The sequence below is a fragment of the Pseudomonas sp. S2_F03 genome (assembly GCF_054668335.1).
This window is the reverse complement of sequence record NZ_CP162759.1, coordinates 4,182,720-4,413,405: the sequence shown is the minus strand read 5'-3', so window position 1 is coordinate 4,413,405 and position 230,686 is coordinate 4,182,720. Positions and strand designations below refer to the sequence as shown.

The 230,686-nt window shown below is 59.0% G+C and carries 189 protein-coding genes, 2 tRNA genes and 27 pseudogenes (1 of these 218 running past the window's edge); 96 read left to right on the top strand and 122 right to left on the bottom strand.

All coding sequences use genetic code 11. The features are described 5' to 3' along the window. Window positions 1-108: 108 nt before the first annotated feature. The 5 genes and pseudogenes from AB4N76_RS20590 to AB4N76_RS20570 all read right to left on the bottom strand — a co-directional run bounded on the left by AB4N76_RS20590 (window position 109) and on the right by AB4N76_RS20570 (window position 4,565). Window positions 109-1,265: pseudogene (locus AB4N76_RS20590) on the bottom strand (phospholipase D-like domain-containing protein). A gap of 1 nt (window position 1,266) precedes the next feature. Further along, window positions 1,267-1,857, bottom strand: coding sequence for a YceI family protein (locus AB4N76_RS20585; RefSeq protein ID WP_109787366.1), 591 nt, complete (start codon window positions 1,855-1,857; stop codon window positions 1,267-1,269). A 225-nt stretch (window positions 1,858-2,082) separates the two neighbouring features. Then, window positions 2,083-2,412, bottom strand: a complete 330-nt coding sequence (locus AB4N76_RS20580) for a hypothetical protein (protein WP_046029407.1) — start codon at window positions 2,410-2,412, stop codon at window positions 2,083-2,085. Further along, window positions 2,409-3,503 (bottom strand): serine hydrolase domain-containing protein, encoded by a 1,095-nt coding sequence (locus tag AB4N76_RS20575; protein ID WP_460163442.1) that lies wholly within the window; start codon window positions 3,501-3,503, stop codon window positions 2,409-2,411. Before AB4N76_RS20575 ends, AB4N76_RS20580 begins: the two co-directional genes overlap by 4 nt. 174 nt (window positions 3,504-3,677) lie before the next feature. Continuing rightward, a complete protein-coding gene (locus tag AB4N76_RS20570; protein ID WP_460163441.1) occupies window positions 3,678-4,565 on the bottom strand; it encodes an acyl-CoA dehydrogenase middle domain-containing protein in 888 nt (295 codons plus the stop codon). Between the two features lie 154 nt (window positions 4,566-4,719). On the opposite strand from AB4N76_RS20570, the gene olsB reads away from it, so the two are divergent. Both olsB and AB4N76_RS20560 read left to right on the top strand, forming a co-directional pair. Further along, window positions 4,720-5,475: an L-ornithine N(alpha)-acyltransferase gene (olsB, locus tag AB4N76_RS20565; protein ID WP_046029403.1), complete on the top strand. Its 756-nt coding sequence runs from the start codon at window positions 4,720-4,722 to the stop codon at window positions 5,473-5,475. Further along, window positions 5,475-6,269, top strand: coding sequence for a lysophospholipid acyltransferase family protein (locus AB4N76_RS20560; protein WP_109788048.1), 795 nt, complete (start codon window positions 5,475-5,477; stop codon window positions 6,267-6,269). The genes olsB and AB4N76_RS20560 overlap by 1 nt, the downstream gene beginning before the upstream one ends. 107 nt (window positions 6,270-6,376) lie before the next feature. On the opposite strand, the gene AB4N76_RS20555 is transcribed toward AB4N76_RS20560, so the two are convergent. Beyond that, window positions 6,377-6,946, bottom strand: a complete 570-nt coding sequence (locus AB4N76_RS20555; protein WP_109788047.1) for an acyl carrier protein phosphodiesterase — start codon at window positions 6,944-6,946, stop codon at window positions 6,377-6,379. A gap of 171 nt (window positions 6,947-7,117) precedes the next feature. Between AB4N76_RS20555 and AB4N76_RS20550 the strand changes: the two genes are divergently transcribed. Genes AB4N76_RS20550 through AB4N76_RS20540 form a run of 3 tightly spaced genes read left to right on the top strand, consistent with a single transcriptional unit; the run spans window position 7,118 to window position 9,693 of the window. Continuing rightward, on the top strand, window positions 7,118-7,420 hold the full coding sequence (locus AB4N76_RS20550; RefSeq protein WP_046029399.1) for an ArsR/SmtB family transcription factor: 303 nt from the start codon (window positions 7,118-7,120) through the stop codon (window positions 7,418-7,420). Window positions 7,421-7,455: 35 nt separating this feature from the next. Beyond that, window positions 7,456-8,622, top strand: coding sequence for an MFS transporter (locus tag AB4N76_RS20545; RefSeq protein WP_460163440.1), 1,167 nt, complete (start codon window positions 7,456-7,458; stop codon window positions 8,620-8,622). A 21-nt stretch (window positions 8,623-8,643) separates the two neighbouring features. Then, on the top strand, window positions 8,644-9,693 hold the full coding sequence (locus tag AB4N76_RS20540; RefSeq protein ID WP_109788045.1) for an alkene reductase: 1,050 nt from the start codon (window positions 8,644-8,646) through the stop codon (window positions 9,691-9,693). A gap of 244 nt (window positions 9,694-9,937) precedes the next feature. Here the strand turns inward: AB4N76_RS20540 and emhR are convergent, their stop codons facing one another. Continuing rightward, complete coding sequence (gene emhR / locus AB4N76_RS20535) at window positions 9,938-10,570, bottom strand: efflux system transcriptional repressor EmhR (RefSeq protein WP_046029395.1); 633 nt, start codon at window positions 10,568-10,570, stop codon at window positions 9,938-9,940. A gap of 265 nt (window positions 10,571-10,835) precedes the next feature. Between emhR and AB4N76_RS20530 the strand changes: the two genes are divergently transcribed. The 4 genes from AB4N76_RS20530 to AB4N76_RS20515 all read left to right on the top strand — a co-directional run bounded on the left by AB4N76_RS20530 (window position 10,836) and on the right by AB4N76_RS20515 (window position 18,319). After that, the gene (locus tag AB4N76_RS20530) at window positions 10,836-11,993 is read left to right on the top strand and encodes an efflux RND transporter periplasmic adaptor subunit (RefSeq protein ID WP_046029394.1); all 1,158 of its coding nucleotides are present in this window, start codon (window positions 10,836-10,838) and stop codon (window positions 11,991-11,993) included. Window positions 11,994-11,996: 3 nt separating this feature from the next. Then, a complete protein-coding gene (gene emhB / locus AB4N76_RS20525) occupies window positions 11,997-15,161 on the top strand; it encodes an efflux RND transporter permease subunit EmhB (RefSeq protein ID WP_046029393.1) in 3,165 nt (1,054 codons plus the stop codon). Beyond that, window positions 15,158-16,618 (top strand): efflux RND transporter outer membrane subunit EmhC, encoded by a 1,461-nt coding sequence (gene emhC, locus AB4N76_RS20520; RefSeq protein ID WP_046029392.1) that lies wholly within the window; start codon window positions 15,158-15,160, stop codon window positions 16,616-16,618. The genes emhB and emhC overlap by 4 nt, the downstream gene beginning before the upstream one ends. A gap of 441 nt (window positions 16,619-17,059) precedes the next feature. After that, window positions 17,060-18,319 (top strand): OprD family porin, encoded by a 1,260-nt coding sequence (locus tag AB4N76_RS20515; protein WP_046029391.1) that lies wholly within the window; start codon window positions 17,060-17,062, stop codon window positions 18,317-18,319. Window positions 18,320-18,455: 136 nt separating this feature from the next. Here AB4N76_RS20515 and pcaC read toward each other — a convergent pair whose 3' ends face one another. The 12 genes and pseudogenes from pcaC to pcaR all read right to left on the bottom strand — a co-directional run bounded on the left by pcaC (window position 18,456) and on the right by pcaR (window position 29,326). Beyond that, window positions 18,456-18,848, bottom strand: a complete 393-nt coding sequence (gene pcaC / locus AB4N76_RS20510) for a 4-carboxymuconolactone decarboxylase (protein WP_046029390.1) — start codon at window positions 18,846-18,848, stop codon at window positions 18,456-18,458. Between the two features lie 10 nt (window positions 18,849-18,858). After that, on the bottom strand, window positions 18,859-19,650 hold the full coding sequence (gene pcaD, locus AB4N76_RS20505; protein WP_046029389.1) for a 3-oxoadipate enol-lactonase: 792 nt from the start codon (window positions 19,648-19,650) through the stop codon (window positions 18,859-18,861). Window positions 19,651-19,661: 11 nt separating this feature from the next. Then, window positions 19,662-21,026 (bottom strand): 3-carboxy-cis,cis-muconate cycloisomerase, encoded by a 1,365-nt coding sequence (locus AB4N76_RS20500; RefSeq protein WP_046029388.1) that lies wholly within the window; start codon window positions 21,024-21,026, stop codon window positions 19,662-19,664. A 45-nt stretch (window positions 21,027-21,071) separates the two neighbouring features. Then, window positions 21,072-22,375 (bottom strand): annotated as a pseudogene (locus AB4N76_RS20495) (MFS family transporter). A gap of 192 nt (window positions 22,376-22,567) precedes the next feature. Continuing rightward, window positions 22,568-23,134, bottom strand: coding sequence for a protocatechuate 3,4-dioxygenase subunit alpha (pcaG, locus tag AB4N76_RS20490; RefSeq protein ID WP_046029386.1), 567 nt, complete (start codon window positions 23,132-23,134; stop codon window positions 22,568-22,570). Between the two features lies 1 nt (window position 23,135). Beyond that, window positions 23,136-23,840, bottom strand: coding sequence for a protocatechuate 3,4-dioxygenase subunit beta (pcaH, locus tag AB4N76_RS20485; protein WP_046029385.1), 705 nt, complete (start codon window positions 23,838-23,840; stop codon window positions 23,136-23,138). Window positions 23,841-23,877: 37 nt separating this feature from the next. Further along, a complete protein-coding gene (gene pcaF / locus AB4N76_RS20480; protein ID WP_175649016.1) occupies window positions 23,878-25,083 on the bottom strand; it encodes a 3-oxoadipyl-CoA thiolase in 1,206 nt (401 codons plus the stop codon). After that, window positions 25,080-25,859: a CoA-transferase subunit beta gene (locus AB4N76_RS20475; protein WP_046029383.1), complete on the bottom strand. Its 780-nt coding sequence runs from the start codon at window positions 25,857-25,859 to the stop codon at window positions 25,080-25,082. The genes pcaF and AB4N76_RS20475 overlap by 4 nt, the downstream gene beginning before the upstream one ends. Beyond that, a complete protein-coding gene (locus tag AB4N76_RS20470; protein ID WP_201149563.1) occupies window positions 25,859-26,716 on the bottom strand; it encodes a CoA transferase subunit A in 858 nt (285 codons plus the stop codon). Before AB4N76_RS20470 ends, AB4N76_RS20475 begins: the two co-directional genes overlap by 1 nt. Before the next feature lie 282 nt (window positions 26,717-26,998). After that, window positions 26,999-27,526 (bottom strand): MFS transporter, encoded by a 528-nt coding sequence (locus AB4N76_RS20465; protein ID WP_460164628.1) that lies wholly within the window; start codon window positions 27,524-27,526, stop codon window positions 26,999-27,001. 15 nt (window positions 27,527-27,541) lie between these two features. Then, a pseudogene (locus AB4N76_RS20460) lies at window positions 27,542-28,202 on the bottom strand (MFS transporter); the annotation flags it as partial. A gap of 281 nt (window positions 28,203-28,483) precedes the next feature. Next, entirely contained in the window at window positions 28,484-29,326 is an 843-nt protein-coding gene (pcaR, locus tag AB4N76_RS20455; RefSeq protein WP_008074568.1) for a pca regulon transcriptional regulator PcaR, read from the bottom strand. A gap of 672 nt (window positions 29,327-29,998) precedes the next feature. Here pcaR and AB4N76_RS20450 point away from each other — a divergent pair. Further along, entirely contained in the window at window positions 29,999-30,199 is a 201-nt protein-coding gene (locus tag AB4N76_RS20450) for a hypothetical protein (RefSeq protein ID WP_007935837.1), read from the top strand. Window positions 30,200-30,576: 377 nt separating this feature from the next. Continuing rightward, the gene (locus AB4N76_RS20445; protein WP_046029381.1) at window positions 30,577-32,052 is read left to right on the top strand and encodes an inorganic phosphate transporter; all 1,476 of its coding nucleotides are present in this window, start codon (window positions 30,577-30,579) and stop codon (window positions 32,050-32,052) included. A 281-nt stretch (window positions 32,053-32,333) separates the two neighbouring features. On the opposite strand, the gene ccoM is transcribed toward AB4N76_RS20445, so the two are convergent. From ccoM to AB4N76_RS20430, 3 genes are all read right to left on the bottom strand, one after another. Further along, on the bottom strand, window positions 32,334-32,447 hold the full coding sequence (gene ccoM, locus AB4N76_RS20440; RefSeq protein ID WP_028622453.1) for a cytochrome c oxidase subunit CcoM: 114 nt from the start codon (window positions 32,445-32,447) through the stop codon (window positions 32,334-32,336). 144 nt (window positions 32,448-32,591) lie between these two features. Then, complete coding sequence (locus AB4N76_RS20435; RefSeq protein WP_008074569.1) at window positions 32,592-32,753, bottom strand: hypothetical protein; 162 nt, start codon at window positions 32,751-32,753, stop codon at window positions 32,592-32,594. 72 nt (window positions 32,754-32,825) lie between these two features. Beyond that, window positions 32,826-33,167, bottom strand: a complete 342-nt coding sequence (locus AB4N76_RS20430; RefSeq protein WP_046029374.1) for a hypothetical protein — start codon at window positions 33,165-33,167, stop codon at window positions 32,826-32,828. Between the two features lie 218 nt (window positions 33,168-33,385). On the opposite strand from AB4N76_RS20430, the gene rapA reads away from it, so the two are divergent. Then, a complete protein-coding gene (rapA, locus tag AB4N76_RS20425; protein ID WP_109788040.1) occupies window positions 33,386-36,232 on the top strand; it encodes an RNA polymerase-associated protein RapA in 2,847 nt (948 codons plus the stop codon). 204 nt (window positions 36,233-36,436) lie between these two features. Here the strand turns inward: rapA and AB4N76_RS20420 are convergent, their stop codons facing one another. Continuing rightward, window positions 36,437-37,786: a spinster family MFS transporter gene (locus AB4N76_RS20420; protein ID WP_046029371.1), complete on the bottom strand. Its 1,350-nt coding sequence runs from the start codon at window positions 37,784-37,786 to the stop codon at window positions 36,437-36,439. A gap of 290 nt (window positions 37,787-38,076) precedes the next feature. Between AB4N76_RS20420 and AB4N76_RS20415 the strand changes: the two genes are divergently transcribed. Further along, window positions 38,077-38,442 carry a YkgJ family cysteine cluster protein gene (locus AB4N76_RS20415; RefSeq protein WP_046029369.1) on the top strand — a complete coding sequence of 122 codons (366 nt, stop codon included), beginning with the start codon at window positions 38,077-38,079 and terminating at the stop codon, window positions 38,440-38,442. A gap of 86 nt (window positions 38,443-38,528) precedes the next feature. Here the strand turns inward: AB4N76_RS20415 and AB4N76_RS20410 are convergent, their stop codons facing one another. Then, complete coding sequence (locus AB4N76_RS20410; protein WP_077430765.1) at window positions 38,529-39,425, bottom strand: NAD(P)-dependent oxidoreductase; 897 nt, start codon at window positions 39,423-39,425, stop codon at window positions 38,529-38,531. A gap of 197 nt (window positions 39,426-39,622) precedes the next feature. Between AB4N76_RS20410 and AB4N76_RS20405 the strand changes: the two genes are divergently transcribed. Continuing rightward, window positions 39,623-41,818, top strand: coding sequence for a hypothetical protein (locus AB4N76_RS20405; protein ID WP_046029366.1), 2,196 nt, complete (start codon window positions 39,623-39,625; stop codon window positions 41,816-41,818). Between the two features lie 288 nt (window positions 41,819-42,106). Here AB4N76_RS20405 and AB4N76_RS20400 read toward each other — a convergent pair whose 3' ends face one another. After that, entirely contained in the window at window positions 42,107-42,430 is a 324-nt protein-coding gene (locus AB4N76_RS20400) for a DUF2288 domain-containing protein (protein WP_046029365.1), read from the bottom strand. Between the two features lie 350 nt (window positions 42,431-42,780). On the opposite strand from AB4N76_RS20400, the gene AB4N76_RS20395 reads away from it, so the two are divergent. From AB4N76_RS20395 to AB4N76_RS20355, 9 genes are all read left to right on the top strand, one after another. After that, a complete protein-coding gene (locus AB4N76_RS20395; protein WP_077430766.1) occupies window positions 42,781-43,908 on the top strand; it encodes a branched-chain amino acid ABC transporter substrate-binding protein in 1,128 nt (375 codons plus the stop codon). Between the two features lie 232 nt (window positions 43,909-44,140). After that, window positions 44,141-45,067 (top strand): high-affinity branched-chain amino acid ABC transporter permease LivH, encoded by a 927-nt coding sequence (gene livH / locus AB4N76_RS20390; protein ID WP_460163439.1) that lies wholly within the window; start codon window positions 44,141-44,143, stop codon window positions 45,065-45,067. 2 nt (window positions 45,068-45,069) lie between these two features. Next, complete coding sequence (locus AB4N76_RS20385) at window positions 45,070-46,317, top strand: high-affinity branched-chain amino acid ABC transporter permease LivM (RefSeq protein WP_460164627.1); 1,248 nt, start codon at window positions 45,070-45,072, stop codon at window positions 46,315-46,317. After that, window positions 46,314-47,081, top strand: coding sequence for a high-affinity branched-chain amino acid ABC transporter ATP-binding protein LivG (gene livG, locus AB4N76_RS20380; protein WP_046029357.1), 768 nt, complete (start codon window positions 46,314-46,316; stop codon window positions 47,079-47,081). Before AB4N76_RS20385 ends, livG begins: the two co-directional genes overlap by 4 nt. Beyond that, window positions 47,082-47,783, top strand: a complete 702-nt coding sequence (locus AB4N76_RS20375) for an ABC transporter ATP-binding protein (RefSeq protein ID WP_007947260.1) — start codon at window positions 47,082-47,084, stop codon at window positions 47,781-47,783. Between the two features lie 300 nt (window positions 47,784-48,083). Further along, a complete protein-coding gene (locus AB4N76_RS20370; protein WP_046029355.1) occupies window positions 48,084-48,392 on the top strand; it encodes a BufA1 family periplasmic bufferin-type metallophore in 309 nt (102 codons plus the stop codon). Window positions 48,393-48,417: 25 nt separating this feature from the next. Next, window positions 48,418-49,272 (top strand): MNIO family bufferin maturase, encoded by an 855-nt coding sequence (gene bufB / locus AB4N76_RS20365; protein WP_046029353.1) that lies wholly within the window; start codon window positions 48,418-48,420, stop codon window positions 49,270-49,272. Then, window positions 49,269-50,030 carry an HvfC/BufC N-terminal domain-containing protein gene (locus AB4N76_RS20360; RefSeq protein ID WP_046029351.1) on the top strand — a complete coding sequence of 254 codons (762 nt, stop codon included), beginning with the start codon at window positions 49,269-49,271 and terminating at the stop codon, window positions 50,028-50,030. The genes bufB and AB4N76_RS20360 overlap by 4 nt, the downstream gene beginning before the upstream one ends. Then, a complete protein-coding gene (locus AB4N76_RS20355; protein ID WP_046029349.1) occupies window positions 50,027-50,509 on the top strand; it encodes a DoxX family protein in 483 nt (160 codons plus the stop codon). Before AB4N76_RS20360 ends, AB4N76_RS20355 begins: the two co-directional genes overlap by 4 nt. A 146-nt stretch (window positions 50,510-50,655) precedes the next feature. Here AB4N76_RS20355 and AB4N76_RS20350 read toward each other — a convergent pair whose 3' ends face one another. After that, the gene (locus tag AB4N76_RS20350; RefSeq protein ID WP_046029348.1) at window positions 50,656-51,582 is read right to left on the bottom strand and encodes a LysR family transcriptional regulator; all 927 of its coding nucleotides are present in this window, start codon (window positions 51,580-51,582) and stop codon (window positions 50,656-50,658) included. A 104-nt stretch (window positions 51,583-51,686) separates the two neighbouring features. On the opposite strand from AB4N76_RS20350, the gene AB4N76_RS20345 reads away from it, so the two are divergent. Continuing rightward, entirely contained in the window at window positions 51,687-52,286 is a 600-nt protein-coding gene (locus AB4N76_RS20345; protein ID WP_046029347.1) for a short chain dehydrogenase, read from the top strand. A 12-nt stretch (window positions 52,287-52,298) separates the two neighbouring features. Here the strand turns inward: AB4N76_RS20345 and AB4N76_RS20340 are convergent, their stop codons facing one another. After that, entirely contained in the window at window positions 52,299-52,655 is a 357-nt protein-coding gene (locus AB4N76_RS20340) for a SecDF P1 head subdomain-containing protein (RefSeq protein WP_046029346.1), read from the bottom strand. Between the two features lie 173 nt (window positions 52,656-52,828). Between AB4N76_RS20340 and AB4N76_RS20335 the strand changes: the two genes are divergently transcribed. Both AB4N76_RS20335 and AB4N76_RS20330 read left to right on the top strand, forming a co-directional pair. Further along, window positions 52,829-53,494, top strand: coding sequence for a COG3650 family protein (locus tag AB4N76_RS20335; protein WP_077430770.1), 666 nt, complete (start codon window positions 52,829-52,831; stop codon window positions 53,492-53,494). Between the two features lie 94 nt (window positions 53,495-53,588). After that, window positions 53,589-55,201: pseudogene (locus AB4N76_RS20330) on the top strand (NAD(P)/FAD-dependent oxidoreductase). A gap of 143 nt (window positions 55,202-55,344) precedes the next feature. Here the strand turns inward: AB4N76_RS20330 and AB4N76_RS20325 are convergent. Continuing rightward, window positions 55,345-56,442: a PLP-dependent cysteine synthase family protein gene (locus AB4N76_RS20325; RefSeq protein WP_175649017.1), complete on the bottom strand. Its 1,098-nt coding sequence runs from the start codon at window positions 56,440-56,442 to the stop codon at window positions 55,345-55,347. Window positions 56,443-56,688: 246 nt separating this feature from the next. Between AB4N76_RS20325 and nhaA the strand changes: the two genes are divergently transcribed. The 3 genes from nhaA (at window position 56,689) to AB4N76_RS20310 (ending at window position 59,434) form a co-directional block, all read left to right on the top strand. Then, a complete protein-coding gene (nhaA, locus tag AB4N76_RS20320) occupies window positions 56,689-57,876 on the top strand; it encodes a Na+/H+ antiporter NhaA (protein ID WP_046029337.1) in 1,188 nt (395 codons plus the stop codon). A 121-nt stretch (window positions 57,877-57,997) separates the two neighbouring features. Continuing rightward, window positions 57,998-59,170 (top strand): S-type pyocin domain-containing protein, encoded by a 1,173-nt coding sequence (locus tag AB4N76_RS20315; protein WP_460163438.1) that lies wholly within the window; start codon window positions 57,998-58,000, stop codon window positions 59,168-59,170. Window positions 59,171-59,185: 15 nt separating this feature from the next. Then, on the top strand, window positions 59,186-59,434 hold the full coding sequence (locus AB4N76_RS20310) for a pyocin S6 family toxin immunity protein (protein WP_052961880.1): 249 nt from the start codon (window positions 59,186-59,188) through the stop codon (window positions 59,432-59,434). A gap of 87 nt (window positions 59,435-59,521) precedes the next feature. Here AB4N76_RS20310 and AB4N76_RS20305 read toward each other — a convergent pair whose 3' ends face one another. After that, complete coding sequence (locus AB4N76_RS20305; protein ID WP_046029333.1) at window positions 59,522-59,986, bottom strand: outer membrane lipoprotein; 465 nt, start codon at window positions 59,984-59,986, stop codon at window positions 59,522-59,524. A 168-nt stretch (window positions 59,987-60,154) separates the two neighbouring features. Between AB4N76_RS20305 and AB4N76_RS20300 the strand changes: the two genes are divergently transcribed. After that, entirely contained in the window at window positions 60,155-60,391 is a 237-nt protein-coding gene (locus AB4N76_RS20300) for a hypothetical protein (protein ID WP_046029331.1), read from the top strand. 6 nt (window positions 60,392-60,397) lie between these two features. Here the strand turns inward: AB4N76_RS20300 and pdxH are convergent, their stop codons facing one another. The 5 genes and pseudogenes from pdxH to dinG form a co-directional block, all read right to left on the bottom strand. Next, window positions 60,398-61,045, bottom strand: coding sequence for a pyridoxamine 5'-phosphate oxidase (pdxH, locus tag AB4N76_RS20295; protein WP_046029329.1), 648 nt, complete (start codon window positions 61,043-61,045; stop codon window positions 60,398-60,400). Between the two features lie 24 nt (window positions 61,046-61,069). Then, window positions 61,070-62,164 (bottom strand): OmpA family protein, encoded by a 1,095-nt coding sequence (locus tag AB4N76_RS20290; RefSeq protein WP_046029326.1) that lies wholly within the window; start codon window positions 62,162-62,164, stop codon window positions 61,070-61,072. A gap of 114 nt (window positions 62,165-62,278) precedes the next feature. Next, a pseudogene (locus AB4N76_RS20285) lies at window positions 62,279-63,425 on the bottom strand (serine hydrolase domain-containing protein). Between the two features lie 119 nt (window positions 63,426-63,544). After that, window positions 63,545-66,045 (bottom strand): annotated as a pseudogene (locus AB4N76_RS20280) (beta-galactosidase). Between the two features lie 96 nt (window positions 66,046-66,141). Beyond that, on the bottom strand, window positions 66,142-68,286 hold the full coding sequence (gene dinG / locus AB4N76_RS20275; RefSeq protein ID WP_460163437.1) for an ATP-dependent DNA helicase DinG: 2,145 nt from the start codon (window positions 68,284-68,286) through the stop codon (window positions 66,142-66,144). Window positions 68,287-68,385: 99 nt separating this feature from the next. Here dinG and AB4N76_RS20270 point away from each other — a divergent pair, with 99 nt between their 5' ends. Then, window positions 68,386-68,850 carry a CopD family protein gene (locus AB4N76_RS20270; protein ID WP_046029321.1) on the top strand — a complete coding sequence of 155 codons (465 nt, stop codon included), beginning with the start codon at window positions 68,386-68,388 and terminating at the stop codon, window positions 68,848-68,850. 43 nt (window positions 68,851-68,893) lie between these two features. Here AB4N76_RS20270 and AB4N76_RS20265 read toward each other — a convergent pair whose 3' ends face one another. From AB4N76_RS20265 to AB4N76_RS20250, 4 genes are all read right to left on the bottom strand, one after another. After that, complete coding sequence (locus AB4N76_RS20265) at window positions 68,894-69,652, bottom strand: hypothetical protein (protein WP_046029320.1); 759 nt, start codon at window positions 69,650-69,652, stop codon at window positions 68,894-68,896. Next, complete coding sequence (locus AB4N76_RS20260; RefSeq protein ID WP_460163436.1) at window positions 69,645-69,941, bottom strand: DUF1145 domain-containing protein; 297 nt, start codon at window positions 69,939-69,941, stop codon at window positions 69,645-69,647. Before AB4N76_RS20260 ends, AB4N76_RS20265 begins: the two co-directional genes overlap by 8 nt. Before the next feature lie 128 nt (window positions 69,942-70,069). Beyond that, window positions 70,070-70,786, bottom strand: a complete 717-nt coding sequence (locus AB4N76_RS20255) for an OmpA family protein (protein ID WP_046029316.1) — start codon at window positions 70,784-70,786, stop codon at window positions 70,070-70,072. A 90-nt stretch (window positions 70,787-70,876) separates the two neighbouring features. Further along, window positions 70,877-71,566, bottom strand: a complete 690-nt coding sequence (locus AB4N76_RS20250) for an OmpA family protein (RefSeq protein WP_046029314.1) — start codon at window positions 71,564-71,566, stop codon at window positions 70,877-70,879. A gap of 189 nt (window positions 71,567-71,755) precedes the next feature. Between AB4N76_RS20250 and AB4N76_RS20245 the strand changes: the two genes are divergently transcribed. The 4 genes from AB4N76_RS20245 to AB4N76_RS20230 are packed head-to-tail and all read left to right on the top strand — an operon-like array spanning window position 71,756 to window position 73,501. Beyond that, window positions 71,756-72,253 (top strand): DUF6231 family protein, encoded by a 498-nt coding sequence (locus AB4N76_RS20245; RefSeq protein WP_046029312.1) that lies wholly within the window; start codon window positions 71,756-71,758, stop codon window positions 72,251-72,253. Window positions 72,254-72,257: 4 nt separating this feature from the next. Continuing rightward, window positions 72,258-72,734: a YchJ family protein gene (locus AB4N76_RS20240; protein WP_046029310.1), complete on the top strand. Its 477-nt coding sequence runs from the start codon at window positions 72,258-72,260 to the stop codon at window positions 72,732-72,734. 57 nt (window positions 72,735-72,791) lie between these two features. Then, window positions 72,792-73,286 carry an LEA/WHy family protein gene (locus AB4N76_RS20235; RefSeq protein WP_460163435.1) on the top strand — a complete coding sequence of 165 codons (495 nt, stop codon included), beginning with the start codon at window positions 72,792-72,794 and terminating at the stop codon, window positions 73,284-73,286. Next, complete coding sequence (locus tag AB4N76_RS20230; RefSeq protein WP_046046248.1) at window positions 73,283-73,501, top strand: SEC-C metal-binding domain-containing protein; 219 nt, start codon at window positions 73,283-73,285, stop codon at window positions 73,499-73,501. Before AB4N76_RS20235 ends, AB4N76_RS20230 begins: the two co-directional genes overlap by 4 nt. 81 nt (window positions 73,502-73,582) lie before the next feature. On the opposite strand, the gene AB4N76_RS20225 is transcribed toward AB4N76_RS20230, so the two are convergent. Beyond that, window positions 73,583-74,134, bottom strand: coding sequence for a cysteine hydrolase family protein (locus AB4N76_RS20225; protein ID WP_046029639.1), 552 nt, complete (start codon window positions 74,132-74,134; stop codon window positions 73,583-73,585). A gap of 193 nt (window positions 74,135-74,327) precedes the next feature. Between AB4N76_RS20225 and AB4N76_RS20220 the strand changes: the two are divergent. The 8 genes and pseudogenes from AB4N76_RS20220 to AB4N76_RS20185 all read left to right on the top strand — a co-directional run bounded on the left by AB4N76_RS20220 (window position 74,328) and on the right by AB4N76_RS20185 (window position 84,103). Beyond that, window positions 74,328-76,779: pseudogene (locus tag AB4N76_RS20220) on the top strand (penicillin acylase family protein). Window positions 76,780-76,983: 204 nt separating this feature from the next. Then, window positions 76,984-78,018, top strand: coding sequence for a ligase-associated DNA damage response exonuclease (locus AB4N76_RS20215; protein ID WP_460163434.1), 1,035 nt, complete (start codon window positions 76,984-76,986; stop codon window positions 78,016-78,018). After that, window positions 78,015-79,691, top strand: a complete 1,677-nt coding sequence (locus AB4N76_RS20210) for an ATP-dependent DNA ligase (protein WP_460163433.1) — start codon at window positions 78,015-78,017, stop codon at window positions 79,689-79,691. The genes AB4N76_RS20215 and AB4N76_RS20210 overlap by 4 nt, the downstream gene beginning before the upstream one ends. 217 nt (window positions 79,692-79,908) lie before the next feature. After that, the gene (locus tag AB4N76_RS20205) at window positions 79,909-80,691 is read left to right on the top strand and encodes a transporter substrate-binding domain-containing protein (RefSeq protein WP_046029303.1); all 783 of its coding nucleotides are present in this window, start codon (window positions 79,909-79,911) and stop codon (window positions 80,689-80,691) included. Window positions 80,692-80,747: 56 nt separating this feature from the next. Then, a complete protein-coding gene (locus tag AB4N76_RS20200) occupies window positions 80,748-81,476 on the top strand; it encodes an ABC transporter permease (RefSeq protein ID WP_046029301.1) in 729 nt (242 codons plus the stop codon). Further along, the gene (locus tag AB4N76_RS20195; protein WP_046029299.1) at window positions 81,473-82,183 is read left to right on the top strand and encodes an ABC transporter permease; all 711 of its coding nucleotides are present in this window, start codon (window positions 81,473-81,475) and stop codon (window positions 82,181-82,183) included. The genes AB4N76_RS20200 and AB4N76_RS20195 overlap by 4 nt, the downstream gene beginning before the upstream one ends. 24 nt (window positions 82,184-82,207) lie before the next feature. Beyond that, on the top strand, window positions 82,208-83,326 hold the full coding sequence (locus AB4N76_RS20190; RefSeq protein ID WP_046029297.1) for a succinylglutamate desuccinylase/aspartoacylase family protein: 1,119 nt from the start codon (window positions 82,208-82,210) through the stop codon (window positions 83,324-83,326). Window positions 83,327-83,339: 13 nt separating this feature from the next. Next, window positions 83,340-84,103: pseudogene (locus AB4N76_RS20185) on the top strand (ABC transporter ATP-binding protein). 90 nt (window positions 84,104-84,193) lie between these two features. On the opposite strand, the gene AB4N76_RS20180 reads toward AB4N76_RS20185, so the two are convergent. Both AB4N76_RS20180 and dcd read right to left on the bottom strand, forming a co-directional pair. Further along, on the bottom strand, window positions 84,194-84,403 hold the full coding sequence (locus AB4N76_RS20180; RefSeq protein ID WP_007947208.1) for a hypothetical protein: 210 nt from the start codon (window positions 84,401-84,403) through the stop codon (window positions 84,194-84,196). A gap of 107 nt (window positions 84,404-84,510) precedes the next feature. Continuing rightward, entirely contained in the window at window positions 84,511-85,077 is a 567-nt protein-coding gene (dcd, locus tag AB4N76_RS20175; protein WP_046029293.1) for a dCTP deaminase, read from the bottom strand. Window positions 85,078-85,430: 353 nt separating this feature from the next. Here dcd and AB4N76_RS20170 point away from each other — a divergent pair, with 353 nt between their 5' ends. After that, entirely contained in the window at window positions 85,431-85,640 is a 210-nt protein-coding gene (locus AB4N76_RS20170) for a cold-shock protein (RefSeq protein ID WP_002554837.1), read from the top strand. A gap of 108 nt (window positions 85,641-85,748) precedes the next feature. On the opposite strand, the gene AB4N76_RS20165 is transcribed toward AB4N76_RS20170, so the two are convergent. Then, entirely contained in the window at window positions 85,749-86,756 is a 1,008-nt protein-coding gene (locus AB4N76_RS20165; RefSeq protein ID WP_460163432.1) for a DUF481 domain-containing protein, read from the bottom strand. A gap of 163 nt (window positions 86,757-86,919) precedes the next feature. Between AB4N76_RS20165 and AB4N76_RS20160 the strand changes: the two genes are divergently transcribed. From AB4N76_RS20160 to AB4N76_RS20145, 4 genes and pseudogenes are all read left to right on the top strand, one after another. Then, the gene (locus AB4N76_RS20160) at window positions 86,920-87,273 is read left to right on the top strand and encodes an MGMT family protein (RefSeq protein WP_046029291.1); all 354 of its coding nucleotides are present in this window, start codon (window positions 86,920-86,922) and stop codon (window positions 87,271-87,273) included. Window positions 87,274-87,317: 44 nt separating this feature from the next. After that, window positions 87,318-88,878: pseudogene (locus tag AB4N76_RS20155) on the top strand (AmpG family muropeptide MFS transporter). Window positions 88,879-89,008: 130 nt separating this feature from the next. Further along, entirely contained in the window at window positions 89,009-90,724 is a 1,716-nt protein-coding gene (locus AB4N76_RS20150; RefSeq protein WP_046029289.1) for a proline--tRNA ligase, read from the top strand. A gap of 17 nt (window positions 90,725-90,741) precedes the next feature. Continuing rightward, a complete protein-coding gene (locus AB4N76_RS20145) occupies window positions 90,742-91,695 on the top strand; it encodes a hypothetical protein (RefSeq protein ID WP_460163431.1) in 954 nt (317 codons plus the stop codon). A 54-nt stretch (window positions 91,696-91,749) separates the two neighbouring features. Here the strand turns inward: AB4N76_RS20145 and dinB are convergent, their stop codons facing one another. Then, window positions 91,750-92,811, bottom strand: a complete 1,062-nt coding sequence (gene dinB, locus AB4N76_RS20140; RefSeq protein WP_109788002.1) for a DNA polymerase IV — start codon at window positions 92,809-92,811, stop codon at window positions 91,750-91,752. A 300-nt stretch (window positions 92,812-93,111) separates the two neighbouring features. Here dinB and AB4N76_RS20135 point away from each other — a divergent pair. From AB4N76_RS20135 to AB4N76_RS20120, 4 genes and pseudogenes are all read left to right on the top strand, one after another. After that, window positions 93,112-93,188 (top strand) — tRNA-Met (locus tag AB4N76_RS20135). A gap of 242 nt (window positions 93,189-93,430) precedes the next feature. Beyond that, window positions 93,431-93,507 (top strand) — tRNA-Met (locus AB4N76_RS20130). Between the two features lie 277 nt (window positions 93,508-93,784). Continuing rightward, window positions 93,785-96,426: pseudogene (gene mprF / locus AB4N76_RS20125) on the top strand (bifunctional lysylphosphatidylglycerol flippase/synthetase MprF). Then, window positions 96,426-97,723: pseudogene (locus AB4N76_RS20120) on the top strand (virulence factor family protein). Before mprF ends, AB4N76_RS20120 begins: the two co-directional pseudogenes overlap by 1 nt. A 121-nt stretch (window positions 97,724-97,844) precedes the next feature. On the opposite strand, the gene AB4N76_RS20115 reads toward AB4N76_RS20120, so the two are convergent. The 3 genes from AB4N76_RS20115 to AB4N76_RS20105 all read right to left on the bottom strand — a co-directional run bounded on the left by AB4N76_RS20115 (window position 97,845) and on the right by AB4N76_RS20105 (window position 99,977). After that, the gene (locus tag AB4N76_RS20115; RefSeq protein WP_460163430.1) at window positions 97,845-98,426 is read right to left on the bottom strand and encodes a serine/threonine protein phosphatase; all 582 of its coding nucleotides are present in this window, start codon (window positions 98,424-98,426) and stop codon (window positions 97,845-97,847) included. An 83-nt stretch (window positions 98,427-98,509) separates the two neighbouring features. Continuing rightward, on the bottom strand, window positions 98,510-99,208 hold the full coding sequence (locus tag AB4N76_RS20110; RefSeq protein ID WP_046029280.1) for a hypothetical protein: 699 nt from the start codon (window positions 99,206-99,208) through the stop codon (window positions 98,510-98,512). Between the two features lies 1 nt (window position 99,209). Further along, the gene (locus AB4N76_RS20105; RefSeq protein WP_460163429.1) at window positions 99,210-99,977 is read right to left on the bottom strand and encodes a MarR family transcriptional regulator; all 768 of its coding nucleotides are present in this window, start codon (window positions 99,975-99,977) and stop codon (window positions 99,210-99,212) included. Window positions 99,978-100,470: 493 nt separating this feature from the next. Here AB4N76_RS20105 and AB4N76_RS20100 point away from each other — a divergent pair, with 493 nt between their 5' ends. Further along, a complete protein-coding gene (locus AB4N76_RS20100; RefSeq protein WP_046029277.1) occupies window positions 100,471-100,794 on the top strand; it encodes a DUF3077 domain-containing protein in 324 nt (107 codons plus the stop codon). 188 nt (window positions 100,795-100,982) lie between these two features. Here AB4N76_RS20100 and AB4N76_RS20095 read toward each other — a convergent pair whose 3' ends face one another. After that, complete coding sequence (locus AB4N76_RS20095) at window positions 100,983-102,884, bottom strand: potassium transporter Kup (RefSeq protein ID WP_077430782.1); 1,902 nt, start codon at window positions 102,882-102,884, stop codon at window positions 100,983-100,985. Between the two features lie 288 nt (window positions 102,885-103,172). On the opposite strand from AB4N76_RS20095, the gene rimO reads away from it, so the two are divergent. From rimO to tsaA, 6 genes are all read left to right on the top strand, one after another. After that, a complete protein-coding gene (rimO, locus tag AB4N76_RS20090) occupies window positions 103,173-104,510 on the top strand; it encodes a 30S ribosomal protein S12 methylthiotransferase RimO (protein WP_046029273.1) in 1,338 nt (445 codons plus the stop codon). Window positions 104,511-104,622: 112 nt separating this feature from the next. Further along, complete coding sequence (locus AB4N76_RS20085) at window positions 104,623-105,096, top strand: GNAT family N-acetyltransferase (protein WP_046029271.1); 474 nt, start codon at window positions 104,623-104,625, stop codon at window positions 105,094-105,096. Between the two features lie 187 nt (window positions 105,097-105,283). Then, a complete protein-coding gene (locus AB4N76_RS20080; protein WP_077430783.1) occupies window positions 105,284-105,994 on the top strand; it encodes an rRNA pseudouridine synthase in 711 nt (236 codons plus the stop codon). A 76-nt stretch (window positions 105,995-106,070) separates the two neighbouring features. Next, window positions 106,071-106,541, top strand: coding sequence for a YehS family protein (locus AB4N76_RS20075; RefSeq protein ID WP_008010137.1), 471 nt, complete (start codon window positions 106,071-106,073; stop codon window positions 106,539-106,541). 191 nt (window positions 106,542-106,732) lie between these two features. Beyond that, complete coding sequence (locus tag AB4N76_RS20070; RefSeq protein WP_077430784.1) at window positions 106,733-107,503, top strand: SDR family oxidoreductase; 771 nt, start codon at window positions 106,733-106,735, stop codon at window positions 107,501-107,503. A gap of 184 nt (window positions 107,504-107,687) precedes the next feature. Continuing rightward, window positions 107,688-108,389 carry a tRNA (N6-threonylcarbamoyladenosine(37)-N6)-methyltransferase TrmO gene (gene tsaA / locus AB4N76_RS20065; protein WP_046029264.1) on the top strand — a complete coding sequence of 234 codons (702 nt, stop codon included), beginning with the start codon at window positions 107,688-107,690 and terminating at the stop codon, window positions 108,387-108,389. A 133-nt stretch (window positions 108,390-108,522) separates the two neighbouring features. On the opposite strand, the gene fpr is transcribed toward tsaA, so the two are convergent. Beyond that, complete coding sequence (fpr, locus tag AB4N76_RS20060) at window positions 108,523-109,302, bottom strand: ferredoxin-NADP reductase (RefSeq protein ID WP_003443014.1); 780 nt, start codon at window positions 109,300-109,302, stop codon at window positions 108,523-108,525. 122 nt (window positions 109,303-109,424) lie between these two features. Between fpr and AB4N76_RS20055 the strand changes: the two genes are divergently transcribed. Continuing rightward, window positions 109,425-110,351: a LysR family transcriptional regulator gene (locus tag AB4N76_RS20055; protein ID WP_046029261.1), complete on the top strand. Its 927-nt coding sequence runs from the start codon at window positions 109,425-109,427 to the stop codon at window positions 110,349-110,351. Here AB4N76_RS20055 and AB4N76_RS20050 read toward each other — a convergent pair. From AB4N76_RS20050 to AB4N76_RS20040, 3 genes are all read right to left on the bottom strand, one after another. After that, window positions 110,348-110,710, bottom strand: a complete 363-nt coding sequence (locus tag AB4N76_RS20050) for a diacylglycerol kinase (protein WP_046029258.1) — start codon at window positions 110,708-110,710, stop codon at window positions 110,348-110,350. The two genes, AB4N76_RS20055 and AB4N76_RS20050, sit on opposite strands and share 4 nt — an antisense overlap. Before the next feature lie 75 nt (window positions 110,711-110,785). Further along, on the bottom strand, window positions 110,786-111,436 hold the full coding sequence (gene erdR / locus AB4N76_RS20045) for a response regulator transcription factor ErdR (RefSeq protein ID WP_046029256.1): 651 nt from the start codon (window positions 111,434-111,436) through the stop codon (window positions 110,786-110,788). Window positions 111,437-111,648: 212 nt separating this feature from the next. Beyond that, the gene (locus tag AB4N76_RS20040; protein WP_046029255.1) at window positions 111,649-112,407 is read right to left on the bottom strand and encodes a tRNA-uridine aminocarboxypropyltransferase; all 759 of its coding nucleotides are present in this window, start codon (window positions 112,405-112,407) and stop codon (window positions 111,649-111,651) included. Window positions 112,408-112,596: 189 nt separating this feature from the next. Here AB4N76_RS20040 and AB4N76_RS20035 point away from each other — a divergent pair, with 189 nt between their 5' ends. Beyond that, window positions 112,597-113,022 carry a PA3611 family quorum-sensing-regulated virulence factor gene (locus AB4N76_RS20035; protein ID WP_077430786.1) on the top strand — a complete coding sequence of 142 codons (426 nt, stop codon included), beginning with the start codon at window positions 112,597-112,599 and terminating at the stop codon, window positions 113,020-113,022. Here AB4N76_RS20035 and AB4N76_RS20030 read toward each other — a convergent pair. Beyond that, a pseudogene (locus AB4N76_RS20030) lies at window positions 113,023-113,218 on the bottom strand (hypothetical protein). A 365-nt stretch (window positions 113,219-113,583) separates the two neighbouring features. On the opposite strand from AB4N76_RS20030, the gene AB4N76_RS20025 reads away from it, so the two are divergent. Next, on the top strand, window positions 113,584-114,699 hold the full coding sequence (locus tag AB4N76_RS20025; RefSeq protein ID WP_460163428.1) for an LOG family protein: 1,116 nt from the start codon (window positions 113,584-113,586) through the stop codon (window positions 114,697-114,699). Between the two features lie 44 nt (window positions 114,700-114,743). Here AB4N76_RS20025 and recX read toward each other — a convergent pair whose 3' ends face one another. The 7 genes from recX to AB4N76_RS19990 all read right to left on the bottom strand — a co-directional run bounded on the left by recX (window position 114,744) and on the right by AB4N76_RS19990 (window position 119,844). After that, entirely contained in the window at window positions 114,744-115,211 is a 468-nt protein-coding gene (gene recX / locus AB4N76_RS20020) for a recombination regulator RecX (protein WP_046029246.1), read from the bottom strand. 8 nt (window positions 115,212-115,219) lie between these two features. Next, the gene (gene recA, locus AB4N76_RS20015; protein ID WP_046029245.1) at window positions 115,220-116,272 is read right to left on the bottom strand and encodes a recombinase RecA; all 1,053 of its coding nucleotides are present in this window, start codon (window positions 116,270-116,272) and stop codon (window positions 115,220-115,222) included. Between the two features lie 83 nt (window positions 116,273-116,355). Next, window positions 116,356-116,856 carry a CinA family protein gene (locus tag AB4N76_RS20010; protein ID WP_077432172.1) on the bottom strand — a complete coding sequence of 167 codons (501 nt, stop codon included), beginning with the start codon at window positions 116,854-116,856 and terminating at the stop codon, window positions 116,356-116,358. Window positions 116,857-117,018: 162 nt separating this feature from the next. After that, window positions 117,019-117,582, bottom strand: coding sequence for a glycoside hydrolase family 19 protein (locus AB4N76_RS20005; protein ID WP_460163427.1), 564 nt, complete (start codon window positions 117,580-117,582; stop codon window positions 117,019-117,021). A 120-nt stretch (window positions 117,583-117,702) separates the two neighbouring features. Further along, a complete protein-coding gene (locus AB4N76_RS20000) occupies window positions 117,703-118,053 on the bottom strand; it encodes a phage holin family protein (protein ID WP_460163426.1) in 351 nt (116 codons plus the stop codon). Between the two features lie 157 nt (window positions 118,054-118,210). Next, complete coding sequence (locus AB4N76_RS19995; protein ID WP_046029240.1) at window positions 118,211-118,618, bottom strand: tail fiber assembly protein; 408 nt, start codon at window positions 118,616-118,618, stop codon at window positions 118,211-118,213. A 491-nt stretch (window positions 118,619-119,109) separates the two neighbouring features. Beyond that, window positions 119,110-119,844 carry a LexA family transcriptional regulator gene (locus AB4N76_RS19990; RefSeq protein ID WP_046029632.1) on the bottom strand — a complete coding sequence of 245 codons (735 nt, stop codon included), beginning with the start codon at window positions 119,842-119,844 and terminating at the stop codon, window positions 119,110-119,112. 152 nt (window positions 119,845-119,996) lie between these two features. Here AB4N76_RS19990 and AB4N76_RS19985 point away from each other — a divergent pair, with 152 nt between their 5' ends. The 4 genes from AB4N76_RS19985 to fdxA all read left to right on the top strand — a co-directional run bounded on the left by AB4N76_RS19985 (window position 119,997) and on the right by fdxA (window position 124,372). Continuing rightward, the gene (locus AB4N76_RS19985) at window positions 119,997-120,668 is read left to right on the top strand and encodes an acyltransferase family protein (RefSeq protein WP_460163425.1); all 672 of its coding nucleotides are present in this window, start codon (window positions 119,997-119,999) and stop codon (window positions 120,666-120,668) included. Continuing rightward, window positions 120,629-121,018, top strand: coding sequence for a hypothetical protein (locus tag AB4N76_RS19980; RefSeq protein WP_460164673.1), 390 nt, complete (start codon window positions 120,629-120,631; stop codon window positions 121,016-121,018). The genes AB4N76_RS19985 and AB4N76_RS19980 overlap by 40 nt, the downstream gene beginning before the upstream one ends. Window positions 121,019-121,341: 323 nt before the next feature. Continuing rightward, window positions 121,342-123,906: a DNA mismatch repair protein MutS gene (gene mutS, locus AB4N76_RS19975; RefSeq protein WP_460164626.1), complete on the top strand. Its 2,565-nt coding sequence runs from the start codon at window positions 121,342-121,344 to the stop codon at window positions 123,904-123,906. Window positions 123,907-124,048: 142 nt separating this feature from the next. After that, window positions 124,049-124,372: a ferredoxin FdxA gene (gene fdxA / locus AB4N76_RS19970; RefSeq protein WP_008154011.1), complete on the top strand. Its 324-nt coding sequence runs from the start codon at window positions 124,049-124,051 to the stop codon at window positions 124,370-124,372. A gap of 482 nt (window positions 124,373-124,854) precedes the next feature. Here fdxA and rpoS read toward each other — a convergent pair whose 3' ends face one another. The 8 genes and pseudogenes from rpoS to AB4N76_RS19930 all read right to left on the bottom strand — a co-directional run bounded on the left by rpoS (window position 124,855) and on the right by AB4N76_RS19930 (window position 132,001). Continuing rightward, entirely contained in the window at window positions 124,855-125,862 is a 1,008-nt protein-coding gene (rpoS, locus tag AB4N76_RS19965) for an RNA polymerase sigma factor RpoS (RefSeq protein WP_008154012.1), read from the bottom strand. 105 nt (window positions 125,863-125,967) lie between these two features. Then, window positions 125,968-126,825: a peptidoglycan DD-metalloendopeptidase family protein gene (locus tag AB4N76_RS19960; RefSeq protein WP_460163424.1), complete on the bottom strand. Its 858-nt coding sequence runs from the start codon at window positions 126,823-126,825 to the stop codon at window positions 125,968-125,970. Window positions 126,826-127,037: 212 nt separating this feature from the next. Beyond that, window positions 127,038-127,673, bottom strand: coding sequence for a protein-L-isoaspartate(D-aspartate) O-methyltransferase (locus AB4N76_RS19955; protein WP_175649021.1), 636 nt, complete (start codon window positions 127,671-127,673; stop codon window positions 127,038-127,040). 41 nt (window positions 127,674-127,714) lie between these two features. Next, window positions 127,715-128,464, bottom strand: a complete 750-nt coding sequence (surE, locus tag AB4N76_RS19950) for a 5'/3'-nucleotidase SurE (protein WP_046029231.1) — start codon at window positions 128,462-128,464, stop codon at window positions 127,715-127,717. Continuing rightward, the gene (gene truD / locus AB4N76_RS19945; RefSeq protein ID WP_046029229.1) at window positions 128,452-129,510 is read right to left on the bottom strand and encodes a tRNA pseudouridine(13) synthase TruD; all 1,059 of its coding nucleotides are present in this window, start codon (window positions 129,508-129,510) and stop codon (window positions 128,452-128,454) included. Before truD ends, surE begins: the two co-directional genes overlap by 13 nt. Next, window positions 129,507-129,981 (bottom strand): annotated as a pseudogene (ispF, locus tag AB4N76_RS19940) (2-C-methyl-D-erythritol 2,4-cyclodiphosphate synthase). The gene truD and the pseudogene ispF overlap by 4 nt, the downstream one beginning before the upstream one ends. Before the next feature lie 53 nt (window positions 129,982-130,034). Further along, window positions 130,035-130,880: pseudogene (gene fghA, locus AB4N76_RS19935) on the bottom strand (S-formylglutathione hydrolase). 8 nt (window positions 130,881-130,888) lie between these two features. Further along, window positions 130,889-132,001: an S-(hydroxymethyl)glutathione dehydrogenase/class III alcohol dehydrogenase gene (locus AB4N76_RS19930; protein WP_460163423.1), complete on the bottom strand. Its 1,113-nt coding sequence runs from the start codon at window positions 131,999-132,001 to the stop codon at window positions 130,889-130,891. Window positions 132,002-132,108: 107 nt separating this feature from the next. Between AB4N76_RS19930 and AB4N76_RS19925 the strand changes: the two genes are divergently transcribed. Then, window positions 132,109-133,005 (top strand): LysR substrate-binding domain-containing protein, encoded by an 897-nt coding sequence (locus tag AB4N76_RS19925; protein WP_046029220.1) that lies wholly within the window; start codon window positions 132,109-132,111, stop codon window positions 133,003-133,005. Here the strand turns inward: AB4N76_RS19925 and ispD are convergent. The 23 genes and pseudogenes from ispD to rpsB all read right to left on the bottom strand — a co-directional run bounded on the left by ispD (window position 133,002) and on the right by rpsB (window position 159,136). Then, a complete protein-coding gene (gene ispD, locus AB4N76_RS19920; RefSeq protein ID WP_046029218.1) occupies window positions 133,002-133,709 on the bottom strand; it encodes a 2-C-methyl-D-erythritol 4-phosphate cytidylyltransferase in 708 nt (235 codons plus the stop codon). The genes AB4N76_RS19925 and ispD overlap by 4 nt on opposite strands. Then, entirely contained in the window at window positions 133,706-133,984 is a 279-nt protein-coding gene (ftsB, locus tag AB4N76_RS19915) for a cell division protein FtsB (RefSeq protein WP_046029215.1), read from the bottom strand. The genes ispD and ftsB overlap by 4 nt, the downstream gene beginning before the upstream one ends. Window positions 133,985-134,155: 171 nt before the next feature. After that, on the bottom strand, window positions 134,156-135,445 hold the full coding sequence (eno, locus tag AB4N76_RS19910; protein ID WP_046029212.1) for a phosphopyruvate hydratase: 1,290 nt from the start codon (window positions 135,443-135,445) through the stop codon (window positions 134,156-134,158). A gap of 163 nt (window positions 135,446-135,608) precedes the next feature. Then, complete coding sequence (kdsA, locus tag AB4N76_RS19905) at window positions 135,609-136,454, bottom strand: 3-deoxy-8-phosphooctulonate synthase (protein ID WP_046029210.1); 846 nt, start codon at window positions 136,452-136,454, stop codon at window positions 135,609-135,611. Window positions 136,455-136,459: 5 nt separating this feature from the next. Further along, a complete protein-coding gene (locus tag AB4N76_RS19900) occupies window positions 136,460-138,091 on the bottom strand; it encodes a CTP synthase (RefSeq protein WP_046029209.1) in 1,632 nt (543 codons plus the stop codon). Between the two features lie 274 nt (window positions 138,092-138,365). Beyond that, the gene (gene tilS / locus AB4N76_RS19895) at window positions 138,366-139,679 is read right to left on the bottom strand and encodes a tRNA lysidine(34) synthetase TilS (RefSeq protein ID WP_460163422.1); all 1,314 of its coding nucleotides are present in this window, start codon (window positions 139,677-139,679) and stop codon (window positions 138,366-138,368) included. Between the two features lie 123 nt (window positions 139,680-139,802). Next, window positions 139,803-140,750 (bottom strand): acetyl-CoA carboxylase carboxyltransferase subunit alpha, encoded by a 948-nt coding sequence (locus tag AB4N76_RS19890; protein ID WP_460163421.1) that lies wholly within the window; start codon window positions 140,748-140,750, stop codon window positions 139,803-139,805. A 152-nt stretch (window positions 140,751-140,902) separates the two neighbouring features. Continuing rightward, window positions 140,903-144,424, bottom strand: coding sequence for a DNA polymerase III subunit alpha (dnaE, locus tag AB4N76_RS19885; RefSeq protein ID WP_460163420.1), 3,522 nt, complete (start codon window positions 144,422-144,424; stop codon window positions 140,903-140,905). 76 nt (window positions 144,425-144,500) lie between these two features. Beyond that, window positions 144,501-145,142, bottom strand: coding sequence for a ribonuclease HII (gene rnhB, locus AB4N76_RS19880; protein WP_460163419.1), 642 nt, complete (start codon window positions 145,140-145,142; stop codon window positions 144,501-144,503). Next, complete coding sequence (gene lpxB / locus AB4N76_RS19875) at window positions 145,139-146,269, bottom strand: lipid-A-disaccharide synthase (RefSeq protein ID WP_460163418.1); 1,131 nt, start codon at window positions 146,267-146,269, stop codon at window positions 145,139-145,141. The genes rnhB and lpxB overlap by 4 nt, the downstream gene beginning before the upstream one ends. Before the next feature lie 2 nt (window positions 146,270-146,271). After that, a complete protein-coding gene (gene lpxA / locus AB4N76_RS19870) occupies window positions 146,272-147,048 on the bottom strand; it encodes an acyl-ACP--UDP-N-acetylglucosamine O-acyltransferase (protein ID WP_046029200.1) in 777 nt (258 codons plus the stop codon). Next, complete coding sequence (fabZ, locus tag AB4N76_RS19865) at window positions 147,045-147,485, bottom strand: 3-hydroxyacyl-ACP dehydratase FabZ (RefSeq protein ID WP_007907157.1); 441 nt, start codon at window positions 147,483-147,485, stop codon at window positions 147,045-147,047. Before fabZ ends, lpxA begins: the two co-directional genes overlap by 4 nt. A gap of 108 nt (window positions 147,486-147,593) precedes the next feature. Then, the gene (lpxD, locus tag AB4N76_RS19860; protein ID WP_046029196.1) at window positions 147,594-148,649 is read right to left on the bottom strand and encodes a UDP-3-O-(3-hydroxymyristoyl)glucosamine N-acyltransferase; all 1,056 of its coding nucleotides are present in this window, start codon (window positions 148,647-148,649) and stop codon (window positions 147,594-147,596) included. A 2-nt stretch (window positions 148,650-148,651) separates the two neighbouring features. Continuing rightward, a complete protein-coding gene (locus AB4N76_RS19855; protein ID WP_008028980.1) occupies window positions 148,652-149,155 on the bottom strand; it encodes an OmpH/Skp family outer membrane protein in 504 nt (167 codons plus the stop codon). A 45-nt stretch (window positions 149,156-149,200) separates the two neighbouring features. Continuing rightward, window positions 149,201-151,591 (bottom strand): outer membrane protein assembly factor BamA, encoded by a 2,391-nt coding sequence (bamA, locus tag AB4N76_RS19850; RefSeq protein ID WP_046029195.1) that lies wholly within the window; start codon window positions 151,589-151,591, stop codon window positions 149,201-149,203. Between the two features lie 74 nt (window positions 151,592-151,665). Then, window positions 151,666-153,018 carry a sigma E protease regulator RseP gene (gene rseP / locus AB4N76_RS19845; protein WP_046029193.1) on the bottom strand — a complete coding sequence of 451 codons (1,353 nt, stop codon included), beginning with the start codon at window positions 153,016-153,018 and terminating at the stop codon, window positions 151,666-151,668. A 54-nt stretch (window positions 153,019-153,072) separates the two neighbouring features. Beyond that, window positions 153,073-154,264: pseudogene (gene ispC / locus AB4N76_RS19840) on the bottom strand (1-deoxy-D-xylulose-5-phosphate reductoisomerase). Continuing rightward, window positions 154,261-155,067: a phosphatidate cytidylyltransferase gene (locus AB4N76_RS19835; RefSeq protein WP_046029190.1), complete on the bottom strand. Its 807-nt coding sequence runs from the start codon at window positions 155,065-155,067 to the stop codon at window positions 154,261-154,263. The pseudogene ispC and the gene AB4N76_RS19835 overlap by 4 nt, the downstream one beginning before the upstream one ends. Continuing rightward, window positions 155,067-155,822, bottom strand: coding sequence for a polyprenyl diphosphate synthase (gene uppS, locus AB4N76_RS19830; protein WP_046029189.1), 756 nt, complete (start codon window positions 155,820-155,822; stop codon window positions 155,067-155,069). The genes AB4N76_RS19835 and uppS overlap by 1 nt, the downstream gene beginning before the upstream one ends. A gap of 13 nt (window positions 155,823-155,835) precedes the next feature. Then, window positions 155,836-156,393 (bottom strand): ribosome recycling factor, encoded by a 558-nt coding sequence (gene frr / locus AB4N76_RS19825; protein WP_046029188.1) that lies wholly within the window; start codon window positions 156,391-156,393, stop codon window positions 155,836-155,838. Beyond that, window positions 156,390-157,133 carry a UMP kinase gene (gene pyrH / locus AB4N76_RS19820; RefSeq protein ID WP_003172271.1) on the bottom strand — a complete coding sequence of 248 codons (744 nt, stop codon included), beginning with the start codon at window positions 157,131-157,133 and terminating at the stop codon, window positions 156,390-156,392. The genes frr and pyrH overlap by 4 nt, the downstream gene beginning before the upstream one ends. 209 nt (window positions 157,134-157,342) lie before the next feature. Continuing rightward, entirely contained in the window at window positions 157,343-158,206 is an 864-nt protein-coding gene (tsf, locus tag AB4N76_RS19815; protein WP_027604480.1) for a translation elongation factor Ts, read from the bottom strand. A gap of 192 nt (window positions 158,207-158,398) precedes the next feature. Then, window positions 158,399-159,136, bottom strand: a complete 738-nt coding sequence (rpsB, locus tag AB4N76_RS19810) for a 30S ribosomal protein S2 (protein ID WP_003219330.1) — start codon at window positions 159,134-159,136, stop codon at window positions 158,399-158,401. Between the two features lie 371 nt (window positions 159,137-159,507). Here rpsB and map point away from each other — a divergent pair, with 371 nt between their 5' ends. From map to AB4N76_RS19765, 9 genes are all read left to right on the top strand, one after another. Further along, window positions 159,508-160,290, top strand: coding sequence for a type I methionyl aminopeptidase (gene map / locus AB4N76_RS19805; protein ID WP_046029187.1), 783 nt, complete (start codon window positions 159,508-159,510; stop codon window positions 160,288-160,290). Between the two features lie 45 nt (window positions 160,291-160,335). Then, window positions 160,336-163,038 carry a [protein-PII] uridylyltransferase gene (locus tag AB4N76_RS19800; RefSeq protein WP_046029186.1) on the top strand — a complete coding sequence of 901 codons (2,703 nt, stop codon included), beginning with the start codon at window positions 160,336-160,338 and terminating at the stop codon, window positions 163,036-163,038. A 153-nt stretch (window positions 163,039-163,191) separates the two neighbouring features. Then, window positions 163,192-164,391: a succinyldiaminopimelate transaminase gene (gene dapC / locus AB4N76_RS19795; protein ID WP_460163417.1), complete on the top strand. Its 1,200-nt coding sequence runs from the start codon at window positions 163,192-163,194 to the stop codon at window positions 164,389-164,391. Between the two features lie 168 nt (window positions 164,392-164,559). Next, window positions 164,560-165,291: a M12 family metallopeptidase gene (locus tag AB4N76_RS19790; protein ID WP_046029184.1), complete on the top strand. Its 732-nt coding sequence runs from the start codon at window positions 164,560-164,562 to the stop codon at window positions 165,289-165,291. 328 nt (window positions 165,292-165,619) lie between these two features. Further along, entirely contained in the window at window positions 165,620-166,201 is a 582-nt protein-coding gene (locus AB4N76_RS19785; protein WP_052961878.1) for a M12 family metallopeptidase, read from the top strand. Between the two features lie 450 nt (window positions 166,202-166,651). After that, window positions 166,652-166,960 carry an arsenate reductase gene (locus tag AB4N76_RS19780; RefSeq protein WP_460164625.1) on the top strand — a complete coding sequence of 103 codons (309 nt, stop codon included), beginning with the start codon at window positions 166,652-166,654 and terminating at the stop codon, window positions 166,958-166,960. Window positions 166,961-166,993: 33 nt separating this feature from the next. Further along, on the top strand, window positions 166,994-168,028 hold the full coding sequence (gene dapD, locus AB4N76_RS19775) for a 2,3,4,5-tetrahydropyridine-2,6-dicarboxylate N-succinyltransferase (RefSeq protein ID WP_046029176.1): 1,035 nt from the start codon (window positions 166,994-166,996) through the stop codon (window positions 168,026-168,028). Between the two features lie 137 nt (window positions 168,029-168,165). Next, entirely contained in the window at window positions 168,166-169,371 is a 1,206-nt protein-coding gene (locus AB4N76_RS19770) for an aminotransferase class V-fold PLP-dependent enzyme (protein ID WP_046029174.1), read from the top strand. Then, window positions 169,368-169,772, top strand: a complete 405-nt coding sequence (locus AB4N76_RS19765; protein WP_046029172.1) for a SufE family protein — start codon at window positions 169,368-169,370, stop codon at window positions 169,770-169,772. The genes AB4N76_RS19770 and AB4N76_RS19765 overlap by 4 nt, the downstream gene beginning before the upstream one ends. 131 nt (window positions 169,773-169,903) lie before the next feature. On the opposite strand, the gene tcdA is transcribed toward AB4N76_RS19765, so the two are convergent. Continuing rightward, window positions 169,904-170,722 (bottom strand): tRNA cyclic N6-threonylcarbamoyladenosine(37) synthase TcdA, encoded by an 819-nt coding sequence (gene tcdA, locus AB4N76_RS19760; RefSeq protein WP_046029170.1) that lies wholly within the window; start codon window positions 170,720-170,722, stop codon window positions 169,904-169,906. A gap of 212 nt (window positions 170,723-170,934) precedes the next feature. On the opposite strand from tcdA, the gene AB4N76_RS19755 reads away from it, so the two are divergent. From AB4N76_RS19755 to AB4N76_RS19740, 4 genes are all read left to right on the top strand, one after another. Further along, window positions 170,935-173,526, top strand: a complete 2,592-nt coding sequence (locus tag AB4N76_RS19755) for a glycosyltransferase (RefSeq protein ID WP_460163416.1) — start codon at window positions 170,935-170,937, stop codon at window positions 173,524-173,526. A 219-nt stretch (window positions 173,527-173,745) separates the two neighbouring features. Continuing rightward, the gene (dapE, locus tag AB4N76_RS19750; protein WP_077430794.1) at window positions 173,746-174,897 is read left to right on the top strand and encodes a succinyl-diaminopimelate desuccinylase; all 1,152 of its coding nucleotides are present in this window, start codon (window positions 173,746-173,748) and stop codon (window positions 174,895-174,897) included. Further along, the gene (locus AB4N76_RS19745; protein WP_046029165.1) at window positions 174,897-175,706 is read left to right on the top strand and encodes a putative RNA methyltransferase; all 810 of its coding nucleotides are present in this window, start codon (window positions 174,897-174,899) and stop codon (window positions 175,704-175,706) included. The genes dapE and AB4N76_RS19745 overlap by 1 nt, the downstream gene beginning before the upstream one ends. A gap of 74 nt (window positions 175,707-175,780) precedes the next feature. Continuing rightward, on the top strand, window positions 175,781-176,158 hold the full coding sequence (locus AB4N76_RS19740) for a hypothetical protein (RefSeq protein ID WP_046029164.1): 378 nt from the start codon (window positions 175,781-175,783) through the stop codon (window positions 176,156-176,158). A 135-nt stretch (window positions 176,159-176,293) separates the two neighbouring features. Here AB4N76_RS19740 and AB4N76_RS19735 read toward each other — a convergent pair whose 3' ends face one another. Next, complete coding sequence (locus tag AB4N76_RS19735; RefSeq protein ID WP_010462862.1) at window positions 176,294-176,503, bottom strand: cold-shock protein; 210 nt, start codon at window positions 176,501-176,503, stop codon at window positions 176,294-176,296. Between the two features lie 237 nt (window positions 176,504-176,740). Here AB4N76_RS19735 and plsB point away from each other — a divergent pair, with 237 nt between their 5' ends. The 3 genes from plsB (at window position 176,741) to AB4N76_RS19720 (ending at window position 180,708) form a co-directional block, all read left to right on the top strand. After that, entirely contained in the window at window positions 176,741-179,224 is a 2,484-nt protein-coding gene (gene plsB / locus AB4N76_RS19730) for a glycerol-3-phosphate 1-O-acyltransferase PlsB (RefSeq protein ID WP_046029161.1), read from the top strand. Window positions 179,225-179,326: 102 nt separating this feature from the next. Further along, a complete protein-coding gene (locus AB4N76_RS19725) occupies window positions 179,327-179,941 on the top strand; it encodes a hypothetical protein (RefSeq protein WP_185752261.1) in 615 nt (204 codons plus the stop codon). 77 nt (window positions 179,942-180,018) lie between these two features. Continuing rightward, window positions 180,019-180,708: a DUF4197 domain-containing protein gene (locus AB4N76_RS19720; RefSeq protein ID WP_077430797.1), complete on the top strand. Its 690-nt coding sequence runs from the start codon at window positions 180,019-180,021 to the stop codon at window positions 180,706-180,708. Window positions 180,709-180,771: 63 nt separating this feature from the next. On the opposite strand, the pseudogene AB4N76_RS19715 reads toward AB4N76_RS19720, so the two are convergent. The 3 genes and pseudogenes from AB4N76_RS19715 to AB4N76_RS19705 all read right to left on the bottom strand — a co-directional run bounded on the left by AB4N76_RS19715 (window position 180,772) and on the right by AB4N76_RS19705 (window position 186,409). Beyond that, window positions 180,772-182,140: pseudogene (locus tag AB4N76_RS19715) on the bottom strand (Fic family protein). 96 nt (window positions 182,141-182,236) lie between these two features. Then, window positions 182,237-185,302 carry an efflux RND transporter permease subunit gene (locus AB4N76_RS19710; RefSeq protein WP_046029155.1) on the bottom strand — a complete coding sequence of 1,022 codons (3,066 nt, stop codon included), beginning with the start codon at window positions 185,300-185,302 and terminating at the stop codon, window positions 182,237-182,239. Window positions 185,303-185,308: 6 nt separating this feature from the next. Next, window positions 185,309-186,409, bottom strand: coding sequence for an efflux RND transporter periplasmic adaptor subunit (locus AB4N76_RS19705; RefSeq protein ID WP_046029154.1), 1,101 nt, complete (start codon window positions 186,407-186,409; stop codon window positions 185,309-185,311). Between the two features lie 93 nt (window positions 186,410-186,502). On the opposite strand from AB4N76_RS19705, the gene AB4N76_RS19700 reads away from it, so the two are divergent. Then, window positions 186,503-187,147, top strand: a complete 645-nt coding sequence (locus AB4N76_RS19700) for a TetR/AcrR family transcriptional regulator (RefSeq protein WP_046029151.1) — start codon at window positions 186,503-186,505, stop codon at window positions 187,145-187,147. A 128-nt stretch (window positions 187,148-187,275) separates the two neighbouring features. Here the strand turns inward: AB4N76_RS19700 and AB4N76_RS19695 are convergent, their stop codons facing one another. Next, the gene (locus AB4N76_RS19695) at window positions 187,276-188,058 is read right to left on the bottom strand and encodes a class I SAM-dependent methyltransferase (protein WP_046029149.1); all 783 of its coding nucleotides are present in this window, start codon (window positions 188,056-188,058) and stop codon (window positions 187,276-187,278) included. Window positions 188,059-188,151: 93 nt separating this feature from the next. Here AB4N76_RS19695 and AB4N76_RS19690 point away from each other — a divergent pair, with 93 nt between their 5' ends. After that, on the top strand, window positions 188,152-188,772 hold the full coding sequence (locus tag AB4N76_RS19690) for a hypothetical protein (RefSeq protein ID WP_046029148.1): 621 nt from the start codon (window positions 188,152-188,154) through the stop codon (window positions 188,770-188,772). Between the two features lie 34 nt (window positions 188,773-188,806). On the opposite strand, the gene AB4N76_RS19685 is transcribed toward AB4N76_RS19690, so the two are convergent. From AB4N76_RS19685 to ppc, 6 genes are all read right to left on the bottom strand, one after another. Next, window positions 188,807-189,628, bottom strand: coding sequence for an isocitrate lyase/PEP mutase family protein (locus tag AB4N76_RS19685; protein ID WP_046029147.1), 822 nt, complete (start codon window positions 189,626-189,628; stop codon window positions 188,807-188,809). A gap of 33 nt (window positions 189,629-189,661) precedes the next feature. Continuing rightward, the gene (locus AB4N76_RS19680) at window positions 189,662-190,522 is read right to left on the bottom strand and encodes a DUF72 domain-containing protein (RefSeq protein WP_046029146.1); all 861 of its coding nucleotides are present in this window, start codon (window positions 190,520-190,522) and stop codon (window positions 189,662-189,664) included. Beyond that, a complete protein-coding gene (locus AB4N76_RS19675; RefSeq protein WP_046029145.1) occupies window positions 190,522-190,827 on the bottom strand; it encodes a hypothetical protein in 306 nt (101 codons plus the stop codon). Before AB4N76_RS19675 ends, AB4N76_RS19680 begins: the two co-directional genes overlap by 1 nt. 258 nt (window positions 190,828-191,085) lie before the next feature. Next, window positions 191,086-191,760, bottom strand: a complete 675-nt coding sequence (gene tsaB, locus AB4N76_RS19670) for a tRNA (adenosine(37)-N6)-threonylcarbamoyltransferase complex dimerization subunit type 1 TsaB (protein WP_046029144.1) — start codon at window positions 191,758-191,760, stop codon at window positions 191,086-191,088. 86 nt (window positions 191,761-191,846) lie between these two features. Continuing rightward, complete coding sequence (gene adk / locus AB4N76_RS19665) at window positions 191,847-192,494, bottom strand: adenylate kinase (protein WP_460163415.1); 648 nt, start codon at window positions 192,492-192,494, stop codon at window positions 191,847-191,849. A 288-nt stretch (window positions 192,495-192,782) separates the two neighbouring features. Continuing rightward, complete coding sequence (gene ppc / locus AB4N76_RS19660) at window positions 192,783-195,413, bottom strand: phosphoenolpyruvate carboxylase (RefSeq protein WP_460163414.1); 2,631 nt, start codon at window positions 195,411-195,413, stop codon at window positions 192,783-192,785. Between the two features lie 212 nt (window positions 195,414-195,625). On the opposite strand from ppc, the gene AB4N76_RS19655 reads away from it, so the two are divergent. Then, the gene (locus AB4N76_RS19655) at window positions 195,626-195,970 is read left to right on the top strand and encodes a hypothetical protein (RefSeq protein ID WP_034150733.1); all 345 of its coding nucleotides are present in this window, start codon (window positions 195,626-195,628) and stop codon (window positions 195,968-195,970) included. A gap of 69 nt (window positions 195,971-196,039) precedes the next feature. Here the strand turns inward: AB4N76_RS19655 and AB4N76_RS19650 are convergent, their stop codons facing one another. From AB4N76_RS19650 to AB4N76_RS19580, 15 genes and pseudogenes are all read right to left on the bottom strand, one after another. Next, window positions 196,040-196,369 carry a hypothetical protein gene (locus AB4N76_RS19650; protein WP_046029133.1) on the bottom strand — a complete coding sequence of 110 codons (330 nt, stop codon included), beginning with the start codon at window positions 196,367-196,369 and terminating at the stop codon, window positions 196,040-196,042. Continuing rightward, window positions 196,366-197,279 (bottom strand): annotated as a pseudogene (locus tag AB4N76_RS19645) (alpha/beta hydrolase). Before AB4N76_RS19645 ends, AB4N76_RS19650 begins: the two are co-directional and overlap by 4 nt. A 147-nt stretch (window positions 197,280-197,426) precedes the next feature. Further along, on the bottom strand, window positions 197,427-198,704 hold the full coding sequence (locus AB4N76_RS19640) for a flavohemoglobin expression-modulating QEGLA motif protein (RefSeq protein WP_046029128.1): 1,278 nt from the start codon (window positions 198,702-198,704) through the stop codon (window positions 197,427-197,429). A gap of 36 nt (window positions 198,705-198,740) precedes the next feature. Continuing rightward, a complete protein-coding gene (locus AB4N76_RS19635) occupies window positions 198,741-199,295 on the bottom strand; it encodes a hypothetical protein (protein ID WP_460163413.1) in 555 nt (184 codons plus the stop codon). A 161-nt stretch (window positions 199,296-199,456) separates the two neighbouring features. Further along, a complete protein-coding gene (locus AB4N76_RS19630; RefSeq protein ID WP_460163412.1) occupies window positions 199,457-200,173 on the bottom strand; it encodes a TetR/AcrR family transcriptional regulator in 717 nt (238 codons plus the stop codon). 99 nt (window positions 200,174-200,272) lie between these two features. Further along, the gene (gene lysS / locus AB4N76_RS19625) at window positions 200,273-201,775 is read right to left on the bottom strand and encodes a lysine--tRNA ligase (RefSeq protein WP_046029121.1); all 1,503 of its coding nucleotides are present in this window, start codon (window positions 201,773-201,775) and stop codon (window positions 200,273-200,275) included. 114 nt (window positions 201,776-201,889) lie between these two features. Further along, window positions 201,890-202,985, bottom strand: a protein-coding gene (prfB, locus tag AB4N76_RS19620; RefSeq protein ID WP_460163411.1) for a peptide chain release factor 2 whose coding sequence is annotated in 2 segments (ribosomal slippage) — window positions 201,890-202,912 and window positions 202,914-202,985 — 1,095 coding nt in all. Because the reading frame shifts where the segments join, the coding sequence is not laid out codon by codon here. Between the two features lie 284 nt (window positions 202,986-203,269). Further along, a complete protein-coding gene (locus AB4N76_RS19615) occupies window positions 203,270-204,271 on the bottom strand; it encodes a response regulator (protein WP_046029115.1) in 1,002 nt (333 codons plus the stop codon). A 48-nt stretch (window positions 204,272-204,319) separates the two neighbouring features. Continuing rightward, the gene (cheB, locus tag AB4N76_RS19610) at window positions 204,320-205,330 is read right to left on the bottom strand and encodes a chemotaxis-specific protein-glutamate methyltransferase CheB (RefSeq protein ID WP_460163410.1); all 1,011 of its coding nucleotides are present in this window, start codon (window positions 205,328-205,330) and stop codon (window positions 204,320-204,322) included. Further along, a pseudogene (locus AB4N76_RS19605) lies at window positions 205,327-207,593 on the bottom strand (response regulator). Before AB4N76_RS19605 ends, cheB begins: the two are co-directional and overlap by 4 nt. After that, window positions 207,590-208,273, bottom strand: coding sequence for a chemotaxis protein CheW (locus AB4N76_RS19600; RefSeq protein WP_046029107.1), 684 nt, complete (start codon window positions 208,271-208,273; stop codon window positions 207,590-207,592). The pseudogene AB4N76_RS19605 and the gene AB4N76_RS19600 overlap by 4 nt, the downstream one beginning before the upstream one ends. Next, window positions 208,270-209,530: pseudogene (locus tag AB4N76_RS19595) on the bottom strand (CheR family methyltransferase). The gene AB4N76_RS19600 and the pseudogene AB4N76_RS19595 overlap by 4 nt, the downstream one beginning before the upstream one ends. After that, window positions 209,527-210,063 carry a chemotaxis protein CheW gene (locus AB4N76_RS19590; protein ID WP_046029103.1) on the bottom strand — a complete coding sequence of 179 codons (537 nt, stop codon included), beginning with the start codon at window positions 210,061-210,063 and terminating at the stop codon, window positions 209,527-209,529. Before AB4N76_RS19590 ends, AB4N76_RS19595 begins: the two are co-directional and overlap by 4 nt. Continuing rightward, window positions 210,063-211,685, bottom strand: a complete 1,623-nt coding sequence (locus AB4N76_RS19585; protein ID WP_077430809.1) for a methyl-accepting chemotaxis protein — start codon at window positions 211,683-211,685, stop codon at window positions 210,063-210,065. The genes AB4N76_RS19590 and AB4N76_RS19585 overlap by 1 nt, the downstream gene beginning before the upstream one ends. Before the next feature lie 93 nt (window positions 211,686-211,778). Further along, on the bottom strand, window positions 211,779-212,462 hold the full coding sequence (locus AB4N76_RS19580; RefSeq protein WP_046029090.1) for a tellurite resistance TerB family protein: 684 nt from the start codon (window positions 212,460-212,462) through the stop codon (window positions 211,779-211,781). Window positions 212,463-212,638: 176 nt separating this feature from the next. Here AB4N76_RS19580 and AB4N76_RS19575 point away from each other — a divergent pair, with 176 nt between their 5' ends. The 8 genes and pseudogenes from AB4N76_RS19575 (at window position 212,639) to AB4N76_RS19540 (ending at window position 222,597) form a co-directional block, all read left to right on the top strand. Then, on the top strand, window positions 212,639-213,553 hold the full coding sequence (locus AB4N76_RS19575) for a LysR family transcriptional regulator (RefSeq protein WP_046029088.1): 915 nt from the start codon (window positions 212,639-212,641) through the stop codon (window positions 213,551-213,553). 101 nt (window positions 213,554-213,654) lie between these two features. After that, window positions 213,655-215,142: a gamma-aminobutyraldehyde dehydrogenase gene (locus tag AB4N76_RS19570; RefSeq protein WP_460163409.1), complete on the top strand. Its 1,488-nt coding sequence runs from the start codon at window positions 213,655-213,657 to the stop codon at window positions 215,140-215,142. Between the two features lie 82 nt (window positions 215,143-215,224). Next, window positions 215,225-216,375, top strand: a pseudogene (ydcS, locus tag AB4N76_RS19565) (putative ABC transporter substrate-binding protein YdcS). 191 nt (window positions 216,376-216,566) lie between these two features. After that, window positions 216,567-217,610, top strand: a complete 1,044-nt coding sequence (locus tag AB4N76_RS19560) for an ABC transporter ATP-binding protein (protein ID WP_460163408.1) — start codon at window positions 216,567-216,569, stop codon at window positions 217,608-217,610. Continuing rightward, window positions 217,607-218,557, top strand: a pseudogene (locus tag AB4N76_RS19555) (ABC transporter permease). The gene AB4N76_RS19560 and the pseudogene AB4N76_RS19555 overlap by 4 nt, the downstream one beginning before the upstream one ends. Continuing rightward, window positions 218,547-219,357 (top strand): annotated as a pseudogene (locus tag AB4N76_RS19550) (ABC transporter permease). Before AB4N76_RS19555 ends, AB4N76_RS19550 begins: the two co-directional pseudogenes overlap by 11 nt. Before the next feature lie 89 nt (window positions 219,358-219,446). Beyond that, window positions 219,447-220,876 (top strand): annotated as a pseudogene (locus tag AB4N76_RS19545) (gamma-aminobutyraldehyde dehydrogenase); the annotation flags it as partial. 227 nt (window positions 220,877-221,103) lie between these two features. Next, window positions 221,104-222,597, top strand: a pseudogene (locus tag AB4N76_RS19540) (APC family permease). Between the two features lie 44 nt (window positions 222,598-222,641). Here the strand turns inward: AB4N76_RS19540 and AB4N76_RS19535 are convergent. After that, window positions 222,642-223,268, bottom strand: a pseudogene (locus tag AB4N76_RS19535) (RloB family protein). A 2-nt stretch (window positions 223,269-223,270) separates the two neighbouring features. Further along, window positions 223,271-224,525: pseudogene (locus AB4N76_RS19530) on the bottom strand (AAA family ATPase). 436 nt (window positions 224,526-224,961) lie between these two features. On the opposite strand from AB4N76_RS19530, the gene AB4N76_RS19525 reads away from it, so the two are divergent. Beyond that, the gene (locus AB4N76_RS19525) at window positions 224,962-225,471 is read left to right on the top strand and encodes a BRO-N domain-containing protein (RefSeq protein WP_460163407.1); all 510 of its coding nucleotides are present in this window, start codon (window positions 224,962-224,964) and stop codon (window positions 225,469-225,471) included. Window positions 225,472-225,549: 78 nt separating this feature from the next. On the opposite strand, the gene AB4N76_RS19520 is transcribed toward AB4N76_RS19525, so the two are convergent. Then, complete coding sequence (locus tag AB4N76_RS19520; RefSeq protein WP_046029626.1) at window positions 225,550-225,735, bottom strand: hypothetical protein; 186 nt, start codon at window positions 225,733-225,735, stop codon at window positions 225,550-225,552. Between the two features lie 448 nt (window positions 225,736-226,183). Here AB4N76_RS19520 and AB4N76_RS19515 point away from each other — a divergent pair, with 448 nt between their 5' ends. Next, a complete protein-coding gene (locus AB4N76_RS19515; RefSeq protein WP_046029059.1) occupies window positions 226,184-227,809 on the top strand; it encodes a glucan biosynthesis protein D in 1,626 nt (541 codons plus the stop codon). Window positions 227,810-228,001: 192 nt separating this feature from the next. On the opposite strand, the gene AB4N76_RS19510 is transcribed toward AB4N76_RS19515, so the two are convergent. Both AB4N76_RS19510 and recJ read right to left on the bottom strand, forming a co-directional pair. Beyond that, on the bottom strand, window positions 228,002-229,108 hold the full coding sequence (locus AB4N76_RS19510; protein ID WP_046029058.1) for an NADH:flavin oxidoreductase/NADH oxidase: 1,107 nt from the start codon (window positions 229,106-229,108) through the stop codon (window positions 228,002-228,004). 223 nt (window positions 229,109-229,331) lie between these two features. Beyond that, a pseudogene (recJ, locus tag AB4N76_RS19505) lies at window positions 229,332-230,686 on the bottom strand (single-stranded-DNA-specific exonuclease RecJ); it runs 355 nt beyond the window's last position.

Genomic DNA, 230,686 nt, shown 5'->3' with positions numbered 1-230,686 from the left:
CTTGCTCGCGATGAGGCCATCACATTCAGCATCTTCGTTGAATGTTAAGCCGCAATCGCGAGCAAGCTCGGCTCCCACAGTGGTTTTTTGGGTGTGGCTGAGTAAGCACTAACCCCGGCCACCCAGCAAATTCACCACCACCCGATCCACCCATCCCCAGATCCGTTGCTTGATCCGCTTCCACAGTGGCCGGCGTTGCCATTCTTCGAGGCTGACTTCCAGGCTCTGCGCAAAGTCGTGCTCGAAACCCCCGCCACAGCCCGCGTCAGCCCAAGGTCGAGCGCTTCAAGGTTGGCTTCAAGGTTGAAGCGCAGATTCCAGTGATCGAAATTGCACGAGCCGATGCTTACCCAGTCATCGATCAAGACCATTTTCAGGTGCAGGAAACACGGCTGGTATTCAAAAATCTTCACGCCGGCCTTGAGCAATCGCGGGTAGTAGCGATGCCCTGCGTAGCGCACCGAGGGGTGATCGGTGCGCGGTCCGGTGAGCAGCAAGCGCACATCGACACCCCGGGCCGCGGCCCGGCGTAACGAACGGCGGACTTTCCAGGTCGGCAGGAAGTACGGGGTCGCCAGCCAGATCCGGCGCTGGCCGCTGTTCAACGCCCTGATCAGCGATTGCAGAATATCGCGATGCTGACGGGCGTCGGCATAGGCCACCCGGCCCATGCCCTCGCCCATCGACGGCACTCGCGGCAGACGCGGCAAGCCGAAATGCGAGGCCGGTTTCCAGGCACGCCGATGGCGGTTGGCGATCCATTGGCGATCGAACAGCAACTGCCAGTCGATGACCAAGGGCCCGGTGATTTCCACCATGACTTCATGCCATTCGCTGGTGTCTTCACCCGGCGTCCAGAACTCGTCGGTGACGCCCGTGCCACCGACCACGGCCAGGCTCTGATCCACCAGCAACAGCTTGCGGTGATCGCGGTAGAAGTTGCCGACCCAGCGCCGCCAGTTCAGGCGATTGTAGAAACGCAGTTCGACCCCGGCCGCCGTCAGACGCTGACGCAAAGTCAGCGTGAACGCCAGGCTGCCGTAATCATCGAACAGGCAGCGCACGCGAACACCACGCTCAGCCGCCTGGACCAGTGCCTGGACCATGGCTTCGGCGCAGGCACCGGCCTCGACCAGATACAGCTCCAACTCGACCTGTTCTTCGGCGCGGGCAATCGCGACCAACATGCGCGGGAAGAACTGCGGACCGTCGACCAGCAGTTCAAAGTGGTTGCCTTCACGCCAGGGGAAAATTGCACCGGCCATGTCAGCGCGCCGTGAAAATCAGTACCGCACCCACCGGTACCGACAGACTGATGGCCGACAAATCGGCGAGCTTGCGCAGCGCTTCCAGTCCGGGTACCAGATCAAAGTCTTCGGCATTGATCACCAGTGGCTCCAGTGTCACCACCTGAAATCGCCGGTCATCGAGCCGCGTCGCCAGCAGTTCGGCGTTGTACTCGTGGGTTTTACCGTGAAGGTTGACGGTCAGCGGCAAACGCAACTCCAACTGCGCACCGGGCGCGAGATCGTTGATCGGGCGCAGATCGATCTGCGCGGTGATCAGTGCTTCGGGAAATTTCTCAATCTCGAACAGCTGCTTGCGCATGCGTTCATCGCGCAATGGAACGCCACTGTTCACAGATTCCAGCTCCACTTCCACTTCGGCCAGGCCATTGGGATCGACCTTGCCGTGCAACACCAGAAAGCGCTGCACTTCAGAGATGTTGGCGTTTTTGGTGCTGACGAACGACAGCCGCGAAGACTCGCCGTCCAGGTACCAATCGGCGTGGGCCGACAGCGTGGCACCGGCCAACAGCAGGAAGGCGAAGGTTTTGGCGTGGAAGCGGTTGAACATAAAGACTCATGGGGGCAGATAAACCTGTGCTGAACCTTAACCGTCCGTGAGCAAGATGCAAGCCTGTAGCAGCTGGCGAAGCCTGCGTCGGCCGGTCCGCGCTCGGGCGCAGCAGTCGTCAAACCCTGCCTACCGGGGGCAACCTGAAGTACCGCGGCGCCTGGTTTTACGACGGCTTCGCCGCCGAACGCAGCCTTCGGCAGCTGCTACAAAGGTTCGTGGGAGTCAGGGATTCAGGCGGCAGCCCTGGCGTTCGCCGACCCACGCGGCGCTGTGGGTGCGGCCCATGCCGCTGACCGTGATGCGTTTGCTGGCAGAGTCATCGATGAAGCTGCTGGTGGGCAGCCACTGCTTTACATAGCTGCGGCAATACTCGGTCTCGTTGTTCATTACATACCGGCACGAGCAATATTCCTTGGCGGTGTAGGCGCTGATGATGTCGGGGAATGCCCACAGCGCCACCCGCTCCTGCCAGCCCCAGCCGAGCAAGGCGATCAGCAGGATCACCAGCAACGTGCTCAACGGTCGGCGGCGAACAACACATTGGCGGCTCATGGCTGCACCTGTTGGGCAAACGCCTTGAGTGCGAGTTTGAGCAAATCGTTGTGCCGATAGCTGCCGTCGCGATCATCGCCATAGCGCACGATCACCAGGTTTTCGCTGGGGATCACGTACATTGCCTGGCCCCAATGTCCCAGCGCGGCGAAAGTATCGGCGGGAGCATCAGGCCAGGGTTGTGGCGCGCCCGCCACCGCACGATTGAGCCACCACTGACCACCGGGCACGCTGTCATCCTGATGGGCTTGATAGTGGGCGAACGGTTCGCGATTGAAGGCGACCCAATCCCGGGGCAGTAATTGGCGCCCCTGCCAGCGCCCGTCGCGCGCCATCAACAAACCGACCCGCGCCAGATCGCGAGCCGTGAGGTAAGCGTAAGACGAAGCGACGAAGGCGCCCGTGGCATCGGTCTCCCAAACGGCATGGCGAATGCCAAGCGGCTCGAACAGTGCGGTCCACGGATAGTCCGGATAACGGGCAGGGCCGACGATGTTTTTCAGCGCGGCGGAGAGCAGGTTGCTGTCACCACTGGAATAGCGAAAGGCCTGACCGGGTGTGGCGTATTCAGGGTGATCGGCAGTGAACGCAGCCATGTCCTGATGGCCACGGGTGTAGAGCATGGCCACCACCGAGGATTTCAACGGGGCGTATTCGTAGTCTTCCTGCCAGTCCAGTCCCGAGGCCCAGTGCAGCAGGTCGGCCATGGTCACGCCGGGGTGTTGTTTCATCGGCGGATAAAACGTCTGCACCGGGTCCTGGAGTTTGAACAGGCCTTCGCCATAGGCCACGCCCAGCACCGTGGCCATGAGGCTTTTGCTGATCGACCAGGTCAAGTGTGGCGTGTCGGCGCGGGCCGGGCCGGCGTAGCGTTCGTAGATCAATTGGCCGTCGCGGATCACCAGCAACGCATCGGTGCGAATGCCTTTTCGGGTGCTGTCGTCGCGGGGTGGAAAGGCGTAGGTTTCCAGGGCTTGAAGCGCCGGCCCGGTAACCGTCGGGCGGTTCGACCATTGCTCGCCGGGCCAGTTTTCGGCGTGGGCCGGGAGGCTGAGCAACAGCATGAAAGTCAGGGACAAGCCTTTGAACATGGCGGGGGCTCGGCGGGATTAACTGGCAGAGCGTAGTTGAGGTTGATGACAGTTTTGGGGTTTGTGTTGCTCTGGAGGCTGCCTTCGCGAGCAAGCCCGCTCCCACATTAATCGCATTCTTTCTGGAGTAACGCGATTGAAATGTGGGAGCGGGCTTGCTCGCGAAGGGGCAGGTCAATCCAGTGAAGATCCAGCAAGTGCCTTGGCCAACCGCTTCCCCCGCGCGCCCGCAGCCAGATCCATCACCGCCCGATCGCGCTGCCACATCTGCGCCCAATGCGCCGGACCATCGGCCATTGCCTGATCAATCTCGGCCTTGAGCCCGTCGAATTGTGCAAACAACCCGCCCAGCAATACATGCCCGGCGGCATTGTTCGGTGCCTGACGGCTGGCTTCCGCGCACCCGGCCAGCAACGCCAGTAACCGCAACTGCAAGGCTTGCGGCCAGTCGCAGTCCTGGCCGATGCCATACAGCCACGACGTCATCGCACTCAGCACATAAACGTCTTCAAGGGTGCGGAACGGTTTGACGTACGCATCCCAGCCATCCCCCGCCAGCAACTCGCACAGGGTGTTGTCGAGAAACAATCGGCCATGGCTGATGTCCGGCATCAATGGGATCGCCGGGAGTTTTTCCAGACGTACGCCCGGTTCGCCGGGATAGACCACCGCCAGGCTCAGGCGCGGCGATTCACCGGTTTCTTCGCTGCGTGCAGCGATCAGCAGCCATTCCGCGGCATCACCGGCCGTGACGAAATCCTTGCGCCCGCTCAGGCGCAGGTCGGTAAGGCGGGTTTGCATGTCTGCCGGTCGCAGGCTGCGCTGTTCGGTTGCACACAACGCGCCGAGGCTCAACGGTGCGCTCGGCCAGAGCATGCGCAACGCCGCCTGATACCCCACCAGAAATGCCAACCCCGGCGTCGCCATCAAACGCCCGCCAGCGACGGCCAACTCAAACGGCGTCACCGTGCCCAACTGGTGCAACAAGGTCACGAAACCTTCCGCCAGATCCGGGTTGGCGGGCAGGCGGTCGTGGCGGTTCAACAGGTTTTGCCAGGGCATAAGAGGCTCCTCGTGGGCTGTCATATAAGCATCACCAAAGCTTAATGGCGATGACACCGGGGCTACATAGCCTGACCTTGCACAAAACGGCTGCATAAAGAAAGTCGATCCGCTGTAACCCAAGACGGGTGAGCAGCCCGCACGGAGAATCGCCATGACTCAGATCGCCCGCATCCGCGACACCGGCAACGACCGCCGCCTGCAAGCCGAACGCCTGATCGGCAGCCAAGCCTTGCAGGAAGCCCAGGCCTTACGCTTCAACGTGTTCAGCGGCGAGTTCAACGCCAAGCTGAAGGGCGCAGAGTTGGGTCTGGACATGGATGACTATGATGTTCACTGCGCCCACATTGGCGTGCGTGACTTGAACACCGGACGTCTGGTGGCGACCACACGTTTACTCGATCACACGGCGGCCAGCAGCCTGGGCAAGTTCTACAGCGAAGAAGAATTCAGCCTGCATGGCCTGGTTCACCTCAAAGGCCCGATTCTGGAAATCGGCCGCACCTGTGTCGACCCGGCGTACCGCAACGGCGGCACCATCGCGGTGCTGTGGGGCGAACTGGCCGAGGTGTTGAATCAGGGCGGCTACAGCTATTTGATGGGCTGCGCGAGCATTCCAATGCAGGACGGCGGCATCCAGGCCCACGCGATCATGCAGCGTTTGCGCGAACGCTACCTGTGCACCGAACACCTGCGCGCCGAACCGAAAAAGCCACTGCCGACCCTGGATATTCCTTCCAACGTCATCGCCGAAATGCCCCCGCTCCTAAAGGCCTACATGCGCCTGGGCGCAAAAATCTGCGGCGAGCCGTGCTGGGATGAAGACTTCCAGGTGGCCGATGTCTTCATCCTGCTCAAGCGCGACGAACTCTGCCCGCGTTACGCCAAGCACTTCAAGGCGGCCATGTGATGATCCGTTTGCGGGTGTACGCGCGGATTGCGCGAGTGCTTGTCGTGGTCGCACTGGGTTTGAGCATGGCCAGTATATTTGGGGCTTTCGAGCGTATGGGCATCGCCCATTCGATGGTCCGCCGCCAGCGCTGGTCGCGATTTTTCATGGCGCGGTTGAGCAATGCCCTGCCCTTCCAGGTCACCGTTCATGGTGAACTGCCCAAGCAACCGATGCTCTGGGTCAGCAATCACGTGTCCTGGACCGACATCCCGCTGCTGGGCATGCTTACGCCGCTGTCGTTTCTGTCCAAGGCCGAAGTGCGCACCTGGCCGGTCGCCGGTTGGTTGGCAGCCAAGGCCGGCAGTCTGTTTATCCGTCGTGGCTCGGGTGACAGCCAGTTGATCCGCAAACAAATGACCCGCCACCTGGAACAAGCGCATCCGCTGTTGATGTTCCCGGAAGGCACCACCACCGATGGCCGTTCGCTGCGCACCTTCCATGGTCGCTTGCTGTCAGCGGCGATTGATTCCGAGGTGCAACTGCAACCGGTGGCGATCCGTTACCTGCGTGACGGTCAACTCGACACGCTGGCACCGTTCATTGGCGATGATGATTTGCTCTCGCACTTGATGCGTTTGTTCGCCAACGACCGGGGGGATGTGGAGATTCACCTGCTCAAGCCGATTGCTTGCGAAGGTCGCGAGCGCGCGGCGCTGGCGTTCGAAGCGCAGCAGGCGGTGCAGAAGGCGTTGTTTGGTGAAGTGGCGAAACCTGCCGAACCGCGTCGTGCTGGCGAACTGATCGCCGCCTAACCGCTTTTCTGTAGGAGCAAAGCTTGCTCGCGATTGGGGCACCGCGGTTTGACTGATGACCGCGTTATCGTTCATCGCGAGCAAGCTCTGCTCCTACAAAATTTGTGTCAGCGGTTTTGGGCGAAATCCTGGAGTTGTGGGTAGAACAACCTGAAGTCCTCGCTCAACGGTTCATACAACCGTCGCAATTCCTGCATCGCCCCCGCCAGTTCCTCAGGTCGGGTCAACCGCTGAGAAATCCCCCGCAGCACCTGCTCCAGCACCTCGAATTCCCGGTAAGAACCCAACCAGTCATTGGCCACCATGTGCGGTGCGATCCTGGCCAGGCGTTCCGGCAATTGCGGCTCGGCGGTCAGTATCCGGTACACATCTGACGTGAACAGTTCCAGCGGCCGATCGGCGTATAGCGTCCAGTCCCGTGCCAGGCAATGGTCGAAAAACACATCGAGCACGATCCCGGCGTAACGCCGGCGCGTCGTGGAGAACCGCGACAACGAGGCATCCACCAGCGGATGGCGATCCGTAAACACGTCAATGCTGCGATGCAGCTGGATGGCTGCTTCGACATCGGGTTCAAACTGCCCCTGCAACCGTCCTTTGACGAAATCGCCATACAGACTGCCGAGCAATTGGCCGGGACGCTGGCCACCAAGGTGAAGATGTGCGAGATAGTTCATGGGCGCAGCTTAGCACTGCGCCTTTGTTTCTTTACACCCAGCGTATCGTTATAACCCGATATACCGATTTACACGGTCATCAGATCGAATGCGTATTGGTATATCGCGAAATACCGATTTAAAGTTCGCTTCATCGCGATATAGCGTTTTACACATCACGAGCCCCCGACCATGAACCTTGACCTCGACGAAATAATAAAAGCCCTGGCACACCCGGTACGGCGAGAAATCCTGCACTGGCTCAAAGACCCGACCGTCGAATTCCCTGACCAGTCCCACAGCAACGAGCACGGCGTTTGCGCCGGGCAGATCGATCAACGTTGCGGCCTGTCGCAGTCCACGGTGTCTGCGCACCTGGCCACCCTGCAACGCGCCGGCCTGATCAGCAGCCGCAAAGTCGGCCAGTGGCATTTTTTCAAACGTAATGAGGAAACCATTCAGGAGTTCCTCAAAACCTTCAGTAAAGAGCTCTGACCCTTAACGTCAGCCAGCCCAAAAGGAATTCAACAATGCCCCTCTCGCTCCTCATCCTGGCCTTGAGCGCCTTCGCCATCGGCACCACCGAATTCGTCATCATGGGCCTGCTGCCCGACGTGGCGGCGGATCTCGGCGTGTCGATCCCCGGCGCCGGCTGGTTGGTGACCGGTTACGCCTTGGGCGTGGCCATTGGTGCGCCGTTCATGGCACTGGCCACCGCCAGGCTGCCGCGCAAGGCTGCGCTGATCGCGTTGATGGGCATTTTCATCATCGGCAACTTGCTCTGCGCCCTGGCCAGTGACTACAACGTGTTGATGTTTGCGCGAGTCGTCACCGCGCTCTGCCACGGTGCCTTTTTCGGTATCGGTTCGGTGGTAGCAGCAGGCCTGGTGCCGGCCAACAAACGTGCGTCGGCCGTGGCGTTGATGTTCACCGGTCTGACCCTGGCAAACGTGCTCGGTGTGCCGCTGGGTACTGCGCTGGGTCAGCAAGCCGGCTGGCGTTCGACTTTCTGGGCTGTGACCGTGATCGGTGTCATTGCCCTGATCGGCCTGATCCGCTTCCTGCCGGCCAAGCGCGACGAAGAAAAACTCGACATGCGCACCGAGCTCGCAGCCCTCAAGGGCGCCGGGATCTGGTTGTCCCTGAGCATGACGGCGCTGTTCGCCGCCTCGGTCTTCACCCTGTTCACCTATGTCGCACCGCTGCTGGGCGAAGTCACCGGCGTCTCGCCCCGTGGCGTGACCTGGTCGTTGATGCTCATCGGCCTGGGCCTGACCGTCGGCAATATCATCGGCGGCAAACTGGCTGACAAAGGCATGGCCGCGACGCTGATCGGCGTGTTCATCACCATGGCCGTGGTCTCCACCGTACTGACGTGGACCAGCGTTGCGCTGATCCCGACCGAAATCACCCTGTTCCTCTGGGCCACGGCGTGTTTTGCCGCCGTACCCGCCCTGCAAGTGAACGTGGTGACCTTCGGCAAAGCGGCGCCCAACCTGGTGTCGACCCTGAACATCGGCGCTTTCAATATCGGCAACGCACTCGGTGCCTGGGTCGGCGGCAGCGTCATCGCCCACGGCTTCGGCCTGACCAGCGTGCCACTCGCCGCAGCGGCACTGGCGGTACTCGCCCTGCTGGTGACCCTGATTACTTTCCGTCAGAGCGGCAATCCCGAACTGGCACCTGCTACCAACTGATCTCCATAAGAGAGCTACTTCATGACGACTATTTTCGATCCGATCAAACTGGGCGACGTTGAGTTGGCCAACCGCATCATCATGGCACCGCTGACCCGCTGCCGCGCCGACGAAGGCCGCGTGCCGAACGCGCTGATGGCCGAATACTACGTCCAGCGCGCCTCCGCGGGCCTGATCCTCAGCGAAGCCACCTCGGTCACGCCAATGGGCGTCGGCTACCCGGACACCCCGGGCATCTGGTCCAACGACCAGGTACGTGGCTGGGCCAACGTGACCAAGGCAATCCACGGCGCGGGCGGCAAGATTTTCCTGCAACTGTGGCACGTCGGCCGGGTTTCGCACTCCTCGTACCTGAACGGCGAAGCACCGGTCGCACCGAGCGCCATCCAGCCTAAAGGCCACGTCAGCCTGGTTCGCCCATTGGCTGACTACCCGACGCCGCGTGCCCTGGAAACCGCAGAAATCGCCGACATCGTCGACGCTTACCGCACCGGCGCCGAGAACGCCAAAGCCGCTGGTTTTGACGGTGTTGAGATCCACGGTGCCAACGGTTACCTGCTCGACCAGTTCCTGCAAAGCAGCACCAACCAGCGCACTGACAATTACGGCGGCTCCCTGGAAAACCGTGCGCGCCTGCTGCTGGAAGTGACCGACGCGGCCATCGAAGTCTGGGGCGCCGGCCGTGTCGGTGTGCACCTGGCACCGCGCGCCGATTCCCATGACATGGGCGACGACAACCTGGCAGAAACCTTCACCTACGTCGCCCGCGAACTGGGCAAGCGCGGTATCGCGTTCATCTGCTCGCGCGAAAAAGAAGCCGGCGACAGCCTTGGTCCACAATTGAAAGAAGCGTTCGGCGGCCCGTACATCATCAACGAACGCTTCACCAAGGACAGCGCCAACGCGTGGCTGGCCAGCGGCAAGGCCGATGCGGTCGCCTTCGGTGTGCCGTTCATTGCCAACCCTGACTTGCCTGCCCGCTTGAAGGCCGACGCGCCGCTGAACGAAGCGCGTCCGGAGTTGTTCTACGGCAAAGGCGCGGTTGGCTACATCGACTATCCGACGCTGTAAACGTTAGCCATTGAAATGCAAAAGCCCCGACTCGTGAGAGCCGGGGCTTTTGGGTTTTCGGAGTGGAGTGCTCACGCTCATTCACACCCAAGACACAATTTCCCTACAAAATACGTAGCTCGCTACCTGTCAACCTGGCGAGCGTCCGTATATAAAAGCACCCCTGGCCATAAATCGAGCCGGCGAAGGATTCAGCGCCCGCCTTGATCGTTGATACAAACGAAGCCAATGACTGACTTTTGTTTCATTTGCGCAGGCTTGGGCTCAAGCGCAGCATGTCCAGCCCGGCCTCGACCCAGCGTTCGGCTTCGGTGTGCAATTGAAAACTGTCGGGCGCCAGCAACCACTGGTACAGGATGCCATCGATGTAAGCGTGCAGGCTGATGGCAGCGCGCGCCGTGTCAAGGTCTTCGGGCATTTGCCCCCGATTCACGGCATTACTCAGGGCCAGGCTGATGCGCACATTGCAATCAAGGCTGGCCGTTCGACGCTGCTGACGCAGGTCACACATTTCATCGGTGAATTCGCACTTATGAAACAAAATCTCATTAATGCGTCGGGTTTTCGGGTCCAGTGCAATTTGATGAAACAAATGAATCAGCAGCTTGCGCATGCAGCCCAGCGGATCGAGTTCCTCTTCGCTTTCACTGGCCCTGGCCAATTCATCCAGTGGCTCATGCAAGGTATCCAACATGGCCTGCACCAGATCGGCCTTGTTGCTGAAATGCCAGTAGATAGCACCGCGAGTCACGCCGGCCAGGGTAGCGATGTCCGCCAGCGTCGTGCGCGCCACGCCCCTTTCATAAAAGGCTTTCTCTGCCGCTTCAAGTATCTGGCTGCGGGTTTCTTGAGCTTCCTCTTTGGTACGACGGACCATGGCAGTAAAACCTCAATCAGGATGCTTCAGCGATGTCTGAACATCAGCTGAATAAAAGTGGAGCGAGCGCTCTTGGGCGCAGTCCCCGTCTTACAATTCGAAGCTTTGAACGGCTTTTGTAATGAATCGGGTACGCAGCCAAGGTGTTTACAAACAACCATGAACGTAAGTATATTCCTTAGCAAGCTACTTATCCACTCAGCACCCTATTTTTAACCTTCCACCTTTCTAGTGCGCATGTTGCGCGCCTGACCCGAGGATTTTCATGCAATTCAAGCCAGCTGTTACCGCTCTGGTCACTGCCGTCGCCTTGGCATCGCTGCTCAGCGGATGCAAAAAGGAAGAAGCGCCACCAGCCGCACCGCCTCCTCAGGTCGGCGTCGTTACCCTGCAACCTCAAGCCTTCACCCTGACGTCCGATCTTCCGGGCCGTACCAGCGCGTACCGCATCGCCGAAGTTCGCCCTCAGGTGAACGGCATCATTCTCAAGCGCATGTTCAAGGAAGGCGGCGACGTCAAGATTGGCCAGCAGCTGTACCAAATCGATTCGTCGGTCTATGACGCCACGCTGAAAAGCGCAGAAGCCAACCTGCAACAGACCAAGTCGATCGCGGACCGCTACAAGCAACTGGTCAACGAACAAGCCGTGAGCCGCCAGGAATACGACACCGCCGTGTCTAACCGGATGCAATCGGAAGCGGCCCTGCAAACGGCCCAGATCAACGTGCGCTACACCAAGGTTTACGCACCGCTCACCGGTCGTATCGGTCGCTCAAATGTGACCGAGGGCGCGCTGGTCACCAGCGGCCAGGCCGACCCGATGGCGGTGATCCAGCAACTCGATCCGATCTACGTCGACGTGACGCAGTCTTCGGTGGAGTTGCTGCAACTGCGCCGCGAACTGGAAAGCGGTCGCCTGCAAAAGTCGGGCGACAACGCGGCGAAGGTCAAGCTGACCCTCGAAGACGGCAGCGAGTACAAGCTGGACGGCAAGCTCGAGTTCTCCGAAGTCTCGGTTGACCAGACAACAGGTTCCGTCACCCTGCGCGCCGTGTTCCCCAACCCTGATCACACCCTGCTGCCGGGCATGTTCGTGCACGCGCAATTGTTGGCCGGCGTGAACGCCGCAGCAATCCTGGCCCCGCAACAAGGCGTGACGCGCGACCTCAAAGGCACCCCGACCGCTCTGGTCGTTGGTCCTGACAACAAAGTCGAGCTGCGTCAGCTCAAGGCCAACCGCACCGTCGGCAACCAATGGTTGATCGAAGATGGCTTGAAGGCAGGCGATCGCCTGATCACCGAAGGGCTGCAATTCGTCAAACCTGGCATCGAAGTCAAAGCCAGTGAAGCGACTAACGTTGGCACAAAGAACCCGGCCCCCGCACAGACAGCTGATAAGGCGTCCAGCGGCAAAGGGGAGTAACCCATGTCGAAATTTTTTATCGACCGTCCGATTTTCGCCTGGGTAATTGCCCTGGTGATCATGCTGGTCGGGGCTCTATCGATCCTCAAGTTACCGATCAACCAATACCCGAGCATTGCGCCTCCGGCCATCGCCATTTCCGTTGCCTATCCGGGTGCTTCGGCACAAACCGTACAGGACACCGTGGTGCAGGTGATCGAGCAACAGCTCAACGGTATCGACCACCTGCGATATGTGTCCTCGGAAAGTAACTCCGACGGCACCATGACCATCACCGCGACCTTCGAGCAAGGTACCAACTCCGATACCGCGCAGGTTCAGGTCCAGAACAAGCTGAACCTGGCCACCCCGCTGCTGCCGCAAGAAGTACAGCAGCAAGGTATCCGCGTGACCAAGGCGGTGAAAAACTTCCTGCTGGTAATCGGTGTGGTCTCGCGTGACGGCAGCATGACCAAGGACGACCTGTCCAACTACATCGTGTCGAACATGCAGGACCCAATCTCGCGGACCGCCGGTGTCGGTGACTTCCAGGTATTCGGCTCCCAGTACGCCATGCGTATCTGGCTCGACCCGGCCAAGTTGAACAACTTCAACCTGACCCCGATCGATGTCAAAACCGCCATCGCCGCGCAGAACGTCCAGGTGTCGTCCGGCCAGCTCGGCGGCTTGCCTGCCCTGCCCGGCACACAGCTGAACGCGACGATTATCGGCAAGACCCGTCTGCAGACCGCCGAGCAATTCGACAAGATCCTGCTCAAGGTCAACAAGGACGGCTCTCAGGTTCGCTTGAAAGATGTCGCCGATGTCGGTTTGGGTGGTGAAAACTACAGCATCAACGCCCAGTTCAACGGTGCTCCGGCGTCCGGCCTGGCAGTGAAGCTGGCCACTGGCGCCAACGCCCTCGATACTGCCAAGGCCTTGCGCACCACCATCGACAGCCTCAAGCCGTTCTTCCCGCAAGGGATGGAAGTGGTGTTCCCGTACGACACTACTCCGGTGGTGACCGAGTCGATCAAGGGCGTGGTTCACACCCTGGTCGAAGCGGTCGCACTGGTGTTCCTGGTGATGTTCCTGTTCCTGCAAAACTTCCGCGCCACCATCATCACCACGATGACCGTGCCGGTGGTATTGCTGGGTACGTTCGGCATCCTGGCGGCAGCCGGTTTCAGCATCAACACCCTGACCATGTTCGGTATGGTCCTGGCCATCGGCTTGCTGGTGGACGACGCCATCGTTGTGGTGGAAAACGTCGAGCGGGTGATGAGTGAAGAAGGCCTGTCGCCCAAGGAAGCCACCAAGAAATCGATGGGGCAGATCCAGGGTGCATTGGTGGGTATCGCCCTGGTGCTGTCGGCGGTTCTGCTGCCGATGGCATTCTTCAGCGGCTCCACCGGTGTGATCTACAAGCAATTTTCGATCACCATCGTTTCGGCCATGGCGCTCTCGGTTCTGGTTGCTCTGATTTTCACCCCGGCGCTTTGCGCCACCATGCTCAAGCCTATTCCCAAGGGTGAGCACGGCATGCCAAAACGCGGCTTCTTTGGCTGGTTCAACCGCAACTTCGACCGTGGCGTCAAAAGCTACGAGCGCGGCGTGGGCAATATGCTCACCCAGAAGGCGCCGTACCTGCTGGCCTATCTCATCATCATTGTCGGCATGATCTGGCTGTTCACCCGTATCCCGACGGCGTTCCTGCCTGAAGAAGACCAGGGTGTACTGTTCGCCCAGGTGCAGACGCCGGCCGGTTCGACCTCCCAGCGCACCCAGGTGGTCGTGGACGAGATGCGTGAATTCCTGTTGCGTCCGGGTAAGGATGGCGGTGAAGGCGATGCGGTGAACTCGGTGTTTACCGTCACCGGCTTCAACTTCGCCGGTCGTGGCCAGAGCTCGGGTATGGCGTTCATCATGCTCCGTCCATGGGACGAGCGTAACGCCGACAACAACGTGTTCAAGGTGGCGGCCCGTGCCCAGCAGCACTTCTTCACCTTCCGTGATGCCATGGTGTTTGCCTTCGCGCCACCGGCGGTACTGGAACTGGGTAACGCCACCGGTTTCGACGTGTTCCTTCAAGACCGTGCCGGTATCGGTCACGAAAAACTGATGCAAGCGCGCAACCAGTTCCTCGGCATGGCAGCGCAAAGCAAGATTCTGACTCAGGTGCGTCCGAACGGCCTGAACGATGAACCGCAATACCAACTGGAAATCGATGACGAGAAGGCCAGTGCCCTGGGCATTACCATCGCGGACATCAACAACACCCTGTCGATTGCTCTGGGCAGTAGCTACGTCAACGACTTCATCGATCGTGGTCGAGTGAAGAAGGTTTACGTGCAAGGTCAGCCCGGCTCGCGTATGAGCCCTGAAGACCTGAAGAAATGGTATGTGCGCAACAGCGCCGGCACCATGGTTCCGTTCTCGGCGTTTGCCAAGGGTGAATGGATTTACGGCTCGCCGAAGCTGGCCCGTTACAACGGCGTCGAAGCGATGGAAATCCTCGGTTCCCCGGCGCCGGGCTACTCCACCGGTGAAGCCATGGCCGAAGTCGAGGCCATTGCCGCCAAACTGCCGGCGGGTGTCGGTATTTCCTGGACCGGCCTGTCGTACGAGGAACGGTTATCCGGTTCGCAAGCGCCCGCGTTGTACGCCCTGTCGTTGCTGATGGTGTTCCTGTGCCTGGCAGCGCTGTATGAAAGCTGGTCGATCCCGATCGCGGTGATGCTGGTGGTGCCTTTGGGGATCATCGGTGCGTTGATGGCGACCAGCCTGCGTGGTCTGTCCAACGACGTGTACTTCCAGGTGGGCCTGTTGACGACTATCGGTCTGGCGGCGAAAAACGCCATTCTGATTGTCGAATTTGCTAAGGAGCTGCATGAGCAAGGGCGTAGCCTGCGCGATGCCGCGATCGAAGCCAGCCGCATGCGTCTGCGACCGATCATCATGACCTCGCTCGCGTTCGTTCTCGGTGTGGTACCCCTGGCGATATCCACGGGTGCGGGTTCCGGTAGCCAGCATGCCATCGGCACCGGCGTGATTGGCGGTATGATCACCGCCACCGTTCTGGCGATCTTCTGGGTCCCACTGTTCTTCGTCACTGTGTCGTCCATCGGTCAGCGCAAAATAGTCGACCAGGATGACGCCACTGAAACTCCTAAAGAGGCTGGCCAATGAGCAAGTCGCTACTCTCCCTAGCCGTCGCCGCGTTCGTGCTCGGTGGTTGCTCGCTGATACCCGATTATCAGCAGCCTGAGGCACCGGTGGCGGGCCAATACCCGCAAGGTCCGGCGTACTCGCCGGCCCAGGCGCCGAGCCAGGCTGCTGCGGAGCAAGGCTGGAAGCAGTTTTTCCATGACCCGGCACTGCAACAGCTGATCCAGGTTTCCTTGGAAAACAACCGGGACCTGCGTGTCGCGGCCCTGAACATCGACGCCTTTGCGGCCCAATACCGCATCCAGCGTGCGGATCTGTTCCCGGCCGTATCGGCCAATGGCAGCGGCAACCGCCAGCGCGTTCCGGAAAACTCTTCGCAGACCGGTCAGTCAGGCATTGTCAGTTCGTACTCGGCCACCGTCGGCATCAGCGCCTATGAACTCGATATGTTTGGTCGGGTTCGCAGCCTGAGCGAAGAAGCGCTGCAGAAGTACTTCGCCACTGAAGAAGGTCGTCGCAGCACGCAGATCAGCCTGGTGGCCAGCGTGGCCAATGCCTACCTGACCTGGCAAGCCGACAAGGAACTGCTGAAAGTCACCCAGGACACCCTCGGTGCGTTCGAGGAGAGCTACAAGCTCACCGCGCGCAGCGCCGAAGTCGGTGTAGCGTCGGCGCTGGACCTCGCTCAGTCGCGGACCTCGGTAGAGAACGCCCGGGCACAACTGGCGAAGTACACCCGTCAGGTCGCGCAGGATGAAAACAGCCTGGTGCTGCTGCTCGGCACTGGCATCCCGGCCAATCTGCAAGCAGCCAAGCCGCTGTCTGACGATTTGCTGAGCGACGTGCCGGCCGGTCTGCCATCGGACTTGCTGCAACGTCGTCCGGACATCCTCCAGGCCGAATACAACCTCAAGGCCGCCAACGCCAACATCGGCGCGGCACGGGCTGCATTCTTCCCGAGCATCAGCCTGACAGCCAACGCTGGCACGCTCAGCCCGGACTTGTCCGGTCTGTTCAAGGGCGGTTCCGGCACCTGGTTGTTCCAACCGCAAATCAACCTGCCGATCTTCAACGCCGGCAGCCTGCGCGCCAGCCTGGATTACTCGAAAATCCAGAAAGACATCGGCGTGGCGAACTACGAGAAGTCCATTCAAACGGCCTTCCAGGAAGTCGCCGACGGCTTGGCCGCCCGCCAGACCTACACCGATCAGTTGCAGGCCCAGCGTGACTTCGTCACCGCCAACCAGGACTACTACCGCCTGGCTCAACGTCGCTACCTCATTGGTGTCGACAGCAACCTGACCTTCCTCGATGCCCAGCGTCAGTTGTTCAGCGCCCAACAAGTGCTGATCACCGACCGTCTGGCGCAGTTGGTCAGCGCGGTCAATCTGTACAAGGCGTTGGGTGGTGGCTGGAATTCGCAGACTGCCAAGCTCGAACCGCTGAAAGAAGAAGCGCCGAAGATGAAGTTGTTCTGATAGCGCTGTGAACACAAGAAGCCCACCGATTGGTGGGCTTTTTGTTGGCTACAGGAAAATGTGTGGCGTGATCACTGCCCTCATCGCGGGCAAGCCCGCTCCCACAGGTTTTAAGCTCGCCACAAATTGCATAAACGCAAACGGCCCACTGTGGGAGCGGGCTTGCCCGCGATGTGGCCAGTACAGCCACCCAAAAAACCAGGCTAATGTTACGTTCGATAATCGCCCAAAACCCGCTTTCGCCGATTGAACCATTCAGTACATTCACCGCACCATTCGCCCCACAAAACCAATAACAACAGGTTCGATGTCATGCCCCCACGCCCTGCCCTGTCCGGCTGATCTTCAGGTTTCACCCTCATATTTCGATCATTTGTCTGCACCTTCAAAAGTCGCGGCATCGCCCCGTTTCATCCCCAAGAATTAGAGAGACCCGAGCTCATGAAGCCTTCCACCGCGCAGTATTTGTTTCCCGGCCTGATCGCCATCGCCGTGGCCTCAGCGGTCTTGCCCGCCCAGGCCGAGGAATCGGGTTTTGTCGAAGGTGCCAAGGTCAACCTGAACCTGCGCAACTTCTACATCAACCGCAACTTCACCAACCCGACCAAGGCTCAGGGCAAGGCTGAAGAGTGGACACAAAGCTTCATCCTCGACGCCAAGTCCGGTTTCACTCAGGGCACCGTCGGTTTCGGCATGGATGTGCTGGGGCTCTACTCGGTGAAACTCGATGGCGGGAAAGGCACTGGCGGTACGCAGTTGCTGCCGCTGGATCACGACGGACGCCCGGCGGACAATTTCGGGCGCACCAACGTCGCGTTCAAAGCCAAGCTGTCGCAGACCGAAGTGAAGGTTGGCGAATGGATGCCAGTGCTGCCGATCCTGCGTTCGGACGACGGTCGTTCGCTGCCGCAAACCTTCCGTGGCGGGCAGATCACGTCGAAGGAAATCAATGGCCTGACGCTCTACGGCGGCCAGTTCCGCCAGAACAGCCCACGGGACGACAGCAGCATGGACGACATGTCGATGACCGGCAAAGCCGCGTTCACCTCTGACCGTTTCAACTTTCAGGGCGGCGAGTACGTGTTCAACGACAAGCGCACCCAGGTAGGCCTGTGGAATGCCGAACTCAAGGACATTTACAGCCAGCAATTCATCAACCTGACGCACAACCAACCGATTGGCGACTGGACCCTGGGTGCCAACCTTGGTTATTTCTACGGCAAGGATGACGGCAGTGCCCGCGCCGGCGAGCTGGACAACAAAACCATGTACGGTCTGTTCTCGGCCAAATACGGCGGCAACACCTTCTACGTCGGCCTGCAAAAACTCACCGGCGACAACGCCTGGATGCGCGTCAACGGCACCAGCGGCGGGACCCTGGCCAACGACAGCTACAACTCCAGCTACGACAATGCCCAGGAGAAATCCTGGCAAGTACGCCACGACTACAACTTCGTCGCACTCGGCGTACCGGGCCTGACCTTGATGAACCGCTACATCAGCGGCGATAACGTGCACACCGGCACGATCACCGACGGCAAGGAATGGGGGCGCGAATCAGAGCTGGGCTACACCGTACAAAGCGGCGCGCTCAAGGACCTCAATGTCAAATGGCGCAACTCGACCATTCGCCGCGACTTCAGCAACAACGAGTTCGACGAGAACCGGGTGATCATCAGCTACCCGATCAGCCTGCTGTAAATCTCAAGTACGCCATCGCGGGCAAGCCCGCTCCCACAGGTTTTGTGTGTGTCCCAAGATTTGGGCATGACATAAAACTTTGTGGGAGCGGGCTTGCCCGCGATGGCGTTAGTTCAATCAACGCAAATCACCGGGATCACTCCCGGGATTCAACTCCCAACTCATCCCAAACCGACTCGGCCAGATGGAACGTCGCATTTGCCGCCGGGATGCCGCAATAGATCGCGCTCTGCATGATCACTTCCTTGATCTCGCCACGGCTCACGCCATTGTTGGCGGCGGCGCGCAGGTGCAGTTTCAGCTCTTCGTTGCGGTTCATGCCGATCAGCATGGAAATGGTGATCAGGCTGCGGGTGTGGCGTGGCAAGCCTGGACGGGTCCAGATGTCACCCCAGGCGTGACGGGTGATCATCTCCTGAAACTCCGAGTTGAACTCGGTCAGGGCATTCAGGCTGCGGTCGACGTGGGCGTCGCCGAGCACCGCGCGACGGACTTTCATGCCTTCGTCGTAACGTTGTTTCTCGTCCACAACAATCCCCTTATTCCGCTGACAAAAACGCCAAGACGCGCTCGCTGAACGCAGCGCCGGCCTGGACGTTGGACAAGTGCGCAGCGTAGAACTCGGCGTACTCGGCGCCCTGCACATGTTCTTGAATGAAGTGCCCGCCGGACGGCGGTGTCACGGCGTCTTCGGTGCCGGCGATCACCAGCAGCGGCACCTTGATCAAAGGCAACTGATCACGGAAATCGGCATCGCGCACTGCCGCGCAATTGGCCGCGTAACCTTCAGGCGAAGTGGCCGCGAGCATGTCGGTAATCCGCTTGGCCGCGGCCGGGTTGGCCTGCGCGAAGTCCGGGGTAAACCAGCGCGCAATCGAGGCATCGCGCAGGGCAACCATGGCCGCTGGACCGTCGCGCAGCACCGTTTCAATGCGCGGGTTCCAGATCGACGGATCGCCGATTTTCGCGGCGGTATTGCACACCACCAGCTTATGCAAACGCTGTCCGGCGTTGATCCCCAGCCACTGGCCGATCAAACCGCCCATGGACAAACCACAGAAATGCGCACGCTCGATGTGCAGCGAATCCAGCAGTGCCAAAACGTCTTGGCCCAGTTGCTCGATGCTGTACGGCCCCGGCGTCACCAGCGATTGACCGTGACCACGGGTGTCGAAACGCAGCACCCGGAACTGTTCGGTGAACGCCGCCATCTGCGCGTCCCACATGTGCAGGTCAGTGCCCAGCGAGTTGGACAGCACCAGCACTGGCGCATCTTTCGGGCCATCCAATTGGTAATGCAGTTCGCCCTCGGCGAGTTGTACAAAAGCCACAGCAATCTCCTTCAGGCAGTCAACGCAATATGTTCAGCCACCGCTCGCTCGACCCAGGTACGGGCCTGACCGAGGTAATGGGCAGGGTCCAGCAAATGATCGAGTTCAGCGCCAGAAAGCTCGGCAGTCACTTGCGGCTCGTCACCGAGGACGGCACGCAGATGACGCTGTTCAGCCACCGCACGCTTGCAGCACTGTTCCAGCAGATGATGCGCAGTGTCGCGGCCGACCCGCTGGGCGAGGACAATGCTCACCGCTTCGGCCAGCACCAGGCCCTGGGTCAGATCGAGGTTGCGCGCCATGCGCTGCGCATCCACTTCCAGGCCCTGCGCGACCAGCAGCGCTTGCTTCAGGCTGCCGGACACCAGGCAGCAAATCTCGGGTAGGGTTTCCCATTCGGCATGCCACAAACCGAGGCTGCGCTCGTGTTCCTGCGGCATTGCGCTGAACAGCGTCGAGAGCAAACCGGGCACGCGAGTCGCCGCGCCGATCAGCACCGCTGCGCCCACCGGGTTGCGCTTGTGCGGCATGGTCGAGGAACCGCCCTTGCCCGGCGCCGAAGGCTCGAACACTTCGCCGGCTTCGGTCTGCATCAGCAAACTGATGTCGCGGCCGAGTTTGCCCAGGCTGCCGGCGATCAATCCCAGCACGGAGCCGAACTCCACCAGACGATCGCGCTGGGTGTGCCAGGGTTGTTCCGGCAAGGTCAGTTGCAACTCGCCGGCCAGCGCTTCGGCAATCGGCATCGCTTGCGCGCCAAGGGCTGCCAGGGTTCCAGAGGCACCGCCGAATTGCAGCACCAGCAGACGTGGCTTGAGCTCTTGCAAGCGCTGACGGCTACGGGTGACCGCGCCCAGCCAACCGGCGATTTTCATGCCGAGGGTGACCGGCGTTGCGTGCTGCAACCAGGTGCGTCCCGCCAGCGGAGTGGCGATATATCGCTTGGCTTGAGTGGCGAGGGTATCGCCCAGTTGCGCGAGATCGCTTTCGATCAATGCCAATGCCAGACGCAGTTGCAACACCAGGCCGGTGTCCATCACGTCCTGGCTGGTCGCGCCCAAATGCACATAGCGCTCGGCTTGCGCATCACGGGTTGCGATCTGTTTGCCCAATGCCTTGACCAATGGAATGGCGGAATTGCCCGCCGTGGCAATCGCCTCGCCGAGGGCGGCGAAGTCGTAATGCCCGGCCGCACACGCCGCTTCAATCGGGGCGACCGCGGTTTGCGGAATCAGACCGACACGCGCCTCGGCCCGGGCCAGCGCGGCTTCGAAATCGAGCATGGCCTGAACCCGGCCTTGATCGCAAAACACGTCACGCATATCGCGGGCAGTGAAGTAGGCATCGAACAATTGATTGCCCGGTCGCTCGTTCATAAACAGTCCCTGGAGGCGCGGGCCGGTCAGGCCCGCGCGTAAAGATCAAAGGTCGTGGTGCAAATATTTCGCCTGCCGGGGCAGACGCAGACTGAACAGGAACGCCACCGCCATCATCACCGTGACGTACCAGTAAAAGGAGTTTTCCATGCCAACAGCCTTGAGGCTCAGCGCCACGTATTCCGCCGAACCACCGAAGATCGCGTTCGCCACCGCGTACGCCAGGCCAACGCCCAGTGCGCGCACTTCCGGCGGGAACATCTCGGCTTTTACCAGGCCGCTGATCGAGGTGTAGAAACTCACGATCGCCAGCGCCAGGGTAATCAGCCCGAAAGCCATGAACGGACTGCTGACACTTTTCAGGCTCAACAGAATCGGCACGGTGCACAAGGTCCCGAGGGCACCGAACCAGAGCATCGAGTTACGCCGGCCGATCTTGTCGGCGAGCATGCCGAAGAACGGCTGCATGCACATATAGAGGAACAGTGCGCCGGTCATGATGTAACTGGCGGTCTTGGCCGGCATGCCGGCGGTGTTCACCAGGTACTTCTGCATGTAGGTAGTGAATGTGTAGAAAATCAGCGAACCACCGGCGGTGTAACCGAGCACGGTAATGAACGCGGCTTTGTGGTCACGGAACAGCGCGCTGATGCTACCGGCGTCCTTGTTTTCGCGCATTTCCTTGCTGGAGGTTTCTTTCAGCGAACGCCGCAGGTACAGCGAAATCAGCGCCGCGCACGCACCGACCACGAATGGAATCCGCCAGCCGTAGGCACGCAGGTCATCCTCGGTGAGGAACTGTTGCAGGATCACCACCAGCGACACCGCCAGCAACTGCCCACCAATCAGCGTCACGTATTGGAACGAGGCGAAAAACCCGCGCTGGCCCTTGAGGGCGACTTCACTCATGTACGTGGCGGTGGTGCCGTATTCGCCGCCCACCGACAAACCTTGAATCAAACGCGCGAACAGCAGCAGGATCGGGGCCCAGACGCCGATGTCCTTGTAGGTCGGCAGGCAAGCGATGAGCAACGAACCGAAGCACATCATCAGAATCGAAATCATCATCGAGCTCTTGCGCCCGTGCTTGTCCGCCAACCGGCCGAAAACCCAGCCGCCAATGGGGCGCATCAGGAACCCGGCGGCGAATACGCCAGCGGTGTTGACCAACTGCACCGTGGGGTTGTCAGACGGAAAAAAGGCCGGCGCAAAAAAATCGCGCAAAAGGCATAGACGTAGAAGTCGAACCATTCCACAAGGTTGCCGGACGAGGCACCGACAATGGCAAAGATCCGCTTGCTGCGTTCTTCACCGGTGTAGTGATCTGTAATAGCCGTGGGCGTTGTCATTGTTTTTCACTCAATGGGGACAGTGAGAGTCTAGACACACTTCGCAACAGTCCCGTTCCCCAGATGCATTACCAACGCAGATCCCCTGTGGGAGCGGGCTTGCTCGCGAAGGCGTCGTGTCAGTCGATGTAAATGTTGCCTGACACACCGCTTTCGCGAGCAAGCCCGCTCCCACAGGGATTGGCGGTGTTCTTAATAGTCGAAGAACACCGTCTCGGCATCAGTGCCTTGCAGGATCACATTCCACTGGTAAACACCGGACGCATCCTGCTTCGCCAGCAAGGTACTGCGGCGCTCGGCCGGCACGCACTCCAGCAACGGGTCCGACACGTTCGCCGGCTCGCCATCAAAGTAAATACGCGTCAGCAAGTGCTTCACCAATCCACGAGCAAACACCAGCACCACCAGGTGCGGTGCCTGGGTCGAGCCTTTCAGGCCTTCAACCGTGCCCGGCTTGATGGTGGTAAAACGAAAGCGCCCTTCGGCATCTACCGGCACCCGGCCAAAGCCTTCAAAGTTCGGGTCCAGCGGCTTGTCCTGATCATCCTCCGGGTGGTCGTACTTGCCGGCCGCGTTGGCCTGCCAGACTTCCAGCATCGCATCATTGACGAAGTCGCCATTGCCATCGACGACTTGCCCGGTGATCGCCACGCGCTCACCCAGGGTTTGTGCGACGGTCAGGTCTTCGCGGTTCAGCCAGGTCAGGCCGATGTGGTAATACGGCCCGACGGTGTGGGACGTGGTCGCGTTCAGCGTCATCTTATTTCTCCATCGGCGTGGCATCGCGGCCGCGCAAGACGATGTCCCAGCGATAACCGAGGGCGTAGGAAGGGACGGTTTTTTCCAGATCGAACGTGGCGATCAAACGCTCCTTGGCGCGGGTGTCGGGTACGCAATTGTAGATCGGGTCATACGCCAACAGCGGGTCGCCGGGGAAATACATTTGCGTCACCAGGCGCGTCAGGATGCTCGGCCCGAACAGCGAGAAATGGATGTGCGCCGGGCGCCACGCGTTGTGGTGGTTACCCCACGGGTAGGCGCCGGGCTTGATGGTCTGGAACTGATACCAGCCATCGGCGTCGGTCACGGTGCGGCCGGTGCCAGTGAAGTTCGGGTCCAGCGGCGCGTCGTGCAGGTCGCGAGCATGGTTGTAGCGACCGGCGGCGTTGGCCTGCCAGATTTCCACCAGAATGCCCGGCACCGGTAGACCGTTTTCATCCAGCACGCGGCCGTGAATGATGATGCGCTCACCCAACGGCTCGCCTTTGTGCTGAGCCGTCAGGTCGTTGTCCGTCTCGTTAACGCGTTCAGCGCCAATGGTCGGTCCGGTGATTTCCGACAACGAATGAGGCAAAAACACCAACGGTTTGGACGGTGAGCGCAGGTTGGTGGATTGATACGTCGGGTGCAGGTACTCGGGCTGGGTGCCCTCCTGCGGACGACGGTAACCAGGCTTGTCAGTCATTTCGCTTTCCTCTGTTCTTATTAGTCGACGCAGCGTGTCAGACGCGTTCGATCGCCAGGGCCAGACCCTGACCGACGCCAACACACATGGTCGCCAGACCTTTCTTGCCACCGGTTTTTTCCAGCTGATGCAACGCGGTCAGCACCAGACGCGCACCGCTCATGCCCAGCGGATGGCCGAGCGCAATGGCGCCGCCGTTCGGGTTAACCTGGGCTGCATCGTCGGCAATTCCCAATTCACGCAGCACCGCCAGGCCTTGGCTGGCAAAGGCCTCGTTGAGTTCGATCACGTCGAAATCGCTGACAGCCAGACCGAGGCGCTCGGTCAGTTTGCGCACCGCCGGCACCGGGCCAATACCCATTACCCGAGGGGCAACGCCGGCGCTGGACATGCCCAGCACTTTGGCGCGGGCGGTCAGGCCATGTTTCTTCACCGCCTCACCGGAGGCGAGAATCAACGCCGCCGCGCCGTCATTCACACCGGACGCATTGCCAGCCGTGACGGTTTTGTCAGGGCCGTTGACCGGCTTGAGTTTGGCCAGGGTTTCCAGGGTGGTATCAGCGCGAGGGTGTTCGTCCTGCGTCACCACGGTTTCACCCTTCTTGTGGGCAATGCGCACTTCGACGATTTCTTCGGCGAAAAATCCTGCGGCTTGCGCGGCAGTGGCGCGTTGTTGGCTGCGCAGTGCGAAAGCGTCCTGATCCTCACGGGACACTTCGTAATCGTCCGCCACGTTGTCAGCGGTCTGCGGCATCGCATCCACACCGTATTGCGCTTTCATCAACGGGTTGATGAAACGCCAGCCGATGGTGGTGTCTTCCAGCTTCATGTTGCGCGAGAACGCCGCGTCAGCCTTGCCCATTACGAACGGCGCGCGGGACATCGACTCGACGCCGCCGGCAATCGCCAGCTCCATTTCGCCACTGGCGATGGCGCGGAACGCGGTGCCGATGGCATCCATGCCCGAGGCGCAGAGGCGATTGAGGGTCACGCCCGGAATGGTTTCCGGCAGGCCCGCCAGCAACAACGCCATGCGTGCGACGTTACGGTTGTCTTCGCCGGCCTGGTTGGCGCAGCCGAGGAACACCTCGTCCACTGCGTTCCAGTCCACCGACGGGTTGCGCTCCATCAGGGCCTTGATCGGCACGGCGGCCAGGTCATCGGCACGAACGGTCGACAGCCCGCCGCCGAAACGGCCAATGGGGGTGCGAATGGCGTCGCAGATATAAACGTCACGCATCAGGCTTCTCCGGGGGCTTGGCCGTGGGCGGCAGCGGTACGAGCTTCCAGATCGCGCAACGCGGTCAGCTCGACTTCAGTCGGCTCGGCGGTTTGCTCAACAGTGTCGGCAAAGCGAATCGCCCAACCGGTGGCGGCGACCACTTGCTCGCGGGTCACGCCCGGGTGCAGTGCGGTGACCACGAATTCATGGGTACCGACTTCCGGTTCCATGATGCACAGGTCGGTAATAATGCCGACCGGCCCGGCGCCCGGCAGACCGAGACGTTTGCGCGAATCACCGCCCTCGCCATGGCCGACCGAGGTGATGAAGTCGAGTTTATCGACGAAGGAACGCGCCGACTGCTTGAGGATGATCAGCACGCTCTTGGCCGAGCCGGCAATTTCCGGCGCGCCACCGGCACCCGGCAGACGGACTTTCGGCGAATGGTAATCGCCGACCACGGTGGTGTTGATGTTGCCGAAGCGGTCGACTTGCGCGGCGCCGAGGAAGCCGACGTCAATGCGCCCACCCTGCAGCCAGTAACGGAAAATCTCGCCGGTCGGCACCACGGTGTCGGCGGTTTCGGCCAGTTCGCCGTCACCAATCGACAGCGGCAGTACGCTCGGCTTGGCACCGATCGGGCCCGATTCGTAGATCAGGACAACGTCCGGCGACGAGGTCAGACGTGCCAGGTTGGCTGCTTTCGATGGCAGGCCGATGCCGACGAAGCACACCGAGCCGTTCTTCAAACGGCGTGCGGCGGCGACGGTCATCATTTCATTGGTGGTGTAAGTCATTACTTGGCCTCCGAAGCAGCGGCCAGCTTGGCCTGGAACTCGCTGAAGTCAGCGCTACCGTGGATGTATTCGTTGATCCATGCGGTGAAAGTTTCACGGTCGCGGGCAATCGGATCCCAGGCCTGGTAGAAGCGGTTGTCACGCTCGTTGTAACCGTGCGCGTAGGAAGGATGCGCGCCGCCCGGTACGTGGCAGACCGCGCTCAGCGCCCAGGTCGGCAGCACACAGGAGTTCATCGGGGCATTGAGGTCGTCGACAATTTCCTCGACGGTGACGATGCAGCGCTTGGCGGCCAGTGCGGCTTCTTTCTGCACACCGAGAATGCCCCACAGCAACACGTTGCCTTTACGGTCGGCTTTCTGCGCGTGAATCACGGTGATGTCCGGACGCACCGACGGCACGGCGGCCAGCACTTCGCCAGTGAATGGGCAAGTGACGGTCTTGATCAGCGGGTTGACCTTCGGCAGGTCGGAACCGGCGTAGGCCCGCAGCACCGCGAACGGTAAGCCGGAGGCGCCAGCGACGTAGGCATTGGCCAGGTCGGCGTGGCTGTGTTCTTCGATCTCCAGCGGATGCGGCCACTGTTTCTCGACGGCGTCACGCAGACGGTGCAGCGACCCCACGCCCGGATTGCCGCCCCAGGAGAAAATCAATTTGCGAGCACAACCGGCGCCGATCAACTGGTCGTAGATCAGGTCAGGAGTCATGCGTACCAGCGTCAGGTCTTTCTTGCCCTGACGAATGATTTCATGACCCGCCGCCGTAGGAATCAGATGGGTAAAGCCTTCGAGCGCGACCGTATCGCCGTCGTTTACGAATTGCTTCACCGCGTCGTGCAGCGAAAGGATTTCAGCCATGGGGCAGGCTCCCGTTTTGTTATGAACCGACAGTGGAAGAAAAAGGCGCGATGCGCAGCGCCGGAATGCCTGAAGGTTAAGCCTGTGCAAAACGCCAAACAATCCGATAATCGACTGAGTGTTCGTTTATCGAACAGATTGTTGTCTCGCTACCTATCCCAAAAGCATCGTCGGATCGCCGCCCGGAGCAAGCTCACTCCCACGTGGATCACACCTACCCTGTGGGAGCGGGCTTGCCCGCGAAGAGGCCATCAAATTCGCTATAGAGTCTGGAGCCTGAAGTCAGGTCGCATCCGCATGACTGACCATGCCTTTGATCACCACAGCCGTGGTCGCCAACGCCGCCGGAATCACCAGCGCTGTCAGCACTTGCTCGAAGTTCCAGCCAAGGCCCAGCAGCGTCGCGCCCATCCATGCGCCGAGAATCGCGCCGAAACGGCCAATCCCCAGCATCCACGAGACGCCGGTCGCCCGCCCTTGCGTCGGATAGAACCGCGCCGCCAGCGATGGCATTGCCGATTGCGCACCGTTGACGCACATACCCGCCACCAGCACCAAGGTCGCCAACAAGGTGATGTTGCCCAGGCTCTGCCCCACTGCGTAGGCAAACACCCCGGCCATCAAGTAGAAAATGCCGATGACCTTGTGCGGATTGAACCGGTCCATCGCCCAGCCCACGCCCACTGCACTCAGCACGCCACCAAACTGGAACAACGCGCCAATGAACGCGGCCTGCTCCATGCTGGCGCCACTGTCGCGCATCAGCGTCGGCAGCCAACTGGTCAGCAGGTACACAATCACCAGCCCCATGAAGTAGGTCAGCCACAGCAATAACGTGCCGGCGCTGTAGGTGCCCGAGAAAATCACCGCCAGCACGTTGCGGGCCTTGACGGTTTTCTGTTCCGGTACGCTGAAGCTCGACGCTTGGGCGACGAGGCTCGGGTCGATCGGCGCCAGGGCCTTGCGTACTTTGTCGGTGCCGCGATTGCGCACGACCAGGTAACGCGCCGATTCCGGCAGCCATAACAGCAGAACGACGGCGAGGATCAGCGGCAGAACCCCACCGATCAGCAGCAGGCTGTGCCAGCCGAACGCCGGAATCAGTTTGGCGGAAATAAACCCGCCGCCGGCCATGCCGAGGTTGAAGCCGCAGAACATGCTGGTCACCAGCAAGGACTTTGCGCTCCGGGGTGTATTCCGACAGCAATGTCGTGGCGTTGGGCATGCCCGCGCCAAGACCCAGGCCGGTGAGGAAGCGCAACACCAACAATTGATCGACGTTGGTGCTGTAGGCCGACGCCAGACTGAAGGCACCAAACAGAAACACCGCGCCGACCAGTACGACTTTTCGCCCGAAACGGTCAGCCAACGGGCCGGAACCCAATGCGCCGAAGACCATGCCGATCAGCGCCGCACTCATGACCGGGCCGAGACTGGCGCGGTCGATCCCCCAATCCTGCGACAACGCAGGCGCAATAAAGCCCATGGCCGCGGTGTCGAGGCCATCGAGGAAGACAATCAAGAAACACAGGATCACCACTCGCCACTGATAGCGCGAAATGGGTTGAGCATTGATGAAGGACTGCACGTCGAGGCAGTTACCTACAGCAGACTGGGGCTGGTTCATTATTTTTATTCCACGCAAGAACGCAGTCGGACAGGTGCCAGCCAAGGGCTGGCGCTGCCGCGACAGTAATGATCAAGGGGAAAGAGCGTCAATTCGATAAACGCGAGTCTGTGCGTTTATCGAACAGCTTAAACGGACGCTTAAGCGAAAAGCTGTGCGCTGAGGTCGCGGCTGGCGCTGAGCAGCCCTGGCAGAAACCGTTGTTCCAGCTCATTACGACTGACACGGCCAGCATGGGTGCTGACGTTCAAGGCGGCCACCACCTGGCCGGAGGCGTCATACACCGGTACGGCAATCGAACGCAGGCCCTGCTCCAGTTCCTGATCGACGATGCACCAACCCTGTTGCCGCACTTCTTGCAGGCATTCGAGCAACGCCTCGGGCGTGTGCAATGTGCGGCTGGTCTTGGCTTGCAGCTCGGCATGATCGAGGTACTCGCGCAGCGAAGTGTCATCCAGTGCGGCGAGCAGAATGCGGCCCATTGACGTGCAATAGGCCGGCAAGCGACCGCCCACTGAAAGGTCGACCGAGATCAGGCGCTGAGTGGTGGCCGAGCGCGCGATATAGAGAATATCGTCACCTTCCAGCGTGGCCATGTTGCACGCCTCATGCAGTTGCTCACTCATGCGGTCCAGGTACGGCTGGGCAGAAACCGCCAGCGGCGTCGAAGACAAATAGGCATGGCCCAGCGTCAGCACTTTGGGAAGCAACGAATAGGTGCGACCGTCAGTGGTGGCGTAGCCGAGTTTGATCAACGTATGCAGGCAGCGTCGCACGGCGGCGCGGGGAATTTCGGTACGGTGGCTGATCTGGGCAATCGTCAGGTGTCGCTTGCGCTCTTGAAACGCCTGCACCACCGCCAGCCCACGGGCCAGGGACGTCATGAAATCGGGATCACCGGTCAGGGCCTGGATTCGCTTGGCGGGCGAGGCGACGATGGGCGGCGCCACTGAAGCAAAGGAGTTGCGCATTTGATCATTCATATCAGGTCCTTTCCTACACGGATCAGCGGCTATTACAGGCAGCTCCAGGCCTGGCACACAAGACAGGTACTGCCGAGATTGGGCGATTATCGAACCATCGACCGGTAATCGCAATCCATGCCACGCCGGGCTTACCGCCACTCACACCATCAAGTGCCGGCTTTTATTCTTGACTGCACACCCTCTAAAAAGTCGAAGTAACAATCAAACTTATTTACCTTAATGACGTCAGAAAGACATCGCTCACCGTCAGGTCATCGACGTTATAGTTGCCGCCGAAACTTGCGAGTAACAAAACGATCACACACGACGAACTACTTTTAACGCCTCGGAGATAGTGTTCTTCGAATCGACCGCTATAATACAATTCAGTGGCGTAACGGTTTTTTATCCGCCGAGTCCGCCACCCGGTAACACGATCTCCCATCGTCGTTGCCCACAGCAAGCGCCTGACGCTCATTCATATGCACCGCCAATGCGCTTGCTGAAACAGGAACCTGATGCTGCGTCAGCTGTTTTCTCTGGTGTCGTGGCCGCCTGCAACATGGAAGTATTGTTCGCATGCCGTCAAAAAGGTTGCCTTCTTTGGCAATAGCCTTTCTACGAGCGTGGTCAATCGACTCGATGCAGCGCGATTCACCGGAATTTATCTCAACTCAAACAGGTAGCACTGTGACGAAAGACGAACTGCGCGCGGAACTTGAGCGCCAGGAACAACGTTACAAGGAAGTTTACGGCGGAGAAGTCACCACCTACGCCGCCCAGCCCGAGCCGGAACGTAAACCCTGGCGTAAACGCGCCACCGTTCAGGATCAGGCGTTTACTCAGGAATTGCAGAAGATGGAAAAGGAACTCAAAGCCGAAGAGCCCTGACTGCCTCGGCCCGAATCCCTTCAAGGGTCTGCGTCTGCTCCCGTTAAAAGCGGGTTGCATCAATGAAGCCTTTCGCGCCTGCTACAAGCGGGCAGCGGCTCCCTCACCCATCGGATGAGGCAAAAGGCTCATTTCTGACCCTCTTCTCAGATATTTCACACAAGCGTTCAAGCCTCTCGACTTCACGGGAGAAACCCTTGTGGCTGCTGCATTCCCCAATGAATTCAATGGTTTGAAAAACCCGGTAAAACGCTGGGAGATAGGCGTTCGTCACAAACTATTTCGTTGAAGAATGTTACCGATGAGCACCTAGTGCATTGATTAGCAGTCTTTTCTGGCATAATCGCGCCCCCTTACGACCGGGTCAGAAAACCTTCATGATCGATTTATTCAGCGGACTGGATGCTTGGGTGCTTGTGAGCCTCTTGCTCGCCCTGGCCTTTGTCCTCGCCTTCGAGTTCATCAACGGCTTTCATGACACCGCAAACGCGGTGGCCACTGTTATCTACACCAAAGCCATGCCGCCTCATTTGGCGGTGTTCTTTTCCGGGGTATTCAACTTCCTCGGCGTGCTGCTGGGCGGTGTTGGCGTGGCGTATGCCATCGTTCACCTGTTGCCGGTAGAACTGCTGATCAATGTGAATACCGGTCACGGACTGGCGATGGTGTTCTCGCTGCTTGCTGCCGCCATCACCTGGAACCTGGGCACCTGGTACTTCGGTATCCCGGCCTCCAGCTCCCACACCCTGATCGGTTCGATCCTCGGTGTCGGCCTGGCCAACGCATTGATCAACGATATTCCGTTGGCGGATGGCGTGAACTGGCAGAAGGCGATCGATATCGGTGCTTCCCTGGTGTTCTCACCAATGGCTGGCTTCCTTGTCGCGGCCTTGGTGTTGATCGGCCTTAAATGGTGGCGTCCCCTGTCCAAGATGCACAAGACACCGGACCAGCGCCGCAAGCTCGATGACAAGAAGCACCCACCGTTCTGGAACCGCCTGGTATTGGTGATCTCGGCCATGGCCGTGAGCTTTGTGCACGGTTCGAACGACGGCCAGAAAGGTATCGGCCTGATCATGCTGGTGCTGATCGGTATCGTGCCGGCTCAATTCGTACTCGACCTGAGCAGCACGACTTACCAGATCGAACGGACTCGCGATGCGACCCTGCACCTGAGCCAGTTCTACAAGCGCAATGCCGACACCCTGGGTGAATACCTGGCGCTGGGCAAAAGCATAGAAGGTGATCTGCCGGAGAAATTCCGTTGCAACCCGCAACAGACCGAACCGACCATCACCGCCCTGCTCGGCACCCTGAATGGTGTATCGGACTACCACTCGTTGACGTCGGAAAGCCGCATCGAAGTACGTCGCTACCTGCTCTGCCTGGATGACACCGCAAGGAAAGTCGGCAAGCTGCCTAATCTCAATGCCCGCGAAAAGGCTGACCTGGACAAACTGCGCAAAGACCTGACCACGACCACCGAATACGCGCCATTCTGGGTGATTCTGGCGGTAGCACTGGCATTGGGCCTGGGCACCATGGTTGGCTGGAAACGCGTGGTACTGACCATCGGCGAGAAAATCGGCAAGCAAGGCATGACTTACGCACAAGGCATGTCGGCGCAGATCACCACCGCGTGCATGATCGGCCTGGCCAACATTTTCAGCCTGCCGGTCTCCACCACCCACGTGCTGTCCTCGGGCGTGGCCGGTACCATGGTCGCGAACAAAAGCGGCCTGCAAGGCGGCACGGTAAAAACCATCCTGTTGGCCTGGGTCCTGACCCTGCCGGCGACCGTGGCCCTGTCGGCCGGCCTGTTCTGGCTGGCGTCGAAGGCACTCGGCAGCTGATACACAGCCGCACAAAAAAGGCGCGTTCCGTGAGGTTCGCGCCTTTTTATTGCCTCCGGAACCCCCAAAAAACCCCATAACCTGTAGGAGCCGAGCTTGCTCCGGGCGGCGTTCCGACGATCGCGGCCTTACAGGCAACATGAATGTTGAATGGTATGGCCCCATCGCGAGCAAGCTCGGCTCCTACAATAGGTCGGCTTATTCCGATAGATTTGCAGGCAAAAAAAAGGGCAACCGAAGTTGCCCAAAATGCCTTGCGTGCTCATTACATCCAGAAGGAACTACGGTTTGCGCTTATGCGAATCCTTCCAGATAAAAAATCCAAAACCTGCGAAAAACACAACCATGAGGCTGACAGTCAGCACCCCGGCGATCACCACGTTGTCGAAAAACATGACTGGCCTCTTGGACTTGCCCTGTTGCGATAGGGCTAAGTTAACCAAACAGGCGGAAGAAGAAATTGACTTGGATCAAGATCGCCCGAGACCGGACTTAAAGGAGGGGTAACAGCTGACCTGCATCAATAAGTGCAGGGTACTTCAACGCTTTTTCGGCTTGTTCTTCGGTTTCTTCTTGGCTTTACCCAATGGCATCGCCTGCTCAAACGCCTGACGAACTTCGTTCAGACGTTTTTCATTAAGGTCGTGAACCCGTTTTGCGCGTTCAGCGTTGAGATCAATCAGTTTGTCGTCTTGGCTCATGGTGCTCAGTGCATCGTTTGGCAGGTGTGTCGCAATAATGCGGTCTGGCGGTCGCGCTGACCAGCCACAACCTCAAATCTGGATATCGACCCACAAGCCCTGGCGCGGTTGATCTTCCATCAATGGCGCCACCGGTACTGTGTTGTCGGCATTCAACTCATCACCGGGTATCGCCAGGTGTTCTTCAGGGTCTTCATCGGCTTCGCGACGACGACGCTCGCGCTCCAGCTGGCGACGCTGTTCCTCTCGCAGCTGAAACGCCGCTTCTTCAGGGTCGCGCTGCTGCAGGTCGATCGTGCTTTCGTTCGAGCTCTCCTGCACCGCCACCACCGGCGGAATATCCGGGCGCTGGCGAATCGGGTCCTGCTGTGAGGTGATCGGCACGGCACTCAAGGGGAGCATCGGTAGCAGCATGATTATTGGTCTCCTGTCAGCAAGCTGTCGGCTGCGGCGATGGCGACTTGAGCCATCGGTCGCAAACTGTGACCCGTTTGGCACGATTTGGTGCCCCGACCTGCGGGCGCGGCATCGTTGGGCTAACGTAAGACTGCGAGTTTTTATGAGAGTCCTTTGGCCCTGAAGGTCTCATTCCGTTAAGATAGCCCGCTTTTTCAAGGTGGGAGTCAGGCAGCATGGCGCAGCAGTATCAACCGGGGCAACGCTGGATCAGTGACAGCGAAGCCGAGCTGGGTTTAGGCACCGTTCTGGCACAGGACGGCCGCTTGTTGACCGTGCTCTATCCGGCCACTGGCGACACTCGCCAGTACGCGCTAAGGAATGCGCCTCTCACCCGTGTGCGGTTTTCGCCCGGTGATTCCATCACTCACTTCGAAGGCTGGAAACTGACCGTCCAGGAAGTCGACGATGTCGACGGTCTGCTGGTCTACCACGGCCTCAACGCGCAGAACGAAGTGGTCACCCTGCCGGAAACCCAACTGTCGAACTTCATTCAGTTCCGCCTGGCCAGCGACCGCCTGTTCGCCGGGCAGATCGACCCGCTCGCCTGGTTCTCCCTGCGCTACCACACGCTGGAACACACCAGCCGCCAGTTGCAGTCCTCGCTCTGGGGCCTGGGTGGCGTGCGTGCGCAACCTATTGCACACCAATTGCACATCGCCCGCGAAGTTGCCGACCGCATTGCGCCGCGGGTTCTGCTGGCGGACGAAGTAGGCCTGGGTAAAACCATTGAAGCCGGTCTGGTGATCCATCGCCAACTGCTCTCGGGTCGCGCCAACCGCGTGCTGATTCTGGTTCCCGAGAACCTGCAGCACCAGTGGCTGGTCGAGATGCGCCGCCGCTTCAACCTGCAAGTCGCGCTGTTCGACGAAGAACGCTTCATCGAAAGCGATGCCACCAACCCGTTCGAAGACACTCAGCTCGCACTGGTTGCGCTTGAGTGGCTGGTGGAAGACGAGAAGGCCCAGGACGCGCTGTTTGCCGCCGGCTGGGACCTGATGGTCGTCGACGAAGCCCACCACTTGGTATGGCACGAAGACAAGGCCAGCCCGGAATATACCCTTGTCGAGCAACTCGCCGAGACCATTCCCGGCGTCCTGCTGCTGACCGCGACCCCGGAACAACTGGGCCAGGACAGCCACTTTGCCCGTCTGCGCCTGCTCGACCCGAACCGCTTCCATGACCTGGCCGCCTTCCGCGCCGAGAGCGAAAATTATCGCCCGGTGGCCGAAGCCGTTCAGGAACTGCTGGACAAGGGGCGCCTGTCGCCTGAAGCACACAAAACCATTCACGGTTTTCTTGGCAACGAAGGCGAAGCCCTGTTGACGGCCGTGAATGACGGCGACACCGAAGCCAGCGCCCGCCTCGTGCGCGAACTGCTGGACCGCCACGGCACCGGCCGCGTGCTGTTCCGTAACACCCGCGCCGCCGTGCAGGGTTTCCCGGAGCGCAAACTGCACCCGTACCCGCTGCCATGCCCTGACGAATACCTCGAATTGCCATTGGGCGATCACGCCGAGCTGTACCCGGAAGTCAGCTTCCAGGCCCAGCCGGACGCCAGCGAAGAAGAGCGCTGGTGGAAATTCGACCCGCGCGTCGAGTGGCTGATCGACCAGCTGAAAATGCTCAAGCGCACCAAAGTGCTGGTGATTTGCGCCCACGCCGAAACCGCCATGGACCTGGAAGACGCCCTGCGCGTGCGCTCCGGCATTCCGGCCACGGTGTTCCACGAAGGCATGAACATCCTCGAACGTGACCGCGCCGCCGCTTACTTCGCCGACGAAGAATTCGGTGCACAGGTACTGATCTGCTCGGAAATCGGCAGTGAAGGTCGCAACTTCCAGTTCTCGCACCACTTGGTGCTGTTCGATCTGCCATCGCACCCGGACCTGCTGGAGCAGCGTATCGGTCGTCTGGACCGGATCGGTCAGAAACACGTGATCGAATTGCACGTGCCGTATCTGGAAACCAGTCCGCAAGAGCGCCTGTTCCAGTGGTACCACGAAGCGCTGAACGCGTTCCTCAACACCTGCCCGACCGGTAACGCCTTGCAGCATCAGTTCGGCCCGCGCCTGCTGCCGTTGCTGGAAGAGGCCGACGACGGTGAGTGGCAAGCGCTGATCGACGAAGCCCGCACCGAGCGTGAACGTCTGGAAGCCGATTTGCACACGGGTCGCGACCGCCTGCTGGAACTCAACTCTGGCGGTGCCGGCGAAGGCGACGCGCTGGTTGAAGACATTCTTGAGCAAGACGATCAGTTCGCCCTGCCGATCTACATGGAAACCCTGTTCGACGCGTTTGGCATCGACAGCGAAGACCATTCGGAAAACGCACTGATCCTCAAGCCGAGCGAAAAAATGCTCGACGCCAGCTTCCCGCTGGGCGACGACGAAGGCGTGACCATCACCTACGACCGCAACCAGGCACTGTCTCGCGAAGACATGCAGTTCATCACCTGGGAACACCCGATGGTTCAGGGCGGCATGGACCTGGTCCTGTCCGGCTCGATGGGCAACACCGCCGTGGCGCTGATCAAGAACAAGGCACTGAAACCTGGCACCGTATTGCTGGAACTGCTCTACGTCAGCGAAGTGGTTGCACCGCGCTCGCTGCAACTGGGCCGTTACCTGCCGCCGGCCGCCCTGCGCTGCCTGCTCGATACCAATGGCAATGACCTCTCGGCCCGGGTGTCGTTCGAGACCTTGAACGATCAACTGGAAAGCGTGCCGCGTGCCAGCGCCAACAAGTTCATTCAGGCTCAACGTGACCAGCTGACGCCACGGATCAACGCGGGCGAAGACAAGATCTTCCCGCGTCATGCAGAGCGTGTTGCCGAAGCGCAGCGTCGCCTGGCCGCCGACACCGACGAAGAACTGGCTCGCCTGACGGCGTTGCAAGCCGTGAACCCGACGGTGCGCGACAGCGAACTGGTTGCCCTGCGCAAGCAACGCGAGCAAGGCTTGGCCATGCTTGAAAAAGCGGCGTTGCGCCTGGAAGCGATTCGGGTGTTGGTGGCGGGTTAAGTCCCCTGCTCTACCCGGCCAAATAAAAAAGGCCCGCAGTGATGCGGGCCTTTTTTTGTCTGCTTGATTGTTAAGTTGTTGCTGATGGCCTCATCGTCGGAACGCCGCCCGGAGCAAGCTCGGCTCTCACAGGGGGTCTGAGTTGCCCACAATTTTGTGGTTCCACTCGATCAGTGTGGGAGCCGAGCTTGCTCGCGATGGCGATTAGGCAGTCGCCACAGAAATACCCGGCTCAACCACCGCCACCAACCCCGCCTTCATCCGCTTGGCATCGCGCACAAAACACCGCGACGCCAGAAACAGAAAGACCATGGTGAAGAACAACGCCACCGGGATCAGGTACATCGCATCGTGCAAGCCGACCGCTTTGAACGCCTCGGTCATCTGTTCGGCTCCTGCCGCCAGCATCGCCGTGTGCGCAAAGTGATCGGACAAACCGCCCACCACCACCGGCCCCAATCCACCGCCCAACAGGTACAGCCCGGCAAAGAACAGCGCCATCGCCGTGGCCCGCAAACGCGGCTCGACCACATCCTGAATCGCGGTGTAGACGCAGGTATAGAAGTTATAGGCAAACAACCAGCCCACGCTGAAGACCGCCACAAACACGCCGATCTCGATGCGCCCGGAGTGCAGCGCCCAAGCCGTGCACACGGTGGAGATAATCAAGCTGAACGCTGCAAACAACAGCCGCCCGCTGGCTACCCGCTGGTGAATCTTGTCAGCCACCCAACCGCCAATCGTCAGGCCGAACAAACCGGTCACACCGACGATCACTCCCGTCGCCACCGCCGCTTCCTGCAATGGCATCAGGAAGTAGCGTTGCAACATCGGCACCAGGAATGAGTTGCAGGCGTAAGTCGCGAAGTTGAAGCACAACCCCGCCATCACCAGCCACAGGAACGTCGGCACCGCCAGTACCCGGCGGATCGGCCGCTCTACGCGCTCCTGCGAAACCTGTACGGTTTCTGCTGCACCGCGTTTCGGCTCTTTAATGAAGAACATGAAAATCGCCAGGATCAGCCCCGGCACTGCCGCGATAAAGAACGGCGCGCGCCAGCTGTCGAACGCCTTGACCATGGCGCCAATGGTGAAGAATGCCAGCAGCAGCCCCAACGGCAGACCCAGCATGAAAATGCCCATCGCCCGCGCCCGGCGGTGGGCCGGAAACAGGTCGCCGATCAGCGAATTGGCGGCCGGTGCATAACTGGCCTCACCGATGCCGACGCCCATGCGCACAATCAGGAAGCTCCAGAAGCTGCCCACCAACCCATTGACCGCCGTCAACCCGCTCCACACCGCCAGGCCCCACCCCATCAATTTTCTGCGCGAACCGGTATCGGCCATCCGCCCCAGCGGCAGACCGGCAATCGCATAGACCAGGGTGAACGCGGTACCGACGATCCCCAACTGAAAGTCGCTGAGGTGCCATTCCATGCGGATCGGCTCGATGATGATCGCGGGAATGGTGCGGTCGAAGAAGTTGAACAGGTTTGCCAGAAACAACAGGAACAGAATGCGCCAGGCATTCGCCGCTTGGGTCGAGTTCTGCATGGGTCCGTCTCTTTTATTGTTATTGGGGCCTCACTGCCCCCGGAATCTTCAATCTAGAGAGGCCCGGCAAAGCTGTCTGTCATTATTTGTAAGGCTGATATCAGCCCATGGCATTCACGCAACTCATGCCGACCGCCAGGCCCGGAACTCACGGGCATCCAACGGCACTTTCACGGTACCGACAGCCGGTAAAAAATACCTTTCGCCCCCCCTTCCAAAGCCCGTTGCGAAGCCTAGAATAGCGACCTTCGCCGCCCCCCTGCGTGCCCACTCCTCTTAGATAATCGCCCATGTCCGAAGTCAGTCCGTGTCTGAATTGCGGTGCCTGCTGTTCCCATTTCCGTGTGTCTTTCTTCTGGGGTGAATGCACCTCGGCCGGGGGAACGGTGCCTGACGATCTGGTCGCTTCAATCAGCCCCAGCCGGGTAGCGATGCTCGGAACAGACTGCAAACCCACCCGCTGCGTCAGCCTGGTGGGCAACGTCGGCAGCGAAACGAAATGCTCGATTTATGATCAACGCTCCAGCACCTGTCGGGAGTTCGAGGCATCGTGGGTCAACGGTGAAGCCAATGTCGATTGCGACGCCGCCCGGGCTGCATTTGGCCTGCCGGCCCTGCAACCCGAGTTCGAAATCCCCTACGAACAAAGTGCCTGAGACTTAGTACACAACGCGATTAGCGCCGCGGGGTGATTTGCGTCCAGCGCGGAACGAAATCAACCAGCGCAAGCAAACGTGCAATGTCATGCCTTTGAATTTGGCTCGCGGTACATCTGCACCAGCGTCGACGGATCTTTTTCCAGGAAACCCTGGCTCCCATGCAGTCGCATCAATTGCGCAGCCAATCCGCTGAGTGGCGTCGCCGAGCCCTGTTCGCGGGAAAACTTCACCGCAGTGTCGAGATCCTTGAGCAGCGTGCGCACATGCCACTTCACCGGTTCGAATCGGCTTTCGGCCATTTGCGGGGCGAGAATTTGCAAGGGTTTTGAATCGGCAAAGCCACCGGCCAACGCTTCGGCGATCAACCGCGCGTCTACCCCGGAACACTCGGCCAGCGCCACCACTTCAGCAATGACCAGCGCATTGCACGCCACGATCATTTGATTGCACGCCTTGGTCACCTGCCCGGCCCCGACGCCGCCCATGTGAGTAACACGCTGGCCCAGGTTCATTAACACCGTATGCACTCGCTGCAAGTCCTCGGTCTCGCCGCCGACCATGATCGCCAGGCTGCCGGCCTCGGCACCGATCACGCCGCCAGACACCGGCGTATCCAGCCAACTCATTCCGGTTGTGTCACTCAGCTGTTTGGCCATGTCTCGTGTCGCGCCGGGCTCGAGGCTGGAAAAGTCCACCAGCAACTGGCCGCTTTTCGCTCCCGCCGCCACCCCGGCCGGGCCAAAAACCACTTCACGTACAACGGCGGTGTCCGCCAGGCACAGCATGACGATGTCGGCGTGCTGACCCAGCTCAGCCGGAGTTGCCACTTGTCGGGCACCGGCCTCAACCAGCGGCGCGCACTTGGCCGGATTGCGGTTCCACACGGTCAGCGGATAGCCCGCAGCCAGCAGACGCCGGCACATTGGCAGGCCCATCAAGCCGATCCCGGCGAACCCCAACGAAGGTAGCGTTGACATCATTTAGCCTCCTTTTGGATTAAAGATCGCCGAATAGTGGCCGATTCATCATGACTAAGGAAAGGATTCCCCCCAGTGTTGCTCAGGCCCGTTCCTGAGTCTTGGGCCAAATACGCGCAAAAAAAGACGCGAGATCCCATTCCGTGAATGGTTCGACGACAGCTGTCGCTCAGCCAACAAGTCCAGGTAGATGGCGCACAATGACTTCTAAAAATAACCCGGCCACTACGGTCTCCGATCTGACACTGAGCCCCGCGGCGAACAGCCCCTCATCGTCGAAGCCATTGACCCCGGCGCGCCCGCTGGCCACTCAGCAGTACCTGTATTTCACCGAAACCAACACCGACCGTATCCTCGATAACCTCGATGGCCTGCGCGACATGGTGTTCCCGCGTCCGCCCCATCTGGAAGGCGTCAGCGAGCAGCACAACGACCAGGAATTCCCGTCGGTGTGCCTGATTGGCCTGGGTCGTTGCGGCTCCAACATCGCCCTGGACGTCGCGGAGCTGGTGTACAACGCCCGCAAGTTTTATCTCAACGAATTCAATAACGAAGACCGTCTGTCGCCGGACAAACGCTTTGCGGAAAAGGGCTACAGCCCGGCGCAATGGATTCGTAACAACCTGCGTCTGGGTACCAACAAGGGTGCCAAACCGGTGTTCCTGGTAGAGCCGCTGGTCATGCTCGGCGACCTGGACAAGGACATTGCCGGTCGCATCCGTTTCTCGCGCAAAGGCGAAAAGAGCGGCTTCCTGCGCGACTACAGCAAAATGAAAATCATGGACTTGTCGGAAGTCCACGCCGGTGGCGCCGGTAACGCGCCGATTCTCGGTCAGTACCTGGCCAAGATCATCCTGAACAAGGACACCCAGCGTTTCTCCAGCCCTGACTGGAAGATGATTCACTCGTACCTGATCGACAGCTGCGGGATCAAAGCCAACCAGTCGCGCCTGTACTTCTCGATCTTCAGCGCCGGTGGCGGTACCGGTTCGGGCATGGCTTCGGAATTCGGCCTGGCCCAGCAACACTCGTACATGAACAAGACGTTCGACACCAAGCCGATGGATGAACACGACGGCAAAAGCGGTCACTCCTTCGTCTTCGAGCCGATCTTCACCAGCGGCATTTGCGTGCTGCCGAACATTTCCGATCACCGCAGTGAAATGTCTGAGGCGCTGCACATCAACGCCGGACGCCTACTGTGTAAATACCTGTCGGAAGAGTGGGACTTCTCCTACAACTTCGCCAACGAAGACAGCAGCGAAGCCAGCGTCATGGGCCGTATCCGCCCATGGAACGCCATGATGCTGATCTCCAATGACATCATGCGTTATGCCGAAGAAAGCGATGACGGCAATATCCAGAACATTGACGTCAATGCGATGGAAAAACACGCCAACCAGTACATCTCGCAGCAGATATTCAACATTCTGACAGCGCAGGCGGTCACGACTGACTACGACCAGAACTATTTCCGTCGTGCCGGCATCGACATCGGCGAAACCATTCGCCTGGACGCCAACGACCTGTTCATGAGCCTGGCCGGCCCGGTGGCGATTGCCTACGCCGAATCCGTCGTCCCGGAAACCCCGCCGCCGAGCAGCGACAAGTTCAAGGTGTTCGAGAAAGAGCCGCAGCGCCTGAACATCGACGACCTGTTCTTCCGCTCCATCGACCTGCCGCACTTCAACAAGGTGACCCAGGCGATCGAGGGCATCAGCCTGCTGCCGATCGAGTCCAAGCGCTATCGCGCCTCGCTGGAGCAGTACAAGAATTCGGGTTACGACGCCGCGGCGCTGCACGACCTGCACTTCTTCAAGAACTGCTCGTCGGTGGTGTCGATTGTTTCGCTGCCAAAAGACTACAAGCTGTCCTACATGGACCTGAACCGGTTGAAGACTCACCTCAACAGCCTGTTCCCGAACACCACGCTCAAGCGTTATGCGCTGGTGATTGGCGCTTCGGCCAACTTGTCGCTGACCACCCTGATCGCCAAGAGCCCGTGCCTGTCGGACGACTTCCTGACGCTGATCGTGGCCTTCATCAAGCGCTGCTTTGCGAAAAACCCGTACCGCTTCGACGAGACGCTGGACAACTCGATCCTCGATTTCATCATTAATGAAGAGTTCGACGAAGACCGGATCGATGACTTGCTCAACGAGTTCGAAAACCCGGCGAAGATCCTCGATACCAACTGGTACGCGATCAAACCGATGTACGAGAAGAAGTACCGCGAGCTGATCAATGACAAAGACAAGTTTGTCTCGATCAACGACATTCGTCTGTCACGCGATTGCGTGAAGAAGGCGATCAAGTACCTGCGCGAGATCTACCGTCACCGCATCGGCAAGACCAAGGTTATTTCGCTGAATAACCATACGGGCAAAACCGCTTAATCAGCGGCGCCCCAATCGCGAGCAGGCTCGGCTCCTACAGGGACGATGTCGATCACAAATTTTGTGAACGCCATCGAACTCTGTAGGAGCCGAGCTTGCCCGCGATAGCGGCCTCAGATTCGCCACAAACCCAACATTCAGAAACAATTAAGCAGCCCTTCGGCTGCTCACTGAACTGTGCCCGTTACGTTTACGTTACCGTGATGCTGGCCCTGTACGTGGCCTTTCTCCACGGCAACGTGCCATCACGCTACTCACCTACACACTTTTTATCATCGGGGCCGAGCACTACTTTGGTGCGACGCTTTCGCTCGCTGCCCTTTCCTGGATCAGAATCCACGGGGAAACCACCACGGCCCACAGCTGCGGATCACGTTCAAAAAGATCCAGCGCCCGCGTTTCAGACAGCTTGGCGACCTTGTCGGCGGCCAGCCAGGCAGCCACTTTCTCGCCTTCATCCTGGGCCAAGGCCTCCGCGGCGGCGATCAAATCCAGGCCGGGGTCGACCCACAATAGGGCACCCTTGGCGAAGAACGGCTCCAACTCTTTCCAGGTAATAGATGCGGTTTCACCAAGCAGCTTGGCATAGAGGGTGCTAGGTTCTTGATTCATGGGACTGTCCGGAAATGAAATCGACGCAAATGATAACGTCGATAATCTGGCAGAAAAACCCGGATGCAATTGAGTCACTGAATTGAAAAGCGCAGGAACGCCAAGGAATGCACTGGATCCGGCTATAAGCCCCTCAATGCCCCGCCGCAATTCTGTCTTTTTCATTCAAAAAAGCGACACCCGCAGGATTTGCCCCCCGGCGCCGCCTTCCCAGGCTGACAATCGGCGCTCTACACTGTACCGGTACAGTTGCCGAGGGGCTTTTCCGGGGAATGTCGCAGATATCTGACCCGGTTCTGCTGCTTTCGGCGCCAGGACTATAAAAACTACAACAGTAAGAGTGGAGCACTATGACTAAGGCTACTAAGCAGATTTCCAAACTGTTTGCCGCTATGGTTCTGGCCGGGGTTGCCAGCCATTCGTTCGCAGCTGACACCATCAAGATCGGCATCGCCGGCCCTAAGACCGGTCCTGTAGCCCAATACGGCGACATGCAGTTCAGTGGCGCCAAAATGGCCATCGAACAGATCAACGCCAAAGGCGGCGTAGACGGCAAGAAACTCGAAGCCGTTGAATACGATGACGCCTGTGATCCGAAACAAGCGGTAGCGGTCGCGAACAAAGTCGTCAACGACGGCGTCAAGTTCGTGGTCGGTCACCTGTGCTCCAGCTCCACTCAACCGGCTTCGGACATTTACGAAGACGAAGGCGTGATCATGATCACCCCGGCTGCCACCAGCCCGGACATCACCGCTCGTGGTTACAAAATGGTATTCCGTACCATCGGTCTGGACAGCGCCCAAGGCCCTGCCGCCGGTAACTACATTGCCGATCACGTAAAACCGAAAATCGTTGCTGTTCTGCACGACAAACAGCAATACGGTGAAGGCATCGCCACCGCCGTGAAGAAAACTCTGGAAGGCAAAGGCATCAAGGTTGCCGTGTTCGAAGGCATCAACGCCGGCGACAAAGACTTCTCTTCGATCATCGCCAAGCTCAAGCAAGCCAACGTCGACTTCGTCTACTACGGCGGCTACCACCCAGAGCTGGGTCTGATCCTGCGTCAATCCCAGGAAAAAGGCCTGAAAGCCAAGTTCATGGGTCCGGAAGGCGTGGGTAACGACTCGATTTCGCAGATCGCCAAAGACGCTTCCGAAGGTCTGCTGGTAACCCTGCCGAAATCCTTCGACCAGGATCCAGCCAACGTTGCCCTGGCTGACGCGTTCAAGGCGAAGAAAGAAGACCCGAGCGGTCCGTTCGTATTCCCGGCCTACTCGGCTGTGGAAGTGATCGCCGACGGCATCAAGGCTGCCAAGTCCGAAGACACTGCCAAAGTGGCTGCTGCCATCCACGCTGGCACCTTCAAAACCCCGACTGGCGACCTGGCGTTCGACGACAAGGGCGACCTGAAAGACTTCAAATTTGTGGTTTACGAGTGGCACTTCGGCAAACCAAAAACTGAAGCTTCGCCTCAGTAAGGCTTTGCCTGACTGACTGCCAATAGAGCCCACGGCGTGCCGTGGGCTTTGTTTTACGAACGTTTTGGGCCGCGCTGGCGTGATCCGCCAGTCTCCCCACCTGAAAATCTCAAAACCGTCATCAGCGGTTCGCTGGCAAACCTCGCGTTCGAAGTGGATGCAGATCCACGGGGCTCGAGCGGGAAAATGACTCCACCAGTGAAATGCGTATCAGGTTTTTAGGAGCGCTGTAATGCCTGACATCTATCACTTTTTCCAACAGCTGGTTAATGGTCTGACCATTGGCAGCACGTATGCCCTGATCGCCATCGGCTATACGATGGTTTACGGCATCATTGGAATGATCAACTTCGCCCACGGCGAGGTGTACATGATTGGTTCCTACGTGGCGTTCATCGCCATCGCGGGCCTGTCCATGATGGGACTCGACAGCGTTCCGCTGTTGATGACTGCCGCTTTCCTCGCGACCATCGTCGTGACCAGTGCCTACGGCTACAGCATCGAACGGATCGCCTACCGCCCCTTGCGCGGCAGCAACCGTCTGATTCCGCTGATTTCCGCCATCGGCATGTCGATCTTCCTGCAGAACACGGTTCTGCTGGCGCAAGACTCCAAGGACAAATCCATCCCCAACCTGATTCCGGGCAACTTTGCCTTCGGGCCAGGTGGCGCACATGAAGTGCTGATTTCCTACATGCAAATCGTGGTGTTCGTGGTGACGTTCGTCGCCATGCTCGGCCTGACGCTGTTCATCTCCCGCTCTCGCCTGGGTCGCGCCTGCCGTGCCTGTGCCGAAGACATCAAGATGGCCAACCTGCTGGGTATCAACACCAACAACATCATCGCCCTGACCTTCGTCATCGGTGCTGCACTGGCGGCCATCGCGGCTGTGCTGCTGAGCATGCAATACGGTGTGATCAACCCGAACGCCGGTTTCCTCGTCGGCCTCAAGGCCTTCACCGCAGCGGTATTGGGCGGTATCGGCAGCATTCCCGGCGCCATGCTCGGCGGGATTGTGCTGGGGGTAGCGGAAGCCTTTGGTGCCGACATTTTCGGCGACCAGTACAAGGACGTCGTGGCTTTCGGTCTATTGGTTCTGGTGTTGTTGTTCCGGCCAACCGGCCTGTTGGGCCGTCCGGAGGTTGAAAAGTATGACTAGGAATCTTGAGACAGGCGTTGTTCAGCGCACTGTTAGTTTGGGCTGTGGCGTATCCGGTACTCGGGCTGAAGTTGACCATCGTCGGCATCAACCTGGAAGTCCATGGCACCAGCACCACCACGCTGATCACCATTGCCCTGTGCTCGGTACTGATGTTCCTGCGAGTGTTGTTCGACAAGTCGATCAGCGCGGCATGGAAATCCTCGCCGAACATGCCGGTGATGCCGGCCAAGGCCAGTAATTTCCTGACCCTGCCGACCACCCAACGCTGGATCATCATTGCGCTGATCATCGGTGCGCTGGTCTGGCCGTTCTTCGGCTCGCGCGGTGCGGTGGATATTGCAACGCTGGTGCTGATCTACGTGATGCTGGGCCTGGGCCTGAACATCGTGGTCGGCCTGGCCGGCCTGCTCGACCTGGGTTATGTCGGTTTCTATGCCGTCGGTGCCTACAGTTATGCGTTGCTGTCGCACTACTACGGTCTGAGCTTCTGGATCTGCCTGCCGATTGCCGGCCTGATGGCGGCCACGTTCGGTTTCCTGCTGGGCTTCCCGGTGTTGCGTTTGCGTGGTGACTACCTGGCCATCGTGACCCTGGGCTTCGGTGAAATCATCCGGCTGTTCCTGCGTAACCTGACCGACCTCACCGGTGGCCCGAACGGCATCAGCAACATTCCCAAGCCAACACTTTTCGGACTGACCTTCGATAAAACGGCCGCAGAGGGATTGCAGACCTTCCACGAGTACTTCGGTCTGACCTACAACCCGGTGAACAAGGTGATCTTCCTTTACCTGATCGCGGTGTTGTTGTCGCTGTTCGCCCTGTTCGTCATCAATCGCTTGCTGCGCATGCCTCTGGGCCGTGCCTGGGAAGCACTGCGTGAAGACGAAATCGCCTGCCGGGCGCTGGGGCTGAACCCGACGGCGATCAAGCTTTCTGCGTTCACCCTGGGTGCCTGCTTCGCCGGTTTCGCCGGCAGCTTCTTCGCTGCGCGTCAGGGCCTGGTGACACCGGAGTCCTTCACCTTCATCGAGTCGGCGACCATCCTCGCCATCGTGGTGCTGGGCGGCATGGGTTCGCAACTGGGCGTCGTACTCGCCGCCACGGTGATGATCCTGCTGCCGGAAATGATGCGTGAGTTCAGTGAATACCGCATGTTGATGTTCGGCGCCTTGATGGTGCTGATGATGATCTGGCGCCCTCAAGGCCTGCTGCCCATGCAACGTCCTCACATGGAGCTGCGCAAATGAGCCGCGAGATCCTGAAAGTAGAAAACCTGAGCATGCGCTTCGGCGGCTTGCTGGCGGTCAACGGCGTGGCCCTGACCGTGAAGGAAAAACAGGTCGTGGCATTGATCGGCCCCAACGGCGCCGGCAAGACCACGGTGTTCAACTGCCTGACCGGCTTCTACAAGCCGAGCGGCGGTAGCATCCTGCTGGACGGCGAGCCGATCGAAGGCCTGCCGGGCCACAAGATCGCCCTCAAAGGCGTGGTGCGCACCTTCCAGAACGTGCGGTTGTTCAAGGACATGACCGCGGTCGAGAACCTCTTGATCGCCCAGCACCGTCATTTGAACACCAACTTCCTGGCCGGCCTGTTCAAGACGCCGGGCTTTCGCAAAAGCGAACGCGAAGCCATGGAATTCGCCGAGTACTGGCTGGAGAAGGTCAACCTCAAGGCCTTCGCCAACCGCCCGGCCGGTACCCTGGCTTACGGTCAGCAACGTCGTCTGGAAATCGCTCGCTGCATGATGACCCGTCCGCGGATCCTCATGCTCGACGAACCGGCTGCCGGCCTGAACCCGAAGGAAACCGAAGACCTCAAGGCGCTGATCAGCGTGCTGCGTGAAGAGCACAACGTCACTGTGCTGTTGATCGAACACGACATGAAACTGGTCATGAGCATTTCCGACCACATCGTCGTGATCAACCAGGGCACGCCTCTGGCCAACGGCACGCCGGATCAGATCCGCGACAATCCCGAAGTGATCAAAGCCTACCTGGGGGAAGCGTAAATGCTGCAATTCGAAAACGTTTCCACCTTCTACGGCAAGATTCAGGCCCTGCACAGCGTCAACGTCGAAGTCCGTCAGGGCGAAATCGTGACGTTGATCGGCGCCAACGGTGCCGGCAAGTCGACCCTGCTGATGACGCTTTGCGGTTCGCCGCAAGCCCACAGCGGCAGCATCCGCTACATGGGTGAGGAACTGGTCGGCCAGAGCTCGTCGCAGATCATGCGCAAAAGCATCGCCGTGGTCCCGGAAGGTCGTCGGGTGTTCTCCCGCCTGACCGTGGAAGAAAACCTCGCCATGGGCGGTTTTTTCACCGACAAGGGCGACTATCAGGAACAGATGGACAAGGTTCTCGGACTTTTCCCACGCCTGAAAGAACGCTTCGCCCAACGCGGCGGCACCATGTCCGGTGGCGAACAGCAAATGCTCGCCATCGGCCGTGCGCTGATGAGCAAACCCAAGCTGCTGTTGCTCGACGAACCCTCGTTGGGTCTGGCGCCGATCATCATCCAGCAGATCTTCGACATCATCGAACAGCTGCGCAAAGACGGTGTGACAGTGTTCCTGGTTGAGCAGAACGCCAACCAGGCACTGAAAATTGCCGACCGTGCGTACGTTCTGGAGAACGGCCGGGTGGTGATGCAAGGCACGGGTGAAGCCCTGCTGACCGATCCGAAAGTGCGTGAAGCGTACCTCGGCGGTTAAGCCATTGCGGTAAACAGAAAACGGCCTTCGGGCCGTTTTTTTGTGCCTGCCATTTACATTGCAGACAATGCCCCCCTGTAGGAGCCGAGCTTGCTCGCGATAGCGGTGGATCAGACAACAGTGATGTCGAATGACAAACCGCTATCGCGAGCAAGCTCGGCTCCTACAAGGGGTTGATGGTGTTTTGAGGTTTTTTTAAAAATTTTGGGCGCGGCTGTAACGCATCGCCATGACCTTTCTCTAGTGGGGTAAGCAAGCACAAACGCGTTCTTGCCAATCCTCAAAAACCGGAGAAACACCATGACTGCTACCACCCGCACCCTGTCCGCCACCGCACTGGTTCTGGCCCTCGGTTCTGCTTTGAGCATGGCCGCTGTTTCCACCGCCCACGCCGCCGACGACATGGAAAAATGCTTCGGCGTAGCCATGAAAGGCCATAACGATTGCGCAGCAGGCGCTGGCACCACGTGCGCCGGCACCTCGAAAACCGACTTCCAGACTAATGCCTGGAAACTGGTCCCTAAAGGCACCTGCACGACGACTGCAAGCGAGACCTCGCCGACCGGTTTCGGTCAGATGGAAGCCTACAAAGCTAAAGCCAAAGCCTGATCTGAACCCCGCCTGAGTGTCGACCATGAACGCTTCAACGTTCGGGCTCCCGCCCCGCTCCGGGCTGGGGCTCAAGACCGAGCACTTCCGTGAAGTGCTCGGTTCACACCCGGACATCGGTTTTTTCGAAGTCCACGCCGAAAACTACATGGTGGCCGGCGGCCCGTTTCATCACTTCCTGGGTTTGATTCGCGAGCAATACCCGCTGTCATTGCATGGCGTAGGCTTGTCGATCGGTGCTGAAGGTCCGCTGGACACTCAGCACCTCAAGCGCCTCGCCGCACTGATTGAGCGCTATCAACCCCACTCTTTTTCCGAACACCTGGCCTGGTCCAGTCATGGCCCGGCGTTTTTGAATGACCTGTTGCCTCTGGCCTATGACAACGCAACGCTAGACCGCGTCTGCGAACACATCGACCAGGTGCAGAGCACCCTGAAACGCCCGATGTTGCTGGAGAATCCGGCCACTTACCTGGCGTTCGAGCGTTCGACCATCGATGAAGCCGACTTCATCGGCGAAGTCATCCGCCGCACGAGCTGCGGGCTGTTGCTGGACGTGAACAATGTCTACGTGTCGTGCATCAATCATCGTCGCGACCCTTTGGCTTACCTCAACGCCCTGCCCCTTCAAAGCATCGGCGAGATTCATCTGGCCGGGTTTGCCGAAGACACCGACAGCCTCGGTGACCGCCTGCTGATAGATGATCACGGCGCCCCCATCGATAACGCCGTCTGGTCGCTGTACCAGCACGTGCTGGAGCGAACAGGCCCGATAGCGACTCTGATCGAACGCGACAATCAGCTGCCGGCCTTCAGCGTCTTGCACGCAGAGGCGCGTCAGGCCGATGAGCTATTACTGCGCACCGGAGGCCGGTCATGAGCACTCAAGCCGCATTTGCCGCCGCCCTGCTTGATCGCCAATTGACGTGCCCCGAGGGCTTGTTCAGCGTCAACGGTGCCGATCCCGCCAGCCGTTTCGCGGTGTATCGCAACAATGTGCAGAGCTCGCTGATCAACGCCTTGGCGCACAGCTACCCCGTAGTGGCGCAATTGGTCGGCGATGAATTCTTCCGCGCCATGGCCGGGATCTATTTGCTCGGCAATGCGCCCCGAAGCCCGCTGATAAAGGATTACGGCGACGATTTTGCGGACTTCGTCGAAGGCTTCGAACCGGCGGCCAGCCTGCCCTATCTGGCCGACGTCGCGCGATTGGAACGCTTGCGCACTGTCGCTTACCACGCCGCCGACGCTCAACCGCTGAGCCACCAACAGATCGGCGCAGCACTCGCCAATCCGCAAGCCCTGGTCGAATTGACTGTCGAATTTCATCCCTCCTTGCACCTGTTGACGTCAGCCTTTGCCGTGGTTTCGATCTGGGCGGCACATCAGCAAGACGCAACGCTGGCGGGGATCGATCTGAACGTTGGGCAACACACGCTGATCGTGCGCAACGAACTGGACGTGGAAGTCTTTGCCATCGACCCCGGCGCCAGCGCTTTCATCCAGAACCTGCAAAACGGCCAGCCCCTGATTCAGGCCGTGGAGTCCGCTCCCGCGTTCGACCTCAACCAGACCCTGAGCCTGTTGATCACCCACAACGTCATTACTCACCTTCATCACAACAAGGTAACGCCATGAACACTCAGAACCCGATCAGCCGCGCCATTGCGCTGCTGGAAATGATTCCACAGAGCCTGATCGCCTTCATTGCGCGGTTCTCCATCGCGGCGGTGTTCTGGAAGTCCGGGCAAACCAAGGTCGAAGGCCTGGCCATCGACTTGATCGATGGCACGTTCGAGATCAGTTGGCCACGCCTGGCCGACTCAACCATTCCATTATTCAAGAGTGAGTACCCCGTGCCGCTGCTCTCGCCCGAGGTCGCGGCACACATGGCGGCGTTCGCCGAACACTTCTTCCCGGCCCTGATTCTGATTGGCTTCGCCACGCGATTTTCGGCGCTGGCGTTGCTGGGCATGACCCTGACTATTCAACTGTTTGTGTACCCGGATGCTTACCCGACGCACGGCACCTGGGCGGCAGTGCTGCTGTATCTGATGGCAACCGGGCCGGGTAAATTGTCGATCGATCATCTGATCGCCCGGCGCTACTCCCGCTAACTCAGATCCCCTGTAGCAGCTGCCGAAGGCTGCGTTCGAACGCGAAGCGGTCGCAAAACCTGCAAACGCGGTTTACGTGTCAGACCACGGTGACTGACTTCACGACTGCTTCGCAGTCGAACGCAGCCTCGCAAGCTCGACAGCTGCTACAAAGGCCGTGCGAGGCTAAGCCGATCCAGCGCTTCGCCGCTGCGCTTGAACCAGCCGATCAGGTAATCCGCCAGCACTTGAGTACGTTTTGGCAGCCCGCCCTGATACGGGTGAACCAGGTACATCGGCATACGCCGCGTCTGATAATCGCGCAGGAGCCAGCGCAAACGCCCGTCAGCCAATTCAGCCTGCAACAAGTAGGACGGCAAGCGGGCGATACCGGCGCCGGCCAGTGCCGCTTTCTTCAGCAAGCTGTAGTGATTGCTGGCAAACGGCCCCGACACCCGCACCCGCAACAGTTCGTGTTGCTGGTGATACAACCATTCTTCGCGACCGCTGTAATGGCTGTTGAGCAGGCAACGATGTTCGGCCAAGGCCTGGGGCGTTTGTGGCTCTCCATACTGTTCAAGATACGCCGGGCTGGCACAGGTCATTTCGTGCCAGGCCAGTAGCGGCCGGGCCACCAGGCGCTCGTCGTTACCTACCTCGGAGCGAATCGCCAGGTCGAAACCATCCCGGGACAAGTCGTGAAACTGGTTGTTCAGATCAAGCTCGATCTGCACGCCAGGGTACTTGCCGGAGAACTCCAGCAATAAGCCATCGAAGAACGTTTCTCCCAGCGATACCGGCACCGTCATACGCACCGGCCCTGCCATATCGTCCTTCAACCGTGCCAATGCCTGACGCGCCCTCTCCACTTGTACGACCAGCGCCTGAGCTTGCGGCAACAGCGCCGCCCCCGCTGCTGTCAGGCTCAAACGTCGAGTGGTGCGTTGCAACAGCACCACCGAAAACCGCGTCTCCAACAGGCTGATGCGCTTGGATAATTGGCCCTTGCTGCAACCCAGTTGCTGCGCCGCCAACGTGAAACTCCCGGCTTCAATCAATACCGCAAACGCCGCCAGATCATCCATCTCACTCATGGATTGTTTCCAATTGAAAACCAAAGGTTGCCTATTAGTGCGCTTATCAACAAAAAAAACCACTCTAGACTGAGACCTCATTCAACCCATCGAGGAACAGCATGATGAAAATTCTATTGATCGGCGCAGGCGGCACCATCGGCTCAGCAGTCGACAAGGAACTGTCCCAGCGTCACGAGATCATTCGTATCGGTCGCAACAGTGGCGACTTTCAGGTGGACATCAGCGACAGCGCCTCGATCCGCAAGCTGTTCGAACAGACCGGCAAGTTCGATGCCCTGATCTGCGCCGCCGGCAACGTTACCTTCGCACCGTTGAACGACATGACCGAAGAAAGCTTCGCGCTGGGCCTGAAAGACAAACTGATGGGCCAGGTCAATTTGGTGCTGATCGGCCGTGAGTTCGCCAACGATGGCGCCTCGTTCACCTTGACCACCGGCGTGCTCAGCCACGACCCGATTTACAGCGGCGCCTCGGCGGCGCTGGTCAACGGCGCGCTGGACAGCTTCGTCCGCGCCGCCGCCATCGAACTGCCCCGCGGCCTGCGCGTGAACTCGATCAGCCCGAATGTGCTGGTGGAAGCCATGGGCAAATACGCGCCTTACTTCCGTGGTTTCAAACCGGTTCCTGCAGCCGATGTGGCATTGTCTTACGCCAAAAGCGTGGAAGGCTTGCAGACAGGTCAGACTTTTCACGTCGGCTGAGCCGGTTCAGGCTCAATCAACTAACGTGGGCAAGAGGTCTTTGGCGATGGCTGTCGGGATGGACACTCTGAACTGCGAGCCCAAGACCGATTGCACTGTCGCCGTAGAAACCTTCCAACCATTGATCAATAGCGTCAATTTCTGGCCTATCGACTCACGGGTAATACGCTGCATACGCTCAGTTGCTTCAGGACTGAGCGTGACATTCATTTCAAATTCTGAATGAAGTCTGTCGTTGTCCTTCAATAACAACTCCATTCGAGTGAAGTCGGTTGCCGAAGAAAAATTGATCTCGGCAGCCTGAGTGCCCGTGGCCCCCGTCATCACAATTAAAAACAACCAGAACTTCCAGCCCATTGTGTTCTTCATATCCGCTCCCTGTAAAAACGTGGCAGCTTACCTTTGGCACTCTGATACTCGGCATCGAAATCATTCACAAGATGTTGCCGGAAATCACCCTCTACTTTGTCTGAGAACAACTCCAGCCTTGTGATGAACGGTCAGGCTGAGTAACGTGACGGCACTTGTCTGGAGAGCCAAAGATGCGTGTTGCCCGTTCCTTAGTCCTTGTTGCCCTGCTGCCGCTGTTTGCCGCCTGTCAGTTGTTTGATGGCCCGCGTGAAAGCGCCTCCCACGTGGGCCAGACCCGCATGCAGGGCCAGTTGACGGCGGCGGGCGGCAACTTGCTGTTCCAGCCATGCAATGAACAGCGCAGTTATGTGGTCAACGACACCGGCGGCACCAGCGTTCTGCAACAGGCCGCGTCCCTGGCTGATAAACAGGGCAAGTTGTTCGCCGATGTGCGTGGGCGCATTGTGGCCAGTGGTGCCGAGAGTCGCCTCGATCTGGAACAGCTCTACCGCGTCGAGCGCTCGGGCACGGCGTGTGACGATCCCAATTTCAAACTGCTGATTTTGCGCGCGGCCGGCCACTCGCCAGAGTGGAGCGTCAAAGTCAGCGGTAAAGGCATGGTGATTGATCGCGCCGGTCAACCGCCTCTGGCCCTACCGTACGTGGAAGAACAACTGGGCGATGGCCGTTTCAACCTCGGCACCGAAGCCAATAACCAGCACATCGAACTGTGGGTCACGCCGCAACGTTGCGTCGACAGCACCACCGGCAGCGTCCAGCACATGAGCGCAGAACTGCGCATCAATGGTCAGGTACAGCGCGGTTGCGGCTATTTCGGCGGTTCGCGTAACGACTGATCGTTTAAGCCTCACGGGAATCTCCTTTGGGGCTTATAATCACCGGTTTCAAACGCCTTGGCGCAGTTGTGCGCCCCGCGAACCGGGTCCTGCCATGTTACGAATCACCGAACTCAAGTTGCCGATCGACCATCCCGAAGAAGACCTGCGCCCTGCCATCGTGCAGCGCCTGGGCATCGCCAGTGATGACCTGCTCGATTTCACCTTGTTCAAGCGCAGCTACGATGCGCGAAAAAGTCCTCCGAACTGTGCTTCATCTACACCATCGACCTCACCGCCAAGGATGAGGCGACGTTGCTGCACAAGTTCGCCGATGACCGTAACGTCAACGTGGCGCCGGATGTCAGTTACAAAGTGGTCGGCCAGGCACCGGCCGATTTGCAGCAACGCCCCGTGGTTGTGGGTTTCGGGCCGTGCGGGATTTTCGCCGGGCTGTTGCTCGCGCAAATGGGCTTCAAGCCGATCATCCTCGAACGTGGCACCGAAGTGCGCCAGCGCACCAAGGACACTTGGGGCCTGTGGCGTAAAAGCGTGCTCAACCCTGAATCCAACGTCCAGTTCGGTGAAGGCGGCGCAGGGACGTTCTCCGACGGCAAGCTCTACAGCCAAATCAAAGACCCGAAATTCATCGGCCGTAAAGTGCTGCACGAGTTCGTCAAGGCCGGCGCCCCGGAAGAGATTCTCTACGTCAGCAAGCCACACATCGGTACGTTCCGTCTGACTGGCGTAGTGGAAAACATGCGTGAGCAGATTCGCGCACTGGGCGGCGAAGTCCGCTTCCAGCAACGTGTCACCGATGTGTTGATCGAGGATGGCCAACTGGTCGGCGTCGAGCTAAATGGCGGCGAGCAGATCCACTCCAAACACGTGATTCTGGCCCTCGGCCACAGCGCCCGGGACACCTTCCGCATGCTCCACGGCCGTGGCGTGTTCATGGAAGCCAAGCCGTTCTCGGTGGGTTTCCGCATTGAACACCCGCAGTCGCTGATTGACCGCGCGCGATTGGGCAAGTACGCCGGCCACCCGAAACTCGGGGCGGCCGACTACAAACTGGTGCACCACGCCAAGAACGGTCGTTCGGTCTACAGCTTCTGCATGTGCCCGGGCGGCACCGTGGTCGCGGCGACGTCCGAGCCGAACCGCGTGGTCACCAACGGCATGAGCCAATACTCGCGTAACGAACGCAACGCCAACTCCGGGATCGTCGTCGGCATTACCCCGGAAGTTGATTATCCGGGCGGCCCGCTGGCCGGTATCGAGTTGCAGGAACGCCTGGAATCCCACGCCTTTGTGCTGGGCGGCAGCAACTACGAAGCGCCGGCGCAACTGGTCGGCGACTTTATCGCCGGCAAGCCGTCCACCGAACTGGGCAGTGTCGAACCCTCCTACAAGCCAGGCGTTGCCCTGGGTGATTTGGCCCTGGCCTTGCCGGAATTTGCCATTGAGGCGATTCGTGAAGCGTTGCCAGCGTTCGAGAAGCAGATCCGCGGTTACTCGCTGCATGACGCCGTATTGACCGGCATCGAGACACGCACCTCGTCACCGTTGCGCATTACCCGTAACGAATCGATGCAGAGCCTGAACGTGAAGGGCTTGTTTCCGGCGGGTGAAGGCGCGGGTTATGCGGGCGGGATTCTGTCGGCGGGTGTGGACGGTATTCGGATTGCCGAAGCTGTGGCCCGCGACATCCTGGGCCTTGAGGCCTGACATAATTCTTTGCCACAACACAAGACCTGTGGGAGCCGGGCTTGCCCGCGATGGCGGCAGATCAGTCAACATCTTTGTTGAATCTGAATCCGCCATCGCGGGCAAGCCCAGCTCCCACAGGGATCTTCAGTGTTTGAAAGATCTCAGATATTGGCGCGCAACACGCTGGCCGGCAGCGGCTCACCGCGCTCGACACTCGCCGCCACGGTAGCCATCAAGCCACTCAACTCATACCCCTGGCCCTTGAGCCAATCCTGATCGTAATAGGTGGTGGCATAACGCTCGCCACCATCGCACAGAATCGCCACGATCGATCCCGACTCCCCCGCCGCGACCATCTGCTGCGCCGCCATCAGGGCGCCGATCAGATTGGTCCCGCTCGATCCGCCAACCCGTCGCCCCAGGCGCTGTGCCAGGTAGTGCATGGCCGCCAGCGACAACGCGTCCGGCACTTTGACCATGGCATCAATCACCTTGGGCAGGAACGACGCTTCCACCCGAGGCCGGCCGATGCCTTCGATCCGCGAACCGCACTCCAGGCGCAGGCTGGCATCACCCGTCTGGTAGTAATCGAAGAACACCGAACGCTCGGCATCGGCGCACAGCACGCGGGTGCAATGCTGGCGATAACGCACGTAACGACCCAGCGTTGCGGTTGTACCACCCGTGCCAGGGCTGGAAATCAGCCAGCTCGGCTCGGGGTGCTGCTCGAAACGCATCTGGTGGAAGATCGATTCCGCAATGTTGTTGTTCGCTCGCCAGTCAGTGGCGCGTTCGGCGTAGGTGAACTGGTCGATGAAATGACCATCATGCTCTCGCGCCAGCCGTTCGGACTCGGCGTAGATCTGAGTCGGGTCGTCGACCAGATGACTCTTGCCGCCATAGAAAGCAATTTGCGCGATTTTTTCCTTGGAGGTGGTCGCCGGCATCACCGCAATGAACGGCAGTCCCAGCAAACTGGCGAAATACGCCTCGGAAATTGCCGTAGAACCGCTGGACGCCTCGATCACCGGTGCACCGGGCTTGAGCCAGCCGTTACACAGCGCATACAGAAACAGCGAGCGCGCCAGGCGATGTTTCAGGCTGCCGGTGGGGTGGCTGGATTCATCCTTGAAATACAGTTCGATGCCCGGAAAACCCGGCAGCGGCAAGGGGATCAGGTGGGTATCGGCGCTGCGCTGGAAGTCCGCTTCAATGATCCGGATAGCTTCGCGGGCCCACTGTCGATTGTCGCTCATGATGGTTTTCTCGTGGAGTCAGGCAAAAGTCGGCCTTTGCGTAAGGCCTATCCCTCGAAGCTTAGGAAAAACCTACATCACGCACAGGTACAGCTGAGGCCCAATACGGCCGACAACTGCTAGGCTCAAGTCCGGCCCCGTCCTCCACCTTGTTACGCCATATAACAAAAAGAATATAACTTTTGTTTTAACAACTAACAGTACGGGTTAGGGTGTGCCACCTTTTGAATTTATCGATGGAGAGCGACCTTGCCTCTGCGTAGCACTTTCACGCGTTTCTTTCAGTTGGAAGCTGCCAGCGGTCTGTTACTGATCGCCGCGGCAGCCCTGGCTTTAATCATCAACAACTCGTCCCTGTCGTGGCTCTATAGCGGGCTGCTGGACACCCCTGTCGTCGCTCAGATCGGCGCGCTGAAAATCGCCAAACCGTTGCTGCTGTGGATCAACGACGGTCTGATGGCGATGTTCTTCCTGCTGATCGGCCTGGAAGTCAAACGCGAAGTCCTCGACGGCCAGTTGTCGCAGCCCTCGCAAATCGTCCTGCCGGGCGCCGCTGCCATTGGCGGGATGGTCGTGCCGGCGCTGGTCTACTGGTTCTTGAACCGTGATGACCCGACCGCCTTGGGCGGCTGGGCCATCCCGATGGCCACCGACATTGCCTTTGCCCTCGGCGTGCTCGCCTTGCTGGGCAAGCGGGTACCGGTGTCGCTGAAGCTGTTCCTGATGACCCTGGCGATCATTGACGACCTGGGCGCGATCATCGTCATTGCCATCTTCTATTCCGGCACGCTGTCGACGCTGTCCCTGGCACTGGCTGCCGCCTGCATCATCGCGTTGATCACCATGAACCGACTCGGTGTGGTGAAGCTCGGGCCGTACATGATCATCGGTTTGATTCTCTGGGTCTGTGTGCTCAAGAGCGGCGTCCACGCAACACTCGCCGGCGTGACGTTGGCGTTCTGTATTCCGCTGCGCACCAAAAACGCCGAGCCTTCACCGCTGCTGACCCTTGAACACGCCCTGCACCCATGGGTGGCTTACGGCATCCTGCCGCTGTTCGCCTTCGCCAACGCCGGCTTGTCCCTGAGCGGCATCACCGTTGAAAGCTTTACCCACCATGTGCCGATGGGCATCGCGATTGGCCTGTTGCTGGGTAAAACGGTGGGCGTTTTCGGCCTGACCTGGCTGGCCGTGAAAATCGGCATTGCCACCCTGCCCCAAGGTGCGAACTGGGGCCAGGTGCTGGGTGTGGCGATGCTCTGCGGGATTGGTTTCACCATGAGTCTGTTTGTCGGTTCCCTGGCATTCGAACCAGGCGTCAGTGACTACGCCGGGATGGACCGGATGGGCATCTTGACCGGCTCGATTCTGGCCGCACTGATCGGATACGCGGTGACGGCAATGGCCAGTCGCAAGAGCCTCGTTCTGCAATCCTGAGCGTTAGAGAACGCTCTTAGCGATATTCAGGACTCGTCCTACAGCCACGATTAGCCTCCTTCGTTAACGTCGCACAGCTCCTTTTTCGGGAGCTGTCGACGGACGAACGCAAGGAAGCTCAGTGGCTGGCAACAAGGACGTTCCCAGGGTTAAAAACCCACCCTCCGGTGACGGTCATCACGTCACCCACCGCTTCATGACGGCTACTGAACTGGCCGAGCGGGATGCACGACAATCCGCTTACGACGCCATGCTCGCCCGCCAGCAAGCCTTTGAAGATCGCCTTCAAGGCTCGGCGAAAAAGGACGAAACCGTTCGCGCCGGATGCGTCTTCGCCAAGTCCTGCAACTTGCCGGACGCCATCATTGATTACTCGAACCCTTCTGGCGTCGTTCCGACTGACAGCCTCAAGGATTACGGTGAAATCGCCTGGCTTGGCGCTCGTGACGTAGGCGATGCCGGGCTACTGAATCTCGAAACCATCAGTGGCAGTACCCTCTCGCTCGGCATCGGCCGGCTCGCCCTAAGCGCCCCCGCTCTTACTGCTCCGGTCCTGGGCCTTGGCGCTGCCGGCGCCGCGACATTGGCCGGTGTCGTCGCCTTGTTCTGGACGCCGGGCCTGGGTGACAGCGCGCTGTATACCGAAGACCAACTGCGTGCCCTGAAACAGGCCAGAACCCGCGTTCGATTGCAGGTCGAGCAACAGGCTGATGGCAGTCTCAAGGGCTACGGGTTCTACACCGGGAAAAATCGCGACTGGGAAATGGTGGATGTCGTGCAGTTCACAGCGCGCGGCAGTCAGCAGGTGGCGGATCTCGGGGACGGTGTTGAGCTGATCTGGACACCGGCTGTGGATGGTTCAGACATCCTTGGCATTCCTGCGCTGGAGGCCGCACCGCAAGCGCCGCACATTTGGGTGTATCCGCCTACGCCAGCGGCGGACAGCATTATCGTCAACCCGATGTATCCGCCTGAGTACAAGGACTTCATTCTTGTGTTTCCGGTGGGGTCGGGGGTGAAGCCGTTATACGTGGTGGTGGCAAGGCCTATCAGTGGTGACCACAGCTATCATCCCCCACCAAAAACTCTACCGGCATTCCCCGACGCGATTCCGGTTCAGACTAAAGGAAATCGAAAACGGTGGGAAAGTAAGAAGCGCATTTATGAGTGGGATTACCAACATGGCGCCGTCGAAGTGTACAACTGGGCAGGGGATCACTTAGGGGAGTTTGATGCAAAAACTGGCAAACAGACCGGAAAAGCAAAACCTGAAAGACGGACATCAACGAAGTAATGATGAGGGACAAGAATGATATTTATCGCGATCAGTGGATTTTTCCCGGAGCCGAATCCCGACAATTCGTTGCAATATGAAAAGGATGTGCCGCAAGTCTTAGAGGCTGCAGTTTTGAAAGTCATGGGCTGGTCAACCTTGCGGGATGTGCCTATGGGTGAGCACTCACTCTCTCCCGATCAAGCCAGCGTGATTATGAATTTGGTGGGGGATCCCTTACGAGAGGACCTGACGTACTACATGGGACTTTGTAGCCAAGACTAGTGGCATCGAACCAGCCACAGCGGGAAGCACAGACACAAAAAACCCCGACCAGTCACCTGATCGGGGTTTTCTTTTACCCGTTCCCGCTTAGTGCGAAACGCGGCTAGTCCCGTCAACAGTCGCAATCCGTACCCGCTCACCTACACGGAATACTTCATTCTCCTGCACCTGCTGGACATAGGCGCGCATGCTGCCGTCGTCTTCGCGAACGGTGATTTCTACGCCTTGAGTACGAGTCAGGCCTTCTTCAGCTGCCGAACCCACCAGGCCGCCGGCGACTGCGCCGATAACAGCAGCAACGATGCTGCCTTTGCCGCCACCGATGGAGCTCCCGCCAACGCCGCCGACCGCTGCACCGGCGAGGCCGCCAATCGGGGTTTTGGTGCCTTCGATTTTCACCGGACGCAGCGCTTCGATGGTGCCCATACGAATCGTTTGAACACGACGCGCTTCATCACGGGAGTAGGAGTCACCGGTCAGGCTCGATTGGCAGCCAGTGAGTAACATCGCCATCGTGGAAAAGGAAGCAACCAACAAAACAGACTTACGCATAGCATCAACTCCAAAAGACAGGTATTCATTAAACTCCGCAGCTTGACGCCTGTCACGGCATCGCCCGGATAAAAATGGTTTGATTCAGGCCCGGTACAGGCGCTACCACGAACTCACCACACAGTAGCGGCATTATCCGGAATCTGCGCCGCTGCCCCAAGGATTGTCATGGATTACTTCATCATCGTCGTCACTACCGTCGCGGGTCTGTATTTCCACTGGTGGTTGTACGTGCGGATAAAGCGCTGGATGGACCGCGACCTGGCGTTGGCCCTGGCGGGTAAAGACGAGCAGAAAAAAGCTTTCATGCTCCAGCAACTGGCGAACGCTCAGGCGCAGAAGATCAAGCGCCGGGACCTGCCGCAGTGGCTTGAGGCCGCTGCGGAAGGCTATCACGATCGGTAGACTGTTTCAGGGTGCCAGACGTTCAAGAATCCAGTCGGCGCCCTGTAAACGGTAGTTGAGGCGGTCATGCAGACGGCTTGCGCGGCCTTGCCAGAACTCGATGCGCTCCGGCAGCAAGCGATAACCACCCCAGTGATCCGGACAATGCGGTGCCGTGTCGCTGAAACGTTGCTCGGTGTTCTTGAGCAGCGCCTCCAGTTCCGCACGATCAGCAATCACCCGACTCTGCGGTGATGCCCAGGCACCGAGCCGACTGCCCAGCGGACGAACCTGGAAATACGCATCAGACTCTTCAGGCGAAACCTTCACCACCCGACCTTCGATACGCACCTGGCGCTCCAGGGCCGGCCAGAAAAAGGTCATGGCCGCGAACGGATTCGCCGCCAGATGCTGACCCTTGGCACTTTCGTAGTTGGTGAAGAACGTAAAACCCTGCTCGTCCAGGCCTTTGAGCAACAGAATGCGGCAATGTGGCCGACCGTCCTGATCGACGGTCGCCAAGGTCATGGCGTTCGCCTCCACCGGCACCTGCTCGGTTTTCACCGCATCGGCAAACCATTGGTGGAACAGCCCGAACGGCTCTGTCGGTGCTTGAGCCTCGGTCAGGCCATCACGGGTGTAGTCACGACGCATATCAGCCAGGCGCTGGGTCATGGCGCATTCCTTTTGGTTAACGAATCACTTTTTAGTGGCGTCTGCGGTGACGGCGACTTTCTTGGTGTCGGCAGCTGCTTTGGCCGGTGTCGTTTTCTTTGCCGGCGTTGCGGTTTTAGCGGGTGCTTTCTTCGCAGTGGCTTTCTGGGCCGGAGCCTTTTTAGTGGCAGGCACAGTCGCTTTTTTCGCGGCTGGCGCAGGAGTGACCGGTGTGGCCACAGGCTTGATGTCCTTGGCCGCGATCATGGTCACCGGCGCAGGGGCCGGCATGTTGTACTTGCTCAACAGCGCCACCATGGTGTTTTGCGGGGTCACCAGCAATTCCACGCGACGATTCAAGGCACGGCCTTCGACGCTGTCGTTGGCGGCACGCGGGGCTTCACCGCCCATGCCGCGCAGCATCAAGCGATCACGCTGCAAACCGCTGAGACGGAAAATCGCGGCTACCGCTTGTGCACGCTCCTGGCTCAGTTTCACGTTGGCCGGTGCAGCACCCGACGTATCACTGTGACCGAGTACCAGCACGGCAGTTTTTGGGTCGACCTCGAGGATTTTCGCAACACGCGTGAACGGGCCGAGGGTGACCGGCAGCAGCATGGCAGGACGGTCCGGGTTGAAGGAGCCTTCTACCGGCGCGATCACCACCAACACGTTTTCACGGCGTTCAAGTTTCAGGTTGCTGTCCTTGATCGCTTCACGCAGGCGCGGCTCGTAATCGTCGAGCCAGGCCTGGGTGACTTTAGGGTCTGGCATCGGTACGGCTTTGGCGCCGCTCTGCTCCTTACCACCGAACGGCCACCACCAACTGTTACCCGTCTCAGCCTTGGCCACCTGGGTCGGTTTGGCTTCAGGTTTCACTTCCGGCTTTACAGCAGCCTTGTCGACAGCGTCATCGGAACCGAACGGCCAGTACCAAGGGCTGGTGCTTTCGGCTTTGGCAACCGGGGCCGTGGCAGCAGGTTTGAGTGGGACCGGAGCCGGAGTCGGTTCTTTAGCGGCGACTTTGTCGGAGGAGCCGAACGACCACCAGCTACCGCCATCGGAATCACTTTTTGGTGTCTGTGCACAACCGGTGATAGCAAAGCACAGGGCCAGGGCGAGGGTTTGTTTGGATGACATTGGATATCCACAAATATGAAGTAATGAAAAGTCAGACCGAACCGGCCTGCACAAACTGACGCTTTGAAGCCGAAAACACTGTCGGGTTCCGGTTGCGGAACCCTCGAGCGGGTTTTACAGACAAGTGGCCAATACTCGCGCAAGCTTTTGCGCGCGTGGATCCATCAAGACGTACGGCCCCAGGGTATTTGTCACAAAGCCGAAGGCCACATCGTATTCCGGGTCGGCAAAGCCGATGGAGCCGCCAGCGCCCGGATGCCCGAACGCGCGCGGGCCGAGGCCGTAAGTCGCGTTAGGGTACGTCCGGTTGATCGAGCATGCACCCCAGACCGAAGCGGGTCCGGGTCAATAAAGTCTTGTCTTCGCCAAGGCTGTGTTCGCGGGTCAGCTCCTCGAGCATTTCGCTTTCCAGCAGACTGCCGTCGAGCAGGCCGGCGTAGAAACCTGCCAGGCTACGAGCGTTGCCGTGACCGTTGGCGGCAGGTTGCTGCATGCGCCGCCACTCGGGCTTGTTTGTGCTGGTCATGATCGACGGCGGGTTGATGAAGGCACGCGTGGTCATGGCTGTCGGCTCGCGCAGGGTCACTTGCAGCAGGCGTTGGGCAGCGGCGTCGCCGACGTTCCCCTTGCCTCGGGCGATATGCGCCACGCGGTGGAATTCTTCATCGGCCAGGCCGACATGGAAATCCAGTCCCAAAGGCTTGGCCACACGCGCCACGATGGACTCGCCCGGCCCACGACCGTCGGCACGTCGCAGCAACTCGCCGACTAGCCAGCCGTAAGTGATCGCGGCGTATCCGTGGCCTTGGCCCGGCGTCCACCAGGGGGCTTCGGCCGCCAGGGCATCGACCATGGTTTGCCAGTCGTAAAGGGCTTCCAGGGGCAGCAATTCACGTAACGCTGGCAAGCCGGCTTGATGGCAGAGCAATTGACGCAGGGTTACGGATTCTTTGCCGGCTGCAGCAAATTCAGGCCAGTAACGCGCAACCGGGGCGTCCAGTTGCAGCTTGCCTTCGGCCACCAACTGCAGGGCCGTGACGGCGGTGAAGGTCTTGGTGCAGGAGAACAGGTTGGCGATGGTGTCGCTGTGCCAGGCTTCGCTGCCATCCTTGTCGGCGGTACCGGACCAGAGGTCGAGGACGGTTTCACCGCCAACCTGGATGCACAAGGCTGCGCCACGTTCCTGAGGATCGTCGAACAGCGCCGCGAACGCTTCGCGCACTGCTTCGAACTTGAGCTCGTAATGACCCTGAATCTGCACCCGCATTGCTCCCGGATATTCGCTATACAAAGTGGCCCGCATTGTTCCAGCCATTAGCCGTTTTGGGAACAGTGTTGGGCTGGGCGGTTACCTATTGAAATGACTCCCCACAGGAAGCCTCAGTGACCTTGGCCGGAATGCCCACCGGCACCCTTGCCCGGGCCTTTGCCGGCCTCGGCCTTTCTGCCGCCTTCAGCATCGTGACTGGCTTTGTCTGCCTCGGTCGCGGCCTTCTCGGCCGCTTTGCCCAATTGATCCACCGTCGCCAGGTTGCTCTTGCGCACCGATTCGACAAAACCCTGGAACGGCAGATCGGTGATACCCACCAGCCCGAAGTGACCATTTTCGCCATCCAGCAAACGCCCGGTCACCGGTTGGTCGAGGAACTGGAACCAGTGCACGCCGACAATCGACGGTTCGCTCAACGCCTGTTTCAGGAAGTTCGCGTAGGCCGGCCCACGGTCTTCTTCCTTGGCCAATGGCGTCACGCCGCCCCAGAACGGGCCGCGATCCGCCGAGCCCACGTTGAACTCGGTGATCAACACCGGTTTGTCCAGACTGCGCAGTTTGGCGAAGTCATAACCGTCCTGCGGTTGCAGGGTGTACATGTTGAAGCTCAGCACATCGCAATACTGTGCGCAGGACTCCACGGCTTCCGGGGTGCTGACGGCGAAACGACCGCCCAGCAACAGCTGGTTCGGCGCGTGCCATTTGAGCGAGTCGGAGAGGGTCTTGAAGTAGGTATCCGCAAAAACTTTCTGGAAGTATTTGAAGTCGGCCTCGATTTCCGGGTGTTCGGCGCTCGGCAGCGGTGGCACGAAGCCTGGGTCTTCCATCAATTCCCAGGCCGGCAAGTCAATGCCCCAGGCTTTGGACAGACCGGCCTGATTGCGATACTTGTCGCGCAGTTGCTTGAGAAACGCGCGTTTGGCCGGCACGTCGGTGGTCATTTTCAAGGTGCCATAGGCCAAGGCGTAACGGGCTTTTGGATCGTCACCAGGACCAGCCCAGGCCAGTTCATTGTCGGCGTAGTAGCCGATCAGCCATGGATCGTCGCGATGGTCGCGGGCAGCAATGGCCACGGCGCGCTCGGTGGCCATGGCAAAACGCGGGTCGAACGGGTCGGGCATGCCGCCCCACCAGTCGGTGCCGGTGCTGATACTGGCGTAATCGCCGACGATCGACAGCGGCAAGGTGTACGCCACGCGGTCGGCGTTGGCCAGCGCCGGGGCGCTCCAGTTGCCAACGGTGTTGAAGCCCCAGGCTTGCAGGCGATCAAGCGTGTGACTGGCCCAGCGTTGTTCATCAACCAGCGCTTTGCAGGGTTCGGCAGGTTTTGCTCAATCGCTTTTGCGGCGGACGCATCAACAGCGTCGGCCTTGACGGCTTCGGCGACACCGGACTCGGCCGTCGAAGGCACGACGGGTTGCTCGGCAGCTCTGTCGGACGTGGCTTCTACCGCGTCAGCCTTGGCCGCTTGCGCGACACCTGCCTTGGTGTCGCTGCCCTGTGCGCAAGGTGCGCCGTACAGACGTTGCAGGTTGGCACCATAAAAGTCGTACCACTGGCCGGCGTTGTAGCCACGACCCTGATCGGCGCCGTTGCCGCCACGGTTATCGCCTTCGCCAAAGTGGCTGACCAACGGCTCGTCGGATTTTGGCAGGGACTCGAACATCCACTCCCGGCCGGCGACGTAAGTCTGGTTGACGTCCGGGGCAACGGTATTGACCCCAAGTGAATAGAACGGGTGCCCTTGCGGGGTCACCAGGTACCAGCGACCGTCACGCTTTTCGGTTCGAAAAAAACCGCTGGCCTTGAACGTCGGGCCTTTGGTCCAGCCACCAAACGTATCCAGGGAAGATTTTTCGCGCTCGGCCAGCCAGGTTTTCAGTTGTTGCTGTTCCTTGGCGGCGGCGCTTTTCAGTTGCTCATCGCTGCTGACCTTTTCTGGCCATTTGGCCCGTGTCGACTGGCCGTAAGCATCCACCAGTCCGCCATAAACGGCCCGTGTCACAGCCTCTCCGTCTTGCACACCAAAACGTTCCAGCAAGATGTTCTGCGCCACTTTCGGTTGATCCATCGACAAGGTCACCGACACCACTTGGCTGCGATCCAGGTCACCGGCGCTGCTGGCCAACAAAATGCGCTGCCCGTCGACCGTCATCGGCATCGGCGGCCCGGCTTTCATGCCCTGACTCAAGGGGGAGCTTGCCACCAGCGGCACCAGCAAGGTCTGCGCAGGGCCCGCCGGCAAATCGACACGACTGAACAGTGTCTTGCCGTCATTGCTCTGGATTTTCACGTACAGGGTCACGGCCCAGTCCATCGCACTTTGAATCCGCAGGCTCATGACGCCCGACTGCGACCAGTCCCAGGCCCCCGTTTGCGGGGTCAAGCGCAAACTCGGCTGAGCCACCGGGTTGAACGTGACCCGGCGCAACACTTCGCCTTCGGCTGTTTGCTCCGCATTGGATTGCGGCAGGCTGGCATCCTGAGTCGCCACCTGGACCACGTCGGCAGGGCGGACAAAGTTGAACAGCGTCTGCTGGCCAGCAGGGGCCGCCAGCAAAGGGGCTGCGAACATCAGGGCAAATACAGCGGGTAACGAACGGCGAATCATAGGAACGTGGTTCTCCCTAACGACCTTCAATGGGCCAATGGAAAAGCGATGGCAGAGAGATAGACAACGCGGCGGGCAAATGTGCCCACCGGTGTATCAGGAAATTTCGCGGCGGAAGGGTGGCAACGCATTGAGGATGGCTTTGCCATAACGCTGGGTGACCAGACGCCGGTCGAGCAAGGTGATGGTGCCGCGGTCTTCCTCGGTACGCAGCAAACGACCGCAGGCCTGGACCAGTTTCAACGAGGCATCCGGCACGGAGATCTCCATGAACGGATTGCCGCCTCGCGCTTCGATCCATTCCGCCAACGCCGCTTCGACGGGATCGTCCGGCACCGAGAACGGAATCTTCGCAATTACCACGTGCTCGCAGTAAGCACCGGGCAAGTCGACGCCTTCTGCAAAACTCGCGAGGCCGAACAGCACACTGGAATCCCCGCCATCGACACGCGCCTTGTGCTTGTTCAACGTTTCCTGCTTCGACAGGTTGCCTTGAATGAACACTTGCTTGCGCCAGTCGCGGTCGAGGCCGTCGAACACGTCCTGCATCTGTTTGCGTGAGGAGAACAGCACCAGCGTGCCTCGCGAGCCTTCAACCAGGTCCGGCAAATCGCGAATGATCGCCGCCGTGTGGGCTGGCGCATCCCGTGGATCGGCTTTCAGATCCGGCACCCGCAGCACGCCGGCATCGGCATGGTGGAACGGGCTCGGGACCACGGCGGTCACGGCTTTTTTAGGCAGGCCGGCGCGCATGCGGAAACGGTCGAACGTGCCGAGCGCAGTCAACGTCGCCGAGGTCACCAACGCGCCGTAAGCCACGTTCCACAGGTTGCGCCGGAGCATTTCCGCCGCAAGGATCGGGCTGGCATTGACCTCGATGTCGAACAGCGAACCGCTTTCGGCCAGCGTCAGCCAACGCGCCATGGGCGGATTGTCTTCCGGGTCTTCGGCGGTGAACGCGACCCACAATTCCCAATTGCCCGAGGAGCGCGACAACAGGCTGCCGAACAGTGGATACCACTCTTCGGCCTGATTACTGGCGATGCCGATGTTGACCTCGCCGTCCATGCCTTCCTTGAGCAACTCGGTGAGCCGGGTGAACAGGTCGGTCAGGCGGGCAAAGCCCTTCTTCAACTCGATGCCCATCTCGCGCATGTGCTCGGGAACCACCCCGCCGACGAAGCGGTGACGCGGCCGTTCCCGGCCTTCGACGTCTTCGCCCGGCTTGAAATCGGCAACCTGTTCACACGCGCTGAACATGAACTGCTGTTGGGTCTTGATCTCGCGGGCCAGTTCCGGCACTTGTTCGATCAGCTTGCCCAAGTCGCCCGGCAGCGGGTGCTGGGCCAGCAGTTTGGTGAGGTTTTTGGCGGTGGTTTCCAGCCAGTCGGCCGTGGAGCGCAGGCGCGTGTAATGGGCGAAGTGGCCGATGGCCTTGTCCGGCAGGTGATGACCTTCGTCGAAGACGTAGAGGGTGTCTCGTGGGTCGGGAAGCACCGCACCACCGCCCAGGGCCAGGTCAGCCAGCACCATGTCGTGGTTGGTCACGATGACGTCAACCTTGCCCATGCCTTCGCGGGCCTTGTAGAAGGCGCACTGGCCGAAGTTCGGGCAATGACGGTTGGTGCATTGGCTATGATCGGTGGTCAAGCGCGCCCAGTCGGCATCTTCCAGGGCGGTGGACCAACTGTCGCGGTCACCATCCCATTTATTGCCGGCGAGTTTTTCGATCATGCTGGTGAACAGCTTCTGACTGGCCTCGTCGACCTCGATCTTGAAGCCTTCTTCTTCGAACAACTGCGCGGTAGCGGTTTGCGCGTGACCTTCTTGCAGCAACATGTCGAGCTTGGACAGGCACATATAGCGCCCACGTCCCTTGGCCAATGCGAAGCTGAAATTCAGCCCGCTATTGCGCATCAGGTCGGGTAGATCCTTGTAGACGATCTGCTCTTGCAGGGCCACGGTGGCCGTGGCGATCACCAGGCGTTTGCCGGCAGCCTTGGCGGTAGGGATCGCCGCCAGGCTGTAGGCCACGGTTTTGCCGGTACCGGTGCCGGCTTCCACCGCGACAATCGCGGGGTCGCCACTGCGCCGGCCTTCGTCATCGGTGTCGATGTCCCCGAGAACCTTGGCAATTTCGGCGATCATCAGGCGTTGACCGTAGCGCGGCTTGAGGCTCTTGGCTTCGAGAAAACGCGAGTAGGCGCCCTGGATCGTGGTTTTGAGTTCGGTGCTGATCATGGATTGTCGGGCGCAAAAAACGCTGGATAAATTTTCAGTAGTTCGGTTCGGCCGCTATCATACCCCGCTAATGAATCCCGCGCAGAACGGAGTACCTCAATGACACCTTTTGGCATCGTTTATACCCTGCATGTCCTGTCCGCCCTGGTGTGGGTGGGCGGCATGTTTTTCGCCTGGATGGTCTTGCGTCCCGCTGCCGTGAAGGCGCTGGAAGGCCCCGCGCGGTTGAAGCTGTGGGTGGAAGTGTTCCAGGGTTTTTTCCGCTGGGTCTGGGTCGCGGTGGTGCTGTTGCCGATCAGTGGTGTCGGCATGATTCATCTGCAATTCGCCGGTTTCGAGGCCGCACCGCGCTATGTGCAGGTGATGATGGGGCTGTACGTGGTGATGACGGCGCTGTTTATCCGGATTCAGGCGTTGATGCTGCCGGAGTTGCGCACAGCGGTGACGGCACAGGATTGGCCGGCGGGTGCTGCGGTACTCGGAAGGATTCGACGGTTGGTGGGGATCAATTTGATCGTGGGTCTGTTGTTGGTGGCCATTGCCGCGGCCCGGCCGATGTTCTGAGTCGATCGTTCCCACGCTCTGCGTGGGAGCAACCGGTCGTTCTTTAGAGACGCTGAATCGTCACCGAACCCGCCGCGCCGGCAGGACCAGGCTGGCCGTCCGCACCCGAACGGCCACTTTTGCCGCCATCAGTCTTGTACACGAGACAGCCTTTGGCTTTGCCACCTGCTCCCGGCTTGCCGCCAGGACCTGCCAGGCCACCGGCACCGCCAGCGACCTGCACCTTGATTTTATCCGCCGGGTAATCGCGCGGCACTTCCAGCCTTACCAGCGCACCTGCGCCCCCCGGCTGACCATCACTGCCGTTGCTGCCATCGGCGCCGTGACCGGCCTGCCCCCAGGTGCAACCCGCTGCCTGGCCATTGGCGCCATCAAGACCAAAAAAACCTGGTGCACCGGCGCCGCCACGAGCATCGACCGACAATTGCGGGGCATTCAACGCCTTGATCTGCAAGTTCAGGTTGCGTCCCGAGCGTGCAGCCTTCTGGAAACTTCCCGGTGCGCCCCTCGCGGTAATCTGGCTGCCTTCAGACATTTCGGCGCGATGGACTTTCAGCTCCAGCGCTTGCTCACTCGGCACAATGGCAATTCGCGCTTCACGCCCCAGGTGCAATTCACCCACCGTCACTTCGGTCACGTTCGAAGGGATCAACAGCGTGGCGTAATCGGCGACTTCCAGACGCTCCAACTGCAGCGTGCTGGCCGTGTTGGGCAAGCGCATCAACGAGTTGGCTTCGACACTGACAACCTGAGCGCAGGCCAATGGACTGATAAAAGCGGCGAGCAGACAGAGATTACGCATGGGAAGCCTTCGATGCGGAGGGAGCCGGGATGGTTTGCAGGTGGAACACGCCGAACAGGGCAATCTTGAGGCGATCGCGCCAAGGGTGGGCACGGCCTTTGAGGCTGCGGTTGCAGAACACCAGTTCCAGCAGATGGAGCAGTGCCAGCAGACCACCCGCCAGATTGACCAACAGGTGCAGCGGATAAATGAATGGCATGAGCAGATTGACCAGCACCATGCACCAGAACAGCAGGGTCAATAGCTTCCCCAGCCCCCAAAAACCTTCATACGCTCCCCCGCTGATCATTATTCTTTGCGCGCACAGTAACGGCTTGTGCGAGGGGTGCGCCAGAGGGCAACGGAAAAATCTTCATGAAGTCCGCCGAATGGCCATCGGCCCGCCGCATTGACCGACCGATGGCTCTAGTTAGCGGCTTAGCGGTTGATGTGCAATTCCACGCGACGATTTTTCGCGCGGCCTTCATCAGTATCGTTATCGGCCACAGGCTCACTTTTGCCCTTGCCTTCACTGGTGATTTTGTTCGGGTCCAGGCCCTGGTCCATCAGATAGGCCGCCACGCTGGTGGCACGACGTTCCGACAAGTACTGGTTGTAGACATCCGAACCGACGCCGTCGGTATGTCCAACGACCTTGATACTCACCACATCGGCACTTTGCAGTTTGGGCATCAACGCATCCAGCTCACTCTTGGCAGCGGGAGTCAGGTCGGATTGGTTGAATGCAAACAACACGTTGCCCGCATCGCTGAGGGTGACGACTTCCGATTGTGCAGGTTCGGCAGGCGCGCTGACCGGGGTTTGCGGCAACGGACAACCGTGATGTTCAACGGGCGTGTTGGCTGGTGTATCGGGGCAACGATCACGTCGATCGAAGACGCCATCGCCATCTTCGTCGCCATCCTGTGCATAACAGATCAAGCCACCGGTCAAGATTCCGAGCGCTGCGCCTCCGGCCGCCCAACTGCCACTTTCGATAGCGCCCAAACCACCTCCGACCAGTCCGCCAATGAGACTGCAGATCGGCCAGGTACGTTGATTGAGGGGGGCGGTGCCATCACTGTGAGTAGCGCAACCGGTCAGCAGGCTGCCAAGCAGCAGAACCGGCAAGACGGTCCTTGTGAGAACGCTCATATTGAAAGCTCCTGTGTTACCGGCTTATACCGGTTACACAGGAGTAAAGACCCGCATCCGCGACTATGCAAGCCGCGGAGCGGACGAGATTTAACGGTTGATTTTGATTTCCGTGCGACGGTTCTGCGCGCGGCCGTCAGCGGTTTTGTTATCGGCAACCGGCTGGCTTTCACCGGCACCGACGACAGACACGAAGCTGCTGCGTGGTACGCCTTCCTGGATGAGGTATTCAACCACCGAGTGAGCGCGTTTATCCGACAGTTTCTGGTTGTAGGTATCGCTACCCACGCTGTCAGTATGACCAGTAACGGTCAGTTGAGCGGTAGGCGCTTCCGCTTTCAGGCGAGTCGCAATCTTGTTGAGTACCTCCTTGTCCGATTCGGTGAGTGTGGCTTTATCAAACTGGAAGTGAACATCGCGGATGACGATGGTTTCTTCCTTGACCACAACGGCTTCCTCGACCACGGGTGCCGGTGGAGGGCAACCGTTGGCATCGACGGTCACGCCATGAGGTGTGCCCGGGCACTTGTCGCGGCTGTCCGGTACACCATCACCATCTTCGTCGCCATCACCGTGCACCCAGCAATAGGCTGCTGCCGTGCCGCCGACAAGCAGCGCACCATAGCCTGCCCATGCCGAGCTCTCGGTCGCGCCGAGACCCGCACCCACGACACCTCCGACCAGTGCACAGGTCGGCCAGTCGGTTTTCTGCAAACCTGCGCAACCAGTCAACACACTGGTGAGCAGAACCAAGGGTAATGCTGTCCGAACTATGCTCATCTAGTTTTCTCCTGAGGGATCGGCTTAGAACCGATTCAGGTAGTAAAGACCCGAGTTTTAAACTCCGCCAGCAATAGGCCATGGCTGTTTCATCTCGCATTGACGCCAGATTGGCGTATTTGCTGCAAACCCGCTCTAGGCCCGCACGTTCGGGCAGGCTAGTCTTGGCGTTCTGAATGAGGATCTTTGATGATTGCAGGTATTTCTTCGCGCACGCCCCAGCAAGCATTGGCCGCTTTGCTGGATCGCTACGCCCCCGCGCAGCTGTTGCTGATCGGCGCCAGTGAGTTCCCCGCGCTGGAAGCTTTCAAGCTTGCCCATCCGGATACATGTGTAGCGCACGCTGCACCGGGCCCGTTGCCGGAAGAATTGGCGGCGCGCCGCTTTGATCTGGCGCTGGCCGTCGACTGCCTCGAACATTTGCCCAAGCGCGATGGCCTGAACCTGCTCGGCGGGATTCGCAACCTCAACGCCAGTCGTATTGCCGTGCTGGCGGACTTGTCGGCCAGTGGTTGGCAGGAGACGGATTTTTTCTCTCTGGCCCTGCAAGCCAGCGAACGCTTCCAGCGCGACGAACAGGTTTTGACCCTGTTTACCTACGATCTGCTTGAATACAAACAAGTACCCGACTGGCTCAATTCACGCTTTTGGGCCAATCCGGAAAACTTCGGGAAATACTGGTGGTAATGCAATGAGTACATCCATTTGCCCTTGCGGCAGCGGCACCCTGCTTGATGCCTGCTGCGGTCATTACCACGCAGGGCAACCGGCGCCCTGTGCCGAAGCCTTGATGCGTTCGCGCTACAGCGCCTACGTGCTGGGGTTGATCGACTATCTGGTGGCAACCACCCTGCCCGCCCAACAGGCCGGCCTGAATCGTCAGTCCATCAGCGACTGGAGCGCCCAAAGCACCTGGCTGGGCCTGGAAGTGGAAAGCTCAGAGGTATTCGGCGGACAACCGGAACACGCCTTCGTGACCTTCACCGCGCGCTGGCACGATGGCGGTGGTGAACATAGCCACCGCGAGCGTTCGTCATTTGTGCAGAACGCCGGCCACTGGTACTTCATCGACCCCACCGTGACACTCAAGACCGGACGCAATGACGCCTGCCCCTGCGCCAGTGGGCAAAAATTCAAGAAATGTTGCGCGGGGTATTTCAACAGTTGAGTGACACCCTGTAGCAGCTGCCGAAGACTGCTACAGGTTCAAGGGAGATACACGACCATGATCACCCGGCGACACACACTTTATCTGTTAAGCCTGCTCCTGTTTCTGGGGCTTACAGGGTGTGCGTCCTGGTTTGACGACGATGAACCGGACCCCGAGGTGCATCTGGTCAAGGTCGAACTCGTGCGGGCAAAACTGTTGGAGCAAAAATTTCTCCTGCACTTTCGTATCGACAACCCCAACGACAGCGACTTGACCGTGCGCGGCCTTGAATACCGGATTCACTTGGGCGACATCCTGCTGACCGAAGGCGAGCATGATCACCGGTTTACGGTGAGCCCCAAGCACAGCGCCTATTTCAAAGTGCCGATCCGTACCAATCTGTGGCCCAAGGTGCGAGACCTGGTGAAAATGCTGAAAAAACCCGATCAACCCATCCCCTATCGTCTGGAAGGTGAACTGAAAACCGGTTTTTTCATCCCTCACGACGTGCACCTGGCGCGCAATGGCGTGATAATCCCCGCCGATTTAATTCCGGAGCGAACCCGATGACCCAGCAACCCCATGTCCATGGCCCTGACTGCAACCACGATCATGACCATCACGACCATCACGACCACCATGATCACGACCATGGCCATGTTCACGGCCCGAACTGCGGCCACGCCCACCAGGAACCGGTGCGCAATGCCCTGAAGGACGTCGGCCGCAACGACCCTTGCCCATGCGGCAACGGCAAGAAATTCAAGAAGTGCCACGGCGCTTGATGCTTCGGGCGAAAGTTTTTTTCGCCTGTTGAATCATCTTCGCGAGCGAGCCTGCTCGCGAAGAGGCCCCAAAGATCAATCTCAAGCCAGGATCTGCGCAGTACTCACCACCGTCGCATATTCGCCCTGCAAATTCCCCAGCGACATCGCATGCACGTCCTCGGCTGAACGCACGTTTCCAAAATAGTCCGCCTTGTCGAAGGTAAAGCACGCATCCTCCGCAACCCACGTTTCAAACCCCAGATTACCGGCGGTTCGCGTCGTGGACTCCACCGAGTTATGGGTCGCCACGCCAACAATCACCAGTTGAGAAATCCCCACGTCACGCAAACGACCCTCCAGCCCCGTGGCACAAAAGGCATCCGGCACCTGTTTCTGGATCAACTGTTCGCCGGCCTGTGGCTCAAACCGCTCCTGGAATTCCACGCCTGACTGTTGCGGCCAGAACACCGAATCCGGTGAACGAGACAGATGCTGCACATGAATCACCGGTCGCCCGGTTCGACGCCAATGGCTCAATAAATCCAGAATCCGCGCCTCGGCCTGAGGATTATTTCGGCGACCGAGCCCGGGATGCAAAATACCTTTTTGTTGATCGATGATGATCAGCGCTGCGTTGGTCTTGAGCTCCATGCCGGTTTTTCTCAAACAGTGGTGATTGAATTTCACACACTTCAGCATCACCTCTTCTTACAGGCAAGGCATACCCATGCAGAGCGTGGGAACGACCGTCATAAAGAAATAACCCCGTCGCCGCTTGCGCGCCCTCCTCCTGCTCACTAACGTAGCGCCTTTATTGCGCCTTTACCCCCGCAGGAGCTTTGCCATGGCCTCGCCAGCCCTCACACATTTTCTTCCCCGGTTCGGCGTTGCCGCAGCAGTGGCCGGTGTTTTGAGCCTGACCGGTTGTCAGACCTGGAACGCTCAGGACACCCTCCCCGCCCACCACCGGCGTGCAGCCGCTCAAGGGGCTGGCGCAGAATGTTTCGGTGCGCCGCAATGCCATGGGCATGCCGCTGATCGAAAGCAACAGCTTCCACGATGCGTTGTTCGCCCTGGGTTACGTTCACGCCAGTGACCGCATCACGCAAATGGTCACCCTGCGCCTGCTGGCCGAAGGTCGCCTGGCAGAAATGTCCGGTGCCGACCTGTTGGACGCCGACCGCTACATGCGCGCGGTCAATCTGAAGAAAAACGCCGGTGAGTTGTACAAAGCCTCTTCGCCGCGTCTCAAGCGCTTCTTCGAAGTGTATGCGCGCGGCGTCAACGCCTACCTGTTCCGCTACCGCGACAAGCTGCCAGCCGATCTCGCGGCCACCGGTTACAAGCCTGAATACTGGAAACCGGAAGATTCGGCGCTGATTTTCTGCCTGTTGAATTTCAGCCAATCCGCCAACCTGCCGGAAGAAATTTCCTCGCTGATGCTGGCTCAGACTGTCACCACCGACAAACTTGCCTGGCTGACACCGTCCGCGCCCGATGAAAAACTGCCACTGGCCGAAGCCGAAAAACTTCAGGGCATCAAGCTCAACGGCGCCATCCCGGGGCTGGCTGAAATCAGCAAGGCCACCGGCCAACTGTCCGACCTGAATCTGTCGGGCACGACCTCGTCGAACAACTGGGCGATCGGCCCGCAACGCAGCCGCAGTGGCAAAAGCCTGCTGGCCAGCGACAGTCATGGCCCCTTGGGCGTGCCGTCGCTGTTCAGTTACGTGCAGATCCGCGCGCCGAAATATCAGGCTTCGGGCGTGACCATTGCCGGTTTACCGATGGTGCTCGGTGGTTTTAACGGCAAAGTAGCCTGGAGCATGACCACCGTCATGGGCGACAACCAGGACCTGTTCCTGGAAAAGATCAAACGCCAGGGCAACGGCCTCACCTATGAAGTGGCCGGCAAATGGCAACCAGCGATCGTGCGTAACGAAACCTACTTCGTCAAAGGCCAGCGTCCGATTCGCGAAGTGGTGTACGAAACCCGTCACGGTCCGCTGCTCAATAGCGCCCAAGGCACGACGCTGGCCAATGGTTTCGGCCTGGCCCTGCAAATGCCGAACTTCACCGACGATAAAACCCTGGATGCGTTTTTCGACCTGTCCCGCGCCCAGACCGTCGAGAAAGCGTCGGACGCCAGCCGCGAAATCCGCGCCATCGCCCTGAACCTGGTCTTCGCCGACGCCAGCAACATCGGCTGGCAAGTCACCGGTCGCTACCCGAACCGCCGTGAGGGCGAAGGCCTGTTGCCGTCGCCGGGCTGGGAAGGTCGCTACGACTGGGACGGCTACGCCGATCCGATGCTGCACCCTTACGACCAGGACCCGGCGCAAGGTTGGCTCGGCACCGCCAATCAGCGCGTCATTCCCCATGGCTACGGCATGCAATTGTCCAATTCGTGGGCGGCACCGGAACGTGGCGAGCGTATGGCCGAATTGGCCGGCGCGGGTAAACACGACACGCGCAGCGTGATCGCGATGCAATACGACCAGACCACCACGTTCGCCGCCAAACTGAAGAAAATGTTTGAAGCACCGGGCATGTCCCAGCCGCTCAAACAGGCGATCGAAGCGCTGCCGGATGCCGATCGCGGCAAGGCTCGCGAGGCCTATACCCGCCTGATGGCGTTCGACGGCAAGCTCAGCACGACCTCTGCCGATGCAGCGATTTATGAATTGTTTCTGCAAGAAAGCATGAAACAGATCTTCCTCGACGAACTTGGCCCGCAAAGCAGCCCGGCGTGGAAGGCCTTTGTGGCCAACGGCAAGTTGTCCTACGCCGCTCAAGCCGATCACCTGCTGGGGCGCGAAGACAGCCCGTTCTGGGATGACGCGCGCACACCGCAGAAAGAAGACAAGCCGGCGATCCTCGCCCGCAGCCTGGCAGCGGCGATCAACGCCGGTGACAGTCAGTTGGGTGGCAATCACAACGCCTGGCAGTGGGGCAAACTGCACCGCTATGAATGGAAAAACGCCAGTGGCCAGACCGTTCGCGGTCCCGTTGCGGCGGGCGGTGACCACACCACGCTCAACACGGCGGCCTTCGCCTGGGGTGAGGACTTCAACACGACGCAGGCGCCGGCCATGCGCTTTATCGTCGACTTCGGCCAGGCCGAACCGCTGATGGGCCAGAACGGCACCGGCCAGTCGGGCAACCCGGCAAGCCCGCACTACCTCGACAGCATTGATCCATGGCTCAAAGGGAATTACATGAGCCTGCCGATGCAACCGCAGAACTTTGACAAGGTGTACGGCAAGACTCAATTGACCCTGACTCCGGGCAAATAACCCCCGATCACTGTAGGCGTAAAGATCGTTCCCACGCTCTGCGTGGGAATGCGGCTCGTGACGCTTTGCGTCACTGGACGCGGAGCGTCCCTTGAGGCGTTACCACGCGGAGCGTGGGAACAATCAACACCCTTGAAAAAACAATAGAACTTCTGGCTTCACGCCAACCTCATAGCTAACAAGTCCCTCCATTTTGGCAACAGCATGGAACTTGTTATCGCGCGTCCTGAAGGTTTGTACTGCCCGGCCGGGGATTTCTACATCGACCCGTGGCGCCCCGTCGAGCGCGCAATCATCACCCATGCTCACAGCGATCATGCCCGAAGCGGAAATCGTCACTACCTGACGGCGTCAGCCGGCGAAGGCATCCTGCGTGCTCGCCTGGGTGCAGACATCAATCTGCAAACCCTGCCTTACGGCCACGCCTTGAAACATCATGGCGTCACCGTCAGCTTTCACCCCGCCGGGCACGTGCTCGGCTCGGCCCAGGTGCGACTGGAATACGGCGGCGAGGTCTGGGTCGCCTCGGGGGATTACAAGACCGAAGCCGACGGCACGTGTGCGCCCTTCGAGCCGGTGCGGTGCCACACCTTCATCACCGAGTCGACCTTCGGCCTGCCGATTTATCGCTGGCAACCTCAGGCGCAGGTGTTTGCCGAGATCAATCTGTGGTGGCAGGCCAACGCCGCCGCCGACAGGGCCAGCGTGCTGCTCTGCTACTCATTAGGCAAAGCGCAGCGCATTCTCCATGGCATCGACGCCCTTCTCGGCCCGATTCTGGTGCATGGCGCCGTGGAGCCGATTAACCAGATGTATCGCCAGAGCGGCGTTTACCTACCGCCCACTCTCTATGCCGGCGAGGTAAAAAAGAGTGACCCGATGATGCGTAAAGCCCTGATCATCGCGCCGCCATCCGCGGGCGCCAGTACCTGGATGCGTCGTTTCGGTGAGTACAGCGACGGCTTCGCCAGCGGCTGGATGCGCTTGCGTGGCCCCCGTCGGCGGCGCGGTGTCGATCGGGGATTCGTGCTCTCCGACCATGCCGATTGGCCGGGCCTGCTCTGGGCGATTGAACAAACCGGGGCCGAGCGGGTGATGGTGACGCATGGCTCGGTCGAGGTTCTGGTGCGCCACCTGCGTGAACAAGGTCTCGATGCACAGGGTTTCAACACCGAGTACGGCGACGACGAGGAACAAAACACCCTGATCGCCCCCCAGAAAGACAAGGTGTTGGCATGAAGGCGTTCGCCGAGTTGTATGCCGAACTCGACGCCACCACGTCGAGCAACGCCAAGCTGGCGGCCATGCAAATCTACTTTGCTCAGGCCTCGCCGCAAGATGCCGCGTGGGCCGTGTACTTTTTAGCCGGAGGACGCCCTCGGCAATTGGTGCCCGTGCGCATATTGCGAGAGTTGGCGGTGACCATTTCCGGCCTTCAACCCTGGCTGTTCGAAGAGAGTTATCAGGCGGTGGGCGATCTGGCAGAAACCATCTCGCTGGTGCTGCCCGTAGCCCACCACCGTTCCACTGAGGGACTGGCGACCTGGATCGAAGACAAGCTGCTGCCCTTGCGCGGCGAATCCCCCTCTGTACTCGCCCAGCAATTGCCAAATCTCTGGTCGCAACTGGATCGCGCCAGCCTGATGCTCTGCATCAAACTGATCACCGGCAGTTTCCGTGTCGGCGTTTACAGGCAACTGGTGACCCGAGCCCTGGCAGCCATGGCCGGGCTCGACAGTAAACGCGTGGCCCAGCGAATGGTCGGTTACACCGACTTATCTAATCGCCCGAGCGCTGCCAGCTACCTGAAATTGATCGCGGCTGAGTCCGGTGATGAACACGCGCAGCGCGGGGGGCAACCTTATCCGTTCTTCCTGGCCCATGCCTTGTCGCAACCGGCCGGGCAATTCGACGCATTGCTCGGCCCCGCCAGCCAATGGCTGGTGGAGTGGAAATGGGATGGCATTCGCGCGCAAGTGATCAAGCGCGACGGGCGTTTGTGGATCTGGTCGCGGGGCGAGGAATTGGTGACCGAACGCTTCCCTGAGTTTGATCACCTCGTGCACGGCTTGCCCGACGGCACGGTGATCGACGGTGAAATCGTGGCATGGAAATCCGCGCCTCACGGCACCGATGCCAGCCTGCCCGGCATTCCCGCCGTGCAACCTTTCGCCTTGTTGCAACAGCGCCTTGGACGCAAAACTCTCGGCAAGAAAATCCTCGAAGAGGTGCCCGTGGTGATCCTCGCCTACGACCTGCTGGAATGGCACGGCGCGGATTGGCGCAATCAATCGCTGGCCAAGCGTCGCACTCAGTTGGAAACGGTCGTAGCCACCTGTAACAGCCCGGTGTTACTCGCCTCACCAGTGCTCATCGGTGAGAACTGGCTGGGCCTCGCCCAACAAAGGGAGGCCTCCCGCAGTCTCGGCGTCGAAGGCATGATGCTCAAAGCACGGAATTCGCTGTACGGCGTCGGCCGGACCAAGGACATGGGCGTGTGGTGGAAATGGAAAGTCGACCCGTTCAGCGTCGACGCGGTGCTGATTTATGCCCAGCGTGGCAACGGACGACGGGCGAATCTCTACAGTGATTACACCTTCGCGGTCTGGGATGGTCCGCCTGATGCCAGCGAACGCACGCTGGTCCCCTTCGCCAAGGCCTATTCAGGGCTGACCGACGAAGAATTGCGCCAGGTCGACAGCATCGTGCGCAAAACCACGGTGGAAAAATTCGGCCCGGTCAACAGCGTGAAACCCAGCCTGGTGTTCGAGTTGGGATTCGAAGGCATTGCCCTTTCAAAACGCCACAAAAGCGGAATTGCCGTGCGCTTCCCCAGGATGTTGCGCTGGCGTCAGGACAAGTCGGTTGAGGACGCTGACGACCTCGGCACATTGCAAAAATTATTGGGCTGACCCACTGGTTTTTGTGTCCGCTCGAACAAAGTTGGTGCACCCCACTCATCAAGCCCGTTTTCGTGCACAATTCCTGCGCCGTCACTTCTTGTATGACCTTTTAAAACGCTTGTTCGGGACTCTGGTTCGGAAATTGCTACTTTCATTAGGTCTTACGCTTTCCAGTAACAATAATTCTGCGCCACAAGCGCTCATATTGGTTCTTAGGGATTGAATAATGAAAAAAGCATTGCTGACCCTTTCTGCACTGGCTTTGTGCATGGCTGCCGGCTCCGCGCTGGCCAAGGAATACAAAGAGCTGCGTTTTGGTGTTGACCCTTCCTATGCACCTTTCGAGTCCAAAGCGGCCGACGGTAGCCTGGTAGGCTTCGACATCGATCTGGGGAACGCGATCTGCGCCGAGCTGAAGGTCAAATGCAAATGGGTCGAAAGTGACTTCGATGGCATGATTCCAGGCCTCAAAGCCAACAAATTCGACGGTGTGATCTCGTCGATGACCGTTACCGAAGCCCGTGAAAAAGTCATCGACTTCTCCAGCGAGCTGTTCTCCGGCCCAACGGCCTACGTGTTCAAGAAAGGTTCTGGCGTGACGGCGGACGTCGCTTCGCTCAAGGGCAAAACCGTCGGCTACGAACAAGGCACCATTCAGGAAGCCTATGCCAAAGCCGTTCTGGACAAGGCCGGCGTGAAAACCCAGGCCTACGCCAACCAGGATCAGGTCTACGCCGACTTGACTTCCGGTCGTCTCGATGCAGGGATTCAGGACATGCTGCAAGCCGAACTGGGCTTCCTGAAGTCGCCACAAGGCGCCGACTATGATGTCAGCAAGCCAGTCGACAACGCTTTGCTGCCAGCCAAAACTGCCGTCGGCATTAAGAAAGGTAACACCGAGCTGAAAGCGCTTTTGGATAAAGGTATCAAAGCGTTACACGATGATGGCACCTACGCCACCATCCAGAAGAAACACTTTGGCGATCTGAATCTGTTCAGCGGCAAATAATGCCCGGCGCCCATCTCGCGATGGGCGCTTTTTTCATCCGATCAGGTTGCTGATTTATGTTCGAAAACCTATTACAAAATCTGGGGCTCTCTGCCTTCAGCCTCAAGGGCTTCGGTCCGTTGCTGATGCAAGGCACCTGGATGACGATCAAGTTGTCGGCGTTGTCGCTATTGGTAGCCGTGTTGCTCGGGCTACTCGGTGCCAGTGCCAAGCTGTCAAAAGTCAAACTGATGCGCGTGCCTGCCCAGCTTTACACCACACTTATTCGCGGCGTTCCGGACCTGGTCCTGATGCTACTGATTTTCTACAGCCTGCAAACCTGGCTGACGTCCCTGACCGATTACATGGAATGGGAATACATCGAGATCAACCCGTTCAGCGCCGGGGTCATCACCCTGGGCTTCATCTATGGCGCGTATTTCACCGAAACCTTCCGTGGCGCGATTCTCGCCGTCCCACGGGGTCAGGTCGAAGCGGCCACCGCCTATGGCCTCAAGCGCGGCCAGCGTTTCTGGATCGTGGTGTTCCCGCAGATGATGCGTTATGCCCTGCCGGGTATCGGTAACAACTGGATGGTGATGCTCAAGGCCACGGCCCTGGTCTCGATCATCGGCCTTGCCGATCTGGTCAAGGCTGCCCAGGACGCCGGCAAAAGCAGCTATCAGCTATTTTACTTCCTGGTACTTGCCGCGCTGATCTACCTGGTGATCACCAGCGCGTCCAATTTCATTCTGCGCTGGCTTGAACGTCGTTACTCCGCCGGTACCCGGGAGGCCGTACGATGATCGAACTTCTGCAGGAATACTGGAAACCCTTCCTCTATAGCGACGGCAACAACATCACCGGCCTGGCCATGACGATGTGGTTGCTCAGCGCTTCGATCTTCTTCGGTTTTATCGTGTCGATTCCGCTGTCCATCGCCCGGGTGTCACCGCACTTCTACATCCGTTGGCCAGTGCAGTTCTATACCTATCTGTTTCGTGGCACGCCGCTCTATATCCAGCTATTGATCTGTTACACGGGGATCTACAGCCTGGCCGCCATTCGGGCTCAGCCGGTACTGGACGCATTCTTTCGCGATGCGATGAATTGCACGATCCTGGCCTTCGCCCTGAACACCTGCGCCTACACCACGGAAATTTTCGCCGGTGCCATTCGCAGCATGAACCACGGTGAAGTCGAAGCCGCCAAGGCTTATGGCCTGACCGGCTGGAAGCTGTATGCCTACGTGATCATGCCCTCAGCCCTGCGTCGCTCGTTGCCGTACTACAGCAACGAAGTGATCCTGATGCTGCACTCGACCACCGTGGCGTTCACCGCAACCATTCCGGACATTTTGAAAGTCGCTCGGGACGCCAACTCGGCGACCTTCCTGACCTTCCAGTCGTTCGGCATCGCTGCGCTGATCTACCTGACCGTGACCTTTGCGCTGGTCGGCCTGTTCCGCCTCGCCGAACGCCGATGGCTGGCCTTCCTCGGGCCGACCCACTAGGACCCGCTTTAGGAATAAAGAAACATGCGCCACCAGACTCATGACTTGCTGGCCCCAGTACCGGGGACTGCACGACAGATCCACAGTTTCCATTACGGCCCTGCATCGGCCAAAGGCAAGATCTACATCCAGTCGTCACTGCATGCCGATGAACTGCCCGGCATGCTCGTGGCCTGGCACCTCAAGCAACGCCTGGCGGAACTGGAAGCCGCCGGCCGGCTGATCAGCGAAATCGTGTTGGTGCCCGTGGCCAATCCGGTCGGCCTGGAACAAGTGCTGATGGAAGTCCCTCTGGGCCGCTTCGAACTGGAAAGCGGTCAGAACTTCAACCGCTGGTTCATCGATCTGAGCGAAGCAGTCGGCAATGAAATCGAAGGCCAACTCAGTGACGACCCGCAGCGCAACCTCGAGTTGATCCGCGAAAGTTTGCGCAACGCCCTCGCCCGGCAGACCGCCAGCACTCAACTGCAATCCCAACGCCTGACGCTGCAACGCCTGGCCTGCGATGCAGACATGGTGCTGGACCTGCACTGCGACTTCGAAGCCGTCGCGCACCTCTACACCACACCGGAAGCCTGGCCGCAGGTCGAGCCGCTGGCGCGCTACATCGGTTCCGAGGCGAGTTTGCTAGCCACCGATTCCGGCGGCCAATCGTTCGACGAATGTTTCACCCTGCTCTGGTGGCAATTGAAGGAGCGCTTCAGCGAGCGCTTTGACATTCCGCCGGGCAGTTTCTCGGTGACCGTCGAATTGCGCGGCCAGGGTGACGTCAATCATCCGCTGGCCAGCCTCGATTGCCAGGCGCTGATCGAGTACCTGATTCACTTCGGCGCCATTGCCGGCGAGCCGGCTCCGCTGCCCGAACTGCCCTACCCCGCCACACCATTGGCGGGCGTCGAACCGGTAGCCACGCCGGTCGGCGGCTTGCTGGTGTTCACCGCACTGCCGGGGGAATACCTGGAAGCCGGGCAACTGATCGCCGAAATCATTGACCCGATCAACGATCGCGTCACCCCCGTTCATTGCACCGCCGCCGGGTTGATGTACGCCCGTTCGCTGCGGCGCATGGCCACTGCAGGCATGGTGATCGCGCACGTCGCGGGCGCCGAAGCCTATCGCAGCGGCTACCTACTTTCGCCTTGAGGATGCATGCCCCATGTACAAACTGACGATCGAAGGCCTGCATAAAAGCTATGGCGATCACGAAGTCCTCAAAGGTGTTTCGCTCAAGGCCAACACCGGCGACGTCATCAGCCTGATCGGCGCCAGCGGCTCGGGTAAAGTACGTTCCTGCGTTGCATCAACTTTCTCGAACAGCCCAACGACGGCGCCATGAGCCTGGACGGCCAGAACATCCGCATGATCAAGGATCGTCACGGCATGCACGTGGCCGATGCCGATGAACTGCAACGGATCCGTACCCGCCTGGCCATGGTGTTCCAGCATTTCAACCTGTGGAGCCATATGACGGTGCTGGAAAACATCACCATGGCCCCGCGCCGGGTGTTGGGCTGCAGCAAAGAAGAGGCCGAAGACCGCGCCCGGCGTTACCTGGACAAGGTCGGCCTGGCCGCCCGCGTCGCCGACCAGTACCCGGCTTTCCTGTCTGGCGGTCAGCAGCAGCGGGTCGCCATTGCCCGGGCGCTGGCCATGGAACCGGAAGTCATGCTGTTCGACGAACCGACGTCGGCGCTCGACCCGGAACTGGTGGGTGAAGTATTGCGCGTGATCCAGGGCCTGGCCGAAGAAGGCCGGACCATGATCATGGTGACGCACGAAATGAGTTTCGCCCGCAAAGTCTCCAGCCAGGTACTGTTCCTGCACAAAGGGCTGGTGGAAGAAGAAGGCGCGCCGGAAGACGTGCTGGGCAATCCGAAGAGTGAGCGGCTCAAGCAATTCCTCAGCGGCAACCTGAAGTAACGCCGAGCCTCATCCCCACAACAAAAAATGGCCAGTCAGCTGACGTCTTTACGGACATCAACTGCACTGGCCATTTTTTTTGGCGGCAGATCAGGCGACAGGCGCCGGAGGTGGCTCATCCGGCAGGGTGGGTTCGCCAGGTTCCGTCGGTTGTTCGTTCGGGGTATCGGGGTCTGGTTGACCGGGGATGCCCCCCGCCATGCTGACGGGTGGATGTGCCAACAAGGACCAGGCCAAAACGCCAATCTGATTGGGCTCAAGCCTTGCCAGCTCGGCACTTATTCGCGGATCGATCTTCATAAAGCACTCCTGAGCAATGGCCCCGTCCGCTGTGCGCGAACCGGGCAGTACACCCCATAGAGTGTCTACCCGCTCAGGAATTCCCGCTGACTGGCCAGATGAACGGATCAGGTGCGCGGCAGGGTAACGCCGAGCTGGCCCTGGTACTTGCCACCACGGTCCTTGTAGGAGACTTCGCACTCTTCGTCGGATTCGAAGAACAGCATCTGTGCGACGCCTTCATTGGCGTAGATCTTCGCCGGCAGTGTCGTGGTGTTGGAGAACTCCAGCGTCACGTGCCCTTCCCACTCAGGCTCAAGCGGCGTCACGTTGACGATAATGCCGCAACGCGCGTAGGTGCTTTTACCCAGGCAGATGGTCAGCACGTTGCGCGGAATACGGAAGAACTCCACGGTGCGCGCCAATGCGAAGGAGTTTGGCGGAATGATGCAAACATCGCTTTTGACGTCGACGAAGCTCTTCTCGTCGAAATTCTTCGGATCAACGGTCGCCGAGTTAATGTTGGTGAACACCTTGAACTCATCGGCGCAGCGCACATCGTAGCCGTAGCTCGAAACGCCGTAGGAAATCACACGCTCGGCGCCTTCGCCACGCATCTGGCGCTCAACGAAGGGGTCGATCATGCCGTGCTCTTGCGCCATGCGGCGAATCCACTTGTCCGATTTGATGCTCATGGCGTGTGTCCTGAATAGCGAGGTGGAAAAATTCTGTCCGGCATCTTACCGGGCGCGCGCCCCGGGTTCAAAGTCCGGGGCATAATTCTCCCCGCTCCCCCGTGAATTCAGGACCTTTCGCCCAATCCAAAGGACCGTCAGTCCTGAAAAGAGAGAAACCTTCGCAAGAAGCATTGGCACGTCCCGGAAAAGGGTTAAGGTGGCGCCACTGTGCTGCTTGTGTCACTGAGAATCTCTACACGATATGTTGAATTTCGATCCAACCATCTACAAGAATTTTTCCTGCTCTTTGCACTCAGTCTCGGCCAGGGTTCTTCCTGAGTCGCAGTTATCTTTGTTCAAGGAGTTACACCATGTCTAATCGCCAAACCGGTACCGTTAAGTGGTTCAACGATGAAAAAGGCTTCGGCTTCATCACTCCACAATCCGGTGACGACCTGTTCGTTCACTTCAAAGCTATCCAATCCGACGGCTTCAAAAGCCTGAAAGAAGGCCAACAGGTTTCTTTCATCGCTACCCGCGGTCAGAAAGGCATGCAAGCTGAAGAAGTTCAAGTTATCTAACTTGTACTTGCTTTAGTAAAAAGCCCCGCCCTTAAAAGCGGGGCTTTTTTGTGCCTGACAGTTTTTCAGGCAAAAAAATCGCAGCCCCATGGCTGCGATTTTTGCGTCTTACCAGGCCACACCGAACCCTGCGGTGTAGCGCGTCTTGTTCAGGTCACTGTCATCCGTACCGCTGATGACGTCTCGCTCCGCCTTGAGATTGAGCGAAGCCCAGTCTGTCACCTTGTATCGCAATCCCATTTCAGCATCCAGCGCGTAATCCGCCACACCCGACAACGGCTTCGCCACCTCACCATGGGTAAAGAACTCCACCGTCTTGCCGACCAGGTAACGGTTGTAATCCCACTTCATCGCCAGGGCATAGAAGTTATCCTTGTTGCCGTCCGAGAACTCATAGTCCGTGCGGTTGACCAGCGACCCCAAGGAGAATGCACCCAGCTCGTCGTCCCAGAACTGGTAACCAGGGCCTGTACCGACAGTGCGTTGACGGGAAAGGTCTTCGACTTTGTCGCGCTTGTACACCAGTCGCCCCTCCCAGAACCATTTCTCGGTCAGGAAGCGGTCGAGCGAGTATTCAGCACGCCAGTTGTCCGCGGTCACATCTCCATCCTGGAATTCGCGGTTGTATTCACCTTCCGCGATATGCCGCCAGCGGCCATGACGCGCCGTGGTCCTGAAGTCGATGTCGTAATCATCGGTGTCGTTCTCAGCCCTTTGGTAGTCCAGCGCCAGGTCGACGTTGCCCTTCCACACCAAATCCTCGACCACCGGCTTGGGCTTGAGAATTTGCTGAATACTGGCCAACTCCACCGTCTTAGGCGCGTCGCCGTTGGCCAGCGTGACCTTGCCGCCCTCGGCCGCACGCAACGACTTGGCTTTTTCGCCGGTATAGGCATCCTGCTTGACCAGCAACTCCTGATCACTCTCCAGGGTTTTGACCTGCTTCCAGTCGATCGGGATTGCACCGGCGTACTCGGTCTGGATCAACAGCTTGCCGCCATCGAATAGCGTGATCTTGCCGCTCAACTTGTCACCGTTCTTCAACCAGACAGTGTCAGCGAGCGCCGGCATGGAAGCACTCAGGACAGCGAGACAGAGCAGGGTTCTGGACAACATAAGTAAATACAGGCTCAAGATTGCGAAAAAAAGTCGTCATTATCCTTAAGGATAAGGCCCGAACAAGGACTGACCCGACTAATTCTATTGAGTTCATTTCTCAATCCCTGATCCCGGACTTACTCTACAAACGGTAACGCGAACCTCCTCAGGAACCCCGGACATGCCCAACCCCACCTCTGAAACGGAAAGCCAGGCGCAAATCCGACGCACGGCGCTCTACCTGACCCTGGCCCAAGTGCCTGAAGGCAAAGTGGTGAGCTATGGTCAACTGGCGGAGCTGGCCGGACTCGGTCGCGCCGCCCGCTGGGTCGGACGCACGTTGAGCCAATTGCCGGGTGACACCAAACTGCCCTGGCATCGGGTGCTCGGTGCCGGTGGTCGGATCAGCCTGCCTGTGGGCAGCCCTTCGGGGGATGAACAGCGCGCGCGTTTACGCGCCGAAGGCATCAGCATCCTGAACAATCGTGTTGATATTCAGCGCCATGGCTGGCGTCCGGTAGAGCACAGCGGTTAGAGTGCGCGCTTTGTTTCCGTAATTCTTGAGGCAGACTCCAGCCCATGCCCCGTAAAACCTGGCGCGCCGCGCTCGCCGCCTATGCCAGCCCTTCGACGCTCGTGTTGTTGCTGCTTGGTTTCGCCGCCGGCCTGCCCTACATGCTGGTGTTTTCGACGCTTTCCGTCTGGCTTCGCGAGGCCGGAGTTGCCCGCGAAACCATCGGCTATGCAAGCCTGATAGGCCTGGCCTACGCCTTTAAATGGGTCTGGTCCCCGCTGCTCGACCAATGGCGCCTGCCATTTCTCGGCAAGCTGGGTCGACGACGCTCGTGGCTGGTGTTGTCCCAGGCGCTGGTGATCCTTGGCCTGATCGGCATGGGCTTCTGTGACCCACAAAAGCATTTGTCCTGGTTGATCGCTATCGCAGTGGTCGTTGCCTTCGCCTCGGCGACACAAGACATTGCTGTAGATGCCTATCGCCTGGAAATTGCCGAAGACAGCCGTCAGGCAGCGCTTGCCGCCAGTTATATGTCAGGCTATCGGATCGCCGCGCTGCTAGCGACCGCCGGTGCACTGTTCTTCGCCGAGGGCTTCGGTTCCACCGGTTTCAATTATCAGCATTCAGCCTGGGCCGGCACCTACTTGCTGTTCGGCGCCCTGATGGTTCCGGCATTGATCACCTCGCTGTTCATGCGCGAACCACCTGTGCCGCTGCGCACTCAGCTTCAGGCCGGACGCTACAAATTCGTGCATCAACTGGCATCGGTGTTTGTACTGATCGTGTTGCTGGTGTCCGTTCCCGCGATGTTCACTCAGTTCTATTACACCGACTTCGCCAGTGTGCTGTTCGAAGGCGTGAGTCTGCTCGACCTACTGCTCGATGACCGTGCATTCCTGCGGGCAATCCTCTACACCACGCTAACGCTGCTTTGCCTGTCGTCCATGGGCCGCCGCGGCCTGGCGCCCGTGCTGACCCCCATCAACGACTTCATTTCGCGTTACCGCTGGCAAGCCCTCCTGCTATTGGGGCTGATCGCCACGTACCGGATGTCCGATACGGTCATGGGTGTGATGGCCAACGTGTTTTACATCGACATGGGGTTCACCAAGGACCAGATTGCCAGCGTCAGTAAAATCTTTGGCTTGATCATGACGCTGGTCGGTGCCGGCATGGGCGGCCTGCTGATCGTACGTTTCGGCATTTTGCCGATCCTGTTCATCGGCGGCGTTGCGTCCGCGGCGACAAACATCCTGTTCCTGATGCTCGCCGACATGGGCGCCAACCTGAACATGCTGATCCTCACCATTTCCCTGGACAACTTCAGTTCCGGCCTGGCGACTTCGGCGTTCGTCGCTTACCTGTCGAGCCTGACCAACCTCAAGTTTTCCGCCACACAATACGCCCTGCTCAGCTCGATCATGCTGCTGTTGCCACGCCTGATCGGCGGTTACTCAGGGGGTCATGGTCGAGAAGTTCGGCTATCACAATTTCTTCTTGATTACCGCCTTGCTCGGCGTTCCGACCCTGCTGTTGATTGCCTTGCACTGGTTCCAGGAGAGCCGTCGTGCAGGTCCGACACCAACGCCGGAGCCGGTTCCGAGCCAGATCGTGGAAGAATCGTAGGAAGCGTCGCAAGGGGCGGTGTGATTCCCGCCCTCCTGCCACCCCACCGACCGCACGCCTGTACGCCAGCGGATCTCGCCCGTACAATGCTCCGTCATTTCTCGTCATCAGCAACCGACAACGGCCAACCATGCGCACCAGTCAATTTTTGCTCGCCACACAGAAAGAAACGCCTTCCGACGCGGTCGTGATCAGCCATCAGCTGATGCTGCGCGCCGGCATGATCCGCAAACTCGCCTCGGGCCTGTACACCTGGCTGCCGATGGGCTTGCGAGTGATGCGCAAGGTCGAAGCCGTCGTTCGTGAAGAAATGAACGCTGCGGGCTCTCTCGAAGTGTTGATGCCGAGCACACAACCGGCTGAGCTGTGGCAGGAATCCGGTCGCTGGGAAGAGTACGGCCCTGAATTGCTGCGCTTCAAGGATCGCCACGGTCGTGATTTCTGCGCGGGCCCGACCCACGAAGAAGTCATCACCGACCTGATGCGCAACGAATTGAGCAGCTACAAACAGCTGCCGATCAACCTGTATCAGATCCAGACCAAATTCCGTGATGAAATCCGTCCACGCTTCGGTTTGATGCGCGGTCGTGAGTTCATCATGAAGGACGCCTATTCGTTCCACGCTGACCAGGCTTCGCTGCAAGTTACCTACGACCGCATGCACCAGGCGTACTGCAACGTCTTCACCCGTCTGGGTCTGAGATTCCGCCCTGTAGAAGCCGACAACGGCTCCATCGGCGGCGCCGGCTCCCATGAGTTCCACGTACTGGCCGAATCAGGCGAGGACGACATCGTCTTCAGCAACGGTTCCGACTACGCAGCGAACATCGAGAAAGCCGAAGCGGTGCCACGGGAAACTTCCCGTCCAGCCCCCGCCGAAGAGCTGCGTCTGGTCGACACGCCAGACACCAAGACCATCGCCGCGCTGGTGGAAAAATTCAATCTGCCGATTGAAAAAACCATCAAGACCCTGATTGTGCGCGCCGAAGAAGAAGGCAAGCTGATCGCCCTGGTCATTCGCGGTGACCACGAGCTCAACGAGATCAAGGCTGCCCAGCAACCTGGCGTTGCCAGCCCGCTGGTCATGGCCACCGACGCAGAACTGCGCGACGCCATTGGCGCCGGCGCCGGCTCCCTCGGCCCGCTGAACCTGCCACTGCCGATCATCATCGACCGTTCGGTTGAGCTGATGAGCGACTTCGGCATCGGCGCGAACATCGACGACAAGCACTACTTCGGCGTGAACTGGGAGCGCGATCTGCCAGTTCCGACCGTTGCCGACCTGCGCAACGTAGTAGCTGGCGACCCAAGCCCGGATGGCAAGGGCACGTTGGAAATCAAGCGTGGCATCGAAGTCGGGCACATCTTCCAGCTGGGCAACAAGTACAGCAAGGCGATGAAGTGCGAAGTGCTGGGCGAGAACGGCAAGCCGGTCACCCTGGAAATGGGCTGCTACGGCATCGGCGTTTCCCGCGTGGTGGCTGCCGCCATCGAGCAGAACAACGACGCCAACGGCATCATCTGGAGCGACACGCTTGCGCCCTTCCAGGTTGCCCTGGTGCCATTGCGCTACGAAACCGAACAGGTTCGTGAAGCCACCGACAAGCTCTATGCAGAACTGACTGCAGCCGGTTTCGAAGTACTGCTGGACGACCGCGACAAGAAAACCAGCCCGGGCATCAAGTTCGCGGACATGGAGCTGATCGGCATCCCTCACCGGATCGTGGTCAGTGACCGCGGCCTTGCCGAAGGCAATCTGGAATACAAGAGCCGCACCGAACCTGAAGCGCAAGCGCTGCCGGTCGCTGACGTGTTGTCTTTCCTCCAGGCCCGTATCCGCCGCTGACACCAGATAGAGAAGTCATGTTCAAGCGAAACACCTTAGGCCTCGGTGGTGCCGCCCTGTGCGGTACCCTGCTGGTCAGCGGCTGCGCCAATCACATGTCGCAACGTAGCGAGAACGAGGAGCGTGTCGAGCGCAAATTGCTCGATCACAGCCTGCAGATCGATGTCGGCGAGCCGAAGGTGCTGGATCTGCCGCAACGTCGGGTGAAAATTCACGAGCAGAAGACGTTCGAAGTCACCGAGTTCGAAGTCACGCGCCACTATGATCGCTACACGCCTTATCAACCCTGGCGGGAGGCCTATGAGATCCCGCTGGGCGCGGTGGCCGTCGTAGCCGGTGTCGGGGCGAATGTCGTCAATGTGTTCGCCCTCGGTAACTTGCCGGACAGCGTGACCAAGGATTGGCTGAGCTATGGTTTCGCCGGGCTCAACCCGTTCATGAACGTGCAATCGCACGGTCGTGCGCAGCAAAACCTGGCCGGCATCGACGAAGTCCAGCGCGATAAGCGCACCGAGTACTCGAGCCTGCCATGGAGCGAGCGCCCGGTGCAGGTCAAGGCCGGCAAGGAAACGTTCGAACTGAGCACCGACAAAAACGGCGTTTTGCGCCTGAATCTGCTGGACAGCCCGTTCGCCGAGCATGACATCAACCATCTGACCCGATTGTTGATCAGTGCCGAAGATGGCCAGGGTGATGTGCGCACCAATTCATCCTTGGCGGTCAGCAGTTCATTGCGCGGCAAATTGCTTGAGGCCCACGAGCTGATTTACGAGGACCTCGAAGACGACGAAGTGAGCCAGTGGGTGCACCGGGTCAAGCGTCTGTCGGACCTGGGCCTGGAAGAAGAAGCCAGCGAACTGGAACAAAGCCTGATCGAGCTGACCCGCAACGATCCTGAGTTGCAGGCCGAGTTCCTCAAGTCGTTGAACCGCAATGCAGGGCGCCTGGTTGCGAATCCGGGACTGAACTAAAAGCAGAAGCATCGCGGGCTTGCCCGCGATGAGCCCCTTGAGTTCACGGCAGAACTACCGCTCAAACAACTCCATCTGCTCAAACCCACCGCGCAAATCCTCCAGCCTGACCCCAACCCCCAACAACCGCACCGGTTTCCCGCCGCGATTGAACGCCTGGGTCAGCAACAACTGATAACTACCCAAGTCCCGCCCTGCCCCGGCCTGTTCCAGCGTGGTCTGGGTAAAGTCATGGAATTTCACTTTGACGAATGGCTTGCCCGGCCGATAACTGCTGTCGATCCGCGCCATACGTCCCGCCAGGGTTTCCAGCAACTCGGGCAATTTATCCAGGCAGCTCACCAAATCCGGCAGATCCACGTCATAGGTATTTTCGACACTGATCGACTGCCGACGACTGTCGTTATGGACCAGACGCTCATCGATCCCACGGGCCAGGCTCCAAAGTCGTTCACCAAAACTGCCGAATTCGCGCACAAGCGCCAATTTGTCCCACTCGCGCAACTGCGAGCAATCGACGATGCCCAGCCGGCCCAATTTATCGGCAGTGACCTTACCCACACCGTGCAGCTTGCTCACTGGCAAACCGCTGACAAAGTCTTCCACTTGATCTGGCGTAATGACGAACAAGCCGTTGGGCTTTTTCCAGTCACTGGCGATCTTGGCCAGAAACTTGTTCGGCGCCACGCCCGCCGACACGGTGATATGCAATTGATTGGACACCCTGCGACGGATGTCCTGAGCGATACGCGTGGCGCTGCCCCCGAAATGCGCGCTGTCCGATACGTCAAGGTAAGCCTCATCGAGGGACAGCGGCTCGATCATGTCGGTGTAATCGCGAAAGATCGTGTGAATTTCCTTCGACGCCTCTCTATAAGCGTCCATGCGTGGCTTGACGATGGTCAGGTCCGGACACAGCTTTAACGCATGCCCGGACGACATGGCCGAACGTACGCCATAGGCCCGCGCTTCATAGTTACAGGTCGCGATGACTCCCCGCCGATCCGCCGAACCACCCACTGCCAACGGTTTACCGGCCAGACGCGGGTCGTCACGCATCTCGATGGCGGCATAAAAGCAGTCACAATCGACGTGGATGATTTTTCGCTGAGTCATATAAAAGCGGCGTTCATGACGAAGAAATGGGACGTTGGCCAGTCGGATAAGCAGTATCTCACTGACACCTGTATATAGCACCAGTAGTCTGAATGTTCTTTTCCGCACGTAGGAAAGTGCGCTTTGCATTTATTTTATCAATCGAACGCACCCCACCAATAGAGCTGAAAGCCTTGCCACGCCTGCCTTACAGACGATCGCCAAACCCCATTTACAAGCTAAGCGGTTGAACAGGAAGAGGTTTTTCCGGAATTGCAGGTTGACACCCCGGCGATCCTCTGTAGAATGCCGACACACAGACGCGGGATGGAGCAGTCTGGTAGCTCGTCGGGCTCATAACCCGAAGGTCGTCGGTTCAAATCCGGCTCCCGCAACCAAACATCAAAAAAGGCTACTCGAAAGAGTGGCCTTTTTTGTGCCTGCTCGTTTTGTACTCCTAGTGGTAGTCAGGGCGAAGGAAGGGACATTTAGGCTGATGCTGCCCAAAATGAGAAATCGTTCTGATTCCGAAACTTAGCTCTCCCCTGCGACCGTTCGCCGCTCTTCTATACTTATTTAACCCTTCTTGGGATTAACGGTTGACACCTCGCCGTTCGCCTGTAGAATGCCGCAACACAGACGCGGGATGGAGCAGTCTGGTAGCTCGTCGGGCTCATAACCCGAAGGTCGTCGGTTCAAATCCGGCTCCCGCAACCAAACATCAAAAAAGGCTACTCGAAAGAGTGGCCTTTTTTGTATCCGCCGAAAAAGTCCTTTCGCAACAATGATCTGTCACAGTGTCGTGAAGCGTCGGGGATCATCAAACTGCCCAGTTCAGACTATGCTGGAACGCAGGCAGCCCCTCTACGACGCATGATGCGCCATCGCCGGAACCCGGTGAGAGGCGTTAATATTCGTGATTATTTTTTTCTACAGGGATTGGTAACTTGGCTCGATACCTCCATCCTGTCGCGCACAATCCAAGAGGTGATTGATGCGCGCCAACTCGTCTGATCCACAGGACACCGTCACAGCGACACAACCGATCAAGGCCGGGCGTTTGCACCTGCTTGATCTGGTCAGCAAGTATCGTCAGCCCATTGGCCTGGCGGTTACTCTGCTGCTGTTCGCGATCGCGCTGATTGCCTGCCGTCACCTGTTGAGCGAACTTGATCTGTACGCTTTGCACGACTCGATCCTGGAAGTACCGAAACCGGCGCTGCTGGGCGCATTGGGTGCGACCGTCGTTGGTTTCATCATATTGCTGGGTTACGAGTGGTCGGCCAGCCGCTATGCGGGTGTGACGCTGGCGCCGCGAATCCTGGCACTCGGCGGTTTCACTGCATTCGCCATCGGTAACGCCATTGGCCTGTCGATGCTTTCGGGGGGCTCGGTTCGTTACCGCTTATATGCACGTCATGGCCTGGGGGCTTCTGAAGTCGCCCACATGACACTGTTTGCCAGCCTGTCGCTCGGGTGCGCCCTGCCGCCACTGGCCGCGCTGGCAACCCTCAGCGACCTGCCTGCCGCCTCTGCAGCCCTGGGTCTATCCGAAACATTGCTCGGCGCGATCGCCGCGGCGGTTCTGCTGCTCTTCAGCGTGCTGGCCATCGGCATCTACCGCCGTCGCCTGCCGGATCAACCTTCGTCGGACAACCTGTTGGTCAAAGTCGGCCGCCGCACCTTGCGCCTGCCCGGGCGCCGCCTGACTTTCCTGCAACTGATCATTACCGCCCTGGACGTGGCTGCCGCCGCGACCGTGCTTTATCTGTTGCTGCCAGAGGCACCGCCCTTCGGCGCCTTCCTGCTGGTGTACTTACTGGCATTGGCCGCAGGCGTGCTCAGCCACGTGCCGGGCGGCGTCGGTGTATTCGAAGCGATCCTGCTGGCCGCGTTCGCCGACACCCTCGGCGCCGCACCACTGGCGGCCGCCCTGCTGTTGTATCGGCTGATTTATGTGATTTTGCCCTTGCTGGTGGCCTGCGTATTCTTGCTTATCAACGAAGGCCAGCGCCTGTTTCAGACGCGCCAGTCCCTGCGCGCGGCGTCCGGCCTCGCGGCACCGATTCTGGCGGTACTGGTGTTTCTGTCCGGTGTGGTGTTGCTGTTTTCCGGCGTGACCCCGGAAATCGACACCCGCCTGGAACACATCGGCTTTCTGATCCCGCATCGCCTGGTCGATGCCTCGCACTTCGGTGCCAGCCTGATCGGCGTGCTGTGCCTGCTGCTGGCTCAAGGGCTGCGTCGGCGCCTGTCTGCGGCCTGGATGCTGACCACCATTTTGCTGCTGGTCGGCGCCCTGCTCTCGCTGCTCAAGGGGTTTGACTGGGAAGAAGCCTGCCTGATGACCCTCATTGCCAGCCTGCTGGGGGTATTCCGCCGCTCGTTCTATCGCCCGAGCCGCCTCACCGAACTGCCGTTTTCGCCGCTGTATCTGGTGTCTAGCCTGTGCGTTCTGGGTGCCTCGATCTGGTTGCTGCTGTTTGCGTATCAAGACGTTCCGTACAGCCATCAACTCTGGTGGCAGTTCACCCTTGATGCCGATGCGCCGCGTGGCTTGCGCTCGTTGCTGGGCGCCGCAGTGTTGCTGGTGGTGGTATCGCTGACATGGTTGCTGCGCACCGCCCGCCCGGTCATCCATTTGCCGGCGCCCGATGAACTGGAGCGCGCGCACAAGATCCTCATGGCGTCCGCCCAGCCGGATGGGGGCCTGGCCTTGACCGGTGACAAGGCGCTGCTGTTCCACCCTAACGACGAGGCGTTTCTGATGTACGCACGCCGTGGGCGCAGCCTGGTGGCGTTGTACGACCCAATCGGCCCGACGCAACAACGGGCGGAAATGATCTGGCAGTTCCGCGACCTCTGCGACGTCCATCACGCCCGTCCTGTGTTCTATCAAGTGCGTGCCGAGAACCTGCCGTACTACATGGACATCGGCTTGACTGCGATCAAGCTCGGCGAAGAAGCCCGGGTCGATCTGCATCGCTTTGATCTCGAAGCCAAGGGCAAAGAGATGAAAGACCTGCGCTACACCTGGAACCGTGGCACTCGTGATGGTCTGTCACTGGAAATCCATGAGCCGGGCCAGGCGCCGATGGATGAGCTCAAGGTGATTTCCGATGCCTGGCTGACCGGTAAGAATGTCCGCGAGAAAGGCTTCTCCCTGGGTCGCTTCAGTGATGATTACCTCAAGCACTTCCGCATTGCGGTGATCCGTTTTGAAGGTCGCCCGGTCGCGTTCGCCAACCTGCTCGAAACATACGGCCATGACCTGGCCAGTCTCGACCTGATGCGCGCGCACCCGGACGCCCCCAAGCTGACCATGGAGTTCATGATGGTCGGCCTGATACAACATTATAAAAATCATGGATACGCGCGTTTCAGCCTGGGCATGGTGCCGTTGTCGGGGTTGCAACCCCGTCGTGGCGCCCCCTGACCCAGCGTCTGGGCTCGATGGTATTCCGCCGTGGTGAGCAGCTCTACAACTTCCAAGGCTTGCGCCGCTTCAAAGACAAGTTCCAGCCTGACTGGGAACCCCGTTATATGGCCGTGCCCGCCGGACTCGATCCGCTGGTTGCCCTGGCCGATACTGCTGCCCTGATTGCGGGCGGCTTGACTGGATTGGTGAAACGCTGATGATTCAACGCTCCTTGCGGTACGTACTGGCCACACTGGTAGTGCTGGCCCTGATTGTCGGTGGCGGCTACTGGTACCTGAAACGCCCGGCACCGGCACCGACGCTCGAACAGCTGACGCCCGCCAATGGCGCGGCGATGACCCGCGTGATTCCCGGCACCACGCCGAAGGCTCAGGTGCTGGTAGCGGTCAATGAAGACCAGAAGCTCAGCGACCAACAACTGATGACCCTGAGCCGTTCCGGTTCGGCGCAGATTGTTCAAGTGATCCTGCCTAAAGACTGCCTGCTGCAAAGCCGCGCCCTGCAATCGGGCCTGCGCGAACTCAAAGGCCCGGCAACCCTGGTCAGCGGCATCGGCCCTGGCGCCGTGCTGGCCTGGCGCTGGTTGTCCGAGCAGAAGAATGACCTGACCCAGGCCGTTTCCGTCGACCTGGCGCTGGAAAAACCAGGCTGCACGCACCTGCTGCCAAAAGTGCTGCCCATGGCCACTGGCTGGTGGCGTGGAACGATAACCCGGACGACACCAGTGCCGGCTTCGTGCGCGACCAACCCAACGCCGAAACCAGCATCAGCGACTACGACATCAACCTGCCGCAAGTGCTGAACAACGAACTGCGCAAAATCCTCGTGGGTGGCGACAAAGCCGCCGGCGGCCTGCAAATTCCAGTGGTCGAAGTGCCAGCCGGTCAAGCCAAGGACACCGTCACCCTGTTCCTCTCCGGTGACGGCGGTTGGCGCGACCTGGACCGTGATGTCGCGGGCGAAATGGCCAAGATCGGTTACCCGGTGGTCGGCATCGATACCCTGCGCTACTACTGGCAACACAAGAGCCCGGAGCAAAGCGCCCTGGACCTCGCCGAACTGATGCAGCACTACCGGCAGAAATGGGGCACCAAACGCTTCATCCTGACCGGTTATTCGTTCGGCGCTGATGTGCTGCCGGCAATCTACAACCGCCTGGCCGAATCGGAACAACAACGCGTCGACGCCATCATCCTTCTGGCCTTCGCCCGCACCGGCAGCTTCGAAATCGAAGTTGAAGGCTGGCTCGGCAACGCCGGCAAAGAAGCCGCCACCGGCCCGGAAATGGCCAAGCTGCCACCGGAAAAAGTGGTGTGCATCTACGGTGAAGAAGAAGTCGACGAAAGCGGCTGCACCGACAAGAGCGCCGTGGGTGAAGCGATCAAACTGCCTGGCGGCCACCACTTCGACGAGAACTACCCGGCGCTGGCCCAGCGCCTGGTGGACATCATCGAGAAGCGGCAAGCCAAGGAAGAGGCGACGGCGCAGGAGTGATCTGAGCGCAGCGCACAAAAAAGCCCCCGCAGTTGTTTGGTTGCGAGGGCTTTTTTACATGTACAAACTTGAAGCGCTTCCAGCTAGCCGGACTTTATGTCGATGATCTGTGTTTCCAAGGCTAAAGCTGAACATCTATCCACGTTACGTCATCTTCAACAGCGACAAATTCACTACCCGGTGCTGCCAGCAAGCTGCTTTGTTGCGACTCCGTTAACTCCGCCCAGAAGCCATCGGTTACGAACATCAGTCGCTCACCGACGGCCAATGGGTAAAAAACGAAGTCAGGGTCCGGAGCACGATTAACCTTCAGGCATCGGGTTACCCGGTTTCGAGCAGGATCTTTCGCTAACTCATGGTGCGAACGGTCGCGCCTCCAATTGGCCTTGCAGTGGGGCGGCGTAATCCACTCGATTGTGCCTGCTGTCACTACACCGCACGAACAGTCACCCTCATACGCAAGCGTGAGCTTCCCATGAGCAGCAAAACCGATCAGGTAACACGTGGTCCCTGTCTGGTCCGCAAACAAAGTGGGGTGAAGCTCGGCCAGCACTGAACGAAGTAACTGCTCAACTGCTCCGTGCTCGGTGATATCGCCCCCTCGATCCATGTGTTTCGGGTAGGCCGCTAAAACACCTTTTACGAAGCATTCAGCCAGTTGGCCACTGCCGGGCTTCGACGTACCGTCCGTAATGACGAACAACCCTCTGCCACCGTCGCAGAGAGCGCCTGCAGAGTCATGATTGGCTTTCCTGGTCCGCCCTATCACCGATCTGGTGATGTATCTCATGCGTTGCTCAGGTCTTTCATGCGCATGTAAATGATTCGACCTCTATCCGGATTGGCCTGCACCGAGCCCGAACTTTCAATCACATAGTCGATACCACTGAGCACCATGAGTTCTCGAATTCCAGTCGTGATGAATTCCTTGAGCTCAGACTCAGTTTGGCGAACTTCCTCCAAAAGCTCTGTACGACCATCAATCAAGATGATGATGTCTTCGACGTCTTTGTGGTAAGGGTCGCCCTCACCGCGACCACTAAAAGCCTCTAGTTTCGTCGCAAGGAAGTAGGTCGGTTTAAATATCTGGATGACGGTACCACTGGGCAACGTAAATTTATCGGCCTTCGCCAGCCCCTCCACGAACCAACGGTTGGCATATCCGAGAACAGCGGGGTCAGAAGGCATTACATCAACGACGACGTCGTTGAAGCGGAAACGACAGTTGACTTCATCCTCACCGGTGATCTTGAAGTTCTTGGCTGCCAGCCGCTCTATGAGGTGTTGCCAGGCGCTAATGCCCGCCAGCTCGATCACCAAGTCAACATCATCAGTGAAACGAATGTCGTCGAGCACAGCAGTATCAGTGACCAGCATGGCTGTGGTGCAACCGCCGACAAAAGCAACCTCAGCGAGAAACGCCTCCCCCAAGCCGTCTGCAACAAATTCTATGAGCTCGTAGTTGTGATCGGCGTTTGATGACATGTTATTTCAACCCCATCCCTGCTTTTAGAATGTTAATCGCCACACCACACTCTCGCGGACCACCCAGACGGATCGCATCAGCAAGAGCAAGATAGTGATAAAGAATCCTGTCTCGCTTCACCGCTTCCGGCACTGTCTTGTAGAGCGGCTCTATCGCCTGGCCACGCTCAGTTCCGAGCGCATCAGGCCAAACCGGAATCAGCCCGCCAGCGCTCTTGATGCTTTTGGACAGCGCGGGGGCAGCGAAGCCTGTTGGAATACCGCGAACCATCGCGCCCGGTTTCACGGGGAAAAAGTACTTCAGAGCGTGCTCGGTAATTTTCAGCAGCTCTCGCCGATTAACTTTCGGGAGCCCGGTGTCGTAGTCATTGGTGAGCAATCCGGACTCGCGGCACCTGGCTATAGCGTTTGAAATCTCGCTTTTGCTTAGCCCAAGAGACGCAGACAACGCACGCAACGAGTAGCCTTCACTCCAGCTCGCCAGCGACGTAGAAGGTACAGACTCCGACCACCCTTCCCAGCCATCCTCATCACCCAAGGATGAGCCGAACTCCTGGCGGTGGAATACAGTTTCTTCACCGTCAGCGGGGTGGGTAACTAGCGGCTGCCCCACTCGCCCCGCTGCCGTCATTCGGTTTATCTGCTGGGGCTTCAACAATTCCTCAACCGTGTTCGAATTCGACTCTGACTCCATCTTACCGATGAGGTTTTCCTCCTGGGCGTGCAGGCTGACCATCTTGAACAAAAGCAAAATGTCTTGACTCTTCATGAAGCTAGAAACTCCAAGTGTCCACATTCCATAAAACGTGGACACTTGTCTCATTGGAAATATTGAGCCGTCAAGACCTTTCGATATTTGCAACAACGCGAAATCTCCCGCGACTTGTCAAATCCCTCACCGCGTTTAGTTTCGTTTACTTTGAGGTGTCGCAATATCGGATGACGCCCGCAGACCTTGTAGGCAAACTCCGAATCTCGCGTTTGGGCACTTTGATGCCTTGTTGCGCTTTTCTTCGACGGGGTAGTCTCCGGACGTCGCTGACCATTCAGCGATCGGGATTGGAAACCCGACGAGCGAATAGCAACAACGTGCCCAACATGACCGCAGACCTTCACGGCTGCAATCTTGTGTCATGGTGGCTGTGCGTGGGACGTCTTCGGACGTGCCGGTTTCCTAGGCTCCCGGTTTTCCAACCTGCGCACAGCTGCCACCCATTCGCTTGGAAACGAACGTGGCAGCTCCTCAAGCTTAGGGAATAGACATGACTAAAATTGATGTTTCCGCGATTTCAGAATTAAAGACTATCGGCTTCACCCCTCTCATCTACTGCCAGGATGAGGCGTTGTTCAACGTCCGCGCTGGCGTCCCCATCGTTGCTGCATTGTCACAAGCCTCAGACCTGCTGTTTCTCGCCAAATCATTCAGCGAAGACGCCGCGTACGCAAAAGACACCGACCGGCATGCCTGGGCCGCGCACTATCTGACGGCAATGGGTAAGGCAGTCATTGATGATGTGCTGAAGGTCCTGACCCCGCGGCCAGCCCGGACAAAAACCGAATCCGAAGAAGAGCGTCCCGTAAGCTAGTAACACCGCAATTCCCTTGTGGGAGCGGGCTTGCCCGCGATGACGGCGGCAGATCCAGCATTGATTTGACAGACATACCGCTATCGCGGGCAAGCCCGCTCCCACAGGGATTTTCATTGGGTCGGGATCAAATGCCAGACACAAAAAACCCCCGCCACCTTCACGGCAACGGGGGCTTTTAGTTGGGCTTACATTTCTACCTGAGTACCCAGTTCAATCACCCGGTTCAGCGGCAGATTAAAGAACCGCAAATTGCCATTGGCATTCTTCAACATGAACGCAAACAACCCCTCTCGCCAACGGGCCATGCCTTCCAGCTTGGAGGCAATCACCGTCTCGCGGCTGAGGAAGTAGGTGGTGCGCATCGGGCTGAAGTCCAGGTCATCGAGGTGACACAGTTTCAGCGCTTGCGGCACATCCGGTTCGTCGACGAAGCCAAAGTGCAGGATCACCCGGAAGAACCCTTCTCCGTAGGAATCGACTTCGAAGCGTCGGGTCGGCGGTACGCGCGGGATGTCTTCGTAGACCACGGTCAGCAGCACCACTTGCTCGTGCAGCACCTGGTTATGCAGCAGGTTGTGCAACAGCGCGTGTGGCACGGCGTCCGGGCGAGCGGTCAGGAACACGGCGGTGCCTTGCACGCGATGTGGCGGTTGCACGGCGATACTGCTGATGAAAATCGGCAGAGGTAGCCCGCCTTCGTCCATACGCTCCACCAGCAATTGCTTGCCGCGTTTCCAGGTGGTCATCAGCACAAACAGCGCGATACCGGCGATCACCGGGAAGGCCCCGCCCTGAATGATTTTCGGCACGTTGGCGGCGAAGTAAACGCCGTCCACCAGCACAAAGCCGAGCAGCACAGGCACCGCGAGGACCGGAGGCCATTTCCACAACAGCAGTATCACCGCCGACACCAGAATGCTGGTCATCAACATCGTCCCGGTCACCGCCACGCCGTAGGCCGAGGCCAGGGCACCGGAAGATTCGAAACCCAGCACCAGCAGCACCACACCGACCATCAGCGCCCAGTTCACCGCGCCGATGTAGATCTGGCCTTGTTCGGCGCTGGAGGTGTGGCGGATGTGCATGCGCGGAATGTAGCCGAGCTGGATCGCCTGACGGGTCAGGGAGAACGCGCCGGAAATCACCGCTTGCGAGGCAATCACCGTGGCCAGAGTCGACAAGCCCACCAACGGGATCAACGCCCAACTCGGTGCCAACAGATAGAACGGGTTACGCGCGGCTTCCGGGTCACCGAGCAGCAGTGCGCCCTGACCGAAATAGTTCAGCACCAGCGCCGGCAGCACGAGGATGAACCAGGCACGGGCAATCGGCTTGCGACCGAAGTGGCCCATGTCGGCGTAAAGGGCTTCGGCACCCGTCAGTGCCAGCACGACCGCGCCGAGGATCGCCACGCCCATGCCCGGATGCACGATGAAGAAGCGCACACCCCAGATCGGGTTCATCGCTTGCAACACTTCCGGGTGTTGCAGGATGCCGTAGACGCCCAGCGCCCCCAGCACCACAAACCAGGTGACCATGATCGGCCCGAACAGAATGCCGATTCGCGCCGTACCGTGGCTCTGGATCAGGAACAGCGCCACCAGCACGACCAACGACAGCGGAACGACCCAATGGTCAATGCCATCGAACGCCAAGCCGAGACCTTCAATGGCCGAGAGGACGGAAATCGCCGGGGTGATCATGCTGTCGCCGTAGAACAGCGCCGCACCGATCAACCCGCAGACCACCAGCAAGGTGCGCAACTTCGGGTGCCCCGCCGCCGCCCGTCGGGCCAGTGCGGTCAAGGCCATGATCCCGCCTTCGCCCTGGTTGTCGGCACGCAGGACAAACATCATGTACTTGATCGAAACGACCCAGATCAGCGACCAGAAGATCAGCGCCAGAATCCCCAACACGCCGTCATGGTTGACCGGCACGCCATAGCCACCGGAAAACACTTCTTTGAGGGTGTACAGCGGGCTTGTGCCGATATCGCCGTAAACCACTCCGACCGCCGCGACCAGCATGCCGATCGGCTTCGCCGCCGAATGCTCGGCGCCCGCCACCTGACTACTTGCCTGACCCATCCACCACTCCTGATTCCCAGACCCGGCTTCTTTGAAAGAAGCACTATGCTTTGTCGTGCAGCATGCGCTGTTTTACTTCACGTTACAGACGTTTTGTTGACTGTAAAAATTCGGTAAAGCCTAACGGCGCGAAGCATAGCGCAGCACTCGTCGTATTTCCCTGCATAAAGCTGGTCAAGTGAGCGACTCATCGCTAGAATTGCGCACTTTTTGACCAGAGGCGTACCAAGCGCCCGTCTGTCGCCTTGCCGTCTTCGGCTGGAGGCGTCCCAAATACCGAGGTTAGACATGTCCACCACTCCTGCGCCGGCCAATCCAAAGGTTGGCTTCGTATCCCTGGGTTGCCCCAAAGCACTGGTCGACTCCGAGCGCATCCTTACCCAGCTGCGCATGGAAGGCTATGACGTTGTGTCCACCTATCAGGACGCTGACGTCGTGGTGGTCAACACCTGCGGTTTCATCGACTCGGCCAAGGCAGAATCGCTGGAAGTGATCGGCGAAGCCATCAAGGAAAACGGCAAGGTCATCGTGACCGGCTGCATGGGCGTCGAAGAAGGCAACATTCGTAACGTGCACCCGAGCGTGCTGGCCGTGACCGGTCCGCAGCAGTACGAGCAAGTGGTCAACGCCGTGCACGACGTCGTGCCGCCGCGCCAGGACCACAACCCGTTGATCGACCTGGTGCCGCCACAAGGGATCAAACTGACCCCGCGCCACTACGCCTACCTGAAGATTTCCGAAGGCTGCAACCACAGCTGCAGCTTCTGCATCATCCCCTCGATGCGCGGCAAACTGGTCAGCCGTCCGGTCGGTGACGTGCTCGACGAAGCCCAGCGCCTGGTCAAGGCCGGCGTCAAAGAGCTGTTGGTGATCTCGCAAGACACCAGTGCCTACGGCGTCGACGTCAAGTACCGCACCGGTTTCTGGAACGGCGCGCCGGTGAAAACCCGCATGACCGAACTCTGCGAAGCCCTGAGCACGCTGGGCGTCTGGGTTCGCCTGCACTACGTTTACCCGTACCCGCACGTCGACGAGCTGATTCCATTGATGGCCGCCGGCAAAATCCTGCCGTACCTGGACATCCCGTTCCAGCACGCCAGCCCGAAAGTGTTGAAGTCGATGAAACGCCCGGCGTTCGAAGACAAGACCCTGGCGCGCATCAAGAACTGGCGCGAGATCTGCCCGGACCTGATCATCCGTTCGACCTTCATCGTCGGCTTCCCTGGCGAAACCGAAGAAGACTTCCAGTACCTGTTGAACTGGCTGACCGAAGCTCAGCTCGACCGCGTCGGCTGCTTCCAGTACTCGCCGGTTGAAGGTGCGCCCGCCAATGACCTGGACCTGGACATCGTTCCGGACGACGTCAAGCAGGACCGTTGGGACCGCTTCATGGCGCACCAACAAGCGATCAGCTCGGCGCGCCTGCAAATGCGCATCGGCCGCGAAATCGAAGTGCTGGTCGACGAAGTCGACGAGCAAGGCGCGGTTGGCCGCTGCTTCTTCGATGCCCCGGAAATCGACGGCAACGTGTTCATCGACAACGGCAGCAACCTCAAGCCAGGCGATAAAGTCTGGTGCAAAGTGACCGACGCCGACGAATACGACCTGTGGGCTGAACAGATCTAAACGCAAAAAATACGAAAAGCCCTGCTCTCTTGACGAGATGCGGGGCTTTTTTACGTCTATCGTTTTGTGGGAGAAAGGACTCGCACCCTCCACGCACATAAGGCATCCGGCCATGCGCCATCATTCGGTCATCCTCACACCGAAACAGAGTGACTACAAAGAACTCACCCGGGTCTGGGAGGCCTCGGTACGCGCCACCCATGACTTTCTGCCAGACAGTTACATCCTGTTGTTGAAAGATCTGGTGCTGACCCGCTACCTCGATGCGGTGATGCTGATTTGTACCAAAGACTCACGCCAGCGCATCACCGGGTTCGCCGGCGTTGCGGCCGGCAAGATCGAAATGCTCTTTATCGATCCGGCGCATCGCGGCCAGGGCCTGGGCAAACAGTTGCTACGCTATGCCATGGAACACCTGAATGCCGATGAACTGGACGTCAACGAACAGAACCCGCAAGCGCTGGGGTTTTACCTCAAACAAGGCTTCGAGGTGATCGGTCGCTCCGAGTTTGACGGCATGAAGCAGCCTTATCCGCTGTTGCATATGCGCCTGCGCCAGGCGCAACAATTGACGCGTAATGGCTGACACAACTTAGATCAAATGTGGGAGCTGGCTTGCCTGCGATGCAGGCGACGCGGCAGGTCAGTTAGACCCGGCTGATGCCATCGCAGGCAAGCCAGCTCCCACAAAAAGCACCAGCACTGAAATGGAGCCGGGATTAACCGGCGCCAGGCAGGTACAATGCCCACCCCTTTTTTGTTACGGCCCTGTCATGACTGACCCGATTCGTCTCTCCAAACGCCTCATCGAACTCGTCGGCTGTTCCCGTCGGGAGGCTGAGCTGTTCATCGAGGGCGGCTGGGTGACCGTGGACGGTGAAGTCATCGACGAGCCGCAGTTCAAGGTCGACACGCAAAAAGTCGAACTCGATCCTGAGGCCAAGGCCACTGCGCCAGAGCCGGTGACTATCCTGTTGAACGTGCCCGTGGGCATGGACGCGGACACCGCCATGGCCACCCTGAGCGCCGAGACCCTGAGCGAAGAGCACCGCTTCAGCAAACGTGCGCTCAAGGGCCACTTCCTGCGCCTGACCGCCAGCACCGACTTGCAGGCCAACGCCAGCGGGCTGCTGGTGTTCACCCAGGACTGGAAGATCCTGCGCAAACTCACCGCCGATGCCAGCAAGATCGAGCAAGAGTATGTGGTCGAGGTTGAAGGCGACATGGTGGCTCACGGCCTCAACCGCCTGAACCACGGTCTGACTTACAAAGGCAAGGAGCTGCCGCCGGTCAAAGCCAGCTGGCAGAACGAAAATCGCCTGCGCTTTGCCATGAAGAACCCGCAACCGGGCGTGATCGCCCTGTTCTGCCAGGCCGTAGGCTTGAAGGTCGTTGCCATCCGCCGCATCCGCATAGGTGGCGTGTCCATCGGCAAGGTGCCGTTGGGGCAATGGCGCTACCTGTCCGGCAAAGAGAAGTTCTAAAACCTCTCCCGCCGCCACACATTTCGGTGCCGCTGTTTGATGCGGCGCCCACTGCTGAATATCAGGATTGCACACCATGATTCACAACGACGTATTGCGCAGCGTTCGCTACATGCTGGACATCAGCGACAAGAAAGTCATCGAGATCATCAAACTCGGCGGCATGGACGTGTCCATGGAAGACCTGTTGACTTACCTCGACAAAAAAGAGGAAGACGAGGAAGGCTTCGTGCGTTGCCCGGATGAAGTCATGGCGCACTTCCTTGATGGCCTGGTGATCTTCAAGCGCGGCAAGGACGAAAGCCGTCCACCGCAGCCAATCGAAGTGCCGGTGACCAACAACATCATCCTCAAGAAACTGCGCGTGGCGTTCGAACTGAAAGAAGACGACATGCACGCGATCCTGAAGGCCGCCGAGTTTCCGGTGTCCAAGCCGGAGTTGAGCGCGTTGTTCCGCAAGTTCGGCCACACCAACTACCGCACCTGTGGCGACCAGTTGCTGCGCAACTTCCTCAAGGGCCTGACCCTGCGCGTTCGCCCGCAGTAAGCGCCCATCCCTGTAGGAGCACAGCTCGCTGGCGATGGCGATCTTCAAAACGCCATCGCCAGCAAGCTGTGCTCCTACAGAGGCCGTTGCAGGCCACGCTGTATAGATCCTCATTCCCGGCAAAAATAGTGGCTCCGCTTAACGCGGCTGACGACTAGGGTGTAGTCACCCTTAAGCGCTCAGGATTTGCCATGCACCCGTACTTTTCCCTTCAAGGTCGCACCGCCCTTGTAACCGGCGGCACCCGTGGTATCGGTAAAATGATCGCCAAGGCTTACGTCGAGGCTGGGGCGAAGGTGTATGTCTGCGCCCGGGACGCCGAAGCCTGCCAGCAAACGGCGGATGAATTGAGTGTGCTCGGTCGTTGCCACGCGATTGCGGCCAACCTGGCCACCGAAGAAGGCGTGCTTCAGTTGGCCACGCGACTGGGTGAACAGATCACCCATCTGGACATCCTGGTGAACAACGCTGGGACGACTTGGGGCGCACCACTGGAAAGCTACCCGGTCAAAGGCTGGGAAAAGGTCATGCAACTCAACGTGACGTCGGTGTTCAACTGCATTCAGCAGTTTTTGCCACTGTTACGCAAGGCAGGCTCCGCCGCCAATCCGGCGCGGATTATTAACATCGGCTCGGTGGCCGGGATTTCTTCCTTTGGTGAACAAGCTTATGCCTACGGCCCGAGTAAAGCGGCCCTGCACCAACTGTCGCGGATTCTCGCGAGGGAACTGGTGAGCCAGCACATCAACGTCAACGTGATTGCGCCGGGGCGTTTCCCGAGCAAGATGACGCAGCATATTGGCAGCGATGAACAGGCGCTGGCACAGGATACCGCGATGATTCCGATGAAGCGTTGGGGCCGGGAGGAAGAAATGGCGGCGCTGGCGATCAGCCTGGCGAGTACGGCGGGGGCGTATATGACCGGGAATATTATTCCTTTGGATGGTGGGTTCAGTCTTTAGATCGGCGGCGCGGCTTTCGCGGGCAAGCCACGCTCCCACAGGTTTTATGCCGTACACAAAATGTGTATACACCCGAGAACCCTGTGGGAGCGTGGCTTGCCCGCGATTGCGGACTGACAGGCACCAACGATCCCGTGGCCGCTCGGGTTATCATGCCCACCCTCACCCCGCCTCGACCCAGATCATGACCTACAGCGTTTCCCCCATCGGCTTCGTGCGCTCCTGCTTCAAGGAGAAGTTCGCTATCCCGCGCCAACCGCAACTGGCCCCAGCCGCTCGCGGTATTCTGGAGCTTGTCGCGCCGTTTGATCAGGGGGATGCGGTACAGGGCCTGGAACAGGTCAGTCACGTTTGGCTGCTGTTTGTGTTCCATCAGGCGCTGGAAGAAAAGCCACGCCTGAAAGTCCGCCCGCCGCGTCTGGGCGGTAACAAATCCATGGGTGTGTTCGCCACCCGCGCCACGCATCGGCCCAATGGCATTGGTCAATCCGTGGTGAAGCTGGACAAGGTCGAAGCCAATCGCCTGTGGATATCCGGTATCGATCTATTGGACGGCACGCCGATTCTCGACATCAAACCCTACGTGCCTTACGCCGACATCATCGACACCGCCTCCAACAGCATCGCCAGCGCCGCGCCGCAATTGATCCCCGTGCAGTGGACGGATGCCGCGCTGCAACAGGCTCATGGCCATGCTCAGCGCCTTGAAGAGCCCTTGGTAGCGTTGATCGAGCAATGTTTGGCACAAGACCCACGCCCGGCGTACCAAATTCCTACACCCGAGCGGGAATATGGCGCGCAGTTCTGGGACCTGGATGTGCGCTGGCATTACCCCGAAGCAGGGGTTATCCGCGTTCTCGAAGTCATCCCTGTACCTGACTTGTAGGAGCAAAGCTTGCTCGCGATGGCGAACTCAAGGACGCCATCGCCGGCAAGCCGTGCTCCTACAGGGATTGCGTCGGGCATAAAAAAGCCCCACTGCCTGCAAGGGCAATGGGGCTTTTTAGTGATGCGTTTGCTTACTTCTCGACGAACGCTCGCTCGATCAGGTAGTCACCCGGCTCGCGCATCCGCGGCGAAACTTTCAGGCCGAAGCTGTTCAACACTTCGCTGGTCTCGTCGAGCATGCTCGGGCTGCCGCACAGCATGGCGCGGTCGTCCTGCGGGTTGATCGGTGGCAGGCCGATGTCGCTGAACAGCTTGCCGCTGCGCATCAGGTCGGTCAGGCGGCCTTCGTTCTCGAACGGCTCGCGGGTCACGGTCGGGTAGTAGATCAACTTGTCACGCAGCGCCTCACCGAAGAACTCGTTCTGCGGCAGGTGCTCGGTGATGAACTCGCGATAAGCGACTTCGTTGACGTAACGCACGCCGTGGCACAGGATCACTTTTTCGAAACGCTCGTAGGTTTCCGGGTCCTGGATGACGCTCATGAAGGGCGCCAGACCGGTACCGGTGCTGAGCAGGTACAAATGTTTGCCAGGCTTCAAGTCATCCAGCACCAGTGTGCCGGTAGGCTTCTTGCTGATGATGATCTCGTCGCCTTCCTTCAGATGCTGCAACTGGGAAGTCAGCGGGCCATCAGGCACCTTGATGCTGAAGAACTCGAGATGCTCTTCCCAGTTCGGGCTGGCAATCGAGTAAGCGCGCATAAGCGGGCGGCCGTTGGGCTGTTGCAGGCCGATCATCACGAACTGACCGTTCTCGAAGCGCAGGCCCGGATCGCGGGTGCACTTGAAGCTGAACAGAGTGTCGTTCCAGTGATGAACACTGAGGACACGCTCGTGGTTCATGTTGCTCATGTACGTGGGACTCCTGGAGATTTTGCCTGCGCCAGTGATATGCGCAATTGCATCGCATTCTAAAGGCAGAGACAATATCTGTTAAATGGATTATTAAGATAAGGGTTATCGGTTATATCGATATGCGATTTACTCTCCGTCAACTTCAAGTTTTCGTCGCCGTCGCCCAGCAGGAAAGCGTATCCCGTGCTGCGGGCTTGCTCAACCTCTCACAATCGGCGGCGAGCACCTCGATCACCGAACTGGAGCGCCAGTCCAGCTGCCAGTTGTTTGACCGCGCTGGCAAACGCTTGAGCCTCAACGCCCTCGGCAAACAGTTGCTGCCACAGGCCGTGGCATTGCTCGATCAATCCAAGGAAATTGAAGACCTGCTCAACGGCAAGTCCGGGTTCGGCTCCCTGGCGGTCGGCGCGACCCTGACCATCGGCAATTACCTGGCCACCCTGCTGATCGGCAGCTTCATGCAGCGCCACCCGGAAAGCCAGGTGAAGCTGCACGTGCAAAACACTGCCAATATCGTGCAACAAGTTGCCCACTATGAAATTGATCTGGGTCTAATCGAAGGCGATTGCAGTCATCCCGACATCGAAGTGCAGAGTTGGGTCGAGGATGAACTGGTGGTGTTTTGCGCGCCTCAGCATCCACTGGCCAAACGCGGCACCGCGACCATGGAAGAACTGACCCACGAGGCCTGGATTCTGCGAGAACAAGGCTCTGGCACACGGCTGACCTTTGACCAGGCCATGCGTCACCATCGCAGTGCGCTGAATATCCGGCTCGAACTGGAACACACCGAAGCGATCAAGCGCGCCGTGGAGTCGGGATTGGGGATCGGTTGCATTTCGCGCCTGGCACTGCGCGATGCGTTCCGTCGTGGCAGCCTGGTGCCCGTGGAGACACCGGACCTGGACCTGGCGCGGCAGTTTTATTTCATCTGGCACAAACAGAAATATCAGACGTCGGCGATGCGCGAATTCCTCGAGCTGTGCCGCGCGTTCACCGAGGGGGTTCAGCGCAGCGACGAGATCGTTCTGCCAAACATCGCTTAAAGCAGGATGACTGCCCAGACCAGCGCGATCATGCTCAACGCCACGAATTGAGCTGCGCTGCCCATGTCCTTGGCGTTTTTGGACAGCGGGTGCAGTTCGAGGGAAATGCGATCGATGGCTGCTTCCACCGCCGAGTTCAGCAGTTCGACGATCAGCGCCAACAGGCAGACGGCGATCAGCAGCGCCTGTTCGACGCGGCTGACGTTCAAGAAGAACGAAATCGGTATCAGGATAACGTTGAGCAACACCAGTTGCCGAAAGGCCGCTTCACCGGTGAAGGCAGCGCGCAGGCCATCCAGCGAGTAACCGGAGGCATTGAGGATGCGTTTGAGGCCGGTTTGGCCTTTGAAAGGTGACATAGAATGGGCAACTGACCAGGTAGGAATGGGAACGCTAGATCAAGCAAAGTCAAAAAAGCGTGAACATGTAATAGTTTAGTGGCTGGAAATTGACTCAAGTTGTTGCAAGAGCAACGCCGCCTGAGTGCGGGTCCGCACATTCAGCTTGCGGAAAATCGCCGTGACATGGGCTTTGATCGTCGCCTCGGAGACGCTTAGCTCGTACGCAATCTGTTTATTCAGCAAGCCTTCGCAAACCATGGTCAACACCCGGAATTGCTGGGGCGTCAGGCTCGCAAGGCCTTCGCTGGCCGCTTTGGCCTCATCGGAAACACTGACCGCTTCAAAGGCTTGAGGTGGCCAGAATACGTCGCCGTCCAGCACCGCACGGACAGCCTTCTGGATGACACTCAGGTCGCTGGATTTTGGAATGAACCCACTGGCGCCGAACTCACGGGACTTGACCATGATTGACGCTTCTTCCTGCGCGGAAACCATCACCACCGGAATTTGCGGGTACTGACCGCGCAACAGCACGAGCCCGGAAAAACCGTAGGCGCCGGGCATGTTCAGGTCCAGCAGCACCAGATCCCAGTCGGACTTTTCATCCAGGCGGGCTTCCAGCTCGGCAATGCTCGCCACTTCCACCAGCCGAACATCCGGGCCCAGGCCCAGCGTCACGGCCTGATGCAGCGCACTGCGAAACAGTGGGTGATCATCGGCAATCAGGATTTCGTATGTGGCCATTTTTCAAATGATCCTGTTTTTCAAACAACTCAAGGCACAGCCACGAAGCTGCACTAACAGGGCACGTTCAACGCCAATCACGTAGCTATTAACTAACGCAAGAATTCGGCGTATCAAACCTGGCCGCGCCCTAATCGGCGCCAAGCATGCCCAGCGAAGCCGGGGTGGTCAAGGTGCTTGGCCGGTACAGTTCTTTGCAGTATGGGTGACAATCAGCAGATGACCGGGGCCGTGTTTTGCACGAACGGCATCAGGTCGGCGTGAGCCGGCGTTGCCACATTCATGTCCAACTGATGCTTTGCGTCCAGGTAATGCTGGCTGAACACGTCGAAATAAGCGTCCAGCGCCGATGCAGCGTCAGTGTCACCGGCCAGATCCAGACACAGTGCCGCCACTTCGGCTGTGCACAAATGCTCGCTGCGGGTCGACCTGCGCAACCGATACCGTGACAGTCTCTCGGGCAGCAGGCTCAAGATCGGAAGCCGGTCAAAATAGGGGCTTTTGCGGAAAATCTTCCGGGCCTCTGTCCAGGTGGCATCCAGCAAAATGAACAGCGGACGTTTCGAGCTATCCGTGTCGACGCTGTTGGTGACACGCTCGGGCTCGACGTACTCACCCGGAAACACCAGATACGGCTGCCATTGCGGGTCGGCCAGCAACGCCAACAGTTGTTCATCGACCTCCGTGCGCGACCAGATAAACGCATGGTTGTCGCGCACTACATCGGCAATCAGCCAACCCGTGTTGCTCGGTTTGAACACTTCCTTGTTGGTCATGATCAGGCACACACCAGAACGCGCCTCGACCTGCGGGCGCCAGGCGCACAGGCAGTGGCTCTCGATCACGCGGCAGGCACGGCAACGCGCTGCCCGCCAGCCTCGGGCCTGAATCGGCTTGATACCCTCTTCCTCTCGCATATCGCGCAAGCGGGCCACGGCGTTGGCAGCAAAGTGAGGAATTGCAGGGTTCATCGCAGGCAACGCCGGCAAGGGAAGTAAATCGACACGAAAAACACTCGGCAGGGCAAAAAGTGGCGTCAGTTTACCAGAGCAGTCGGTGCAAGCCTGTACCGTCTGTTGCCCGTCCCCTATAATTCGCCGCCACTGAACGCACAGTCATGTGGCGGGTCGAAGCACCAGTCACTGAACCAGGAGAGTTTCATGCTGCGCCTTATCGTTCCCACCGTTGCCATTTTGCTGGCGTCGTCCTTCAGTGCTCAGGCGGCGTCCTTGAAAGAGCAGAACCTCAACAAAGAGCTGCAAAATGTCGCGGCACAAAGCAGCGTCGGCACGCCACGGGCGATCAACGAGGACATTCTCGATCAGGGCTACACTGTCGAAGGCAATGTACTGATCAACCACCTGAGTGTGCAGAGCAGCCACGCCGAAAAGATGCGGTCTGACCCGAAAGCGGTTTACTTCCAGCTTGGCGCGTCCGTCTGCAGAAACCCGGGGTTCCGCAAGCTGATGGCAAAGGGCGCGATCATGCGTTATGACTTTGCCGAGGTGAAGTCCAATCGCCCGATCGGCTCCGCAAGCTTCCAGGAATCGGATTGCCCGAAAGCCACACCGGTGAAGAAAAAGTAATCAACGAGCATTTGCGCGCCGCTGTTCATCCTCGGCGCGCAGTTCAGCCAATAATGCCTGCAAGTAACGTGAGCGCCGTTCGGCTCCCCTCTAAACGCCGACAGCACTCCTCTTCGAGACTCACATGATGGGTCTCGGCCGATGATTTCAGTAATCGATACAGTTGCGCATCGATTTCCAGAATGACTCTGGCCATAACATCCCGCCTCCCTGCTCCTCGCCCTGCTTGAGCGAAACAAATCCTTCAATCTCTTGAACCGCGCGCCCTGCCTTTGACGCAAAGTTGTCGTGTTACGCCTGTAACTTAGTAAATCAGAGCGCCAGAGACTCGGCTCGTGTTCAGACGAGCGGTGAAATCACCTTGCAAACCGTCAATAAGCGATTGCCAGGAAAGACTTTGCGGCGCAATGATCAAGGCAGCGTAAATCTCTGCAAGGGTCTAGATTCATAGTGTTCCCATTCACTTTTCCGGGCTGGAAAGGGGCCGCCCGCGACGCGTCTTGATGTGCGAATGTTTCCTTCATCCAAGGGAAAACAGAGCCTGTATGGAAGGAGAAATTGATGCCTTACCAACCGAATGATCTGCTAAGCCGTCATTTTGAAGAAAGCGGCCACGACCTCACCAGCAAGGTCGAAGAACAGCTCAACCTGGTTTCACCCAACAGTCCCAACCTCCCCATTTACCGCGACATGATCCTGACCGTGCTGCGCATGGCCCAGGAAGATCACAACCGCTGGAATGCCAAGATCACCCTTCAAGCCCTGCGCGAACTGGAGCACGCCTTTCGTGTTCTCGAGCAGTTCCGGGGTCGGCGTAAAGTCACCGTGTTTGGCTCCGCCCGAACACCGATCGAACACCCGCTGTATGGTTTGGCCCGAGAACTGGGGGCGGCGCTGGCGCGCTCCGACCTGATGGTGATCACGGGTGCTGGCGGCGGCATCATGGCGGCCGCTCACGAAGGGGCCGGCAGGGAGCACAGCCTGGGATTCAACATCACCCTGCCCTTCGAACAGCATGCCAATCCCACCGTGCAAGGCACTGCCAATCTGCTGCCCTTCCACTTCTTTACCCGCAAGCTGTTCTTCGTCAAAGAAGCCGATGCGCTAGTCCTGTGCCCAGGTGGTTTCGGCACCCTGGATGAGGCGCTGGAAGTACTGACATTGATTCAAACCGGTAAAAGCCCTTTGGTGCCGGTGGTACTGCTGGATGCGCCGGGCGGCAAGTTCTGGCAAGGCGCGCTGGACTTCATTCACCATCAATTGGAGGAAAACCGCTACATCCTGCCGACCGACATGAAGCTCGTGAGCCTGGTCTACAGCGCCGAAGAGGCGGTGGAACAGATCAACCAGTTCTACAGCAACTTCCATTCCAGTCGCTGGCTGAAGCGTCAGTTCGTGATTCGCATGAATCACAGGCTCAGCGAGCAAGCGCTCGAACACATGCAGAAGGCCTTTGCCGACTTGTGCCTGAGCGATCGTTTTCATCAGCATGCCTACAACGAAGAGGAACACGACGAAGCACAGTTCAGCCACCTGGCGCGACTGGCCTTCAATTTCAACGCGCGTGATCATGGCCGTCTGCGCGAACTGGTGGATTACATCAACCTGCCGGAAAACCGGGCTCAGCCCAAACCCCAGACACAACAACTCACGCGCAAACCTTCCAAGGTGACGTAAGGCAAAAAAAATGGCCCGCTATCGAAATAGCGGGCCATTTTTTATCAATCATCCATTCCCCGGCCACTGAACAAGCGACCGATCATCTCCATGGAGTATCCCCGATAACTCAGGAAGCGCCCCTGCTTGGCACGCTCCCGAGCGTCTATAGGAAGATGCCCGGAAAATTTACGCCGCCAGGTATCCTCCAGTTGCTCCTGCCAGTTGATACCACTCTCGCGCAACGCCAGTTCGATATCGACTCGTTGCAGACCGCGCTGGCTCAGCTCCTCGCGAATACGTAAAGGGCCATAGCCCGAACGGGCACGGTAGGAAACAAAGCTTTCGAGGTAACGGGATTCAGACAGCAGGCCCTCTTCCGTCAAGCGGTCGAGTGCTGTGTCGATCATTTCAGGGAGGGCGCCGCGCTGACGCAGTTTACGCGTCAGCTCGACTCGACCGTGCTCGCGTCGTGCGAGCAGGTCCATTGCGGTTCGCCGCACCGCGACGAGTGTATCGAGTACGGCGGTCATCGGATCAATCAGATATCAGCATCAGCCAGGTCATCAGCAGTCTCTTTGACTGGCGATGCTTTGACGTCCGGCGCCGGGGTCAGCAGTTTGTCACGCAGCTGCTTCTCGAGCTTCGCGGCGATTTCCGGATTGTCTGCCAGGAACTTGGCCGAGTTGGCCTTGCCCTGACCGATCTTGGTGCCTTCATAGGCATACCAGGCACCGGACTTCTCGACGAAACCGTGCAGCACGCCCAGGTCGATCATCTCGCCATTGAGGTAGATGCCTTTGCCGTAAAGAATCTGGAACTCGGCCTGACGGAACGGCGAAGCCACTTTGTTCTTCACGACCTTGACGCGGGTTTCGCTACCGACGACTTCATCACCTTCTTTCACCGCGCCAGTACGACGGATGTCCAGACGAACCGAAGCGTAGAACTTCAGCGCGTTACCACCAGTGGTGGTTTCCGGGCTACCGAACATCACGCCGATCTTCATACGGATCTGGTTGATGAAGATCACCAGGCAGTTGGCGTTCTTGATGTTACCGGTGATTTTACGCAGCGCCTGGGACATCAGACGGGCTTGCAGGCCGACGTGCATGTCGCCCATTTCGCCTTCGATTTCTGCCTTTGGCACCAGTGCCGCCACGGAGTCGACGATGATCACGTCAACCGCGTTGGAACGCACCAGCATGTCGGTGATTTCCAGGGCCTGTTCGCCGGTGTCCGGCTGGGAAACCAGCAGGTCGTCGACGTTGACGCCCAGTTTGCCGGCGTACTCAGGATCGAGCGCGTGTTCGGCATCGACGAATGCGCAGGTCGCGCCAGCTTTTTGAGCCTGGGCGATCACGGACAGTGTCAGTGTGGTTTTACCGGAGGATTCAGGACCGTAGATTTCAACGATACGACCTTTTGGCAGACCGCCAATACCGAGCGCGATGTCCAGACCCAGAGAGCCAGTGGAGATGGATGGGATCGCCTGACGGTCCTGATCGCCCATACGCATTACGGCACCCTTGCCGAATTGACGTTCGATCTGACCCAGGGCCGCAGCCAAGGCTTTCTTCTTGTTGTCGTCCATTAAAGTCCTCACGTAATCAATAAGGCCTGACGGCCAACACCTGTATAAGTAGCCAGTATTATTCCACAGCGATTCAGGATCGCCTACCCCTGATTTGAGATTTCTGCGGCGGCATGGCGCAGCAGCCCCTCTAGCGCGGCCTTCACCGTTTGTCGGCGGACCTCATCGCGGTTTCCAGGGAAGTGCTGCACCTCGCTGAACACCTGCTCACCGACGCCCCAGGCCAGCCAGACCGTGCCCACCGGCTTGCTTGCAGAACCGCCATCCGGTCCGGCCACGCCGCTGACCGCCACGGCAAAATGCGCCCGGCTTTTTTCCTGGGCGCCGCGAACCATCGCCTCGACCACCTCCCGACTGACCGCCCCCACCGTCAAAAACAACTCCACCGGCACATTCAATTGCTGGGTTTTCTGCCGATTGGAGTAGGTGACATAACCGGCCTCGAACCAGGCCGAACTCCCCGGAATACGAGTGATTGCCTCCGAGATGCCGCCACCGGTACAGGACTCGGCAGCCGTGACGTGAGCATTGAGCACCTGCAAGCGTCTGCCCAGTTCTGCGGCCAGTTGGGTAATTTCTTTCACGGTCATCTCCTGAGCGAGCGCAAGCGGAATGAGCACTACCGTACACGAGCATATCGCGCTTGCAAGGCGCAGGATCAATCAAAATGTGAGGGGACCAAGGCTCTGATACAGGCCTGACAAGCCTGCAAGGCAGTCAGTGCGCGACCGCCGGTGTTGATTGATTCAAACCGAGGGTTTGCAAAACACCGCCCTCGCCCGCGCCCACAGTTGCAGGCGATCCTGCAGGCCGTTCAACCCGCCATTGATGCGCCGGGTGATGCTGTTGAATTGGTCGTGATCAGCCAGTTCGTTAAGGCCGTTTTGCTCCCAGAACCAGGCGGCCGACCCGGCTGCCCATTGGGGCTTTTCCAGCAGCTCAGGGATGAACAGCAAACGATCATCGCCGAACAGTCCGAGACTGCATTGGCGGTAGTTGTCGCGGCCGGTGATCTGGATCAGGCCTCGACCCCGGTATTTTTGACCGTCGCCGTCAAGCGCGGGGGTGTTGCCCAAACGAGCGGCCAACGTGCCGGTGTCGTATTTGCTCAGGTACTGCTCACTGCCGAACTCACGTACATATTGCAGTTGCCCGGACTCATGCCCGACTTGGGCGAGAAAGGCAGCGATGCGTTTCGGGGTATTGATGTTGAAGCGGGACATGGCGGTGTTGAGGGCCGAAATGAAAACGCCCGCTTGGGTGCCGGCGTTGGGCATGATCTCTTGAAGGAGGTGTTGCGTAACATTCATGGTGGCACCCAATGACAGGATAAAAATCGAGGTTGTTCATTCGTCACCGGCACGAATCGGGAACGGCGCGTTATGACCGGACATCCAGACACGTCGCCTCGTTCGAACAGCGATGCAGGATCACTGTTTATCCGAGTGAGAGTCGCGCGGTGGCACTTCGCAAACCCCGATCCGCTTGGCGGCCCAGCGCTCATAAAGCCCGATGGCGACATCCGCCCCGGCCATCGCGGTGAGGCATCCAAAAGCTCCCGCCGCCCAGATTGACACGCCCGCGGCGTACAGCAGCATGAATGCCGAGACCCTGCAAATCATGCAGGCCCCGGAGCGCAAGGCCAGGCGCCGCAGCAGTGACCAGCCGCGAGCGCCGTCCTTGTCGGCGCGCCACATTTCGCCAGACACCCCGCCCACCAGGGCGAGGACGATGACGAGCCAGATCGGCATGTCCAGCAACGCTTGCTGCTCGATTGTCATGTCACGCCTCCTGGTGTGATTGATGAGTAAGAAGTGGGGCTTTGAAACGGTGTCTCTTGAGGTGCCTGACGGTAGGTAGGCATTCCAAAAACGCCCGGTGATTAACGGGCTTTTCAGTAATGCGGTCCTGCGTATTTGAATGGGCCGAGGAGGCGAGTTAGAAGGGCGCTACGGGCCAGTTGATGGTGTATGGATAGTCGGGTTGATTGATGACTTCACTCACAGCCACAAAGTACTGCTTATATGCCAACAGCAGCGCCTGATCAGTTGGGGTGGCAGAACCGATGTCAACTTTGTAGTGCAATGGGTTACTTAGCAGCCAAGTAACCGCTTCGTTGAGCATCTTCATCTTTTGGGCGTCTGCATCGTTGCGCAGTTCTTGCTCCGTTGGCTTGGTAAAAGTCCAGACGCCGTTCATATACAAAACGCGATAAGACAACCCGATATCAGTGACACCTGTCACGTCGACCCATTGAAACCATGGAAAAGAGTCAGCAGGCTGACCTTGATCGGTTTCCAGCAACTGAGAGACCATTCCAAATTCGATTTTTGCGTAGAGGGACATATTCAAACTCCTTGATTTTCATATTCAGCAAATGCTGATCGCTTCTGCATCCCTGCTTGCGTGAATACAGCCGCTTCACGCACTCGCCCGGTGTGGCGATGTCAGTAATGCGGTCCTGCGTTGATCTTTCGGCGCTACTGGCGCGGTACGGATCCATTCCTATAGTTTTTCCGACCGCGGTCCCTGCCCGCCGGATCACTGCTTGTGGTGCTTTACGCTGCACACCCGGGCCAGTTGCCAACCCTCTGAACCGTTGAGGCCGGTTCATCGCTGCCTTTGTGGTGGAACTAAAGAGCTTCGTTTCGAGCTGCTTTGTTGAGCGGCTTGAGACAAAGAATATGCACGGATGCATATACAGTCAATGCACAAATGCATTTATTTATGCGTTTTAAATGCACTGCCGCATGAGAACCCCACAAACGAAGGCTCAGGCGGTATTTGACAGGCGAAAAAACCCCCTCGATGGCGGGTTTTATTTGAAGGTGGCGAGGTTAGCGGGCGTACATGCCCCACCAGAAAACGTGGCCGAGGATGACGATCTGTTCTTCCTGGATTTCCTGAAAGGTGTAGTCCTCGTCCGGATGCTCATCGCGATTGAAGCTGCGCAGGCGAATGCCGGTCGGCAGGCGATATAGCTGTTTCACCCGCAGCTGACCATTATGGTTGATCGCATAAAGGTCGCCATCCACGATGTCGCCGATCCCGCACTTGCCCGCGTTCACCCCAACGGTTGCGCCATCGCGCAGCACCGGCAACATGCTGTTGCCACGCACCGTTACGCATTTTGCCTGGTCGAATTGCACGCCGTTGTGGCGCAAGCTGCGCTTTCCGAAGCGCAGGCTAGAGCGCTCACTCTCTTCGATGACGAATCTTCCTGATCCAGCAGCCAATTCAACCTCGCGAAGAAAGGGAACCGACACCTCGTCATCATCGACGGGCGTATCGTCGTCCCACAGACTTATGTCCTTGAGTTCGGAATGCGATTGATCGCGTCCGGTATTGACGGTCGCCGACACGTCCGTACGCCCGCGCAACTGATCGGTGCTCACAACGAAGTACTCGGCGATCTTCGAGATGTGTTTATCCGAGGGATCGACGATCTTCCCGCTGAGGATCCGCGAGAGAGTGGATTGAGGCACGCCGGTACGACGGTGAAGCTCCGTGGGGGAGATCCCGTGCTGATCGAGCAGCGCTCTTAGAACGGTAGAAACATTGCGTTTTTGCATAACGCGCATAGTGCTTGTTCTTTTCACTGAAGACAAATGCTGTTTTGCATAAAACGTGCATATCCTTCGAAAATGCGCCGCCGGCGCCTTCCAGCCTGCGTCGGGCGGACCGCTCATGGTAATCTTGCGCCCGTTGCGATTTTTGTAGATGGATGCTGCATAACGCGCCCCAAATTACCCGCTCCGCTACCACGCCGCTTGGCTTTGAAAAGAAATCAAAAGACATGAAGAAAAATTTAGACATTGAAGTCATGCGCGCGTACGCGATAACGATAACAATCATCGCTCATCTAGGTCTTCTTAATCCTACATGGGATAGCTGGACTGGTTACTTCTGGCTTGGTGGTGGCGTTGATTTGTTTTTTTGCATTTCAGGTTTTTTGATCACTTCATCCCTGCTCCTGTCACTGAGCAGTAAACAATCATTTATTTCATACGCCGGAGAGTTCTGGATCAGGCGCTTGTTCAGGCTATGGCCTGCGGCTCTTCTTTGGGCAACGGTCACGCTGATAATTTCAGAAGTGTTCGATGTTTCTAAAACCTTCGGGCCACAAGAAGATGTAAGGCTTTCCTGGATTTATGGAGTCTTGAACGTAGAGAATATTTACATCTGGGCTTCCCACCTTACAACTAAACCAACCCCTATCTGGCACTACTGGAGCCTTTCGCTTGAAGAGCAGTTTTACCTGGTGCTGCCAATATTGCTTTTTTTCTCTTCCATAAGAAAATATGTCATTGCACTGATGCTGTCCTTCGCCGTCTACCAGTCCACCCATGTTCGACCATGGGGGAACTTCTGTGGTTCATCAGGAGTGACGCGCTGATATACGGATCACTGATCGCTTTTGCCTGGCATTACAGAAGTGCAGCAATAAACAATATCTTTAGCTACGGAAAAAAACTCCATTGGCAGATCGCCTTTGCGGTTGCTTTGCCAATGCCTGTACTGCTATCGAAAATCAGCCTCAGCCCCTACTACATGGGACTCGTCGCTGCGAGTGCCGGCCTGGTAATTTTTATGTGCTCAGCCAACAGAAACTTTACTGGTGATTCCGGGCGAATCAAAAACACGCTGGTTTATATAGGTTCAAGATCATACTCTATTTACCTTATTCATTTTCCGATGTTCGCCATCACACGAGAGCTGTTTTTGAACTTCGAATTTCCGAACTAACAACCGAGCCAGCTAAAGTCATCGCAACCGCTATTGCCATGACGGCTACTTTGTTGCTGTCGGAAGTATCATTCAAGTTTGTAGAAACGCCGTTGCGCAATTTCGGCCGACGCCGCTCGCAACTCTGGCTTGAAAGGAAACATGAAAGCTCAATCGCCTCAAGCGCCATCTAGACAAGACAATGCCTACGCCACGATGACGGCGCGCTACCCGCGCCCGAGGGAAACCGTCATCGATGAGCCTCCGACAATGGCGAATAAATCCCTGTACTATTAGATGTTTGACCATTGTCATATCGACAAACAGAGCAAAGCCCTTTGAATATGGACCTCTCCAGCCACACCCCGATGATGCAGCAGTACTGGCGTCTGAAGAACCAGCACCCTGATCAGTTGATGTTCTACCGCATGGGCGACTTCTACGAAATCTTCTATGAAGACGCGAAGAAAGCCGCCAAGTTGCTGGACATCACCCTGACCGCTCGCGGGCAGTCTGCCGGCCAGGCGATTCCGATGTGTGGGATTCCTTACCATGCAGCGGAAGGTTACCTCGCGAAACTAGTCAAGCTTGGCGAGTCGGTGGTGATTTGTGAGCAGGTGGGTGACCCGGCCACCAGCAAAGGGCCGGTGGATCGTCAGGTAGTGCGGATCATCACGCCGGGCACGGTCAGTGATGAAGCGCTGCTGGATGAGCGTCGGGACAATCTGATCGCCGCGGTACTGGGTGACGAGCGTCTGTTCGGCCTTGCTGTACTGGACATCACCAGCGGCAATTTTACGGTGCTGGAAATCAAGGGTTGGGAAAACCTGCTCGCTGAACTGGAGCGGGTCAATCCAGTAGAGCTGATGATCCCGGACGACTGGCCGAAGGACCTGCCAGCGGAAAAACGTCGTGGGGTTCGTCGCCGTGCGCCGTGGGATTTCGAGCGCGACTCGGCGTTGAAAAGTCTTTGCCAGCAGTTCTCGACCCAGGACCTTAAAGGCTTTGGCTGCGAGAACCTGACCCTGGCCATCGGCGCCGCCGGTTGTCTGCTCAGCTACGCCAAGGAAACCCAGCGCACCGCCCTGCCGCACTTGCGCAGCCTGCGCCATGAGCGCCTGGATGACACCGTGGTGCTGGACGGCGCAAGCCGTCGCAACCTGGAACTGGACACCAACCTGGCCGGTGGCCGCGACAACACCCTGCAATCGGTGGTCGATCGTTGCCAGACCGCCATGGGCAGCCGTTTGCTGACCCGCTGGCTGAATCGTCCGCTGCGGGATCTGACCGTATTGCTGGCGCGCCAGACCTCGATCACGTGCCTGCTCGACGGCTACCGCTTTGAAAAGCTGCAACCGCAGCTCAAGGAAATCGGCGACATCGAGCGGATTCTGGCGCGGATCGGCTTGCGCAACGCCCGCCCTCGCGACCTCGCTCGTCTGCGCGATGCACTGGGCGCTTTGCCTGAGTTGCAAGTGGCGATGACCGAGCTGGAAGCACCGCACATCATTCAACTGGCCAAGACCACCAGCACCTACCCGGAACTGGCGGCGCTGCTGGAAAAAGCCATCATCGACAACCCGCCTGCGGTGATCCGTGACGGCGGCGTGTTGAAGACCGGTTACGACAGCGAACTCGACGATCTGCAATCGCTCAGCGAAAACGCCGGGCAGTTCCTGATTGATCTGGAAGCACGCGAGAAAGCCCGCACCGGCCTGTCGCACCTGAAGGTCGGTTACAACCGCATTCACGGCTACTTCATTGAACTGCCAAGCAAGCAAGCCGAATCCGCGCCGGCCGACTACATCCGTCGCCAGACGCTCAAAGGTGCCGAGCGTTTCATTACCCCGGAACTCAAGGCGTTCGAGGACAAGGCGCTGTCGGCCAAGAGCCGTGCCCTGGCCCGCGAGAAAATGCTTTACGAAGCGCTGCTCGAAGACCTGATCGCCCAATTGCCACCGCTGCAGGACACCGCCGCTGCGCTGGCCGAACTGGACGTACTGAGCAACCTGGCCGAACGAGCGCTGAACCTCGACCTGAACTGCCCGCGTTTCGTCGACGAGCCCTGCATGCGCATCACCCAGGGTCGTCACCCGGTGGTCGAGCAAGTGCTGAGCACGCCGTTCGTGGCCAACGACCTGAGCCTCGACGACAACACGCGGATGCTGGTGATCACCGGTCCGAACATGGGCGGTAAATCCACCTACATGCGTCAGACCGCGCTGATCGTGTTGCTGGCGCACATCGGCAGCTTCGTGCCGGCGGCCAGTTGTGAACTGTCGCTGGTGGACCGGATCTTCACCCGGATCGGCTCCAGTGATGACCTGGCGGGCGGGCGTTCGACCTTCATGGTCGAAATGAGCGAAACCGCGAACATTCTGCACAACGCCACAGAGCGCAGCCTGGTGCTGATGGACGAAGTCGGTCGCGGCACCAGCACCTTTGACGGTCTGTCCCTGGCGTGGGCTGCGGCCGAACGCCTGGCGCATCTGCGGGCTTATACGCTGTTCGCCACCCACTACTTCGAGCTGACGGTGCTACCGGAGGCGCAACCGCTGGTGGCCAACGTGCACCTTAATGCCACCGAGCACAACGAACGCATCGTGTTCCTGCACCACGTGCTGCCAGGGCCTGCCAGCCAGAGCTACGGCCTTGCGGTTGCGCAGTTGGCCGGTGTGCCGAGCGAAGTGATCGTGCGCGCTCGCGAACACCTGGGCCGGCTGGAAGCGACCGCCTTGCCTCATGAAGTTCCCAAGACTGCCAAAGGCAAACCGGCCGCGCCGCAACAGAGCGACATGTTCGCCAGCCTGCCGCATCCGGTGCTGGATGATCTGGCCAAACTTGATTTGGACGACATGACACCGCGTCGCGCGCTCGAAATGCTCTATACACTAAAGACACGGATCTAACGCACTTGCCTGCAAGCTGTTAGAATCTCGCGCGGTTTGGGATGCTGCTGGCTTATAGCCTGACCAGCAGACTATCGCTCCCAAACCTGGCGACCCCAACGTGAAGGGGCTCCGCTGCCGCCGCCTGAGGAGAAAATTAGAAATGACCTTCGTCGTCACCGACAACTGCATCAAGTGCAAGTACACCGACTGCGTAGAAGTCTGTCCGGTGGACTGCTTTTACGAAGGCCCGAATTTCCTGGTGATTCACCCGGATGAGTGCATCGACTGCGCACTGTGCGAACCCGAATGCCCTGCCGTGGCCATCTTCTCCGAAGATGAAGTCCCGGAAGACATGCAGCAATTTATTCAGCTGAACGTTGAGCTGGCGGAAATCTGGCCCAACATCACCGAGAAGAAAGAATCGTTGCCCGATGCCGAAGAGTGGGATGGCGTCAAAGGCAAGATCAAAGATCTCGAACGCTGATTACCCCCGCGTTCTCGAAAAGGCCCCTCGTGGGCCTTTTTGCTTTTCTGCAGGCAAAAAAAGGGGCGGTTTGACCCGCCCACATTTTTTCCCTATTCCCTGTGTTCCTTTTCATCGTCCTGATGAATCGCTTCCTGCGATGTCCTTTCCCTCATCCTGAAGGGTGTGTCTCGTCCGTCGACACAGTTCAGATACTAGAGAAATCCCTACCAAGAGCAATCACCCCCGTTAGCTGAAACTGGCTGTCACACGCTATTAATCTTAAAAAATAACCATATAAATCAATCAGTTAATCATCTCTCACGTAGGAATATGTACGACTGCTACTCATTGAATTAGCGAACACTTACGAAAGAGTAAGCAAACACTTACAGCGAGAGACTACAAACCAGAGATGATGCCGGAGGGAACTCGCAACTATCTCCGAGGCAATAAAAAACCCCGAACCAGTCGGGGTCTTTCAATGCCAGCCAGCAAATTGCTTATTGAAACAGCGACTCACTCGACAGACCATTCTTCTCGAGAATCTCCCGAAGACGCTTCAGGCCTTCAACCTGAATCTGTCTGACCCGCTCCCGGGTCAGGCCAATCTCCAGGCCTACATCTTCAAGCGTGCTGCTCTCGTGACCGCGCAGGCCGAAGCGGCGTATCACCACTTCACGCTGCTTGTCGGTCAGCTCCGAGAGCCATTGATCGATGCTCTGGGACAGGTCGTCATCCTGCAACAGTTCACATGGATCGGTTGGACGGTCATCGGTAAGGGTGTCCAGCAGGGTTTTATCCGAATCCGGACCCAGCGAGACGTCGACCGAAGAAACCCGCTCGTTCAGGCCGAGCATGCGCTTGACCTCTCCCACTGGCTTTTCCAGCAGGTTGGCAATTTCTTCGGGCGAGGGTTCGTGATCGAGTTTTTGCGTCAGCTCCCGTGCAGCCCGCAGGTACACGTTGAGCTCTTTGACCACATGAATCGGCAACCGGATGGTCCGGGTCTGATTCATGATCGCGCGTTCGATGGTCTGACGAATCCACCAGGTCGCGTAGGTCGAAAAGCGAAAGCCGCGTTCGGGGTCGAACTTCTCTACCGCCCGGATAAGCCCGAGGTTGCCCTCTTCGATCAGGTCCAGCAGCGACAGGCCACGATTGACGTAACGCCGGGCGATTTTCACCACCAGCCGCAGGTTACTTTCAATCATGCGTTTGCGCCCAGCCGGATCTCCACTTTGCGACAAGCGCGCAAAATGAACTTCTTCTTCGGGGGACAGCAGAGGGGAAAAGCCAATCTCATTGAGGTACAGCTGCGTGGCATCGAGCGCACGTGTGTAGTCAATGTACTTGTGCTGCTTTAGCGAAGCGGAGTGTTTGGATTTGGCACGAACGGAAGGTGGAGCTGCCCCTTCATCATTCGACATCGAATCCGTCCCGATGCCGGTCTCCATCAGGAGAACCTCATCGTCGATGTCAAACTCCGGCACTTCTTTACTGAGAGCCATTGTTATAGTCCTTTGGTGAGTTCGACCTCAGGCTCAAGCGGCGCCTTTATCCTTGGCAACGCTGGAACCTGTTCCCTCTACGCGACGGAACAGGCTGGAAAGCGATCAACGACGCGGCAGGAATTGCAGCGGATCTACAGGTTTACCTTGTCGGCGAATCTCAAAATGCAGCTTCACCCGGTCTGTACCCGTTGACCCCATTTCGGCAATTGTCTGTCCGACCTTGACCTGCTGCCCCTCCCGAACCAACAGCCTGCGGTTATGTCCGTAGGCACTGACGTAGGTATCGCTGTGTTTGATGATGACTAATTCGCCGTAGCCCCTTAAGCCACTCCCGGCGTATACCACCGTCCCATCAGACGCAGCTAAAACAGGCTGTCCCAAATCCCCGGCGATATCAATTCCTTTATTCAAACTGCCGTTTGAAGAGAATTTTCCAATGAGAATGCCATTAGATGGCCATCCCCAGCCGGTCGGGGCCGGTCCCGCAGGCGGCAATGGAGCGGGTGCCGGCTTGCTGGCGACGGACGGTGCAACCACCGTTGTCGTCGTAGTTGCGCCATTCGCCTGGCGTCGGATTATCGTGGTTTTACTCGACGACGAAGGCGCCGAATCGGATGGGTTGGTCACCGCTGTCGGCGTTGATCCGGTGCGACCATCGAAGCGAATTATCTGACCCGGATGGATCGTGTAGGGCGTAGGAATGTTGTTCCGTGCGGCGAGGGCTTTGTAGTCCCAGCCGTAGCGAAAAGCGATCGAGAACAGGGTGTCTTTTGGCCGAACGACATACTGACCCGTGGTCACTGCCGGACGTTGGGGCGTAGCGTTATTGCGATCGACGACACCGACGCTACTCGATTTGGTGCTGGAGCAACCGACCAGCAAGGTGCTCAAGACAAGGCCAGTCACCAGGCGCTGAAAGCTCGTTGTACTCATACGCTGCGCAATGACTGTGAGACTCACCCGCCGCTCCCTATGTGGTGGCTGAAATTGTGGTTTGCCGTGTCCCGGCTCGAGATGTCGCAAGTATAACGGGCCGAACAGGCTTTACCTTTAATGAAGCGAAATCGCGACGCGCACACGTTTGCTGACTGACGATAAATACCGTTTAACCAATCGATGCCGCTGTAAGACACGGCCAATCGAAGAGAATTCAGCGCGCCAAAAACAAATGCTCAGGCCAGTGGCCCGTTGAGCAATGGCACGAAACGCACCGCCCCCAAAACCCGCCGGGAAAAGCCTTGTTCTTCGCGAATGATCAGCATCAGCTGTTGCACCTCGCCGGAGCCGACCGGGATCACCAGCCGCCCACCCGGTGCCAACTGATCGAGCAACGCCTGAGGCACATCGGTGGCCACTGCCGTGACGATGATGCCGTTGTAAGGCGCCAGCGCTGGCCAGCCCTCCCAGCCATCGCCCCACCGAAACACCACGTTGCGCAGGTTCAGCTCCACCAGGCGCTCCTTGGCCCGGTCCTGCAAAATCTTGATGCGCTCAACGGAAAACACCCGCTCGACCAACTGCGACAGCACCGCTGTCTGGTAGCCCGAGCCCGTGCCGATTTCCATCACCTTGTCCAAGGGACCTGCCTCCAGCAGCAACTCACTCATGCGAGCCACCATGTAGGGCTGGGAAATGGTCTGGTTGTGCCCGATAGGCAATGCCGTGTCTTCGTAAGCGCGATGGGCCAGCGCTTCATCGACAAACAGGTGACGCGGTGTACGACGGATGACTTCCAGCACCTTGGCATTGGAAACACCTTCTTCATACAGACGCTGAATCAGGCGCTCGCGGGTCCGTTGAGAGGTCATCCCGATGCCGCGACGCAGCATATCGTCTTGTTCACGAGACATTAGCGCAGCCCCTCCAACCAGCCATCGAGACTACTGAAGGCATCATTGAAGGTGCGATCCAGTTGCAGCGGGGTGATAGAAACATAACCCTGCATGACGGCATGGAAATCGGTGCCCGGGCCGCCATCCTCAGCATCCCCGGCGGCGGCGATCCAGTAACCGGACTTGCCGCGGGGGTCGACCACTTTCATGGGTGCCGCGGCCCGTGCGCGATGCCCGAGGCGGGTCAGCTGAATACCGCGAATATGGTCCAGCGGCAAATTGGGAATGTTCACATTCAGTACCGTGCGCGGCGGCAGGTCGAGATCGCCATGGGCTTCGACCAGCTTGCGTGCAAAGTAGGCGGCTGTGGGAAGGTTCTCTACTTGTCGTGAGACCAACGAGAAGGCAAACGAAGGGCGCTCAAGGAAACGCCCCTCAAGGGCTGCCGCCACGGTGCCGGAATACAACACATCATCGCCCAGGTTGGCGCCCAGGTTGATCCCCGAAACAACCATATCCGGTTCGCGCTCCAGCAAGCCGTTCAGGCCCAGGTGCACACAATCGGTGGGAGTGCCGTTCACGCTGATAAAGCCGTTGGCCAGAGTTTGCGGGTGCAACGGACGGTCGAGCGTCAGCGAGCTGCTGGCGCCGCTTTTGTCCTGGTCCGGGGCGATAACCACGCATTCGGTGTAATCCGCCAGCGCAGCATAAAGCGCGGCGAGACCGGGTGCGGTTACCCCATCGTCGTTAGAAATCAGAATACGCATGGGCTGTCCGTCTGCCCCACCGGCACCAGATCAACAAGCTCGCGCACCAATACGGTGGCAAAGCATCCGGCCGGGAGGACGAATTCCAGTTGCAGAATGTCAGGCTCGGGATAATGCCACGTCAACCCACCAATGGGCAGCCGCAGAATGCGACGTTCGTGGCTCATACCGGCGTTAATCAACCAATCACGCAAGTCCGCTTCGCGAGCGGCGATTTCCTGCTCCAGTACATGGACAACGCCGGTCGCCGGCGAGTCACCTTCGCCCCACTGCGGGCCTGTCGGATGCAGATCGAGTATCGCCAGTCGCGGGTCGTTGCATTCGGCCTCACCGGCTGGAAAGAAGCTGCGACTGTCGGTGAAGGCCAGCAGATCGCCGACCTGGGCCTGCTGCCAGGTACCATCAGCGACGCGTGCCGCCAACACCTGATTAAACAAAAAGCTGCGCGCGGTGGAGAGCAGACGCGAGCGCACGTTGCGCTGCTCAGGCAACGCTTTGCGCGCGGCCCAGGCACGGGCATCGACCACATTGCCGCCGTCGAAGCCGAAACGTTGGGCACCGAAATAATTGGGAATACCCTGCTTGGCGATCAGTTGCAGTCGCTGTTCAATCGCCGTTTTGTCGCCAGCAAATTGAGTCAGGCGCAAGGTGAAACCATTGGCCGAATGAGCGCCGCGTTGCAGCTTGCGCTTATGCCGACCGGTCTTGAGAATTTTCAGCGTGTCGTTTTCGGCGGCCGCCAAATCAGGATCAGCCTTGCCCGGCAGTTGCACGCTGAACCATTGGCGCGTCAGCGCCTGACGGTCCTTGAGCCCGGCATAACTGACGGTGCGCAATGGCACGCCCGCGGCCTTGGCGATACGCCGCGCCGCTTCCTCGGTATTCAGTCCGCGCTTTTCCACCCAGATCCACAAATGCTCGCCATCACCGCTGAGGGGGATATCGAGCACTTCATCGACCTGAAAATCTTCTGCCGTGGCTTTCAGAACCGCGGTACCAAGCGCCTCACCATAGGCCCGCGGGCCAAGCAATTGCGATTCGTTCATGCGCGCAGCAACAAGGCAACGGAGTGCACGGCAATGCCTTCTTCGCGCCCGACAAAGCCAAGCTTTTCGGTGGTGGTAGCTTTCACGTTCACTTGATCCAGTTCAATTTGAAGATCCGCGGCAATCAGCGCGCGCATCGATTCGATATGCGGGGCCATTTTTGGCGCTCTGGGCGACGATGGTGTTATCAACATTGCCGACTTTCCAGCCTTTGGCATGAATCAATGCGACGACATGACGCAACAGCACACGGCTGTCGGCGCCCTTGAAGGTCGGGTCGGTGTCCGGGAAATGCTTGCCGATATCACCCAGCGCGGCCGCGCCGAGCAAGGCATCGCTCAAGGCGTGCAGCAGGACGTCACCGTCGGAGTGAGCGAGCAGCCCGAAGCCGTGTGCAATGCGCACGCCGCCCAGAGTAATGAAATCGCCTTCAGCGAAACGGTGCACATCATAGCCGTGGCCAATACGCATAAAAAAACGCCCCGATTTTTGTCAGGGCGTGATTCTACCTGCTTTGTCGATCATTAGGCGCCTAGTGCACGCCCATGATGTTGCAAGTGATCGCCGATAAAACTGGCGATGAAGAAATAGCTGTGGTCATAGCCCGGTTGCAGGCGCAACGTCAGCGGATGACCGGCCAGTTTGGCCGCCTGTTGCAAGGCTTCAGGCTTGAGCTGGGTGGCAAGAAAATCATCGCGATCGCCTTGATCCACCAGCAGCGGCAACTGCTCGTCAGCCTCGGTAATCAATGCACAGGCATCCCATTCACGCCACTTCGAACGGTCTTCACCCAAATAACGACTGAAGGCTTTCTGACCCCATGGGCAATCCATGGATTGTTGATCGGCGAGAACGCCGACACCGATTGATAACGCCCCGGGCTGCGCAGCGCGCAGACCAGCGCGCCATGCCCCCCCATGGAGTGCCCGCTGATGCCACGCTTGTCCGATGCAGGGAAATGGGCTTCAACCAATGCCGGCAATTCCTGCACGACGTAGTCATGCATCCGATAGTGCCGCGACCATGGCTCCTGCGTGGCATTCAGATAAAACCCGGCACCCAGTCCGAAGTCCCAGGCCCCCTCCGGATCACCCGGCACATCCGGACCGCGCGGGCTGGTGTCCGGCGCCACAATAATCAGCCCCAACTCGGCGGCCATGCGCATGGCGCCGGCCTTTTGCATGAAGTTCTCGTCGGTGCAGGTCAGGCCGGACAACCAGTACAGCACCGGCAATTTGCCGCCCTGCTCCGCTTGCGGCGGCAGATACACGGCAAACACCATGTCGCAGCCGAGCACTTCCTGAACGGTGTCGATAGCGCTTGTGCCAGCCGCCGAAGCTTTTCTGGCAGGAGATATTTTCCAGGCTCATGACCGACCTCAGAAATGGATGACGGAACGGATGCTCTTGCCTTCATGCATCAGGTCGAACGCCTTGTTGATATCTTCCAGGCCCATGGTGTGGGTGATGAACGTGTCCAGCGGGATCTCACCGGTCTCGGCCATTTCAACGTAGCTTGGCAACTCGGTACGACCACGCACGCCGCCGAACGCCGAACCGCGCCAGACGCGACCGGTGACCAGCTGGAATGGACGGGTGGCAATTTCCTGACCGGCACCGGCAACGCCGATGATGACAGACTCACCCCAGCCCTTGTGGCAGCACTCAAGTGCCGCGCGCATCAGTTGCACATTGCCGATGCACTCGAAGGAAAAGTCGACGCCGCCATCGGTCATGTCGACGATGACGTCCTGAATCGGACGGTCGAAGTCTTTCGGGTTCACACAATCGGTTGCACCCAGCTGCTTGGCGATCTCGAATTTGGCCGGGTTGATGTCGATGGCGATGATCCGCGCAGCCTTGGCTTTTACGGCACCGATTACCGCCGACAAACCAATGCCGCCCAAGCCAAAAATGGCCACGGTATCACCCGGTTTCACCTTGGCCGTATTGAGTACTGCGCCGATGCCGGTGGTGACACCGCAGCCCAGCAGGCAGACCTTTTCCAGTGGCGCTTCTTTAGCAATTTTGGCGACGGAGATTTCCGGCAGCACGGTGTACTCGGAGAACGTCGAAGTCCCCATGTAGTGGAAAATCGGCCGGCCCTTGTAGGAAAAACGAGAAGTGCCGTCGGGCATCAGACCTTTGCCTTGAGTCGCGCGAATCGCCTGACACAAGTTGGTTTTGCCCGACAGGCAGAATTTGCATTGACGGCATTCGGGGGTGTACAGCGGGATCACATGATCGCCCACCGCCACCGAGGTCACGCCTTCGCCAATGGCTTCAACCACCGCGCCACCTTCGTGACCGAGGATCGACGGGAAGATACCTTCCGGATCAGCGCCGGACAGTGTGTAGGCATCGGTATGGCAGACACCGGAAGCCACCACCCGCACCAATACTTCACCGGCCTTGGGCATGGCGACATCGACTTCAACGATCTCGAGGGGTTTCTTGGCCTCGAAGGCAACGGCAGCGCGCGACTTGATCATGTGGGTTCTCCAGTGAATAAAAACGAGACAATGAGTGTAATACACCGTCGTTCGGTGAATAATCCGGACAAAAGCAAAACATTATTGCTACACAGGGATAATTCTAGGTGTCCGAGAATCGCTGGGAAGGTATCGACGAGTTCGTCGCCGTCGCCGAGTGCAGCCAGTTCACGGCTGCCGCCGAACGACTTGGGGTTTCTTCCTCCCATGTCAGTCGACAAATCGTACGCCTGGAAGAGCGCCTTCAGACACGACTGCTGTATCGCAGCACCCGCCGGGTCACGCTGACCGAAGCCGGGCAAACGTTTCTGCAGCATTGCCAGCGTTTGCAGGATGGTCGCGAAGAGGCGTTGCGCGCGGTGGGCGACCTGACCAGCGAGCCCAAGGGCATGTTGCGCATGACCTGCGCCGTGGCGTACGGCGAACGTTTTATCGTGCCGCTGGTGACGCGGTTCATGGGGCTTTATCCACAACTGCGTGTCGACATCGAACTGAGCAATCGCCCGCTCGATCTGGTGCATGAGGGCCTCGACCTGGCGATCCGCCTTGGCCGCTTGCAAGACTCCCGGCTGGTCGCCACTCGCCTGGCACCACGACGCATGTACCTGTGCGCATCGCCGTCCTATCTGGAGCGTTATGGTCGGCCACACAGCTTGTCGGAACTGAGCCGCCACAACTGCCTCATCGGCAGCTCGGACCTGTGGCAACTGGAACAGAACGGGCGGGAATTTTCGCAGCGGGTCCAGGGAAACTGGCGCTGCAACAGTGGGCAAGCGGTGCTGGATGCAGCGCTGCAAGGCGTAGGGTTGTGTCAGCTACCGGACTATTACGTGCTGGAGCACTTGAAAAGCGGCGCATTGATTTCGTTGCTGGACGCGCATCAACCACCGAATACCGCCGTATGGGCGCTTTATCCACAGCAACGGCATCTGTCGCCCAAAGTGCGCAAATTGGTGGATTACTTGAAGGAAGGGTTGGCCGAACGGCCGGAGTACGCGGCTTAGCGGCGATTGGCCCAACGCTGGCGCAGCCATTCAAGGTCTTCGGGACGAGTGACCTTGAGATTGTCGGATCGACCTTCTATCAACCGTGGCGCCATGCCCGCCCATTCCATGGCCGACGCTTCATCGGTGATGACCGCATCAGCGACGAGACTGTCCGCCAATGCCCGATGCAATGCGCCCAGACGAAACATCTGCGGCGTATAGGCTTGCCAGATCACACTGCGATCCACGGTTTCGACGACACGACCGTGCTTGTCGACCCGCTTGAGGGTGTCGCGTGCCGGCACCGCCAGCAGCCCGCCTACCGGATCATCGGCTAATTCACTCAGCAACTTGTCCAGATCATCACGATTCAGATTCGGCCGAGCAGCGTCGTGAACCAGCACCCAGTCTTCATCATCAGCACCCAGCGCATGCAAATGCAGCAAGGCATTAAGTACCGAACCGGAACGCTCGGAGCCCCCCTCAACCCGCTGAATACGCGGATCGCAAGCACTTGCAAGGTTCGGCCAATACGGATCATCAACAGCAAGACTGACCACCACCCCCTTCAGGCAGGGATGATCAAGGAAACAGCCGAGGCTGTGTTCGAGAATAGTGCGCCCGCCCAGTTGCAAGTATTGCTTGGGACGGTCTGCGGCCATACGGGCACCGACACCCGCGGCAGGGATCACGGCCCAGAAGGCCGGTAACGAGGTGTTCATTGAGCCAACTGGTAAAGGGTTTCACCGTCCTTGACCATGCCCAACTCATGGCGAGCCCGCTCTTCAACCGTCTCCATGCCTTTTTTCAGCTCGCTGACCTCGGCGTCCATGACCCGATTGCGTTCCAGCAACCCTTCGTTCTCAGCCTGTTGATCCGCGATCTGCTGAGTCAGCTCAGCCACTTGCGCCAGACTGCCATTACCTACCCACAGGCGGTATTGCAGGCCAGCCAGCAACAGGAGCAAGACGAGGAACAACCAATTGGGACTGCGCATCGAATATCAGGTTTCCAGTGAAAAAAGACAGCCATGCAAAAACTTTGAAGCTTCTGATAGCACGAAGCCTGGAAAATCCAGGCTTGTGCTTATAAGGCATCAGATTAGTGGCAAAAACGTCGCTGTAGCGATTTTTCCGACACAATCCGGTGTCTTTTTACCATTTAGCAATTAACCGCGGAACTCGCTGCGGCCATTGTATTTGGCTTTGCCATTCAACTGCTCTTCGATACGCAGCAGTTGGTTGTACTTGGAAACGCGGTCCGAACGGCACAGGGAACCGGTTTTGATCTGGCCAGCCGAAGTGCCCACAGCCAGGTCGGCAATGGTCGAGTCTTCGGTTTCGCCGGAACGGTGCGAGATCACAGCCGTGTAACCTGCAGCCTTGGCCATCTGGATGGCTTCCAGGGTTTCGGTCAGGGTGCCGATCTGGTTGAACTTGATCAGGATCGAGTTGGCGATCTTTTTATCGATGCCTTCTTTCAGGATCTTGGTGTTGGTCACGAACAGGTCGTCGCCCACCAGTTGAGTCTTCTCGCCGATCTTGTCGGTGAGGATCTTCCAGCCAGCCCAGTCGGACTCGTCCAGGCCGTCTTCGATCGAGATGATCGGGTAACGCTCGGTCAGGCCTTTCAGGTAGTCAGCGAAACCTTCAGCGGTGAACACCTGGCCTTCGCCGGACAGGTTGTACTTGCCGTCTTCGTAGAACTCGCTCGCAGCGCAGTCCAGGGCCAGGGTCACGTCGGTGCCCAGCTTGTAACCTGCGTTGGCCACGGCTTCGGAGATCACTTTCAAAGCGTCTTCGTTGGAAGCCAGGTTCGGTGCGAAACCACCTTCGTCACCGACAGCAGTGCTCAGGCCACGGGCCTTCAGAACAGCCTTGAGGTGATGGAAAATCTCGGTACCCATGCGCAGACCTTCCGAGAAAGACTTGGCGCCAACCGGCTGAACCATGAATTCCTGGATGTCGACGTTGTTATCGGCGTGCTCGCCACCGTTGATGATGTTCATCATCGGAACCGGCATCGAGTAAACACCCGGGGTACCGTTCAGGTTAGCGATGTGAGCGTACAGCGGCAGGTCCTGGTCCTGTGCTGCTGCCTTGGCCGCGGCCAGGGAAACGGCGAGGATCGCGTTAGCGCCCAGGGAGCCTTTGTTTTCGGTACCGTCGAGCTTGATCATCGCGTGATCCAGCGCTTTCTGGTCGCTTGGGTCCATGCCTTTCAACAGGTCGCGGATCGGACCGTTGATGTTGGCCACGGCCTTCAGAACGCCTTTGCCCAGGTAACGGCTCTTGTCGCCATCACGCAGCTCGAGTGCTTCACGCGAGCCAGTGGAAGCACCGGACGGCGCGCAGGCGCTGCCGATGATGCCGTTATCGAGAAGCACGTCCGCTTCCACGGTGGGATTGCCACGGGAGTCGAGAACTTCACGACCTTTGATGTCGACGATTTTTGCCATTGTTGTAAACACTCCAAAGTTGACGAAAACGCTGTAGGAGCACGGCTTGCCGGCGATGGAGCCCTCAAGGACGCCATCGCTGGCAAGCCATGCTCCTACAAGAGCAGTGCGGCCAGCGGGCCAGAGCATAAATTCGTGCGGTACTTTACCGGAGAATTGAGGTTTACGCGGTTTCTACCGTCGGAAAACTCTTCACCAGTTCGTCCAACGCTTTGAGCTGGGCCAGGAATGGCTCCAGTTTGTCCAGACGCAAGGCGCAAGGGCCGTCGCATTTGGCGTTGTCCGGGTCCGGGTGGGCTTCGAGGAACAGGCCGGCCAGCGACTGGCTCATGCCAGCCTTGGCCAGATCCGTCACCTGGGCACGACGACCACCGGCGGAATCGGAACGACCACCGGGCATTTGCAGCGCGTGAGTCACGTCGAAGAACACCGGGTATTCGAACTGCTTCATGATACCGAAGCCGAGCATGTCGACGACCAGGTTGTTGTAGCCGAAGCTCGAACCGCGCTCGCAAAGGATCAACTGATCGTTGCCCGCTTCCACGCACTTGCTGAGGATGTGTTTCATCTCATGCGGTGCGAGGAACTGGGCTTTCTTGATGTTGATCACCGCACCAGTCTTGGCCATCGCGACCACGAGGTCGGTCTGGCGCGACAGGAAGGCCGGCAGCTGGATGATGTCGCAGACTTCAGCGACGATCGCGGCCTGATCAGGCTCGTGGACATCGGTGATGATCGGCACACCGAAGGCTTGCTTGATGTCCTGGAAAATCCGCATGCCCTCTTCCAGGCCGGGGCCACGGTAAGAGGTCACGGAGGAACGGTTGGCCTTGTCAAAGCTGGCCTTGAACACGTAAGGGATGCCGAGTTTTTCGGTGACCTTTACGTACTCTTCGCAGACCTGCATCGCCATGTCGCGGCTTTCCAGCACGTTCATGCCACCGAAAAGCACCATTGGCTTGTCGTTGGCAATCTCGATATCGCCTACGCGGATGATCTTCTGCGCCATCGGATTTACGCCTTCTTCTGGTGTTGAATCAACGCTGCTTTAACGAAACCGCTGAACAACGGGTGACCGTCACGCGGTGTCGAGGTGAACTCAGGGTGGAACTGGCAAGCGACGAACCATGGATGATCCGGAGCCTCAACCACTTCAACCAGCGCACCATCACCGGAACGACCGGAGATTTTCAGGCCGGCTTCCATGATTTGCGGCAGCAGGTTGTTGTTCACTTCATAGCGGTGACGGTGACGCTCGACGATGACGTCTTTGGCGTAGCAGTCGTGTACCAGCGAACCCGGCTCCAGCAGGCAATCCTGAGCGCCGAGGCGCATGGTGCCGCCCAGATCGGACGATTCGGTACGGGTTTCGACCGCGCCGGTAGCATCTTCCCACTCGGTGATCAGGCCCACGACCGGATGGCCGCTGGCGCGATCGAATTCGGTGGAGTTGGCGTCTTTCCAGCCCAGCACGTTACGAGCGAACTCGATCACGGCCACTTGCATGCCCAGGCAGATGCCCAGGTACGGAACCTTGTTTTCGCGAGCGTATTGAACGGCGGTGATCTTGCCTTCCACGCCACGCAGACCGAAGCCGCCCGGTACGAGGATCGCGTCAACACCTTCGAGCAACGCAGTGCCCTGGTTTTCGATGTCTTCGGAATCGATGTAGCGCAGGTTGACCTTGGTGCGGTTGCTGATGCCGGCGTGACTCATCGCTTCGATCAGCGACTTGTAGGCGTCCAGCAGTTCCATGTACTTGCCGACCATCGCGATGGTGACTTCGTGTTCCGGGTTCAGCTTGGCGTCAACCACCGCTTCCCACTCGGACAGGTCAGCGCTGCCGCATTGCAGGCCGAAACGCTCGACCACGAAATCATCCAGGCCCTGGGAGTGCAGGATGCCCGGGATCTTGTAGATGGTGTCGGCGTCTTCCAGCGCGATCACCGCACGTTCTTCAACGTTGGTGAATTGCGCGATCTTGCGGCGCGAAGAGATGTCGATCGGGTGATCGGAGCGGCAAACCAGTACGTCTGGCTGCAGGCCAATGGAACGCAATTCCTTGACCGAGTGCTGGGTCGGCTTGGTTTTGGTTTCGCCGGCAGTAGCAATGTACGGCACCAGCGTCAGGTGCATCAGCATCGCGCGCTTGGCGCCGACTTCGAAACGCAATTGGCGGATCGCTTCCAGGAACGGTTGCGATTCGATGTCACCCACGGTGCCACCGATCTCGACCATCGCCACGTCGGCATCGCCGGCGCCCTTGATGATCCGGCGCTTGATTTCGTCGGTGATGTGCGGAATCACCTGGATGGTTGCACCCAGGTAGTCACCACGGCGCTCTTTGCGCAGCACGTGCTCGTAGACACGACCAGTGGTGAAGTTGTTGTTCTGGGTCATGGTCGTGCGGATGAACCGCTCGTAGTGGCCCAGGTCCAGGTCGGTCTCGGCGCCGTCGTGGGTGACGAACACTTCACCGTGCTGGAACGGGCTCATCGTGCCCGGGTCAACGTTGATGTACGGGTCCAGCTTCAGCATGGTGACCTTAAGTCCCCGCGCCTCCAGGATGGCCGCCAATGAAGCCGATGCAATGCCTTTCCCCAATGAAGAAACAACACCGCCCGTGACGAATATGTAGCGCGTCATGAAAAACCCTAGAAGTCTGCGTTAAAGCGGTCCGAGCCGCCGGGGAAAGCGAAGGAAGGCCGAAGCCCCCGATCACCTGCATTAATCACAGTGCACCTTTCAAAAAAACCGCCGCGTTGGGACAGACCGGCAGATGAAACACCGGTACGTTGCTCGCTACACATTTTTTGGAATCGCCCAGCAAAGACTGCTTGGTAATCGGCAACTCCTGCAATTCAGGCGAATCCACAGAAGTTGTATCAAGAAGGGAGCGTAGTCTACCGGAAAGCCCCTTTCAGCTCAAACCTTGATCTTCGCTCGGCGGTTGCCAATGCAAATGCCAGCCATCTTGCCCACTGCCATTCAAGCCCCGTACGTTGGCCACTGCCAGCAATTGCCCCTCGCGGTAGACCAGCGGCAATCTGCCACGGATGAAGCCCGGAACCCCGCGTTCATTGAACAAACGCTTGAGATCGCGATGACCGCGATCGGGCAAATTCATGACCTCGCCTCCCTGACGATAGCGGATTTGCAGCGAGCCATCGGGGATTTGCCCGGTGAGTGTGAGCACGCCGTTATCCGGCAATTCCAGCGGTGTCGAAGGATCCGGCCAATCCACGGCAGGCGGCGAATTGCGGAGCCAACAGCCCGAGAGCCACCAGATACGTCCAGCCGAACGATGCACTTCGCCATCGGCCAGCCGCCAGACCGGACGGGCATCACCGGTGGCATCACGCAAATTCTCCCAACCCGACCAATGGTCACTGTCCGGCAACCGCGTCAGTGCTGTGAGCCAGTGGCTCAGCGCGTTACGCTGGCGAGCGGCAGAGTGCCTTGCAAGGCAAGCCAGCTCCAGAGATTGCACGCCCAACCAGTCGAAGTCATGGGTTGTTGCCGCTTCGACCAGATCAATTTCTGCCAACTCATCCAGCAAAGCCTGCGCTTCACTCAAGTGAGCAGCGCTACGTGCCATCGTCACCGCCGCTTGCGGCCAGCGCTCGGTCAATACCGGAAACACCTGATGCCGCAGGTAATTGCGGGAGAACTGGCGATCCTGGTTCGAAGGGTCTTCGATCCAGCTCAGCCGGTGTTCGGTTGCGTAGGCTTCAAGTTCGGCGCGTGAGACATCCAGCAGCGGGCGCAGAAGATGTCCACGGCCCAAGACCCGCTCACGCGGCATTCCCGACAAACCTCTCACCCCGGCTCCGCGCAACAGTCGGAACAACAGGGTTTCAGCCTGATCGTCACGGTGCTGAGCGGTCAGCAGAATGTCCTCGGCATGAATCACCGCGCTGAACGCCCCATAACGAGCCTCACGGGCGGCGCGCTCGATACTGGCGCCAGGTTGAACCTGAACGCGAACCACCTGTAGCGACACACCGAGCGCATCACAGACCGACTGACAATGCTCCGGCCAGGCATCCGCCGCCGCTTGCAGGTCGTGATGAACATGAATGGCGCTGAGCGCCGGCAGGGATTCGGTTTTTGCCAGGTCGGCGAGAAGGTGCAGCAGGACGGTGGAGTCGAGACCACCGGAGAACGCGATGTGCCAGGTTGTGGCGTTGCGCCATGGAGCGAGTTGTTTGAGAAGCGTTGCACAAAGTGTCATTGACGCACCAAAACCTGTAGGAGCCGAGCTTGCTCGCGATGAATGTTAACGCGGTCGGTCTGTTAAACCGAGGCGTCCCAATCGCGGGCAAGCCTTGCTCCTACATGATGGAGGAGCGATCGATCAGAGACCGTAGCTCATCAGTCGCTCGTAACGACGGGCCAGCAGCGCATCATTGTCGAACTTCTTCAGCATCGCCAGTTGCGAGCTCAGTTCGGCGCGGATCGAAGCAGCCGCAGCGGCCGGATCACGATGAGCGCCGCCCAATGGCTCGCCGATCACTTTATCGACAATGCCCAGGCCCTTCAGACGCTCGGCAGTGATGCCCATGGCTTCAGCAGCGTCCGGCGCCTTCTCGGAAGTTTTCCACAGAATCGAGGCGCAACCTTCCGGCGAAATCACCGCATAGGTCGAGTATTGCAGCATGTTCAGCTGATCGCAGACACCGATCGCCAATGCACCACCAGAACCACCCTCACCGATCACGGTGGCGATGATTGGGGTTTTCAGGCGAGCCATGACGCGCAGGTTCCAGGCAATCGCTTCGCTCTGGTTGCGCTCTTCGGCGTCGATACCCGGGTAAGCACCCGGGGTGTCGATGAAGGTCAGGATCGGCATTTTGAAGCGTTCGGCCATTTCCATCAGGCGGCACGCCTTGCGGTAGCCTTCCGGACGCGGCATGCCGAAGTTGCGGCGAACCTTCTCGCGCACTTCGCGGCCTTTCTGGTGACCGATGATCATGACCGGCTGGTCGTCCAGACGGGCGATACCGCCAACGATGGCAGCGTCATCGGAGAAATGACGGTCACCGTGCAATTCATCGAACTCGGTGAAAATGTGTTCGATGTAGTCCAGGGTATACGGACGTTTCGGGTGACGCGCCAGGCGTGCGATCTGCCAGCTGGTCAGCTTGCCGAAGATGTCTTCGGTCAGCGTGCTGCTTTTGTCCTGCAGGCGGGAGATCTCATCGCCGATATTCAGCGAATTGTCGTTACCGACCAAGCGCAACTCTTCGATCTTGGCTTGCAGGTCGGCGATCGGCTGTTCGAAATCTAGAAAATTCGGGTTCATAGGCGTCCGTCTTGGGTCGACGTCCAAGAGAGCTTGGGCCGGCCGGTTGTCTATTCGCGCCCTACCTTAAGGGACAGGCGCGTTCAGGTCGAGATTAAAAATTCGGGTCGAGATCAGGGCACGTTCCAAGGGGGACGAATGGCACCTGACCGTCAACGGTATTGGAGGAAGACGTTGTCTCGCCCGAACTGGTCACGCAAGGCTTGAATCAACGCATCCGCCGGATCGATTCGCCAGGTCTCGCCAAACTGCAGCAAGGCCTTAGCATCGGGGCTCGTGTACTCCATGGTGATCAGGCATGCGCCGCGGTGACGCTTGAACAGTTCACCCAGCCAGCGTAGCTGATCACCCTTCAAATCCTTGGTTTGCAGCTTCAGGCGCAGGCTCTCGGCGAGGTTGGTGCGCGCATCTTCCATGCTCATCACCCGCTTGACCCGCAGCTTCAGGCCACCGGAGAAGTCGTCATTACTGACCTCTCCCTCGACCACCACCATCGCGTCCGTCTGCAACAGCGACTGCGCCGTATGGAACGCCTCGGCAAACAACGACGCCTCGATCCGACCGGAGCGGTCATCGAGGGTGATGAAGCCCATCTTGTCGCCTTTTTTGTTCTTCATAACCCGCAGGGCGATGATCATGCCGGCGACCGTTTGGGTATCGCGCGCAGGCTTCAAATCGATGATGCGCTGACGGGCAAAGCGACGGATTTCACCTTCGTATTCGTCAATCGGGTGGCCGGTCAGGTACAGGCCCAGGGTGTCTTTCTCCCCCTTCAACCGCTCCTTGAGGGTCAGTTCCTTGGCCTTGCGATGACTGGCGTAGACGTCCGCGTCTTCTTCGACAAACAGACCGCCAAACAGGTCGGCATGGCCGCTGTCCTGGGTGCGTGCGGTTTGTTCGGCGGCTTTGATCGCCCCTTCCATCGCGGCCAGCAAGATCGCACGATTCTGGTCGATACTCGCCTGATAAGCCTTCGGTTCGTCATGGAAACAAGGCCCCAGACGATCCAGCGCGCCACTGCGGATCAAACCGTCCAGGGTGCGCTTGTTGATACGCTTGAGATCGACACGGGCACAGAAGTCGAACAGATCCTTGAACGGACCGTCCTGGCGCGCCTCGGTGATCGCTTCCACCGGACCTTCGCCCACGCCCTTGATCGCCCCGAGGCCGTAAATAATCCGGCCTTCGTCATTCACCGTGAACTTGAACTCGGAGGCATTCACATCCGGCGCGTCGAGACGCAGCTTCATGGTGCGAATTTCTTCGATCAAGGTCACAACCTTGTCGGTGTTGTGCATGTCCGCCGACAGCACCGCCGCCATGAATGGCGCCGGGTAATGCGTTTTCAGCCACGCCGTCTGGTACGACACCAGGCCATACGCCGCGGAGTGGGATTTGTTGAAGCCGTAGCCGGCGAATTTTTCTACCAGGTCGAAAATGTTACCGGCAAGGTCAGCGTCGATGTTGTTGGTCGCGCAACCTTCAATGAAACCGCCGCGCTGCTTGGCCATTTCTTCCGGTTTTTTCTTACCCATGGCACGACGCAGCATGTCCGCACCGCCAAGGGTGTAACCGGCCATGACCTGGGCAATCTGCATCACCTGTTCCTGATACAGGATGATGCCGTAAGTCGGCGCCAGTACGGGCTTGAGGCCTTCGTACTGGTAATCCGAGTGCGGGTACGCGAGTTCGGCGCGACCGTGCTTACGGTTGATAAAGTCGTCCACCATGCCCGATTGCAGCGGGCCCGGACGGAACAGGGCCACCAGTGCGATCAAGTCTTCCAGGCAGTCGGGCTTGAGCTTTTTGATCAGCTCCTTCATGCCGCGGGATTCGAGCTGGAACACCGCCGTGGTTTCGGCTTTTTGCAGCAGTGTGTAGGTCGGCTTGTCGTCCAGCGGAATGAACGCAATGTCCAGCGGCGGTTCGTCGACCTTCGCGCGGTCGCGATTGATGGTCTTCAACGCCCAATCGATAACGGTCAGGGTCCGCAGGCCGAGGAAGTCGAACTTCACCAAACCGGCCGCTTCAACGTCATCCTTGTCGAACTGGGTCACCAGACCGTCACCGGCCTCATCGCAATAAATCGGCGAGAAGTCCGTCAGTTTGGTCGGCGCAATAACTACGCCACCGGCGTGTTTACCAACGTTACGCACAACGCCTTCGAGCTTGCGGGCCATCTCCCAGATTTCGGCGGCTTCTTCATCGACCTTGATGAAGTCACGCAGGATCTCTTCCTGCTCATAGGCCTTTTCCAGGGTCATGCCGACTTCGAACGGAATCATCTTCGACAGACGATCCGCCAGGCCGTAGGACTTGCCCTGCACCCGCGCCACGTCCCGGACCACAGCCTTGGCCGCCATGGAACCGAAGGTGATGATCTGGCTAACCGCATTGCGACCGTATTTCTCGGCCACGTATTCAATCACCCGATCGCGACCGTCCATGCAGAAGTCGACGTCGAAGTCGGGCATCGATACCCGTTCCGGGTTGAGGAAACGTTCGAACAGCAGGTCATATTCCAGCGGATCGAGGTCGGTGATCTTCTGTACATAGGCCACCAGCGACCCGGCACCCGACCCCCGGCCCGGACCTACCGGCACGCCGTTGCTCTTGGCCCACTGGATAAAGTCCATCACGATCAGGAAGTAACCGGGGAACCCCATCTGGATGATGATATCCAGCTCGAAATTCAGCCGGTCGACGTAGACCTGACGCTTGGCCTCGTAGTCTTCCGTGGTGTCTTTGGGCAGCAGAACGGTCAGGCGATCTTCCAGGCCATCGAACGACACTTTGCGGAAATATTCATCGATGGTCATGCCATCGGGAATCGGGAAGTTGGGCAGGAAGTGCTTGCCCAGCTTCACTTCGATGTTGCAGCGCTTGGCGATTTCGACGGTGTTTTCCAGCGCCTCGGGCAAGTCACTGAACAGCTCGGCCATTTCCTCGGCGCTTTTGAGGTATTGCTGATCGCTGTAATTCTTCGAACGTCGCGGATCGTCGAGGGCGCGGCCCTCACCGATGCACACGCGGGTTTCGTGAGCGGCGAAGTCTTCCTGCTTGATGAAACGCACATCGTTGGTTGCGACCAGTGGCGCGCCGATTTTCTCGGCCAGGGCCACGGCACCGTGCAGCTGCTCTTCATCGTTGGGGCGATTGGTGCGCTGGATTTCCAGGTAGAAACGATCCGGGAACACCGCCATCCATTCGCGCGCGAGGTTTTCCGCTTCAGCCGGGTTGCCACTGAGCATGGCCAGGCCGATTTCGCCCTCTTTCGCCGCCGACAGCATGATCAAGCCTTCGCTGGCTTCGGCGACCCATTCGCGCTCGATGATCACCGAGCCATTGCGCTGGCCGTCGATGAAACCACGGGAAATCAGTTCGGTCAGGTTGCGATAGCCGACAGCGTTCATGGCCAGCAGACTGATCCGGCTCAGGGCGTTGTCCGGGTCCTTGTTCGACAGCCACAAGTCGGCGCCGCAGATCGGCTTGATCCCGGCACCCATGGCGGCTTTGTAGAATTTGACCAGGGAACACATGTTGTTCTGGTCGGTGACCGCTACGGCAGGCATGTTCATGCCGACCAGGGTCTTGACCAGCGGTTTGATCCGCACCAGACCGTCGACCAGGGAATATTCAGTGTGCAGGCGTAGGTGAACGAATGAAGCCGGCATAGTGATCCTGTCTAGAAACGTGAAGACAACAAGGCCCGGATTGTACCGGGCCTTGAGTAAAACATCAGCCTTGCGACTAACTCTCGATCAGACTTTCCCGCGCCTCGTACGCCAGGCGCACCGGGGCGAACGAGCGGCGGTGAATCGGCGTTGGCCCCAAGCGGGCCAGCGCTTCCAGATGAACGGGGGTCGGATAGCCTTTGTGCCCGCCGATGCCGTAACCCGGGTAAATCAACTCAAAGGCTGCCATTTCGCGGTCGCGGCTGACCTTGGCCAGAATCGATGCCGCGGCAATGGCTGGCACCTTGCCGTCGCCCTGCACCACCGCTTCAGCGCGCATCGACAGTTTCGGGCAACGATTGCCGTCGATCATGGCCAGTTTCGGCTGGATGTGCAGACCTTCGATCGCGCGCTGCATCGCCAGCATGGTGGCGTGCAGGATGTTCAGCTCGTCGATTTCCTCGACTTCGGCCCGGGCGATGCACCAGCTCAGGGCTTTTTCGCAGATTTCGTCGAAGAGCTTTTCGCGACGGGCTTCGGTGAGTTTTTTCGAATCGTTCAGACCAAGGATCGGACGGTTCGGATCGAGGATCACCGCAGCCGTGACCACTGCACCGCAGAGCGGGCCGCGACCGACTTCGTCGACACCGGCCACGAGGTCTTCGACTTCGGCGACCAGGGTGAAGTCCAGGCCCATCTGTGTGCTGGTTTTGCTCATTGTGTTTTGCCGATCAAGTTCAGTACTGCATCCGCCGCCTGATTGGAGGCGTCCAGACGCAAGGTGCGGTGAATTTCGTCGAAGCCGCGAGTCTGTTCCTCGCCGCCTTCGATCAGAGGGGACAGCGTTTGCGCCAGCGCTTCGACTGTCGCGTCGTCTTGCAGCAACTCAGGCACCAACAGGCGCTGGGCCAAGAGGTTCGGCAAAGACACGTAAGGGCTTTTCACCATCCGCTTGAGGATCCAGAACGTCAGCGGCGCCAGACGATAAGCCACCACCATCGGTCGCTTGTAGAGCAACGCTTCCAGCGTAGCGGTCCCGGAGGCAATCAGCACCGCATCACAAGCGGCCAGGGCCAGATGGGATTTGCCGTCAAGCAAGGTCAGCGGCAGATCGCGACCGGCCAACAGCTCTTCAAGCTGCGCGCGCCGTTCAGGGTTGGCGCATGGCATGACAAAGCGCACACCTGGGCGCATGGCCCGCAAACGCTGGGCAGTATCAAGGAACAAGGCGCCGAGACGGCCCACTTCACCGCCACGACTGCCGGGCATCAACGCGACCAGAGGTCCCTCTGGCAATCCGAGCTCAGCCCGCGCGGCAGCCCTATCGGCCTCCAGCGGGATCGCATCGGCCAGGGAGTGCCCGACAAAACGCACCGGCACGCCCTTCTCTTCATAGAATTTCGCTTCGAACGGAAACAGCGTCAGCATCAGGTCGCAGCCTTCGCGGATCTTCAGCACGCGCTTCTGACGCCATGCCCACACCGACGGGCTGACGTAATGCACGGTCTTGATCCCGGCCTGACGCAGCTTGAGTTCGATATTGAGGTTGAAGTCCGGAGCATCGATACCGATGAACACGTCCGGCTTCTCAGCGATCAGGTCGGCGATCAGCTTCTTGCGACGCGCCAGCAGCTCACGCAACCGTCCCAGCACTTCCACCAGGCCCATGACCGAAAGCCGTTCCATGGGGAAGTATGAGGTCAGCCCCTCGGCCTGCATCAACGGACCACCGACACCGATGAATTCCACCGCCGGATGTCGAGCCTTGAGTGCGCGCATGAGGCCTGCGCCCAGAATGTCGCCGGAAGCCTCACCCGCTACCAGCGCAATACGCAGATTAGCCATGATTAACGAGTAATGCCGCGGGTCGAAGACTGGATGGAATCACGGAACACCGCGACTTCCGGGAACTGATCCGAAGGTTCGGCCAGTTCGGCAAGCGCTTGCTCGACGGTCAGGCCCTGGCGATAAACCACCTTATAGGCGCGGCGCAGCGCGTGGATCGCGTCTTCACTGAAACCGCGGCGACGCATGCCTTCGAAGTTCATGCTGCGGGCTTCAGCGGGGTTGCCAAACACGGTGACGTACGCTGGAACGTCCTTGCCGATGGCTGTACCCATACCGGAAAAGCTGTGGGCACCAATGTGGCAATACTGGTGAACCAGGGTAAAACCGGAGAGGATCGCCCAATCTTCAACGTGTACATGGCCAGCCAACGCGGTGTTGTTGACCAGGATGCAGTGGTTGCCGATGACGCTGTCGTGGCCGATGTGGGCATAGGCCATGATCAGGTTGTGATCACCCAGGGTCGTTTCCGAACGGTCTTGAACGGTCCCGCGGTGAATCGTCACGCCTTCACGGATGACGTTGTGGTCACCGATGACCAGACGGGTTTCTTCGCCTTTGTATTTCAGATCGGGCGTGTCCTCACCTACCGAAGAAAACTGGTAGATGCGGTTGTGCTTACCGATACGGGTCGGGCCTTTGAGAATCACGTGCGGCCCGATCACTGTCCCCTCGCCGATTTCCACACCTGCGCCGACGATCGACCATGGGCCGACCTCAACGTCGTCGGCCAGTACAGCCGTCGGATCGATGATTGCGCGAGGGTCAATCAAACTCATAGTTTGCGTTCCGCACAGATAATTTCAGCAGAGCAGACTGGCTTGCCGTCGACCGAAGCCTGGCATTCGAACTTCCAGATCTGACGCTTGCAGCTCAGGAACTTGGCTTCAAGGATCAACTGATCGCCCGGCAGCACAGGCTGGCGGAAGCGCAGCTTGTCGGAGCCGACGAAGTAGTAAAGGGTGCCGTCCGCCGGTTTCACGTCGAGCATTTTGAAACCAAGGATCCCGGCAGCCTGAGCCATCGCTTCGATGATCAATACGCCCGGCATGATTGGATGCGCAGGGAAGTGACCATTGAAGAACGGTTCGTTGATGCTGACATTCTTGTAGGCGCGAATGCGCTTGCCTTCCACATCCAGATCCACAACCCGGTCCACCAGCAGGAACGGGTAACGGTGAGGCAGGTATTCGCGAATCTCGTTGATGTCCATCATTTCGGGGGGAAGCCTATGTAAAGATTGGGAACGCACGAGTGACGCGCGCTCCTCTAGCAAATCAAGGAGGCAGTCTAACGGCTGTGCACACTTGATATGGAAATGGTATCAGCCATCTGAAGAAGCATTACCGTCAGGGGTCACTTCCCCTACGTGCTTTTCCAGTTGTCGCAGTCGCCGCGCGATGTCATCGAGCTGACGGATGCGTGCCGCGCTTTTGCGCCACTCGGCAGCCGGTTGCATGGCTGTACCGGAAGAATAGGCGCCCTTTTCGGTAATCGAGTGGGTCACCATGGTCATCCCGGTGATGAAAACGTTGTCGCAAATTTCGATGTGCCCCACCAGCCCCACACCACCTGCGAGCATGCAATGCTTGCCGATCTTGGTGCTGCCGGAGATCCCCACACAAGCGGCCATGGCGGTGTGATCACCGATCTGCACGTTGTGGGCAATCTGGATCTGGTTGTCGAGCTTCACACCATTACCGAGAACGGTATCGGCCAACGCACCGCGGTCGATGGCGGTATTCACGCCAATCTCCACATCGTCACCGACCAACACGCCACCGATCTGGGCGATTTTCTGCCAGACACCTTTTTCGTTGGCAAAACCGAAACCTTCGCCACCGAGCACGGCACCCGACTGAATGACCACTCGCTTGCCGATGCGCACGTCGTGATACAGCGTGACGCGCGGGGCCAGCCAGCCGCCTTCGCCGATTTCGCAACGCGCACCGATGAAGCAATGAGCGCCGATGGTCACGCCCGCCGCAATACGCGCACCGTTTTCGATCACCGCAAAGGCACCAATACTCGCCGCTGGATCAACCACTGCATCCGCGGCCACTACCGCTGTCGGGTGAACACCTGCGGGCGCCTTGGGCTTGGGATCGAACAAATGGGAAATACGCGCGTAGGCCAGGTACGGATCCGGCACTACCAGCGCATCACCGGAAAACCCTTCGGCATCAGCGGCCTTCAGCAACAGCGCTGCGGCCCGGCAGTCGGCCAGGTATTTACGGTATTGAGGATTTGCGAGAAAGCTCAACTGAGCTGGGCCAGCCTCTTGCAAAGTGGCTAGCCCAGTAATTTCTTTCTCCGGGTCGCCACGTAGCGTGGCGCCGAGGAACTCGGCCAATTGGCCGAGCTTAATAGTCGCTGTCATGGTTACTTCAGCTGATTCATGCGCTCGATAACCTGGCGAGTGATGTCGTACTGAGGCTTGACATCAATCACTGCACCACGCTCGAAGACCAGGTCAAAAGCACCTTTCTTGATGACTTCTTCCACAGCGCTGTCCAGTTTCGGCTTGAGCTGCTTCAGCATTTCACGGTCGGCAACGGCTTTGGCTTCGTTCAGTTCCTTGGACTGGAACTGGAAGTCACGGGCCTTTTGCTTGAACTCGAGTTCAAGGCGCTCACGCTCACCTTGTTGCATCTTGTCGCCTCCGGCCATCAGACGATCCTGAATACCTTTGGCGCTGCTTTCCAGCGTCTTGAGCTTGGTCAGTTGCGGGCCAAATTTTTTCTCGGCATCCACGGCATACTTCTTGGCCGCGTCGGATTCCAGCAGAGCCATCTGATAGTTCAGAACGGCGATTTTCATGTCGGCAAAAGCCGGACCTGCTACCAGTACGGTCGCCAGGAGAACCAATTGAGTCAACTTACGCACGATGTACTCCTACAAAATCCATTGTCGTTATTTTGGGACAGACGCTTAGAACGTCTGGCCAAGAGAGAATTGGAACACCTGGGTTTCAGCGTTATCCGGTTCTTTTACTGGCATGGCCAATGCAAAGCTCAGAGGACCCAGCGCGGTGACCCATGTCACACCCACACCGACGGAACTGGCCAGGTTGCTCAGACTGATATCGTTGCACTGCGTGTTGGACTTCGAGTTCGGGTCGGTGTTGGAAAACTGAGTGCACTTGGAGTCAAACACGTTACCCACGTCCCAGAATACCGAAGTCCGCAACGAGCGCTGATCTTTGACGAATGGCAGCGGGAACAGAATCTCCGCACCACCTTGAATCAGGACGTTACCACCAAATGGCAGTGGATCCTGATCCGGGTCAGCGAGTGTGCCCGGGTTGCCTGTGACGCCTTGACCGCGGCTCGGAGTACTACGCGGCCCCAATGTGCTGTCCTTGAAGCCACGAACCGAGTTGAAACCACCAGCATAGTAGTTTTCATAGAATGGCAAGCCATCGGTCGAACCGTAACCATCGCCATAACCCAACTCGGTGTGCAGGCGCATGGTGTAGTTTTCAGACAAAGGCTGGAACAACTGGCCACGGTAATCGAGCTTGAAGAACGACAGGTCGCTACCCGGTACAGTCACTTCCGCGGTCAAGCTTTGAGAATGACCACGGGTCGCCAATACGCCTTTGTTCAGGGTGGACTCCGACCAGCCGGCCGATGCCTTGAAGTTCAGGTACTGATCGCCTTCACGGTTAACGAAGTCGAAGATTTCGTCGACGGTGTACTGACCGGTCTTGATCTTGTCTTGCTGTGCAGTCAGGCCAAAAGTCAGACGCGAGGTCTCGCTGATCGGGTAGCCGACACTGATACCTGCACCCAGGCTATCTACGGCATAGCTGGCTACGTCGACATCGAGATCTTTGTAGTCAGTAGTGCGATAGAAAGCGTTGTAACCCAGGCTCACGCCATCGGCTGTCCAGTACGGGTCGACATAACCGAAGTTATAGCGGCTCTGGTATTCGCTTTTGGTCAAGCCGATGCTGACCTTGTTACCGGTACCCAGGAAGTTGTTCTGAGTGATGGAACCGCCGAGGATCAGGCCGGCACTTTGAGCGAAACCAACGCTGGCAGTGATCGAACCGGAAGCCTGTTCTTCAACGCTGTAGTTCACATCAACCTGGTCATCGACACCTGGCACAGCAGGTGTTTCGACGTTCACTTCCTTAAAGAAGCCCAGACGCTCAAGACGAGTCTTGGATTGGTCGATCAGGTAGGTCGAAGCCCAGCCGCCTTCCATCTGACGCATTTCACGGCGCAGCACTTCGTCTTCAGACTTGGTGTTGCCACGGAAGTTGATACGGTTCACGTAAGCACGCTTGCCTGGATCGACCGCGAAAGTAATGTCGACGGTGTGGTCGTCTTCATGCGGCTGAGGCACACCGCTTACGTTGGCGAAGGTATAGCCCTCGTTACCCAGACGGCGAGTAATCAGCTCCGACGTGGTGGTCATCAGCTTGCGCGAGAACACCTGGCCTTTCTGCACCAGCAGCAGGGACTTGATCTGGTCTTCAGGGACTTTCAGATCGCCGCTCAACTTGACGTCACGAACGGTGTACTTATCGCCTTCGTTGACGTTGACGGTGATGTAGACGTGTTTCTTGTCCGGAGTAATTGATACCTGAGTCGAAGCGATATCCATATTGATATAGCCGCGGTCCAGGTAGTAGGAACGCAGGCGCTCCAAGTCACCGGAAAGTTTTTCCCGCGCGTACTTGTCGTCGTTCTTGAAGAAGGACAGCCAGTTGGTGGTCTTCAGTTCGAACAGGTCGATCAGGTCTGCTTCAGGGAAGACGGTGTTACCCACCACGTTGATGTGCTGGATGGCAGCGACGGTGCCTTCGTTGATGTTGACCTTCAATCCGACACGGTTACGCGGCTGCGGGACCACCTCGGTGTCGACGGTGGCCGAGTAGCGGCCCTGAGCGACGTATTGGCGCTGCAGCTCGTTACGCACACCTTCAAGGGTGGCGCGCTGGAAGATTTCACCTTCGGCCAGACCGGACTGCTTGAGGCCCTTCATCAGGTCTTCAGTAGAGATCGCCTTGTTACCTTCGATCTCGATACTGGCGACCGATGGACGCTCGACTACCGTGATGACCAGGACGTTGCCATCGCGGCCCAGCTGGATATCTTGAAAGAAACCGGTTTTGAACAACGCACGAGTGGATTCCACCAGGCGACGATCGTCCGCCTGTTCGCCGACGTTCAACGGCAAAGCACCAAAGACGCTACCCGCGGAGACCCGCTGGAGGCCATTGACGCGAATATCAGAGATAGTGAAGGACTCGGCGTGAACTTCGGCGATCATCAATACGGTGAGAACCGCAGTTAGCAGCAGACGTTTCATGAAGTCCTTTCTTATTCCAACTGGCAATAAACAAACTGCCGCAAAATGCGGCAGATTCGCAATTCAGCGAAGTGTTACAGACGGCCCAAATCATTGACCAGAGCAAGCAACATCACCCCGACCACCAAACTGATACCGATCTGTATCCCCCAACCCTGCACCCGATCTGACAAGGGACGACCACGCGCCCACTCGATCAGATAAAACAACAAATGCCCCCCATCCAGTACAGGAATGGGCAACAAATTCAGAACTCCCAGGCTAATACTCAGATATGCAAGGAAATTCAGGAAATCAGCTACGCCCGACTGGGCAGAAGCGCCCGCCACTTTAGCAATGGTTATCGGTCCACTCAAGTTTTTTACCGAGAGCTCACCGAACAACATTTTCTTGAGTGAATCGAGGGTCAGCACGCTCATGGTCCAGGTGCGTCGCGCGCCCTCTCCAATCGCAGCCAATGGACCGTAACTGACTTCTCGAACCATCTCTGGCGGCCAATCGACCGCTTTCACTCCGGCCCCCATGTAACCGGTAGGTGCCTTGCTCTCGCCGCGAGAGGCCAACGTCACAGGGACGTCGATTTGAGCACCATCGCGCTCGATGCGCAGCATGATTTTGGTATCTGGATGCATACGCACGGTGTCGACCACTTGCTGCCAGTCATCCAGCGCCTTGCCGTCAAGGGCAAGCAAGCGATCACCGGTTTTCAGGCCCGCAGCCTGTGCCGGCCCCTTCGGATCGAGTTCGGCGAGCACTGGCGGTAACGCCGGGCGCCAAGGACGAATGCCCAGCGAACGAATCGGATCTGGCTCGTCGGCGCCTTTAAGCCACTTATCCAGTACCAGCTCTCGTGGGGAATCCGTCGTGGAACCCTGCTCACGCACCAATAATTGAAGGGTTCCGCTCTCACCAAGACGACGAACCAATTGCAGATTCACCGCAGCCCAACCGGTCGTTGGTTCGCCATCAATGGCAATGATTTCCTGACCGACGCTCAAGCCAGACCGGGCGGCAAGACTGCCAGACTCGACCGCACCAATGACGGGCCGCACCTGCTCGCTGCCGAGCATGGCCAACACCCAGAAAAACACCATTGCCAACAAGAAGTTGGCGATCGGGCCAGCCGCCACGATCGCAATACGCTGACGGACAGATTTGCGATTGAAAGAATGTTCGAGCTGATCGACCGGCACTTCGCCTTCACGCTCATCGAGCATCTTCACGTAGCCGCCCAATGGAATGGCAGCCACTACAAACTCAGTACCTTTCTTGTCGTGCCAGCGCAGCAGCGGCATACCGAAGCCTACGGAGAAACGCAGCACTTTGACCCCACAGCGACGTGCGACCCAGAAATGGCCGAATTCGTGGAAGGTAACCAGCACACCCAAAGCCACCAGGGTGCCGACAATCATATAGAGCGCGCTCATCTACTTTCTCCCGCAATTCTATCCGGTGCTGCATGGGCCAACATATGGCAGCACTTACCGCCCGTGACGACTCAACCATTGCCCGGCCAGCACTCGCGCTTTCTCGTCAGCCGTAAACACGGCCTCGAGATCTCCCACTGCGACGACAGGCTCGAGGTTCAACACTTCTTCGATAATACTCGCGATTTCCAGGTAGCGGACCCGCCCGTCGAGAAAGGCTGCAACAGCCACTTCATTCGCTGCATTCAGCATCGCCGGCGCGCTGTTGCCAGCCTCGGCTGCCTGGCGCGCAAGGCGCAGGCAAGGGAAACGCTCTTCATCGGGCGCCTGGAAATCCAGACGCGCAATAGCGAACAGATCCAGCGGTGCCACGCCGGAGTCAATACGTTCTGGCCAGGCCAGAGCATTGGCGATAGGGGTGCGCATGTCCGGATTGCCCAACTGAGCCAGCACCGAACCATCGATATAGTCGACCAGGGAATGGATCACGCTCTGAGGGTGAATAACCACTTCAACCTGGGACGGCTTGGCGTCGAACAGCCAGCAGGCTTCGATCAACTCGAGCCCTTTGTTCATCATGCTCGCCGAATCGACCGAAATCTTGCGTCCCATGGACCAGTTCCGGGTGCGCACAGGCTTGCTCAGGGGAAACATGTGCCAATTCGGCCATCGGCGTCTGTCGGAACGGACCACCAGAGGCTGTCAGCAAAATCCGGCGTACGCCGACCACGCCAAGCCCACGGGCGAAATCCTGCGGCATGCACTGGAAAATCGCGTTGTGCTCGCTGTCGATCGGCAGCAATACCGAACCGCTTTTGCGCACGGCTTGCATGAACAGCGCCCCGGACATCACCAGCGCTTCTTTGTTAGCCAGCAGGATTTTCTTGCCGGCCTCAACTGCTGCCAGGGTCGGGCGCAAACCCGCCGCACCAACGATGGCCGCCATGACGGCATCGACTTCAGGATCGGAGGCCACCTGACACAACCCCTCCTCCCCCACCAATACCCGGGTCGACAGGCCGGCAGCACGCAAGTCGTCCTGCAAGCCACGGGCAGGGCCCGCCTCAGGCACGACGGCGAATCGCGGAGTGTGGCGCACACACAGCGCCAGCAGTTCACTCAAACGAGTAAAACCGCTCAAGGCAAAGACTTGATAACGCTCGGGATGGCGAGCAATGACATCCAGAGTGCTCAGACCAATCGAACCGGTCGCCCCCAGAACAGTAATCTGCTGAGGGCGACTCACGGTGCAGCCATCCACAACAATACGGCAAATACCGGGATCGCTGCCGTCAGGCTATCGATTCGGTCAAGGACACCGCCATGCCCTGGCAGCAGGTTACTGCTGTCCTTGATGCCTGATTGACGTTTGAACATGCTCTCGGTGAGGTCACCCACCACCGAAATGAAGACGATGACTGCAGCACCGACCAACCCCATGAGCATCTGGGCGAAACTCCAGTCGCGCACCAGGCCGACGATCGCTGTGATCACCAGGCTCAGCACCAGGCCACCGTAAACGCCTTCCCAGCTCTTGCCGGGACTGACCTGTGGCGCCAGCTTGCGCTTGCCAAAGGCACGGCCGGAAAAATACGCACCAATATCCGCGCCCCATACCAGCACCATCACGGCCATGATCAACCAGTTACCCAAGGGTTCCTGCTTGATCTGGACCAGACCTTGCCAGGCCGGTAACAGGATCAGCAAACCGATCACCAGCTTACAGGCGGCACTGGCCCAGTGTTCGCTGGAACGCGGGTAGGTCAGCACCAGATACGTCGCCACGCCCCACCAGAGCACTGAAGCGCCCAGAACCCAAGGCGCAAGCCCCGGCAGGATGTGCATGACAAACAGCATCAATGCGACCACGACGGCATAGGCAACGCGAACCGGCTGAGCGTTGAAACCGGCCAGCCTGGCCCACTCCCAGGCACCGAGCGTCACTACTAGCCCGATAAACAGCGCAAAGCCGGAACCTTCGAGCAGGAAAAAACCGCACAAAGCGATCGGCAGCAGGATCAGCGCAGTAATGATTCGTTGTTTAAGCATTAAAACCGGGCTCCAGCCTCGACCTGCTCGCTCGTTTTACCGAAGCGGCGCTGGCGAGAAGCGAAATCGGCCAGCGCGTTTCGCATGGCGTCGTGTTTGAAGTCCGGCCAGAACAGGTCGGAGAAGTACAACTCGGCGTAGGCTAACTGCCACAGCAGGAAGTTACTGATGCGGTGCTCGCCACCGGTACGGATGCACAAGTCCGGCAACGGCAGATCACCGGTGGCCAGACAGGTCTGCAGCAATTCAGGGGTGATGTCTTCCGGGCGCAGATGCCCGGCCTGAACTTCCCGCGCCAGACGCTGGGCAGCTTGCGCGATGTCCCACTGACCGCCGTAGTTGGCGGCGATTTGCAAGACAAAGCGGTTGGCCCCGACGGTCATCGCTTCCGCTTCACGCATGGCAGCTTGAAGTTCGGGGTGAAAACGCGAGCGATCGCCGATGATGCGCAGACTGATATTGTTGTCGTTGAGGCGCTTGGCCTCACGACGCAACGCTTTGAAGAACAAATCCATCAAGGCACTGACCTCATCGGCCGGGCGCTGCCAGTTTTCACTGGAGAAGGCGAACAGGGTCAACACCTCGACCTTGGCCTCAGCGCACACCTCGATTACCGCACGCACCGCATCCACACCCGCTTTATGCCCGGCAACACCCGGCATAAAGCGCTTCTTCGCCCAGCGATTATTACCATCCATGATGATCGCGACATGGCGCGGCACCGCGGACGGTACAGTCTGCTTGGTCTTATCCATGAAAACTCGACCCTTATACGGCCATCAGGTCTTTTTCTTTCTCTGCCAGCTTCGCGTCGATTTCAGCCACGAATTTCTTGGTCAGATCATCAATCTCGCCGGTGGCACGACGCTCTTCGTCTTCACTGATTTCTTTTTCCTTGACCAGGTCCTTGAGCTGACTGTTCGCATCACGACGGATGTTGCGCACTGCAACACGGGCGTCTTCAGCGACATCGCGAGCCTGCTTGGTGAAACCGCGGCGGGTTTCTTCAGTCAAGGCCGGCATGCTGATCAGCAGCAACTCACCCAGGTTGGTCGGGTTCAGGTTCAGACCGGCACTGCCAATGGCTTTGTCGACAGCACCCAGCATGTTGCGCTCAAAGGCAACGACTTGCAGGGTACGGGCGTCTTTGACAGTAATGTTCGCCACTTGCTTGATCGGCGTGTCGGAACCGTAGTAAGGAACCATCACACCCTCCAGAATGCTTGGGTGCGCCTGGCCCGTACGGATACGGCCAAAGTTGTGCGCCAGCGATTCCACGGATTTTTGCATACGCTCTTTAGCGTCTTTCTTGATTTCGTTGATCATTGTTGGCCTTCCTCGATCAGGGTCCCTTCAGCGCCGCCATGCACGATGTTCAGCAAGGCGCCGGGCTTGTTCATGTTAAAGACGCGCAACGGCATCTTGTGGTCGCGACACAGGCAAATAGCCGTCAGATCCATCACGCCCAGCTTGCGATCCAGCACTTCATCGTAAGTCAGATGATCGAACTTCTCGGCATGCGGGTCTTTGAACGGGTCAGCGGTGTAGACGCCATCGACCTTGGTCGCCTTGAGCACGACATCGGCGTCGATTTCGATCGCTCGCAAGCAAGCTGCCGAATCCGTGGTGAAAAACGGATTACCGGTACCGGCCGCGAAAATCACGACCTCTTTGGCGTTCAGATGGCGCATGGCTTTGCGGCGATCATAGTGATCGGTCACGCCTACCATGGAAATGGCCGACATCACGATGGCCGAGATATTGGCACGCTCCAGCGCATCGCGCATGGCCAAGGCGTTCATCACAGTGGCCAGCATGCCCATGTGGTCGCCAGTTACCCGATCCATGCCGGCCGCGCTCAGCGCCGCACCGCGGAACAGGTTACCACCACCGATCACCAGACCAACCTGAACACCGATACCGACCAATTGGCCGACTTCCAGCGCCATGCGATCCAGAACTTTCGGATCGATCCCGAACTCTTCCGAGCCCATCAGGGCCTCGCCGCTAAGCTTGAGTAGAATGCGTTTATAGCGAGCCTGATAACCACTGCCCTGCTGAGCCATTGCGAATCTCTCCTGCGGCGTATTTTAAAAATTCTTTGCGAGCTGTTTACAGCTGCGCTCACTCTAGCTTGGCGCTGCTTCAGCGCCATCGGAACATGGCTTTGTAAGCCAGTTCCAAAGGAAACCAATTAAAAATTGGTGCCCCATCTGAAAAGAGGCTGCGCGCGTAAGCGGGCAGCCTCTTCAGGGCGACAGTTAAAAAAACCGTCTTACTGCTTGGCAGCAGCCAGTTGAGCGGCAACTTCTTCAGCGAAGTTGTCGACTGGCTTCTCGATGCCTTCGCCTACTTTGAAGTAGGTGAAAGAAACGATTTCAGCACCGGCTTTCTTGGCCAGCTCGCCGACCTTGATTTCAGGGTTCTTGACGAACGCCTGCTCAACCAGGCTGGCTTCGGCCAGGAACTTGCTGATACGGCCTTTGACCATGTTTTCAACGATGTTTTCTGGCTTGCCTTTGATTTTTTCTTCGTTCAGCTGCAGGAACACAGCTTTTTCACGCTCGATCGCTTCGGCAGAAACTTCCGAAGGCAGCAGGAACTCTGGGTTGCTGGCCGCTACGTGCATAGCGATGTCTTTGGCCAGTTCAACGTTGCCGCCTTTCAGGACAACTGCAACACCGATCTTGTTGCCGTGCAGGTAACCACCAACAACATCACCTTCAACGCGTACCAGGCGACGGATGTTGACGTTTTCGCCAACCTTGCCAACCAATACCAGGCGATCAGCTTCTTGAGCGGCGATCAACGGAGCGACGTCAGTCAGTTTGTCGGCGAACGCTTTTTCAACGCTAGCAGCAACAAATGCCTTGAAGTCGTCCTGCAGGGCCAGGAAGTCAGTCTGCGAGTTTACTTCCAGCAGAACAGCAGATTTGCCGTCTTCTTTCAGAGCGATAGCGCCTTCTGCAGCCACGTTGCCTGCTTTCTTGGCAGCCTTGATTGCGCCGGAAGCACGCATATCATCAATGGCTTTTTCGATGTCGCCGTCAGCCTTTTCCAGGGCTTTCTTGCAATCCATCATGCCTTCGCCGGTACGCTCACGCAGTTCTTTAACCAACGCTGCAGTAATTGCTGCCATTTTCAAAATCCTCTTGGATAGGTTTTCAACCATTCCACCCGATCGAACGGGCGATCAATTCTTCCCGAACCACCGTTGTAAGCCGCTGCACGTTACAGCTCTGCAAGTGCGGGGCCGACAAACGGTTTTCGAGGTGGCAAAAAAGGGGGCCAAGCCCCCTTTTTGCTTACTGAGTCAACGCCAAGGCGTCAATTACTCAGCTGCTGCTACCGGAGCTTCTTCAACGAACTGCTCGGTGCCGCCAGCAACGTGGTTGCGACCGCGGATTACAGCGTCAGCCATCGAACCCATGTACAGCTGGATAGCGCGGATTGCGTCATCGTTGCCTGGGATGATGTAGTCAACGCCTTCCGGGCTGCTGTTGGTATCGACTACGCCGATAACCGGGATGCCCAGCTTGTTGGCTTCGGTGATCGCGATGCGCTCGTGATCAACGTCGATAACGAACAGAGCGTCTGGCAGACCGCCCATGTCCTTGATACCACCCAGGGAACGATCGAGCTTCTCAAGATCGCGAGTGCGCATCAGCGCTTCTTTCTTGGTCAGCTTGGCGAAAGTACCGTCTTCGGCTTGTACTTCAAGGTCACGCAGACGCTTGATGGAAGCACGGATGGTTTTGAAGTTGGTCAGCATGCCGCCCAACCAGCGGTGATCGACGTACGGCGAACCGCAACGTGCTGCTTCTTCAGCAACGATCTTGCCAGCGGAACGCTTGGTGCCGACGAACAGAATCTTGTTTTTGCCCTGGGCCAGACGCTCTACGAAAGTCAGAGCTTCGTTGAACATTGGCAGGGTTTTTTCAAGGTTGATGATGTGGATCTTGTTACGCGCGCCGAAAATGTATTTACCCATTTTCGGGTTCCAGTAACGGGTTTGGTGACCGAAGTGCACACCGGCCTTCAGCATATCGCGCATGTTGACTTGGGACATGATAGTTCCTTAATAAGTCGGGTTTGGCCTCCACGTATCCCAATGACCAACCAGCAGCATCAGCTGAAGGCACCCAGGTCATCGTGTCGACACGTGTGTGGATTTAAGCCTTTCGGGGTATCCCCGGAAAGCGGCGCATTTTATACCACAAGGCTCGCAAAAACGGAACCCGGATTCTCAAATCCGGACGCGCGTCTTAAATCGCCCCTTGGAATCATCAAGAATGCGCCTATCTATAGAGAGATGCTAAGCACTGAGGCTCAGATTTGCGCTGATCGTCTGATAGAATCAGGTTTTTCAGGGCTGCGCAGATCAATCGCACACCGCCCATTTCGTTTTGACAAGCGCCATTGAGCGCAGAGAGAGCCTGTATGACCGTCACCCTCAAAACCCCAGAGGACATCGCAAAAATGCGCATCGCCGGCAAACTGGCCGCCGATGTGCTGGAAATGATTGCCGAACATGTCAAACCGGGCATTACCACCGAAGAGCTGGATCGCATCTGCCACGACTACATCGTCAACGAACAGAAAGCCATTCCTGCGCCGCTCAACTACAAGGGTTACCCGAAGTCGATCTGCACTTCGATCAACCACGTTGTCTGCCACGGCATTCCGAACGAGAAGCCGCTGAAGGATGGCGACACGCTGAACATCGACGTCACCGTCATCAAGGACGGTTATCACGGTGATACCAGCCGCATGTTCCACGTCGGCACCGTGCCGGTCTGGGCCGAGCGCCTGTCGCAAGTGACCCAGGAATGCATGTACAAGGCGATTGAAATCGTCAAACCCGGCTGCCGCCTTGGCGACATCGGCGAAATCATCCAGAAGCACGCGGAAAAGAACGGCTTCTCGGTGGTTCGCGAGTTCTGCGGTCACGGTATCGGCAAAGTGTTCCACGAAGAGCCGCAGATCCTGCATTACGGCCGCGCCGGCACCGGCATGGAACTCAAGGCGGGCATGACCTTCACCATCGAACCGATGATCAACCAGGGCAAGGCCGACACCAAAGTGCTGGGCGATGGCTGGACCGCGATCACCAAGGACCGCAAGCTGTCGGCCCAGTGGGAGCACACCCTGCTGGTTACCGAAACCGGTTACGAGATCTTCACCCTGCGCGCCGACGACACCATCGCGCGCGTTTCGGCCTGATCCGTTCCGCAAAGCTCTCAGCCTTATAGACAGGAAAGCCAATCGATGCCGCAGGTGGATCCCGAACTCTTCGACCGCGGCCAGTTCCAGGCTGAACTGGCCCTGAAGGCAAGCCCGATTTCAGCCTTCAAGAAGGCGATCCGCCAGGCCCGCGAGGTGCTCGACGGGCGCTTTCGCAGCGGCCGCGACATTCGCCGGCTGATCGAGGACCGCGCCTGGTTCGTCGATAACATCCTGCAAAAGGCCTGGGAGCAGTTTAACTGGAGTGAAGACGCCGACATCGCGCTGGTCGCGGTCGGTGGCTATGGTCGCGGTGAACTGCACCCTTATTCCGACATCGATTTGCTGATCCTTCTGGACAGCGCCGATCACGAAGTTTTCCGCGATTCCATCGAACGTTTTCTGACCTTGCTCTGGGACATCGGCCTGGAAGTCGGTCAGAGCGTGCGCTCGGTGGACGAATGCGCCGTTGAGGCCCGCGCCGACCTGACGGTGGTCACCAACCTGATGGAAAGCCGCACCATCTGCGGCCCTGAGCGCCTGCGCCAGCGCATGCTGGATGTCACCAGCACCGCGCACATGTGGCCGAGCAAGGACTTCTTCCTGGCCAAGCGCGCCGAGCAGAAGGCCCGCCACCACAAATACAACGACACCGAATACAACCTGGAACCCAACGTCAAAGGCTCGCCGGGCGGATTACGGGACATCCAGACGATTCTCTGGGTAGCCCGTCGTGAATACGGCACCCTGAACCTGCGTGCACTGGCTGGCGAAGGTTTTCTGGTAGAGAGTGAAAACGCCCTGCTCGCCTCGTCCCAGGAATTCCTGTGGAAGGTCCGTTACGCGCTGCACATGCTCGCCGGTCGCTCCGAGGATCGCTTGCTGTTCGATCACCAGCGTTCGATTGCCGGGCTGCTGGGCTTCGTTGGCGATGACGCCAAGCAAGCCATCGAAAACTTCATGCAGCAATATTACCGGGTGGTCATGAGCATTGCGCAGCTCAGCGACCTGATCATTCAGCACTTCGAAGAAGTCATCCTCGCCCCGGACGATGAAGCGCCGCCGCAGCCCATCAACTCGCGGTTCCAGCTGCACGACGGTTATATCGAGGCACGCAACGACAACGTGTTCCGTCGTACGCCGTTCGCCATGCTGGAAATCTTTGTGTTGATGGCCCAGCAACCGGAAATCAAAGGCGTGCGCGCCGATACCATCCGTCTGCTGCGCGAGAACCGTCACCTGATCGACGACGAATTCCGTAACGACATTCGTAACACCAGCCTGTTTATCGAGCTGTTCAAGTGCAAGATCGGCATCCACCGCAACCTGCGCCGGATGAACCGTTACGGCATTCTCGGGCGCTATCTGCCGGAGTTCGGCTTGATCGTCGGGCAGATGCAGCACGACCTGTTCCATATCTATACGGTCGACGCGCACACCCTGAACCTGATCAAACACCTGCGTAAGTTGCAGTACAGCCAGGTATCGGAAAAATTCCCGCTGGCCGCCAAGCTCATGGCCAAGCTGCCCAAGCCCGAGCTGATCTACATGGCCGGGCTCTACCACGACATCGGCAAGGGCCGCCATGGCGACCACTCGGAAATCGGCGCGGTGGATGCAGAGGCTTTCTGCCAACGCCATCAGTTGCCGGTGTGGGACAGCCGCCTGATCGTCTGGCTGGTGCAAAACCACCTGGCGATGTCGACCACCGCCCAGCGCAAGGACTTGTCCGACCCGCAGGTGATCCACGATTTCGCACAGGCCGTCGGTGACGAAACCCGCCTCGATTATCTGTACGTGCTGACCGTAGCCGACATCAACGCGACCAATCCGACCCTGTGGAACTCGTGGCGCGCCAGCCTGTTGCGCCAACTGTATACCGAGACCAAGCGCGCCCTGCGCCGCGGCCTGGAAAATCCGGTGGATCGTGAAATGCAGATCCGTCAGACCCAGAGCGCCGCCCTGGACATCCTTGTGCGCGGCGGAAACGATCCGGACGATGTCGAACAGCTGTGGTCACAACTAGGCGATGACTATTTCCTGCGCCACACCGCTGGCGACGTCGCCTGGCACACCGACGCGATCTTGCAACAACCTGCCGACGGCGGGCCGCTGGTGCTGATCAAGGAAACCACGCAGCGCGAGTTCGAGGGCGGCACTCAGATCTTTATTTATGCGCCGGACCAACACGATTTCTTCGCCGTGACCGTGGCGGCGATGGACCAGCTCAACTTGAACATTCACGACGCCCGGGTCATCACCTCCAGCAGCCAGTTCACCCTCGACACCTATATTGTGCTCGACACCGACGGCGACTCGATTGGTGATAACCCGGCGCGGGTCAAGCAGATCCGCGATGGCCTGACCGAAGCCCTGCGCAACCCGGACGACTACCCGACCATCATTCAGCGCCGGGTGCCGCGCCAGCTCAAGCATTTTGCCTTTGCGCCCCAGGTCACGATTCACAACGACGCTCAACGTCCGGTGACCGTGCTGGAACTCACCGCCCCCGACCGTCCGGGCCTGTTGGCGCGGATCGGCACGATCTTCCTGGAGTTCGACCTGTCGCTGCAAAACGCCAAGATTGCCACGCTGGGTGAGCGGGTGGAGGACGTGTTCTTCATTACCGACGCCAATAACCAGCAGTTGTCTGACCCGCTGCTGTGCAGCCGCTTGCAGGATGCAATCGTTGAACAACTGAGCGTCAGCCACGAACCCGATATCAAACTGTCACGACTCAGTATCTGAATTAACCAACTTTCCCTGTGGGAAAACGCTTATGTAGGAGCCGGGCTGGCCCGCGATAGCATCACCTCGGTGCACCTGACAAACCGAGGCGCCTGCATCGCGGGCAAGCCCGGCTCCAACAAAAGCCAGCCCCCACACCGAACGAGATTTACGATGAACAACGCTCTGACCCAGTTGCAGCCCTACCCGTTCGAGAAGCTCCGCGCCCTGCTCGGCAGCGTCACGCCAAACCCGGACAAGCGCCCTATCGCGTTGTCCATCGGCGAGCCGAAACACCGCTCGCCAAGCTTTGTCGCCGAAGCCCTGGCCAGCAATCTGGATCAGATGGCCGTGTACCCGACCACCCTCGGCATCCCGGCCCTGCGTGAAGCCATCGCCGCATGGTGCGAACGGCGTTTCAGCGTTCCGGGCGGCTGGCTCGACCCGGCGCGCAACGTGCTGCCGGTCAACGGCACCCGTGAAGCGTTGTTCGCCTTCACCCAAACCGTGGTCAACCGTGGCGAAGACGCGTTGGTGGTCAGCCCGAACCCGTTCTATCAGATCTACGAAGGTGCTGCGTTCCTCGCCGGCGCCAAGCCGCATTACCTGCCATGCCTTGACGAAAACGGCTTCAACCCGGACTTCGACGCCGTTTCGCCCGACATCTGGAAGCGCTGCCAGATCCTGTTCCTGTGCTCCCCGGGCAACCCGACCGGCGCACTGATTCCGGTCGAGACGCTGAAAAAGCTGATCGCACTGGCCGACGAATACGACTTCGTAATCGCCGCTGACGAGTGCTACAGCGAACTGTACTTTGACGAGCAAACGCCGCCGGCCGGCCTGCTCAGCGCTTGCGTGGAACTGGGTCGCAAGGATTTCAAGCGCTGCGTGGTGTTCCATAGCCTGTCCAAACGCTCCAACCTGCCGGGCCTGCGCTCGGGTTTCGTGGCGGGCGATGCCGACATCCTCAAGGGCTTTTTGCTGTATCGCACCTACCACGGTTGCGCGATGCCGGTTCAAACCCAACTGGCCAGCGTGGCCGCGTGGAATGACGAAGTGCACGTGCGCGCCAACCGCGTGTTGTATCGCGAGAAATATGATGCCGTGCTGGAAATCCTCAGCCCGGTGATGGACGTACAGCGCCCGGACGGCGGCTTCTACTTGTGGCCGAATGTTGAAGGCGATGACGAAGCGTTCTGCCGTGACCTGTTTGTCGAAGAACATGTAACGGTGGTGCCAGGTTCTTATCTATCCCGTAACGTCGATGGGGCCAATCCGGGCGCGGGTCGTGTGCGGTTGGCACTGGTTGCGCCACTGGCCGAATGTGTTGAAGCGGCCGAGCGAATTCGCGATTTCATCAAACGCCGCAAGTAAGTATCCCGGCCCGCATTACGCAAGGTAGTGCGGGCTTTCTTTTATAGTCAGTTACATATCACCTGAAAATAAACCTTACCGAACTGCAGAGCGCCCATTACTCTCATGCAGCACATTACTGTGCGCAAAAACATCACAATCACTCTCACTTCATGGAAGAAGTAGCCAATGAACAGCATTGAAAACTGCACACTTATCCAATGGTACGACGACCAACAAGCCTATGACACGGCCATTAACGAAAACCCGCAGAATGCCGGCACCGCCAGCGGCACTCGACGCAAACGCTCGCTGGTTGACTACTCAAAGCTCTGGGCAAATGGGCGCACACTTAAAATCGCCTTTATCGACGCACCCAACGATGAACACAAACAGAAAATCATCAAGGCGGCCAATCAATGGTTGCCGTACATCAACCTGACCTTTGAGTTCGTTGAAGGGCTCAAAGGTGACATCCGAATAGCCACAAAGAATAACGACAACAGTTCAATGCTGGGTACCGACGCACTATTGATTCATCCGGACTGGCCGACCATGAACCTGGGGGTCCCTCCCGAACATGAAGATTTCGACGTGATCGTCACTCACGAGTTCGGGCATGCATTAGGTGCGATGCACGAACATCAGCATCCCGACGCCAGGATCCCCTGGGACAAACCAAAGGTGTATGAGTTCTATCAGAACCGAGCGATGAACCCATTAAGCAAAGAAGAAGTCGATAGAAACATTTTCACTCCATTCAACTCCCTGTCAGCGCTTTATACGCCGTATGACAGAAAGTCCATCATGCACTACCCCGTCGCCAATACATTAACGACAGGCAACTGGAAAATCCTCACCAACCGCACAATCAGTAAAAAAGACAAGCGCCTTATGAAGTTGCTTTACCCGAAGCACTGACAAATACAATCGCACTGACAACACCTATTTCCACTCCGCATTACTTAATGCGATGCGGAGCTTTCCAAATCAAACACACACCGAAACACCCTCGCTCTTTCTATCCGCGCAGATACCACTTAAAAATAGCCCAACGCACACTTCATCAACTTCGTATCGCGTACAACCTGCAAAACACACTTCAACTACTCAACATCAAAGACCAGGCAAATAAATAACCATGACGTTTCCAACACCTTGCACTCCTCCCGACACCACTGACACGAGCTCAACTCGATCAACACGAAGCATCGGGATAAGTAATAAATTCTGGACTAACGGGCAAACTTTGCGTATCGCCATCACTCGCTATGACGAAGCGATGTTTCAAGCCGTCGTCAATGCAATCAACCAGTGGGCACCCCACGTCAATCTGAAATTTGAATTCATTGAACTTGACGATAATGATGAACTGTATGAAGGGGATATCCGGATACTACTCTCCCACCTGAAAAATGGCGCGGGCTCCTCGGAACTCGGAACAGATGCGCTAAAAACGCCGAAGCACAGTCCCACGATGGTAGTGGGGATCGATTATGAATCTCCGTTATTCGCCACTATTGTCATGCATGAGTTCGGTCATGCCCTCGGAGTCGAGCATGAACACCAACACCCTGACGCGACGCTGGACTGGAATACACCGGCCATTTACAGAGAATTCAAAAAGGCTGGCTGGACCGAGGAACAGATTTACCTGAACGTTCTGAAAAAATTCCATCGAAGCCAGGGTCATCAATTGACCTATGACCCAACATCAATCATGCATTACTCCTTTCCCGCCAGTGTCATGTGGGACAAAAAAGCCATCCCCCGCAACATTGGGCTTTCCGAACAGGACATCCAATTCATCAGCTCGATTTACCCGCGTTAGAACACTGTCGAATCGGCCGCTGATTACTTTGAACACTGCCAGCAGATGCCGATTTCCAGACTTGATCCACGCCTTGAGCTCAGCCGCCAACGCGGCTTGAGTCGCGCTCACCGCCCTCCGATCAAGCGCGAAACGCCGACCCCACATCAGGATGTAGTCGGCGCTTGCATAAACCGTCGCCCCCCAGGCAATCGACAGCATTGAAGTGCCACATTAGCCGCTTAGACTGCATCCTGGCCGCGGCACCCATGCCGCACTCCAGCGCAGACCACCTTTCAACACCGAAATCCCTGCGGAAGGGAGCCTGCTCGCTTCCACAGGTTTTGGGTTTTAACCGAGAGGCCATGGCATAATCCCAGACCTTTCATTTCCAGCACCTGCAAAGGGGGCAATTCCTTGACCGTTTCAAGTAAAACGTTGCACCTTTTCGGCATCAAAGCCTGCGACACCATGAAAAAGGCGCGCACCTGGCTCGATGAACACGCTGCCAGCTATGACTTCCATGATTACAAAGCGGTCGGCATCGACCGTGAACACCTGACCCAATGGTGCGATGAGCACGGTTGGGAAGTGGTGTTGAACCGTGCAGGCACGACCTTTCGCAAGCTCGACGACGAACGCAAAGCCGATCTCGACCAGTCGAAAGCCATCGAACTGATGCTCGCACAACCCTCGATGATCAAGCGCCCGGTGCTTGATCTCGGTGACCGAACCCTGATTGGCTTCAAGCCAGATATCTACGCGGCAGCGCTCAAGTAAGCCAGCCCGTTCAATTTTGTTAGAGGTATTCACATGTCCAATTCCCTGTTCAGCGTGGCCTTCGGTGTCGGCACCCAAAACCGTCAAGGCGCATGGCTGGAAGTGTTCTACGCCGCCCCTGTCCTGAATCCATCGGCTGAAGTCATCGCCGCCATCGCGCCTGTTCTTGGCTACACCGAAGGCAATCAGGCCATCGCGTTCAGCACCGCCCAGGCTTCGCAACTGGCCGAGGCACTCAAAGGCGTCGACGCTGCCCAGGCTGCACTGCTGACCCGTCTGGCCGAGAGCCACAAGCCGCTGGTCGCGACGATTCTGGCCGAAGACGTTCAACTGACTTCCACGCCTGAGGCTTACCTCAAGCTGCACTTGCTGTCCCACCGCCTGGTCAAGCCACATGGCCTGAACCTGGCCGGTGTGTTCCCGTTGCTGCCGAACGTGGCATGGACCAGCCAGGGCGCGATCGACCTGGCCGAGCTGGCCGAGCATCAACTGGAAGCCCGTCTGCGCGGCGAGCTGCTGGAAGTGTTCTCGGTGGACAAGTTCCCGAAAATGACCGACTACGTGGTACCGGCCGGCGTACGTATCGCTGACGCGGCACGTATCCGCCTGGGCGCCTACGTGGGCGAAGGCACCACCGTGATGCACGAAGGTTTCGTCAACTTCAACGCCGGCACCGAAGGACCGGGCATGATCGAAGGTCGTGTTTCGGCAGGCGTATTCGTCGGCAAGGGTTCGGACCTGGGCGGCGGTTGCTCGACCATGGGCACCCTGTCGGGTGGCGGCAACATCGTGATCAAGGTCGGCGAAGGCTGCCTGATCGGCGCGAACGCCGGTATCGGTATCCCGTTGGGCGACCGCAACACCGTGGAGTCTGGCCTGTACGTGACCGCCGGCACCAAAGTGGCGCTGCTGGACGAAAACAACAAGCTGGTCAAAGTCGTCAAGGCGCGTGAACTGGCCGGTCAACCTGACCTGTTGTTCCGTCGCAATTCGGAGACCGGCGCCGTGGAATGCAAAACCCACAAATCGGCCATCGAACTGAACGAAGCGCTGCACGCTCACAACTAAGCAGCGTCACGATCACCTGTGTAGGAGCAGAGCTTGCTCGCGATGGGGCCCTTAAGGCCGCCAAAAAGCTTCGCGAGCAAGCTCTGCTCCTACATGGTCAGGCGTCTACCCGCCCATGTTTACCAGGGCCGAATAACATGATGATCCCCTCTCCCTGGCGCGCCGATTTTCCGGCCATCGCCGCTTTGCAACGGCAAGACCAGACCTATCTGGACAACGCCGCCACCACGCAAAAACCTCAAGCCCTGCTGGATGCCCTGACGCATTACTACGCCAACGGCGCGGCCAACGTGCATCGGGCGCAACACTTGCCCGGCGCCCATGCCACCCAGGCGTTCGAGGCCAGCCGCAGCAAAGTCGCGCAATGGCTGAATGCCGGCGATTGCGGGCAGATTATTTTTACCCATGGCGCGACGTCAGCGCTGAACCTCCTGGCGTACGGCCTGGAACATCTTTTCCAACCGGGCGATGAGCTGGTCATCAGCGCTCTGGAGCATCACGCCAACCTGCTGCCATGGCAGCAACTGGCACACCGCCGCGAGCTGAAACTGGTGATCCTGCCGCTGGATGCCGACGGTTTGATCGACCTTGAGGCCGCCGCACGCCTGATCGGTCCGCAAACCCGTTTGCTAGCCGTCAGTCAGTTGTCTAACGTGCTCGGCGCCTGGCAGCCGTTGCCCGCCCTATTGGCGATGGCGAAGGCACACGACGCGTTGACCGTGGTCGATGGCGCTCAAGGCGTGGTGCATGGTCGGCATGACGTGCAAGCACTGGGTTGCGACTTCTATGTGTTTTCCAGCCACAAGCTCTATGGCCCCGATGGCCTGGGCGTGCTGTTCGGGCACAACGAGGCGCTCAAGCATCTGCGTCATTGGCAGTTCGGCGGCGAAATGGTGCTGGACGCGGATTACCATGGCGCACGCTTTCGCCCTGCCCCATTGGGTTTCGAGGCAGGAACGCCGCCGATTGCCAGCGTGATTGGTCTGGGCGCGACGCTGGACTACCTCGCCGGGCTCGATCAGGACGCCGTTAACGCCCACGAAGCGGCGTTGCATGACTATTTGCTGAAAGGACTTGAAGCCCGAAACGGCATTCGCCTGCTGGGCAAACCGCAATTGGCGCTGGCCAGTTTTGTCGTCGAGGGTGTGCATAACTCTGATCTGGCGCATCTGCTGACCGAACAGGGGATTGCCGTGCGTGCGGGTCATCACTGCGCCATGCCGCTGCTCAAGAGCTTCGAGCTGGCCGGGGCGATCCGGGTGTCGTTGGCGCTTTACAACGATTCCGAAGACCTGGAGCGGTTCTTTGAAGCGCTGGATCAGGCGCTGGAGTTGCTGCGATGAACTTGCCTGCCGAGGCTGTGACGGCGCTGGACACGTTCCAGAACGCTGCCGGCTGGGAACAACGGGCGCGCCTGTTGATGCAATGGGGCGACCGCCTGCCGGCGCTGAGCGATGTGGATAAGGTGGATACCAACCGGGTGCATGGCTGTGAAAGCCAGGTGTGGCTGGTGGGTTCACTGAATGACGGTCACTGGCAGTTCGCGGCGAGCAGCGATGCCCGGTTGATTCGCGGATTGGTGGCGTTGCTGCTGGCGCGGGTCAACGGGTTGTCGGCAGGTGAGTTGCGGCAGGTGGATTTGCCAGAGTGGTTCAATCAGCTCGGCCTTTCGCGGCAGCTGTCACCGTCGCGCAGCAATGGCCTGAATGCCGTACTCCAGCGGATGAATGAGTTGGCTCAGTAAAAGGGGCTGCTTCGCAGCCCATCGCGGGCAAGCCCGCTCCCACAGTGGGTTGAGGTGAACTCAAATCTCGCATTCAATCCGGATTCATGTGGGAGCGGGCTTGCCCGCGATGGGGCCATCAGCCCCACCCATCAAACCTCAGGCTTGACCCGATCCGAAGGCCGCCGAACCCCGGCAACAATCTTATCCACAGCCTTGGTCGCCGCGACCATGCCGAACGTCGCCGTCACCATCATCACCGCACCAAACCCGCCGGCACAGTCCAGCTTCACGCCATCACCGACAAAACTCTTCTGCAGACAAATGCTGCCATCCGGTTTCGGGTAGCGCAGTTGCTCGGTGGAGAACACACACGGCACGCTGTAATGACGGGTCACGGTGCGGGAGAAGCCATAATCGCGGCGCAAGGTGGAACGCACTTTCGACGCCAGCGGATCGTTGAACGTACGGTTCAAATCGCACACCTGAATCAACGTCGGATCAATCTGCCCACCTGCCCCGCCAGTGGTGATGATCTGGATCTTGCGGCGCTTGCACCAGGCAATCAGCGCTGCCTTGGCGTTAACGCTGTCGATGCAATCGATCACGCAGTCGATGTTCGGCGTGATGTACTCGGCCATGGTCTCGCGGGTGACGAAATCCGCCACGGCGTGCACCGTGCAGTCCGGGTTGATCCCGCGCAGACGCTCGGCCATCACCTCAACCTTGGGTTTGCCGACCGTGCTGTCCAGCGCGTGCAACTGGCGATTGACGTTGCTGACGCAGACGTCGTCCAGGTCGAACAGCGAAATCTCGCCCACCCCACACCGGGCGACAGCTTCCGCCGCCCAGGAACCGACGCCACCGACGCCGACAATCGCCACATGCGCCGCGCGCAGGCGCGCCAGGCCTTCGATGCCATACAAACGGGCGATGCCGGCAAACCGCGGATCTTCTGTACTCATGACCATTACCCCAAAAACCGGCGCGCATTATAGGGCTTCGCTGCGCCAAGTTCTGAATTTCAATCTACAAGTGTAAGAACTTATGTGAAAGCAAATTGCCCAATGTCCGGTAATTCCCTGTCCGCTATACGAAAAGAGAATGCCCGGTGTAGGATGCGCGCCCCTTGGCGACCGCCAACCGTTCCTTCGTTCCACAGTCTTTGGAACCTGAAATAGCTATGTCATCCCGCAAATTTGGACTCAACCTGGTCGTGGTGCTCGCCATCGCAGCCTTGTTTACCGGCTTCTGGGCGCTAATCAACCGCCCGGTTACCGCCCCCAACTGGCCTGAACAGATCTCCGGCTTCTCGTACTCGCCGTTCCAGCAAGGCCAGTACCCACAGAAAGAGCAGTACCCGAACGACGATCAAATGCGTCGTGACCTGGAGATCATGAGCAAGCTGACGGACAACATCCGTACTTACTCGGTCGACGGCACGCTGGGCGACATTCCCAAACTGGCTGAAGAATTCGGCCTGCGGGTCACTTCGGGGATCTGGATCAGCCCGGACCAGGAACGCAACGAACGCGAGATCACCCGCGCCATCGAAATCGCCAACACCTCCCGCAGCGTGGTTCGCGTGGTGGTCGGCAACGAGGCAATCTTCCGTAAGGAAATTACCGCTGCCGAACTGAGCGTGATCCTCGATCGCGTGCGCGCCGCCGTGAAAGTGCCGGTGACCACGTCCGAGCAATGGCACGTCTGGGAAGAACACCCGGAACTGGCCAAGCACGTCGACCTGATCGCCGCCCACGTTCTGCCTTATTGGGAATTCATCCCGGTGGACAAGGCCGGTCAGTTCGTCCTCGACCGCGCCCGCGACCTGAAAAAGATGTTCCCGAAAAAACCGCTGCTGCTCTCGGAGGTTGGCTGGCCGAGCAACGGCCGCATGCGTGGCGGCACCGATGCGAGCCCGGCGGATCAGGCGATCTACCTGCGCACCCTGGTCAACAAACTCAATCGCCAGGGTTTCAACTATTTCGTGATCGAAGCCTTTGACCAGCCGTGGAAGGCCAGCGACGAAGGTTCGGTGGGCGCGTATTGGGGTGTGTTCAACGCCGCGCGCCAGCAGAAGTTCAACTTCGAAGGCCCCGTGGTCGCGATCCCGCAATGGCGCGTGCTGGCAATCGGCTCGGCCGTGCTGGCCTTGCTGTCCTTGACCTTGCTGATGATCGACGGCTCGGCCCTGCGCCAACGTGGCCGCACGTTCCTGACCTTTATCGCGTTCCTGTGCGGTTCGGTTCTGGTCTGGATCGGTTACGACTACAGTCAGCAATACAGCACCTGGTTCAGCCTGACGGTGGGCTTCTTGCTCGCCCTCGGAGCGCTCGGGGTCTTTATTGTGCTGCTGACCGAGGCACATGAACTGGCCGAAGCGGTCTGGACCCACAAGCGCCGACGTGAATTCCTGCCGGTGGTGGGCGATTCGGACTACAGACCAAAAGTCTCGATCCACGTCCCTTGCTACAACGAGCCGCCGGAGATGGTCAAACAGACCCTCAATGCCCTGGCCAACCTCGACTATCCGGACTTCGAAGTCCTGATCATCGACAACAACACCAAGGACCCGGCGGTCTGGGAACCGGTGCGCGATTATTGCGAAACCCTCGGCCCGCGCTTCAAGTTCTTCCACGTTGCACCGCTGGCCGGCTTCAAGGGTGGTGCACTGAATTACCTGATCCCGCACACCGCCAAGGATGCCGAAGTGATTGCGGTGATCGACTCGGACTACTGCGTCGACCCGAACTGGCTCAAGCACATGGTGCCGCACTTCGCCGATCCGAAAATCGCCGTGGTGCAGTCGCCGCAGGATTACCGCGACCAGAACGAAAGCACCTTCAAGAAGCTTTGCTACGCGGAATACAAAGGCTTCTTCCACATCGGCATGGTCACCCGTAACGACCGTGACGCGATCATCCAGCACGGCACCATGACCATGACCCGGCGCTCGGTGCTCGAAGAGCTCGGCTGGGCCGATTGGTGCATCTGTGAAGACGCCGAGTTGGGTCTGCGTGTCTTCGAAAAAGGCCTGTCGGCGGCGTATTACCACACCAGCTACGGCAAAGGCCTGATGCCCGATACCTTTATCGACTTCAAGAAACAGCGTTTCCGCTGGGCCTACGGGGCGATTCAGATCATCAAGCGTCACACCGCCAGCCTGCTGCGCGGCAAGGACACCGAACTGACCCGTGGCCAGCGTTATCACTTCCTCGCGGGCTGGTTGCCGTGGGTCGCGGACGGCATGAACATCTTCTTCACCGTGGGCGCCCTGTTGTGGTCGGCGGCGATGATCATCGTGCCGCAACGGGTCGATCCACCGCTGCTGATTTTCGCGATCCCGCCGTTGGCGTTGTTCGTGTTCAAGGTCGGCAAGATCATTTTCCTCTACCGCCGGGCGGTCGGGGTCAATCTGAAGGATGCGTTCTGCGCGGCGCTCGCGGGCCTGGCGCTGTCGCACACGATTGCCAAAGCGGTGTTGTACGGCTTCTTCACCAGCAGCATTCCGTTCTTCCGCACCCCGAAAAACGCCGACAACCACGGCTTCTGGGTGGCGATTTCGGAGGCGCGTGAAGAGGTATTCATCATGCTGCTGTTGTGGGGCGCGGCACTGGGGATTTTCCTGGTGAACGGCTTGCCGAGCAACGACATGCGCTTCTGGGTGACCATGTTGCTGGTGCAGTCGCTGCCGTACCTGGCTGCGCTGATCATGGCGTTCTTGTCTTCGCTGCCCAAACCGGCCGCCGAGCCTGAGCCGGCGCCAGCCGTCTAAAACTGTACAGATGCACTAAACGGCGGCCAATGGTCGCCGTTTTGCTTTAAGATAACCGCCATTTTGCAGGCCTTGGCCGGGCCCGGTTTAACGGCCGAACGCCTTACCTGTGGGAGCGGGCTTGCTCGCGAAGCTTTTGGCGCCAGTGACGGCCCCTTCGCGAGCAAGCCCGCTCCCACATTTGGTCCGCGCCCAAATTCATGTTTTCCGGAGTTTTCCATGACGGCCCACGCCGACCTTTCGCCGACCCTTCAACTCGCCATCGACCTGATCCGCCGCCCGTCCGTGACGCCGGTCGACGCCGATTGCCAGAAGCAGATGATGCAGCGCCTGGGCGATGCCGGTTTCATGCTGGAACCGATGCGCATCGAAGATGTGGATAACTTCTGGGCGACCCACGGCAAACACGACGGCCCGGTGCTGTGCTTCGCCGGCCACACCGACGTGGTCCCGACCGGCCCGGTGACCGCTTGGCAGATCGACCCGTTCAACGCGCTGATCGACGAACACGGCATGCTCTGTGGCCGTGGCGCAGCTGACATGAAAGGCAGCCTGGCCTCGATGACCGTGGCCGCCGAGCGTTTTGTCGCCGACTACCCGGATCACAAGGGCAAGGTCGCGTTCCTGATCACCAGTGACGAAGAAGGCCCGGCGCACCACGGCACCAAGGCAGTGATTGAACGCCTCGCCGCGCGCAAGGAACGTCTGGACTGGTGCATCGTTGGCGAGCCGTCGAGCACCACCCTGGTGGGCGATGTGGTCAAGAACGGTCGTCGCGGTTCCCTCGGCGCCAAATTGACCGTGCGCGGTGTGCAAGGTCACGTGGCCTATCCGCACCTGGCGAAAAACCCGATCCACCTCGCCGCCCCGGCCCTGGCCGAACTGGCCGCCGAGCACTGGGACCACGGCAACGATTTCTTCCCGCCAACCAGCTTCCAGATCTCCAACGTCAATTCCGGCACCGGCGCGACCAACGTCATCCCGGGTGATCTGGTGGCGGTGTTCAACTTCCGCTTCTCCACCGAGTCCACCGTCGAAGGCCTGCAAAAGCGCGTGGCCGACATTCTCGACAAGCATGGCCTGGACTGGCACATCGACTGGGCGTTGTCCGGCCTGCCGTTCCTCACCGAACCGGGTGCGTTGCTGGATGCTGTTGCGTCGAGCATCAAGGACATCACCGGTCGCGAAACCAAGGCTTCCACCAGTGGCGGCACCTCTGACGGTCGTTTCATCGCGACCATGGGCACCCAAGTGGTTGAACTGGGTCCGGTCAACGCGACCATCCACCAGGTCAACGAACGCGTACTGGCAGCTGACCTCGATGTGTTGACCGAGATCTACTACCAGACCCTGATCAAGTTGCTCGCCTGATGCTCGCGTGCCCGATATGCAGTGAACCGCTGAATGCGGTGGACAACGGCGTGGCCTGCCCCGCCGGGCATCGTTTCGACCGCGCGCGGCAGGGTTATCTGAACCTGTTGCCGGTGCAGCATAAAAACAGCCGCGACCCTGGGGATAACCTGGCCATGGTTGAAGCCCGCCGCGACTTCTTGAACGCCGGCCATTACGCGCCAGTGGCCAAGCGCCTGGCGGAACTGGCAGCCGGCTATGCACCGCAGCGCTGGCTGGACATCGGCTGTGGCGAGGGTTACTACACCGCGCAAATCGCCGAGGCTTTACCGAACGCCGACGGTTACGCGCTGGATATCTCTCGCGAAGCGGTCAAACGAGCGTGCAAGCGTAACCCGCAGCTGACTTGGTTGATCGCCAGCATGGCACGGGTGCCATTGGCCTCGGGCAGTTGCCAGTTTCTGGCGAGCGTCTTCAGCCCTCTGGACTGGGAAGAAGCCAAACGCCTGCTCAGCCCCGGTGGCGGTTTGATGAAAGTCGGGCCGACCAGCGGTCACCTGATGGAGTTGCGCGAACGGCTGTACGACGAAGTCCGTGAGTACACCGATGACAAGCATCTGGCCCTGGTGCCGGAAGGCATGGCGCTGCAACACAGCGAAACCCTTGAATTCAAACTGACCCTGGAAAGTGGTCAGGATCGCGCCAACCTGTTGGCGATGACCCCTCACGGTTGGCGCGCCAGTGCCGAACGCCGCACAGCGGTGATCGAGCAGGTCGAGCCGTTCGAGGTCACCGTGTCGATGCGCTACGATTATTTCGTACTTCAATAATTTTGGTCTTGAGCAACGGCTTGAGGCCGGCTAAATCCGCGAATGGATTTTTCAGACCCGCAGTGAGGACATCCATGCGCCAACCCGATATCGAGATTTACCTGAAAGACGCCGACGTTGACCACAAAGCCATTTCGGCCTGGCTCGGCGCGGCTTTAGGCCCGTGCACCGACTGGGTCCAGAAAGGCCAGACCTACAAGTGCAAGGCCGGCAACGTGCCCGTCACCTGGCTGCCCAAAGCCGTGGGCAAGTGGAACAGCCTGTTTCTGGACAGCGACCAGACCCCGTGGGAAGACGACATCGCCTGCGCCCGCGCAGCCTTTGCCGCGCTGAACGTGGAAGTACGTTGCGCGCCGGGGACGTGGGTCGAAGAAGAAGGCGAAGAGACAGCGGATCGCTGGATGCGCATCAGCGCTGATGGTGAAGAAGAAATCACCTGGAAAACCGCTTAACAACGACACGCATAACCTGTGGGAGCGGGCTTGCCCGCGAAGGCGGCGGCACATCCAGAATAGATGTGACTGACAAACCGCTTTCGCGGGCAAGCCCGCTCCCACAGTGTTTTTTGGTGATCCAAAGAGTGCGAGTTACAGCCCCACCACATCCTCAGCCTGCAAACCCTTCTCGCCGGTCACCACGGCATATTCAACCTGCTGACCTTCAGCCAGCGAACGGTGCCCTTCGCCACGAATCGCGCGGTAGTGCACGAACACGTCCACCCCGTCCTCGCGTTGAATAAAGCCGTAGCCCTTGGCGTCGTTGAACCACTTCACGTTGCCGGTTTCGCGTGTTGCCATTTGTTCATACTCCCTTTTTATTATTGATCGGGCTTTTCGCAGGAAAGCCTTCAGGAACGTCAATCTGCGCGCGACGTCCCAGCAAGGGCTTCGACGGCAGACGGCCGAGTATATGACAGGCAGCGAAACTCTCAACTCAACTTTACTTAGGCGCTTTTTTGCCGATTTTCGACGAATCCGGCACACTGTCGCCCTCCCGAGCAAACGCTCGGTTTTACTCACTCACGCAGAAGCCGTATGACCCGCTCCCCGTTCCGCCGTCTTGTGTTTGGCACCCTGCGTCGACTGTTGTACCTCTGGGTTCGCTCGGAGACGATCAACCAGTCGTCGTTCACCCTCAACCTCGACCGCAGTCGTCCGGTGTTCTACGTCCTGCAAAACCCTTCGCTGACCGACCTCGCCGTGGTCGACACCGAATGCAGCAAGGCTGGCCTGCCCCGCCCGGTACTGCCGGTTTCAGTGGGTAACCTGCTGGAACCCGCCGCGTTCTTTTACCTGACACCGGAGCCCGACTGGCTCGGTCGACAGGACAAACGCGGCGCGCCGCCAACCCTGACCCGCCTGGTCAGCGCCCTGAGCCAGAATGGCGCCGAAGACGCGCAGATCATTCCGGTCAGCGTGTTCTGGGGTCAGTCGCCGGACAGCGAATCGAGCCCGTGGAAACTGCTCTTCGCCGACAGTTGGGCCGTCACCGGTCGCCTGCGCCGCTTGCTGAGCATCATCGTGCTGGGGCGCAAGACGCGTGTGCAATTCTCTGCGCCGATTCACCTGCGCGAGCTGATCGATCACAACAAGGGCCACGAGCGCACCGTGCGCATGGCCCAGCGGATCCTGCGGGTGCACTTCCGCAATCTCAAAGCCGCCGTCATCGGCCCGGACATTTCGCACCGACGCAATTTGGTCAAAGGTTTGCTCAACCAGCCACTGGTCAAGCAAGCGATCCTCGATGAAGCCGAGCGCGAGAACATCTCCCCGGAGAAAGCCAAGGCCCAGGCCCTGCGTTACGGCAACGAAATCGCCTCGGACTACACCTACACCGCAATCCGCTTCATGGAAGTGGTGCTGAGCTGGTTCTGGAACAAGATCTACGACGGCATCAAGGTCAACAACATCGAAGGCGTGCAAAAAGTCGCCCCGGGTTACGAAGTGATCTACGTACCCTGCCACCGCAGCCACATCGACTACCTGCTGCTGTCCTATCTGCTGTTCCGCAATGGCCTGACCCCGCCGCACATCGCTGCCGGGATCAACCTCAACATGCCGGGGATCGGCGGCCTGCTGCGTCGCGGCGGTGCGTTCTTCATGCGCCGTACTTTCAAAGGCAACCCGCTGTACACCTCGGTGTTCAACGAATACCTGCACACCTTGTTTACCAAAGGCTTCCCGGTCGAGTACTTCGTCGAGGGCGGCCGTTCGCGCACCGGGCGCATGCTGCAACCGAAAACCGGGATGCTCGCGATTACCCTGCGCAGCTTTCTGCGTTCGTCGCGCATGCCCATCGTGTTTGTGCCGGTATACATCGGCTACGAGCGTGTGCTGGAGGGCCGGACCTACCTCGGCGAACTGCGTGGTGCGACCAAGAAGAAAGAGTCGATTTTCGATATTTTCAAAGTCATCGGCGCGCTCAAGCAGCGCTTCGGCCAAGTGGCGGTGAACTTCGGCGAGCCGATCAAACTGGCGGAATTCCTCGACAGCGAACAGCCGGACTGGCGCCAACAGGAGCTCGGCCCGCAATTCAAACCGGCCTGGCTCAACGAAACCACCAACCGTTTGGGCGAGAAAGTTGCGCAGCATCTGAACGAAGCCGCAGCGATCAATCCCGTGAACCTGGTGGCCCTGGCGTTGCTGTCCACCAGCCGATTGGCGCTGGATGATCGCGCCATGGCGCGAGTGCTGGACCTGTACCTCGCACTGTTGCGCAAGGTTCCGTATTCGCCGCACACCACACTGCCGGAAGGCGATGGTCGCGCACTGATCGAACACGTGAAGGACATGGACTTGCTGTCCGAGCAGAGCGATGCCCTGGGCAAGATTCTGTATCTGGACGAGCAGAACGCCGTCCTGATGACCTACTACCGCAACAACGTGCTGCACATTTTTGCGTTGCCGGCACTGCTCGCGAGTTTCTTCCAGAGCGCGTCGCGCATGAACCGCGAGCAGATCCTGCGTTACACCCGCGCACTGTATCCGTACCTGCAATCGGAACTGTTCATTCGCTGGTCCATGGATGAACTGGACGCGGTGATCGACCAATGGCTGGAAGCGTTCGTTGAACAAGGCCTGCTGCGTTTCGAAAACGATGTCTACCTGCGCCCCGCACCAAGCTCACGGCATTTCGTGCTGCTGACCTTGCTGTCGAAGAGCATCGCCCAGACCTTGCAGCGCTTCTATATGACCGTGTCCCTGCTGCTCAACAGCGGCCAGAACAGCATCAGCGCCGAAGAACTCGAAGACCTGTGCACAGTCATGGCCCAGCGCCTTTCGATCCTCCATGGCCTGAACGCCCCCGAGTTCTTCGACAAGAGCCTGTTCCGTCACTTCATCCAGACGATGCTTGATCTGGAGGTGCTCAAGCGCGACGAAGCTGGCAAGTTGAGCTATCACGAATTGCTCGGCGAACTGGCCGAAGGCGCGGCCAAACGGGTGTTGCCGGCGGAGATTCGATTGTCGATCCGTCAGGTTGCGTTGCACCGCAGTGAAGATGCGGCGGATCAGGCTTAGTTGGGTCAACAGTAACTTCCTGACAACAACTATAAGAACAGGGACGTTCTTATAGTTGTCCGATTATGGATTAATAGATCACTCCAAATAACCCACCACGATATGGATATCGCGATGAACTCATTAGATAACCCCACCCACTACATCACCCTGACATTTAGTTTGCCTGACGACTTTATGCCTCCCACCAGTGGTGAGGCCGAGACTTATATAAGCGTTCATACGGCAAACACTCAGTCCCCCATCAAAGTGGCGCAATCCCGTAAACCGATGCTGTACAGCGGCCGCTGGAATTTTTCATTTGCACACAGTTTTTCCGACGTCAGCGTCAAATACCGCGTGAGTGTCAGCATGACCCACAACGGTGTGCCACTCCTGATCGACCTGGACCACTTCATCATTGTTCACCGCACGCCACACCGCCAAACACTGCACCTGAGTCCGATCGGTCGCCTCTACATCCAGGCGCAAGAACCTCAAGCGGTGGAACCCGAACACGCGGTGACCATTGTTGCCCATGAGCACGACAATGCGACGGTGCAACTGACTCAAGTGCATATCAGTGAACAAATGGCAGAGGCGTTTTATCTGGAGTACGATCCGGACACTGTTGTGCCCGGTAAACGCTACACCCTGACGGCGACTGAAAATGAATACCGCAATGCAATCGAAGTCTATCCCGGCTCTGTTGTATTAAAACCCTTCAGCAAAGCCTGATAACCTTCGCGCCCACAATAAACCGGCGAAACGGCTGTCAACATCCGTTCCTCCTCAACCCGAACAAGGAAGCTGCCATGTTCCGCCCTACCCTTCGCTTCGCCGGCCTCTGCGCAGGCTTGATGATTTCTGCCAGCGCACTGGCGCTCTCGTTCAGCGACCTGTCGCAAAAAGACGCCACCGGCGGCCTCAAGGATGCCCTGACCCAAGGCGCGCAACTGGCCGTGAAACAGCTCGGCACACCGGGTGGTTTCAGCAACAACCCGGACGTGAAAATCGGACTGCCGGGCAAACTCGGCAAGGTCGCCAGCAAGATGAAGCAGTTCGGTATGGGCGATCAGGTCGACGAACTGGAAGCCAGCATGAACAAAGCGGCTGAAACCGCCGTGACCCAGGCCCAGCCGATCCTCGTGGACGCAGTAAAGAAGATGAGCGTGGAAGATGCCAAGGGCATCCTCAGCGGTGGCAACGACTCCGCCACTCAATACCTGAACAAAACCAGTCGCGAGCAGATCCGCGCCAGGTTCCTGCCCATCGTCAAGCAAGCCACCGACCAGGTTGGCCTCGCCAAACAGTACAACACGTTCGCGGGGCAGGCGGCGACCATGGGCGTGCTGGATGCGAAGAACGCCAACGTCGAAAACTACGTCACCGAGCAGGCGCTGAACGGCTTGTTCGAGATGATCGGCAAACAGGAAGAAACCATCCGCCAGAACCCGGCAGCGGCGGCGACCAGTCTGGCGAAGAAGGTGTTTGGCACGCTGTAACGTTCAGCGAATACCACACAAGAAAAAGCCCGCGGACCTTTCAGGTTCAGCGGGCTTTTTTACTTAAATGGCTTCCATGACGGATGAAGTGACGGGTGCGGGCCGTAAAAAGAACACCCACTCACGCCCCATCTTGCGCTTCTCAAACACCTTCAGATCAACCAACCCGTTCAAGGTCGCCGAAGCAGTGTTGTAAGAACAGTCCAGGTTCTCCTTCACATTGACCGCCGTAAATTCCTTGGCCATGCCGCTCTTGGCCACTTGATAGACGGCACGCTGCTTTTCGGTGAGCTGGTTGAAAAAACCGGATGCCATCAACCAGCGATCAAAGCGTTCGGTGTAAGCCAGACTGTTGCGATAGGCGCTGGTAAAACCACTGACCGCCCGAAGGATCACCGAACACTGGAAATCGATGAAGTAGGTCAGGTCCAGTTCATCGGCCTCGGTATTCAAATACGAGCGTCCGTATTTCACCGGCGCGTTGCGTAGCAAAATGCTGATCGCAATGTATCGAAAGGCCGAAAAGTCATTCTTGAACATGAACCAGTAAAACAGCGCCCGCGCGACACGCCCGTTGCCATCGCGAAAAGGATGTTCATAACCCAAAGCAAAATGCAGCGCGATGCCTTTGATCAGCGGATGAAGATAGTCCGCACGGTTGGGATCGTTGTGGGGTTGATTGATCCATTTCGACAGCACCTGTAACCGTGCCACCAGCCCCGCTGCGGGCGGCGGGGTATGCACGGTGTTGCCCTCGCCGTCCTGTACCACCACATCATCGTTGCCTCGCAATTCTCCCGGCGAGTACTGCACGTCGTCGATGCCCTCGACACCAACACGATGCATCGCGGTGATGAGCTCAACACTCAGAGGCTCATAACGCTGCTCCCAAGCAAAGGTCATCATTTGGTAATTGCCAATGACCATTCGCTCATCTGGCGTTCGCGGCTGGCGATGACGCTTGAGCATATCCTTGGCCACCCGAGTGGTCGTTGCCGCGCCTTCGAGCTGGCTGCTGCTGATGGCCTCGTCTTCGATCAGATCATTGAGCAGATAACTGAAATGTGCGCGCTCACCAATCTGGCTGGTCATGTATTCCAACGCAGCGGTTGTGGCTTGCCGATCGACGGCTGAAATAGCCTTCTGCGCCAGCGGTGTCAGCAGGAAGTTGCCCCACTGGACCGGCTCGCCCAAAGGTAGAAGGCGGGAATACTGAGCCGTGCGGGCTTTTTTTGACCAAAGCCCAGCACAACCTGGAATCCAGTCCTGGTGCCCAGCGGTAACGCAATTCATCGAATGGAAGATAGCGCCCCTGATCATCCAGCGGCTTGAGCAGGGCCAGGTAGTCCGAGAGGCGTTCCTTGTGGGGCGAGGTCATCAACAGGTCGAATACCGGATCGGTCCTCCCCGCCACAACAGGTGGTTTTTTCATGACGACTGTCTCAAAAACTCGTGAAATCGAGATTCGAGTACAGCATTCAGCCCCCTCTGACTCAATATCAGAGGGATCTGAAATACACGTAGGAAGTCAGACCGGTTCTTTCTTGACCCTGAACCACGCCGCATACAGCGCCGGCAGGAACAACAGCGTCAATGCCGTCGCCACGATCAGTCCCCCCATGATCGCCACCGCCATCGGCCCGAAGAATACACTGCGTGACAACGGGATCATGGCCAGCACCGCCGCGAGCGCGGTCAACACAATCGGGCGGAAGCGGCGCACGGTCGCCTCGATAATCGCTTGCCAGGGCTTGAGGCCTGCCGCGATGTCCTGCTCGATCTGGTCGACCAGAATCACCGAGTTGCGCATGATCATCCCGGACAACGCGATGGTCCCGAGCATGGCGACAAAACCGAACGGCTGACGGAACACCATCAGGAACAGCGTCACGCCGATCAGCCCCAACGGCGCGGTCAGAAACACCATTACCGTGCGTGAGAAACTGCGCAGTTGCAGCATCAGCAACGTCAGCACCACGACGATGAACAGCGGCACGCCGGCCTTCACCGAGTTCTGTCCGCGGGCAGAGTCTTCTACGGTGCCGCCCACGTCCAGCAAGTAACCGTCCGGCAATTCGGCGCGTATCGGATCAAGCGTCGGCATGATCTGCTGCACCAGTGTGGCCGGTTGTTCCTTGCCATAAATGTCGGCGCGAACCGTCACGTTAGGCAGGCGATTGCGGTGCCAGATGATGCCTTCTTCGAAGCCATATTCCAGCGTCGCGATCTGCGACAGCGCAACGCTGCGGCCGTTGTCGGTCGGCACCGCCAGGCTCGGCAGCAACGACAGCTCGGTGCGCTCGTGCAGGGTGCCGCGCAGCAGAATCTCGATCAACTCGTTGTCTTCGCGGTACTGGCTGACACTGGAGCCGGTCAGTGAACTTTGCAGGAATTTCGACAAGTTCGCCGTGCTCACGCCAAGCGCTCGGGCGCGGTCTTGATCGACGTTCAGGTACACCACTTTGCTGGGCTCCTCCCAGTCCAGGTGCACGTTGACCACGTGCGGATTCTCGCGAACCTTGGCCGCCACTTTACGGGCCAGTGCGCGAACTTCTTCGATGTGCTCACCGGTCACCCGGAACTGCACTGGATAACCAACAGGCGGCCCGTTCTCAAGACGCGTGACCCGTGAACGCAGGGCCGGAAATTTTTCGTTGAGGGTTTCGATCAACCAGGTGCGCAGGGTCTCACGCTCCTCGATGGTCTTGGCCAGAACCACAAACTGCGCGAAGCTCGCCGCAGGCAGTTGCTGATCCAGCGGCAGGTAAAAACGCGGTGAACCGGTGCCGACGTAAGCCACGTAATTGTCGATACCGGCGTGATCTTTCAACAAGCCTTCAAGGCGTTTGACTTCATCGGCGGTGTTACTCAGGGACGCGCCTTCGGCCAGTTTCAAATCGACCATCAGCTCCAGTCGACCCGACGCCGGGAAGAATTGCTGCGGCACGAAGCGGAACAACACCACCGAGGCAACGAACATCATGATCGTCAGCACGATCACCGTTTTGCGGCGGCGCACGCACCACTCCACCAGACGCCTGACCCGCTGATAGAACGGCGTGGCGTAAGGGTCCGGCTGACCCGCACCATGTTTGGCGGCATGAATTTTCGCCAGATCCGGCAGGAGTTTTTCCCCCAGGTACGGCACGAACACCACGGCGGCCACCCACGAGGCCAGCAACGCAATGGTCACCACCTGGAAAATCGAGCGGGTGTATTCGCCGGTGCCCGACTGCGCAGTGGCAATCGGCAGGAACCCGGCGGCGGTGATCAGCGTACCGGTGAGCATCGGGAATGCGGTGCTGGTCCAGGCATAACTGGCCGCTTTGACGCGGTCGAAGCCCTGCTCCATTTTGATCGCCATCATTTCCACGGCGATGATCGCGTCGTCCACCAGCAAACCCAGCGCCAGCACCAGCGCACCAAGGGAAATCTTGTGCAGGCCGATTCCCAGGTAATACATGCAAGCAAAAGTCATCGCCAACACCAGCGGAATCGCCAGCGCCACCACCATGCCGGTACGCACGCCGAGTGAGAAAAAGCTCACCAGCAACACAATCGCCAAGGCTTCGACCAGCACTTGAACGAATTCGCCGACCCCGGTTTTCACCGCGGCAGGTTGATCCGATACTTTGCGCAGTTGCATGCCGGCCGGAAGGTTTTTCTGGATGCGGTCGAACTCGACTTCCAGGGCCTTGCCCAGCACCAGAATGTCGCCGCCGTCCTTCATCGCGACGGCCAGACCGATGGCATTTTCCGCCATGAAGCGCATGCGCGGCGCTGGAGGATCGTTGAAGCCACGGCGAACGTCCGCCACATCGGAAATGCGGAACGTACGATCACCGACGCGGATAGGGAAGTTCTTGATCTCGTCGACTGTCTGAAAATTCCCCGAGACCCGTAGCTGCAAGCGCTCACTGGTGGTTTCGAAGAACCCCGCCGTCGACACTGCGTTCTGCTCTTCCAACGCTTGCTGCACAGCGGCCAACGGCAAGCCTAGGGTGGCGAGTTTGACGTTGGAGAGATCGATCCAGATCTTCTCGTCCTGCAGCCCGAGCAACTCGACCTTGCCCACGTCCTTGACCCGTTGCAGCTGGATCTGGATACGGTCGGCGTAATCCTTCAACACCGCATAGTCAAAACCGTCGCCAGTCAGGGCGTAGATATTGCCGAAAGTGGTGCCGAATTCATCGTTGAAAAAAGGCCCCTGAATGCCCGGCGGCAGGGTGTGACGGATGTCGCTGATCTTCTTGCGGACCTGATACCAGAGCTCGGGAATGTCGACCGAGTGCATGGAATCGCGAGCGATAAACGTCACTTGGGACTCACCCGGGCGCGAGAACGAGACGATGCGCTCGTACTCGCCGGTTTCCATCAGCTTCTTCTCAATGCGCTCGGTCACCTGGCGCGACACTTCCTCGGCCGTGGCCCCCGGCCAATTGGTGCGTATAACCATCGCCTTGAAGGTAAAAGGCGGGTCTTCGCTTTGGCCGAGTTTGGTGTAGGACAGTGCGCCGACGATTGCCAGCAAAAGCATCAGAAACAGTACGATCTGGCGATTACGCAACGCCCATTCGGAAAGGTTGAAGCGCATCGGGGATTACTCCTTGTCCGCCAGATTGACCACGCGATTGGAGCGATCCACCGGGCGCACTTGCTGCCCGTCATGAAGCACATGAACACCGGCGGCCACGACCCAGTCGCTGGCGTTCAGGCCTTCGAGCACCGGCACGGTTTTCTCGCCGAACGCACCGACCCGCACCGGGGCTTTTTTCAAGGTGTTATTGGCGTTGAGTACCCAAACGTACGTCGCGCCGTTTTCTGCGGTGACGGCCGACAAAGGCACCGACAACGCCACCACTTCAGCGGTCTGGATAAACACCCGGGCGCTCTGGCCGAGTTCAGCGGTGACCTTGCCGGAGGTGAACGCGATGCGCGCGGCAAAGGTGCGCGACTTCGGATCGGCCGCCGGTGACAACTCACGAATGCGGCCACTGAAACGTTGATCGGGCTGAGTCCAGAGTTCTACCGACACCGGCTGCCCGACCTTGAAGCGACCGAAGCTCTGTTCCGGCAGGCTGATCAACACTTCACGTTCGCCATCGGTGGCAATGGTGAACACGGTTTGCCCAGCGGCCACCACTTGCCCGACTTCCACAGCCCGTTTGGCCACCACGCCATCCTGAGGCGCGCGCAGCACCGCGTAACTTGCCTGGTTGGTCGAGACGTTGAATTCGGCTTTGATTTGGTTGAGGCGTGCTTCACCGGATCGGTAAAGGTTTTCGGCATTGTCGTACTGCGAGCGGCTGACCATCTGACGGTCCATCAGGGTCTTGTAGCGATCCCGCTCGGCGCGTACCAGGCTCAGATTGGCCTCGGCGGCGGCGACTTGGGCGCGGGCGGCATCCAGTTGCAGGCGTACGTCTTGCGGATCGAGTTCGGCCAGAGGTTGGTCGGCCTTGACGCGCTGCCCTTCCTCGACCAGTCGTCGGCTGACCTTGCCGCCAATGCGGAACGCCAGGTCCGGCTCATAACGAGCCCGTACTTCACCGGGATAGCTTTCCATCGCCTGCGCCGAAGGCTCTGGCTGAACCACCATGGCCGGGCGCACGCTGACTTGAGGCGCCTCTTCGTGACCACACGCAGACAGAAAAAAAGCCAGGGACACTGGCAACGCGAGGGGCAAGGCATAGCGGAACATGGTGAAGGACCTTTCGCTAATGGTGCTTGGAATAATTATACTGACGAGTATGTTATTAATAGCAAACTCACCAGTCCAGTAATAAAAGCGAATATGCCGAACAATCTTTCAGCACCCAATGGCCCAGGCAGACCCAAGGATTTGGCCAAGCGCCAGGCCATTCTCGATGCGGCGAAAACGCTGTTTCTGACCAAGGGCTATGCCAACACCAGCATGGATGCCGTCGCAGCTGAGGCCGGTGTGTCAAAGCTGACCGTGTACAGCCACTTCAACGACAAGGAGACGCTGTTCTCCACCGCCGTTGTCGCCAAATGCGAGGAGCAGCTACCAACGCTGTTTTTTGAACTGCCGGACGGCGTTGCGGTAGAAACGGTACTGCTGAACATCGCACGCGGTTTCCATCAACTGATCAACAGTGATGAATCGGTGAACCTGCACCGATTGATGATGAACCTGGGCAGCCAGGACCCGAAACTCGCGCAGATCTTCTTCGAAGCCGGGCCGCAACGCATGCTGCATGGCATGGAGCGGTTGCTGGCCAAGATTGATCAAAGTGGTGTGTTGAGCATCGATAAACCGCGCAATGCGGCCGAGCACTTTTTCTGCCTGCTCAAGGGCGCGGGGAATTTTCGGTTGCTGTATGGCTGCGGCGAACCTGTAGTCGGGGACGCGGCCGAGGAGCACGTGCAGGAAGTGGTGGGGTTATTTATGCGGGCTTATCGACCCGAGCCAGCCTGATAGAAATCGGGGGTCTGGTCTGGTCTGGTCTGGCGCCTGCGCGAGCAGGCTCACTCCTACTCTGGATCTATGCAACACCGTAAATCCCCTGTAGGAGTGAGCCTGCTCGCGATAAAGGCGACTCGGTTTTAAGGCTTGAGCGCCTTCTTCGGATAAATGTCATACCGGCTGGATTTACCGTCCAACGCATGACTCGGCTTCGGCCCGGCAATGCAGGGCGCCTTGCGCGGCCGCTTGACCACCACCCGATGACTGGCCAGCGCCAGCGCGGCTTCCAGCAGTGCTGGCGCATCCGGGTCGTCGCCCACCAACGGCCGGAACAGACGCATTTCCTTTTTCACCAACGCGGTTTTCTCACGGTGCGGAAACATCGGGTCGAGGTAGATCACCTGCGGCGGCTCGCCTTCCCAATTACGCATCACCTCAATGGAATTACCCTTGAGCAAATGCATCCGCGCCACGATGGGCGCCACGTCGAAATCTTCCGCACCGCGCGCCAGGCCATCCTCAAGCAAGGCCCCGATCAGCGGCTGACGTTCGATTAGACTCATCTCGCAGCCCAGGCTCGCCAGCACGAACGCATCCTTGCCCAGCCCCGCCGTAGCATCCAGCACGCGGGGACGCACGCCCTGCGCGATGCCAACGGCCTTGGCGATCATCTGCCCCGTGCCGCCACCGAACAACCGGCGATGAGCCGCCCCGCCTTCGACGAAGTCCACCCGCACCGGGCCCGGCGCATCCGCCCCAAGCTGTTGCAACTGCAAACCCTGCTCGCCGACCTGCAAGGCAAACTCGCCATCATCCACTTGCAGCGGCAAGCCCAGGCGCTCGGCCCATTGCTCGGCTTGTGGCTGAAAGGTCGTGCCCAAGGCCTCGACATGGATGCGGCAAACCGCCGGTTGATCAATCATCAGAAAACACGCTCAAAAAATTAATGATCGGCAAAAACGGCCGATAACAAAACTAACGGGCATTTTGCCAGAGCTGAGCGTCGACCGAGAGAAATGTCAGACTTTCAACCCACAATCACAGGTTTTATCTCGCCCTACGGCGATTACAACCTGCGAAACACCCAGGCGTTGGGCGGTGTCAGTCACCTGTGGCAAGATTTTTTTGCCCGGGCGATGGCCGATCAGCCGGGTGACGGGGTTCCTGAATCGCTCAAATTTCCACCGGTTGATCTGGAAAGCCCGGTCGAACCCACGGTGGGCAGCGAGTTGTTGGCGCACATCGTCTCGCAGCGTGAATGCAACGTGACAGAAACCGTGGTTCGCCCGCCAGAGCCGCTGTTCTTGCCGATTGCCGAGTTCGAAATGGACCTGGCCGACAAACCGGCCCCACCCTTCCCGCCTGAAGAAATCGTCGCTCAGCAAAAACAGCAGGACTTCGAAAGCGGCTGGGTCCGTCCAATCGTGCTCACCGCCGGTCAACCTGTACCGCAAGCTGGCCCGGCGCCACAACCGCGCCCGCTGCACCTGCCGATCGCCGAATTCGAAATGGACCTGCTCGACAAACCGTTCCCGCCGTTCTCCCCCGAAGAGCTGGTGGAACAACAGAAACAGTTCGATTTCGATAACGGTTGGGCTCGCCCGATCGTTCTGCAAAACCTGCGCATCGCCGCCTGACCTTCAATAACAGGCCCTCAGCGACACCCCATCGTCAGCCTTTGAACAGTTGATTGGCCTTCGCGTACGGCATAGATCGCGAGGTAAACCCGAAGGTGCCCGATGTCTTGATCTCTTCGGCCGCACGGAAAAACTCGCCATACGCTGCCAACGCCAGCGCCGAACCGACGCTGATACGTTTGACGCCCATCTCGCTCAACTGCTCGACCGTCAACTTGAGCCCGCCAGACATCAACACATTGACCGGTTTGGGCGCCACGGCACGAACCACCGCCAAGACGTCTTCGGCACTGCGCAGTCCCGGTGCGTAGAGCACGTCGGCCCCCGCCTCGGCGAACGCCTGCAAGCGGCGGATGGTGTCGGCGAGATCGGGATTGCCGTGCAGGAAGTTCTCGGCACGCGCGGTCAGCATGAAGGGGAAAGGCAGGCTGCGCGCCGCGGCCACGGCGGCTTCAACGCGCGCCACCGCATGTTCGAAACAGTAGATCGGCGCCGCTTCACGGCCCGTGGCATCTTCGATAGAACCGCCGACCGCACCGGCCTCAGCCGCGCGCAGAATGCTCTTGGCGCATTCGACGGGGTCATCGGCAAAGCCATTTTCCAGATCCACCGCCACGGGCAGATTCGTCGCTGCGACAATCGCGCGGACATTTGCCAGCGTATCGTCCAGAGCCATTGCGCCATCGGGGCGCGCATTGGAAAAGGCATAACCGGCACTGGTGGTGGCCAGCGCCTCGAAGCCGAGACTGGCGAGCATTTTCGCCGAGCCGGCGTCCCACGGGTTGGGAATGACAAAAGCCCCGGCGCGTTCGTGCAGTGCTTTGAACGCCTGGGCTCGAAGGGTTTGCGCATCCATTGGGCAGGCTCCTGAAAAGGGGAAAAAACCGCCTCAGAGCAAGCCAAGTTGCTCCACTGCGGGTTCTCTGTATAGCTCAGGCAGCGGCGGCAGGCCAGGCAAACGCAGCATCAGTTGTGCGTGAAAACGTTGCGCCAGCTTGGCGGCCAGCAGGTTGTCTGCGGTGTGCAGGAAGATGTACGGCGTACGGCCCTCTTCGATCCACGCGGCGATTTTCTCGACCCACGGCACCAGGAACGGATCGTTGGCTTCCAGCTGCGGATGGCCGATGAAGCGCACTTGCGGGAATTGTGTGAACGCCGCCGGACGTGGCGGCACTTTGGGCTTTTTCGATTGGGCGTGGAGCACCGACGGATCGGTCGACACACAACTGAACAGCGCTCGCGGATCGAGGCAGATGCGCTCGACACCGCGATCCATCAACAATCGATTGAGCATTCGCTCGGCATCGCCTTTGGCGAAGAACGCGTCATGGCGCACCTCGACGGCCAGAGGTCGCTCCAGCCCATCAATGAAAGCGGCCAGTTCCGGCAACCGTTGCGGCGTGAAGCTTTTCGACAATTGCAGCCACAACGGCGAAACCCGCGCGCCCAAAGGGCTGAGCAACTTCACGAAAGTTTCGGCGGCGGTCAGTTGTTCGCGCAGGTCACCACCATGGCTGATGTCACCGGGGAACTTGGCGGTAAAACGAAAGTGTTCGGGCATGACCTCGGCCCAACGCTGCACAGTCGAGGCAGCCGGGCTCGCGTAGAAGGTCGTATTGCCTTCTACGGCATTGAATACTTGGGTATAGAAATTTAGAAATTCAGCAGGTTTGGCGTCTGGCGGATAGAGGTAATCGCGCCAGGCGTTTTCACTCCAGGACGGGCAGCCGAGGTAGTAAGGCTGCCCCATCAGATGTACAGGTCGAGGCCCAGCACATCCGTATCCCAATCGACAAAAGTGGCCGTGCTCAGGTAGCTGGCGAGTGCCGTAGCAACGCTTTTGCTCATGGCGCGGTGGTAGATCATGTCTTGTTGGCGAGCCGGGAGATTGCTCAGGCGTTGCGCGGAGGCTTTGGCGGCACGGGCAGCCATTTGCTCTTCGGATGGAATTTCCAGCTCGCCGTCGATATCAACGTAATCGTCTTCCGCCACAGGGCCTTTGCGAGCCTTGCGCTTGATGGGGTAGGACTGAGAGGAAACGCCGTCTATACGCATGAGTACATGTCCGGTATCAGTGATGGCAGTTTAGTGGCGCATTTCCCACTTCGCAAACCGCCGAGTGATAACTAGAACACAGAAAACGGAAAAGGTTTAAAAACAGGAGGTATAAATCGACGATTGGCTGCGCTGGGTAGATCGCCATCGCGGGCAAGCCACGCTCCCACAGGATTTGTGTGGTTCACAAAATCTGCGGTTGGCTCAAAACTGTGGGAGCGTGGCTTGCCCGCGATGGCACCCACTCGGTGCCGGAAATCAGCGCGCTTTGGGCGTCGCCACTTTGTCGCGCAGGTAAACCGGCTGAGCCTGATCCGCGACAATCGCCTCGCCGCGCTCCCAGGCAAACCGCGCCAGTGTCAGCAGGTCTTCGGCATGCGGCAGCATGCCCGCGTCCTGCCCGGTCAGGTTCACGGCAATGCGCTCGGCATAACCCCAACCCGTGCCGGCACCGAACCACTCACCGCTGGCATCCGCCGGCAACGCCGCCGCTTCGGGTGGCAACACGGCTTCATTGCCCGCCAGGCGCATTTCCCCGGCCGTTTCGCGATAGCAGCCCCAGTACACTTCATCCATCCGCGCGTCGATTGCCGCAGCGACCTGGCTCACACCGTGTTCGCGATAGGCGCGTTGCGCCAGTACGGCCAGGTTCGACACCGGCAACACCGGGCGATCCAGCGCAAACGCCAGGCCCTGGACCACGCCGATGGCGATCCGCACACCCGTAAAGGCGCCCGGCCCGCGACCAAATGCGATGGCATCGACGGCTTGCAAGGTGGTCCCGGCGTCGGCGAGCAATTGCTGGATCATCGGCAACAGCTTCTGGGCATGCAGGCGCGGAATCACCTCGTAATGGCTCGTGACTTTGCCGTCATGCAGCAAGGCAACGGAGCAAGCTTCGGTCGCGGTGTCCAGGGCCAGCAAGGTGCTCATCGATGTATCCGTAAGAGAATTCAGAAAAAGTTCGCCAGTATAAACAACTACGGCCCGCAAGCGGGCCGTAGAAGATGAAGCGGTTATCAGCTCAGTGCTTCAAGCACCTTGGCCGTGATCGCTTCAACCGAACCGACGCCAGGGATGTGGCTGTACTTCGGCTTGCCATTGGCAGCGGACAGATTCTGGTAGAACGCTACCAGTGGTTTGGTCTGGGAGTGGTAGACCGACAGGCGATGACGCACGGTTTCTTCAGTGTCGTCCTTGCGCTGCACCAGCTCTTCACCGGTGATGTCGTCCTTGCCGGCAATTTTTGGCGGGTTGTAGACGATGTGGTACACGCGGCCGCTGGCTTCGTGAACACGGCGACCGGCGATGCGCTGGACGATTTCTTCGTCTTCGACGGAGATTTCGACCACAGCATCCAGCTCGACGCCAGCGGTTACCAACGCTTCAGCCTGAGGAATGGTGCGCGGGAAACCGTCGAACAGGAAACCCTTGGCGCAGTCGGCTTGAGCGATACGGTCCTTGACCAGTGCGATGATCAGGTCATCGGAGACCAGACCGCCAGCATCCATGATGCCCTTGGCCTTGAGGCCCAGCTCAGTGCCGGCCTTGACGGCTGCACGCAACATGTCGCCAGTGGAGATTTGCGGAATGCCGAATTTCTCGGTGATGAACTGTGCCTGAGTACCTTTACCGGCCCCGGGAGCTCCCAGCAGAATGACGCGCATCGATGTGCTCCTCAATTTTTTATATGGATATCGTCAGATTCGCCTCGTGGGGCCAATCTCAAAAATAGGGTCGTGGCCGCCCAAACGGCCAAAGGCTGCTCAAGATACACAGCAGTTCCTGCCCACACAAGCCGCCGAAAGTCGGAGAAACCGGCGCCTGTCATGCCCCTTCGATGAAGTGCTCCAAGTCGCAACCCCATCATTAACTGTCGCCTGACCGACCTTTCAACACCTTCAACGACAGGCACTCGACGCCTGCGCCGAGTGCCTCGCCCCACGGCAAAAACCTTAGCCGGTATTTCGCAAACCGGCGGCAATCCCCGCCACAGACACCAGCAGCGCCTGTTCTACAGGGCTGCCCTGCGCCACGTCCTGCTGCCGCGAACGTGCCAGCAACTCCGCCTGCAATAGATGAAGCGGGTCGAGGTAAGTGTTGCGTAACCGGATGAATTCAAGGGTGTCTGGGCTATGTGCCAGCAGCTGCGACTGACCGGTCAACCCCAGCACCACTGCGCAGGCCTGCGACAATAGGTCGCGTAAATGCACACCTAAAGGAAGCAAATCCGGCTCGACCAGGCGTTCATCGTAGGATCGGGCGATGTCAGCGTCCGCTTTGGCCAGGACCATTTCCAGCATGTCGATGCGGGTGCGGAAGAACGGCCATTGCTCACGCATCTGCCCTAACAACTCGCCTTCACCGCGCTCCAGCGCCTTGCTCAATGCCGCTTCCCAACCCAACCAGGCCGGTAACATCAGGCGGGTCTGGGTCCAGCCGAAAATCCACGGAATGGCGCGCAGGCTTTCGATCCCGCCGGCGCGGCGTTTGGCCGGGCGGCTGCCCAACGGCAAACGTCCCAGTTCCTGTTCAGGGGTCGACTGGCGGAAATACTCGACGAATTGCGGGTTCTCCCGCACGACGGCGCGGTACGCCTTGACGCCATCGTCGGCCAGTTCGTCCATCAAATGACGCCATGCCGGCTCAGGTGGCGGCGGTGGCAGCAGGGTCGCTTCCAGCACCGCCGCCAGGTACAGATTGAGGTTTTGCTCGGCGATGTCCGGCAGGCCGAATTTGAATCGAATCATTTCCCCTTGCTCGGTGGTGCGGAAACGCCCCGCGACCGACCCCGGTGGCTGCGACAGAATCGCCGCATGCGCCGGACCGCCACCACGCCCCACGGTGCCGCCGCGACCATGGAACAACAACAATTCCACTTGCTGTTCACGGCAGATGTCGACCAGACGCTCCTGCGCCCGGTACTGCGCCCATGCCGCAGCGGTCGTGCCGGCATCCTTGGCCGAGTCGGAGTAACCGATCATCACTTCTTGCGGGCCTTGCAAGCGCGCGCGATAGCCCGGCAGCAGCAACAGTTTTTCGATCACCGGACCAGCGTTATCAAGGTCGGCCAGGGTTTCGAACAACGGCACCACGCGCATCGGCCGCAGTACGCCGGCCTCTTTGAGCAGCAGTTGCACGGCGAGCACGTCGGACGCGGCACCGGCCATGGAAATCACGTACGAACCGAGCGATGCACCGGGGGCGGCGGCCACTTCCCTGCAGGTCGCCAGCACTTCGGCGGTGTCGGCCGACGGTTTGAAATACGCCGGCAGCAATGGCCGACGATTGTTCAGTTCACGCATCAGGAACTCGATACGCGCATCCTCGCTCCAGTCTTCGTAGCGACCCAGGCCCAGGTAATCGGTTATTTCAGTCATGGCCGAGGTGTGCCGCGACGAATCCTGACGCACATCGAGGCGCACCAGAAACAGGCCGAACGTCACCGCCCGGCGCAGGCAATCGAGCAACGGGCCATCGGCGATCACCCCCATGCCGCACTCATGCAGCGAGTGGTAGCACAGCTCCAGTGGATCCAGCAGTTCGCGGTTGTTTTGCAGTACATCGGGCGGTGCGGGGGTGGCGGTCGTCAACGACGCATGCGCCCAGTTGCGCGTCGCACGCAAGCGTTCACGCAGCTGTTTGAGCACGGCGCGATACGGCTCGGCGCTGTCCCCGGCCTTGGCTTTCAACGCCTCGCTGGCTTGTTGCATCGACAGCTCGGCCGCCAGTTGATCGACATCACGCACATACAAATCGGCCGCCATCCAGCGCGCCAGCAACAACACTTCACGGGTGACGGTCGCGGTCACGTTGGGGTTGCCATCGCGGTCGCCGCCCATCCACGAGGCGAAGCGAATCGGCGCGGCCTGTAGCGGCAAGCGCAGGCCGGTAGCGTCATACAGGGCTTTATCGGCCTTGCGCAGGTAATTGGGGATCGCCTGCCACAGCGAATGTTCGATCACTGCGAAGCCCCACTTGGCTTCGTCTACCGGCGTCGGGCGGGTGCGGCGGATTTCTTCGGTATGCCAGGCTTCGGCGATCAGGCGCTGTAGTTTCGCGTGGATCTGTTCGCGTTCGGCTGGGGTCAGGTCGCGGTGATCTTGTGCGGCCAGTTGCGCGGCGATGGCGTCGTACTTCTGGATCAGTGTGCGGCGCGCCACTTCGGTGGGGTGCGCGGTCAGCACCAGCTCGATGTCCAGTCGCCCCAATTGCCGGGCCAGGGAATCGGCACTGTGGCCTTCGGCGCGCAAGCGAGCGAGCAGTTCCGGCAGCACGCGCGCCTCGAACGGCGCGGGTTGCGACGCTTCGCGGCGATGAATCAACTGATATTGCTCGGCAATGTTGGCCAGGTTGAGAAACTGGTTGAACGCCCGCGCCACCGGCAGCAATTCGTCTTCGCTCAATTGGTTGAGGCTGGCGCTCAGTTCGGCGTCCACCGAACCGCGACGGTCGGCCTTGGCGCCCTTGCGGATCTGCTCGATCTTGTCGAGAAAGCCGTCCCCGTACTGTTCACGAATGGTGTTGCCCAGCAGCTCACCCAACAGGTGAACGTCTTCGCGCAAGCGTGCATCAATATCGGTCATCAGCAGTTCTCCAGCAAAAAATCCGGGCGGCCATGAACATCATGCTTTGCCCAAGAGTGCCGCCGTAAAGCCGTTCTTACAAGCAAACGACGAAGGGACTTTAAACTCACGGTGCAGAAGCTAGTCTGAAGAGGAAGCCGCACAACGGCTTTCGCCGGCCACTGCCGGACTCTGAAACGGCCTGCCACGAGCAGGAACGCATTGAGGTCACTATGAAAATTCGCGAGCTTGCCCAGCATTGGGAAGAAAACGCCAAGGGTCGCCTGACCGAGACGGGCTACACGATTCATCTGGACGTGGAGGCCGCCGCACGGCTGGCGGCGATCACCGAGATGTACCCCAAACGCCAACCCGAAGAACTGCTGGGCGAGTTGATCGGCGCCGCTCTGGAAGAGCTCGAAAAAAGCTTTCCGTACGTGAAGGGCTCGACGGTTGTGGCCACCGATGAAGAAGGTGACCCGCTGTACGAAGACGTCGGTCCGACGCCGCGTTTTCTCGCGTTGTCCCGTCGTCATCTGCACGATTTGTCGGCTGGTAACGACAAGCAAAAACACTGATCCAGCCGCGATGAAACGGTGGGAGCGAACGTGCTCCCACACTGGATCTTGGGTGATGACAAATCCCGGTTACTGTTCCAGTTTCTGCGGGGTTTCCTGGCCCATGCAGCGCACGGCTTTTTTCTTGCTGTCGATCAGCACACCGGTCAGGCCTTTTTGCTCGGTGTCGAACAATACCAGCACGCCGTCGACGCATTGCGCGACCTGGGCCGCCGGTTCCAGCGAGACTTTGTAGTCTTCGCCCGGAATGGTTTTAAGCATCGTGAATTCGTTGAGCAGCAACGCATCCTCAGGCTTGGCGAAATGCAGGTAGCCGTACCACCACAGGGCACCGACAGTGCCGAGGATGCTGCAGATACCGGTGATGATCAGCGGGATGGCGTTACGTTCTTCACTCATTGCGGACTCTCTGGTGGTTCATCTTCAGAATGTTTGGGCGCCGGGTAATTGGGGATTTCACCCAGGCGGCGCAGGCCGTTGAAATGCTGCGGATCGTCGAGATAACGCAACATGACGGTTCGCCAGACCGGGTCGGCGAACGTCTGCACATGCCCCCTCGGGTCAGTTGCAGCACCCGTGGCGGCGGCGCAGCTTGATACAGACGGATGCCGTTGGAAAGGGGCACGATCGGATCGTCGATGCTGTGGTAGAGCAGTTTCGGTACGCCGTTGAGCTGTGGCATCGAGTTGATCGCGCTGTCGCCGTCCGGCACCAGCCACGACAACGGCACCTGGACTGCCCAGGTCAACCATGAGGTACTCAGGGCAAACTGGCCAACACTTCGATAGCTGGCGGGCGCACCGTCAAGGACCAGCGCCTTGAGTTGCTTCTGGCGCTCAGGGTGTTGAACAAGGTAGTGCACGGCCATCGAGCCACCGAGGCTTTGACCGAGCAGGATCAATGGTTTGCCTTTGACCTCGGGTGCCTGATCAAGCCATTTGAACGCCGCGTCTATGTCCAGATAGAGTGCCGGCAGGCTCGGTTTCCCTTCGGATAAACCATAGCCGCGATAGTCGATCAGCAGCACTTGATAGCCTTCCTTGGGCAACCACCAGCTCCCCCCCAGATGCATCGGCAGGTTGCCACCGTTGCCGTGTAAATGCAGGACAGTGCCTTTGACCTCGACACCTTTTTTCGCCGGCAGCCACCAGGCATTCAGCTTGACGCCGTCGGCGGTGACCAGGGTGACATCGCGGTACTCGAGATCAGCTTTTTCCGGGGTGAACAACTGCCCGGGCTCAGGGTAGAACAGCAGCGAGCTGCAACCGTTCAAGGTCAGAAGCAGACAAACAATGCCGAGGAATCTCATCCGTTGAAACCTCGCGAGAATAAGAGTTGAAACACTGGGTCTGTAGGAGCCGAGCTTGCTCGCGATAGCGGTATGTCAGGCGATACACAGGTTGAATGTAATTGCGCCATCGCGAGCAAGCTCGGCTCCTACAGGGGATCTCATGGTTCACAGGATGTTGGAGTAATCCGCCTCGATCCGGTCCAGGCTCAGGTGGTTGAGGAAGTTGGAGAAGCACATCCATGCGGACAGCGCGTTCAGGTCGCGGAACTGTTCGGGCAAGTACTTGGGTGGCACCACCAATCCTTCATCGACCAACTGGCGCAAGGTGCGCATGTCTTCCAGCGTGGTCTTGCCGCAAAACAGTAGCGGTATCTGCTCCAGCTTGCCTTTGCGCACCGCCAACTGAATGTAGTTGTAAATCATGATGAAGCCCTTGAGGTAGGACAAGTCTTTGGTAAATGGCAGACCTGTCGGCACCGAGCCACGGAAAACGCGACTGGTGTTGCTGTAGCTCTCGGGCATTTCAAACCCTTGCTCACGGAAAAACTCGAACACCTGCAGGAAGTCCGCGCCCTCCTCCACCATGTGAATGGCGCGGGTGCGGTTGGTCAGTTTGCGCAGGCGACTCGGGTAGGACGCGAAGGTGATGATTTCCATCAGGATCGCCAGGCCTTCCTGCGTCACCGTCGAGGACGGCGGGCCCTTGGCCAGAAAGGTGCAGATCGGCTGGTTCAGACCATTGAGCGTGGTGCCTACGTGCACCAGCCCTTCGTGAACCTCCAGGGCTCGCACGTCGCGGTCGTTGAACATCGCGTCGGAGCGGATCTTGATGTAGTCGGCCCCCGCTGCCGCATCGGCGACGATGCCGTCGGACTCAAACACCCGAATGGTTTCCTCGGCCTCGCCAAACACCTTGTTCAAACGATGCTGCAGCATCGCGACAGCGTCCTTGGCGGTCAGCGTCTTCGGTTCATCCTTGAGATCGCCACGGCCATCAATATTGTTCAGGTAATCGGAGAGCATCAGGCCCAGGTCGGACAAGGTCGGGTCGCCCGCGTGAAACGCATCGGACGCGGCGCCATACAGCTCCTGGGAAATCAGCCCGAAATCCTCGGTGCCGCGCGCTTCGAGCATGCGCACCACCATGCGGTATTCCTTGCACATGCGACGCATGATCTGGCCGACCGGATTGAACTGGCCGAGCTGGCGGGTGATGTCGCGCTCGATGTTCTGGAACTCCAGTTTCACCTGGCTGGAATCGAACGCCAGCGGCCGGTTCAGGTAATAGTCACGGTCCACGGCAGGCAATTCCTTGCCCTTGGCCTTGAGAAATTTCTGACGGATAGTGTCGTCCCACTTGACCGCATCAAGGACCCGAATCGGCGTCTGCGCCAGCACAATGCGATCGGACAAAATGCGTATCGTCTGCTGGTAATCGTCCACCCGAAACTCCTGTAGAAAAGCCGTTATGTACTGGGTTTATTTGCGTTTGGCCATGCGCTGATAGCGCACCGCTTCGACGAAGACATCGGAATTGGCCGGATCGTCGAGGTAAGTAAACACCTGATCCATCGAGTTGTTGACCAATACGCCGTCGCCGTCATCGGTCTGGAAGTCTTCGCCACTCAAGACTTTTTGTCCGAGGGCCTGGTTGATCTGCTCGAGGTCGAGGTTGTAGACCACCAGTTCATGTTGTTCAGTGAGCTCGAAACCGGCAATGGTGAAATGCCCGCCGAATTTGGCCGGCACCTTCGCCGACAAGTACCAGCGGCTGCCATGGCGCGAGACGGTGAAGAGATAGGCTTCACGTTCGCCGGGGGTTGCCTTGAAGTAACTGACCGCCTGATAGCGATTGTCGCCGATGCGCGTCAACTCAAGGTTCATCGGTTCGCCCCAGGCGTTGGTGCTGGTCCATTTGCCGAGTAAACCTTTGGGCGCGGGGTCGCTTGCGGGCAGAGGCTCCTTGAAGGTCACCAGACAGCCACTGAGCAGCAACAACGACAAGGCGATCACTACGCCACGCCAGGCTTTCATTCAACACTCCCTATGAACACACGCAGCCCTGAACTGAACACCTGCCCCTGTGGGAGCGAGCTTGCTCGCGATAGCGGTGTGTCAGCCAACAGAGATGTTGAATGTCAGGCCGTCATCGCGAGCAAGCTCGCTCCCACAGGGTTTTGTGGCGCCCTCAGGGATTACACCGACGCGAGTACCAAGTGCATGTAACGATTGAGGATACCGAGCATTTCTTCTTCGCCCACAGGCTCCGCGTCGTTGAGCAAGCCCTGATACTCCATCCGTCCGATAATCGCCGTCAACACTTTGGCATCCTCTTGTGGCTCACGAGAACCCAATACCTCGAAAAGCTGGCACGTGCCCTGAAGGAGGATTTGCTGATGCGAGCGCACCAGTTCCGCCAGGCGCGGGTTCAACAAGGCCTCCTGACGGAACGCCTGTTCCGCCATCAAGTGTTCGCGACGGTTGATCAATTGCCGGTGAACGTAGTCCGCCATCAGTCGAGCGATATCGTCCGCCAGTTGCGCGCGAGCCTGTGGGCTGCCGTCGCCGCTGACCACCATCTCGCGCAGCAGGCCTTCGTTGTTCACCCACAACTTGGCCATGAACGCCGCACTGCGTTCCACGTATTGAGCGAAGGTATCGGTGAGCAAGTCATCGATATCCTTGAAGTAATAGGTCGTCGCCGACAACGGTACGCCGGCCTCGGCCGCCACCGCCCGGTGGCGTACGGCCTGCACGCCATCGCGCACGACAATGCGCATCGCCGCATCGAGAATGTCCTGTCGACGCTGCTCGCTGCCCTGTCGGCTGGCCTTGCGGCCCTGGTACTGAACACTTTCAGCGACCGCAGTGGCGATACCCGCTGCACCTTCTTGAGCCATTGCACGATTCACGACAGGTCTTTCCTCTCAGATGAAAGCAACAAATTGATACGTTTGTGCCAGACAGGCAATAAAAAGCCGCCTGAAAAGGCGGCTTCTTAATTGAAACACTTACGCTTGCGGCCGCATGTGCGGGAACAGGATCACGTCGCGGATCGACGGCGAGTTGGTCAGCAGCATCACCAGACGGTCGATACCGATGCCTTCACCCGCCGTTGGCGGCATGCCGTATTCCAGCGCGCGCACGAAGTCGGCGTCGTAGTGCATGGCTTCGTCATCGCCCGCGTCCTTGTCAGCGACTTGCGCCATGAAACGCTCAGCCTGGTCTTCCGCGTCGTTCAACTCGGAGTAGGCGTTGGCGATTTCACGGCCGCCGATGAACAATTCGAAACGGTCGGTGACGTTCGGGTTGTCATCGTTGCGACGAGCCAGCGGCGACACTTCGAACGGGTACTGGGTGATGAAGTGCGGCTGCTCCAGCTTGTGCTCGACCAGTTCTTCGAAAATCATCACTTGCAGCTTGCCCAGACCTTCGAAGCCCAGCACCTTGGCGCCGGCCTTCTTGGCGATGGCGCGAGCCTTGTCGATGTCGTTCAGGTCGTCAGCGGTCAGCTCAGGGTTGTACTTGAGGATCGAGTCGAACACCGACAGACGCACGAACGGTTCGCCGAAGTGGAACACTTTGTCGCCGTAAGGCACGTCGGTGCTGCCCAGAACCAGCTGCGCCAGCTCACGGAACAGTTCTTCGGTCAGGTCCATGTTGTCTTCGTAGTCGGCGTAAGCCTGGTAGAACTCCAACATGGTGAATTCAGGGTTGTGACGAGTCGAAACGCCTTCGTTACGGAAGTTGCGGTTGATCTCGAACACTTTCTCGAAACCGCCAACAACAAGGCGCTTGAGGTACAGCTCTGGCGCGATACGCAGGAACATGCCCATGTCCAGCGCGTTGTGGTGGGTTTCGAACGGCTTGGCCGCCGCACCGCCAGGAATGGTTTGCAGCATCGGCGTTTCGACTTCCAGGAAGTCACGCTGCATCAGGAAGCTGCGGATGTGCGCGATGACTTGCGAACGAACGCGGAAGGTCTGGCGCACGTCTTCGTTGACGATCAGGTCGACATAACGCTGACGGTAGCGCTGTTCGGTGTCGGTCAGGCCGTGGTGCTTGTCCGGCAGCGGGCGCAGCGACTTGGTCAGCAGGCGCACAGTGGTCATTTCAACGTACAGGTCGCCCTTGCCGGAACGGGCCAGGGTGCCTTCGGCGGCGATGATGTCGCCCATGTCCCAGGTCTTCACGGCGGCCAGGGTTTCTTCGGACAGGGTTTTACGGTTGACGTAAACCTGAATCCGCCCGGTCATGTCCTGAATCACCATGAACGAGCCACGGTTGAGCATGATGCGACCGGCAACCTTGACCGGAATTGCAGCCTCTGCCAGCTCTTCCTTGGTCTTGTCCGCGTATTTCTTCTGCAGATCTTCGCAGTAGTTTTCGCGGCGGAAGTCGTTCGGGAAGGCATTGCCCTTGGCGCGCTCGGCAGCAAGCTTTTCCTTGCGCAGGGCGATCAGGGAGTTTTCTTCCTGTTGCAGGGCTTGCGGGTCGAGTTCTAGGTCGCTCATGTCTTTAAATATTCCATCACAGGTTCGTTGCCCCCAGGCCTGCGGCCTGGGGATCGCCGGCAGGCCGGCTCCTACAAGGATCGAGGTATGTCAGTCGATCCTGTATTGCATGGCTTACAGGCCTTGTTTCAGGCTGGCCACCAGGTATTCGTCGATATCGCCGTCGAGCACCTTGTCGCAGTCGCTGCGTTCGATGTTAGTGCGCAAATCCTTGATTCGCGACGCATCGAGTACATACGAGCGGATCTGGTGACCCCAGCCGATGTCGGACTTGGTGTCTTCCAGGGCCTGGGAGGCGGCATTGCGTTTCTGCACTTCCTGCTCGTACAAGCGCGCCCGCAACATTTTCATCGCGGTGTCTTTGTTGGCGTGCTGGGAGCGTTCGTTCTGGCAGCTGACCACGGTGTTGGACGGTACGTGGGTGATACGTACGGCCGAGTCGGTGGTGTTTACATGCTGACCACCGGCACCGGAGGAGCGGTAGGTGTCGATGCGCAGGTCCGACGGGTTGATGTCGATTTCGATGTTGTCATCGATTTCCGGCGACACGAACACGGCCGAGAACGAGGTGTGGCGACGGTTACCGGAGTCGAATGGGCTCTTGCGCACCAGACGGTGCACGCCGATCTCGGTACGCAACCAGCCAAAGGCGTATTCGCCCTTGATGTGCACGGTAGCGCCCTTGATCCCGGCGACTTCACCGGCGGACAGCTCCATGATGGTCGCGTCGAAACCGCGCTTGTCAGCCCAACGCAGGTACATGCGCAGCAGGATGTTGGCCCAGTCCTGAGCCTCGGTGCCACCGGAGCCGGCCTGGATATCCAGGTAGGCGTTGTTGGCATCCATTTCACCGCTGAACATGCGACGGAATTCGAGTTTTTCCAGCGACTCGCGCAGGCGCTCGACTTCGGCAGCGACGTCATCGACGGCGGCCTGGTCTTCTTCTTCGGCGGACATCAGCAGCAGGTCTTTGGCGTCGGCCAGGCCTGAGTGCATTTCGTCGAGGGTTTCGACGATCTGCGCCAGCATGGACCGCTCGCGGCCCAGTTCCTGAGCGTACGTCGGGTTGTTCCAGACAGACGGATCTTCAAGCTCGCGATTGACTTCAGTCAGACGCTCATGCTTTTGATCGTAGTCAAAGATACCCCTGAATAGTTTCGGAGCGCTCGGACAGGTCCTTGATACTGTTAAGGATCGGGTTGATTTCCATGGCGGGCAGCACTCGTTGGCGAACTTTTGAAAGCCGGCGAGTATAACGTAATCAGGCTGTCACGGCAGCCCGCCTGGCCGCTTTACCGGCGAATGGTTTTGATTGAAACCATGGAACATCCCTGTAGCAGCGGTCGAGCCCCGCGAGGCCGCGTCCAAGGACGAAGTCCTCGCCAATCCTGCGCACGCGGTTTGCCTGGTAGACCGTGTTGTATGGTTTTACGACGGCTTTGCCGCCGGACGCAGCCTCGCAGGCTCGGCAGCTGCTACAGGACGCGTATTACTTCACTCAATCCCCACCTGATTTCGCCCATTGTTCTTCGCCAGATACAGCCCTTTATCCGCCGCCGAGATCAATTGCCGGCAATCGCTGCCCTGCTGCGGGACCATGGTGGACAGGCCGATGCTGATGGTCAGGCATGAGCCTTCGGTCGGTGAAATGTGCGGAATTTTCAGCGCGGCCACGGTTTGACGCAGTTTCTCCGCCACCAGCCGCGCACCGCCCGGCGTGGTATTGGGCAGCACCAACGCAAACTCTTCGCCACCGTAACGGGCTGGCAGGTCGGACGGGCGAGCGCTGGCCTCGCGAATCGCCGTCGCCACCTTGCGCAAGGCTTCGTCGCCCTCCAGATGGCCGAAGCTGTCGTTGTAGGACTTGAAGTAATCCACATCGATCATCAGCAGCGACAATTGGCTCTGGTCACGCAGCGAACGGCGCCACTCCAGTTCCAGGTACTCATCGAAATGCCGGCGGTTCGACAGCCCGGTCAGGCCATCGGAGTTCATCAGGCGTTGCAACACCAGGTTGGTGTCGAGCAGTTGCTGCTGGCTGACCCGCAACGCCCGGTACGCCGCATCGCGCTGCAACAGCGTCATGTAGGAGCGCGAGTGATAGCGGATGCGCGCCACCAACTCGATGTTGTCCGGCAGCTTCACCAGATAATCGTTGGCCCCGGCCGCAAACGCCGCGCTCTTGATCAGCGGGTCTTCCTTGGTCGACAGGACAATGATCGGAATGTCCTTGGTCGCCGGATGATTGCGGTACTCGCGCACCAGGCTCAGGCCGTCCAGACCGGGCATCACCAAATCCTGCAGGATCACCGTCGGCTTGATGCGGATCGCCTGGGCAATGGCCTGGTGCGGGTCGGCGCAGAAGTGGAAGTCGATATTGTCTTCGTTCGACAACCCGCGACGCACCGCTTCGCCGATCATCGCCTGATCGTCCACCAACAACACCATGGCGGCGTTTTCGTCGGTTTTGTAGTCGTCGAGCTGTAATTCATTCATGTGCGGTCACCTGAATACTGCCTTTGCCAGGATTACTGCTAATGGTGGTCATTTCGGAAAGATCTCCAGCAATCGTGGTGCGATCTTGTTCAGTGGGCGGACTTCCACAGCTGCGTCGATGGCGGCGGCCGCCTTGGGCATTCCAAACACCGCACTGCTGCTCTGGTCCTGAGCGATGGTCAGGTAACCCTGTTGGCGCATGAGTTTAAGCCCCTGCGCGCCATCGCGCCCCATGCCGGTCAACAAAACCCCCACGGCGTCACCGTTCCAGTAATTGGCAACGCTTTCGAAAAACACATCAATTGAAGGACGGTAGATTTCGTTGACCGGTTCAGCGGTGTAGGCCAGCGTGCCGTTTTTCAGCAAGCGAATATGGTGGTTGGTACCGGCCAGCAACACCGTGCCAGCCTGGGGTGCCTCACCTTCTACTGCCAGGCGCACGTTCAAGCCACTGGCGCTGCCGAGCCATTCGGCCATGCCGGAAGCGAAGACCTGATCCACATGCTGGACCAGCACGATCGCTGCCGAAAAATCTCGCGGCAAACCCTTGAGCAGAATTTCCAGCGCTGCCGGCCCGCCGGCGGATGAGCCGATGGCGATCAGGCGCTGGCGCGAGGCGGAACTGCGATGCGGGCTCGGTGCCTTCGGGACTTGAGCGTTGCGGCCACCAATCAGCCAGCCGATGTTCATGATCTTGCGCAACAATGGGGCCGCCGCCTCTTGGGCATTGCCGGCACCGAGGGCCGGGGTGTCGACCACGTCCAGCGCGCCGTGGCCCATGGCCTCGAACACCCGATGCACGTTCTGCTGGCGGTCAACGGTGACGATGACAATGGCGCACGGTGTTTCTGTCATGATCCGCCGGGTCGCTTCCACCCCGTCCATGACGGGCATGATCAGGTCCATCAAAATCAGATCCGGCGTATTTTCGGCGCAAAGCTGCACCGCCTCCGCTCCATTGCCAGCCACCCAAATCACCTGGTGCGCCGGCTCAAACGCCAAGGCCCGGCGCAAAGCCTCTACCGCCATGGGCATATCGTTGACGATTGCGATTTTCATGCCTTTGCTCCTCCGATGAGCTCAACCACTGCATCAAGCAGGGCATCGTCATGAAAACTGGCCTTGGCTAGATAATAGTCGGCCCCGGCGTCCAGTCCACGACGACGGTCTTCCTCGCGATCCTTGTACGACACCACCATCACCGGCAGCGATTGCAGGCGATTGTCCCGGCGCAGCAGCGACACCAGTTCGATGCCATCCATGCGCGGCATATCAATGTCGGTGATCAGCAGATCGAAATCCTCCGAGCGCAGGGCGTTCCAGCCATCCATACCGTCAACCGCCACGGCCACATCGTAGCCGCGATTGAGCAGCAGCTTGCGTTGCAACTCGCGAACCGTCAGTGAGTCATCAACCACCAGAATCCGTTTACGCGCCGCCTCGACCGCTTGATTGCTGTGGCGGGCAATGCGCTCCAGGCGCCCGGTATTGAGCAGTTTGTCCACCGAACGCAGCATGTCTTCGACGTCGACGATCAGCACCACCGAACCATCGTCGAGCAAGGCCCCGGCGGAGATGTCCTGCACCTTGCCCAGACGTTCGTCCAGCGGCAATACGACCAATGTCCGCTCGCCGATAAAACGCTCGACCGCCACGCCGTAAATCGCATCGCGCTCGCGGATGACCACGACTTTGAGCGTCTGCTGACTGTTCTGGCTGACCGGGCGCTGCAACAGCTGACTGGCCGCCACCAGGCCGACATGCCGACCTTCATGCCAGAAATGCTGACGCCCTTCGACCTGCACGATGTCCGCCGACTCCAGGTCGCACATGCGTTCGATATGAGCCAGCGGAAACGCATAAGCCTCGTCACCGACTTCCACCACCAGGCTACGGACCACCGACAGCGTCAGCGGCACTTCGAGGTGGAAGCGGCTGCCTGCGCCCGCCGTTTGCTCCAGCACCACCGCTCCGCGCAATTGGCGGACCATGTGTTGAACCGCATCCAGCCCGACACCACGTCCGGAGACTTCGGTGACCTTGTCGCGCAGGCTGAACCCCGGCAGGAACAAAAACGTCAGCAGCTCTTCTTCGCTCAATTGCGCGGCGGTTTCGGCTGGGGATAACTGCCGCTCGACGACGGTGCGGCGGACCTTTTCCAGGTCGACGCCGTTGCCGTCATCGCTCAACTCCAGCACCAGCAGACCGGCCTGATGGGAGGCACGCAGACGAATCACCCCCTCCGCCGGTTTGCCGGCCAGCAACCTTTGTTCCGGGGATTCGATGCCGTGATCCACGGCGTTGCGCAACAAGTGCGTCAGTGGCGCTTCGAGTTTTTCCAGGACGTCGCGGTCGACCTGGGTTTTCTCGCCCTCGATCTCCAGCCGCACCTGTTTACCCAGGTCCCGGCCCAGATCGCGGACCATGCGCACCTGCCCGCTCAACACGTCGGCAAACGGGCGCATGCGACAAGCCAGCGCGGTGTCGTACAGCACCTGCGCCCGCTGACTGGCCTGCCAGGCAAACTCATCCAGCTCGGCGTTTTTTTCGATCAACAGTTGCTGGGATTCCGCCAGCAACCGCCGCGCATCCTCGAGCGCCTCCTGAGCTTCAAGGCTCAAGGCGTGCTCCTTGAGATGCACGTTGAGGTTTTCCAGTGCCCGCAGACCGTTGTTTTGTATGCGTTTGAGGCGCTGCATGGTTGCCAGGTGCGGCTTGAGCCGCTGGGTTTCCACCAGGGATTTACTCGACAGGTCGAGCAGGCTGTTCGAGCGCTCGGCCGTGACGCGCAGCACGCGCTCACCGTTTTCGGTGGTGCGTTTAGCCTTGCGTGGGGTTTCAACCGGGGCGGCTGGCGGCTCAATGACAGGAGCCGGCAACTCAATGGGCGGCGGTTCAGGCTGACGCTCGACTCTGAGCGGCTCGGCGGGCGCCAGTGGGTCGAGCACATGGGCCATCAACGCCACATAGGCCTCGATATCCGCTGGTGTCAGGTTGTTGTTCGGCGTGGCGATGCGCATCAGCAGATCGGTGCCTTGCAACAACGCATCGATGTGCTCGGGCCGCAAGTACAACTGCCCTTCCTGAGCGCTGACCAGGCAGTCTTCCATCACATGCGCAACACTGACCCCGGCATCGACACCGACGATCCGTGCCGCGCCCTTAGCGAGTGCGCCGCGCGCATGCACGATTCGAGCTGATCGGCCTGAGTCGGGTTGCGCTCCAACGCCAACAGCCCGGCGTTCAGGACCTGGGTCTGGGCCTCGGCTTCCAGGCTGAACAGTTCGAGCAACGAAGCGTCGCGCATTTGCTCGGGGGTCATGTGAGGCTCCGGGTCACGGCGGACAGCAACTGTTCTTCATCCAGCCAGCGCAAACTGCGACCTTTGAACGGCAACACGCCTCGGGTGTATTTGCCGCTGGCCTGAGTGCCCGATTGCGATGCGGCATCCAGAATTCGTTCGTCGATGGCATGAATCCCGTCAACCTCGTCCACCGGCACCACCACCGGCCCACCGTGGGCGGCGATGATCAGCATGCGCGGCATGACCCGCGCACCGGTGGCCACGTTGTTGGTGGCGTCGAGCCCGAGCAATTCCACCAACGACAGGCAGGCGACCAACGCTCCGCGCACATTTGCCACACCGAGCAACGCCCGGGAGCGCTGGTGCGGCAACGAATGAATGGCTTGCAGGGGCGCCACTTCCACCAGGCTGCGAGTGGCCAGGCCCAGCCATTCCTCGCCGAGTCGGAACATCAGCAGCGAACGGGTTTTCACCTCGGTTTCAACCGCTGCCGAATGTTGCACGCGGTCGTCCTGCTGCAAGGCGTAGCGGTCGAGCAAACGCGTAGCGGCGGCCGAGTACACCGCGCAATTGCGGCAGTGAATGTGCTCGGTCAGCAGCGGGCAGGACTTGTCACCGTGAATACCGATGCGGTTCCAGCAATCGTCGATGGCCTGGGCGTCTTCATGGGTAACGTTCAAGGTGTCGGAGGCGCTCATCGTTTACGCTCACTGTCGGCGCGCTCGCTGCGGGCGGCGCGGTCCTGCAATCGTCTGGCACCCGCCGCATCACCCTGGGATTGCAGCAAGGCCGCCAGGTGCATCAACGCGTCGGGATGTTGCGGTTCAAGGTACAACGCCTTGCGATAAAAACCTTGGGCTTCGAAGGTGTTTCCACTGACATCGCTGAGCAGCCCCAGCCAGTAAAACACTTGGGCGACCGGCTCGTGGCTGCGCAAATACCCTTCGCACGCGGCGCGGGCTTCGACACTTTTGCCTTCGTTGGCCAGCACCGCGATGTTCGCCAGCAACGCAATCGCGTCCGATGCTTTCGCCGCGATTGGCGACGTGAGGGGGGGTGAACGGGCGGTTACGCACGGTTGGCGGTGTCACGCTGCGCACGGGTTGGCGTACCGGCAGCGGCGCCGGCACGAACACGGGAAACGGCTCAGGCTGTGGCGCACTCTGGCGGCTGAACGCAAACGACTGCGCAATGCCAATCGAGCGCATGCCAAAACGCCCCAACAAACCACCTTCGGCCGGGCCGATAAACAGCACGCCGTCGACATGCGTCAGGTGCTTGAGTACTTCAAAAACCTGCTGCTGGGTTGGCTGATCGAAATAGATCAGCAAGTTGCGGCAGAACACAAAATCATAGGGTTGCGCGTTAGCGAGCAAGGCCGGATCAAGCAGGTTGCCGACCTGCAAACGCACCTGCTCAAGCACGCGCTCGCTGAGGCGATAACTGTCGTCTTCGGCACTGAAATGGCGGTCGCGAAACGCGATATCGTGACCGCGAAACGAGTTTTTCCCGTAGACCGCACGCCTGGCCTTTTCCACCGACAGTGGGCTGACGTCCATGCCTTCTACCTTGAACTGATGCGGTTCAAGCCCGGCATCAAGCAGGGTCATGGCGATGGAATACGGCTCCTCACCCGTGGAACACGGCAGGCTGAGAATTCGCAGCGCACGCATGTTGTTGATTTCGGCCAGCCGTTTTACCGCCAGTTTCGCCAGGGTCGCGAAGGATTCCGGATAACGGAAAAACCAGGTCTCCGGCACGATCACCGCTTCGATCAATGCCTGCTGCTCATCCTGCGAGCCTTGCAGTGTGTGCCAATACTCATCGGCCGTCAGCGCATTGGACGCCGTGCTGCGCTGGCGCACCGCGCGCTCGATGATCGCCGGGCCCACCGACGTCACGTCGAGGCCGATACGTTCCTTGAGGAAATCGAAAAAACGCTGATCGCTGCTCATGACCGCTCCTCAAGCGATGCCAGGTCCAGCGGTGGCGAAGGAAACAGCAGCGCGCGAACCTGATCATCGAGCAAATCGACGACCCGTACCCATTGCAGCAGTCCCTGCGCATCCTCCCGAACCGGCCCCAGGTACGGCGCCTGGCGGTTGTCCAAACCATAGGGTTTGAAGTCCGCAGCGTCACAACGCAAGGTATCGGTGGCCTGCTCAAGGATCAGACCCAGCAACATCGAGGGTGTCGTGTCATCCGGCCGATAGTGCACCAGCACCAGCCGCGTACTGGTACGGGCCTGCGCCGGTTGACCGAACGTCAGCGCACAAAGGTCGATCACCGGTACGACGGCGCCGCGATAAGCAAAGACCCCGGCGACCCAATCAGGCGCCCGTGGAATCGGCTTCAAAGGCAGGCGTGGCAACACTTCCGCCACTTCGATGGCCTGCAAGGCAAAACGCTCGCTGGCGATGCGAAACACCAGGAACAACGATTGCTTCGCCGGCACCACGGCGCCGCGTTTGCCCGCGAGTTCGCTCATCAGACTTTGAATCGCGAAACGCCGCTGCGCAGCCCGACGGCCACCTGGCTCAGTTCGTCGATGGCGAAACTGGCCTGGCGCAACGACTCGACGGTCTGGCTGCTGGCATCACCCAACTGCACCAGCGCATGGTTGATCTGTTCGGCGCCGGTGGCCTGCGCCTGCATGCCTTCATTGACCATCAACACCCGCGGCGCCAGCGCCTGCACCTGATGGATGATCTGCGACAACTGCTCGCCGACCTGCTGCACTTCGGACATGCCCCGGCGCACTTCCTCCGAGAACTTGTCCATGCCCATGACACCCGCCGACACCGCCGACTGGATCTCACGCACCATCTGTTCGATGTCGTAGGTGGCGACGGCCGTCTGATCCGCCAGGCGCCGCACTTCGGTGGCGACCACGGCGAACCCGCGACCGTATTCACCGGCCTTCTCGGCTTCGATTGCAGCGTTGAGCGACAGCAAGTTGGTCTGGTCGGCGACTTTGACGATGGTCACCACCACCTGGTTGATGTTGCCGGCCTTCTCATTGAGGATCGCCAGTTTGGCGTTGACCAGATCGGCCGCGCCCATCACCGAGTGCATGGTGTCTTCCATGCGCGCCAGGCCTTGCTGCCCGGAACCGGCCAGCACCGAAGCCTGATCGGCAGCAGTGGAGACTTCAGTCATGGTGCGCACCAGGTCCCGGGACGTCGCGGCGATTTCTCGGGAGGTCGCGCCGATTTCCGTGGTGGTGGCGGCGGTTTCCGTGGCGGTGGCTTGCTGCTGCTTGGACGTGGCGGCGATCTCGGTCACCGACGTGGTCACTTGCACCGACGAACGCTGGGCCTGAGACACCAGCGACGTCAGCTCGGTCATCATGTCGTTGAAGCCGGTTTCCACGGCGCCGAATTCGTCTTTGCGCTCCAGGTTCAAACGGCCACTAAGGTCGCCGGTGCGCATAATTTCGAGGATGTCCACGATCCGGTTCATTGGCGCCATGATCGCGCGCATCAGCAGCAAACCGCACAGGCCGGCGGCCAGCACCGCAATCAGCAGGGAAATGCCCATGATGACCTTCGCGGTGACCACGGCGTCATCGATGTTCGCCATGTCCTGGTCGGCCACTGCTTTGTTTTCGCGGATGATGTCGTTGAGTTTCATCCGGCCCGCCGTCCACGCCGGGGTCAGCTGTTCATTGAACAGTTTGATGGCGTCGGCTTCCTGATTGTTCTTATGCAGGTCGAGGACTTTCGCCAGGATCTTCTGGTACTCCTCATGCAGCTTTTCGAACGCGGCGATTTCGACCTTGTCTTCCTCCGTGGTCACCGTGCGTCGATAGTTATTCATCTGCTCCAGCAGTCGCGCCTCGAACACCTTGAAATCGGCGGCGTCTTCGACACTGACGCCCTGCCCTTCCTTGAGGCCGAGCATCTCCTGGGTCTGGATAAAACTGTCGACCCAGGCACTGCGAATCATCGAGCTGAAATACACCCCCGGCAGCGCATCATCGCGAACGCTTTCTTCACTGGCTTCGATCTTCAACAGCCGTGAATACGAGACGACGACCATCAACAGCATGATGGCGATGATTACCGCAAAGCTCGCCAAGATGCGTTGGCGCAACGTCCAGTTTTTCACAGTCAGTCCTCGGGGCGGTTCAAATGCTGGGGAGTATAGCCGAGGGCGTTGTTTCATTTATAAGACGGTGTGCGGCGGTTCTCAATCCAGGACTTACAGGGAAACCTGTCGCACCTGCTTCTCCAGCTCTGCCTTCAACCCCGGCTCCAGCTTCAACTGCCGCGCCAGCTCATCGAGGTAGGACTTCTCCATGAAGTTCTGCTCATCCACCAGCATCACGCTGGCGATGTACATCTCGGCGGCCATTTCCGGCGTGCTGGCAGCCCGGGCAACGTCCGTCGGGTCCAGCGGTTTGTTGAGTTCGGCATGCAGCCAGTGCTGCAACGCCTGATCGTTGTCGAGCTTGCTGAACTCACTTTCAATCAGCGCACGCTCGCGTTCATCAATGTGGCCGTCCGCTTTCGCTGCAGCCACCAACGCCTTGAGAATCGCCTGGCTGTGCAATTCGACTTGCGCCGGGGGCAAGCGATCGAGGGTTTGCGGTTCAGTGTTCGGCGCCGTGCCTTGCTGGGCCTGCCAGTTGCCAAAGGCCTTGTAGGCAATCACGCCCAACGCGGCGAGGCCGCCGTAGACGGCGACTTTGCCGCCGACGCTACGAGCCTTTTTGCTGCCGAGCAACAACCCCATGGCGCCCGCAGCTATCGCACCGCCGCTCGCGCCCGAGAGCAAACCGCCGAGGCCACCGCTGGACGCCTTGTTCTGATTGCCGCCGGCCTTGTTCTGCAGCAGGTCCTGACCGGACTTGAGCAGTTGATCGAGCAATCCACGGGTATTCATTTTGCTGCCTCCAGGAAAGGGGTTAACCGGACACTTAAGGCCCCGAGCCTAATTCGAAAGTGCCCCGCGTCTGCTGGCGAGAGTGCTTCTGAATGTTGCCAGGATAAAACGAGCCATCGATTAAAAAGATATACACTCGAGCAAATCTATAAAAACCGCCCACCGGGTACTGTCCCATGATGACCCTGCGTCAGATTCGTCACTTCATCGCCGTGGCCGAGACCGGCTCGATCTCCGCCGCCGCACAAACCGCGTTCATTTCCCAATCGACATTGACCCTGGCGATCCAGCAACTGGAAGAGGAGATAGGCGTAGGCCTGTTTAACCGGCATGCCAAGGGGATGAGCCTGACTCATCAGGGCCATCAATTCCTGCGTCAGGCGCACTTGATCCTGGCCACGGTGGACAACGCCAAGCGCAGCCTGCAACAGAGCACCGATCAGGTGGCCGGGCAGTTGATCGTCGGGGTGACCAGCCTGGTGGCCGGCTATTACCTGGCGGACTTGCTGACAAGATTCCAACGCGCCTACCCCAACGTCGAAATCCGCGTAATGGAAGACGAACGCCCCTACATCGAGCATTTGCTGGTCAGTGGCGAGATCGACGTCGGCGTGTTGATCCTCTCCAACCTCGAAGACCGCCACGCCCTGCAAACCGAAGTCCTGACCCATTCGCCCCATCGCTTGTGGCTGCCGGCGCAGCATCCGCTACTGGAACACGACAGCATCAACCTCGCCGATGTGGCGCGAGAGCCGCTGATTCAACTGAACGTCGATGAAATGGACCGTAATGCCCAGCGCATGTGGTCCGCCGCGTCGCTGCAACCACGCATCACCCTGAGAACCGCGTCGACGGAAGCCGTGCGAAGCCTGGTGGCGGCCGGTTTGGGCGTATCGATCCAGCCCGACATGACCTATCGCCCGTGGTCGCTGGAGGGCGACATCATCGAAGCGCGCCCGATTGCCGACCTGAGTCAGACCCTCGACGTCGGCCTGGCCTGGCGTCGCGGCACGGCGCGGCCAGCGCTGGTGGACCCGTTCCTGACGGTTGCGCGCGAGCAGCCCCACGGCGGGCGCAAGCCATCTATTTAATCGAACGCCACCTTCAGTATTTAGTATTTGTCGACCTCGGGTCCGCGCACTAGTCTTGTTGCATCTATATAAGACGGCCGGCCCCAGTCACAGGGAGCAGCATGGCCACACAAGAAAAGAGAACCCGAAAGATGGCTGGCGCGCAGACCCCGTTGTTCACCGCGTTGTTGATCGATGGCGAATTGGTCGCGGGTCAGGGTTTTGTCGAACCCATCCTCAACCCCGCCACCGTGGAAGTGCTGACGCACATCGCCGAAGCCAGCACCGAGCAAGTGGAAGCCGCGATTCTCGCCGCCCATCACGCGTTTGCCAGTTGGTCGCGGACCACGCCACAGCAACGTTCGAACCTGTTGCTGGACATCGCCAACGCGATCGAAAAACAAGCCGACCTCCTCGCCCGTCTCGAATCCCTGAACTGCGGCAAGCCATTGCACCTGGCCCGTCAGGATGACTTGAGCGCGACGGTCGATGTGTTCCGTTTCTTTGCCGGCGCCGTGCGCTGCCAGACCGGCCAGCTCAGCGGTGAATATCTGCCGGGGTATACCAGCATGGTGCGCCGCGATCCTATAGGGGTCGTCGCCTCTATCGCGCCGTGGAATTACCCGATCATGATGGCCGCGTGGAAAATCGCCCCGGCCCTCGCCGCCGGCAACACGCTGGTGTTCAAGCCGTCCGAACACACGCCGTTGTCCATCCTCGCCCTGGCCCCAGCCCTGGCCGAGATCCTGCCGCGTGGTGTGATCAATATTGTCTGCGGCGGCGGTGAAGGGGTCGGCAGCCACTTGGTCAGCCACCCGAAAATTCGCATGGTGTCGTTGACCGGCGATATCGTCACCGGGCAAAAAATCCTGCAAGCCGCGGCGAAAACCTTGAAGCGCACGCACCTCGAACTCGGCGGCAAAGCGCCGGTGATCGTCTGTAACGATGCGGACATTCAAGCGGTGGTCGAGGGTGTGCGCACTTACGGTTATTACAACGCCGGTCAGGATTGCACCGCCGCGTGCCGGATTTACGCACAGGCGGGGATTCATGATCGTTTGGTGGCTGAGCTCGGCGCGGCGGTCAGCAGCCTGCGTTTCGCCGGCAAGCGCGATGCCGATAACGAAATCGGCCCGCTGATCAGCACCCGCCAGCGCGACCGCGTGGCCAGTTTTGTTGAACGCGCCCTCGGCCAACCGCACATCGAGCGGGTGACCGGTGCGGCGGTGCATTCCGGTGCCGGCTTCTATTACCAGCCGACGCTGCTGGCCGGCTGCAAGCAGAGCGATGAGATCGTCCAGCGCGAAGTGTTCGGGCCGGTGGTCACCGTGACCCGTTTTGACGGGCTCGAACAAGCCGTGGACTGGGCCAACGACTCCGAATACGGCCTCGCCTCCTCGGTCTGGACCCAAAACCTGGACAAGGCGATGCAGGTCGCAGCGCGCTTGCAGTACGGCTGCACCTGGATCAACAGCCATTTCATGCTGGTCAGCGAAATGCCCCATGGTGGCCTGAAGCGTTCGGGCTACGGCAAAGACCTATCCAGCGATTCGCTCCAGGACTACAGCGTGGTGCGGCACATCATGGCGCGCCACGGCCAACATCTCTGACTACGCTAATAACAAGCCGCTAACGGCATGCTTCACCACGTTCACAACTGCCCCGACCATAATTAAAGAAGAGGGAATTCCCATGTTCGTGCACAAGACCGCACTGCTCAGTGCAATCACTACAGCGCTGCTGGCCAGCGCCAGCCTCCAGGCCGCTGAACCGCTGAAAGCGGTCGGCGCCGGCGAAGGTCAGCTGGATATCGTGGCCTGGCCCGGCTACATCGAACGTGGCGAAAGCGACAAGGCCTACGACTGGGTCACCGGTTTCGAGAAGGAAACCGGCTGCAAAGTGAACGTGAAGACTGCGGCCACTTCCGATGAAATGGTCAGCTTGATGGCCAAGGGCGGTTACGACCTGGTGACCGCGTCGGGCGATGCCTCGTTGCGGTTGATTGGCGGCAAGCGTGTGCAGCCGATCAACACGGCGTTGATCCCGAACTGGAAGAACATTGACCCTCGCCTCAAAGACGGGGCTGGTACGTCGTCAATAAACAAACCTATGGCACCCCGTACCAGTGGGGCCCGAACGTGTTGATGTACAACACCAATGTGTTCAAGACCGCGCCGACCAGCTGGGGCGTGGTGTTCAATGCGGAAAACCTGCCGGACGGCAAGCCAAACAAGGGTCGCGTGCAGGCTTATGACGGCCCGATCTACATCGCCGATGCGGCGCTGTACCTCAAGGCCACCAAACCGGAGCTGGGCATCCAGAGCCCTTACGAACTGACCGAAGCACAGTACAAAGCCGTGCTGGATCTGTTGCGCGCCCAGCAGCCGTTGATCCACCGCTACTGGCACGACACCACCGTGCAGATGAGTGACTTCAAGAACGAAGGCGTGGTCGCGTCCAGTGCCTGGCCGTATCAGGTCAACGGCCTGATGAACGAGAAGCAGCCGATCGCTTCGACCATCCCGAAAGAAGGCGCCACCGGTTGGGCCGACACCACCATGTTGCACGCCGAGGCCAAGCACCCGAACTGCGCTTACAAGTGGATGGACTGGTCGCTGCAACCGAAAGTCCAGGGTGATGTGGCGGCCTGGTTCGGCTCCTTGCCAGCGGTGCCGGCGGCGTGCACCGGCAGCGAACTGCTGGGCGCCGAGGGCTGCAAAACCAACGGTTTCGACCAGTTCGAAAAGATCGCCTTCTGGAAAACCCCGCAGGCTGAAGGCGGCAAGTTCGTGCCATACAGCCGCTGGACCCAGGACTACATCGCGATCATGGGCGGCCGATAAGCCCCCCGTAGCAGCTGCCGAGGCACGAGGCTGCGTTGCTGTGTCCGCAGGACCGCCCTCGGGGCCGCTGCGCAGCCCAACGCAGCCTCGTACCTCGACAGCTGCTACGACGCTGTTCATTAAGTTTCAGCTTTTTCAGAAGTCCTGGCAGGGCCGCTGCGACGGCCCTCGCCTTTTTGGAGCACCGCACCATGACGCTTGCAGTCCAGTTCACCAACGTTTCCCGTCTGTTCGGCGAAGTGAAAGCCGTAGACCGGGTTTCCATCGACATCCAGGACGGCGAGTTTTTCTCCATGCTGGGCCCTTCCGGCTCGGGCAAAACCACCTGTTTGCGCCTGATCGCCGGTTTCGAACAACCGAGCGCAGGCTCTATCCGGATTCACGGCGAAGAGGCCGCCGGGTTGCCGCCGTATGAGCGTGACGTCAACACGGTGTTTCAGGATTACGCCCTGTTTCCGCACATGAATGTGCGCGACAACGTCGCCTATGGTTTGAAAGTCAAAGGCGTCGGCAAGGCCGAGCGCCAGAAACGCGCCGAAGAAGCCCTCGACATGGTCGCCCTCGGTGGCTACGGCGAGCGCAAACCGGTGCAACTGTCCGGCGGTCAACGTCAGCGTGTGGCCCTGGCCCGCGCACTGGTCAATCGCCCGCGTGTGCTGCTGCTCGACGAACCCTTGGGCGCCCTCGACTTGAAGCTGCGCGAGCAAATGCAGAGCGAGCTGAAGAAACTGCAACGCCAGCTCGGCATCACGTTCATTTTCGTCACCCATGACCAGACCGAAGCGCTGTCGATGTCCGACCGCGTGGCCGTGTTCAACAAGGGCCGCATCGAACAGGTCGACACCCCGCGCAACCTCTACATGAAACCGGCAACGACCTTCGTCGCCGAATTCGTCGGCACCTCCAACGTGATTCGCGGCGATCTGGCCAAGCAGTTGAGCGGCAATCCACAGCCGTTCTCGATTCGTCCCGAACACGTGCGTTTCGCCGAAGGCCCGCTGGCCGGCCACGAAATCGAAGTCAGCGGATTGCTGCACGACATCCAGTACCAGGGCAGCGCTACTCGCTACGAACTGAAGCTGGAAAACGGCCAGACCCTGAACATCAGCCAGGCCAACAATCAATGGCTGGACGTCAGCGCCCAGCACCAGACCGGGCAACGCATCAGCGCACGCTGGGCACGGGAAGCCATGATCCCGTTGCATCGACACCGTTGCCGGCGGGGTGTGAGATGACCAGCGTGGTTATCCCTCAAACCCCGGCCGGCGGCTCGCCGTTGCGCAGGTTTTCCAACCTGCTGTATCGCCGGCCGAATTTTACCTGTCATTGCTGCTGGTGCCGCCACTGCTGTGGTTCGGCGCGATCTATCTCGGCTCGTTGCTGGTGCTGCTGTGGCAAGGCTTCTACACCTTCGATGACTTCACCATGGCGGTCACACCCGACCTGACCCTGGCGAACTTCGCAGCGCTGTTTCAGCCGTCGAACTTCGACATCATCCTGCGCACCTTGAGCATGGCTGTCGTCGTGTCGATTGCCAGCGCCATCGTCGCGTTCCCGATTGCCTACTACATGGCGCGCTACACCACCGGCAAGACCAAGGCGTTTTTCTACATCGCGGTGATGATGCTGATGTGGGCCAGTTACATCGTCAAGGCGTATGCCTGGACCTTGCTACTGGCCAAGGGCGGCGTCGCGCAGTGGTTCGTTCAACACATGGGGCTGGAGCCGGTGTTGCAGTTTGTGCTGGGCATTCCGGCCGTGGGCGGCAGCACCTTGTCGACCTCGCACCTGGGGCGCTTCATGGTGTTCGTCTACATCTGGCTGCCGTTCATGATTCTGCCGATCCAGGCATCGCTGGAACGTCTGCCGCCGTCCTTGCTGCAAGCCTCGGCCGACCTTGGCGCCAGCCACGCCAGACCTTCATGCCAAGTGATTCTGCCGCTGTCGATTCCCGGCATCGCCGCCGGTCTCGATCTTCATCGATTCTCGCTGACCCTGGGCGACTTCATCGTGCCGCAACTGGTCGGCCTCGCCGGGCTACTTCGTCGGCAGCATGGTGTACGCCCAGCAAGGCGCGATCGGCAACATGCCGATGGCCGCGGCCTTCACGCTGGTGCCAATTGTGCTGATCGCCATTTACCTGTCCATCGTCGAACGACTGGGGGCCTTCGATGCACTCTGACAAAGCCTCTTGGGGCCTGAAAATCGCAGCCTGGGGCGGATTGGTGTTTTTGCACTTCCCGATCCTGATCATCTTCATGTACGCCTTCAATACCGAAGACGCGGCTTTCAGCTTTCCGCCCAAGGGTTTCACCCTGAAGTGGATAGGCGTGGCGTTCTCGCGCCCCGACGTGCTGGAAGCGATCAAGTTGTCGTTGCAGGATCGCTTCGATCGCCACGCTGATCGCCATGGTCCTCGGCACGCTGGCTTCAGCGGCGTTGTACCGGCGCGACTTTTGGCAAGCAAGGCATTTCGCTGATGCTGATCCTGCCGATTGCGTTGCCGGGGATCATCACCGGGATCGCCTTGCTGGCGACCTTCAAGACCTTGGGGATCGAGCCGGGGATGTTCACCATCATCGTCGGCCACGCGACCTTCTGCGTGGTGATCGTCTACAACAACGTCATCGCCCGCTTTACGCCGTACTTCACACAGCCTGATCGAAGCGTCCATGGACCTCGGCGCCGATGGCTGGCAGACCTTCCGCTACATCGTCCTGCCGAACCTCGGCTCGGCGTTGCTGGCCGGCGGCATGCTCGCCTTTGCCTTGTCGTTCGACGAAATCATCGTCACCACCTTCACCGCCGGCCATGAAACGCACCTTGCCGCTGTGGCTGCTCAACCAGCTCAGCCGCCCACGGGACGTGCCGGTGACCAACGTCGTCGCGATGCTGGTGATGATCGTGACCATGCTGCCGATCCTCGGCGCCTATTACCTGACCCGGGGCGGTGAGAGTGTGGCCGGTAGCGGCGGGAAATAACTGAAAACCCTTACTCCCGGTAGGAACCGGCTCCCACATTTGAGCCGGTTCCCACAGAAGAAAACAACAGTTGCGATGAGGACAATGCCATGCAAACCAAACTCTTGATCAACGGCCAACTGATCGACGGCGAAGGCCCCGCCCAATCCGTGTTCAACCCGGCCCTGGGTCGCGTACTGGTCGAAATCAACGAAGCCAGCGAGGCCCAGGTCGATGCCGCCGTGCGTGCGGCGGATGCCGCGTTCGACAGCTGGTCGCAAACCCCGCCCAAAGAACGCTCGCTGCTGCTGCTCAAACTCGCCGACGCCATCGAAGCCCTATGGCGAAGAACTGGCCGAAACTGGAATCGGACAACTGCGGCGAACCGTCACAGGCGCCGCGTTGAACGACGAGATCCCGGCGATTGCCGACGTGTTCCGCTTCTTCGCCGGCGCCAGCCGTTGCATGAAGCGGTTCGGCGGGCGGTGAATACCTGCCGGGCCATACCTCGATGATCCGCCGCGATCCGGTGGGCGTGATCGCCTCCATCGCGCCGTGGAACTACCCGCTGATGATGGTACGCCTGGAAAATCGCCCCGGCCCTGGCCGCCGGTAATACCGTGGTGCTCAAGCCGTCGGAACAAACCCCGCTGACCGCCCTGCGCCTGGCCGAACTGGCGTCGGAAATTTTCCCGGCCGGCGTGCTCAACCTGGTGTTTGGCCGTGGTCCTACCGTGGGCAGCCCGTTGGTCACGCACCCCAAAGTGCGCACTGGTGTCGCTGACCGGTTCGATCGCCACCGGCTCGAACATCATTTCCAGCACCGCCGATACGGTTAAACGCATGCACATGGAACTGGGCGGCAAAGCCCCGGTGATCATCTTTGACGACGCCGACATCGACGCCGCCGTGGAAGGCATCCGCACCTTTGGTTTCTACAACGCCGGTCAGGACTGCACGGCGGCATGCCGCATCTATGCGCAGGCAGGCATCTACGAAAAATTCGTCGAGAAGCTCGGCGAGGCGGTCAGCAGCATCAAGTACGGCTTGCAGGATGATCCGTCGACCGAACTGGGGCCGCTGATCACCGCCCAACATCGCGACCGCGTGGCCGGGTTTGTCGAGCGCGCCATTCGCACAACCGCACATCCGTTTGATCACCGGCGGCAAGTCGGTGGACGGCAATGGCTTCTTCTTCGAGCCGACCGTACTGGCCGACGCCCAGCAGGATGACGAAATTGTTCGCCGCGAAGTGTTCGGACCTGTGGTGCCGGTCACAAAGTTCAGCGATGAAGCCCCGTGCTGGGCTGGGCCAATGATTCGGACTACGGCCTGGCGTCGTCGGTCTGGACGGCGGATGTCGGTCGCGCGCATCGCCTGTCTGCCCGCCTGCAGGTACGGCTGCACCTGGGTGAATACGCACTTCATGCTGGTCAGCGAAATGCCCCACGGCGGTCAGAAACTGTCCGGTTATGGCAAAGACATGTCGATGTACGGGCTGGAGGACTACACCGTCGTCCGGCATGTGATGTTCAAGCACTACAAGCTTCCGCGAGCAAGCCCGCTCCCACATTTGACCGCATTCCCCGTGGGAGCGGGCTTGCTCGCGAAGGCGTCACCTCGGTTTCAAGGCAGAAACCGGCAGTACGCACCACCCAGGTTCCACCCCAAAGAAGTCAAACAATAACCACCGATCCGGGCAGTGCCGTCATGGCCCCGCCACGGTTTCGGACATCCGAAATCTGCCGATTTTCCGGAGCTAACACCATGGATACAACACCCGAACTCGCTGTCCCCGTCGCTGACAGCGACGCCGAGCAGTTACGCAAACTGGGTTACACGTCGAACTTCAATCGCAGCATGAGCCTGTGGGAAAACTTCGCCCTGGGCTTCACGTACCTCTCGCCCGTCGTAGGGGTTTATACCCTCTTCGGCCTGTGCCTCGCCAGCTGGCGGACCACCGATGTTCTGGGCCTATTTGCTGGTCGGATGCGGCCAGTTGCTGGTGTGCCTGATCTTCGGTGAAGTGGTTTCGCAATTCCCGATTTCCGGTGGCGTCTACCCGTGGGCCCGTCGTTTAGTGGGCAAGCGCTGGGCGTGGATGGTCGGCTGGATCTACTCCATCGCCCTGTGCGTGACCATCGCCGCGGTTGCCGTGGGTGCCGGTCCGTACCTGGCGGCCATGATGGGTTTTGAACCGAGCAACAACACCAACATCATCATCGCGCTGTTGCTGACGCTGTTTGCCACGTTGGTCAACCTCAGCGGCACCAAGGTGCTGGCGCGCATCGCCATGTTCGGCTTCCTGTGCGAATTGGTGGGCGCGGTGATCGTCGGCATTTACCTGCTGGTCTTCGAGCGTCATCAACCGCTCAGCGTGTTGTTCAACACCTTCGACATCAGATGTTGACGGCTCCTGTACCTGCCAGCCTTCCTGACCGCTTCGCTGGCGGGGATGTTCCTGTACTACGGCTTCGAGGCCTGCGGCGATGTGGCCGAAGAAACCCCGAACCCGAGCAAGAAAATCCCGGTGGCCATGCGCATGACCATCCTACATCGGTGGCATCGCGGCGATGTTCGCCTGCCTGGCGCTGATCCTCGCCGTGCCAGACATGCAAGCCGTGATCAATGGCACCGACAAGGACCCGGTCACCACCATCCTCAACAACGCCTTCGGCCCGGTCGGTTCGAAAGTGGTGATGGGCGTGGTGATGATTTCCTTCATCTCCTGTGTCATCAGCCTGCAAGCGGCGGCGAGTCGTCTGCTGTATTCCTACGCTCGGGATGAAATGGTCATCGGCAGCTGACTGCTGAAGAAGATTTCTCCTACGACCCAGGTTCCGGTTGCAGCGCTGTTCAGTGTCCGGCGTCCTGCCGGCGCTGATCGTCGTGCTGGGCTTCTTCCTGCAGGATGCGGTGGCCACCATCGTCAGCTTCGCTTCCGCCATCGGCATCTACCTGGCGTTCCAGATGATCGTGCTCGGGGCTCTCTACGCCCGTATGAAGAGCTGGAAACCAAGCGGCAAATTCACCCTCGGTGCGTGGGGCTGGATCGTGAACATCGGCGCGCTGGCGTATGGCATTGGCGCAATCATCAACATGGCCTGGCCACGTACGCCGGATGCGGCGTGGTACATCAACTACGCCGTGGTGCTGGGCACGGCCATCGTGATTGGCCTGGGGTTGTTGGTGCATGAGGATTGCCAAGCCGTATGACCACGGGACTGCGCCTGCGGGGATGCGTGGAAGGTTAGTCGGTAAAGATGACTTTCTCAGCCCGCAGCGATGCGGGCTGGTTGGTGGTGTTAAATCGGTTGAGGTTTGGAGAGACTTTCAAACTCGTCCATCAATAGATGGATTTCGGTACTCAGGTTGGCTTCGCCGCTAATGGCGACATCCTCGATAATCTTTGGCGCTAAAGCTCTTGCCCTTTGAAATGGCCTCCCAAGAGTTTGGCGAAATAGTTGATGTCTTCGCCCTTCGCATACTTATCCATGTTGGGCTTTTCTCTGAGGCTCTTGGCTACCAAGTCGCCTGGAGAGCACTTCCCGACCGCACGAAAAGGCTTTCGATTGAACCCAAAATGCAGAAGAAGCCAAAACTCAAAACAGGGGTATGAAGCGATGACCTTGATTTTCGGATGCGGCTCTAGCCAGATTAATTGCTCGCTCAAAACACAAATGCGTATCGCGATCCAAGGCACAAAACACCTTATCGAATCCTTTCTGACGGGCGATGGCTGTTTTTACAATGCCACTTGGTGTGTGATGCCGCAGTGGGCAATGTCCACTTGAGCATTGGCGCGAAAATGAAATGCGGCCTCTTCCAGGTATCGTTTTCCTGGACTTGCTGTCTTCACAGAGAATCAGCACTTTGGGTTGAGGCTTGAACCGGGATGCCTTTCGATCAAACAGCCGTATAGGGCGTGCCATGATCAGCCCTGCCTTATCAACGGTAATCCGCGATAACGGCCTTCAAAGTAGCGCTTCTCGACGTCCTTCCTTCTCGTCCTTCAGAAATCAGTGAACCGAATAAAGACAGGTTGCACCGTTGGCATCGCGCTCGGTGATCCAGAACTGATCGCGCCGAAGTGTTTTGGCGTTCATTAGATGAGTGTCATGGGTGGTAAAGATCAGTTGAGTATCCAGCCCACTGTCCAAGTGTTTCTCAATCAGGTCATCAACGATTGAAGGGTGAAGGCTGCTGTCCAACTCATCGACAGAAAGAATCCCGCTCCCATCGGCGTGATTGATCATGAACCAGGGCAGCCAGAATCCGATCAGGTTTTTTGTACCCCCGACTCCTCTGAAAAATCGAATTCGGCTTTTCCAAGAAGGCTCGTATGCGTCAGGGTAACTTTGTCTTTTTGGGCGGCCGCAAAGAACTCTTTCAGCGTGAGTTTTTTGCAGGTTGAACAGATTCCGCGTCTTCGGTGTTGAGGTGGATAGCTGACACAGGGATATCCACATCCTTTAGAAAATCTCGCAAATTGCCGGTGTGATCCGAAGCAATCTTCAGAAATCTGATGGACGCGGCTGACAGCCCCATGAAGTTGTTCTGCTCGATCACGAGTAGACCGGTTTGAAACCAGCCAAAAACGGACCCCGCAACTGGGTCAGCTCTTCGCTACTGTTCGCTATCGCCTGCGAAATAAACAATGTTTTGGGGCTCGTCAGTCGCCGCCACGCATTGTGGACTTCTTTACCACCCTCAAGGTGTGCTCCAAAAATATACTGCTCACCCTCCTCCGCAAAACGACGCTGATACAGCAGCACTTCCTTGCCTTTGGGGTATGAAACCAGTTGTTCCTCGATAATCCGCAGAGCAGTCAGGCGCAGAACAAACCGATATCGGAGCCCGCGTTGAATGAAGTTGTACTCAAAACAACTGGGTTCATGTTGGAGTTTCGGGTCAAAACGAAAGGGCGAAACCGGTAGCGGTTCATCATTTGAGGACGGTAATGCTGTGAGCAACTGTCCGATGATTCCCATCGCCCGAATGAGCGAAGATTTACCAGACGCATTCGGCCCGTAGATCGCCGCCACCTTCAACAAATCCGGCAGTTTTTCTCCATTTACCGGCGGCGCGAACAGGTTGCGCTTTTTGCTCAAGCGCGGCGTCGCAGCCATGGACAGGGTTTGTTTGTCACGGAAGGAGCGATAGTTGGAAACAGAGAATTCGATCAACATGTAGCAAACCTGCAGTTCGTTCCTGAAAACGAAAAAACTATAGGAAAAACCTGGGCTGGGATGCTGCATCAGTGCATTTCAAGTAAAAACAGGAAATTCCTACAGCCCGAGCCTTCAAGTTAAAAGCCCCATTCCTACGGCATGCGTCGCCAGAGTAGACTTGGCGCCGCGAGCGCCTGAGAGATAGGCTTTACCTCGTCGCTGCCAAATCAGCGACCCGGGGTCGAAGCCGGAACACTATCAACATGGCGCATCCGCGCCCCCATATGAACTGGGGCAATTTTTTGCCTTTCAGTTTCGCTTTATGGTGGGCCGTGTGGCGCGGGCCTCTTGGCTTCATGTTGATCGAGAATGTCCCGACTTCGAACGCCGCACGGTCCGCCACCCAAATCTGTCGAAGGATCAGTGGCGGCTCCTTTTCAACATGGAGTCGAAAATGCTTGAGCACACGCTAAATCCGTCCAAAATCCATCCTCATTTCACCCCTACCGTCTTCACCCGCCACAACCGCTTTCTTCACACCTTCATGCACGCCAACCAGGCTTGGTTCTGCGTCCAGGACCTCGGTCGCCTGATGGGCCGCCCTCTGGATCAACGCCTCACCCTGAAGCTCGATCCCGATCAGCGCCAACAGGTCTTGTTGCTGAGGAACGGCAAAACCATTGAATCGTTGATGGTCAGCGAATCTGGGATGTACGCCCTGCTGGTTCACCATTTCGTCCCGGAAAACCGAAACTTGCGCCAATGGCTAAGCAACGAGGTCATACCTACCCTGCGTGAGTCGAAAGCTGCTGTGGATAACATTCCAAGCCTGAGTTCATTGCAATGGGCAGGCATCTCGGTGCCGCTGCTGCATTGGCAACATCAAGCCTGGATCAAATGGCGGGACATGCCTGACCTGATGCAAGTACAACGACCCTTCAAGATCATGGGCACTTGCAGTTGAAGACAGGGTAAAAAATGAAAAAGGGGCGGACTTCACAGTCCGCCCCTTGGCTTTCCAACAAGACTTAATCTCAAACCTTCAAAACCGCGAAACACTCCGCATCGCATCCACCAGATACCGCATCGCAATCCGGTCGCTCTCCGACAGCTCGCGATACCGTTGCAGCAACTTCAGCTCGTCCGGGCTGAGCCGACGCCTTCGTCGGCCGCTCGCCAAGCACGGAAGGATTCCTAACATATCGGTGAGTCCTTGTACTTTCGTCATGGACGATGTCCTTCTATAGGTCTGTGGAAACTTCAAAAACCGCATCGCCCTTTCCTCTTCATCAGTCGCCGGCCTGAAGGGCAGAAACCGGTCATGACCACAGAATAGAAACTATCTGCGCGCTGAAAAGCGATTTTAGAGTAATTAGTCAAAAAAAGCAGGAATGCCCTATAAATCAGAAAGTACTGTCGGAAAACTTCACCGACATTTCTTGTTTCATTGCCACACTGACAAAGTGTTACCCATCAATTCTTGTCTGCAACCGAACGGTTTAAGCTATTTGGCATCTGTTTAGGGGGCGTTCTCAATTAGTTTCCCCGGCACGGTGGGGAAACTAATTGAGAACGCCCCAAGTCTGTTGCGTTTGGCCGAAGGCATGTCCGAACCGATATTTTTGATCCAGCACGTGCCAGGAACGGCGCGGGATTGTTCACGACAGGTTGTACTTATGCATCGCAGGAACTTGCTCAAAGCGTCCATGGCCATCGCGGCTTACACCGGTTTGTCTGCCACCGGCCTGTTGGCCGCCCGCGCCTGGGCGGGCAATGGCACAGCGGATGGCGAGGCCCAGGCCTTCGATTTCGAAGCACTGAAAATTCAGGCCAAGCAACTTGCCGGCAACCGCTATCAGGACACCAAGCAGGTGCTGCCGCCAACGCTGGCGACCATGACGCCGCAGAATTTCAACGCCATCCGCTACGACGCGAACCATTCGCTGTGGAAAGACCTGAACGGTCAGCTGGATGTGCAGTTTTTCCACGTCGGCATGGGGTTCAAGCAGCCGGTTCGCATGTACAGCGTCGATCCCAAGACGCGTCAGGCGCGCGAGGTGCATTTCCGTCCTTCCCTGTTCAACTATGAAAAAACTACGGTCGACACCAAACAACTGACGGGCGATTTGGGGTTTTCCGGGTTCAAGCTGTTCAAGGCCCCGGAGCTGGACAGGCACGACGTGCTGTCCTTCCTTGGCGCGAGTTATTTCCGTGCGGTGGATAACACCGGGCAATACGGTCTATCGGCACGTGGCCTGGCAATCGATACCTACGCGAAGAAGCGCGAGGAATTTCCGGACTTCACCAAGTTCTGGTTCGAGACTCCGGACAAGGACAGCACCCGTTTTGTGGTCTATGCCCTGCTGGATTCGCCGAGCGCCACCGGCGCTTACCGTTTTGATATCGATTGCCAGGCCAATCAGGTGGTCATGGCGGTCGATGCCCACGTCAACGCGCGTACTGCCATCGAGCAACTGGGGATCGCACCCATGACCAGCATGTTCAGCTGTGGCACCCATGAACGGCGCATGTGCGACACCATTCACCCACAGATTCACGACTCGGACCGTCTGGCGATGTGGCGTGGTAATGGCGAGTGGATCTGCCGCCCACTGAACAACCCGGCGAAACTGCAATTCAACGCCTTCGCCGACACCGATCCCAAAGGCTTCGGCCTGGTGCAGACGGACCATGAGTTCGCCAGCTATCAGGACACGGTCGACTGGTACAGCAAGCGTCCGAGCCTGTGGGTAGAACCTACAACCGCGTGGGGCGAAGGCTCTATCGATCTGCTGGAAATTCCTACGACCGGTGAAACACTGGATAACATCGTCGCGTTCTGGACCCCGAAAAAACCGGTCGCGGCCGGTGACTCCCTGAACTATGGCTACAAGCTGTACTGGAGCGCGCTGCCACCGGTCGGCACGCCATTGGCTCGGGTCAACGCCACCCGTTCGGGCATGGGCGGCTTCACCGAGGGCTGGGCGCCGGGCGAGCACTACCCCGAAGTCTGGGCGCGGCGTTTTGCCGTGGACTTCACTGGCGGCGGCCTCGATCGCTTGCCCGAAGGTGCCGGGATCGAGCCGGTGGTGACGTGCTCGAACGGGCAGGTGAAGGATTTCAACGTGCTGGTGCTCGATGACATCAAGGGTTACCGCATCACCTTCGACTGGTTCCCGACCAATGACAGCGTCGAGCCGGTGGAGCTGCGGTTGTTCATTCGAACCAATGACCGGACGTTGAGTGAAACCTGGTTGTATCAGTATTTCCCGCCAGCGCCGGATAAGCGTAAGTACACCTGACAGTTAATGGTTGTCTGGGCTGGCCCCATCGCGAGCAAGCTCAGCGCCTACAAGTGTATGCGTTCGATACGATACCCTTGTAGGCGCTGGAGCTTGCTCGCGATGAGGGCCTGACAGACAACAAACCTCAGTGCACAGAAACGCAAAAGCCCCAGTCAACTCGACCGGGGCTTTTTGGTTTTACAGCGTCAATCAGTCACGCAAATCCGACTCATGAATCGGCTGCTCCCGATGGGTCGCGCGTTGGTATTGCGCCGGCCAGATGGCCTTGCGTCCACCCAGGTCATCATCGGCATGCAGCGGCCAATACGGGTCGCGCAACAACTCGCGGGCCAGGAAGATGATGTCCGCCTGACAGGTGCGCAAAATGTGCTCGGCTTGCGCCGGCTCGGTAATCATTCCTACCGTGCCAGTGGCGATGCCTGACTCCTTGCGCACACGCTCAGCGAAGCGGGTTTGATAACCGGGCCCTGTCGGAATTTCGGCATTGGCTGCCGTACCGCCCGAGGACACGTCAATCAGGTCCACACCCAACGCCTTGAGGCGGCGCGCCAGCTCTACCGTTTCATCCGGGTTCCAGCCGTCTTCCACCCAATCGGTAGCCGACACCCGCACGAACAGCGGCAGCTCTTCAGGCCATACCGCACGCACCGCTTCAGTGACTTGCAGCACCAGCCGAATCCGGTTCTCGAACGAACCGCCAAATTGATCGCGTCGCTGATTGCTCAGGGGCGAAAGAAATTGATGCAACAGGTAACCGTGGGCGGCGTGTATTTCGACCACTTTGAAACCAGCGGTCAGTGCGCGCCGGGCCGAGTCAACAAAAGCCTGGACGACCTCGGCAATCTCGCTTTCATCGAGCTGCCGTGGGTGGGTGTGCTGCGGGTCAAATGCAATCGTCGAAGGCCCCACCGGCACCCAGCCACCGTCTTCGGGCTTGACGCTGCCATGTTTGCCGAGCCACGGCCGATGGGTGCTGGCCTTGCGCCCGGCGTGCGCCAACTGGATACCGGCCACAGATCCCTGGGCGGCGATAAAGCGCGTGATGCGTTGCAGGGGTTCGATCTGTTCGTCGTTCCACAGGCCGAGGTCCTGGTCGGTGATGCGCCCGTCGGCGGTGACCGCCGTGGCTTCGGTAAACACCAGGCCGGCACCGCCGACAGCGCGACTGCCGAGGTGGACGAGGTGCCAGTCATTGGCCAGCCCATCGACGCTGGAGTACTGGCACATCGGGGATACCGCGATACGGTTGAGCAGGGTCAATTGACGCAGGGTATAGGGTTCAAGCAGCAGACTCATGGGTCACCTCTCGTATCAGTGGGCAGGCTCCAGGGTTCTGTTTGAAAAGTCGACGAGTGACATGAAAAAGGCGCAGCACCCGCCCCCGCGGGCAAAAATTCGACAAGACGTCACAAGGATAATCAAGCAGTGATTAGAGCCTAGTCGACATCGGGGGATGAGGGAGGGTTCAGATGAATTGGGGGTCAGAAAGTTTGCTATCGCGGGCAAGCCCGCGATGGAGTCAACGCGGTTCGATGTGGACAATCATCAGCTGAACGGTTTCGTTGCCACGGAACTCGTTGAGGTCGAGCTTGTAGGCCAATTCCACCCACTTGATGGTCGGGTTCGGCCAAATATCGCGGTCGACGCCGAAGGCGATACCGTCGAGTTTGACCGAACCGCATTCGCTTTCAGTACCACTTTGAGGTGACGTTCGCCGACCACGCGCTGCTCGACCAATTGGAACACGCCATGGAACAACGGCTCCGGGAAGTGCTGCCCCCCTAAGGACCGGCATGTCGCAGGGCACGCGCCAGCTCGAGGTGAAACTCTTCGACCGCCAGCGTGCCGTCCGACAGCAGGCGCCCGGTCAGGTCTTCTTCACGCAATTGCCGCCGCACTTCGGCGTCAAAGGCCTCGGCGAACAGCGGAAAATTCGCTTCCGGCAGCGTCAGGCCAGCCGCCATGGCATGACCGCCGTATTTGCTGATCAGGTTCGGATGCTGCGCTGCCACCACGCTCAACGCGTCGCGAATGTGGAAGCCCTGAACCGAACGCCCCGAGCCCTTGAGCAAACCATCGCCCGCATCGGCAAAGGCGATCGTCGGACGGAAATAGCGCTCTTTCATACGCGAAGCGAGGATCCCGATGACCCCTTGGTGCCATTCGGGGTCGAACAGGCATAAGCCGAACGGCATCGACTCGACCGGCAAATCCTTCAGTTGCGCCAGCGCTTCACGCTGCATGCCTTGCTCGATGGATTTGCGGTCCTGGTTCATGCCATCCAGCTGGACGGCCATTTCCCGCGCCATTCCCGCGTCTTCGGTGAGCAGGCATTCGATACCCAGGCTCATGTCGTCCAGCCGCCCTGCCGCGTTCAGGCGCGGGCCGACAATGAAGCCCAAGTCCGTGGAGGTGATGCGTGCAGGTTCGCGCTTGGCCACTTCCAGGATGGCCTTGATTCCCGGCCGGGCACGGCCGGCGCGAATTCGCTCCAGGCCCTGGTGCACCAGAATCCGGTTGTTGGCATCCAGCGGCACCACGTCGGCAACGCTGCCCAGCGCCACCAGGTCGAGCAGTTCACCGATGTTTGGCTGCGGGCGGCTCTCGTACCACCCGAGGCTGCGCAGACGGGCGCGAAGAGCCATCAGCACATAAAAATCACCCCGACGCCGGCCAGCGCCTTGCTCGGAAACTCGCACCCTGGCTGGTTCGGGTTGACGATGGCATCGGCCAGCGGCAGTTCATCGCCCGGTAAGTGGTGATCGGTAACCAGCACGTTCAGGCCATGCTGCTTCGCCGCCGCGACACCTTCGACGCTGGAGATCCCGTTGTCCACGGTAATCAGCAGCTGTGGCGAACGGGTCAACGCCACTT

Coding starts and splice junctions, on each gene's coding strand:
- AB4N76_RS20585 (WP_109787366.1), bottom strand. CDS start 1,857: ATGTTCAACCGCTTCCACGCCAAAACCTTCGCCTTCCTGCTGTTGGCC.
- AB4N76_RS20580 (WP_046029407.1), bottom strand. CDS start 2,412: ATGAGCCGCCAATGTGTTGTTCGCCGCCGACCGTTGAGCACGTTGCTG.
- AB4N76_RS20575 (WP_460163442.1), bottom strand. CDS start 3,503: ATGTTCAAAGGCTTGTCCCTGACTTTCATGCTGTTGCTCAGCCTCCCG.
- AB4N76_RS20570 (WP_460163441.1), bottom strand. CDS start 4,565: ATGCCCTGGCAAAACCTGTTGAACCGCCACGACCGCCTGCCCGCCAAC.
- olsB (WP_046029403.1), top strand. CDS start 4,720: ATGACTCAGATCGCCCGCATCCGCGACACCGGCAACGACCGCCGCCTG.
- AB4N76_RS20560 (WP_109788048.1), top strand. CDS start 5,475: ATGATCCGTTTGCGGGTGTACGCGCGGATTGCGCGAGTGCTTGTCGTG.
- AB4N76_RS20555 (WP_109788047.1), bottom strand. CDS start 6,946: ATGAACTATCTCGCACATCTTCACCTTGGTGGCCAGCGTCCCGGCCAA.
- AB4N76_RS20550 (WP_046029399.1), top strand. CDS start 7,118: ATGAACCTTGACCTCGACGAAATAATAAAAGCCCTGGCACACCCGGTA.
- AB4N76_RS20545 (WP_460163440.1), top strand. CDS start 7,456: ATGCCCCTCTCGCTCCTCATCCTGGCCTTGAGCGCCTTCGCCATCGGC.
- AB4N76_RS20540 (WP_109788045.1), top strand. CDS start 8,644: ATGACGACTATTTTCGATCCGATCAAACTGGGCGACGTTGAGTTGGCC.
- emhR (WP_046029395.1), bottom strand. CDS start 10,570: ATGGTCCGTCGTACCAAAGAGGAAGCTCAAGAAACCCGCAGCCAGATA.
- AB4N76_RS20530 (WP_046029394.1), top strand. CDS start 10,836: ATGCAATTCAAGCCAGCTGTTACCGCTCTGGTCACTGCCGTCGCCTTG.
- emhB (WP_046029393.1), top strand. CDS start 11,997: ATGTCGAAATTTTTTATCGACCGTCCGATTTTCGCCTGGGTAATTGCC.
- emhC (WP_046029392.1), top strand. CDS start 15,158: ATGAGCAAGTCGCTACTCTCCCTAGCCGTCGCCGCGTTCGTGCTCGGT.
- AB4N76_RS20515 (WP_046029391.1), top strand. CDS start 17,060: ATGAAGCCTTCCACCGCGCAGTATTTGTTTCCCGGCCTGATCGCCATC.
- AB4N76_RS20500 (WP_046029388.1), bottom strand. CDS start 21,026: ATGAACGAGCGACCGGGCAATCAATTGTTCGATGCCTACTTCACTGCC.
- pcaG (WP_046029386.1), bottom strand. CDS start 23,134: ATGACGCTGAACGCGACCACGTCCCACACCGTCGGGCCGTATTACCAC.
- pcaH (WP_046029385.1), bottom strand. CDS start 23,840: ATGACTGACAAGCCTGGTTACCGTCGTCCGCAGGAGGGCACCCAGCCC.
- AB4N76_RS20475 (WP_046029383.1), bottom strand. CDS start 25,859: ATGACTTACACCACCAATGAAATGATGACCGTCGCCGCCGCACGCCGT.
- AB4N76_RS20470 (WP_201149563.1), bottom strand. CDS start 26,716: ATGGCTGAAATCCTTTCGCTGCACGACGCGGTGAAGCAATTCGTAAAC.
- AB4N76_RS20465 (WP_460164628.1), bottom strand. CDS start 27,526: ATGGGGCTGGTGATTGTGTACCTGCTGACCAGTTGGCTGCCGACGCTG.
- pcaR (WP_008074568.1), bottom strand. CDS start 29,326: ATGAATGATCAAATGCGCAACTCCTTTGCTTCAGTGGCGCCGCCCATC.
- AB4N76_RS20445 (WP_046029381.1), top strand. CDS start 30,577: ATGATCGATTTATTCAGCGGACTGGATGCTTGGGTGCTTGTGAGCCTC.
- ccoM (WP_028622453.1), bottom strand. CDS start 32,447: ATGTTTTTCGACAACGTGGTGATCGCCGGGGTGCTGACTGTCAGCCTC.
- AB4N76_RS20435 (WP_008074569.1), bottom strand. CDS start 32,753: ATGAGCCAAGACGACAAACTGATTGATCTCAACGCTGAACGCGCAAAA.
- AB4N76_RS20430 (WP_046029374.1), bottom strand. CDS start 33,167: ATGCTGCTACCGATGCTCCCCTTGAGTGCCGTGCCGATCACCTCACAG.
- rapA (WP_109788040.1), top strand. CDS start 33,386: ATGGCGCAGCAGTATCAACCGGGGCAACGCTGGATCAGTGACAGCGAA.
- AB4N76_RS20420 (WP_046029371.1), bottom strand. CDS start 37,786: ATGCAGAACTCGACCCAAGCGGCGAATGCCTGGCGCATTCTGTTCCTG.
- AB4N76_RS20415 (WP_046029369.1), top strand. CDS start 38,077: ATGTCCGAAGTCAGTCCGTGTCTGAATTGCGGTGCCTGCTGTTCCCAT.
- AB4N76_RS20410 (WP_077430765.1), bottom strand. CDS start 39,425: ATGATGTCAACGCTACCTTCGTTGGGGTTCGCCGGGATCGGCTTGATG.
- AB4N76_RS20405 (WP_046029366.1), top strand. CDS start 39,623: ATGACTTCTAAAAATAACCCGGCCACTACGGTCTCCGATCTGACACTG.
- AB4N76_RS20400 (WP_046029365.1), bottom strand. CDS start 42,430: ATGAATCAAGAACCTAGCACCCTCTATGCCAAGCTGCTTGGTGAAACC.
- AB4N76_RS20395 (WP_077430766.1), top strand. CDS start 42,781: ATGACTAAGGCTACTAAGCAGATTTCCAAACTGTTTGCCGCTATGGTT.
- livH (WP_460163439.1), top strand. CDS start 44,141: ATGCCTGACATCTATCACTTTTTCCAACAGCTGGTTAATGGTCTGACC.
- livG (WP_046029357.1), top strand. CDS start 46,314: ATGAGCCGCGAGATCCTGAAAGTAGAAAACCTGAGCATGCGCTTCGGC.
- AB4N76_RS20375 (WP_007947260.1), top strand. CDS start 47,082: ATGCTGCAATTCGAAAACGTTTCCACCTTCTACGGCAAGATTCAGGCC.
- AB4N76_RS20370 (WP_046029355.1), top strand. CDS start 48,084: ATGACTGCTACCACCCGCACCCTGTCCGCCACCGCACTGGTTCTGGCC.
- bufB (WP_046029353.1), top strand. CDS start 48,418: ATGAACGCTTCAACGTTCGGGCTCCCGCCCCGCTCCGGGCTGGGGCTC.
- AB4N76_RS20360 (WP_046029351.1), top strand. CDS start 49,269: ATGAGCACTCAAGCCGCATTTGCCGCCGCCCTGCTTGATCGCCAATTG.
- AB4N76_RS20355 (WP_046029349.1), top strand. CDS start 50,027: ATGAACACTCAGAACCCGATCAGCCGCGCCATTGCGCTGCTGGAAATG.
- AB4N76_RS20350 (WP_046029348.1), bottom strand. CDS start 51,582: ATGAGTGAGATGGATGATCTGGCGGCGTTTGCGGTATTGATTGAAGCC.
- AB4N76_RS20345 (WP_046029347.1), top strand. CDS start 51,687: ATGAAAATTCTATTGATCGGCGCAGGCGGCACCATCGGCTCAGCAGTC.
- AB4N76_RS20340 (WP_046029346.1), bottom strand. CDS start 52,655: ATGAAGAACACAATGGGCTGGAAGTTCTGGTTGTTTTTAATTGTGATG.
- AB4N76_RS20335 (WP_077430770.1), top strand. CDS start 52,829: ATGCGTGTTGCCCGTTCCTTAGTCCTTGTTGCCCTGCTGCCGCTGTTT.
- AB4N76_RS20310 (WP_052961880.1), top strand. CDS start 59,186: ATGATATTTATCGCGATCAGTGGATTTTTCCCGGAGCCGAATCCCGAC.
- AB4N76_RS20305 (WP_046029333.1), bottom strand. CDS start 59,986: ATGCGTAAGTCTGTTTTGTTGGTTGCTTCCTTTTCCACGATGGCGATG.
- AB4N76_RS20300 (WP_046029331.1), top strand. CDS start 60,155: ATGGATTACTTCATCATCGTCGTCACTACCGTCGCGGGTCTGTATTTC.
- pdxH (WP_046029329.1), bottom strand. CDS start 61,045: ATGACCCAGCGCCTGGCTGATATGCGTCGTGACTACACCCGTGATGGC.
- AB4N76_RS20290 (WP_046029326.1), bottom strand. CDS start 62,164: ATGTCATCCAAACAAACCCTCGCCCTGGCCCTGTGCTTTGCTATCACC.
- dinG (WP_460163437.1), bottom strand. CDS start 68,286: ATGATCAGCACCGAACTCAAAACCACGATCCAGGGCGCCTACTCGCGT.
- AB4N76_RS20270 (WP_046029321.1), top strand. CDS start 68,386: ATGACACCTTTTGGCATCGTTTATACCCTGCATGTCCTGTCCGCCCTG.
- AB4N76_RS20265 (WP_046029320.1), bottom strand. CDS start 69,652: ATGCGTAATCTCTGTCTGCTCGCCGCTTTTATCAGTCCATTGGCCTGC.
- AB4N76_RS20260 (WP_460163436.1), bottom strand. CDS start 69,941: ATGATCAGCGGGGGAGCGTATGAAGGTTTTTGGGGGCTGGGGAAGCTA.
- AB4N76_RS20255 (WP_046029316.1), bottom strand. CDS start 70,786: ATGAGCGTTCTCACAAGGACCGTCTTGCCGGTTCTGCTGCTTGGCAGC.
- AB4N76_RS20250 (WP_046029314.1), bottom strand. CDS start 71,566: ATGAGCATAGTTCGGACAGCATTACCCTTGGTTCTGCTCACCAGTGTG.
- AB4N76_RS20245 (WP_046029312.1), top strand. CDS start 71,756: ATGATTGCAGGTATTTCTTCGCGCACGCCCCAGCAAGCATTGGCCGCT.
- AB4N76_RS20240 (WP_046029310.1), top strand. CDS start 72,258: ATGAGTACATCCATTTGCCCTTGCGGCAGCGGCACCCTGCTTGATGCC.
- AB4N76_RS20235 (WP_460163435.1), top strand. CDS start 72,792: ATGATCACCCGGCGACACACACTTTATCTGTTAAGCCTGCTCCTGTTT.
- AB4N76_RS20230 (WP_046046248.1), top strand. CDS start 73,283: ATGACCCAGCAACCCCATGTCCATGGCCCTGACTGCAACCACGATCAT.
- AB4N76_RS20225 (WP_046029639.1), bottom strand. CDS start 74,134: ATGGAGCTCAAGACCAACGCAGCGCTGATCATCATCGATCAACAAAAA.
- AB4N76_RS20215 (WP_460163434.1), top strand. CDS start 76,984: ATGGAACTTGTTATCGCGCGTCCTGAAGGTTTGTACTGCCCGGCCGGG.
- AB4N76_RS20210 (WP_460163433.1), top strand. CDS start 78,015: ATGAAGGCGTTCGCCGAGTTGTATGCCGAACTCGACGCCACCACGTCG.
- AB4N76_RS20205 (WP_046029303.1), top strand. CDS start 79,909: ATGAAAAAAGCATTGCTGACCCTTTCTGCACTGGCTTTGTGCATGGCT.
- AB4N76_RS20200 (WP_046029301.1), top strand. CDS start 80,748: ATGTTCGAAAACCTATTACAAAATCTGGGGCTCTCTGCCTTCAGCCTC.
- AB4N76_RS20195 (WP_046029299.1), top strand. CDS start 81,473: ATGATCGAACTTCTGCAGGAATACTGGAAACCCTTCCTCTATAGCGAC.
- AB4N76_RS20190 (WP_046029297.1), top strand. CDS start 82,208: ATGCGCCACCAGACTCATGACTTGCTGGCCCCAGTACCGGGGACTGCA.
- AB4N76_RS20180 (WP_007947208.1), bottom strand. CDS start 84,403: ATGAAGATCGATCCGCGAATAAGTGCCGAGCTGGCAAGGCTTGAGCCC.
- dcd (WP_046029293.1), bottom strand. CDS start 85,077: ATGAGCATCAAATCGGACAAGTGGATTCGCCGCATGGCGCAAGAGCAC.
- AB4N76_RS20170 (WP_002554837.1), top strand. CDS start 85,431: ATGTCTAATCGCCAAACCGGTACCGTTAAGTGGTTCAACGATGAAAAA.
- AB4N76_RS20165 (WP_460163432.1), bottom strand. CDS start 86,756: ATGTTGTCCAGAACCCTGCTCTGTCTCGCTGTCCTGAGTGCTTCCATG.
- AB4N76_RS20160 (WP_046029291.1), top strand. CDS start 86,920: ATGCCCAACCCCACCTCTGAAACGGAAAGCCAGGCGCAAATCCGACGC.
- AB4N76_RS20150 (WP_046029289.1), top strand. CDS start 89,009: ATGCGCACCAGTCAATTTTTGCTCGCCACACAGAAAGAAACGCCTTCC.
- AB4N76_RS20145 (WP_460163431.1), top strand. CDS start 90,742: ATGTTCAAGCGAAACACCTTAGGCCTCGGTGGTGCCGCCCTGTGCGGT.
- dinB (WP_109788002.1), bottom strand. CDS start 92,811: ATGACTCAGCGAAAAATCATCCACGTCGATTGTGACTGCTTTTATGCC.
- AB4N76_RS20110 (WP_046029280.1), bottom strand. CDS start 99,208: ATGTCATCAAACGCCGATCACAACTACGAGCTCATAGAATTTGTTGCA.
- AB4N76_RS20105 (WP_460163429.1), bottom strand. CDS start 99,977: ATGAAGAGTCAAGACATTTTGCTTTTGTTCAAGATGGTCAGCCTGCAC.
- AB4N76_RS20100 (WP_046029277.1), top strand. CDS start 100,471: ATGACTAAAATTGATGTTTCCGCGATTTCAGAATTAAAGACTATCGGC.
- AB4N76_RS20095 (WP_077430782.1), bottom strand. CDS start 102,884: ATGGGTCAGGCAAGTAGTCAGGTGGCGGGCGCCGAGCATTCGGCGGCG.
- rimO (WP_046029273.1), top strand. CDS start 103,173: ATGTCCACCACTCCTGCGCCGGCCAATCCAAAGGTTGGCTTCGTATCC.
- AB4N76_RS20085 (WP_046029271.1), top strand. CDS start 104,623: ATGCGCCATCATTCGGTCATCCTCACACCGAAACAGAGTGACTACAAA.
- AB4N76_RS20080 (WP_077430783.1), top strand. CDS start 105,284: ATGACTGACCCGATTCGTCTCTCCAAACGCCTCATCGAACTCGTCGGC.
- AB4N76_RS20075 (WP_008010137.1), top strand. CDS start 106,071: ATGATTCACAACGACGTATTGCGCAGCGTTCGCTACATGCTGGACATC.
- AB4N76_RS20070 (WP_077430784.1), top strand. CDS start 106,733: ATGCACCCGTACTTTTCCCTTCAAGGTCGCACCGCCCTTGTAACCGGC.
- tsaA (WP_046029264.1), top strand. CDS start 107,688: ATGACCTACAGCGTTTCCCCCATCGGCTTCGTGCGCTCCTGCTTCAAG.
- fpr (WP_003443014.1), bottom strand. CDS start 109,302: ATGAGCAACATGAACCACGAGCGTGTCCTCAGTGTTCATCACTGGAAC.
- AB4N76_RS20055 (WP_046029261.1), top strand. CDS start 109,425: ATGCGATTTACTCTCCGTCAACTTCAAGTTTTCGTCGCCGTCGCCCAG.
- AB4N76_RS20050 (WP_046029258.1), bottom strand. CDS start 110,710: ATGTCACCTTTCAAAGGCCAAACCGGCCTCAAACGCATCCTCAATGCC.
- erdR (WP_046029256.1), bottom strand. CDS start 111,436: ATGGCCACATACGAAATCCTGATTGCCGATGATCACCCACTGTTTCGC.
- AB4N76_RS20040 (WP_046029255.1), bottom strand. CDS start 112,407: ATGAACCCTGCAATTCCTCACTTTGCTGCCAACGCCGTGGCCCGCTTG.
- AB4N76_RS20035 (WP_077430786.1), top strand. CDS start 112,597: ATGCTGCGCCTTATCGTTCCCACCGTTGCCATTTTGCTGGCGTCGTCC.
- AB4N76_RS20025 (WP_460163428.1), top strand. CDS start 113,584: ATGCCTTACCAACCGAATGATCTGCTAAGCCGTCATTTTGAAGAAAGC.
- recX (WP_046029246.1), bottom strand. CDS start 115,211: ATGACCGCCGTACTCGATACACTCGTCGCGGTGCGGCGAACCGCAATG.
- recA (WP_046029245.1), bottom strand. CDS start 116,272: ATGGACGACAACAAGAAGAAAGCCTTGGCTGCGGCCCTGGGTCAGATC.
- AB4N76_RS20005 (WP_460163427.1), bottom strand. CDS start 117,582: ATGAATGTTACGCAACACCTCCTTCAAGAGATCATGCCCAACGCCGGC.
- AB4N76_RS20000 (WP_460163426.1), bottom strand. CDS start 118,053: ATGACAATCGAGCAGCAAGCGTTGCTGGACATGCCGATCTGGCTCGTC.
- AB4N76_RS19995 (WP_046029240.1), bottom strand. CDS start 118,618: ATGTCCCTCTACGCAAAAATCGAATTTGGAATGGTCTCTCAGTTGCTG.
- AB4N76_RS19990 (WP_046029632.1), bottom strand. CDS start 119,844: ATGCAAAAACGCAATGTTTCTACCGTTCTAAGAGCGCTGCTCGATCAG.
- AB4N76_RS19985 (WP_460163425.1), top strand. CDS start 119,997: ATGCTGCATAACGCGCCCCAAATTACCCGCTCCGCTACCACGCCGCTT.
- AB4N76_RS19980 (WP_460164673.1), top strand. CDS start 120,629: ATGGGGGAACTTCTGTGGTTCATCAGGAGTGACGCGCTGATATACGGA.
- mutS (WP_460164626.1), top strand. CDS start 121,342: ATGGACCTCTCCAGCCACACCCCGATGATGCAGCAGTACTGGCGTCTG.
- fdxA (WP_008154011.1), top strand. CDS start 124,049: ATGACCTTCGTCGTCACCGACAACTGCATCAAGTGCAAGTACACCGAC.
- rpoS (WP_008154012.1), bottom strand. CDS start 125,862: ATGGCTCTCAGTAAAGAAGTGCCGGAGTTTGACATCGACGATGAGGTT.
- AB4N76_RS19955 (WP_175649021.1), bottom strand. CDS start 127,673: ATGACCTCTCAACGGACCCGCGAGCGCCTGATTCAGCGTCTGTATGAA.
- surE (WP_046029231.1), bottom strand. CDS start 128,464: ATGCGTATTCTGATTTCTAACGACGATGGGGTAACCGCACCCGGTCTC.
- truD (WP_046029229.1), bottom strand. CDS start 129,510: ATGAACGAATCGCAATTGCTTGGCCCGCGGGCCTATGGTGAGGCGCTT.
- AB4N76_RS19930 (WP_460163423.1), bottom strand. CDS start 132,001: ATGATCAAGTCGCGCGCTGCCGTTGCCTTCGAGGCCAAGAAACCCCTC.
- ispD (WP_046029218.1), bottom strand. CDS start 133,709: ATGAACACCTCGTTACCGGCCTTCTGGGCCGTGATCCCTGCCGCGGGT.
- ftsB (WP_046029215.1), bottom strand. CDS start 133,984: ATGCGCAGTCCCAATTGGTTGTTCCTCGTCTTGCTCCTGTTGCTGGCT.
- eno (WP_046029212.1), bottom strand. CDS start 135,445: ATGGCAAAAATCGTCGACATCAAAGGTCGTGAAGTTCTCGACTCCCGT.
- kdsA (WP_046029210.1), bottom strand. CDS start 136,454: ATGGCGCAGAAGATCATCCGCGTAGGCGATATCGAGATTGCCAACGAC.
- AB4N76_RS19900 (WP_046029209.1), bottom strand. CDS start 138,091: ATGACGCGCTACATATTCGTCACGGGCGGTGTTGTTTCTTCATTGGGG.
- tilS (WP_460163422.1), bottom strand. CDS start 139,679: ATGACACTTTGTGCAACGCTTCTCAAACAACTCGCTCCATGGCGCAAC.
- AB4N76_RS19890 (WP_460163421.1), bottom strand. CDS start 140,750: ATGAACCCGAATTTTCTAGATTTCGAACAGCCGATCGCCGACCTGCAA.
- dnaE (WP_460163420.1), bottom strand. CDS start 144,424: ATGCCGGCTTCATTCGTTCACCTACGCCTGCACACTGAATATTCCCTG.
- rnhB (WP_460163419.1), bottom strand. CDS start 145,142: ATGAGCAAAACCAGCACACAGATGGGCCTGGACTTCACCCTGGTCGCC.
- lpxB (WP_460163418.1), bottom strand. CDS start 146,269: ATGGCTAATCTGCGTATTGCGCTGGTAGCGGGTGAGGCTTCCGGCGAC.
- lpxA (WP_046029200.1), bottom strand. CDS start 147,048: ATGAGTTTGATTGACCCTCGCGCAATCATCGATCCGACGGCTGTACTG.
- fabZ (WP_007907157.1), bottom strand. CDS start 147,485: ATGATGGACATCAACGAGATTCGCGAATACCTGCCTCACCGTTACCCG.
- lpxD (WP_046029196.1), bottom strand. CDS start 148,649: ATGACAGCGACTATTAAGCTCGGCCAATTGGCCGAGTTCCTCGGCGCC.
- bamA (WP_046029195.1), bottom strand. CDS start 151,591: ATGAAACGTCTGCTGCTAACTGCGGTTCTCACCGTATTGATGATCGCC.
- rseP (WP_046029193.1), bottom strand. CDS start 153,018: ATGAGCGCGCTCTATATGATTGTCGGCACCCTGGTGGCTTTGGGTGTG.
- AB4N76_RS19835 (WP_046029190.1), bottom strand. CDS start 155,067: ATGCTTAAACAACGAATCATTACTGCGCTGATCCTGCTGCCGATCGCT.
- uppS (WP_046029189.1), bottom strand. CDS start 155,822: ATGGATAAGACCAAGCAGACTGTACCGTCCGCGGTGCCGCGCCATGTC.
- frr (WP_046029188.1), bottom strand. CDS start 156,393: ATGATCAACGAAATCAAGAAAGACGCTAAAGAGCGTATGCAAAAATCC.
- pyrH (WP_003172271.1), bottom strand. CDS start 157,133: ATGGCTCAGCAGGGCAGTGGTTATCAGGCTCGCTATAAACGCATTCTA.
- tsf (WP_027604480.1), bottom strand. CDS start 158,206: ATGGCAGCAATTACTGCAGCGTTGGTTAAAGAACTGCGTGAGCGTACC.
- rpsB (WP_003219330.1), bottom strand. CDS start 159,136: ATGTCCCAAGTCAACATGCGCGATATGCTGAAGGCCGGTGTGCACTTC.
- map (WP_046029187.1), top strand. CDS start 159,508: ATGACCGTCACCCTCAAAACCCCAGAGGACATCGCAAAAATGCGCATC.
- AB4N76_RS19800 (WP_046029186.1), top strand. CDS start 160,336: ATGCCGCAGGTGGATCCCGAACTCTTCGACCGCGGCCAGTTCCAGGCT.
- dapC (WP_460163417.1), top strand. CDS start 163,192: ATGAACAACGCTCTGACCCAGTTGCAGCCCTACCCGTTCGAGAAGCTC.
- AB4N76_RS19790 (WP_046029184.1), top strand. CDS start 164,560: ATGAACAGCATTGAAAACTGCACACTTATCCAATGGTACGACGACCAA.
- AB4N76_RS19780 (WP_460164625.1), top strand. CDS start 166,652: ATGAAAAAGGCGCGCACCTGGCTCGATGAACACGCTGCCAGCTATGAC.
- dapD (WP_046029176.1), top strand. CDS start 166,994: ATGTCCAATTCCCTGTTCAGCGTGGCCTTCGGTGTCGGCACCCAAAAC.
- AB4N76_RS19770 (WP_046029174.1), top strand. CDS start 168,166: ATGATGATCCCCTCTCCCTGGCGCGCCGATTTTCCGGCCATCGCCGCT.
- AB4N76_RS19765 (WP_046029172.1), top strand. CDS start 169,368: ATGAACTTGCCTGCCGAGGCTGTGACGGCGCTGGACACGTTCCAGAAC.
- tcdA (WP_046029170.1), bottom strand. CDS start 170,722: ATGGTCATGAGTACAGAAGATCCGCGGTTTGCCGGCATCGCCCGTTTG.
- AB4N76_RS19755 (WP_460163416.1), top strand. CDS start 170,935: ATGTCATCCCGCAAATTTGGACTCAACCTGGTCGTGGTGCTCGCCATC.
- dapE (WP_077430794.1), top strand. CDS start 173,746: ATGACGGCCCACGCCGACCTTTCGCCGACCCTTCAACTCGCCATCGAC.
- AB4N76_RS19745 (WP_046029165.1), top strand. CDS start 174,897: ATGCTCGCGTGCCCGATATGCAGTGAACCGCTGAATGCGGTGGACAAC.
- AB4N76_RS19740 (WP_046029164.1), top strand. CDS start 175,781: ATGCGCCAACCCGATATCGAGATTTACCTGAAAGACGCCGACGTTGAC.
- AB4N76_RS19735 (WP_010462862.1), bottom strand. CDS start 176,503: ATGGCAACACGCGAAACCGGCAACGTGAAGTGGTTCAACGACGCCAAG.
- plsB (WP_046029161.1), top strand. CDS start 176,741: ATGACCCGCTCCCCGTTCCGCCGTCTTGTGTTTGGCACCCTGCGTCGA.
- AB4N76_RS19725 (WP_185752261.1), top strand. CDS start 179,327: ATGGATATCGCGATGAACTCATTAGATAACCCCACCCACTACATCACC.
- AB4N76_RS19720 (WP_077430797.1), top strand. CDS start 180,019: ATGTTCCGCCCTACCCTTCGCTTCGCCGGCCTCTGCGCAGGCTTGATG.
- AB4N76_RS19710 (WP_046029155.1), bottom strand. CDS start 185,302: ATGCGCTTCAACCTTTCCGAATGGGCGTTGCGTAATCGCCAGATCGTA.
- AB4N76_RS19705 (WP_046029154.1), bottom strand. CDS start 186,409: ATGTTCCGCTATGCCTTGCCCCTCGCGTTGCCAGTGTCCCTGGCTTTT.
- AB4N76_RS19700 (WP_046029151.1), top strand. CDS start 186,503: ATGCCGAACAATCTTTCAGCACCCAATGGCCCAGGCAGACCCAAGGAT.
- AB4N76_RS19695 (WP_046029149.1), bottom strand. CDS start 188,058: ATGATTGATCAACCGGCGGTTTGCCGCATCCATGTCGAGGCCTTGGGC.
- AB4N76_RS19690 (WP_046029148.1), top strand. CDS start 188,152: ATGTCAGACTTTCAACCCACAATCACAGGTTTTATCTCGCCCTACGGC.
- AB4N76_RS19685 (WP_046029147.1), bottom strand. CDS start 189,628: ATGGATGCGCAAACCCTTCGAGCCCAGGCGTTCAAAGCACTGCACGAA.
- AB4N76_RS19680 (WP_046029146.1), bottom strand. CDS start 190,522: ATGGGGCAGCCTTACTACCTCGGCTGCCCGTCCTGGAGTGAAAACGCC.
- AB4N76_RS19675 (WP_046029145.1), bottom strand. CDS start 190,827: ATGCGTATAGACGGCGTTTCCTCTCAGTCCTACCCCATCAAGCGCAAG.
- tsaB (WP_046029144.1), bottom strand. CDS start 191,760: ATGAGCACCTTGCTGGCCCTGGACACCGCGACCGAAGCTTGCTCCGTT.
- adk (WP_460163415.1), bottom strand. CDS start 192,494: ATGCGCGTCATTCTGCTGGGAGCTCCCGGGGCCGGTAAAGGTACTCAG.
- ppc (WP_460163414.1), bottom strand. CDS start 195,413: ATGACCGATATTGATGCACGCTTGCGCGAAGACGTTCACCTGTTGGGT.
- AB4N76_RS19655 (WP_034150733.1), top strand. CDS start 195,626: ATGAAAATTCGCGAGCTTGCCCAGCATTGGGAAGAAAACGCCAAGGGT.
- AB4N76_RS19650 (WP_046029133.1), bottom strand. CDS start 196,369: ATGAGTGAAGAACGTAACGCCATCCCGCTGATCATCACCGGTATCTGC.
- AB4N76_RS19635 (WP_460163413.1), bottom strand. CDS start 199,295: ATGAAAGCCTGGCGTGGCGTAGTGATCGCCTTGTCGTTGTTGCTGCTC.
- lysS (WP_046029121.1), bottom strand. CDS start 201,775: ATGAGCGACCTAGAACTCGACCCGCAAGCCCTGCAACAGGAAGAAAAC.
- AB4N76_RS19615 (WP_046029115.1), bottom strand. CDS start 204,271: ATGAATGAATTACAGCTCGACGACTACAAAACCGACGAAAACGCCGCC.
- cheB (WP_460163410.1), bottom strand. CDS start 205,330: ATGAAAATCGCAATCGTCAACGATATGCCCATGGCGGTAGAGGCTTTG.
- AB4N76_RS19600 (WP_046029107.1), bottom strand. CDS start 208,273: ATGAGCGCCTCCGACACCTTGAACGTTACCCATGAAGACGCCCAGGCC.
- AB4N76_RS19590 (WP_046029103.1), bottom strand. CDS start 210,063: ATGAGCGAACTCGCGGGCAAACGCGGCGCCGTGGTGCCGGCGAAGCAA.
- AB4N76_RS19580 (WP_046029090.1), bottom strand. CDS start 212,462: ATGAATACCCGTGGATTGCTCGATCAACTGCTCAAGTCCGGTCAGGAC.
- AB4N76_RS19575 (WP_046029088.1), top strand. CDS start 212,639: ATGATGACCCTGCGTCAGATTCGTCACTTCATCGCCGTGGCCGAGACC.
- AB4N76_RS19570 (WP_460163409.1), top strand. CDS start 213,655: ATGGCCACACAAGAAAAGAGAACCCGAAAGATGGCTGGCGCGCAGACC.
- AB4N76_RS19560 (WP_460163408.1), top strand. CDS start 216,567: ATGACGCTTGCAGTCCAGTTCACCAACGTTTCCCGTCTGTTCGGCGAA.
- AB4N76_RS19525 (WP_460163407.1), top strand. CDS start 224,962: ATGCTTGAGCACACGCTAAATCCGTCCAAAATCCATCCTCATTTCACC.
- AB4N76_RS19520 (WP_046029626.1), bottom strand. CDS start 225,735: ATGACGAAAGTACAAGGACTCACCGATATGTTAGGAATCCTTCCGTGC.
- AB4N76_RS19515 (WP_046029059.1), top strand. CDS start 226,184: ATGCATCGCAGGAACTTGCTCAAAGCGTCCATGGCCATCGCGGCTTAC.
- AB4N76_RS19510 (WP_046029058.1), bottom strand. CDS start 229,108: ATGAGTCTGCTGCTTGAACCCTATACCCTGCGTCAATTGACCCTGCTC.